Origin of the sequence: Limisphaera sp. VF-2 (genome assembly GCF_049537125.1) — a bacterium.
GTDB lineage: Bacteria > Verrucomicrobiota > Verrucomicrobiia > Limisphaerales > Limisphaeraceae > Limisphaera.
This window is the reverse complement of sequence record NZ_JBMVQY010000004.1, coordinates 1-230,686: the sequence shown is the minus strand read 5'-3', so window position 1 is coordinate 230,686 and position 230,686 is coordinate 1. Positions and strand designations below refer to the sequence as shown.

At 65.0% G+C, this 230,686-nt stretch carries 135 protein-coding genes, 2 tRNA genes and 1 pseudogene; 62 read left to right on the top strand and 76 right to left on the bottom strand.

Annotated features, from left to right (window positions below; all coding sequences use genetic code 11):
• Positions 1 to 1,544 precede the first annotated feature (1,544 nt).
• The 5 genes from ACPDIT_RS12790 to ACPDIT_RS12770 form a co-directional block, all read right to left on the bottom strand.
• Positions 1,545 to 2,753: a hypothetical protein gene (locus tag ACPDIT_RS12790; RefSeq protein ID WP_423444084.1), complete on the bottom strand. Its 1,209-nt coding sequence runs from the start codon at positions 2,751 to 2,753 to the stop codon at positions 1,545 to 1,547.
• 418 nt (positions 2,754 to 3,171) lie between these two features.
• Positions 3,172 to 3,789, bottom strand: coding sequence for a MauE/DoxX family redox-associated membrane protein (locus ACPDIT_RS12785; RefSeq protein ID WP_423444082.1), 618 nt, complete (start codon positions 3,787 to 3,789; stop codon positions 3,172 to 3,174).
• 521 nt (positions 3,790 to 4,310) lie between these two features.
• Positions 4,311 to 5,168, bottom strand: a complete 858-nt coding sequence (locus tag ACPDIT_RS12780; protein ID WP_423444080.1) for a hypothetical protein — start codon at positions 5,166 to 5,168, stop codon at positions 4,311 to 4,313.
• 2,912 nt (positions 5,169 to 8,080) lie between these two features.
• Positions 8,081 to 8,932: a hypothetical protein gene (locus tag ACPDIT_RS12775; protein WP_423444078.1), complete on the bottom strand. Its 852-nt coding sequence runs from the start codon at positions 8,930 to 8,932 to the stop codon at positions 8,081 to 8,083.
• Positions 8,933 to 10,014: 1,082 nt separating this feature from the next.
• Entirely contained in the window at positions 10,015 to 11,331 is a 1,317-nt protein-coding gene (locus ACPDIT_RS12770; protein ID WP_423444076.1) for a hypothetical protein, read from the bottom strand.
• Positions 11,332 to 11,830: 499 nt separating this feature from the next.
• Between ACPDIT_RS12770 and ACPDIT_RS12765 the strand changes: the two genes are divergently transcribed.
• Both ACPDIT_RS12765 and ACPDIT_RS12760 read left to right on the top strand, forming a co-directional pair.
• Positions 11,831 to 11,980 carry a hypothetical protein gene (locus tag ACPDIT_RS12765; RefSeq protein WP_423444074.1) on the top strand — a complete coding sequence of 50 codons (150 nt, stop codon included), beginning with the start codon at positions 11,831 to 11,833 and terminating at the stop codon, positions 11,978 to 11,980.
• A gap of 2,102 nt (positions 11,981 to 14,082) precedes the next feature.
• A complete protein-coding gene (locus ACPDIT_RS12760; protein ID WP_423444072.1) occupies positions 14,083 to 14,760 on the top strand; it encodes a helix-turn-helix domain-containing protein in 678 nt (225 codons plus the stop codon).
• Positions 14,761 to 15,409: 649 nt separating this feature from the next.
• Here ACPDIT_RS12760 and ACPDIT_RS12755 read toward each other — a convergent pair.
• The 9 genes from ACPDIT_RS12755 to ACPDIT_RS12715 all read right to left on the bottom strand — a co-directional run bounded on the left by ACPDIT_RS12755 (position 15,410) and on the right by ACPDIT_RS12715 (position 27,382).
• Positions 15,410 to 15,760, bottom strand: a complete 351-nt coding sequence (locus ACPDIT_RS12755) for a hypothetical protein (RefSeq protein WP_423444071.1) — start codon at positions 15,758 to 15,760, stop codon at positions 15,410 to 15,412.
• 152 nt (positions 15,761 to 15,912) lie between these two features.
• Positions 15,913 to 16,569: a hypothetical protein gene (locus ACPDIT_RS12750; RefSeq protein ID WP_423444069.1), complete on the bottom strand. Its 657-nt coding sequence runs from the start codon at positions 16,567 to 16,569 to the stop codon at positions 15,913 to 15,915.
• A gap of 753 nt (positions 16,570 to 17,322) precedes the next feature.
• Positions 17,323 to 18,450 (bottom strand): hypothetical protein, encoded by a 1,128-nt coding sequence (locus tag ACPDIT_RS12745; RefSeq protein WP_423444067.1) that lies wholly within the window; start codon positions 18,448 to 18,450, stop codon positions 17,323 to 17,325.
• A gap of 771 nt (positions 18,451 to 19,221) precedes the next feature.
• Positions 19,222 to 20,235: a sodium:calcium symporter gene (locus tag ACPDIT_RS12740; protein ID WP_423444066.1), complete on the bottom strand. Its 1,014-nt coding sequence runs from the start codon at positions 20,233 to 20,235 to the stop codon at positions 19,222 to 19,224.
• Between the two features lie 94 nt (positions 20,236 to 20,329).
• Positions 20,330 to 22,009, bottom strand: a complete 1,680-nt coding sequence (locus tag ACPDIT_RS12735) for a putative transporter (RefSeq protein ID WP_423444064.1) — start codon at positions 22,007 to 22,009, stop codon at positions 20,330 to 20,332.
• A 1,533-nt stretch (positions 22,010 to 23,542) separates the two neighbouring features.
• Entirely contained in the window at positions 23,543 to 23,749 is a 207-nt protein-coding gene (locus ACPDIT_RS12730) for a hypothetical protein (RefSeq protein WP_423444063.1), read from the bottom strand.
• A 724-nt stretch (positions 23,750 to 24,473) separates the two neighbouring features.
• Positions 24,474 to 25,583: a class I SAM-dependent methyltransferase gene (locus tag ACPDIT_RS12725; RefSeq protein WP_423444061.1), complete on the bottom strand. Its 1,110-nt coding sequence runs from the start codon at positions 25,581 to 25,583 to the stop codon at positions 24,474 to 24,476.
• Between the two features lie 10 nt (positions 25,584 to 25,593).
• On the bottom strand, positions 25,594 to 26,562 hold the full coding sequence (locus ACPDIT_RS12720; RefSeq protein WP_423444059.1) for a glycosyltransferase family 2 protein: 969 nt from the start codon (positions 26,560 to 26,562) through the stop codon (positions 25,594 to 25,596).
• A gap of 49 nt (positions 26,563 to 26,611) precedes the next feature.
• Positions 26,612 to 27,382 carry a Nif3-like dinuclear metal center hexameric protein gene (locus ACPDIT_RS12715; protein ID WP_423444057.1) on the bottom strand — a complete coding sequence of 257 codons (771 nt, stop codon included), beginning with the start codon at positions 27,380 to 27,382 and terminating at the stop codon, positions 26,612 to 26,614.
• Between the two features lie 514 nt (positions 27,383 to 27,896).
• Here ACPDIT_RS12715 and ACPDIT_RS12710 point away from each other — a divergent pair.
• The 7 genes from ACPDIT_RS12710 (at position 27,897) to ACPDIT_RS12680 (ending at position 35,190) form a co-directional block, all read left to right on the top strand.
• Positions 27,897 to 28,583, top strand: coding sequence for a phosphatidylserine decarboxylase (locus ACPDIT_RS12710; protein WP_423444055.1), 687 nt, complete (start codon positions 27,897 to 27,899; stop codon positions 28,581 to 28,583).
• Between the two features lie 13 nt (positions 28,584 to 28,596).
• Positions 28,597 to 29,514: a CDP-diacylglycerol--serine O-phosphatidyltransferase gene (gene pssA / locus ACPDIT_RS12705; protein ID WP_423444053.1), complete on the top strand. Its 918-nt coding sequence runs from the start codon at positions 28,597 to 28,599 to the stop codon at positions 29,512 to 29,514.
• Entirely contained in the window at positions 29,502 to 30,194 is a 693-nt protein-coding gene (locus ACPDIT_RS12700; RefSeq protein WP_423444051.1) for a LysE family translocator, read from the top strand. Before pssA ends, ACPDIT_RS12700 begins: the two co-directional genes overlap by 13 nt.
• Before the next feature lie 30 nt (positions 30,195 to 30,224).
• A complete protein-coding gene (locus ACPDIT_RS12695) occupies positions 30,225 to 31,250 on the top strand; it encodes an FAD:protein FMN transferase (protein WP_423444049.1) in 1,026 nt (341 codons plus the stop codon).
• A gap of 114 nt (positions 31,251 to 31,364) precedes the next feature.
• Complete coding sequence (locus ACPDIT_RS12690) at positions 31,365 to 33,263, top strand: BatD family protein (RefSeq protein WP_423444047.1); 1,899 nt, start codon at positions 31,365 to 31,367, stop codon at positions 33,261 to 33,263.
• On the top strand, positions 33,260 to 34,072 hold the full coding sequence (locus ACPDIT_RS12685) for an SH3 domain-containing protein (protein ID WP_423444046.1): 813 nt from the start codon (positions 33,260 to 33,262) through the stop codon (positions 34,070 to 34,072). The genes ACPDIT_RS12690 and ACPDIT_RS12685 overlap by 4 nt, the downstream gene beginning before the upstream one ends.
• A 359-nt stretch (positions 34,073 to 34,431) precedes the next feature.
• Complete coding sequence (locus ACPDIT_RS12680) at positions 34,432 to 35,190, top strand: SDR family NAD(P)-dependent oxidoreductase (protein ID WP_423444044.1); 759 nt, start codon at positions 34,432 to 34,434, stop codon at positions 35,188 to 35,190.
• A 296-nt stretch (positions 35,191 to 35,486) separates the two neighbouring features.
• On the opposite strand, the gene ACPDIT_RS12675 is transcribed toward ACPDIT_RS12680, so the two are convergent.
• From ACPDIT_RS12675 to ACPDIT_RS12665, 3 genes are all read right to left on the bottom strand, one after another.
• Positions 35,487 to 37,088 (bottom strand): glycoside hydrolase 43 family protein, encoded by a 1,602-nt coding sequence (locus ACPDIT_RS12675; RefSeq protein WP_423444042.1) that lies wholly within the window; start codon positions 37,086 to 37,088, stop codon positions 35,487 to 35,489.
• Positions 37,089 to 37,885: 797 nt separating this feature from the next.
• Entirely contained in the window at positions 37,886 to 40,072 is a 2,187-nt protein-coding gene (katG, locus tag ACPDIT_RS12670; protein ID WP_423444041.1) for a catalase/peroxidase HPI, read from the bottom strand.
• Positions 40,073 to 40,280: 208 nt separating this feature from the next.
• Positions 40,281 to 41,600: a hypothetical protein gene (locus tag ACPDIT_RS12665; protein WP_423444039.1), complete on the bottom strand. Its 1,320-nt coding sequence runs from the start codon at positions 41,598 to 41,600 to the stop codon at positions 40,281 to 40,283.
• A 1,691-nt stretch (positions 41,601 to 43,291) separates the two neighbouring features.
• On the opposite strand from ACPDIT_RS12665, the gene ACPDIT_RS12660 reads away from it, so the two are divergent.
• The gene (locus ACPDIT_RS12660) at positions 43,292 to 43,927 is read left to right on the top strand and encodes a 3-keto-disaccharide hydrolase (RefSeq protein WP_423444037.1); all 636 of its coding nucleotides are present in this window, start codon (positions 43,292 to 43,294) and stop codon (positions 43,925 to 43,927) included.
• 1,636 nt (positions 43,928 to 45,563) lie between these two features.
• Here the strand turns inward: ACPDIT_RS12660 and ACPDIT_RS12655 are convergent.
• Together ACPDIT_RS12655 and ACPDIT_RS12650 are read right to left on the bottom strand one after the other, a co-directional pair.
• On the bottom strand, positions 45,564 to 45,920 hold the full coding sequence (locus ACPDIT_RS12655; RefSeq protein WP_423444035.1) for a competence type IV pilus major pilin ComGC: 357 nt from the start codon (positions 45,918 to 45,920) through the stop codon (positions 45,564 to 45,566).
• Positions 45,921 to 46,491: 571 nt separating this feature from the next.
• Positions 46,492 to 46,857, bottom strand: coding sequence for a competence type IV pilus major pilin ComGC (locus ACPDIT_RS12650; protein ID WP_423444033.1), 366 nt, complete (start codon positions 46,855 to 46,857; stop codon positions 46,492 to 46,494).
• 1,292 nt (positions 46,858 to 48,149) lie between these two features.
• On the opposite strand from ACPDIT_RS12650, the gene ACPDIT_RS12645 reads away from it, so the two are divergent.
• On the top strand, positions 48,150 to 51,392 hold the full coding sequence (locus tag ACPDIT_RS12645) for an excinuclease ABC subunit UvrA (protein WP_423444031.1): 3,243 nt from the start codon (positions 48,150 to 48,152) through the stop codon (positions 51,390 to 51,392).
• Positions 51,393 to 51,423: 31 nt separating this feature from the next.
• Here the strand turns inward: ACPDIT_RS12645 and ACPDIT_RS12640 are convergent, their stop codons facing one another.
• Entirely contained in the window at positions 51,424 to 53,607 is a 2,184-nt protein-coding gene (locus ACPDIT_RS12640) for an excinuclease ABC subunit UvrB (protein ID WP_423444030.1), read from the bottom strand.
• Positions 53,608 to 54,658: 1,051 nt separating this feature from the next.
• Positions 54,659 to 57,730: an alpha-L-fucosidase gene (locus ACPDIT_RS12635; RefSeq protein ID WP_423444028.1), complete on the bottom strand. Its 3,072-nt coding sequence runs from the start codon at positions 57,728 to 57,730 to the stop codon at positions 54,659 to 54,661.
• A gap of 1,464 nt (positions 57,731 to 59,194) precedes the next feature.
• Between ACPDIT_RS12635 and ACPDIT_RS12630 the strand changes: the two genes are divergently transcribed.
• The gene (locus tag ACPDIT_RS12630) at positions 59,195 to 60,106 is read left to right on the top strand and encodes an HDOD domain-containing protein (RefSeq protein ID WP_423444026.1); all 912 of its coding nucleotides are present in this window, start codon (positions 59,195 to 59,197) and stop codon (positions 60,104 to 60,106) included.
• Between the two features lie 521 nt (positions 60,107 to 60,627).
• Here the strand turns inward: ACPDIT_RS12630 and ACPDIT_RS12625 are convergent.
• The 3 genes from ACPDIT_RS12625 to ACPDIT_RS12615 all read right to left on the bottom strand — a co-directional run bounded on the left by ACPDIT_RS12625 (position 60,628) and on the right by ACPDIT_RS12615 (position 64,195).
• On the bottom strand, positions 60,628 to 61,353 hold the full coding sequence (locus ACPDIT_RS12625; RefSeq protein WP_423444024.1) for a 3-keto-disaccharide hydrolase: 726 nt from the start codon (positions 61,351 to 61,353) through the stop codon (positions 60,628 to 60,630).
• 1,503 nt (positions 61,354 to 62,856) lie between these two features.
• Positions 62,857 to 63,495 carry a PEP-CTERM sorting domain-containing protein gene (locus tag ACPDIT_RS12620; RefSeq protein WP_423444023.1) on the bottom strand — a complete coding sequence of 213 codons (639 nt, stop codon included), beginning with the start codon at positions 63,493 to 63,495 and terminating at the stop codon, positions 62,857 to 62,859.
• A 61-nt stretch (positions 63,496 to 63,556) separates the two neighbouring features.
• On the bottom strand, positions 63,557 to 64,195 hold the full coding sequence (locus ACPDIT_RS12615) for a hypothetical protein (protein WP_423444022.1): 639 nt from the start codon (positions 64,193 to 64,195) through the stop codon (positions 63,557 to 63,559).
• Between the two features lie 940 nt (positions 64,196 to 65,135).
• Here ACPDIT_RS12615 and ACPDIT_RS12610 point away from each other — a divergent pair.
• Complete coding sequence (locus ACPDIT_RS12610; RefSeq protein ID WP_423444020.1) at positions 65,136 to 66,041, top strand: lysostaphin resistance A-like protein; 906 nt, start codon at positions 65,136 to 65,138, stop codon at positions 66,039 to 66,041.
• Between the two features lie 6 nt (positions 66,042 to 66,047).
• The gene (thiL, locus tag ACPDIT_RS12605; protein WP_423444018.1) at positions 66,048 to 67,004 is read left to right on the top strand and encodes a thiamine-phosphate kinase; all 957 of its coding nucleotides are present in this window, start codon (positions 66,048 to 66,050) and stop codon (positions 67,002 to 67,004) included.
• Between the two features lie 35 nt (positions 67,005 to 67,039).
• Here thiL and ACPDIT_RS12600 read toward each other — a convergent pair whose 3' ends face one another.
• On the bottom strand, positions 67,040 to 69,394 hold the full coding sequence (locus tag ACPDIT_RS12600; RefSeq protein WP_423444017.1) for a hypothetical protein: 2,355 nt from the start codon (positions 69,392 to 69,394) through the stop codon (positions 67,040 to 67,042).
• Between the two features lie 851 nt (positions 69,395 to 70,245).
• On the opposite strand from ACPDIT_RS12600, the gene ACPDIT_RS12595 reads away from it, so the two are divergent.
• Genes ACPDIT_RS12595 through ACPDIT_RS12585 form a run of 3 tightly spaced genes read left to right on the top strand, consistent with a single transcriptional unit; the run spans position 70,246 to position 75,800 of the window.
• The gene (locus tag ACPDIT_RS12595) at positions 70,246 to 71,430 is read left to right on the top strand and encodes a TolC family protein (RefSeq protein ID WP_423444016.1); all 1,185 of its coding nucleotides are present in this window, start codon (positions 70,246 to 70,248) and stop codon (positions 71,428 to 71,430) included.
• On the top strand, positions 71,427 to 72,704 hold the full coding sequence (locus ACPDIT_RS12590) for an efflux RND transporter periplasmic adaptor subunit (protein WP_423444014.1): 1,278 nt from the start codon (positions 71,427 to 71,429) through the stop codon (positions 72,702 to 72,704). Before ACPDIT_RS12595 ends, ACPDIT_RS12590 begins: the two co-directional genes overlap by 4 nt.
• A 27-nt stretch (positions 72,705 to 72,731) precedes the next feature.
• The gene (locus ACPDIT_RS12585) at positions 72,732 to 75,800 is read left to right on the top strand and encodes an efflux RND transporter permease subunit (protein WP_423444012.1); all 3,069 of its coding nucleotides are present in this window, start codon (positions 72,732 to 72,734) and stop codon (positions 75,798 to 75,800) included.
• 164 nt (positions 75,801 to 75,964) lie between these two features.
• On the opposite strand, the gene ACPDIT_RS12580 is transcribed toward ACPDIT_RS12585, so the two are convergent.
• Positions 75,965 to 77,272, bottom strand: coding sequence for an alginate export family protein (locus ACPDIT_RS12580; RefSeq protein ID WP_423444010.1), 1,308 nt, complete (start codon positions 77,270 to 77,272; stop codon positions 75,965 to 75,967).
• Between the two features lie 1,290 nt (positions 77,273 to 78,562).
• Between ACPDIT_RS12580 and hoxE the strand changes: the two genes are divergently transcribed.
• The 7 genes from hoxE (at position 78,563) to ACPDIT_RS12545 (ending at position 87,085) form a co-directional block, all read left to right on the top strand.
• Complete coding sequence (hoxE, locus tag ACPDIT_RS12575) at positions 78,563 to 79,096, top strand: bidirectional hydrogenase complex protein HoxE (RefSeq protein WP_423444008.1); 534 nt, start codon at positions 78,563 to 78,565, stop codon at positions 79,094 to 79,096.
• Positions 79,086 to 80,717: an NADH-quinone oxidoreductase subunit NuoF gene (nuoF, locus tag ACPDIT_RS12570; protein WP_423444006.1), complete on the top strand. Its 1,632-nt coding sequence runs from the start codon at positions 79,086 to 79,088 to the stop codon at positions 80,715 to 80,717. Before hoxE ends, nuoF begins: the two co-directional genes overlap by 11 nt.
• 15 nt (positions 80,718 to 80,732) lie before the next feature.
• Positions 80,733 to 81,449, top strand: coding sequence for a bidirectional hydrogenase complex protein HoxU (gene hoxU / locus ACPDIT_RS12565; RefSeq protein WP_423444005.1), 717 nt, complete (start codon positions 80,733 to 80,735; stop codon positions 81,447 to 81,449).
• Positions 81,437 to 81,985, top strand: coding sequence for an oxidoreductase (locus tag ACPDIT_RS12560; protein WP_423444003.1), 549 nt, complete (start codon positions 81,437 to 81,439; stop codon positions 81,983 to 81,985). Before hoxU ends, ACPDIT_RS12560 begins: the two co-directional genes overlap by 13 nt.
• A gap of 103 nt (positions 81,986 to 82,088) precedes the next feature.
• Positions 82,089 to 83,513, top strand: a complete 1,425-nt coding sequence (locus ACPDIT_RS12555; RefSeq protein WP_423444001.1) for a Ni/Fe hydrogenase subunit alpha — start codon at positions 82,089 to 82,091, stop codon at positions 83,511 to 83,513.
• On the top strand, positions 83,479 to 84,054 hold the full coding sequence (locus tag ACPDIT_RS12550) for a hydrogenase maturation protease (RefSeq protein ID WP_423443999.1): 576 nt from the start codon (positions 83,479 to 83,481) through the stop codon (positions 84,052 to 84,054). The genes ACPDIT_RS12555 and ACPDIT_RS12550 overlap by 35 nt, the downstream gene beginning before the upstream one ends.
• Positions 84,055 to 85,588: 1,534 nt before the next feature.
• Positions 85,589 to 87,085, top strand: coding sequence for an MFS transporter (locus tag ACPDIT_RS12545; protein WP_423444421.1), 1,497 nt, complete (start codon positions 85,589 to 85,591; stop codon positions 87,083 to 87,085).
• Positions 87,086 to 87,319: 234 nt separating this feature from the next.
• Here the strand turns inward: ACPDIT_RS12545 and ACPDIT_RS12540 are convergent, their stop codons facing one another.
• The 6 genes from ACPDIT_RS12540 to larE form a co-directional block, all read right to left on the bottom strand.
• Complete coding sequence (locus tag ACPDIT_RS12540; RefSeq protein WP_423443997.1) at positions 87,320 to 88,420, bottom strand: general secretion pathway protein GspK; 1,101 nt, start codon at positions 88,418 to 88,420, stop codon at positions 87,320 to 87,322.
• A gap of 4 nt (positions 88,421 to 88,424) precedes the next feature.
• A complete protein-coding gene (locus ACPDIT_RS12535) occupies positions 88,425 to 89,228 on the bottom strand; it encodes a PulJ/GspJ family protein (RefSeq protein ID WP_423443995.1) in 804 nt (267 codons plus the stop codon).
• Entirely contained in the window at positions 89,225 to 89,674 is a 450-nt protein-coding gene (locus tag ACPDIT_RS12530; RefSeq protein ID WP_423443993.1) for a hypothetical protein, read from the bottom strand. The genes ACPDIT_RS12535 and ACPDIT_RS12530 overlap by 4 nt, the downstream gene beginning before the upstream one ends.
• On the bottom strand, positions 89,671 to 90,267 hold the full coding sequence (locus ACPDIT_RS12525) for a pilus assembly FimT family protein (RefSeq protein ID WP_423443991.1): 597 nt from the start codon (positions 90,265 to 90,267) through the stop codon (positions 89,671 to 89,673). The genes ACPDIT_RS12530 and ACPDIT_RS12525 overlap by 4 nt, the downstream gene beginning before the upstream one ends.
• An 11-nt stretch (positions 90,268 to 90,278) precedes the next feature.
• Positions 90,279 to 91,553, bottom strand: a complete 1,275-nt coding sequence (locus tag ACPDIT_RS12520; protein WP_423443989.1) for a type II secretion system F family protein — start codon at positions 91,551 to 91,553, stop codon at positions 90,279 to 90,281.
• A gap of 138 nt (positions 91,554 to 91,691) precedes the next feature.
• Entirely contained in the window at positions 91,692 to 92,603 is a 912-nt protein-coding gene (gene larE / locus ACPDIT_RS12515; RefSeq protein ID WP_423443987.1) for an ATP-dependent sacrificial sulfur transferase LarE, read from the bottom strand.
• A 136-nt stretch (positions 92,604 to 92,739) separates the two neighbouring features.
• Between larE and ACPDIT_RS12510 the strand changes: the two genes are divergently transcribed.
• A complete protein-coding gene (locus ACPDIT_RS12510; RefSeq protein ID WP_423443985.1) occupies positions 92,740 to 93,381 on the top strand; it encodes an NUDIX hydrolase in 642 nt (213 codons plus the stop codon).
• Positions 93,382 to 93,420: 39 nt separating this feature from the next.
• Here ACPDIT_RS12510 and ACPDIT_RS12505 read toward each other — a convergent pair whose 3' ends face one another.
• The gene (locus ACPDIT_RS12505; RefSeq protein ID WP_423443983.1) at positions 93,421 to 94,353 is read right to left on the bottom strand and encodes an HAD family hydrolase; all 933 of its coding nucleotides are present in this window, start codon (positions 94,351 to 94,353) and stop codon (positions 93,421 to 93,423) included.
• Between the two features lie 1,138 nt (positions 94,354 to 95,491).
• Between ACPDIT_RS12505 and ACPDIT_RS12500 the strand changes: the two are divergent.
• The 4 genes and pseudogenes from ACPDIT_RS12500 to ACPDIT_RS12485 all read left to right on the top strand — a co-directional run.
• A pseudogene (locus ACPDIT_RS12500) lies at positions 95,492 to 97,198 on the top strand (30S ribosomal protein S1); the annotation flags it as partial.
• Between the two features lie 266 nt (positions 97,199 to 97,464).
• A complete protein-coding gene (ilvE, locus tag ACPDIT_RS12495) occupies positions 97,465 to 98,361 on the top strand; it encodes a branched-chain-amino-acid transaminase (protein WP_423443981.1) in 897 nt (298 codons plus the stop codon).
• Positions 98,358 to 98,867, top strand: coding sequence for a UvrB/UvrC motif-containing protein (locus ACPDIT_RS12490; RefSeq protein ID WP_423443979.1), 510 nt, complete (start codon positions 98,358 to 98,360; stop codon positions 98,865 to 98,867). Before ilvE ends, ACPDIT_RS12490 begins: the two co-directional genes overlap by 4 nt.
• A 3-nt stretch (positions 98,868 to 98,870) precedes the next feature.
• A complete protein-coding gene (locus ACPDIT_RS12485) occupies positions 98,871 to 99,965 on the top strand; it encodes a protein arginine kinase (protein WP_423443978.1) in 1,095 nt (364 codons plus the stop codon).
• 21 nt (positions 99,966 to 99,986) lie between these two features.
• On the opposite strand, the gene hemW is transcribed toward ACPDIT_RS12485, so the two are convergent.
• The 4 genes from hemW to ACPDIT_RS12465 all read right to left on the bottom strand — a co-directional run bounded on the left by hemW (position 99,987) and on the right by ACPDIT_RS12465 (position 105,922).
• Positions 99,987 to 101,222 (bottom strand): radical SAM family heme chaperone HemW, encoded by a 1,236-nt coding sequence (gene hemW, locus ACPDIT_RS12480; RefSeq protein ID WP_423443976.1) that lies wholly within the window; start codon positions 101,220 to 101,222, stop codon positions 99,987 to 99,989.
• Positions 101,223 to 101,255: 33 nt separating this feature from the next.
• Positions 101,256 to 102,503: a response regulator gene (locus ACPDIT_RS12475; RefSeq protein WP_423443974.1), complete on the bottom strand. Its 1,248-nt coding sequence runs from the start codon at positions 102,501 to 102,503 to the stop codon at positions 101,256 to 101,258.
• Entirely contained in the window at positions 102,500 to 105,013 is a 2,514-nt protein-coding gene (locus tag ACPDIT_RS12470) for a response regulator (RefSeq protein ID WP_423443973.1), read from the bottom strand. The genes ACPDIT_RS12475 and ACPDIT_RS12470 overlap by 4 nt, the downstream gene beginning before the upstream one ends.
• 222 nt (positions 105,014 to 105,235) lie before the next feature.
• Positions 105,236 to 105,922 carry a PEP-CTERM sorting domain-containing protein gene (locus tag ACPDIT_RS12465; RefSeq protein ID WP_423443971.1) on the bottom strand — a complete coding sequence of 229 codons (687 nt, stop codon included), beginning with the start codon at positions 105,920 to 105,922 and terminating at the stop codon, positions 105,236 to 105,238.
• A gap of 599 nt (positions 105,923 to 106,521) precedes the next feature.
• Here ACPDIT_RS12465 and ACPDIT_RS12460 point away from each other — a divergent pair.
• A complete protein-coding gene (locus ACPDIT_RS12460; protein ID WP_423443969.1) occupies positions 106,522 to 107,628 on the top strand; it encodes a two-component system sensor histidine kinase NtrB in 1,107 nt (368 codons plus the stop codon).
• 7 nt (positions 107,629 to 107,635) lie between these two features.
• Entirely contained in the window at positions 107,636 to 108,670 is a 1,035-nt protein-coding gene (locus ACPDIT_RS12455) for a hypothetical protein (RefSeq protein ID WP_423443967.1), read from the top strand.
• A gap of 760 nt (positions 108,671 to 109,430) precedes the next feature.
• Here the strand turns inward: ACPDIT_RS12455 and ACPDIT_RS12450 are convergent.
• From ACPDIT_RS12450 to ACPDIT_RS12420, 7 genes are all read right to left on the bottom strand, one after another.
• On the bottom strand, positions 109,431 to 111,512 hold the full coding sequence (locus tag ACPDIT_RS12450; protein ID WP_423443966.1) for a right-handed parallel beta-helix repeat-containing protein: 2,082 nt from the start codon (positions 111,510 to 111,512) through the stop codon (positions 109,431 to 109,433).
• Positions 111,513 to 111,978: 466 nt separating this feature from the next.
• A complete protein-coding gene (gene hpnD / locus ACPDIT_RS12445; protein WP_423443964.1) occupies positions 111,979 to 112,848 on the bottom strand; it encodes a presqualene diphosphate synthase HpnD in 870 nt (289 codons plus the stop codon).
• 563 nt (positions 112,849 to 113,411) lie between these two features.
• Positions 113,412 to 114,851, bottom strand: coding sequence for a sigma-54-dependent transcriptional regulator (locus ACPDIT_RS12440; RefSeq protein ID WP_423443962.1), 1,440 nt, complete (start codon positions 114,849 to 114,851; stop codon positions 113,412 to 113,414).
• A gap of 95 nt (positions 114,852 to 114,946) precedes the next feature.
• Complete coding sequence (locus ACPDIT_RS12435) at positions 114,947 to 116,596, bottom strand: ATP-binding protein (protein WP_423443960.1); 1,650 nt, start codon at positions 116,594 to 116,596, stop codon at positions 114,947 to 114,949.
• Positions 116,593 to 117,186: a flavoprotein gene (locus tag ACPDIT_RS12430; protein ID WP_423443958.1), complete on the bottom strand. Its 594-nt coding sequence runs from the start codon at positions 117,184 to 117,186 to the stop codon at positions 116,593 to 116,595. Before ACPDIT_RS12430 ends, ACPDIT_RS12435 begins: the two co-directional genes overlap by 4 nt.
• Before the next feature lie 102 nt (positions 117,187 to 117,288).
• The gene (gmk, locus tag ACPDIT_RS12425; protein ID WP_423443956.1) at positions 117,289 to 117,987 is read right to left on the bottom strand and encodes a guanylate kinase; all 699 of its coding nucleotides are present in this window, start codon (positions 117,985 to 117,987) and stop codon (positions 117,289 to 117,291) included.
• On the bottom strand, positions 117,984 to 118,862 hold the full coding sequence (locus ACPDIT_RS12420; RefSeq protein WP_423443954.1) for a YicC/YloC family endoribonuclease: 879 nt from the start codon (positions 118,860 to 118,862) through the stop codon (positions 117,984 to 117,986). The genes gmk and ACPDIT_RS12420 overlap by 4 nt, the downstream gene beginning before the upstream one ends.
• 432 nt (positions 118,863 to 119,294) lie before the next feature.
• On the opposite strand from ACPDIT_RS12420, the gene ACPDIT_RS12415 reads away from it, so the two are divergent.
• The 3 genes from ACPDIT_RS12415 to ACPDIT_RS12405 all read left to right on the top strand — a co-directional run bounded on the left by ACPDIT_RS12415 (position 119,295) and on the right by ACPDIT_RS12405 (position 122,215).
• Positions 119,295 to 121,073, top strand: coding sequence for a DUF4838 domain-containing protein (locus ACPDIT_RS12415; RefSeq protein WP_423443952.1), 1,779 nt, complete (start codon positions 119,295 to 119,297; stop codon positions 121,071 to 121,073).
• 193 nt (positions 121,074 to 121,266) lie between these two features.
• Positions 121,267 to 121,782, top strand: a complete 516-nt coding sequence (locus ACPDIT_RS12410; protein ID WP_423443950.1) for a DUF4339 domain-containing protein — start codon at positions 121,267 to 121,269, stop codon at positions 121,780 to 121,782.
• A gap of 25 nt (positions 121,783 to 121,807) precedes the next feature.
• Positions 121,808 to 122,215, top strand: a complete 408-nt coding sequence (locus ACPDIT_RS12405) for a DUF2752 domain-containing protein (protein ID WP_423443948.1) — start codon at positions 121,808 to 121,810, stop codon at positions 122,213 to 122,215.
• A gap of 19 nt (positions 122,216 to 122,234) precedes the next feature.
• Here ACPDIT_RS12405 and ACPDIT_RS12400 read toward each other — a convergent pair whose 3' ends face one another.
• Together ACPDIT_RS12400 and ACPDIT_RS12395 are read right to left on the bottom strand one after the other, a co-directional pair.
• Positions 122,235 to 123,083: an alpha/beta fold hydrolase gene (locus ACPDIT_RS12400; protein WP_423443946.1), complete on the bottom strand. Its 849-nt coding sequence runs from the start codon at positions 123,081 to 123,083 to the stop codon at positions 122,235 to 122,237.
• Positions 123,084 to 123,165: 82 nt separating this feature from the next.
• Entirely contained in the window at positions 123,166 to 124,536 is a 1,371-nt protein-coding gene (locus ACPDIT_RS12395) for a 3-isopropylmalate dehydratase large subunit (protein ID WP_423443944.1), read from the bottom strand.
• Positions 124,537 to 124,743: 207 nt separating this feature from the next.
• Here ACPDIT_RS12395 and ACPDIT_RS12390 point away from each other — a divergent pair, with 207 nt between their 5' ends.
• Positions 124,744 to 125,979 (top strand): MFS transporter, encoded by a 1,236-nt coding sequence (locus tag ACPDIT_RS12390; protein ID WP_423443942.1) that lies wholly within the window; start codon positions 124,744 to 124,746, stop codon positions 125,977 to 125,979.
• A 195-nt stretch (positions 125,980 to 126,174) separates the two neighbouring features.
• Here the strand turns inward: ACPDIT_RS12390 and ACPDIT_RS12385 are convergent.
• A tRNA-Asp gene (locus ACPDIT_RS12385) sits at positions 126,175 to 126,251 on the bottom strand.
• Positions 126,252 to 127,057: 806 nt separating this feature from the next.
• On the opposite strand from ACPDIT_RS12385, the gene hisC reads away from it, so the two are divergent.
• Both hisC and ACPDIT_RS12375 read left to right on the top strand, forming a co-directional pair.
• Entirely contained in the window at positions 127,058 to 128,191 is a 1,134-nt protein-coding gene (gene hisC / locus ACPDIT_RS12380) for a histidinol-phosphate transaminase (protein WP_423443940.1), read from the top strand.
• A 468-nt stretch (positions 128,192 to 128,659) separates the two neighbouring features.
• Complete coding sequence (locus ACPDIT_RS12375) at positions 128,660 to 129,526, top strand: CbiX/SirB N-terminal domain-containing protein (RefSeq protein ID WP_423443938.1); 867 nt, start codon at positions 128,660 to 128,662, stop codon at positions 129,524 to 129,526.
• A gap of 110 nt (positions 129,527 to 129,636) precedes the next feature.
• On the opposite strand, the gene ACPDIT_RS12370 is transcribed toward ACPDIT_RS12375, so the two are convergent.
• The 3 genes from ACPDIT_RS12370 to ACPDIT_RS12360 all read right to left on the bottom strand — a co-directional run bounded on the left by ACPDIT_RS12370 (position 129,637) and on the right by ACPDIT_RS12360 (position 134,815).
• A complete protein-coding gene (locus ACPDIT_RS12370) occupies positions 129,637 to 130,998 on the bottom strand; it encodes an SGNH/GDSL hydrolase family protein (protein ID WP_423443936.1) in 1,362 nt (453 codons plus the stop codon).
• Between the two features lie 285 nt (positions 130,999 to 131,283).
• Positions 131,284 to 132,822 carry a TolB family protein gene (locus ACPDIT_RS12365; protein WP_423443934.1) on the bottom strand — a complete coding sequence of 513 codons (1,539 nt, stop codon included), beginning with the start codon at positions 132,820 to 132,822 and terminating at the stop codon, positions 131,284 to 131,286.
• 103 nt (positions 132,823 to 132,925) lie between these two features.
• Positions 132,926 to 134,815 carry a DUF6057 family protein gene (locus ACPDIT_RS12360; protein WP_423443932.1) on the bottom strand — a complete coding sequence of 630 codons (1,890 nt, stop codon included), beginning with the start codon at positions 134,813 to 134,815 and terminating at the stop codon, positions 132,926 to 132,928.
• An 877-nt stretch (positions 134,816 to 135,692) separates the two neighbouring features.
• On the opposite strand from ACPDIT_RS12360, the gene ACPDIT_RS12355 reads away from it, so the two are divergent.
• Together ACPDIT_RS12355 and lpdA are read left to right on the top strand one after the other, a co-directional pair.
• Positions 135,693 to 137,048, top strand: coding sequence for a 2-oxo acid dehydrogenase subunit E2 (locus ACPDIT_RS12355; protein ID WP_423443930.1), 1,356 nt, complete (start codon positions 135,693 to 135,695; stop codon positions 137,046 to 137,048).
• A gap of 47 nt (positions 137,049 to 137,095) precedes the next feature.
• Entirely contained in the window at positions 137,096 to 138,514 is a 1,419-nt protein-coding gene (gene lpdA, locus ACPDIT_RS12350; protein WP_423443928.1) for a dihydrolipoyl dehydrogenase, read from the top strand.
• A 114-nt stretch (positions 138,515 to 138,628) separates the two neighbouring features.
• Here the strand turns inward: lpdA and ACPDIT_RS12345 are convergent, their stop codons facing one another.
• The 12 genes from ACPDIT_RS12345 to pilM all read right to left on the bottom strand — a co-directional run bounded on the left by ACPDIT_RS12345 (position 138,629) and on the right by pilM (position 173,883).
• Complete coding sequence (locus ACPDIT_RS12345) at positions 138,629 to 140,788, bottom strand: protein-disulfide reductase DsbD family protein (RefSeq protein WP_423443926.1); 2,160 nt, start codon at positions 140,786 to 140,788, stop codon at positions 138,629 to 138,631.
• Between the two features lie 208 nt (positions 140,789 to 140,996).
• Positions 140,997 to 141,620, bottom strand: a complete 624-nt coding sequence (gene coaE, locus ACPDIT_RS12340) for a dephospho-CoA kinase (protein WP_423443924.1) — start codon at positions 141,618 to 141,620, stop codon at positions 140,997 to 140,999.
• A gap of 394 nt (positions 141,621 to 142,014) precedes the next feature.
• Positions 142,015 to 149,163: a M36 family metallopeptidase gene (locus tag ACPDIT_RS12335; RefSeq protein ID WP_423443922.1), complete on the bottom strand. Its 7,149-nt coding sequence runs from the start codon at positions 149,161 to 149,163 to the stop codon at positions 142,015 to 142,017.
• Between the two features lie 122 nt (positions 149,164 to 149,285).
• The gene (locus ACPDIT_RS12330) at positions 149,286 to 158,696 is read right to left on the bottom strand and encodes a Calx-beta domain-containing protein (RefSeq protein ID WP_423443920.1); all 9,411 of its coding nucleotides are present in this window, start codon (positions 158,694 to 158,696) and stop codon (positions 149,286 to 149,288) included.
• A gap of 18 nt (positions 158,697 to 158,714) precedes the next feature.
• Positions 158,715 to 161,726, bottom strand: coding sequence for a hypothetical protein (locus tag ACPDIT_RS12325; protein ID WP_423443918.1), 3,012 nt, complete (start codon positions 161,724 to 161,726; stop codon positions 158,715 to 158,717).
• Entirely contained in the window at positions 161,723 to 163,879 is a 2,157-nt protein-coding gene (locus ACPDIT_RS12320) for an Ig domain-containing protein (RefSeq protein WP_423443916.1), read from the bottom strand. Before ACPDIT_RS12320 ends, ACPDIT_RS12325 begins: the two co-directional genes overlap by 4 nt.
• A 7-nt stretch (positions 163,880 to 163,886) precedes the next feature.
• A complete protein-coding gene (locus ACPDIT_RS12315) occupies positions 163,887 to 165,770 on the bottom strand; it encodes a fibronectin type III domain-containing protein (protein ID WP_423443914.1) in 1,884 nt (627 codons plus the stop codon).
• Between the two features lie 22 nt (positions 165,771 to 165,792).
• The gene (locus ACPDIT_RS12310) at positions 165,793 to 166,779 is read right to left on the bottom strand and encodes a 5'-3' exonuclease (protein WP_423443913.1); all 987 of its coding nucleotides are present in this window, start codon (positions 166,777 to 166,779) and stop codon (positions 165,793 to 165,795) included.
• A gap of 102 nt (positions 166,780 to 166,881) precedes the next feature.
• Entirely contained in the window at positions 166,882 to 169,710 is a 2,829-nt protein-coding gene (locus tag ACPDIT_RS12305; protein ID WP_423443911.1) for a hypothetical protein, read from the bottom strand.
• A gap of 68 nt (positions 169,711 to 169,778) precedes the next feature.
• Positions 169,779 to 170,585 carry a hypothetical protein gene (locus tag ACPDIT_RS12300; protein ID WP_423443909.1) on the bottom strand — a complete coding sequence of 269 codons (807 nt, stop codon included), beginning with the start codon at positions 170,583 to 170,585 and terminating at the stop codon, positions 169,779 to 169,781.
• Entirely contained in the window at positions 170,585 to 171,835 is a 1,251-nt protein-coding gene (locus tag ACPDIT_RS12295) for a hypothetical protein (protein WP_423443907.1), read from the bottom strand. The genes ACPDIT_RS12300 and ACPDIT_RS12295 overlap by 1 nt, the downstream gene beginning before the upstream one ends.
• Positions 171,836 to 171,927: 92 nt before the next feature.
• Positions 171,928 to 173,883 (bottom strand): type IV pilus assembly protein PilM, encoded by a 1,956-nt coding sequence (pilM, locus tag ACPDIT_RS12290; RefSeq protein ID WP_423443905.1) that lies wholly within the window; start codon positions 173,881 to 173,883, stop codon positions 171,928 to 171,930.
• A 1,464-nt stretch (positions 173,884 to 175,347) separates the two neighbouring features.
• Here pilM and ACPDIT_RS12285 point away from each other — a divergent pair.
• From ACPDIT_RS12285 to ACPDIT_RS12275, 3 genes are all read left to right on the top strand, one after another.
• On the top strand, positions 175,348 to 176,571 hold the full coding sequence (locus ACPDIT_RS12285; protein ID WP_423443903.1) for a 2,3-bisphosphoglycerate-independent phosphoglycerate mutase: 1,224 nt from the start codon (positions 175,348 to 175,350) through the stop codon (positions 176,569 to 176,571).
• Between the two features lie 345 nt (positions 176,572 to 176,916).
• A complete protein-coding gene (locus ACPDIT_RS12280; protein WP_423443901.1) occupies positions 176,917 to 177,633 on the top strand; it encodes a ribonuclease H-like domain-containing protein in 717 nt (238 codons plus the stop codon).
• A 76-nt stretch (positions 177,634 to 177,709) separates the two neighbouring features.
• Entirely contained in the window at positions 177,710 to 178,435 is a 726-nt protein-coding gene (locus tag ACPDIT_RS12275; protein WP_423443899.1) for a hypothetical protein, read from the top strand.
• Here ACPDIT_RS12275 and ACPDIT_RS12270 read toward each other — a convergent pair.
• Positions 178,420 to 179,637 (bottom strand): efflux RND transporter periplasmic adaptor subunit, encoded by a 1,218-nt coding sequence (locus ACPDIT_RS12270; RefSeq protein WP_423443898.1) that lies wholly within the window; start codon positions 179,635 to 179,637, stop codon positions 178,420 to 178,422. The genes ACPDIT_RS12275 and ACPDIT_RS12270 overlap by 16 nt on opposite strands.
• A gap of 1,514 nt (positions 179,638 to 181,151) precedes the next feature.
• On the opposite strand from ACPDIT_RS12270, the gene sqr reads away from it, so the two are divergent.
• From sqr to ACPDIT_RS12255, 3 genes are read left to right on the top strand one after another with little or no spacing between them, the layout of a single operon-like run.
• Entirely contained in the window at positions 181,152 to 182,417 is a 1,266-nt protein-coding gene (gene sqr / locus ACPDIT_RS12265; protein WP_423443896.1) for a type III sulfide quinone reductase, selenoprotein subtype, read from the top strand.
• A gap of 36 nt (positions 182,418 to 182,453) precedes the next feature.
• Positions 182,454 to 182,768, top strand: coding sequence for a TusE/DsrC/DsvC family sulfur relay protein (locus ACPDIT_RS12260; protein ID WP_423443894.1), 315 nt, complete (start codon positions 182,454 to 182,456; stop codon positions 182,766 to 182,768).
• Positions 182,769 to 182,805: 37 nt separating this feature from the next.
• The gene (locus ACPDIT_RS12255; RefSeq protein ID WP_423443892.1) at positions 182,806 to 183,306 is read left to right on the top strand and encodes a DsrE/DsrF/DrsH-like family protein; all 501 of its coding nucleotides are present in this window, start codon (positions 182,806 to 182,808) and stop codon (positions 183,304 to 183,306) included.
• A 171-nt stretch (positions 183,307 to 183,477) separates the two neighbouring features.
• On the opposite strand, the gene ACPDIT_RS12250 is transcribed toward ACPDIT_RS12255, so the two are convergent.
• Positions 183,478 to 184,068 carry a transposase gene (locus ACPDIT_RS12250; protein ID WP_423443890.1) on the bottom strand — a complete coding sequence of 197 codons (591 nt, stop codon included), beginning with the start codon at positions 184,066 to 184,068 and terminating at the stop codon, positions 183,478 to 183,480.
• A 616-nt stretch (positions 184,069 to 184,684) separates the two neighbouring features.
• On the opposite strand from ACPDIT_RS12250, the gene ACPDIT_RS12245 reads away from it, so the two are divergent.
• Positions 184,685 to 185,536: a hypothetical protein gene (locus ACPDIT_RS12245; protein WP_423443889.1), complete on the top strand. Its 852-nt coding sequence runs from the start codon at positions 184,685 to 184,687 to the stop codon at positions 185,534 to 185,536.
• A gap of 120 nt (positions 185,537 to 185,656) precedes the next feature.
• Positions 185,657 to 186,766, top strand: coding sequence for an aminopeptidase (locus ACPDIT_RS12240; protein ID WP_423443887.1), 1,110 nt, complete (start codon positions 185,657 to 185,659; stop codon positions 186,764 to 186,766).
• A gap of 297 nt (positions 186,767 to 187,063) precedes the next feature.
• Here the strand turns inward: ACPDIT_RS12240 and typA are convergent, their stop codons facing one another.
• From typA to rimO, 3 genes are all read right to left on the bottom strand, one after another.
• On the bottom strand, positions 187,064 to 188,899 hold the full coding sequence (gene typA, locus ACPDIT_RS12235) for a translational GTPase TypA (RefSeq protein WP_423443885.1): 1,836 nt from the start codon (positions 188,897 to 188,899) through the stop codon (positions 187,064 to 187,066).
• 929 nt (positions 188,900 to 189,828) lie between these two features.
• Positions 189,829 to 189,906, bottom strand: a tRNA-Pro gene (locus ACPDIT_RS12230).
• Between the two features lie 400 nt (positions 189,907 to 190,306).
• A complete protein-coding gene (gene rimO, locus ACPDIT_RS12225) occupies positions 190,307 to 191,953 on the bottom strand; it encodes a 30S ribosomal protein S12 methylthiotransferase RimO (RefSeq protein ID WP_423443883.1) in 1,647 nt (548 codons plus the stop codon).
• A 1,023-nt stretch (positions 191,954 to 192,976) separates the two neighbouring features.
• Between rimO and lexA the strand changes: the two genes are divergently transcribed.
• Together lexA and dinB are read left to right on the top strand one after the other, a co-directional pair.
• Positions 192,977 to 193,609 (top strand): transcriptional repressor LexA, encoded by a 633-nt coding sequence (gene lexA, locus ACPDIT_RS12220; protein WP_423443881.1) that lies wholly within the window; start codon positions 192,977 to 192,979, stop codon positions 193,607 to 193,609.
• Between the two features lie 91 nt (positions 193,610 to 193,700).
• On the top strand, positions 193,701 to 198,401 hold the full coding sequence (gene dinB, locus ACPDIT_RS12215; protein ID WP_423443879.1) for a DNA polymerase IV: 4,701 nt from the start codon (positions 193,701 to 193,703) through the stop codon (positions 198,399 to 198,401).
• A 33-nt stretch (positions 198,402 to 198,434) separates the two neighbouring features.
• Here the strand turns inward: dinB and ACPDIT_RS12210 are convergent, their stop codons facing one another.
• The 3 genes from ACPDIT_RS12210 to ACPDIT_RS12200 form a co-directional block, all read right to left on the bottom strand.
• Entirely contained in the window at positions 198,435 to 199,796 is a 1,362-nt protein-coding gene (locus tag ACPDIT_RS12210; RefSeq protein WP_423443877.1) for a sodium-dependent transporter, read from the bottom strand.
• Positions 199,797 to 199,991: 195 nt separating this feature from the next.
• On the bottom strand, positions 199,992 to 202,073 hold the full coding sequence (locus ACPDIT_RS12205) for an immunoglobulin domain-containing protein (protein WP_423443875.1): 2,082 nt from the start codon (positions 202,071 to 202,073) through the stop codon (positions 199,992 to 199,994).
• A gap of 170 nt (positions 202,074 to 202,243) precedes the next feature.
• On the bottom strand, positions 202,244 to 203,071 hold the full coding sequence (locus tag ACPDIT_RS12200; RefSeq protein WP_423444419.1) for a prepilin-type N-terminal cleavage/methylation domain-containing protein: 828 nt from the start codon (positions 203,069 to 203,071) through the stop codon (positions 202,244 to 202,246).
• Positions 203,072 to 204,267: 1,196 nt separating this feature from the next.
• Between ACPDIT_RS12200 and purH the strand changes: the two genes are divergently transcribed.
• Together purH and ACPDIT_RS12190 are read left to right on the top strand one after the other, a co-directional pair.
• A complete protein-coding gene (purH, locus tag ACPDIT_RS12195; protein ID WP_423444418.1) occupies positions 204,268 to 205,824 on the top strand; it encodes a bifunctional phosphoribosylaminoimidazolecarboxamide formyltransferase/IMP cyclohydrolase in 1,557 nt (518 codons plus the stop codon).
• A gap of 228 nt (positions 205,825 to 206,052) precedes the next feature.
• A complete protein-coding gene (locus tag ACPDIT_RS12190; protein WP_423443873.1) occupies positions 206,053 to 207,522 on the top strand; it encodes a DUF4153 domain-containing protein in 1,470 nt (489 codons plus the stop codon).
• A gap of 37 nt (positions 207,523 to 207,559) precedes the next feature.
• On the opposite strand, the gene ACPDIT_RS12185 is transcribed toward ACPDIT_RS12190, so the two are convergent.
• Complete coding sequence (locus ACPDIT_RS12185; RefSeq protein ID WP_423443871.1) at positions 207,560 to 208,132, bottom strand: elongation factor P; 573 nt, start codon at positions 208,130 to 208,132, stop codon at positions 207,560 to 207,562.
• A 1,041-nt stretch (positions 208,133 to 209,173) separates the two neighbouring features.
• Between ACPDIT_RS12185 and pfp the strand changes: the two genes are divergently transcribed.
• The 5 genes from pfp (at position 209,174) to ACPDIT_RS12160 (ending at position 216,290) form a co-directional block, all read left to right on the top strand.
• The gene (gene pfp, locus ACPDIT_RS12180; RefSeq protein WP_423443869.1) at positions 209,174 to 210,472 is read left to right on the top strand and encodes a diphosphate--fructose-6-phosphate 1-phosphotransferase; all 1,299 of its coding nucleotides are present in this window, start codon (positions 209,174 to 209,176) and stop codon (positions 210,470 to 210,472) included.
• Positions 210,473 to 210,827: 355 nt separating this feature from the next.
• Positions 210,828 to 212,456 (top strand): multiheme c-type cytochrome, encoded by a 1,629-nt coding sequence (locus ACPDIT_RS12175; RefSeq protein ID WP_423443867.1) that lies wholly within the window; start codon positions 210,828 to 210,830, stop codon positions 212,454 to 212,456.
• On the top strand, positions 212,453 to 213,340 hold the full coding sequence (locus tag ACPDIT_RS12170) for a cytochrome c3 family protein (RefSeq protein ID WP_423443865.1): 888 nt from the start codon (positions 212,453 to 212,455) through the stop codon (positions 213,338 to 213,340). The genes ACPDIT_RS12175 and ACPDIT_RS12170 overlap by 4 nt, the downstream gene beginning before the upstream one ends.
• Positions 213,341 to 213,346: 6 nt before the next feature.
• Entirely contained in the window at positions 213,347 to 215,551 is a 2,205-nt protein-coding gene (locus tag ACPDIT_RS12165; RefSeq protein ID WP_423443863.1) for a hypothetical protein, read from the top strand.
• Between the two features lie 28 nt (positions 215,552 to 215,579).
• Positions 215,580 to 216,290, top strand: a complete 711-nt coding sequence (locus ACPDIT_RS12160; protein ID WP_423443861.1) for a 3-keto-disaccharide hydrolase — start codon at positions 215,580 to 215,582, stop codon at positions 216,288 to 216,290.
• A gap of 88 nt (positions 216,291 to 216,378) precedes the next feature.
• On the opposite strand, the gene ACPDIT_RS12155 is transcribed toward ACPDIT_RS12160, so the two are convergent.
• Together ACPDIT_RS12155 and ACPDIT_RS12150 are read right to left on the bottom strand one after the other, a co-directional pair.
• A complete protein-coding gene (locus ACPDIT_RS12155) occupies positions 216,379 to 216,909 on the bottom strand; it encodes a hypothetical protein (protein ID WP_423443858.1) in 531 nt (176 codons plus the stop codon).
• 1,087 nt (positions 216,910 to 217,996) lie between these two features.
• A complete protein-coding gene (locus ACPDIT_RS12150; RefSeq protein WP_423443857.1) occupies positions 217,997 to 218,410 on the bottom strand; it encodes a DUF6941 family protein in 414 nt (137 codons plus the stop codon).
• A gap of 295 nt (positions 218,411 to 218,705) precedes the next feature.
• Between ACPDIT_RS12150 and ACPDIT_RS12145 the strand changes: the two genes are divergently transcribed.
• The 3 genes from ACPDIT_RS12145 (at position 218,706) to ACPDIT_RS12135 (ending at position 223,628) form a co-directional block, all read left to right on the top strand.
• The gene (locus tag ACPDIT_RS12145; protein WP_423443855.1) at positions 218,706 to 220,076 is read left to right on the top strand and encodes an MFS transporter; all 1,371 of its coding nucleotides are present in this window, start codon (positions 218,706 to 218,708) and stop codon (positions 220,074 to 220,076) included.
• Positions 220,077 to 220,125: 49 nt separating this feature from the next.
• Positions 220,126 to 221,424, top strand: a complete 1,299-nt coding sequence (locus ACPDIT_RS12140; protein WP_423443853.1) for a Gfo/Idh/MocA family protein — start codon at positions 220,126 to 220,128, stop codon at positions 221,422 to 221,424.
• A gap of 242 nt (positions 221,425 to 221,666) precedes the next feature.
• On the top strand, positions 221,667 to 223,628 hold the full coding sequence (locus ACPDIT_RS12135; RefSeq protein ID WP_423443851.1) for a CAP domain-containing protein: 1,962 nt from the start codon (positions 221,667 to 221,669) through the stop codon (positions 223,626 to 223,628).
• 40 nt (positions 223,629 to 223,668) lie between these two features.
• On the opposite strand, the gene hemN is transcribed toward ACPDIT_RS12135, so the two are convergent.
• A complete protein-coding gene (gene hemN / locus ACPDIT_RS12130) occupies positions 223,669 to 225,048 on the bottom strand; it encodes an oxygen-independent coproporphyrinogen III oxidase (protein ID WP_423443849.1) in 1,380 nt (459 codons plus the stop codon).
• A complete protein-coding gene (gene hemE / locus ACPDIT_RS12125; RefSeq protein ID WP_423443847.1) occupies positions 225,045 to 226,100 on the bottom strand; it encodes a uroporphyrinogen decarboxylase in 1,056 nt (351 codons plus the stop codon). Before hemE ends, hemN begins: the two co-directional genes overlap by 4 nt.
• A 391-nt stretch (positions 226,101 to 226,491) precedes the next feature.
• On the opposite strand from hemE, the gene ACPDIT_RS12120 reads away from it, so the two are divergent.
• The 3 genes from ACPDIT_RS12120 to nusG are packed head-to-tail and all read left to right on the top strand — an operon-like array spanning position 226,492 to position 228,780.
• The gene (locus tag ACPDIT_RS12120) at positions 226,492 to 227,613 is read left to right on the top strand and encodes a mandelate racemase/muconate lactonizing enzyme family protein (protein ID WP_423443845.1); all 1,122 of its coding nucleotides are present in this window, start codon (positions 226,492 to 226,494) and stop codon (positions 227,611 to 227,613) included.
• A gap of 11 nt (positions 227,614 to 227,624) precedes the next feature.
• On the top strand, positions 227,625 to 228,239 hold the full coding sequence (gene thpR, locus ACPDIT_RS12115; RefSeq protein ID WP_423443843.1) for an RNA 2',3'-cyclic phosphodiesterase: 615 nt from the start codon (positions 227,625 to 227,627) through the stop codon (positions 228,237 to 228,239).
• A 52-nt stretch (positions 228,240 to 228,291) separates the two neighbouring features.
• The gene (gene nusG / locus ACPDIT_RS12110; protein ID WP_423443841.1) at positions 228,292 to 228,780 is read left to right on the top strand and encodes a transcription termination/antitermination protein NusG; all 489 of its coding nucleotides are present in this window, start codon (positions 228,292 to 228,294) and stop codon (positions 228,778 to 228,780) included.
• A gap of 72 nt (positions 228,781 to 228,852) precedes the next feature.
• Here the strand turns inward: nusG and ACPDIT_RS12105 are convergent.
• Positions 228,853 to 230,686: PKD domain-containing protein (locus tag ACPDIT_RS12105; protein ID WP_423443839.1), on the bottom strand; the 1,834-nt coding region annotated here is incomplete at its 5' end.

Genomic DNA, 230,686 nt, shown 5'->3' with positions numbered 1-230,686 from the left:
ATGGCACCAGCGCGGCAGGAACAACGTGATAAACGGGCGCACCAAAAGGCATCGCCCCGAACACCAGCCGCTTCACGATGCACAGGTTCGAGACGAAGTCCTTCAGAAACGCCACTCGATCCACCTCGGCGGCCCACCCCGCCAGCGATGCACCCACACGCACGGCACAACCCGCAACCAGGCCGATCACGCGAGCTGGCCGCGCACTTTGCTCCAATCCCCGGCGTGGTTTGCTGCACTCGCAATCCGCGTGGCTCCTGGCCGGGTGCCGCCCGCCGGGCCTGCTCCCCCCGGTCCTCGGACGCAGCCCGCACGCAGAGAGCACAAGTCGTGCCCGACATGCGATCACGGGGCTTCCCCAAGCAGCAGCTCAGGCTTGCGCCCTCGAGGCACACACGCGCACGCCCGCAAGCCCTGTCTTCGACAACCATCCTTCCCACATTCCCCCCGGGTCTCACCTTGCGTACATTTACCATCCCCCGCAGAACTCCTTCCGGGACAATGTGTGCACGGCTTGTTCCCCCTATTCGACGCACGACGGTCGGCTCCTTCTGGCCCCCTGGATACTGGTGATATGCTCCGGTGGCCACGCCCATGCTGTTCTCATACACCCAAAGCAAATAGCGTCCTGTCTGCTTCCTTTGGCGACCTTGCTTTCCAGAGCTCTTCAGCTTGGTTCCCCGGAACTGGACCACCGTCTCGGCAACGTGCAGCATACGCGCCACATACCAACATCCGGTGCGGGGCACACAACCATGCCGATCTTTGCGCATGCACCTCCTGTGCCCTCACACCTTGTTTCCTACAGTTCCTGCGCGGACAGGCATCACTTCAGTCTCATTTCTTCCGCCAATGACCCTCAGCCATTTCAACACCCTTCACGGAATGCTTTCCTGGGCAGGACACTTCATGTCCCACACATGCCGGATGAGCTTTAACATTATCCTCCGTAACACAACGTCACTTGCCGCCAGGATGTTGTACACGTCCTTCACCACGCAGAGCCGCATGCGGCTTGTTCCAACACCTTAACGCTCCGCTGTCGACTCCCAACGTGTTCCAACACGCTGCCAGACCCCCACGATCCCACACCGCTTTCATGCGCCGCTCGCTCCGCTGCATGCTGCGCGGATCGCAAGCAACAGCTCAGGTGCCCGGACAAGGGGCGCCTACACACTCTGCATAGCCATAGAAGCCATACAACGACACATCAGTCACTGCCACACAGGCACGGCGGTGGCGCTGCAAGTACTGACCCGACCGGCCGCTTCCATCGTTCCTGTATCATTTCCTCCTCTCGCTTCAGGACACTGAGCCGAGCGATTCTACAGTACACACTGCCAACACAGGTGGATATACCTGACAGAGCACAAGCATATTTCTGCGCCCCTCACACCCAATCGTGGTGCCGTTCATGTGCCAACACGCCTATACAGCTGCCGTTACGATGCATGTACCCAGTCCACCTGCCATGACAGCTTGTCAGGCGATGCTCCTTGTGTGCTCATCGTCTTCATACTGTTATTCCTGTCACACTGACCCCATCACTCGCGACGAGTGTCTCCTGAGAATCGTGCTTTCTGGTTCTCCCGATACAACAACACGACCAGCGTGGATACACTGCACGCCACAAGGATCGCTACGAGCCAGGGACGCACACGCGTGGACTGCCAGACCGAACTGACGTGCGGCGCGCTCCTCCCGCCCTGCCAGTTGGGATGCTGTAGCACTACGCGCTCCCCGTCCTGGTGAACGACCACGTGGAAATCGGTTGGCAGCAGGAATTGCTCGCATCCCGTGGACAACAACTTCACGGATGAGGCCCACCACTGCAGAATGCCGTACGTTGCATAGTGGTCCCAGTCGGATTCTCCTTGCCACCGCGTGTACACCTGAATCTGGCGAAGGCCTGTGGAATCGTGGATCAACCGCACTTTTCGGGCCGCCGGCTGCGATCCATTACCAAGATCATACTCAATTTCATGCACCAGTCCCTGCTGGAGGCGCACCCTGCCCTCCACGATCCCTCTGTCGTCGACACCACGGGCCCTGAAACGCACGGACTGAGCCTCCTTTCCAACCAGCCGAACCGTTGTCGGATCTATTTCATACAGGCCAAGTCGGAGAATTTCCGAAGCCATTCGCCCGTATGTCGCGTGGGGCGCCAGGGTGGTTCCCTCATGCTCATAGGTGCCGCTGTGCGATTCGAGGCATTGAAAACCGGTTTTTCCCCCGATCCACCAGTGAGTGCCCTGCCGCCCGGCGAACGTCCCTACTCGCGCGTCCGCCTGCCAGGGAGTAGCGTTGCTGCCCGACAGCTGCTGGATCATCCAGTGTTCCCAATCCAGAAATCGAAGAGCGAAATATTCGGTCCGCGACGCGAGTGTCCCTTGTCCCCTGTGAAACACATCTTCCATAAAACGTTTCATTTCGTCCAGGCTTTCAAATGCCACGGGATACTCGTGCAGGGTCCTGCTGAAAACGAGTGTGTCAAAGGGGCCCGGCCGGTGCATCCATGATTCGAAGGAATCGGCTGTTATGGTGAGGGGCAGCCCATTGCCGGCCTGCGCGCCACCACCCACACCACAGCACGCGGTCAGCCAAAGGCAGCTCCACGCCCTCCCACCCAAACCTGCAAACCATCGGCGACACCACGAACCATTCTCCCTGCGGAGCTTCCTCCGCAGCGCAACCAATGCGGAGTGTTTGGCTTTTAAGCCCCTTCTGATGGCGTTAATGAACGTACCAAACATGGCTTGATGACTTGACTGGAACGAGGTTCTCGGGCCGTTATATCATGGCATCCCACATCGGAACATGCAAAGCGGACTGCTTCTCATAGTCACACGGTGCGCCGCGCCCCTCCCGCCGACAATGCGATTTTCGAGAACGATCCCGAGTTGACTGCCAGGTACAACTCCCGTGGAGTCGGCCTCCGCTCCCAGCGCTCGCAGAAGAGCGTCCCGCCCACCCGGCACCTTCAACGCGCTTGAATTCCTCGGCATCTCCCACACTATCCGAAGGCCCTCGGTTTTTCGCGAAACATCGACATCACCAGGGCAAGCAGGAGCGGGCGACAGCACGACTGCGGAGAAGCGTTCGCCGCACCCCACCTGCGCAGTTGCTGGGGCCCCTGCAATTCCACAAGCCTTGACCGACGACTCTCATAACTCAACCGGCAACCCTCACCGAACCCGCAGGGGCGGGTTGCTGCCGCTGCGCCAGCGAAGCGGTCCGGAGCCGACCCAGGACCCACCATCCGCCGACCGCCCCCAACAGCAAATACACCAACACAACTTTCATCACCCGATCCGCGGTCACCGGCGAGACCCCCAGGGCGTCCGTCAAGTGTCCCAAACACCCACAGGGCGCCTTCCAGTCCATCCACGACAATCCGAGCCGATACAATGCCAGGTTTCCCGCCAGCCAGCCCACCAGCCCAAGCGCCATCTGGAGCCTTCCACCCACCAGGCAGACTGCGGCAACCATTACCTCCAGCCAGCCCACGGCCAACATCAGCCACCGGAAGGGCACACCAAGCACCGGGTCCTGCACTTCCATGGCCCGGGACGGCTCCAAACTGCTCCACACCTTCGCCAAACCCGTCACCAGCAAAACCATCCCGGCACTCCACACAAAACCGCGAACCCAATCCTCCCGCTTCCCGAGCCAGTGCAAGTACGGCCTGCCCCCCTTCTCGGCGCTCCCGCCCTGCATCGCCGGTCCCAACCGACCAATCCCTGCCGTCACCGCCGTCGTGTTCGCTCGGCTTCCTTGTTCGCCAGCCATAAGCCTGCCTCCTGCGCTTCCGTAGCCAAGGCTGTCAGCTTGCTTTTTACCACGGACGCGGCCGCCGGCAAGGGACAAGAGCGGAGGCGCAAAAAATGCGACAACCGCGTGACTCCAGCGATTGCCCCCTGTCCTCTGGACCACCGCCGTCTCGGCCCGACGCACCGGCCCGGCGGTTTCGCAATTCCCCGACCGACCTGTCGCGGAATCCCTGCACTCCTTCCGCCGCCTGACGGCATTGCGAGAGTTTCATCCCAACCAGGAACACCGTTTGAGACCGAATCGAACCCGACCCATCTGCAAGCCACTGAACCCAGCGCCCGAAAAAGCTCCGTCGGTCCCAGCCGACGCACTGCCTGCTCAACCATCCGGAAGAGCGTCGTGCGCAAGAACGCCCCTGAAGCTGACGCCAGCACACGTCCCCTGACCGGAGCCCGAGCCGTGCACCGGTCCGCTTTTGGGCGGTGGCGGGATGCTGGGCTCTAGCCGGGCAGCGCGCCTCCCGGTCGTTTCCCACCAGCTCAGAAAAAGGCGTGGGGACCGGGCGCTCTTACGCAACACACCGCAGAATCATGCGGGACCCACACGTTGCAGTCGTCGTCCCACCGCCAGCGAAAGATCCACGGTGCAGGACGGCGCGGGTTCTGATGCGTACGCACAAGAATCCGCACCGCGGTGACCTTCTGCGGGCCTTCCAGCTTGGCGCCGCCGGAACACTGCGGGACTACCATGCTTTGGCCCCAGCTAATCCCGGCGTTCGGACCGTACAGCGGCGAATCCAGCGGAGGTAAGTCCATCCCCGCCCCAACCCGATGGAACCACAGCTGCGATTCCGAAGGAGCAATCGTTAGCCACCCCTGTCCGGGGGCCACGCGCCCCCGTTCCACGATCAGCCGCCATGCCGTTTCCACCAACTGCCGGGCATCGCCGTCCGTATTCTCCAGCCGGTTTGTGCGGCCGCCGCCCAGGATTAACGAAATCCCTTTAGTGCCCACGTACTGGCTGAGCCGATACTCGCAGGTTCCACATGGAAATAAAACTTCCCGCAAGTCAGTCCAGTCTCCACTCCAATGGGCACGCAACAGCCGCTGGACCCGCCACAACCAGTCCCGCAGCTGCTCGTCGCGCAGCTCTGCCGCCAGGACATCAAAGCCGCGCACACTCCGCCAGTCGCTTGGTCCCCAGTCCTCGATCGGCCGAAACTCGGCTCGGTTCCATTTCCGGATGAGCTCCTGATACTCGCGGACGCCCCACACCGGATCGTTAGGTTCCCACAAACCAAGGTCCCACATCTGCTGCCTTCGCACCGCCACAAGGGACAGGATCAGAATGGTCGGCAACAGCCAGATCACGATCGCGAGCCATTGCTTCGCTTTCATCGTTGTCCTCCGGTCGAATTCCCCGCTTCAGCGCGGCCTTCTCCAGCACACCGGACGACCCGCATGCGGCCAGCCCTCTCAGCGCCTGATCGTATCTACAGGGCCGAACGTGCGATCCTCAGGCCTCGGGAACTTGTACACAGGTGAGCCCATAGCCTGTCTGCCGATGGTGCTTGACCCGTTCAATCGTTCTTACAACCCTGCCCCGGGAGACACGTTTGGTCGCCATCACAACAGTCTTCGTGCGCTTGATTCTGCTGATCGCACCATAGGCAGCAGTAGCGGTTCCAGCATCGCCATGTGTGCCTCCGGCCATCGCAGGAGACCGGCTGGGTCACATCGCAAAGGGTGGTAAGCCCGTGTCCGGCCTCGTGTTTCCGCGCGCCTGCCACCACAGTCAGGGCCATGCCAAGCAACCAACACATGATGGCGACGTGGAGTGCACCACGCCTTCCCCTGCGCTCGGTTGCGCCACCTTTCTTGATCGCATGTGCTTTCATGTATCCTCCCCCTTCAGTTTTTGTCGTGCTGTTTGAGCTGTGACACGCAAACGCAACTCCTGGTCGTACGCTGAATCTCAAACAAGACAGAGTCTTAGACCCTTGCCCGGAAAAGGCCCGGGCTGCGAGCTGCGTCGCCGGATCCATCACAGGGAACACCACCGATGCATTCCACAAAACCGCAATCGCCTCTCCGACCAGTTCAAAAGTCAGCCGCCCGCGCTCGTACCGCTCCTCCGCCCTGCGTGGCCGGTCCCAATCGACCGGTCCCTGCTCTCACCGTCGTCGTGTTCGTGCGGCTCGCGTGTTCGCCAGCCAAAAGCCGGCCGCCGGCGTTTCCGTATCCAAGGCTGTCAGCATCCTTTTTACCACGGACGCGGCCGCCGGCAAGGGACAAAAGCGGAACGTGCAAAAAAAATGCGACAACCGTCAGACTCCGTAGATTGCACCCTGTCCTCTGGACCACCGCCGTCTCGGACCGAAGCACAGGCCTGGCAGCCTCGCAATTCCCCGGCCGACCTGTCGCGGAATCCCTGCACTCCTTCCGCCGCCTGACGGCATCGCAGGGCGCCCAGTCTGCCGGACCCCAGCCTCCGGCCTGCAGGTGCCGTGGGAAGTCGCCGGTGGAGCCTCAAGAAGATGGCCACCGACGCAGCTGGCAGCCGGGATCCGACACCCTCAGCAAATCGAGATATTCTCACGCTCCGTGTCCGGTGCGGGCTGGAAGCCCGCGACACGACAGGTTCCGAAATCTGCTCTACGGCGCGTTGGGTAACCGCCGTCGTAAGACGGCAGACCGGGGATTCACATCCGAATCCACGCACCGAGTCTTGCCACCGTGGCCACGCAGCAAGCGGGGAGTTGCTCCACTGACTTTCGTGGATGCTCCCTCGATGGGATCCGCCGGTTGACATCGGCGGCTACCGAGATGGCTCCGCGGACTCCCGTCGGCGGCTGCTGATTACATTCTGCGTACTCTGTGAGCTTTGCTCTTCAGCGTGGCCGCCGCCGTGTGGCGGCGGACTCGCCGGATCGGAATTGAGTTCCGCACCTCCGACGGGCGGCCAATGGGCTCCGGGATGGATCGAGGCGTGATCTACCCACTCTCGTTGGCGGCGACCCCATCGAGATCCGCCCATTCTCCTCGGCGGGTCCGCAGTTGGGAATTTCTTGAAGGCCCCCGATTCACATCGGCGGCCACGGACATTGGATTCCGCCGACTTCCGTCGGCGGCTACATGTCAGTTTCTGCGTGTTCTGTGTGATCTGTGGGCCTTTCTTAAGCGTAGCCGCCGCCGTGAGGCGGCGGACCGGGAATTCCGGCGCGGGCGCTTTCCCTTGGGCTGAGTCACCCCAGCCAAGCAGGCCTTGCGACTTGTTCATCCGACTTCCGTCAGTGGTTATCATGCGTCTTTGAGGTCCGCCGATTTCCATCAACGGCTACGGCGTGAGGGGGCGGGTAGCCACCGCGGGAATGCGGTGGATCTTGAGTGAGCCCGCCCATTTTCTTCGGCAGCTACCGGCTTGGGTTCCGGAGACTTCCGTCGGCGGCTGCAAGGCAGTTTCTGCGTGTTCTGCGTGATTTGTGGGCTGTTCCTTCTGCGTATCCTACGGGATGGAGCCCCGCGATACGGCCGGCTGAAAGGCGCTGCTACGCAGTGATGGGCCGGTAGGCGCAGGCCGCAAACACAGCGCAGTTGCCCACTGTGTGGGACCCCTGGCTCCCAGCAGGCGGACGTGGAGGCAGGCCTGGGGAGTCCTCAAACGATGTCCCGAGGCGCCCCATCTCTCACAGGCCCTACGCACCACTTTGATTTGCAGATGCAGTTGAAAAAATCCTTTGTGACAGCTCGCTGGCGCATGCCCGTGCGATTCCGATCGCCCGGAGTCCCTCTCCCCTCGAGGAGGCCCGGTGACTCTCCACAAGCGCCCCCTTCGCGAACAAACCGCCTGGCGCCCTTTGGCGGTCCACGGTCAATCCGTTCACGACCTCCACGCTTTCGGCAATTTCTCGACTACAAGCACGGCCCATGACAGTTGTAAGCGGGCGTCGGGCCACTGCGCTGAATGGGTCCGTAGGGCACACCACAGATGGATCCCCATTCCAACCGGGCGCACGTGGCGGTGAAGGGGTCAAGCGTTCCGTACGAGGTTCCACGGATGCAACCCGGCACATAACCGTTGGAGGTGTGCACGACCCGCTCTCCCCACCAGAGACACTCGTTACCGCCCGGGCCTCCGAATCTGCAGCAGACAGGGTGTCTCACCGAGCAGGCAACATGACAAATAATGTCCCCGGTCGTGTCGTAACAGTCGGAGGACACCACGCCGACGGCTCCGGCCCGGCAGATCGAAAGCGCTGCCCATGCAAACCTTCTTTGCGTCGCTCGTTTTCTCCTTCCATTCCTTCCTGTTATTCCTGCTTGGCTTGATCCTGGTTCCTGCAGCGGAGCAGCACGACCCACCCCGCTGCCAGGGACGAGATCACCAGGAGGCAAAGAACCACAAGGCGCCGTTGGCTGCCGTCTGCCTGCACGACCCCGAGCGACCTGGCCTGCTCGGCCGCTGTGTACGCCTTTTGTAGCGGTTTCTTCGGATCGCGGATGCTCCCGGCATACACGGTGTCGTTCGAAACGATGAAGAACCGGTCCTGCGCTTCCGGGACGAACCTCAACGGCTCGAAAAGGGCCAACGGAACCGGGGACGTCTCCATGTCCAGGTGGAGCAAGGTGATCCGAACTTCCGGATACTCCCTGTCATCGACGATTCTATAACGCTCAAACTCGACCGGAAAGGTGCCGCCGGCGAAGATCTCGTCATAGCGATATCGGACCACCGCGCGCACGGGTCCATCCTTGGTGTGCCTGAGCGCGATTTCCGCTGGCAGGCCGCCACGCAGAGTCAGTTGTCCAAACACTTCGCCCGCCTCGCTTTCTGCCTGCAACTCGTCGTCCCTCCAGCGCACCGAGCCTGGCTTGATCTCCGAAAGCCCAAGATTCAAGACCGTCTCCACTGTGGCATGCGCGAACTCCTCGATGCCCCGGACCGCCCGGGCCGCAGCGGCACGAACCTCTAGCCCGTGTATGGTGGTAAGGTTGCCCGCATGCAGCTCCCACACGAGGTCCCGAATTCGCCCCACATACACCTGGTCCTCCCGGGGCGCATCGATGGCATTCGTATCAGTCACCGCCTGCAGATAGTACGCATCGGGTCGCCAACGGAAGAAGAATGTTTGCCTCTGCGCCTGTTGTATATCCGTCGGCAAAGGGATCCTCAATTCTCGCTCGAAGAGACATGCCTGAACGGCAGGCCTGCTTTCGAGGAAACGCTTGAAACGATCAAGAGCGCTGTATTCGGTCGCCAGGGCGTCGGTGCATGCCGAGCCCACAATTAGCGCCCACATAACGACGCGCCGAACCCCCCCTTTCTCCAGAATCGTATGCCGCCACCTCGTCCCCTTGCGCAGGCGCTTGTCACAAATGTGGACGCTGTTCAAGTCCCGGCAGATTGGATCGGCATTGTTGCCATCCTTTCGCTCGGCACCCCACTTGAGGTTCAAGCCCCTAATGGTGAAGCGGCCGCCCCTCACCTTGGCTTTCTGCGCCCCCGCCCTCGGCACTTCGGCTGTCAACGACGGCATTGACCCGCTCCACAGGTTCGCCACAACCACCACCGCGGACGCGAGTTCGCCCCTTCCACCGGCAGCCCGGAACCACACGCGTATCCGCGCCAGCCGATCCCCATCTGAAACACCTTTCGTTGCGCTGCCCCTTCTGGCTCGGCCGGGTCCGAACTGTCGGTCCAGACGTTCGACCTCTTCGTAATCCGTCTGCCGGCGCTTTTGTCTGCCATAAACGTTGCTCCGGTTGGTTGTGAGCCGGACTTGTCGATCTCCTTTTACCACGGCCTGCCGCAGCGGCAAAGGGGCAAAAGCGGAACAGGCAAAAAATGCGACACCCCCGCGAGGCCACCAACCGGACGTTTCGGACCGGGTTCGCTGCCGCCGACATGCGCGAGAGTCAGGCAGTGCCGCAGATTCGGGCCCCTCCGGCCGGGTCCGGGCAACCCGAGTTTCCAGGGACACTCTCGGGCTTCACCCGGACAAGACCCTACTCCTCCCAAGCAGACCCGGCAAACCCGGGGGTCTCCCGGCCGCCTTTGTGCGCAGAAGGATGTGTTCCCGGGCTTGATCCGAGCATGCTGGAAAACGTTGCCACCTGAGAATACACACGAAGGACTCTGCTCCATTGGGGGTGCGGAACCGGGATCTGCGTTGCAACCCGCCCGAGGCCATGCCATCGAAACTCACCGAGCCAGCAGTTCAGCAATCTGGATGGAGAGAGCGCCTCAACACTGCCGGCGCAGCCCCTGACGCAACACCCAGACCAACAGGCCCACACTCAGCCCCAGGAAGGCGCCCACGGCGACCTTCGACAATGTTCGTCTTTCAGCCGGCGGCCGTGGCTGCGACCAAGCCGCTCTGTTGGTCAGCGGGCTTACGTCCATGAACCGTGGCGCCTGCAACACCGCCGCCACCTCCCCCTTGTTGTCGCGCTCCACCACCAGGTATTCCCGGGGCGCGACGAATTCGAACAAGCTGCGATCCACCACGTCTAGTTCTCGAAGCTCGTCCACGTAGTACGTTTCCACCTCCAGGTCTTTTCCCTCCTCGGCCTTCACCCGGCCCATCACCCGGGCCGGCCAACTCCAGGCGCCGTACCGGTACACTCGCGCCTCCCATTGTCCGGACGTTCCGACGTAGGTGGCCAACAAGCGACCCGGGGGCTCTGGAGAGATGACGAGGGCCAGTCGGGGCTTGAGTCTCTCCACAATGGCCAAAGGGCTCGAGGCAAGTCGGAAGTCCAGTCGCAGCGCCCGCGTGCCGAACAGCTCCACCGCCACTGCCTCCATGTGCCCCACCGGCGCTCTGTCCCCGGCGACCGACGCCGCCTTGGACGGGTCGAATCGCAGTTCACCTGACCGTAGAAGAAGCTCCGCATCGCCCAGCCAGGTGCTCGCTGCCGTGTACAATTCCGTGGGGATGCGGAACACCTGCTCCAGGGCCGATCGCTCGCCCGGCCACACACGCAGCGTGGCCGAACGCACGTCATGATTGACGGTGAATGAACGAACTGCCCCATCCGGCAGGTTGGTCTGAATCACCACCTTTTCGGGCACAAAATCGCACAGCGCCGGACCGGCGTTGGTCTCCACCCTTGTCTCCAGCCGGTACTCTTTGTCATCTCGATATTCCTTCCACCATTCCATCCGCCGCTGCCGAAAAGTGTGCCACACCCAATCCCGGACCCTGGCCTCCGTTTCACGGTCCATCGTGTATCCCATCATCTCTTTCGCCTGGAGCTGTAACTTCACATCTCGCTCCCACTCCTCCTTCGTCGGAGGCCGGCCCGTGTAATACACCCGACCGCAGATGTAGTAACGCAGGGGCCTCTCCCGTACCACAGTCTCGAAGACGACGCGCAGTTCCTCCACCGTCGGCGAACGCGGTGGTTCAGCGGGGGTGGTTAGAAACACATTCGTTACCGCCTGACGCAACCCCGGCAGCTCCTCGGCCCGGGCCGCGGCCAGCCACCCCAGGCCCATGACCAGGATGACGCCCCAACCCAACACCTGCGCACTTCGTGGAGACCGTTCACTCCTCATGATCCCGTTCTCGGACTGCGTTCGCTGGACTCCCGCGGCAACCGGGCATGGCGCACTTCCGATTCCCTGCCCTCAGATTGGACATTCTCCAGAAGCGGCCACAGTCATGGGAACCGGATCCAGATTCCGCACATTGACCGGATCGCAACCCTCCAACAAGTCACACCCAAGCCATCCCACCAGGCCGGAGATTACGCCGGCAGCCGCTGCGCACTCCAGGCACGGCACAATGGCCGTACACGCAGCGGAACAAATGGGAACCGCAGCCGCGATGATGAGCAGACAGACCATGACCCGGGCGTTGTTCCAGTTCCTCTCGCAGTCTGCTATTGTTCCCGGAGAGATCATGCGAGTTTCACAAACCCTATATCCCGTTTCTTGTCCACCGACACATTCATACCACTGTTTGATCTGCAGCCTCCGCTCGAAGAGACCGCACCTGGGAACGATTTCCCCCGAGCATTCGCACCGCTCCTCACTCATGCTTTTCGGGACTGTGATGAAACAGTTGTTTGCACGCGCCGAAAGCGTGGCCACAGGCAAGGCTGAGCACAAGAATACCGTTGTGGCCGCCTTCGCCATGCTGGAAACAGCACGCACCATGACGTTCATCCGTATCCCTCTTTTGCTGGTTGTTGCGAAAAAATGAACGGCGGATCCCTTCGCACGTACAGGTTGCCGGGTCGCGAGGTGAAAGGCGACTACTCCACTTGGCCAGTCCCGTTCGCGATCGGGCTCTTGTGACGGTCGCCGAGGTGCGCCGCGCTCTCTCGGATGCTTGGCCCGGTCCGGCCTGTCCGAACTCTGTTGCGATGTTTCCTGCTGGTGCGCTTCGGCTGCATCCTCCACATAGCCGCCGGACCACCAACGCGAGCCGCGCCCTGAAATCGCCCCCCCGCATGCTCGCGATCGGTTCCTCCTGTTTGCCGTGGCGCAAGCCTGCGGTGAGCCACCGACCCGGCTTCCACGCATCATTGCCTCTGTTCACTCACCCAGCAACCAGCTTGGCAAGCACGGCCGTTCACCTGGTTCCAAGGCTTCTCTTTGATTTTTCGAGCGCCCTCTTACCACACCGAGGCCGATCGTCAAGCACTGAGATGTTACCAAAAGTGGAGCCTGCAAAAAATGCGACACGCCTCTTGGGCGGGTCCAACCCTGACTCGTGGAGGCTCGTGTTGCCGACCATGCCTCGCGTCGCTTTCCGGATCGCGCTGCTGTGTTTTCCAAGTGCGGTTCGGAACTTCCGAAGTCGTCCGAAACACTGGAAAGAACTCCGAAGGGGTGCCTCTCAGGGGACACCGGGAATGAGTGCTCGTCTGCCTCGCGTTGCCAAGCGCTCGCAGGTTGCTCGTTCCGGATCGAGGGGTTGCCTCACTCTCGCCCGGCGGCCCGCTGCGGATTTGACCGATCATAGACTCCTTCTCGTGCATCCGACTGCGGGTCGGCTCAGCCGGCCATGGCTCCCAGGGATCCCAGTACGTCCGTCTAAGAGTGCGAAGCTGCGTGCCATGCAGATCGCCTGGTGACGACCGCCAAGGGTCTTTGCGGTCCTGCCTTGGGCCGAGTGGACCCGCCCCGGCCTTTCGGCGTGCGGCTTTTTTTTTTCAGGCTTTTGAACATCCCCGAAAGTGCGCCGGAATTTCGGGGCTCCCGGAACCGCAAAACCGGCGCAAAACTCCATTTCTGTCTGATTCCTGAATCACGGATTCGATAACACGAACACATCTGGGGCTGTCCGTAGATCCCACGGGCCCATCGACGCGCCGAAGATGCATAACCTGCGCAAGCCCGGGGCAAGGGGCCGCGAACTGGGCACGCAAGCTCCCTTTCGCGCCCTGACAAGGGACAACTCCATAATCTTGTCGAGAGGTCCGGGTATGCGCTCACCGCGTTCCGCCCTTTCAGGGTGGGATGGATTGGGGGCACCTGTTTTCCCCGGGCGTTGCCCCGGGCTGATGAATGCCGTCCGATGGGGTAGGCACACGGCGTGCGGCAGGTGCGAAACATTTCCGGGGGCTGGCGGGTTTAGTTGGAATCAGATGGGATGCCGTTGGATTCGGGAATTGCCGTTCAGGGATTGAAACAGGCAAGGCCCCGCCGCCCGAGGTCTCCCTGAGGTGGCCAACACCGGGATGCGCCACTCGCGGATCGCGTGGGCGAATCAACGCGCTGAAGGTGGACACATTTGTCAACCCGGGGCGATGTCCCGGGTATTGGGCCTGCAAAAACCCACCGTGCCGTGAAAGGGCGCAACTCCCGGACCCCCACCGCGATGGGCGGCCGTTTTCACAGCGGGTTCCACCCCTTCAGCGCGCGATGCACCGGGGCGTCCTGCCGGCCCGGAGGGCGTTGGCCCGGCTGATGATTTCCACCCCGATGAAGCGGACACACGGCGTGCCAAAGGCCACCTCCGCGTTCCTCCGGTGTCGAGCGATTCGGTTTTATCCAAAGCGCTGCTACGGTGCCGGCGAGTCTCTGCCCCGTAGGGGCGGGCAGTCCGGCGCATTTCAGGGGTTTGGACATCCCCAAGAGCTCCGCGGAATCTCCAACCGTCGTCGGTGCGGGAGAACCCAGGGAAAACGGCATATCCCTGAGATGCCAGAATCCGTGGCTCCAGCTTGAAAAGCGTCCCTGCTTGCGCCGCGACTGCAAACGCCTCGACATACATGTCACCGGCCGCAAACTGGTGGCACCAGTTGGGCCTCCCGCAGAAGGGAGGCCTTTCTGCTTGGCGGTGGGAGAGTCAAGCTCATGACCGCTACCAGGCCAATCTCGCCCCGTCAGTGGCGTCAGCTGGCGCGGCAGGGGCATTTCTGCGTTCACAGGATGGCCCAATTGGCGGGCGTTTCGCAGAGAACGCTGGAAAGGTATTTCCTCCTTCAGCGCCGGATTTCGCTGCGCTCATGGCTCCACCGGTTGCGACATCGCGCGGCACTCCGGTTCCTGCGAACACGTGAGGCGGCCGAGGTGGCAGCTCTGCTGGGCTACGCAAACGTCCGAAGCTTGAAATCGGCGCTTCGTTTGCCCGCTGCCGGGTGCGACCTGCCAAGCCGGGGCCATGGGCCTCGCCAGGCTTCGAGCCGGCAGAGGGACCGGGAGGGCTCGCCATCCACCCGGTGGCCGCGGCAGATGACTCACTGGCAAGCCCTGGCGCGGCGGTGTGGATTTCGCGCCAAGGTGATGGCGGCCACGCTGGGTGTGTCCGTTCGGACTCTGCGCCACCGGTTTTCTCGGGCCACTGGTCAGTCGCTTGGCAAGTGGTTGACGGAAGTTCGTCTCCGGTTCGCGCAGCGTCTCATGCAGCAGGGTTGGTCCTCGAAGGAAGCCGCCGTGAGAGCGGGCTACGCTTCCCTCCAAAGCTTTTGCCGGGCATGGTCCCGCTGGCGTTCCCGTGGCGGACAAAAGTCGTCACGCTCCGAGGTCCCGTAACCCATTCCTCCTGGTCCGCCAACAGAGGTCTCCGCCCATGCGGATCCCGGACTGTGCAGAAGCCGACAGTCATGAAGAGGGTTGCCCAGGAGGAAGTGAGGAGGCGACGGGTTGAAAGGTTCCACGAATCGCAAGCCTCCGGTCAGCGTTCTCGAGCGTCCCTCTCGAATCGCGATCGGAGAGAGCGGGACGTCCGCAAACCGAAATCGCGCTACACCAGCGGCGAAACGATACCTTAGCCGGTGCAGCAAAGCGCCGCTGTCCACGGCTGCCGGATTCAACTCGCTTTGGGCTCCACAGATTCATCAGGAATCCGCAGCCGGTGCGACGCACAACGCGAAGCCGAAGCCATCGGGTCAGAAAAGCCCGGTCAACAGCTCCGACACGAGGCACATGTGAAGGAAATGCCCCCGGCAGAACCCGAAGTGGCCGCAGCCGCGGTCTGGAAGCGAACTGCGCCGAGGGCAATCAGCCCCCTCCATCCGAGGGAAGAACCATTCGCTACGACGCCCTTTTCCGAGAGAGGTTCGCCCGGCTTCCAGAGCGCTGAGGAACGTTTGTCTCCAAAAAAGCGCTTCCGCCCTGGCCACTTGCTGCGGTCGTTTCGCGAACTCGTGGCCCCTTCCGGCGTCCAGCCAACCGGGAAAATTCAGGAAGTATCGGTTCGTTCCTTCCTGCGGAGCGCCAGATACAGGGGGATCGCCGCAAGCACAGAAAACAACAGGATCGCCAGGGCCACGCCCCGGCCGCTTCGGGGCTGACCGCCCGTCATGGAAGGTTCGGCCGTTATCCTCTCGTGCAGGCTCCGCTGGTGCGCCCAAGTCGCGATGACCTGCTGATACTCGGGCAACTGCATGATCTCGGACCGCTCGAGCCAACGGTTCGTGGCCCAATACACGACGCCCATGGGCCGACCGTCGGCGCTCGCAAAGCGCCAGTCGTGGACCCGGCCCTCCCCGGGAAGCAGCGGCGGAAAAGTGACCTCCCCCTGAAACGGCACGGCGCGATCAGCCTGGATTTCGACCCGCAGTCGGGGGGCCGGCGGCCCACCAGGCTGCCGCCAGCCGTCCGGCCCATTGGGCCCGGCCCAGAGTCTTGCAGTGCCAAGATTTCCAGCCAGGCCACTCGCGGAATCTCCATGTGGGCGGTTTTCTACCACGTTTCTCCATGAAATACCAGGTTCGTGAAGCCCCGGTTGTAGGGAGGTGCGTGTGGGATCCCCGTGTGCGCAAGGCCCAACTGGTGGGGCAGCCGAAGCTCCCCCGGATCTTTCATCCAGAAATGCCTTGGCAGGCCCGGCGGCAGCTCGTGCAAGGTCCACCAGGCCTGCAGCCGACCTTCCAACCCGGGAGCGATCCATCCGCCCGTGGGGGCTCCACCGAAGACGAACTCGGTCACGGGAGGCGGCAGGTCGGTGGGCGGGGTTTGGGCCAGAGCCTTTGCGGAGCAGTAGGCCAACCACAACGTCCCCAGGCAGGGATCGAAGTTGGGCACGCTCAGCGGCAGGACCAAGCCCTCGATCTCGCCGCCCTTGTACCGGCTGCACGCATACAGGGTCGTCCCATCGGAAACAGCTCGGCGCACCACCACGCGCGCGTCGGGCTGAGCCAACGGCTCGAGTTTCATGTCCCATCGCTCCCGGGCCACCACCAACTCGAATCTCCACTCCACATGCGGCGCAGGCCCGAACGCAAAGGCGCGGACTTCGCCTCTCACTTCGAATCCGGAGGCTTCCCCGGCGTGAGCCGACAGCGTCAGCCCCTGAGCCAGGATCAGTGTAGCCCACCAAACCATCGGGCTGCTTCGCATGGCCTCGTTCAACATTTTACTCGCAGCCCCTGTGCCGTATGGGCCGCACAAACATTAGTCAATGGGGCGATCCCAAGCGCTCCGGATTCGCTGGCTGATGGTCAAGGCTCCCCGGAACCCCAGCCGCCGCGCACGAGGCTTTGAGAACGTCGCCCCTGCCGCGCGGCCTCGAGACTCGTCGCCGGGTGAGGCCTCGATCTCACCTGTGCCATCACTCCTGCGCAGCGGCCATGGCGTACATCCCGTGTCTACTGGGGTTCGACTGCTCAGACGCTGGATCCAAAGGTCGGGGAACCTTGCACAGCACCTCGTTCGGAGGCTCGCAACGTGCCAGCGCACGAATTGGAAGCACCGAATCCCACTGTGCTTCTACGCGGGTGGCCCCACATCGGCCATTCCAGCAGGTGCCGGGATACCGTAACACCACTGCCACAGTTTTTGCGACCGGCGTTCTCACGCAATTGAATCCGGGCGCACAAAGGCCGCAGAACACCTCGTCCGTGGCCTGATACCACGAGCAAAGTCCAAAGTCATTTATGGGGTATCCCCCCATGCATGTGCATGTTACGCAAACGTTGTCCATGAGCGTGGCCGGCCCCCGATGTGCGCAACAGGCCCATGCGCACACGACACCGCCGGCGGCAATCCCGAGCGCCGCCAGGAGGGTTGTGGCTCGTATCTTTCTTTGTTCCTCTGCTCTCGATGCCGGGATTCTCATACGCAGGTCCTCCGTGTTGGTTCCGGGTCTTCCCTTCAGCTCTGCTTTGAGCCTGAAAGCCGTTCATACAGCGCGCTGCCTCGTGTCTTCCAAACCCAAACCAGCAGACCCGCAAGGACCACCGCGGCGATCCACGGCCAGCGGGGTGCCTCGCTGGCAGGTTCGACATTCTGCCGGGATCGGGACGGGAGGAGTGTGAAGGGACGGATGACATTGGTGAAGCGGACGTAATCGTAGCCTTCGCGCTTTCGTTCCGAGGCGAGGAGCTCGGCCCGGCTGGGCAGCCGGTTGGTGAACCAATGCCGCACCATGGCCAGCACCTGATCATTTTCCCACCGCCAATCCTTGACCGAGCTTCCCCCGGAAAGGGCCGGAGGAAACTGGATGTCCGCGTTTACGCCCTCCATGGAGGAGGCCCGGATCGTCACGATCAAGCGCCTCCGGATGGGACCTCCCAGCAAATCCCGAAGGGTCTTCCGGCGGTTCCTTCGAAACTCTTCGATCTGCAGCTCTGTGGACCAGACCTCCAGCACGGCTTCGCGGGGAAGGTGCCATCCCGAGATGTCCCGGAACGAATCCGCGCGGAACAGGATGTTGGTAAAGCCCTCCTCGTACGGAGGGAGATACCGTTCCCCGATCCACTCCGCACCGTACGTGCTGGCCACCAGAATTTCACCAGGACAGAGGCTCACGAACCATTCCGGCAGTCCGGGCGGTTCGCGGTGGGGACGCCAATATGTTTCCTGTCGCACCGCCAGTCCCGCGATCACATCGATGGTCGGTTGTCCGGCCAGAGCGTACATGATCACGGGGAGGGGAAGCCAATTGGTCTTCTGGCTGGCCAGGTAGGCGGCTGAGCAGTAGGTGAGCCAGATCGTTCCGAGCCAGTGATCCCAGTTGGGAATGGGCAGGGGTGTGACTTCGACGCTGGTGAACTCGGGATGATGATGCATCAGGTGGTAAAGGCATTCGCCGTCGGAAGCCGCGGTGATCTTCAACCGCGGCGCGTTGATGATATGGTGAGCAATGGCATCGATTCGCCAGCGATTCGAGACCACCAAGACCTCGAAGTCGTACGGCGATTCGCGTTCGGCAGCTATGTCGTGGGCCAACGCCACGCCGCGGACGCGGTATCCCGGCAGACCGGTCGGAACCGCGCCCATCGCAAGGGCGGGCTCCATTCCCATCCACAAGGCGACCAAGACGGGAAACATGGCTCCCCAAGCGCAGCGGGAACCGCCCCGAACTCTGCCGAACCATGGCGCGCAGCAAGGGATCGTCCGGGCTCCGGTTCCCCATGTTCCAAGGTGCGATGCGTTGGCCGGCATAGCGAGGGCCCCGCCACCCTGGTGAGTCGAGATTTGTCGCACCGGAGCAAGGGACGAGACCGGGCCGGGGCACGTCCATCGCTGCAAATCACTAAGAAAGTGCGACTGCCGCGAATCTGACCGAGCCCTAAAACGGCCCAACCGGGCCGTGCCGAGGAGTTCCGTTGCAGCGCTTGACTCGCGACCCAGCAGTGTCGTGCACAGGCGCGGCCGCCACACTCGCCAGCGCCCGAGAAGGCCGTGCAACCCATGCTGGCTGCCTTTCATAAGAAGCTGACACGACTCTTCGGATCCGATCAATGGCCCTGGGGCGTCGGCACAATCGCCCTCGATCATCGTCATGATCTTCGACCGGAATTCCGCCTTTCCATTCAAACGCAGGGGCATCCTGAAGCAAGGTGACAAAAGCGGAACATGCAAAAAATGCGACAGGCGGTGCGGCCCGCGGTTTAAATCGTAGCTCCGTCCTCGAACGTGCACCGGTCCCCTTGCAGCGGCCGCGTCCCTCGCGCATTTCGCAGACCGAGGGCGCCCGAATCGTCTGTCCGCTCGCCCACCGCAGCGACACCCGGCTGTGCGCTACTGGCGACCGGCCGTTCACATCGCTCAGCGTGGCAACCCCTGCTGGACGAATGCCAGGTAGGCCGCCACCAATCCGGCCCCCATCCAGCGCGGCAATCGCCCAGAGAAGATCATGAACAACAGGTGGACCAGCGCCGCCAGACACAACCCGGCCATGGCCGGCTGGAAGAAAGCAGGGACGGGCAGTGGATGAAACAGCGCGTAGAGACCCACGCACAACGGGATGCAAATGTGCCCGTCGCCGACCTGGGACGTGTACACGACCTCGGGACGTCGGCGCCAGGCATAGTAAAGGGCCAGCACTGCATTGGGCAGGACCAGTAGCCAGCCGCTCAACCAGCCCAGATACCGGGCGCTGAAAAGCCCCTGGGCCCGACCCAGCACCCAATCGACCAGCCATTGGATGCTGATGTAAGTCAACCAGGCTCCCAGAGCGAGCAACACGATGTCCCACACCAGGGGCCAGCCCAGCAGGCGGCCCTCGCGACGCTCGTTTTCGAGGAGCACCTCCCGCACGTGCCAGGCCTGCCAGGCCAGGAACAGCCCGATGAGCAGTAAGCCCTCCGCCCGGCCTATCCAGCCATCCCGGCCTTGAACCCATACGGCCAGCGTGAAACCCAACACGGCCAGCAACGTGGTCAGCACGGCCTGATGATGTCGATCGGCAGGCCACAAGCTTCGGCAACTGGCGCGGGGCAGATCCCGGGCGCGTGATCTCCGGCGTGCCACGGGCAGTCCCCAAAAGAGGGCCGGCAGGCCGAGCAGCAGCGTAAGATTCGTCATATTGTTGACGAATGCATTCGTAAGCACTTCCCCACCGGGCCCGCCCTCGCGAATCAGCACATATACGAAGACCAGGTTTCCCAGGCCCGAGCAGTAGGGCATGACCAGCGCCCCGAGCACGGTGCCTTCGAAGCCGCGGGCGGAAAGACTCTCCAGCCGCCAGACCAACAACAGCGAGCCCAGGACAAATAACAGGAGATACACCCAGGGAGCAGTAGGTCCGCCATGGAGCCAGGTTGTCAGCGGGTTGTCCATCTGCTTTACCGTGGTACCGCGGGGGGTAAGTTGATCGCGTCCATCCGAGGGGCCGGTCTGCCTGCCGGCTCGCTGCCGGTCCGGGCCTTTTGGCTCAACCGGTGCCGAACATCACAATCAGTTGAGCCATGACGATGCGGAGGATCATGGTCAGGGGATACACCGTGGAGTACGCGACGGCAGGCGCTTCCGAGCGACACAGACCCTGTGCGAAGGCCAGGGCCGGAGGATCGGTCAGGCTTCCGGCCAACAGACCGCAGAGGGTCAAATAGTTGGTCATCGCGTAACGGCGCAGCCAGAGACCGACCGCGAGGATGGGAACGGCGGTGACCACGAACCCGGCCCCCAACCACAGCCATCCGCGTCCTCCCTCGAACGCGTCCGCGAAATGCGCCCCGGCCCGCAAGCCAACGCAGGCCAGAAACAGGACGATGCCCAGCTCGCGCAAGAGAAGGTTGGCGTTCACGGGCATGTACCAGAGCAGGGGCCCCAGTTTGCCGACGCGACTGAGGAGGATCGCGACCAGCAGGGGGCCTCCCGCCAGGCCCAAGCGGATCGGCGCCGGCATGTTGCCCAAGTGAACGGCGCAGGTCCCGGCCAAGATGCCCAGGGCGATGCCCACGAACATCGGGACCAACCGCGTATGATTGAGCTCCCGGACCGCGTTCCCCAAAAGCCGGGCGGCCCGGTCCAGGTCTTCACGCGTTCCCACCAACTGGAGCATGTCCCCGAACTGCAAACGCAGATCGGCCGTGACGGGAAGTTCCATATCGGCCCGAGTGAGCCGTGTGACCGTCACATTGTGACGATGGTTCAGGGCGAGCTGGCGCAGGGTTTTGCCGACGCAATCGGGACGCGTCACGACCACCCGTGCGTAGGTGATCGGGCCCTCCGCGCGTGTAAGGTCTTCTTGGCTGACCCGGCCGACAATCATCCGGAATTGATTCACGGCGCGAGGGGTGCCCACCACGACCATCACATCGCCGACATGCAGGACCGTGTCTGCCCGGGCGATTTGCACGGTGGATTGGTTGCGTTTCCGCAAACGGGAGATGACCACTCCCAGTTTTTCGATGCCGGGCAACTGTCGCACGGTAAGGCCATCCAGATTGGGGTTGGTCAGTTCCACGGTCAGCCGGGTCAGGCTTTCCTGCCCGGCGCGCTGTTCCTGTTCGAATCGGACCCGTTCGGTCTCCAGGTCCACGCCGTGCCATCGCCGCAGCAGGATCATGGCGAGGATGATGCCGAGGATGCCGAACGGATAGGTGACGGCGTAAGCCATGGCCGGGACGGCCAGAGCGGCCGGATCTTGCGTGCCCGTGGCTCGCAGGGCTTCCTGCGCCGCGCCCAGAGCAGGCGTGTTGGTGGTGGCACCGGCAAAGATGCCCGCACTGGCGCCCGGTCCCAGTCCCAACAGTGCACCCAGGCCGGCGGCAAGCAACGTGCCCAGGCCGACCACGGCCGCAGCCTCCAGATTCAGCGAGGCGCCCTGACGGCGCAGGGAATCCACCAAGCCCGGCCCTACCTGCATGCCGATCGTGTACACGAAAAGAATCAGGCCGAATTCCTGAACGAACCCGCGGACTTCCGGAGAGATCTCCACGCCCAGGTGTCCGAGCAGCAAACCGACGAACAGCGTGCCTGCCACGCCGAGGCTCAATCCGCGCACCTGCACACTCCCCAGGGCAAGGCCCGCCGCACCCACCAGGCACAGCACCAGAAGGGCATGCGCGGTCGGTTGCGCTTGCTGAAAATTGGTCCACCAGTCCGACATAACGTGTCTCGAACGTATAAAAGGGCCCGGGCAGGCGCGGCTTGCGCCAGACGGTGCGCGCACCCCGCCTGCTCCGGGCGGGAGTTGGGATTCTCGCCGGGCCCATGGACAGGGTCAATGGCGCAGATGACGATGCGACAGGCGCCGGCGCATTTCAGGTTGCGGACCCGTTTGATCGCTCGGCGGAATCCCCGAGTCACCGGCGAAGAGAAGGCGGAAGGAAAGTCGCATTTGAACCTTTGCGTCCGCAGCTCAAAAGCCGGGATGTGCCCGACGGGAGCCCCGGCCGGTTCCCGCACGTGGCCGAGCCGCTCGCAGCATGCATGGGAATCAACGAGACGCGTGGCTCGACCACAAGGGCGGCTCCTCAGCACCGCGACCCCAACAAGGGCCGCTCCGCAGGTTGGCTTGTGACTCGCCGACAAGCATCCAGGGGTGAAACTCCAAGGGTGCGTGCGGCGCGGGCCTGGATGCCGAAACCGCAAGTGGTGATTTTTGGTGGGCTGGTCGAAACCGGAGCGCTTTTCGGGAGCGGTCGAGTCGGCGACATGGGTCGTTGTCCAAACGAGCGTGCGCCGGCGCAAGGTTCAGGTCGCCGAGGCGACCCAACGCCGTTCTTTTTGGATCCCGCGTCCGCCGCCCGGGCGACGGCTACTCGACTCCAGGGTCGTGGCCGCCGACGTGAATCGGCGGAGGCCGAACTGGTACGCTGATGAGAATTGGAGGATCCAAAGGAGCCAACGACCTTTGAGAGTCGGCGGACCCTTCCTCGATCCATGGCGAGGCCCCGCCGGCCACGCCCCCACCGCGCGGAGCCGAATTCGAATCCCCCGGTCCACCGCCTGACGGCGGCGGCTATCGAATCCACCGTAGCCCGGATTTCCAACCTGCCGTATCAGGGGCTTCCAGCCCGCAGAACACCCGGCAGAAAACAACCCACAGAACCCACAGAACACGCAGAAGCCGTTTTCTGTAGCCGCCGAGGGGAGTTGGAGGAAAGTCTTCCTGAGGACCTGCAGGCGTGTTCCCACAGTGACCACGAACCGGCCGCCGGGGACGTAAAACCTCTGCGGCAGTCCACCAGGGTCCTGTTGCAGACGGGCGCAACTGACTTGAGACGAACGCTTGTTCAGGAGAACCCGGAGAAACAGGGCGGCAGAACCCTGCCCGCGGGGAAAACCGCATTTTTCAATCGTCTGCGGGTCCACCGAGGGTTGCGATCCCGACGCTTGTGTGTGCGGCTCGGGATTGTACCCCGGCTCACTCCCCGAACCGGGCGTTTCACCGGCAGATCCGGGAACGCATCCATGCCCTCGCGCGGTGATCATGGCCCGGTCCACTCCAGGAAAAGGCCCCGGCGGCCACACAACGAGGGCCGGGCTCAAAGTTCCGCAGATCGTTTGCGCAAAGATCCGCGCGGCGCCGGTGCTTTCAACAAGCCCACCGGTGGCCCGGGTAGCTGAGGAGGTCAAAAAAAACTCCCTTCCCGGCTCGGGAAAGCCGGGGAGGGAGGTGCGGAAAAGGCGTGAGCGGTCAGCTCTGGCCGCCTGCTTTCGGGCTCTGGACGGGCTTCTTGGCCACGTCCTTGGCGCCCGCCGGACAGCTCTTCTTGGCTTGAGAAGCCGGGCAGGCAGATTGAGCCTTGTTGCAAGCAGCCTGATTCTTCGTGCAGCCGGTGTCGCCGGCCTGCAGGGCGAACGAGACCGCCACAACGCCGAGGAGTGCGATGAGTTTCTTCATACGCCCTATTAGATAGACGAACTCGGGGCGTTGTTCAAACTTTTTTCCAATGGCCAGTCGGCATTCCCTCTGGCGAGCCGGCCCGGCCCCGCTCGCGTGCACCGACACGGGCAATCATTGATTCGGATTGCGAGAACGGTCCACCGGCGGCTCGAAGCGCAGCAGGCAGACCATTCTGCGCAGACGGCTTTTGCATGGGAAAGCCGACCCTCCACCCGAGCCCGGTTCCGTCATTGCGTCGGCCCCGGAAACTCGGGCCGGCACAAGCCTGTAAGGCGATCCGCAGCAGTACTTTGATCTCCGCCCGCGGAGGGCAGGCCGTGTGGTTGGCGGCGGCACACATCCGGGCCGTGCCACTCCTACCAGCGAGCCGCGCACGGGCCGTGGCGTTCAACAGTTCCATGCAGCGACACTCCGTGGCGTGGCCGACCCGTTTTGGAGGTGCGCGCCGGGGTTGTTGCGATGGGCAGGCCCGGGATGGAACGAACTCGGGCAGGGCCGGGCACCCCGGCGTCCTTTCAGGGCCCACGAGCGGACTTCTACATTTCAGGGCCATCCCCAGAGTGTCCCGACTCGGTCCGGAGAAGCAGGCGCACCCGTCCCGGGTGAAGCTCGCCGTGGTCACGGCGATTCACGGGGCCGCAGCGGACGGGGAGCCCGGGCAAACCAGGGATCGAGGGCCCGACCCATCGCCAAGAAGCCTCGGCGGAACGCGCGATTTGCTTCAACTCTGCGGAGCCCCGTGTACCGCAGCGCGTTGGGGCGCCGGAACACCCGCAGTCTCCGGCAGTGGCCGGGCAAACAGGAGCAATTCGTCGCCGCTTTCCGGATGACGGCGGAGGTGATGGCGGAGGCGGAGCTGGTACAAGAACCCGTACAGCAGGGCCGTGGGACGACCGAGCTCGGACATCTCGCCCCGCCCGGTGCGCTGGATGGCGCGGCTGAGGGCGCCGTACACCCAGGCGGTGCGCGCGGTGGTACGAAGACTGACCACGCGGAGTCCGGCCCGTTCGGCTGCGCGACGGAGGGTCCGCGGGGAAAAGAGGTAGAGGTGTCGCGGCGGATCCAAATTGAGCCAGGCCGCACCGAACTGTCGGTGACCAAGGCTGTCGATGTTCGGCGTGAGGATCACGAGGGTGCCATCGGGCTTCAAGATTCGGGCGCATTCGCGAAGGAGATCCACGGGATCATGCACGTGCTCCAGCACGTGGGCGGAAAAGACGGCGTCGAAGCTGCGATCAGGGTAATGTTGTTGCTGTAACGTTCCCGAGCGCACCGGAACCCCGCGGGCCCGGGCCACGGCCGCGGCCTGCGGATCCACCTCCACTCCTTCGACCGACCAACCGAGCTGTTGCATGCGGGCCAGGTGCATTCCGCTGCCGCATCCAACGTCCAGGAGCCGGGCGGGTCGGCCGGGTGCGGGCAGGTACATGGCGGCTGAATCCAGCTCGTCCGGCCCGCCGGGGTGCAGCCATGCCAGCCAGGCAAGAGCGCGGTCGAGGGAGGAGCCGGTCGGGTAGCCGAAGCGCCGGGCCAGGTAAGCCCGCTGAACGGCTTCGAAGATTCTGCGGAGCATCGAGGGCCCCGGAGCCGGTTGCGCGTGAGTGTAGTAACCCTCATAGGCAGCGCCGATGTCCTCCGGGATCGGCTGGGGATGCAGCCAAACCAGGCCGCAATCGGGATTGGAACACCGAAGGAATCCCCATTGGCCGGGCGCGGCAAAGGATCGGTCCGGAAGTCCGGTGTACAGGATCTGCCCCGGGGTGTTGCAGAGGAGGCAATATGGGCGCGGAAGGCTGCGCAACCGGGGCGATGAAGGGGACTCCGAGCTCATGCGGCGTGGTTCAACTGAACACGTTCCGCGGCTGGCGCCGGCGCCCGAGCAGGCCGTAGACAATCCAATCCCGGGCGTGCACGAGACATTGGGCGGCCAGCCAAAGTGGCCAACCGGAGATCCGCCGCCCGGCTTGAACAATTTCGCGCGAGTAGGCCTTTTGACCGAGCTGCCGAATGCGCCGTGCCTTGATCCCGGTGCGGACGCCGAAGAGACCCTGAAGTTTCCAACGCCGAATGAGGGAGGTGTGCCCCCGGAGCGACTCGATGTGTTGCATGGTCTTCCATTCGTCCAGGACCAGGGCCTGAAGCCCGGGCATCAACTCGCAGCTCATGTTCCCGCCGTGCCACCGGTATTGGACCAGATCCTCCGCCACCTCGATGCGGGCCCGGCTGAGCCGCCCCCACTCCGCATAAAACACCACGTCCGCCAAGATCGGCATGTCGAGTCGGAACCTGCAGGGTGCCGGCTGACGTCCGGTCTTGAAAAGCGTTGCCGCCAGGGCCTGGTTGCCAATTTCGGCCTTCTTGCGCAGGTACGCGTCCACCGACCACGGTCGGACAGCGCCCGTGGGCCGACCCGAGACACTCAGATGCCGATCCTCCTCGTCGATGCGCTCGTCCAGGCACCAGGCCAGGGCCGGGGCCGGATACGGATCGAGCGTGCGCAGCATGACTTCATAAAAGCGCGGCTTCAGGACGTCGTCCGCCGGCATCAGGTGCAGGTATTCCGTTTGCGCGGCGAAATCGAGGGCGCGATTGAGATTGCCGAACAGGCCGAGATTGGTGGGATTGCGCAGGAATTGACAGGGACAGCCCGTGAAGGCGCGGACCACGGCCTCCGTGCCGTCGGTGGACCCGTTGTCCAGCACCACGATCTGGTCCGGGCGCACGGTCTGCGCAGCGATCGAGGCCAGCGTGCGCCCGAGGAACCGTTCGCCGTTGTACACGGGGATGACAGTGAGCAGCCGCGTCTGCATGTCTGGAGCAATATGCGCGGAGGCCGGCCCGGGCGACAAGCAACCGCACTTAAAGTCCGCTGGGGTGATCCAAGAAAACCCAAGACAGTCCGAATCGCCGGGAGAGGTGCGCGGCCAGGGCTTTCACGCCGAAGGTCTCGGTGGCGTAATGCCCGGCGTAAAAGACGTTCAAACCGAGCTCTTCGGCCAGCGCATGCGTCCAGTGGGGGCCCTCGCCGGTGATGAAGGTGTCCAGACCTGCGACCGCGGCTTGTCGCAGTTCGCTTCCGGCGCCGCCCGTGACGATGCCGATGCGGCGGCAGGGATCGGGGCCGCAGGCCAGCAATCGAACCGGGCCGCCGACGGCTTGCTCAAGTTTGCGATGCAATTCGGCGCGGGAGAGGCGCGTGTGAACCTCCCAGCCGATGGGCCGGCCCTTCCACAGGAAAAACCTTCGTCGCGGTCGCCAGCCCAGGGCGGCGCACAAACCGCGGTTGTTGCCCCAACGCGGATGAGCGTCCAGGGGCAGGTGTGCACTGTACACGGCGAGGTTGTGGGCGGACAGCAGCAGCCAGAGCTGTCGATTGGCCCCGGTCCAGGGCTGGCGCAAAGACCAGAAGAGCCCGTGATGGACGAGGAGCAGGTCAGCACCCGCTTCGGCTGCCAGGCGAAGGGTGGTGGCCGATGCATCCACCGCCGCAGCCAGACGGTGGACCCGTCCGTCGTTTTCCACCTGCAATCCGTTCCAGGCCCCGTCGTAGTCCGGAAAATCCGGGATTCCCAGGGCACGGTTGCAGTACTCCACGATGGTTTCCAGAGGCACCCATTTCTGTTTCGCCACGACTTCAGGAAGTCGGAGCGCGGTGCCCCTGCCAAGCGCAAACTGGCGGAACACGAAGAACGCCGGGGTGCCCTGGACGGGCCAGCGGACCCCGCGTTGGTGGTCTTGGGCTCTGCGTACGGGGCGGACATGCAGCCAGTGAACCCTGTTGCGCGGACTCGCATCGGTGCTCCAGGGGATTTTGTCCTGCCGCCGGCCACACATGGGCAGAGGCGATGCCGGATTCCCCATGCCGCGCGTCACCGCGACGGCGCTTCAGGTTCCCCGCTCGCCCGTCTCGGGCAACCAAAGGGAGCTGCAGACCTCTTGGTCCGGGCAGTCAAGCTGTCGCAAGCGGGTTTGCCGGGGAGATGGTGATGAGCTTTCTCTTGTTCGAGCCCGCGGGCAGGCTCGATCAGGAATCCAGCGACTTCCCTGGCCCCGGAGCGTCTCCGGGGCGGACCTGAGATGAGGGCAAGGACGGCCGTCCGTTTGGATCTTGAAGGAGAGGAGCGGGGTCGTAAGCTGGGGGCATATGAGCAATGCCGGCAAAGCGCGCCGGGCGGCGCTGCGATTGGTGGGCTGGACGTTCGCGGTGCTGCTGCTGGTGTTACTGGCCGCGTGGGTGGCTCGCACGCTGGGTTCCCTGGTGTTGACCCTGTCCACTCTCCTGGTGGCCATCTGGGCCGCTTTTGCCATTTTCACGTTGTACTTTTTTCGCGACCCCACTCCGCGGGTGCCCTCCGGGCGGGGTCTGATTGTGGCACCAGCCTATGGGCGGGTGGACGTGGTGGATCGTACGACGGAGCCGCGGTTCATGGGCGGCGAGTGTCATCGGATTTCCATGTTTCTGTCTGTGTTCGACGTCCACGTGCAATACGCGCCGGTGGCGGGGCGGGTGGCCTATCAGAAGCACACGCCCGGAGCCTATGTGAGCGCGCTGCGGACGGACAGCGGCGCCTACAACGAAAACATCCTGCTGGGGCTGGAGACCGCGGAGCCGCGGGGGGAGAAGGTGGCAGTGCGGCTGATCGCGGGGCTGATCGCGCGCCGGATCGTGCCCTTTGTGGAGGCGGGCGACGAGGTGGCCCAGGGCGACCGCATCAGCTTGATCCAGTTCGGCTCCAGGGTCGAGCTGTACCTGCCCCTGCAGGCAAAGGTTCGGGTCAAACCCGGCGATCGAGTGGCAGGCGGAGAGACGGTGGTGGCGACGTGGGAGTAAGAGGCGGACCCCCATGCGGGCGGGCAACGCAACCAGGCAAAGCCCCGAGACAGGTTGGGCGGACGAGCCCGATCAGCGGCTGCAGATCTATTTCCTGCCCAACCTGCTGACGGCGGGGAACTTGTTCTGCGGATTCGTGGCGCTGACCAAGATCGTGGAGGCGGATCTGACGCCCTCGCCGGAAGGGGTCATCAATTGGGCGCCGATCAAGCTGGCCATGGCGTTCATCCTGTTGGCCTGCATCTTCGATCTGTTCGACGGTCGGGTGGCCCGGATGGGCGGAGTGGACAGTCCGTTCGGACGCGAGTTCGACTCGCTGGCGGATTTGATTTCCTTTGGCGTGGCGCCGGCCTTCCTGGTCCATCGGGTGGTATTGGCGGATGTGTTCGTGAACCATCCCCAGGTGGGATGGTTCATTGCCTCGATTTACCTTTTGTGCGGCGCCTTTCGTCTGGCACGGTTCAACGTGCTGGCCGCACAAGGGTACGGGGGCGGCAAAGAGTTTGTGGGGTTTCCCATCCCCTCGGCGGCGGGCCTGGTGGTTTCGCTGACCCTGCTGATCATCCACTTGAACGAGAGAGAACGGAGTCTGGGGCCGTGGAAATATGTACCGGCGGTGGTTCTGGTGTTCCTGTCCATCATGATGGTGAGCACGGTGCGTTATCCCAGTTTCAAGTCCCTGGGATTGCGGGCCACCAGCACCTTTACCAAGGCCATCGGCGCGGCACTGTTTCTGGGGATGTTGCTGGTTCTGCGGGACAAGATTCTCTATTACGTGCTCCCCGGCTTCTTCACGGCGTATCTGGTGTACGGCTTTGTGCGACCGCGGCTGTCCCGGGCGTTGCGGCGGGAAATCGAGGACGAAGGAGAGGAAGGCGAGGGGAACGGGGAGCCGCCGGGCAGTGGAGGAACCAAAGGGTGCGCGAGATAGCGGTTTCGGCCGTCACCGGTCTGATCAGCGGGCTCCTGTTGTCCATTCCCGTCGGGCCGGTCAATCTTACGATTCTGAACGAGGCGGCCCGCTGGGGATTTCGACGCGGCCTGTTCATAGGCCTGGGCGCCGCCTGCATGGAGGTGCTGTACTGCGGACTGGCCTTCGCGGGGGTCTCCTCCTTTTTCGGCCGGCCGCTGGTGGAAAGCTTCATGGAGGTGTTCAGCTTCTTGTTCCTGGTGTTTCTGGGGCTGAAGTTTTTGCTGACGCGGTCGGTGACGACCGCGGCCCAGGTGTCGGCGGGCGGCCGCCTGGAAACCCGGCTGGAGGCGCGGCTGGAGGAGCGATTTCATCCGCACTCGGCCTTCATGGTGGGCTGGGTGCGGACACTGGCCAATCCCGGAGTCCTGCTGTTTTGGATCATCCTGGCGGGGAACTTTCTGGCGCGCGGTTGGGTGGCCGCGAACGGCTGGGGCAAGGGGGCCTGTGTGGCCGGGGTGGCCGTGGCGACCACGGTTTGGTTTGCCGGCTTGAGTTGGGCAGCAGCACGAGGACACGGGCGGCTGAGCGATCGCGCCTTGTTACTAATGGAGCGGGCTTCCGGAGTGGTCCTGCTTCTGTTGGCTGCTCTGCACGGCAGTCACATCGCATGGCAACTGGCCATTCACCGGCACCCGTGAGCCGGGTTGCGGCGGCGGGCAGGACCTCGCATGGAATCACGATTTATGTCCCCGGAGGACAGCCGAGGTGCCGAGTCGGTTCGAGTGGCCCTGATGGCCATGGCCACGCGGTTCGAGATCCTGCTTTACGGGTCCCGAGCCGAGGCGCTGCGCGCCGCCGCCGAGGAGGCCCTGGCCGAGGTGGAGCGCCTGGAAGCGCGACTGAGCCTGTACCGGACGGACAGCGAAATCGCCCGCCTCAACCGCTCGACGCCAGACCAGCCGGTTCGATTGCTCCCCGAAGTGTGGGAGCTGCTCCGCCGGGCGTGCGTATTGTCCGAGGCAACCGGTGGGGCGTTCGATGTGACCGTGGCCCCGTTGATGGAATGCTGGGGATTCATCGGCGGGACCGGGCGGCGCCCCCCGCCGGAGGCCATCGCAGCGGCCCTTCGATGCGTGGGCAGCCGCAATCTGGAATTGGACGTGGCCAACCGCACGGCCCGATTCCGTCAACCGGGCATGAAGGTCGATCTGGGAGGAATCGGCAAAGGCTACGCCATCGAGCAGGCCGCGGAAGTGTTGCGCGAGGCCGGGGTTTGCAGCGCTTTGATCCATGGTGGCACCAGTACCGTCTATGCCCTCGGAAGCCCGCCCGATCAACCAGCCTGGCAGGTCGCGGTGGAGCCACCGCCCCAATTGCGCGGAAAGAATGTCCCACCGCTGGCGGTCATTGCGCTCCGTGATCGCGCGCTGTCCGTATCGGCTGTTTGGGGCAAGGCGTTCGAGGACGAATCCGGCTTCCACGGACATGTGTTGGACCCGCGTACCGGCCGGCCGGTGGCCGGGGCGGTCCTGGCGGCCGTGGTGACGGCCTCGCCCACCGACGCAGATGCGCTCTCCACGGCGTTGCTGGTTCTGGGGGAGAGGGGCCTGGCCTTGTTGAAGCACGGCTGGCCGGACTTGCAAGCGCTGGTCCTGGAACGCCGGATGCGAGGATGGCACATGGCGACCCTGGGATTGGAGACCTCCTGGCAGCCGCCCTCATCGACAGCCGAAGGACAAGCCCTCCCCGGGTAGCATCTGCCACGTGTGGGGTCGGCCGCGCCGGCACTCAACCCGAGCCCTTCGCGACCCTTGCGGGAGGAACCTCGTTTGGAACACTCCCAAATCCCACGTCAAAAACCGCTCCGGATGGCTCGCCAGGGATTCGGGCAGAACCGCGCTCCACGGGCCCGTGCGCTTGCATCTTGTGCGTTCGCCGGCAGAATGACTCAACGCAGCATGACAGCAAAGCTGAGGAGTCCTGAGCCCGGGCACATCCCGGTTCGGATTCGCAGCCGTCGTCTCTGGCCGGCGGCGGTGTGCGCGTTCGGCCTGGTGCTGTCCTGCGCAGCGGCGAGCTTCACGGCGGAACTAGACCGTGCGGTTGTACCCGTGGGTGAGCCGGCGACCTTGACGCTGACCTTCATCGGGGGCGAACCGGCCCAACCGCCGGACCTGCCCGACCTTCCCAATCTCCAGGTCAGCTACGTGGGACCGTCCCGACAGGTCATCGTCAGCAACGGACGCATCAGCAGCACCACCAGTTTCCTCTACACCCTGCTGGCACGGCAACCCGGCGAGTACGTGATTCCCGCACTGCAGGTTCAGGTCGGCGACGAAATGCTGACCAGCGCCCCGGTGGTGCTGCGCGTGGTGCGGAGCGACCCTCGCACCCAACTGGCCTACTTGCGACTGATCGTACCGCAGCGGCCGCTCTATGTGGGGGAAGCATTCACCGTCGAGGTCCATCTCTGTCTGCGCGATACCGTCGAGAACATCGGCAACGTCCAAATGTCCCCGCTGCAAACCGAGTCCTGTACTCAATTGAAACAGGTGCGCCTGCCCAACCGCGTCGAGCGCAACGAATACGGCCAGTTTACGGTGATCCCCATCGTGCACGCCCTGGTGGCCGCCAAACCTGGCACGCTCACCCTCGGGCCGGTGGATTGCAGCTTCGTGGCCGAGGTGACCCCCGAAGGTGGCCGACGTCGGGATCCCCTGGCCGGGCTGGGCTTTGGTTTCATCCGCTTCACGGACAGCAAACCCGTTTCCCTCTCCGCCGAACCGCAGACGGTGCAGGTCCTGCCGCTGCCCACCGAAGGCCGGCCTCCCGAATTCAAGGGTGCCGTGGGGCAGTTCACGCTTTCGCTGCAGGCCGCCCCCACGAACGTCACCGTGGGCGACCCCATCACGGTGAAAGTCACCCTGCGGGGCCGCGGTATGTTGGAAGCCCTGCAACTGCCCGAGCAGCCGGACTGGCAGGCCTTCAAGACCTACCCCCCGACGTCCAAAGTGGAGACCACGGACCCGCTGGGGCTGGAAGGGACCAAGACCTTCGAGTTGATCGTTGCGCCCCAGGCTGCCGATGTACAAGCACTGCCGCCGCTGCGATTCGCCTATTTCGATCCCGAGGCGCGCGTGTATCGCCGGCTCATGTCCGACGCGGTGCCCTTGAGCGTTCGACCAGGCGCGGCCACGCCCATGCCGGTGCTGGCCGCAGGCCGGTCATCGTCGGAGGCACCGCCGGCCGTCACCCGTGACATCCTTGGCCTGAAACAGCATCTGGGGCCGCTCACCGCCGCGGCTCCGCCATGGGTCCAACAACCTGCCTTTTGGATGGTCAACAGCCTGCCCGTGCTGGCATGGGCCGGCGCACTGATCTGGCGACGGCGTCTCGATGCCCTGGCAGCCGATCCCCGTCGGGTGCGTCAACGGCAGGCGCGCCGTCGCATTCGAGACGCATGGCACGAATTGCGCCGGTTGTCCGTGACAGGGCCGGCCGAGGCTTTCTATGCGACGCTGTTCCGTCTCCTGCAGGAGCACATCGGAGAGCGCCTGGACACACCTCCCTCGGCCATCACCGAGGCGGTCATCGAAGAGAAACTGCGCCCGGCGGGATTGTCGCCCGAGCTTTGTGCACGCTTGCATCATCTCTTCCAGCTCTGCAATCAAGCTCGCTATGCCCCGGGCGGTTCTACGACGGAGCTCCCCGCCCTTTGTGCCGAGGCAGAGGAGATTCTCCGGCAACTCGAGCAATTCGAGCCATGAGCCCGTTGGGTGTCTTTCTCCCAGGCCGCACGCACTGCCCGTTCCGGAAGGCGATTCGTTTCTGGGGGATTTGCGCTTGGACGCTGTTTGCGGCGCTGGTCGCATGGACCCGCGCCGACATCGTGGACGGTGCGGACGCAGCGTTCGAGGCCGCCAACCGGCTTTATGAGCAGGGTCGGTTCCTGGAAGCGGCCCGGGCCTATGAGGAACTGCAAAACCGCGGGCTGCTCTCGTCAGCCCTGCTTTACAACCTGGGCAACGCCTGGTTCAAAGGCGGCCAAATCGGGCGGGCGATCGCCAGTTACCGGTTGGCGCTGCAGTGGGCCCCGCGAGACCCCGAGGTGCGAGCGAATCTGCACTTCGCGCGCCAACAGGTCCAGGGCGCCACATGGCGACCCTCCTGGTACGAGGCGGCGTTCGAACGGCTCACGCTGAACAAGTGGACGATCCTGGTGCTGGTGCCCTTCTGGGGGACCATGCTGTTACTGACGCTCCGTCAGGTACGCCCCGCATGGAAAACTCGTCTCGCCCCCTGGGTTTGGATCGGTAGTGTGGTCACCGCGGTCACGGCCGCCTGCCTGGTGGCTGCGGTGCAGCTCCGGCTGCATCGCCCGATGGGAGTGGTCGTGGTGGGAAACGCCCAGGTGCGCAGTGGCCCTTTCGAGGAATCCCCTGCCCTGTTCACCGTTCGCGACGGTGCCGAGCTCCGCATTTTGGATCGGAAAGATCGCTGGGTCCGCGTCACAGCGGATGGCCAGCAGAGCGGCTGGCTCCCCGAAGACCAACTGATCCCGCTGGGCCCCGGTTGAGTCTTCTCGGGCCCCGCCAATCAACGCCGCTCGGGGAAAACGCGTTCCGCCGCATCCCTGCCGGGGGCTTGATTGGCGTAAAGCAGTGGTCCCCACTGCACCGCACCAAATCTCGAACCTCGGGCTGCCGGGCTTTTTCAAAAGTCCCCCGCCTTCTTTCGCACCCAGGCCTTCCCTTTATCGCACGTTCCTTGTGCCTTCACCCGCGTGGTGAGCCGTGGCTTGCGCTCCTTGAAAGTCGGGACCGGTTGCCGGACCGCCCCCGTCGCAACTCGCTTTTCCCCAGACCCGCCGAGCGTGGAGATCTCCGCTCTTTCGAATTGGCGCGTTGGCGCGGGGCCGTCACACTCCTTTCTCCTATGAGCTGCAGATCGTTGTCGGGGAGAGTTGCCGTCGTCACCGGGGCCAGTCGGGGTCTGGGCCGCGCCATTGCCCGGGCCCTGGCCGGGGCAGGAGCCGACGTCGTTCTGATGGCCCGCGACGCCGCTGCGTTGCGCAACGTCGCGGGAGAAATCGAGGCCACCGGCCGCCGTGCCCTTGCATTGCCTTGCGATGTCGCTTCAGAAGCCCAGGTCGCTGCAGCGGCCGAGCAGGTGCGCGCCGCATTCGGTGCGGTGCATATTCTGGTCAACTCCGCCGGCATCAACATCCGCAAGCCCATCACCGAATTCACACTGCCCGAGTGGCGTCAGGTGCTGGACACGAATTTGACCGGCGTTTTCCTGGTGTGCCGGGCTTTCATTCCCCTCATGCGCGGTCAAGGTTACGGCCGCATTCTCAATCTGACCTCCATCATGAGCCATGTGGCACTGCCGGGCCGTACCGCCTATGCGGCAAGCAAAACCGGCTTGCTCGGTTTTACCAGGGCCCTCGCCCTGGAACTGGCGCCCGAGGGCATTACCGTCAATGGCATCAGTCCGGGCCCGGTCGCAACCGAGATGAACCGGCCCCTGTTGGAAAACCCGGATCTCAACCGCGAATTCACCGCGCGCATCCCTCTGGGCCGCTGGGGGCGGGAGGAAGAAATCGCCGCTCTGGCGCTCTATCTCTGTTCCGAGGCAGCCGGTTGGATTACGGGCACGGACATCCGGATCGACGGCGGTTGGACCGCCCAGTAAATCGCCGCCGCACCACGCACAGGCTGGCCCTCCGCAATCCGGGGTGGGCCACGCCGCAACGCAGTTAACGCCACGGCGTCCGGAAGCGAGGCAGCGTTCCGTGCTCGAGGGGCGACGCCATTGTCTCGCATCCTCACACCGACATGGCCTCGCCAGGGTGCCTGGTCAATCCCCGCTCCGCCAGCGCGCCGCGCGCCGGCACGCCCGGGAAAGGGTCACACGGAGCGAGCCGGGACTCGACCGGGCACAAAGCCGGCTTCGATAGCGGTCCACGATGCCCCCTCTCCTGCAGCCGATCACGGACTCCCCAGCCGTTGCTGTCCGACTCGGAAATAGTCGAAGTCCGCAAAACCGCCGGGGGTTTTCGTGGAAAAGCAGAAAAGAGCGAATCGATACCCCATGAAGTGGGGGAGAGTGTAGCGCATGCGCAACGGAACACCGATCGGTTTCCATTCCCTGCCATCGAGGCTGTAAAAGAACCGGGCCGTGTCCGCACGCTCCCGGAAATCGCATTCGGCGCGGAGATAAACGATTTCGCCCCGGAACGGCACGCGTTCCCGCTCCTGGACAGAGTCTGTCGCAGCGTCGAGCATCACCACGGCCAAGTCGTCGTCCGTGCGTGTCACGCCGACCAGTCCATAGTGCCTTTGTAACAGGGCCAAGCCGGCATAATCGCCATCACGCAACCCGCGGACATCCAGCCGAACCGTGCCCGTGCACTCGGGACCGAACGTGCGCTGCGTCAGAGAATTGCGGGCCTGAACGAACTCCCGGTCCACCCGCGTCGTGGTCAGGCGCAACCACCCGGGCCGGGCGGTCAACGACCATCCCTGCGGATCCGGATTGTGGTTCCACTGCCAGGCCAAGGGGAGAAGAGGCTCGCCCGGATTCCGCTCGAATTCATCCGAAACCACCAGGTTCCCCAACCCGCCCCGCCCGGCCGGGATCGGCAGTTCCCTCGGAACCCGACCATTCACTCCCAGCACCGGCCAGTCCTCTTCCCACTTCACCGGCACCAAAAACGGCACCCGCCCCACGGCGCCGTGGTCCTGAAACAACAGCGCATACCAATCCCCCTGCGGCGTGTCGATCAGTCCGCCCTGGGCCACCCCCTGATCCTGCAGGGCCACGCGACCCTCGTAAGGCCCGGTCAAGCGATCGGACCGGAAAATGAGCTGCGTGCGCATCCCGCCCCGCGGCCAGGTGATCAGGCACAAATAGTATTTGCCACGGATCTTCCGGAGCTGGGAGCCCTCCGCAGGCAGACCGATGTTGGGACCAGCCACGCGACTGGCATTGGTGATGATGATCTGGTGGATACCGCCCGGCTTGATCCCGGACAAGTCCGGCTGCAGCTCGACCAATCGAATGTCGCCCGCCCCATAGACCATGAACACACGACCGTCCTCCTCGAAATGCAAAGAGTGATCGTGCAGAGCGGGACGGAACGACGTCGCCACCCAGGGCCCCTTTTCAATGTCGCGCGTCCGGTAGATGTAGGTTTTGCCCGTCGTGTGCGAGAACGTGGTTACATAGTACGTCCCCTCGTGATACCGCAGGCTGCTGGCCCAGGAACCGCCGCCATACGCATTCTTACCGTTGCGCAGGGCCAGTTCGTCCGTGTCTTCTAGGATGTCATACGCATAGCTCACCAAATCCCAGTTCACGAGATCGCGGGACTTCATAATGGGCAGCCCCGGACTCATGTGCATGGTGGTGCTGCTCATGTAATATGTGTCGCCGACCCGGATCACGGCGACATCCGGCACATCCGCCCAAATGACGGGGTTGCGCGCGTTCTGTCCTGCCACCGGGGCAACCAACAACCCGGCGCCGCAAGCCCACAGTCCCAAGCCGGGGAGCAACGTCAGCGTCCGGCGCAACACTTCCGATCTCATCAGGGCGCGAAGGGCTCTGGCTGTTCGCCCTGTCCTCCATCCCAAACCATCCGCCCGTACGCTGTTCATGCCCTGCAGCTAAGCCATCCGCCGCCGCACATACAAGCTTTGTTGCACGAGGGCCCTGCAGCCCGTGCTTGGTCGCCCGTTCAGCGCGAAGACGGGGCCCCGGCAGCGCCGTCGATGCCGGAAGCTTCGGGTCCGGCAGGCGTGGTCCCCATAGCCGCTTCTGGGGCGCCCCGCACGGCTTTGACTTCACCTCGGACGGGCGGCTCCTACATCCCATTCCTCCCCTGGGCTGCGCCCTGAGAATGCCACGAAACGAAGCCAACGGCACTCCGAGCCACGGATTTGGCGTTCCAGAAGCGCCCAACCGGGCCTTGGACACTGGCAAACCAGCAATTGCAGATCGCCCCGCACCCGCAGGCATGGATCGTGGCAACGTGCCCTTTTCGACCTTGCACGCGCCGGTCGAAGCCGACCCGAATTCGAACCCGCGCCAGGGGCTGACTTTGCTCCGCCCGAGCAGAACGCTCTCTGCGCGACAGCAAAGCCGAAGACCGCCGGAGGCCCCGGCAAACGGGGGGCGGCCCGACCTGCGTTCTCCTGTTGCTCGGGCCTCGCGTGCCGACGGGTTTTGGTACCGGCGGGAATGGCAGATCCTGGGCCGGGACAGATCAGCGGCTGGTTCTTTCCTTCGAAAGCCACCCCCGCTTAACCAAACAGGAAGCCTGGAACCGGGGATTCGGCCCGGTTCCAGGCCCGCCCATGCACGGACCGCGCAAGCGGATTGCGCGTCAGTGCAAATCGAACCGGTCCAGGTTCATGACCTTGTGCCAGGCCGCGACAAAGTCATGGACGAACTTCTCCTGACCATCGTCGGCTCCGTAAACCTCCGCCACGGCGCGCAGCTCGGAATTGGCACCGAACACCAGGTCCACCCGCGTGGCCGTCCACCGCAGGGCACCGGTCTTGCGATCGTAGCCCTCGAACAGTTCAGCCTCGGGACTCGTGGGCTTCCACTCCGTCCGCATGTCGAGCAAGTTGACGAAGAAGTCGTTCGTCAGACTCCCCGGACGATCCGTGAACACGCCGTGACGGGTCCCGCCGTAGTTGGCGCCCAGCACCCGCATGCCGCCCACGAGAACGGTCATCTCGGGCGCGGTCAGCGTCAGCAACTGGGCCTTGTCGATGAGCAGGGCCTCAGCGGGCACGGTGTACCGACCCTTGAGATAGTTCCGGAATCCGTCCGCGATCGGTTCCAGCACGGCAAACGACTCCACGTCCGTTTGTTCCTGGGAGGCATCGGTGCGACCCGGGTCGAAGGGCACAGTGATGGAGTAACCCGCGTTTCGGGCCGCCTGCTCGATGGCGGCGCATCCACCCAACACGATCAGGTCGGCCAGCGAAATGCGCTTCCCATCCGCAGCCGAGCGATTGAAGTCGGCCTGAATCCGCTCGAGCACCTGCAGCACGCGCCCGAGTTGCGCGGGCTGATTGACGTCCCAGAACCGTTGCGGGGCCAGTCGAATGCGCGCCCCGTTGGCGCCGCCGCGCTTGTCGCTGCCGCGGAACGTGGAGGCCGAGGACCAGGCCGTATACACCAGCTCCGGAATGGTGAGACCACTGGCCAGGATCGTCTGTTTGAGCGCGGCGACGTCCGCCGCGTCCACCAGCTTGTGATTCACCGGCGGGATCGGATCCTGCCAGAGAAACTCCTCCTGCGGGACTTCCGGTCCCAGATATCGAGACCGGGGCCCCATGTCCCGGTGGGTGAGCTTGAACCACGCCCGCGCAAAAGCCCGGGCAAACTCGTCCGGGTTCTCCAGGTACCGACGCGCGATCTTGGCGTACACCGGGTCGTAGCGCAGGGCCAGATCGGTGGTGAGCATGGTGGGTTTGTGTTTCTTGTTGGGATCGTACGCGTCGGGGATGATCTCCGGCGCGTCCTTGGCCACCCACTGCCACGCCCCGGCGGGACTCTTGGTCAGCTCCCACTCGTACTTGAACAGGTTCTCGAGATAGTAATTGCTCCACCGCGTGGGTGTTTGCGTCCAGGTCACCTCGAGTCCGCTGGTGATGGTGTCGGGGCCCTTGCCCGATCGGAACGTGCTTTTCCAACCCAGGCCCTGTTGTTCCAGCGGCGCAGCCTCGGGTTCGGGCCCGACGTGCGAGGCCGGGCCGGCACCGTGGGTTTTGCCGAAGGTGTGCCCGCCCGCGATCAGGGCTACCGTTTCCTCGTCGTTCATGGCCATGCGGGCAAAGGTCTCGCGAATGTCCCGGGCCGCGGCCACCGGGTCGGGCTTCCCATTCGGGCCCTCGGGGTTGACATAAATGAGCCCCATTTGCACCGCCGCCAGCGGTTTTTCGAGTTCACGGTCTCCGCTGTAGCGCTTGTCGCCGAGCCAGGTCTTCTCACTGCCCCAGTACACGTCCTCGTCCGGCTCCCAGGTATCTTCCCGGCCGCCGGCGAAGCCGAGGGTCTTGAAGCCCATGGTCTCCAGCGCCACATTGCCCGCCAGAATCATCAGATCGGCCCACGATATCTTGCGACCGTACTTTTTCTTGATGGGCCAGAGCAGGCGACGCGCCTTGTCCAGGCTCACGTTGTCGGGCCAACTGTTGATCGGTGCGAAGCGCTGCTGGCCACGTCCACCGCCGCCGCGCCCGTCGCCCGTGCGGTAGGTGCCCGCGCTGTGCCAGGCCATGCGAATGAACAGGCCGCCGTAGTGCCCGAAATCCGCCGGCCACCAGTCCTGCGAATCCGTCATCAGAGCGGCCAGATCCTTTTTCAACGCAAAGTAGTCCAGGCTCTGGAATTCTTTGCGGTAATCGAAATCCGGTCCCATGGGGTTGGATTTCGAGGAATGTTTGTGCAGCAGGTCCACGCGCAGGCGGTTGGGCCACCAATCGAGCAGCGTCGGACCGGTGCCGGCCACTGCGGCGGTGCCCTGGTGGAAGGGACATTGCGATGGTGTGCTCATGCGAGTTTCCGTTGTGTGTAGTGCTCTTGTTGTTGGTTTCTCGTGCTCGTTCAACGTGGACCCAATCAATCAGAAGTGCGCCGGCTGCGGAAATACCTTTTCCCTGTGGCGCCCATAGGCGTTGCCTATGGCGCAACGATGGCCGCGGAGGCCGGGCCGTGCGATCCGGCGGACCCACGAGGTTCCGAGCGACGCTGCGGCTCGAGTCTCACGCAGCCGGGTCGCGCCGTCGCAGGCCACGCAACACCGCCCAAACGGCCACCGCCGTGGAGGCAAAAGCAAGCCCCAGCATCGCCCAGCGCACCCACTGCCAACGCGCCGCTCCCGAGGAAACCCCGCGCATTGGATCTAGCTGCGGGTTCTCCCGAATCTCCTGCCTTCGGCCCTCCACGATCAGGATCGGCTTGGGCCCGGTGCGGTCATGCACCACTCGAAACGCGCCCGGATCGAATCGGAACACGTCAAGGTCCGGGGCCTTTTTTTCGAAGCGCAGAATTCGACATGCGGCCCCTTCGAGTCCGCCCTGCAGGTTCCGCGCAAAGTAAAAATAGTGCGTCATCCGACCCTGACGGTCGTAATTCCACGCACAGACTTCATCCAGCCGGCCTGAGTGGCCGTCGCGCAGCCAGGCGAGGTATCGGCGCTGCATGTTCTCGCAGCTCACCACGAAGCCAATCGAAGCCACCTTCCCATCCCCGGCGTCGCTGTAAGAGGCCCAACATACTCGGTCGTCGTCCACCGAAACCTGACGGACCTTCCACGAAGGGAATGTCCACGGGCCGAGGCGGCTCCGTCCCTCCGCCAGATCCCGAACCCGTTCACGATGGATCGGTACCTGCCACAACGGCACTGAGTGCGCCGCGTCTCGACGATCCCTCTCCCCGGCCACCTTTTTGACGCTCTCGAGATCCGCCGTTTGAAGCATGACATTCAGGCTGAGCAGGGGCGTCAGGTCGTGAATCCGCAGAGCGACACGCTGGGGGTACTCGAACATCTCATTCCCAAGGCTTATGGAGAGGTCGTCCGGCCAGGTCACGTGATACCGACGCCAAGTTGGCCCCGCGGGGTCGATGCACTCATTGCCCAAGCTCAACTCATAGAACGGGTCCGTCTCGATTTCGCCATGCGTCAACGACCGAATCAAATCCTCGGGTGGCTGGAAGTGGATGTCCCATCGGGCATGGCGGTCATAAAGGCGTTCGCGGACGATTTGCACGCCCGGAGTCAGGTACTGCAGCCGCCCCTGCGTCCGAATCACAGCCCGATTCGTGAACCAGAGGTCTTTTGTCACCCGGGCCAGGAGACGATTCATTTCCTCAGGTCTCGTATGGCATTCCTCAACCAGCCGGGTCGCCATTTGCTCCAGTGCCTGCTTGTCGCGAAGGATGCACGACAGCACCAGCACATCGGTCATCTCGCGATTCCAGTCGAAGGGCGGAGTGTACAAGGACAGCATCAATCGCTCCACGACTGGCACGTGGTCCGGGCTTGTCTCGGCGCCGTCTCCCGTGAGTGCCTGCAGCGTCACGGCAAGCAGCAGACATCTCAAGGCCCGGCTGCGCCACGGGAAGCGCGCAGAGCCGCTTGCACGCTGGCTCCCTTGCCCAGCTCCCTCTCCACCTCCCCGCCGTACGACATCACGTCCATCCTGGAGTCGTTGGCTCGAACCAACGCTCACACCGTGGGACAACGGTCTTTTCAACGACTTTCCCATGACTGGACGGCATACGGGCCAGGTACGGTCGATCGTCCGCTTCCCCAAGAACTTCGTCATCACCCGGATCGCCTTCCACTGGCGGATCCGACCGAGATTCTCACTCAGAGCGCGCGCCCTGTGCTCATTTCGGGGGCTGACAATACGTGTGGTTCTCATTTGGGGCAGGGATTGCCCACGGCAATGCTGTGCTCGGCATAAATTTCGTTGTAAGTGTCCATGTCCGGACCGCAGTCAAACAGGTTGCAGTAACGACACTCCAAGAGGGTTCAACCCACGCTGGCCGGACAAGCCATGATCGCCGCCGCACAGGCCACCGAAAGCACCGGCTGGCCGGCTACGATGCAGATGCCCGTTGCATGACAGGCTACCCCGCCAAGGATGAGCGAGAGAATGCAGGCAAGCAGACCCACCGGATTCAACGTGGCCGCGCAGTTCGCCGTTGCCAGGACGACTTTCCGATGCGGGGGTGTGCAACCCGAGATTCCCTCCTCGGCACCGACGCAAACCGAATAGTCTCCGAATGCCCATCTTTGGACGCGTAACAATCAAAGGCAAGATCACTTCAGGAACATTCCGCTGGAACATACGGAGGCGGTGGTTCCGTCCTGAAGCACTGTCCCCGCACTCACTGGAGAAACGGCACAACTGCAAGTACGATGGTCAGACAGCGAACATCACACCGGGTCATGGGATTGAGGGCTTTCATGGGTTTTCCTCTCCGCGCATCGCTCTTGCGGGTTGGTGGAACGAACGTCCTGAACGTTGCCTTCGGGCGTCCGACCCTGCGGCCCCGCTAGCCAGGCTTTCCTGCCAGGTTTTTACGATCGGCTTTGCGTTGTCGCAAGGCGAAGCTTTTACCAAAAGCGGAACATGCAAAAAATGCGACAACCCGCGCGGCTCTCCATCCCCGTCTCCTCGCACCCCCTGACACATCGTGGCCCGATCAGGAGGAGCCGGGAACGCTCCCACTTCCGACAAGCAGTTTTTCACTCGCCGATCGGCCAGGTGACTGTCCCGAGCGAACAGGTTCTTCGAGTTCTTGTTCGGCTTCACCGGGCATCGGACCTGGGAGGGCCACAGCGGATTTCCATCTGCCGCCCCCGGATCTCGATGCAGATCGGGGAACGGCCGGACCGCTTGGCGACCGTCGGGCTTGTCGGAGCCCCCTCTGCAGAAGGGCTCGGGGTGGTTTGACAAGGTTCGCCGGATCCACAATGGCTCCGCTCCCGGCCCGACGGCTCCCACGGCAGCGCATGACACTCTCGACAGAATCCGGAAACCGGCCACTGAAGGCCCTCGTGCGGGCCGGCACGATCGGCCCACGGTGGAGATTCCCCGCGTCGCTGGTGAGGAACTCGGGCGACGCGGAGAAGTCGGCAGGGACGAGTCCGGCTGATGCCTGTGGCAATGGCTGTGTTCAAAGCGCCGGCCGCCCCACGGCACGGATGCCGACTCCACGTTTGAGCTTGTCATAAGGCGGGGCAGGATTACCTTCCCGCCTCATGAAACGTGGATGCTTGACCAGTGCAGTCCTCGCCGGTGTTGTCATGGCGAACGTGGTCCTTGCCGCCGAAGTCGAGCCGGGATTCGTGTCTCTCATGGACGGCAAGACGTTCAACGGTTGGCGCAAATCGGTTGAAAATCCGGACAGTTGGACGATCGAAGACGGGGCTTTTGTGGCGCGCGGGCCGCGTTCCCATCTCTTCTACGAAGGCGACGGCAGGCCCTTCAAGAACTTCCATCTGAAGGTGGAGGTCATGACCGAGCCGGGTTCCAACGGTGGGATTTATTTCCACACCCGCTACCAGGAGCGCGACTGGCCGCGCGGCGGGTTCGAGTCCCAGGTCAATTGCACCCACAGCGACTGGATCAAGACCGGCAGCCTGTACGGCATCGTCAACATCGGCCATGCCTTCTCGCAGGACCGCAAGTGGTGGACCCAGGAAATCATCGTCGAGGGCCGCACCATTACGGTCAAGGTGGACGGCGTGACCGTGTTGCAATACGTGGAGCCCGAAGGCGCACAACCGGGTCGGCCCTTCGAACGCAAGTTGGGGGAGGGTACTTTTGCCTTGCAGGCGCACGACCCCAACAGCGTCGTGCGATACCGCAACATTCGGGTGAAGCGGCTGGACTGATCCGGTCCAGTTTTGCGGGGCCGGCACCAGCCCGTGCCAGGTCGGAGCCGCCAGCCGAGCCCGCACCTGAAGCCCACTGAGCCGCTGCGCCGCCTGCCGGTCAGGAGCGCAAGGTGCCCAGCCTGCCGTATCGCGCGCTTCCAGCCCGTAGAATACGCAAAAGGGAAAAGCCCACAGAACCCGCCGAGAAAAGAGCCCACAGATCACACAGAACACGCAGAAACTGACTTGTAGCCGCCGACGGGAGTCGGTGAAACAAGCTGCAAATTCGTGGCCGGCTGAGGCGACTACACCCCACGGCGGAGCTGCAGATTCGGAAACCCCCGTCCGCCGCCTCACGGCGGCGGCTACGCGGAAGGAAAGCCCACAGATCACGCAGAACACGCAGAAGCTGACCTGTAGCCGCCGACGGAAGTCGGCGGAGCCCAACCCGGTAGCCGCCGATGAAAATCGGCGGATGGCCCCATGGTCCATCGCATTCCCGCGGTGATGACCAGATCCGCGACTCCGTACCCGCAGAGGGGAATCGGCGAAAACCTTTGTGGTAGCCGCCGCTGGAAAGCGGCGGACCTCGAGGAAGCTCGCCCGCCACCGACGAACGCCGGTGGAACAAGCCGCAAATTCGTGCCCGGCTGAGGCGACTACACCCCAGGGCGGAGCCGCAAATTCAGAAACCCCCGTCCGCCGCCTTATGGCGGCGGCTACGCGGAAGAAAAGCCCACAGATCACGCAGAACACGCAGAAGCTGACCTGTAGCCGCCGACGGGAGTCGGCGGAACCCAACTTCGGTAGCCGCCGATGGGAATCGGCGGATGGCCCAGTGATCCACCGCGTTCCCGCGGTGGCTACCATACTCCCACTCCGTAGCCGCCGACGGGAGTCGGCGGAATCCCGTCTGGCCGCCAATGGAAATCGGCGGATTTCAAGAAATGTCTAACTGCGGAGCTGCCGAGGAAAATGGGCGGATCTCGATGGGGTCGCCGCCAACGAAAGTGGGTAGATCACGCCTCGATGCATCGCGGAGCCGACTAGCCGCCCGTCGGAGGTGCGGAACTCAATTCCGATCCGGCGAGTCCGCCGCCTCACGGCGGCGGCTACAGAATACATTGCAGCGCAAGTGTTCCAGCGTGCTGTATCGAGGTCTTCCAGTCCGTGGCCGACACGAAGCCCGGGACGCGTGCATGTGCACGGGGAGAGGCCGCTCGCGGCGTCGCGCCGCGGTCGTGGCGATCGTGGTGACGCGGCTTCGTTTGCTTTCCCGAAGCGCCCGCAAAGCGGAGGTCTGCGATCCGGCAGGCTGGTAGCCCGCGGTGCCGGGAGTCGCCCCTTGCCGCACCGTGGCCGCAAGTCGTCTGCTCGTGACAATGCCGGCTTTCCGATGCTCCAGTGGATCCAGGTTCTGTGCTCCGCTGAACCCGGCAGGCTAACCGAGCAACCAAACCCGAACCCGGCCAGCGATACGGCCGGCCTGGGCACTGACCCGGCCACTCGAGCAGTGGAATCCGCGAGCACTCCTGCCCAGCAGGGTGCGGCCCCATGCGCAGCCAGGTCGCCACGAACATTTCGACCGCGGGCTCCCGCAGAAGCCGCCCGCGCCCCCGACCACCGGGCACCGGCGACGCGACCGCGCGGCGACTCAATCCTCGAGCTTGTGCCCGAGACTGTCGCCCAAGCTGCAGGTGGGGTGCTCGCCTACTCCGTTGATCTCGTAGCGTCCACCTGCCGGGCACTCGGGCCAACGACTGCCCCGGAAGTAGGGAATCAAGTCTTCCTCAGCGACATCACTTCCCTCGGCCTTGCCCTTTTCCAGTGCCCACTGCTGTTTGATGCTGTCGATTTCCCGCAAATGGCTCACGCAGATGTTCTTCTGCGTTTGCGTGCGCGCCCGCGCGAAGTTGGGAATCGCAATCGCCATCAGGAGGCCGAGAATGGCCACCACGATCATGATTTCCACCAGCGTGAACCCACTGGTGGCTCTGGGTCTCGCCTTCATAGGTCTTCACCTTATGCCCGGTTGTTGTCGTCGCAGCCAGTCCCTGGAAGGCGAGCCGACATACATTGGATTCAATGAGAACAGTCTCGTCTCCATCCTCGCCCACCAAGGCACTCCAATTCAGCAGCAGGTTCCAAGCCAACCGGCCTTGGGTCCCGCCTTACGCGTGTCCCACCAGGGGCCGAGTTCCGCTTGGGAGTAAGGGTCGATACGTGGCTTCGCCCCAGCCGAGATCCGCCGAGTTCACGACGCTCCGTTGGCGGGTCTCCTATCGTCGCAATAAAAAGCCCGCCCTCTTCGTTGCAGGGCAAATGCCGAAGAGGCCGTAATCGTGTCAGAGTTTGACCAACTGCGCACTGTTCCGCCTGCCCAGAGTGAGGCTCGCAGCGAGCAGAGCTGGTTATCCGAAGTTTCCACGTGTGAAGAGCATACGGCCGCAACTGAAGAATCGTTCTCCATCGCTGCGGTCGCTGCAAAACCAATGTGGCCCAAGTCCTTTCGGACCCGAGCCACATTGACAGACAGTCCTGCGGAAGCGGTCTGCTCGTGTAAGACCGTTATCTGAATCGCATTACGATCCGGCGTATGCAGTGTTGTGCTCCGACGCCTTAGTGCTCGTGCACGCAGGAGAGGTTCCAATGTTGTTTACAGTGTATGCGGCATTTCCAACAGGGCACCTGGGTTCTTTTCGGAGATAAACCACAATGTTGCTCATGTTGCACGTGGCACCCGTCGCCTGCCCCGTCTCCAGTGCCCATTGATCTTTAGCTGCATCAATCTGCCTGAGATTATTCACGCACGCGTTGGTCTGAGAGGTTTCCCGCGCCTTCACAAAGTTCGGGATGGCGATGGCGGCGAGGAGGCCGATGATGGCCACCACGATCATGATTTCCACCAGCGTGAACGCACCGGTGCGACGATAGGTGTTCAGTTTCATAGCTGTGTCTGCCTTTCTTTCCAGTGCGGCGCGAACAGCGCGATCGGCGGGTTCAACTCCATCAGGACGGTGCTGTTCGCTTCATTGCCGATCGCAACCGCACCTGGCGGAACAGCATTCCGAATGCCAGTCCCGCAAAGTGGCGGGATCGGGAGCCAAACCGGGCCATTCGGCCCGATTTCAGCGTTCCACCCTCGTCCAAGCCCCGAAGTTCGCGTTCTCGGGGTGTCTCGAGAACCCCCGGGATCAGGACACTCGTGTCCCAGAGCTGGACAGTTCTCGAGGACCGAGAGGCCCCGGTCGGGCCCCCGGTGGAGGGCACTTCCCATGCAAGCGCCCGGCGGGCAGGTCGGCTCAATCGGATGGCCCGAAAGATCGCAACCCGGTCGGCCGAAAGCCTGCGCCCGCCAGCATTGCGATCCGCTTGGAGTCCGCAGATTCTCGACTCGTTCTCTGCGATGATCCGCACCGCCTTGAGGTCTTGCTGCAATTTGGCAGCCGCCGCCGGGAAGCGGCGTCTCGGGGGACTGGAGTTCGGCTCCGCACCGTGCCGGCCATCGGGACCGCGTGATGGATCGAGGGGTGATCCAACGCCTTTCTTCGGGGGCTACCGCGGTGAGGTCCGCCGATTTTCATCGGCGGCTACCAGATCAGGCTCCGCCGGCGCACCTCAGCGGCTACGGAGTGGGAGTATGGTAGCCACCGCGGGAACGCGGTGGACCACGGGGCCATCCGCCGATTCACATCGGCGGCTACCGAGTTGGGTTCCGCCGACTTCCGTCGGCGGTCACGAGTCAGTTTCTTCGTGATCTGTGGGCTTTTTCTTCCGCGCAGCCGCCGCCGTGAGGCGGCGGACGGGGGTTTCTGAATTTGCAGCTCCGCCCTGGGGTGCAGTCGCCTCAGCCGGGCACGAATTTGCAGCTTGTTCCACCGACTCTCGTCGGTGGCTACCACGCTTCTTTGAGGTCCGCCGCTTTCCAGCGGCGGCTACCACAAAGGATTCCGCTGATTCCCCTCTGCGGGTACGGAGTGGCGGATCCGGTCGGCAGCGCGGGAACGCGGTGGACCACGGGGCCATCCGCCGACTTCCGTCGGCGGCTACAGGTCAGCTTCTGCGTGTTCTGTGGGCTTTTTTCTTCTGCGTATTCGGCGGGCTGGAAGCCCGCGACAGGCCGGGCAAGGAAACCTGCGTCAGCGGGTTTTGCTTCCGATGGAGGCGCGTTTGCGGGCTCACGGTCCCGCACAAGCTCTATTGACAATCGCACATCGGGCACAATCTTCCCTGCTTTCACATGGCACGACGATCGACATTGCCGCCCATTCGCCTGCGCGGCGTCCGGCAGAACAATCTCAAGGGGTTCGACCTGGACCTGCCGGCGCACCGGCTGATCGTCATCACGGGCCTGAGCGGATCGGGCAAGAGCTCGCTCGCCTTCGACACCCTGTACGCCGAGGGCCAGCGCCGGTACATCGAGACCTTCTCCCCCTACGCGCGACAGTTCTTCGAGCGGATGGACAAGCCGGCCGTGGACAGCATCGAGAACATCCCGCCCGCCATCGCGCTCGAACAATGCAACACCGTTCGCACCACCCGGTCCACGGTCGGGACCATGACGGAAATCTGCGACTACATGAAGGTTCTCTGGCCGCACCTGGCCACTCTGCACTGCCAACAATGCGGCCAGCCCGTGCAGGTGGACACCCCCCAGCGCGTCTGGGAAACGACGCAGGCGGAGGCGGCGCGCCGGCCCGATTGCGAGGCGCTGGTCACGTTCGACCTTCCCCTTTCGCCCCGGATGTCTCTGGACGAATCCCTCGGCCTCGTGGCGCGCCAGGGATATCAACGCCTCTGGTGGGACGACCGGATCTGGCGCCTCGAGACCCTGCAGGAACACTGGGCGACCCAAGCCGTTCAGCCCACCTGCCTGACCATCGTGCAGGATCGCATCCGGCTGACGCCCGCCGCACGCGCCCGCTTCCTGGAGGCCGTCGAACAGGCGTACCACTTCGGCCGGGGCCAGGTCACCATCCGACTGATTTCTCGACCTTCCGGCGCCCGCGCCGATTCCGGAACTGTCTCCCCCACCGTGCACGCCTGTCTGCTGTTTTCCCAACGCCGTCACTGTGCCCGGTGCAATCTCGAGTACCCCGACCCCACGCCCGCCCGTTTCAGCTTCAACCATCCCATGGGCGCCTGCCCGGAATGCAAGGGGTTCGGTCGCATCATCACCATCGATTACCGTCGGGCGATTCCCGACCCCACTCGCACCCTGGCGCAGGGGGTGGTTCGCCCCTGGCTCAGCGGGATGGGCCTCGAATGTCAACGGGACCTGCTGCGCATGTGCCGGGCGATGGGCATCCCCACCGACGTCCCCTTCTGCCAGCTCAAACCCGAGTGGCAACAGTGGATCGTCGAGGGCGATCCCGATTACGGCAAGGACGAGGAACACGAGTGGCCCCGCGCCTGGTACGGCGTGCGCGGCTACTTTCGGTGGCTCGAGACCAAGACCTACAAGATGCACGTGCGCGTGCTGCTCTCGCGTTACCGTGCCTATGTGCCGTGTCCTGCCTGTCGCGGCACACGGTTTCGACCGGAAACGTTGCTTTATCGGCTGGCTCGCCCGGCCGCCGCGGGGTCCGCTGCCGACGATGCGCGTCAACCCGATTTGACCCTGGCGGACTTTTACGCCCTGCCGGTGCGGGACGCTCTGGCACTGCTGGAACAAATCGCCCGGACCCATCCCCTGCGTCCGCACGACCCCGTGGCGATTGCGCTGCACGAGGTCCTCGCCCGGCTCCGGTACCTCGTCGAAGTGGGCCTCGGTTACCTGACGCTCGATCGTCCCACGCGCACCCTGTCCGGGGGCGAGACCGAGCGAGTGAATCTCACCACCTGCCTCGGCACCCAACTGGTCAACACCCTTTTCGTTCTGGACGAGCCGAGTGTGGGTCTGCACCCGCGCGACACCGAGCGACTCGTGGGCATCCTTCAGCGCCTCCGCGACGCCGGCAACACGGTCGTGGTGGTGGAACACGAACCCGGCATCATTCGCGCGGCCGATCATCTCATCGAACTCGGGCCCGGCCGGGGTGCTCATGGCGGGGAGATCGTCTTTCAGGGCACTTACGCCCGCCTGCTCCGATCCCGGCGTTCGCTCACCGGCCAATACCTCAGCGGCCGTCGTCAAATCCCCATCCCTGTGCGCCGGCCGGTTCCGACCCCCCCGGAACCGGGCGCGGCAGCCCCAGCCCGCTCTTGCAATTCCGATCAGTCCCGTGTCCTCGCGCTCCATGACGCGCCCGCGCCGCTCGAAGCCGAATCCTCCATCCCCTGGCTCGTCGTCCGCCACGCCACCCGACACAACTTGCGGGACCTGACCGTGGCCCTGCCGCTGCGCCGGTTCGTCTGCATTACCGGCGTGAGCGGCTCCGGCAAAAGCACCCTCGTCCGCGACGTTCTCGTACCCGCACTCGCCGCGCGACTCCCGGCGGCCGAAGGCAAAACGCACGCCGCGGACTGGGAACCCGAATCCCCGGGGCTGGAAAGCGACGCCGATGGCGACACCCCGGCCGGCTGGGCTGCCGACACGGCTCCTCTCGAAGGCTGGGAACATCTGGCCGGATGGACCTGGGTGGACCAATCGCCGTTGGGGCGGACGCCGCGATCGAATCCCGCGGTTTACAGCGGCGCTTTCGACGCTTTGCGCGAGTTGTTCGCCGCCTCGCCGCAGGCCCAGGCCCGGGGCTATCGCGCCTCGGCCTTCAGCTTCAACTCCGCGCAGGGGCAGTGCGAGCGATGCCGCGGCGCCGGATTCGAAAAAATCGAAATGCAGTTCCTCAGCGATGTCTTCGTGCGCTGCCCCGAATGTCACGGTCGGCGATATCGGCCCGACATTCTCCAGGTCAAGCTCGCTCCGCCGGCTCCCCGCGGTGCGCCCGCCTGGACCATTGCCGACCTCCTAGAAGCCACCGTGGACGAGGCGCTGGCATGGCTGGAGGGGTTCGGCGACCAGGCGCATGCCCAAAAAGCGCGCACGGCCCTGCGCCTCCTTCAGGACGTCGGTCTCGGCTACCTCCGACTCGGCCAGCCGCTGAACACCCTCAGCGGTGGGGAGAGTCAGCGACTCAAACTCGTGCGGCACCTGGCTGCCGTGCCCGCTGCGAGCCCCTTGCCCGCCGCCGGCCCGGACCGGTCCGCCGGCACTGCTTCACCGTCCGACGCCCGGGGTCTGCTGTTCCTGTTCGATGAGCCCACGACGGGCCTGCACTTCGACGACATTCGGCTGTTGCTCGGGGTCTTCCAGCGTCTGGTGGACGCCGGCCATTCGCTGTTGGTGATTGAGCACAACCTCGAGGTGATCAAGTGCGCCGACTGGATCGTGGACCTGGGGCCCGAGGCGGGCGATGAGGGCGGGCGAATTGTCGCCATCGGCACTCCCGAGCAAATTGCCGCCTGCGCGGCCAGTCACACCGGACGAGCCCTGCGCGCGGTGCTCCCCCCATCGGTTTTGCGGGTCGAGTCGTCCGGCCCCTGAGCCGCCCGGAGTCGCCCACCGGCGCGGTGCGCTACGTTTTCCGCGCGGGCCGGCGCCCTCGGGCAGCGGCGCGGGGCTTTGGGTATCGTGGGGTGCGCGCCGACACGGTGGATGGCGTCCCGCCCGGCTGCAGCATGCGCTTCAACTCCCGAATCTGATCCCGCAACAGGGCCGCTTTCTCGAATTCCAGTCGCTCGGCCGCCGCCAGCATTTCGGCCTCGAGCTCCTCGATGGTCTCCGTCAAATCCACGTCCCCGCCCGTCTCGCGCAGCACCGACTCGGCTTCTTGTCGGGTCGCCTCCCGCGCCCCCAGACTTTCCTCTACCGCACGCTGGACGCTCCGCGGCGTGATGCCGTGCCTGCGATTGTATTCCAGCTGCTTCTGGCGCCGGTACTCCGTCACCGCCAAAAAGCGCCGAATGCTCTCGGTCATCACGTCTGCGTACAGAATCACTTCCCCGTTCAAATGTCGCGCGGCCCGACCCGCGGTCTGGATCAGACTGGTCTCGCTCCGCAGAAAACCCTCCTTGTCCGCGTCCAGAATCGCCACCAGCGACACCTCCGGCAAATCGAGCCCCTCCCGCAGAAGGTTGATGCCCACCAGCACATCGAACTCGCCCTTGCGCAGGGCGCGCAGGATTTCCACCCGCTCCAGTGCGTCGATTTCGCTGTGGAGGTATTGCACCCGGATGCCGATTTCCCGCAGATAATCGGTCAACTCCTCCGCCGTTCGTTTCGTCAGCGTCGTCACCAGCACCCGTTCGCCGGCCTCGGCGCGCTTGCGGCATTCCTCGATCAGGTCGTCGATCTGGCCCTTGAGGGGTTTCACCGTGACCTTGGGGTCCACCAGTCCCGTGGGCCGCACCACCAGCTCCACCACGCCGGGCATGGGGCCGGCCAGCATGGGGGTTGCCTCTGCCCCGGCGGGGGCCTCGTCCGGCGCTCGGTCGTCTGTCAGGGTCACGCCCTGCACCTGCACTTTCCGGCCGGCCCTTCGCAGGGCGTCTTCGCGGGCCCACTGCAGTTCCCGCGGCCCCGGCGTCGCACTCACGTAAATGGTCGGTCCCTGCAACGCCTGAAACTCATCGAAGCGCAACGGCCGATTGTCCAGTGCACTCGGCAGGCGGAATCCGTAATCCACCAGGGTCTGTTTGCGCGAACGATCGCCCTCGTACATGCCGCCCAGTTGCGGAAGGGTCGCGTGCGACTCGTCGATGACCAGCAGGTAATCCGGCGGCATGAAATCCAGCAACGTGCAGGGACGCGATCCCGGTGGCCGGCCGGCGATGTGCCGCGAGTAATTCTCGATCCCCGAGCAAAACCCCATTTCTTCCAGCATGGCCAGGTCGTACTCCGTGCGCATTCGGAGCCGCTGGGCCTCCAACAGCTTGCCCTGTTTTTCGAACCAGGCCACGCGCTCTTCGAGTTCCTCCCGAATGCTCACGATCGCCCGCTTCAACTTGTCGGCGGTCGTCACGAACTGTTTTCCGGGGAAGATGGTCAGGTGCCGCGGCTCGTCGAGCTTCCGCCCTGTCAACGGATCGAATCGCGTGAGCCGCTCGATTTCGTCGCCGAAAAACTCGATTCGCACCGCTTCTTCGCTGTAGGCCGGGCACAGTTCCACCGTGTCGCCGCGTACGCGGAAGTGGCCGCGCTGGAAGGCGATGTCGTTGCGGCTGTACTGCAGGGCCACCAGCCGTTCCAGCAGCTGCTCCCGGCTCATCCCCTGGCCCACGTGCAGGTGGATCAGCATCGCTTCGTAGTCTTCCTTGCTGCCGATGCCGTAAATGCATGACACGCTGGCCACCACGATCACATCCCGCCGCGCGAACAAACTGCTCATGGTGGAGAGCCGCATCCGCTCGATCTCCTCGTTGATGCTGGAGTCTTTTTCGATATAGGTATCGGTGCGCGGGATGTAGGCCTCCGGCTGGTAGTAGTCGAAGTAGCTGATGAAATACTCGACCGCGTTGCGCGGGAAGAACCCCTTGAACTCCGCGTACAGCTGCGCGGCCAGGGTCTTGTTGTGCGAGATCACCAGGGTGGGCCGCTGCACGCGGGCAATCACATTGGCGATGGTGAAGGTTTTGCCGGAGCCGGTCACTCCCAGCAGGACCTGGTGCCGCGCCCCGGCCTCCAGTCCCTCCACCAGTTTTTCGATGGCCTGCGGTTGATCGCCCGCCGGCTTGTAGGGTGCCACCAACTCGAACTCCACAAATCCGACCGTAGGCCCGCGCCTCGAGTCCGTCAACGCCCCGTCCTCCGTCCGAGCGCAATGCGGCTCTGCGCGCTCGGGCCGTCTCGGCGATCAGGATCGTTTTCGAACCCGCCACGTCCGCGGGCTGAAAGCCCGTGATACACCAAGTAAAGCGACCTTCGCTACGGGGCGTTTGGTAGCCGCCGCCGTGAGGCGGCGGACGGGGATTTCGAATTTGCAGCTCCGCCCTCGGGGGGCAGTCGCCGCAGCCGGACGCGAGTTTGCGGGTTGTTCCACCGACTTTCGTCGGTGGCTGGCAAGCTTCTTCGAGGTCCGCCGATTCCCATCGGCGGCTACGCAATCGGGCATTTTTTGAAACCCGCCGATTTTCATCGGCGGCTACCAGATCAGGCTCCGCCGGCTCACCTCGGCGGCTATGGAGTGGGAGACCTGGTAGCCACCGCGGGAACGCGGTGGACCCCACGGGGCAATCCGCCGATTCACATTGGCGGCTACCGAGTTGGGTTCCGCCGGCTTCCGTCGGCGGCTACAAATCAGCTTCTAAGTGTTCTGTGTGTTCTGTGGGCTTTCCTTCCGCGTAGCCGCCGCCGTGAGGCGGCGGACGGGGATTTCGAATCTGCAGCTCCGCCCTCGGGGGGCAGTCGTCGCAGCCGGACGCGAGTTTGCGGCTTGTTCCACCGACTTTCGTCGGTGGCTACCATGCTTCTTTGAGGTCCGCCGATTCCCATCGGCGGCTACGCAATCGGCCATTTTTTGAAACCCGCCGATTTCCATCGGCGGCTACCAAATTGGGCTTCGCCGGCTCACGTCGGCGGCTATGGAGTGGGAGACCTGGTAGCCACCGCGGGAACGCGGTTGACCACGGAGCAATCCGCCGATTCACATTGGCGGCTACGGAGTTCGGTTCCGCCGGCCATCGTCGGCGGCCACGAGCAGCTTTTGCGCGTCTCGCGTGTTCCGTGGGCTTTTGTTGGCGAGAGCCGGCCGGCCATTCATCGGAGGTGCGTCGCCGCTGCACCCGGCCGGCACCGGCCCGGCGCGGACTGTTTCACTCCGCGGGACGCAACTGAATCGAGCGCAAGTTGACCGGGCGCCATCCCTCCGCAACGGGACGAACTTCGAACCGGTACCGGCCCGCCGGCAGCTCGATCACCCCCACCTCGGTGCGCTGGAATTTTGTGTAATCGCCCGTACGCGGAATGGTGGCCTGCAACGCGGCCGATCCGGCGCGCAACACCAGTCGTGCACCTTCCGCCTCGGCCGCCGTCTCGACCGTGACCCGGTAGCGCCGCGGTTGATCCAGTTGGATCTCCCAATCCACCCAGTCGGCCGGGTCGGTCCAGAATCCGATGCAGCGTTTGGCGCGATCGGACTCGTACTGGATGCGACTGCCGTGCAGGTTGGCCTCCATGGCGTCCAGGCGCAGGCGTCCGTCGGCCTCCGGATAGATCGGCAGGGGCTCGACCTCCGGTCGACCGGCAATCCGCACAGCCACGACCGTGGCGATGGGATCGGGGGCCGTGGTCGGCACGGTGATCACCTGCTGTCCGTCGGTCCGGGTCACGGTGAGTTTGGCGCGGCGGTCCGCCAGCAGCCAGGCCCGCTGGATCGGGTTCTTCAGCCCGGGCACGACCAGTCGTCCATCGGCAGGCCATTGGAACACGTGCAGGTAGAGGATCGTGTGACGGCCCTGGGGTTTGGTGGTGCAGCGGCCCCAGGGCAGGCGTCGGAACGGACTGGCCCGCGTCCCGTAAATGGCCTCGCCATTGACCCTCATCCACGCGCCCATCTCTTTCAGCCGCTGGATGCTCGGCTCCGGAATGCGCCCGTCGGCCATGGGGCCCACGTTCAGCAGGTAGTTCCCACCCTTGCTGGCAATGTCGATCAGGTTTCGGATCAGCGTCTCCGTGCTCTTCCAGTTGTGGTCGTAACTCTTGTACCCCCAGGTGTCGTTCATCGTCATGCAAACCTCGAAATCCCGGCCATCCGGATAGCCCGTGGCGGGGATGTACTGTTCGGGGGTTTCGGTATCGCCGCGATAACCGCCGCCGAGGCGGTTGTTGTGGATGATGCCCGGCTTGAGCCGCAGCAGGCGAATGAGCTGATCGGCCCGCTCCCGATTCATGTCCACCGGGGTGTCCCACCAGAGGACCGCCGGGAACTCGCCGTAGCGGGTGAGAATCTCGCGCACCTGCGGTACCGCCACCTGCTGGATGTACTCGTCCATGTCGCGGTGCTGGGCCGGATCCCATTTGCCACCGGCGGCCGAACCGCCATTGACCCAGTCCTGAGCCTGGGAGTAGTAGAAGCCGAGTTTGATCCCATGCTTGCGACAGGCCGCCGCCAGGGGGAGCAGCAGATCGCGGCCATACGGCGTGGCGTCCACGATGTCCCAATCGCTGGCCTTCGAATCGAACAGCGCGAACCCGTCATGGTGTTTGCTGGTGATGATGATGTATTTCATGCCGGCTTCTTTGGCCAGGCGCACCCAGGCATCCGGGTCGTAAAAGATGGGGTTGAACGAGCGGGCGAATGCGCGGTATTCGGCCACGGGGATTTTCCCGCGGTTCATGATCCACTCGCCGATGCCGGGGATGCGCTGGCCCTTGTAGGTGCCGGCCGGCACGGCATAGACGCCCCAGTGGATGAACATCCCGAAGCGTGCCTCGCGCCACCAGCGCATGCGCGCGTCGCGCTGCGCCGGGGTCTCGTCCGCGTACGGATCCGGTTTGACGATGCGCGGCTTGCCGCGAATCTCCACCGCCACCACGGTCACATCAGGATCCGGCAGACGGTCCGGCAACGGGATGACCAGGCCCTGTTCTTCGGACCGCACGGGCAGCGGGGTGCCGTCGGCCAGCAACCAGGCCTTCAGCGGTGCGTTGACCAGGCCGGGCAGGATCAACCGGCCATGGGCAGGTCGATCGAACACGTGCAGATAAAGCCGCGTGTTTCCGTCCCGCAGCGGCTTTTGGGTGCACCGACCGAACGCAAGCTGTTCGAACGGGCTGGCCTTCGTCCCATAAATGGATTCGCCGTTCCGTTCCATCCAGCGGCCGATCTCCTGCAGCCGCTGCAGGCTGGGTTCGGGAAACGTGCCTTCCGCCGTGGGACCGATGTTGAGCAGGTAATTGCCGCCCTTGCTGGCGCAATCCACGAGGTTTCGGATCAATGTGCGCGCGGATTTCCAATGGTGGTCGTGTTTGTTGTACCCCCAGTGGTTGTTCATCGTCATGCACGATTCCCAATACACGCCGGGGCCAAATCCCGTGGCCGGGATTTCCTGCTCCGGCGTGCCGTAATCGCCGACGCCGCGGCCCCGGTCCATACCCTGCATGCCGGCGCGTCCCTTGCCCACGCGGTTGTTGATGATGATGTCCGGCTGCAGGCTGCGCACGTAGTTGTACAGGTCCACCCCGCGCTCATGGGTCCAGGGCGACTCCCATTCGCCGTCGAACCAGAGGATTCCCAGCGGACCGTACCGGGTGATAAGCTCCTTGAGCTGGGCCTTCATGTAGGCCACGTAGCGGTCCATGTCCGGCGTCCCCGTGGCCCGGTCGTTCCAGGGACGGCGCGTGCCCCAGTCGGGGTGGTGCCAGTCCATGATCGAGTAATAAAAGCACAGCCGCAGACCCTCTTCGCGGCAGGCATCGGCCAGTTCCTTGAGTGGATCGCGCCCTGCCCGGCCGAACGGGGTGCGACCGATGTCCCAGTCGGTCTCCGCGGAGTCCCAGAGGCAAAAGCCGTCGTGATGCTTGCTGGTAATCACGATGTACTTCATTCCGGCCGCCTTGGCGGCGCGGACCCAGGCGCGCGCGTCGAACTGCACCGGGTTGAACTGATCGGCAAATCGTTCGTATTGGGAGACCGGCATGCGGGTTTCTTCGAGGAACCACTCGCCGTAGTTGGTGTTGCCCTGCCACTCGCCGGCCGGCACGGCATAGACCCCCCAGTGAATGAACAGGCCGAACCGCGCGGCCTCGAACCAGGCCATCCGCCGGGCCTTCGCCTCGGGCGATTCCCGGGTGTAATCGCGGGCTCGAAGGCCGGTTTCCGGGGGCAGTGCCAAAGCAGCAAAGACAAGCCACAGCCACGGGAAAGAAGCGCGCATCGGTTTCATGGTCACGGACAATCCTTTCGGCCGCCGGCTCGCAGTACGGGCGGGAGCGCCATCCCGGGCCCGGTCCGCTCGCTCTGCCCGTCCCCGCGAATGCCGTGGGCAACTGATGGTGTAAAACCGGAGCGGAACGCGAAGCAACTTTTTTGCGCAGTCGCGTTTCCTCCGCGCGTTTCGTAGACGTTCGGTGCCCGATTCTCTGGAGGCGGAGCGTGAACCGCTGGTGACGCTTTCTGATTCGTGTGTCTCGCGGTACTCGGAGAAGCCACGGAGCACGGCGGTGAGGGCGCCAGATCAGGCAGAATAGGCAGCCGGGGTGATCAAGGTGGGCCACCCGGCCCTCGCTGCGGTGGAGTCGGATTGAACAGGCCTGCAAAGGCCGGGAGCAGGGCACGCGGACGGGCCTTCGGCAGCCACCGCCGTTAGTCTGGCGGGCGCCAGTTGGGAGCCCCCGAAGGAATCCGGCGGATCCATCCATGGTCCACCGCGTTCCCGCGGTGGTCACCGAATCCACCACTCCGGAGCCGCTGACCGAACTCGGTGGGCCGGCACGAGATCCATCCCCTTACCGCAGGGCGCTGCTCGGTTGGGCGATGGCCAGCCGAAATCGGGATCTTGTCCGCCGCCTGACGGCGGCGGCTACGCCCAAGGAAAGCCCACAGATCACACAGAACACGCAGAAACTGACCTGTAGCCGCCGACGGAAGTCGGCGGAGCCCAATTTGGTAGCCGCCGATGGGAATCGGCGGACCTCGAAGAAGCTTGCCAGCCACCGACGGAAGTCGGTGGAAGAAGTTGCAAGCTCGTGCCCGGCTGCGGTGGCTGCACCTGAGGGCGGGGCTGAGAATTCTGAATCCCCCGGTGCGCCGCCCGACGGCGGCGGCTATCGAATTAGATTCCCAACCTGCCGGATCGCGGGCTTCCGGCGCGCAGACGACACGACGCTCGAGATAAGCGCCTGCGTTCGCGGGAGCCAGCTCGCGGCTTCGCGTTGCGTCGGTGGCGATCGAGGTAAGGCGGGCAAGTTTGCTTGCCGAAGCGCCCGCAGACCGGAGGGCTGCGATCCGGCAGAGTCAGAAGTCTGCGCTACCATGCGGCAGGGGCGCCGGGCGAGTTCTGACTCCGTCGGTGGGCTGGCAACGGGTTCCGGCCTTTTCAAAGCGGCAGGGCACCGTGGCCTCGAGCACTCCATTCGTGCGACGACGTCCGACCTCGCCTCCCACTCCCGATGCCACCCCCTGAATCGGGAGTCTCATTGGCGACAATGGAATCCCGGCAACTCTGCCGGGTGTCAAAGGCCGCGGCAAACGCCGTACCTAGGAGACGGCGGGATCATCGTCGACCTTCCGGGTCCGTGCTTCCGTGCCCCTTCGGGGCGGAGATCACCCGGTCAGGGTCGGCGAATTTTCCTCAATTCCCGGTCGGTCTCTGCCGATGAAGAGGCAGGTATCGATTCGACAAAAGGCTATGCCGGAAGTCGCTGCCAACAGCACTGTGCGGCCGTTGAGCCTGAGTCAGATTCAGGCTCATCTGGCGCGTTGTCCCTCGCTGCCGTCTCTGGGCAGCATCAACAAGGCCTTGCAAGAGCTGTTGCATGCGGAGCAGCGCTACTCGGCACAGATTTCGGAGATCATCCGGCGCGATCCCAGTTTGACGTCGCGGCTCCTCCGGCTGGTCAACTCTGTCTATTACGGCCTGGCGCAGCCGGTGAACAGCATCGAGGAAGCGGTGTTCTACCTGGGGGTGCGACAGATCCGGCAGTTGGCCCTGGTCACGCCCATCATCGAGGATTTTCAGCGCCTGACGCGGCAGTGCCAGTTTCCCTGGCGGGAATTTTGGCAGCACTGCATCGGCGTGGCCCTGCTGACGCGCGAAGTGCTCAGCACGGTGCAAACGCCGATGGATGAGTCGGACTATGTGGCGGGGCTGGTCCATGACGTGGGCAAGATCGTGATGGCCTGGTCGTTCCCGGAGCATTTTGCCGAGATTCATCGTCAGGCCGGTGCGGGCACGCGGGAACTGACCGAAATCGAGCGTGAGATCCTGGGACTGGACCATGCCGAACTGGGCGCGATGTATCTGGAGCGGCAACGGCTGCCGGACCTGATGGTCCGTGCTGCCCGTTATCATCACCGGCCGCAGGACTCGGAACAGCACACGGCGCTGGTGGCGTCGGTGCATGTAGCGGACCTGTTGTTGCGGGCCGAGGGCATCGGCTACAGCGGCAACCACGTGCCCGTCACTCGCGAGCAGTGCCAGGAATCGGCCGGCTGGAAGCTGTTGTTCCCCAACCCGCAGGATTCGGAGCAGGCCATCGCGCGCGCGTCGCTCGAGCGCAGTCTCGAACGGCTGCCTCACATTCTTGAAGGTCTGGTCTAACCGGCCTGTTTGGAACCCCTCGCTTCGAAATCAGGCCGATCTCCGGTCCGGCGCCGACTGCCGGTTCCACGTCGGAACAGGTGCCGGGGTCGCTCCCCGCCGTGCCCCACCCCGGGGTCGGGCGCCGGTTCCTGTTCGGTTCGAAGCTCCCCAGCAACGTCGTCGGCACTCCTCGCCGAAGTCCCTCTCTCCGCGGAACGGCAGGGCAAGTCCCTGGAACACTTGGGAAAACCCTTCGAACCGAGCCCTGTAGGAGGCCGTGGTCCCGAGGGGCTTCTGCAAGTCACCCTTCCCGCCCGGGGCAAGGTCTTGCCGGTCCGGCTGAGCTGGCATTCCCTTCCAATCTCTCACCTTTGCGGAGGGAGCACCGCGGGGGGCTCCCGGGGCCTGGCCGGAAACCGCCTCGACCCGGTTCACGCAAATGGCTCTTGGCCGCGGAAGTCCGGTCGGGGTCAGACTGGGACCGGATGGAGGCTCGGCGGATCCATCGGCCGACGCACAAGACAGGTCGAGCCGAAAGATCAAAGTTCTCGAATCCAGATGTTCCGGAAGCGCACGGGGTTACCGTGGTCTTGAAGGACCAACGGCAGTTTGTCCGGATGCGGTTCGTATTGAGGTCGCTCCAGGTAGGTGCTGCCCCGGATCTCGAAGTGGTCCTGCACCAGCACACCGTTGTGAAGCACGGTAATGGTGGCGGGACGGACCACTTTGCCGGAGCCATCTCGTCGGGGCGCCCGGAAAATGATGTCGTAGGTTTGCCACTGGCCGGGGGGCCGGGAGGCGTTGACCAGGGGAGGTGCCTGACCATAGACGGCGCCGGCTTGCCCGTTTTGATACGTGGGATTCTGCCATGAATCGAGGATCTGCACCTCGTACCGACCCATGAGGAAGACGCCGCTGTTGCCGCGCCCCTGGCCTTCGCCTTCGATCTTTTCCGGGGTGGCCCACTCGATGTGAAGCTGACAGTCACCAAAGGCGCGTCGGGTTCGGATGTTTCCCGTCCCGCCGACCACCACCATGGCACCGTCCTCGATGCGCCAGCGCGCCGGGCCGCCCTGTTCGCTCTCCCAGGCGTCCAAGTTTTTCCCATCGAAAAGGACAATCGCGTCCGAGGGCGGCGGGCCCGGGTTCACGACCCGAGCCGCACCCGCTGGTTCGGCTGCCCGGCCGGAAGGACCGGGGAGCGCCAGGGTGAACAGCAGCACCGCGTGGAGGTTCAAGGCGAGGAGAGGACTTCTGGTTTTCATAGCACGGGCAACAGTAGATGGACGCGCAATCGGCGACGCAACCCTGCAGTTGCGGCCCCTCGGGCACCGCGAATCCAACTCCGCCTCCTTCGGCCAGAGTCGATCGGTGCGTTGCCCGGCTCGAGTCGAAGATACGGATCGAAGCAAAGCCCATGGTGCATGCAGGAGACGCAGAAATCCTGCAGAACCCGCCGATTAGAATCGGCGGACCGACCCAAGATTCACCGCGTTCCCGCGGTGGCTGCCGAATTCCCCCACCCCGTAGCCGCCGATGGCAGTCGGCGGATGGTACCGATGACCTATCGCGTGGGCGCGTGGGTTGCATGGATTGTCCGCCGCCTACCGGCGACGGCTCCAAAACTTTCCGGATCCGGGGCTTCCAGCCCGCAGAACCCGCGGAGAAAAGAGCCCACAGATCACACAGAATACACAGAAGTCGCTCGGCAGCCGTCGACGGGAGTCGGCGGGACCCTGTTCCGTAGCCGCCGATGTCAATTGGCGGAATCCGTTTCTTTACCTGCCATGGCAATCCGCGGACTGGTGAGCACCCACCGAGTTCCCGCGGTGGCGACCCGATCTACGACTCGGTAGCCGCCGACGGAAATGATGCAGAGAACTTCTCAGCCACCGACGGATGTCGTGGGAACGCCCCACAGATCGCTGAGGTACTGCGGTGACTACACCCGCAAACGTAGGCACGGATTCAGAATCCTCCGATCCGCTGCCTCCCGGCGGCGGCTACACCTCCCGATCGCGGGCTTCCAGCCCGCAGAACACGGAGATGAAAAGCCCACAGATCACACAAAACACACAGAATAGTCAGCCCACAGGACCTGCAGAAGCGGCTCAAGTAGCCGCCAACGGAAATCGGTGGGTTTTCGAAAAAGCCTGCCAACCACCGACGAAAGTCGGTGTAACAACTCTCTGTTTGCTGCCCGGCAGCGGTCGCAACACTCGGAGCGAGGCCGAGATTCGATTCCCAGTCCGCCCCCTGCGAGGGGTGGCTACCCAGTGCTCGACTCCGTGGCAGCCGGAAGGCTGGCGAGGCTCGGCCCGGTCGCGGCCGACTGAAGAGTCGTCGGATGGACGGATCACCTCTCCCAGGACCGCGCGGGCTTCCTCGAGTCCTCCGCCGCCTGCCGGCGGCGGATACCGGGCGTTTTTCGCGAAGGCCATTCGGCCATTGGCGTCGTCACGATTCGTGACCGGCCAGCAACTACCTCCGTCTGGAAGATCCACTTTTGGTTCGACAACCTCCTCGATACGGTCCCCTCCGCGTGCATTGCGCCGCGGCCATGCGGGCATGGGCGGTCGGCTCGGGGTGTCCGCAGGCGATTGGTTCGTTCGATGGTGGCGAAGCGAATGCCGAGGCCTGTCCTGCAGCCCGGGGATGACGTGCGCCGTCTGCATCTCCCTGGGTCCCGAAACAAGGGACTCAGAGTTTTTGTGAAAAAGAAAGGCCGCACGGTGAACCGTGCGGCCCTGGAAAAGGCTGTCAGCCGATTACTTCCGACGGAAGATCATCAGGCCCAGCGCGCCCAAGCCCAGCAGCGCCAGCGTGCCCGGCTCGGGGATGTAGTAGATGTTGAAGCTCTGCAGGCCCACCAGGTTGGGCGGAGTATTCAAATCCCCACCAATGGCGTTGACGTTGAACAGCGGGGATTTCCCTGCGGCAAGTTGCCCAGAGAGCCAGAGTGCCTCAGCCTGCGCCCAAGTGGTCACAGTCCCGCCTCTGTTATCCCACACTCTCATCTGCAGCGTGGCCACCGGAGCGTCCTTCGGGACTCCCTGCAGGGTAGCAGTCACGATAGCCACGAAGCCAGCGGCCGCGCCAGTGCGGAAGGTTGTCGTCGGAGTAGCCGGCTGCAGGCTGGACTCGGGCTGGCCAGCACCGGGAGCAGCGAAAAGCTGCGCGGTGTAACCGGATCCAGCCAACAAGGGACGACCGCCATAATCCGCGGTTCCAGCCGGAAGGCCGGTCGGGGTGTTCCCGACGATTGATACGGTGTCATTCGGCCCCAAGGGTCCATACACCGGAGCCCTCAGAACTCCGGTGACGTTATTCACAAATGTCACTGTACCCTGGGCAACGACTGAGATGGCTGCACAGGTTGCCAATGCGCTGATGATCAGTTTCTTCATAGGCTCTCCGGATACTGCTCGGGTTGCTGTTTACACACGGAATCAGCAGGCTTTCACAGCTTTACTGCACGGTGAAGTTCCGCACCCAGTTAACTGCTTGGCCCTTTCGGCTGAAGAACGCTTCGCCAACACCGACGGACGGATCGCTCGGCGTCCAAGCCAATTCAAACTCGTCAAACAAGTACGAGGTGTACCCGCTTCCAGGCGTGTACTTGTAGACTTGGTCGCCGGGCACCGCAGGGAAGGCCAAGGCGGTCAGCGTCCCTGCTTGCGGGACCATGGAGCTCCGCACGGCGAAACCGGCGGGAATCGGATTTGTCAGCGAACCTTGCAGGACCTCGCCCACGAATGTGATCGTAAGGGGCTGCGAGGTGTTGTTCTTGATGAACCCACCCTCACCCGGATTCAGCGTTGCGTTGCCATCCGGAGTCCATGCCAACTCAAACTCGTCAAACAGGTAGGACTGCCACCCTGTGCCGGTCACATACTTGAAAAACTGAGTGCCAGGAGGTACCGATGGCAGCAAAGCGGCGATCGTGTTGTTCGTTGTGTTCAGCTGGTTCGCGATCAGCGCGAAGCTGTTCGGCGGGATGGTGACGTTGTAGTACCCCACGACGTTCAGGGAGTACACGTTTTGCGCCATTGAGGTGGCGAGACCTGCTGCGAAGGTCGCAGCGACCAGTAGTGCTTTGGTTCTCATGGTCCTCTGTGCTGTTGTTGTTTACCGTGTGCGACGCCACTTTCCCAGAGTCGTCGAATCCTGTCAACAGGTTTTTGGAAAAAATTTTGAACGCATCGAGCCGCCGGTGGTCCGGTTTGAGACGACCCGGAACAAGGCGCCCAAGGGAGAACCGGCGCCCCCGGTGCCCGGCTTCTGCCGGGGCCACGATTCGTTCGCAGCCGACCGAGCGCTGTCGCGGTCCGCTATCGCAGCGGAATGATCACAACACATTGCACCAAAATGACTTGCGCATGATCCCGTTCCTGTTCGACCCCAACCACCGGCACCGGGGTGGAGGCGGCTCTCGCCTCGCACCATCAGGATAACAGCATTGGATGTGCCAACAGATCCACAGGCTTGTCAGCAAGCTGTAGTTCGAGTGGCCGCGGATGATCGCACGGTCGAACATGGGCCTCACTCGCAAAAAAGCCTGCCGAAGAGGTGGAATGGGGAAGCTTCGGTTCTCTGGGTCATTGCGGTCAACCGGCTGAGGGGAACCGAGAGCGCTCCGGCAGCATGAAGCCGAGAAACGATTCGCAGCAATCCCGGCCAGGGCAGTCACACACGAAGGTGGCCGTTCGAGCCGCGCAGGACGCGGCAGAAGATTTCGGGAACGAGCAGGGCCTTCCGGACGAACGCGACCGAGCGATCCGGGAGTCGACGACCGGCCCTCTCGAGAGACCGATCCGCCGGCTCGATTCTGCCATGAACTCGGCGGCTCGGTGGTTCCCCGGCGTTCACGGCGCCCGTCAGCCGGTTCCTCCACCGCGGAAACGGACCGTCGGCCTGGGAACCCGGCGGGACCTTTTCGTGCAAACGCCCGTTGCCGACATGAAGCAGGGTGGATCGCATCGCATGCAGGGCGGGCCCGATTTGCTTCGTTTCGTGGTCCCGGATGGGTTAGGCTGACTCGGCAGTGATGAAGTGCGATTTACCCTGGCGCCCGGAGGCGCTGCTGCGGCTGGTGGTGGGAGTATTGACCTGCGTTCTTCTCGGAGCGTGGGCCGGCCTGCTGTGGCGGGCGTGGTCCGGCGAGCATCTGACGTGGCGGGTGTCGTTGGCAGCGGTGGTGGGGATGATTGCACTGGGGTGGGCGTTGCGAATGACGCGCCAACCGATTCGGTGGGACTCCTTCCGGCGATGGGCACTCCACTTTGGACCGGGATTCTACGTGGGCCTTGTTTTGTTGAGTCTGGCGCACCAGTGGGTTCCGGGCCTGGAACGTCGGCCCGGCCTGCCGCAGTTGGTGCTGGCAGGGCTGAGTTTCCAGGGGGCGACCCTGGTTCTGGTGACGTTGTTTTTGCGCGAGCACGGGACCGGATGGCGGGAAGCGTTCGGGCTGCGGCTCCGGCCGGGACGGGCTTTGGGGCTGGGTGTGGCTACGGCGTGTGTGATCCTGCCGGTGGCCTGGGCGTTGCAGCTGCTCACGATGGCGGTGCTGCACCGGTTTCACTATCCGGCGGAGGTTCAGGTGGCGGTGCAGGTGTTGCAGACGACACCGGACTGGCGACAGCAACTGGCCATGGCGGTGGTGGCGATCGGCCTGGCGCCGCCGGCCGAGGAGGCGTTGTTTCGAGGTTTGCTTTTTCACACGCTGCAGCAGGTCGGCTATCCCCGGCTGGCCTGGTGGGGCACGGCCCTGCTCTTTGCGTTGGTGCATGCGAATGCGGCTTCGTTCGTGGCGCTGGTCGGGCTGGCGCTGGCGCTGGCGTGGTTGTACGAGCGGACGGGGAATTTGTTGGCACCGATCGTGGCGCACGCGGTGTTCAACGCGCTGAACTTTGCGGCGCTGCAGGTGTATCAGCGCTGGTGGGCCGGAGGTTGAAGAGAGATGGAGGAGTTTGCATTGATCGAACGGCTCGTGGACGGTCTGCCGGGCCGACCGGAGGTGCTGGTGCCGGCCGGGGACGATTGCGCCGTGCTGCGGGCGGAAGGGACCGGGCGGGACTGGCTGTTCAAGACCGATGCGGTGGTGGAAGGGGTACATTTCACCCCGGAGGCACCGCCGGAGAAGATCGGGCACAAAGCCCTGGCGCGTTGTTTGAGCGATGTGGCGGCGATGGGAGGGCGGCCGCTGGCGGCGCTGGTGACGTTGGGGCTTCCGGAAGGCTACGACGCGGAGCGGGTGGTGCGCGTGTACGCGGGGTTGACGGCGCTGGCCCGGCGGTACGAGGTGGCCGTGGTGGGTGGGGAAACGACGCGAAATCCCGGCGGAATGTTTTTGTCGGTGGCGCTTTGGGGTTGGGTGCCGGCGGGCCGCGCAGTGCTTCGTTCCGGGGCACGGGCTGGCGACGCAATCTTCGTGACGGGAGAACTGGGGGGGTCGGCGGCGGGGAAGCATTTGGACTTCGAGCCGCGACTCCGGGAGGCGCAATGGCTGGTGGAGCACTTCGACATTCACGCGATGATCGATTTGAGCGACGGTCTGGCGGGTGACCTCCGGCATTTATTGCGGGCCAGCGGCGTGGGAGCCGAGCTTTTGAAGCGCGCCATTCCGGTCAGTCGAGCTGCGCGACAGGCTGCCCTGCTTTCCAGTGCGGCCAAGCCCCCGTTGGTGGCGGCACTGACGGACGGCGAGGATTTCGAGCTACTGTTCACCGTGGCGGCGCGGGACGCGGTGCCGTTGGTGGACGGCTGGAAAAAGACCTTTCCAGAGCTGCGGCTCAGTTGCATCGGCAAGATTCTGGCCGAACCCATGCTGGTGTTGCGCGATCGGCAGGAGGTGCAACCGCTGACGCTGCAGGGTTATCAGCACTTCTCCGGGGCTGACACGGACCACGACGACTGACGGCTCGCACGGGGATCCGGGGCTCGGCCGCGGCCTCAATCGCACACCCAGGCAAGCTCGCGGAACTGGTATCGCACGGGGCCGGGCCCGTTGCCGCCCAGTTTGATCACGCGGATCTGGTCGGGGTCCAGTTTTCCGTTGGGATCGGGCGGGCTCCAGCCCGCGCCGAAAACGGCGCGGTCGAACCAGAAGAACACGTCCCGGCTCTCTCCGGGGGGCGGTGGGTTTTCCAGGTCCAGAACGTACGCTGCGCCCGAGGCTTCCTGAAGGATGAGTCGATAGGTTGCGTGGCCCGCGTTGCGTTGGAAACGGAGCAGCAGGCCCTTGCAATGCGGCGGTGGGACCTCGTCCGGTTCCAGGGAAAGTTCCGGGTAAAACCACGGGTCGGCGCCCCCAGGGGCTGCGGCCACTTCGACGCCCTCTTGGAGTTGGCGGATTTCACACGGACCGGCCCCGGAGACGCGCGCCTGCCATCGCGCAGCCCGAACCGTCTGAGGCAGCGCTTTCAGGCCCGAGCTTTCCCCGAAGGGTTCTGGCAAGAGTCGCAAGGACAGCGCGCTGTCCGATTCGCCGCAAAATCGGCCGATGAGGCGTAAGGTGTGAACGAGCGGACCCGGCGTGCGCGGTCCCGTGAGGCGCAGGGCCAGGTCTTGTCGCTCTCCCGGATGCAAAGCGGTGGAGTCGGGGAACTCGACCGTCCACCCTGGCGGAGTTTGGACTTCGAAAGAGCCACGCAGTGGCCGGTCCCCGAAATGGTAAACGCGGATGGGGATTTCGACGGGCGCACCTTTCCTGACCCGGTAAGCCGATTGAGCCAACTCGACGCGGTCTGGGGGCCAGACCGGCTGGAGCACGACCGGCGAAGGGGTCCCGGGCCGGCGCGGCGGGGCCGGTGGCGGGGATTCTTCCACCAAGGTCATGCCCTGCCCGGCGCGAAAGATGAGAAACAGCGGGGCGCGGCCAAGCTGCACGGATTTCGTCACGGGCCGCGGTCGGCCCAAAAGGTCGCGTATCTCCAAAGGCTCCGAGGGCAGTGAGAGGCGCCCGGTTTCTTTTTCGGTCCACGCCACGGCCACATCGCGCCATCGCCCGTCGGGTCGGGCCCGAAAGACAAATAGACGGAGCCCGCGCGCGTCGGCCCGGGCGCGTCCCAGCGGTCGGGCTTCGGCCAGCCATCGGCCCACGGCCGCCAGCGCCACGTAAGCCGGGCGCGGGGTGAGATCGCGGCGCAGAAGGCCGAACTGGGTTTGCCCCTCGACGTAGTGGGGCAGGAGGAAATAGAAGACCGCTGCGGCGCCCTCGTGCAAACTCGCGGCGAAGGTTTTCGCCACCCGCTCGGCCTGGATTCGCAAATCCTCCTCGCTTGGCTCCTGAAGCTGCGGGTCGCCGGCCCAACGCACCGGCAGGGCCGCTTCGGTGACCCAGAAGGGCCGGCCGCCGGAAGTGGCGCGGTGTCGCGCGTAGAGGGCCGGGTACTGATCGAACGGTACGTAATGGTGGAAGTTGTAGGTGTCGAAGTAAGGCCAGGCCAGGTTGGCGTCCAGGTCGGCCAGGTGCGCCGGGTTGGCGTGGGCGAAGACGTTCCAGCCCACCAGGGCGCGCGGATTTCCGGCTTTGATCCCCCACCAGGCGGCCTTTTGGTAGGCGGCCATTTCTGCGCTTGTGTGGCCGCCGAAGACGTGGATGTCCGCTTCGTTCCACGGTTCGAAGGCTTCGACCCGGCCCGCCCAACGTCGGGCCAACGCGGACCAGAAATGATACGCGTCTCGCAGGTCGTCGGGAAACCTCCGCGGGTCGGCCCCCGCCCAGCGCGGCGTATCGTGAATCACCTGCAGCACTTGCAGTCCGGCGGCGCTCTGGGCCTGGGCGGCGCGATCGTAGCGCGTGCCAGCGGCCCACTGCTGGCGCGAGGGCTGGATCTCCGCCCACCGCAGCCGATCCCGCACCCGGACCACGCCCGCGTATTGGCAAAGGGTGGCCACGGCACTCATTTGTTCGGGCGGGTAAAACCACGACATCGCCACGTCCAGACTGACGGGGGAACCGGGTCCCGGCGGGCGTCGCAGCGCGGGCAGGACACCGATGGACACCCACAAGGTTTCCGGACCGCTCACCGGACGGAGACGGTAAAAGCCCGCGGGCAACCGGCCCAGCTCCACGGGCCCGGGGGCGGCTTCCAGGCGGCGAAGCCGATGGCCCTCGAAATCTACGAGGAACCATTCGGCGGGCTCAGCGGGCAGCGACACGCGAACGGATTGTCCCTCGAAGAATACATTGCCCGGAGCCAAGCTGCGCAGCGGCGCCGGCTCTGCAGCGACGTGCGGCGCAATCTCAAGCAGGCCGCACACCGGCACAACCAGAAGCCAAACCACGATTTTCGCAGGGGCCATCCCGGGTGGTGCCTTTCGTGCGCGAGGTGGATGTTTCATGGTCTGATGAACGATGACCCATCCGGAACCGTGGATGTCGAGAAGAAACGCTGGCGCCTGCGGACGAGGCGGCCGGCGGGTAGCGGAGGGGCTTGACGCGCGGGACCTCTGGGGCTTTATTACGAGGCGATGACGCGCTGGGTGCGATGGTGGGCGTGGCTGCTGCTGGCGGCTTGGCTGCCGGCGACCCAGCATTGTCGTTTGGAAGGGTTGGCCGAGTGGGCTGAAGCGGATCCCTGTTGTCCGGCAGGGTGGCCCATGCCGGCGGGTTCTTCTTGCTGCAACGAGTTCTGTGCGGGGCTGGAGCAGGGCTGGCTGCGGGCCGAAGACAAGGATTGGTCCCCGGGCCCGGCGTCGATCTGCGATGTCTGGCTTCCTGGTGGCTGGGAGGCCACGGCCCCAGGTGCGTTGCAAACCAGCGCTTCAGCAAGCGCGGCGTCTTCTTCTGACACCGTCATCGCGCTGTCGCGGTGTTGGCGCTTCCTTTGTCGCGCGGCCCTTCCGCCCCGGGCCCCGGACATGTTGAGCTGAGCGCCCACCGGGCTTCGACTGTCCGGCAAGGGCGAGCTCTCGTCAGGGCAAAGCCGGCCTGACTGCCAGGCGCGAGCAGATTCTCAAGGCTCCACAAGGAGCCAACCGTTTCTTCGCAGCAAGGCAGGTTTGTCTTCGTGTTCGTCTGGATGAGAACTCTTTTCGCTGTTGGGTCGTGCACAATTGGATGCGCGGGCTGGATTTTGGGGTTGGCTGGAGCGACGGCCTCCGCAGGCTTCCCGAGCCCGGAGTCTCCGCATCGTCTGACACTGGAGGCGGCCGTGGAGCTGGCCCTGCGCAACAATCCCGAGGTGCGGGCTGTCCGGGCGCAAGCGGAGGCGACCGTGGCGCGCGCACAGGCTGCTGCCCTTTGGCCGTCGCCCGCTCTGGATTTGGCCCTTGAAGACGCGCCGGCGGCCGGAAAACGGTCCCTGACGGAAGGCAAACAGACGCTGGGTCTGACGCAAACCGTTCCGTGGCCGGGCAAGCAGGGGCTGGACCGTGCAGCTGCCCGGGCGGTTCAACAGGCACAGCAGGCGGCGCTGGCCGTTCATCAGCGGCACCTTGTGCGCGAAGTGAAAGTCGCTTTTCTCCAAGTGCTCGCGGCCGAGCAGGCGCTGGCCCTGGCGCAGGAGCGGGTGCGGCTGGCGGAAGCCGCGGCGTCCAACCTCCAGGAGCGTGTCGCGGCGGGAGATGCCTGGGATACCGAGCGGCTGCAGGCGGAGCTTACCGCCGCGCGTTTGCGAAACGAAACCATGGTGTGGCAGGAACGGCGGGCACAGGCTTGGACGACCCTGAAGTCACTGCTCGGTCAGCCCGATCTGGCCGAGTCGGCTTTGTGCCGGGAAGTGCCTGATCTGCTTCACCAAGCGAAGCGACTGCTCGACACCGTGCCTGACACGACCCGGTCCCCCGAGGTGCAAGCCGCCGAATGGCAGCGGCACCAGGCGGAACTGGAATGGCGTCGGGCCCGGTTAGAAATGTTTCCAGATCCGACGCTCACCGTGGCTGCCGGTCGCGGCGCGGCGCCGGATCGCGACGCGATTGTGGAACTTCGACTGTCTCTGCCGCTTCCCCCCTGGGATGGCGGGCAACGCCGGCGGCAAGAGGCTCGGGCGCGGATGGAGGCGGCCTCGGCGATGGCGTCGGCGGCCCGGGCGCGGCAGCAACGCAACCTCGAGGCGGTTCGCGCACGGCTCCGCTCCGGCGCCGAGCAGGTTGCCCGAGATCACGAGGAGAATTTACCCCGGGCCCGCGCCATGCTGCAGTGGATCGAAATCGCGGTGGCGGAGGGGCGCCTGGGTACCGCCGAGCTCTTGTCAGCCCGCCAGATGCTGGCGGAATGGGAACTGGCCTCGTGGGAACGCTGGTTGGAACTGGCGCAAGCCGTGGCCGAGTACGAGGCCTTGATCGGCTCCGCTTTCTCCGACACCACGACCCCTCAACTTTTTCAAATTTCCCCATGAATCCACACATGCGTCTTCTTCAAAAAATCTCGCTCCTCCTGGCCTTGGTGATGCAAGCCAGTTGCTCCGATCCGGAATCGAAATCGGCAGCTGCGTCGGACACGGACGCCTGCTGTCCCCCGGAGGGCGCCGCGGGTACGACCGCGGCAGACGCGGCTGCACCGGCCGCCTTTTGTGGGGAGCACCGTGTGCCGGAGGCCGAGTGTGGGATTTGCGGTCCGGACCGGTTGCGCGAGCTGCCGCCGGGCCGGGGCTTGCTGGTGCGTCTGCCCGCACCGGCGTCGACGAATCAGGTGACGTTCGTGTCGGTGGAAGAGGCCCTCACTGCAGAGGCGGTGGAATGTCCGGCAGAGCTGGTGCTGGATTCGAACCGGTTGGCGATGGTGGTCGCTCCCGTGGCAGGCATTCTGCGGGAGGTGCACGTGGATTTGGGCGCGCGCGTGGCCTCCGGACAGCCCCTGGCCGCGCTCGGCTCGCCGGCCCTCGCGGAAGCAGTGACACGGTTGGCTTCGAGCTGGCAAACCCTGCAACGCGAGCAGCGGCTGCGCGCACGGCAGATCACGCCGGAAAAAGATTTCCAACAGGCCGAAGCGGAGCACCGACTGGCCCGCGAGCAATTGCGGGCCCTGGGGTTCACGGAACAGGAGATCGAGGGCTGGCTCGAGCCCGGGCGACGGGATCCGTCTCTGGTTGTGCGCGCACCGTTGGATGCCGAAGTGATCGAACGCAATGCCATCCGGGGGGCCTGGGTGGAAGCCGGCCAACGGCTGTTTACCCTGGCGGATCGATCTACGTTGCGGGCGCGGCTGAGCCTGCCGGAGAGCGCTCTGTCGACCCTGCGAATCGGACTGGCGGTCGAACTGTGGCTGGACGCATTGCCGAGCCGGGTCGTGACGGGTCGGGTGGCGTGGATCGCGGCCGAAGTGGACGCGCGCACGCGCCGGCTTCTGGTACTGGCCGAAGTCCCGAACCCCGACGGCCTGTTGCGGGCTCACATGTTCGGGCGGGCGCGGCTGTGGATCGGCCCGCCGCGCGCGACGCTGTGGATCCCGGCGGACGCAGTGCACCGGACGCAGGGGCCCCCGGTGGTGTTCGTGCCGCGGGAGCCTGATCTGTTCGAGGCGCGCGTGGTGCGGCTGGGCCGGGTCGGGGGCCAGCGCGTGGAGGTTTGCGAAGGACTGCAACCGGGCGAATCCGTGGCCGCCACGGGTGGTTTCACCCTCAAGTCGCAACTGTTCCTGTCCCGACTGGGTGCCGGTTGTGCGGAAGATTGATCCCGCGGCTTCCTCAGGGACACGACCATGCTGGAACGCATCATTGTTTTTTCGCTGCAGAACCGCCTGTTGATCTGCGTGCTGGCGGGCCTGTGCACGCTGTTGGGGATTCAAGCCCTGCAGCAACTGCCGGTGGACGCCTTTCCGGACACCACGCCCGTCCAAGTGCAGGTCAACGTCCAGGCACCCGCGCTCAACGCGGAGGAGATCGAGCAACAAATCACTCTGCCCTTGGAGCGGGCCCTCGGCGGGCTGCCCGGCCTGGTCCAGCTTCGGTCTCTGTCCCGATTCGGACTGGCGCAGGTGGTGGCGACGTTTGACGAGGACACGCCCATGCCGCTGGCCCGCCAGTGGGTGGCGGAACGGCTGGCCACGGTGGAGTTGCCGGAGGGAGTCGAACGACCCCGATTGGGACCGATCTCTTCGGGCCTCGGCGAGGTGTTTCACTACGTCGTGCGCACGGACAACCCGGCGCGCAACCTGGCCGAATTGCGCGAGTGGCACGACTGGGTGATCCGGCCGGCGCTTCTTCAGGTCCCGGGCGTGGCCGAGGTCAACACCTGGGGCGGCCTGGAGAAGCAGTACCACGTCGTGCCCGACCCGCAGCTTCTTCTGAAGTACTCGGTCACCGTGGAGGACCTGATCCAGACGCTCCAAGCCAACAACCGCAATGTCGGTGGAGGTGTCATCACCCAGGCCGGCGAAAGCCTGCTGGTGCACGGGCTGGGACGACTCACCCATGTGACGCAAATCGCCAACCTGGTGGTGACGACCCGGGAGGGCGTCCCGGTGCGGGTGGGAGACGTGGCCGAGGTCCACATCGGTCACGGACTCCGCATCGGGGCGGTGACGGCCGAAGGCCGCGGAGAGGCCGTCCTCGGACTGGGATTCATGCTTCTGGGGGAAAACAGTGCCCGCGTCACCCGCGCCCTGAGGGCCAAACTGGCCGAGGTGCAATCCACGCTGCCGGCGGACATTCAGGTCGAGGTCTTCTATGATCGGACCGAGCTGGTGGACCAAGTGATCCGGACGGTCCGACACAACCTGCTGGCCGGCGCGCTGTTGGTGGTGTCGGTCCTGTTCGCGTTCCTCGGCCATCTGCGAGCCGGGCTGATCGTGGCCCTGGCCATCCCGCTCTCCATGTTGTTTGCGGGGCAGATGATGCTGCAGGCGGGCATTGCCGCCAGCCTGCTGAGTCTGGGCGCCATCGATTTTGGTCTGATCGTGGACAGCTCGGTGATCATGGTGGAGAACTGTGCGCGCCACGCAGCGCTGCGACCGAACCGGCCGCTGCTGGAGGTCGTCCGCGAAGCCGCCCTGGAAGTCCGCCGTCCCACCATGTTCGGCGAACTGATCATTCTGATCGTGTTCCTGCCCGTCCTGACGCTCGAGGGGGTGGAGGGGAAGCTGTTCCGGCCCATGGCGCTGACCATGATTTTCGCGCTGTTCGGCGCCATGGTGCTGTCCCTGACGTTGATGCCCGTGCTGGCCAGTTGGTTGTTGCCACGGGCTGCGCGGCAGGAGGAACCCTGGCTGACGCGGTGGCTGGGGCGCGCTTACGCGCCGATCCTGGAGGCGGCCCTCCGCTATCGCACTGCGACCCTCCTGGGTGCGCTGGCGATTGTGGGGGCGGGCGCCCTGCTGGCCGCCCAGCGGGGTGCAGAGTTCCTCCCCCGACTCGGTGAGGGGGCGCTGGCGATCAACATCGTGCGTCTCACAGGCGTGTCCGTGGAGGAGGCTGCCGCGGGCAATACGTGGATCGAACGGGAACTGTTGCGGGAGTTCCCGGACGAGATCGCGCGGGTCTGGAGCCGGCTCGGCTCGGCGGAAGTGGCCACGGACCCGATGGGGATCGAGGTGACGGACGTCTTCGTGGCGTTGAAGCCGCGACATGCGTGGAAGCGCGCGCGGACTCAGGCCGAACTGGCGGAAGCGATGCGCCAGGTGCTGGCGCGGGTCCCGGGCATTCGCGTGGCGTTCAGCCAGCCCATCGAAATGCGGGTCAATGAAATGATCGCCGGTCTGCGGGGCGATGTGGCGGTGAAGGTGTTCGGCGAGGACCTTGCCACGCTGCGCTCGTTGGCCGAGCGAATCGGCCAAGTCCTGGCCGACGTGCCTGGCGCGCGAGATGTGGCATTGGAGCCGTGGACCGGGCAGCCGGTTTTGCAAGTCGTGGCGCGATCCGACAGTGCCGATCGCCTTGGCGTGGCGGCGGACGAAATCCTCACAGCCGTGGAGCTGGTCGGAGGTCTGGCCGTGGGCGACGTGCAGGAAGGACTGCGCCGGTTCCCCCTGGTGGTGCGCTGGCCGGACTCCATTCGACGTGACCCGGATACCCTGTCCGGGCTCTTGTTGCCCCTCAGCTCGGGCGCGTGGCTTCCGCTCGGGCAATTGGCGCTGTTCAACCAGACCGAGGGATTGGCAGTGATCCAGCGCGAGTGGGGGCAGCGCCGCGTGGCGGTGCAGGCCAATGTCCAGGGCCGCGATGTCGCCGGCTTCGTGGCGGAGGCGCAACGCCGGGTGGCCGAACAGGTCCGGCTACCTGCGGGGTACCGCCTCGAATGGGGCGGCCAGTTCGAACACTACCAACGGGCGGTGCGACGTTTGCAGTTCATCGTCCCCGTGGCATTGGGGCTGGTGTTCTTCCTGCTCTATCTCAGCCTGCGGTCCTGGCGGGACGTGGCCATGGTGGCCACCGGGATCCCGTTGGGAGCCGTCGGCGGTGTGGTGGCTCTGTGGCTCCGGGACATGCCGTTCACCGTCAGTGCCGCCATCGGATTCATCGCGCTCAGCGGCGTGGCGATCCTCAACGGGCTGGTGCTGGTCACGTTCATGCGTCAGCGACTTGCCATCGGGATCCCGTGGGAAACCGCGGTGCGAGAGGCTTGCCGCGTGCGACTGCGACCGGTGCTGATGACGGCGTTGGTGGCCGCGGCCGGGTTCCTGCCCATGGCGTTGAACACCGGGGTCGGCGCCGAAGTGCAACGACCGTTGGCCACCGTGGTGATCGGCGGCGTGCTGACCAACACCTTGCTGACGTTGGTGGTGCTCCCGGCGCTTTACGTTACGTGGCGGAGTCCGGAGGCCGCTCGCTGAAAAAGTGTGGGCCGGGAGCGCGAAACGAACCCGGCCAGTGGGTTCCCCGCTCGGCGGTCTCTCTCATGGCTCTCTGGGAGCTGCAAGCTCCGGACCGCATCGGCTTTCGGCATTCCCGAGCCCGCGACTGTCCCGAGCCCACGCGTGGGAAGGAGGCCGGGACTCTAAAAGTTGAATTCGACCTGGGCCCAGACCTTGTGCACCTGGAAGGCATAGGGCGCGTCCTGGCCATCGTAATAGGCGTACTTGGCCAGCAGGGTCCAATGCTTGCCGAAGCGACGCGAGGCCAGAAGGTCGAATTCCTGCCCGAAATCGGCATCGCCAGCGTCGGAATCGAACTTGTGGTACACGAAGCGGACCGGAATCTGCCCCGGCAGTGTGACCTGGAAAAAGCCGTACAGATCGCGGAGTCCGGCGTTGGGGGTGGCGAGAAACACGTCCGCCCATCCGTTGAAGGCGTGCAGGGTGGCCAGGGGAGTGCGAAAACCGGCTCCGTTGTCACTGCCCAGCAATTCCCAGCCGGCTCCCGCGAGCACGGGCGACCGATGCACCGAAAGTTCCAGGGCATAGTAAGGGGCCTCGTAGTCCAGCGCACTGCGGCGATAATCCGTCTGGCGCGCTGCTTCGGCCCGGTATTCCAACTTCAATTGATCCGTCAGAGGGGCGGAGCCGGTCAGGGCCAGGCCGTAGGTGGCACAGGATTGGTTGAAGCCGGCAGGGTTCTGCAGGTCGAGCAGGTACACGTAGCCCACGAGCTGGGCAGCGGCATGCGCGTTCCAGGCCAGGTGAATCAAGTGCGAATCCGACTCGAAGTCGCGGTTGGCAGGGGGCAGCCCGCTCACGTTTCCGAAAACCCGACGCACGTCCCACACATAGGCGTAGTCCAGCGTCAGGCGCGGCACCGGGCTCCATCGAACGCTGGCGGCGTCGTAGGTCTGCATGTTCTGGCGCCAACCCACGTCCCCGATGAACCGGTGGTTGTCGAAGACAATGCGCTGGCGTCCCACCTTCAGGCCCAACACGTTGGTCCAGGTCCACGCCAGCCAGGCCTGGTTGATCTCGGTGGTTTCGGGATCAGCGACCACGGGCCGGCCGGGTTGTTGATTGGCGCCGGCGGCGTTGTATGCGTCTTCGTCCAGCGCCAGGATGTTCTCCGCCTCCAGCATGCCTTGAACTCCGTACAAAGGTGCGGTGGTAAAGCCGAAGCGGGTCCGGATCGTCCCGGCGTGCGCATCCAGGGGCAGGCTGTTCTGGTGCACAAATTCGTAACGGGCCCGCACGTTGGCGGAGAAGGTCCCGCCGGTAAACGCGCCCGGCAAGGTTTGGGTGAAGAACCCGGCAGCGGGACCGGCGGCGGTGCCGGAAGCGGTTTTCGGAGTCTCTTGCGCGATGGCGCCGGCGGCCCCGGCTGCCATCACCAGCCCGGCCAGCCCTGCCCAGGTTCGCAGAAATGCTGTTGCTCGTCGCTTCATAAACGATGTCATTCCATTAAAGATCCTTGTTCGTCCCCCATCCTATGCGGAACGGGGGGCCCGGCCTTGACGGAAATCAAGGTTCGACCCGGAACTAACGTCCGGCTCGCCGACCCCGTGGCCCCACCTACGCGGGGCCCGATTGTTCCACGAGCCTCAGCGGGTGCCAAGCAGCGAGGGCAATCCTGACCGCAGCGTGCTGCGGAACGTGCGACGCGGGAGACTCCAGAAAAGCAAGGTCGCGGCAGGCAAAGGGAGCCGGTCGCCGGCTTGCATCCAGCCGGCCGGTGGCCCGCGCGCGCCCGGCCGGTTCGTCCCGGCGGTCATCGGCTCCGGGGCCGAGACACGCTCCATCTCCAGTTTTGCATTTCCCAGCAAGCCCGGCGGAATTTGAGGGGGTCTTCGTCGCAGGAAAGCCGGGGAAAACGGCGTTTTTTGGATCCGTGGGGCCGGCGCTCGAAAACCAAGGTGCGCCCTTTGCCGGCCACGGACCACACCGGCCCGCCGCGCGCCGGCAGGGCACCTTCCCCCAACCGAGGGCAAAGGCGCGCGAGTTCCGTCTCCCAACCCACGGCGCCCTGGAAGGGCGCGCCCCCAAGGCCCCGTCGTGGAGGCCGGCCGGTGCCCGCTGGATGGCGCCTGTTCGGGGCAGGATGAATTGCGCGAACACTGAGGGTGTTGGCCTGGACTGGCGCGTCGTCGCCCTGTGGGGGCGCGGATGGAGCGAGCCCGAGGCGGAATGATTCCGCCGGCACCGAGGGACTCCGGTGGTCTTTGAGGGCGGCACCCTGAACGGGCGCCTCGACATCACGGGATTGGCAAACCCAACGCGCGTCAAAGGCGCGAAAGCCCTTGCAACCCTCGATGGGTTTGATGAGAGTGAATCCGCATGGGGCTGCCATGGCGAACGATCGCTTGCAGTGCTGGCGCAGGCAGGGATCCCGGCGCCCCGGATCCACTGTCCGACGTATTTGAGCTTCTCCACGCCCCGAAAGCCCGGCGGAATCTTGGGTGCGCCCGGTCCGGGAAAGCCGCGGGAAAGGGGCCGGTCCCTGCGATGCTTGGATCCGGGGCTCAAAAACTGGGATGCATTCGAGGCCGGATCGACTCAGTGCAAAGCCCTTTACCTTTCCCGATGGGTTGCGGGTCGCAATTCGCGTTCACAATCTTGGTGCACCGAAAGCCAAAAAATGCTAAGCCCTCGGCGGAGCACGATGGCATGATGGGCGCGGCAGTGATGGAACGGTCGGGAAGTGACCGGGCCCACGCCGGGCAACGGAACCAGCGTTTATGATTGCCACTCTTGCCACGCCGAGGCGCAAACGGGTCCAAGAGGCTCTGACCCGGGCCGGTAGCGACAAGCGCTTCAAGATCCTCGAAGCGCACATGAAGAAGCATCAGCATCGGCAGGATGCCCTCATCGAGATCCTCCACAAGGCTCAAGAGTTGTTCGGGTATCTGGATGACGATCAGCTGTTGTTCGTGGCCCATCGGCTCAAGCTGCCGCCCAGCCGGGTCTACGGCGTGGCCACGTTCTATCATTTCTTCCGCCTGAAGCCCAAGGGCGAGCACACCTGTGTGGTGTGCATGGGCACGGCCTGCTACGTGAAGGGCGCGGACAAGATTCTCGCCGCCATCGAACAATTCGCGGGGGTCCACGCCGGAGAGACCACGCCCGACGGTCGGGTCTCGGTGCTGACGGCTCGTTGTATCGGGGCCTGCGGGATTGCCCCGGCGGTGGTGTACGACGGCAATGTGGCACCGCGTCAAACGCCGGAGAGTGCTGTGGCCACGATCCAATCCTGGATGAATCATGGATCTTAACCAATTGCTTGCGATCAAGGAGAGGGAGCTGGCTTCGCGCAAGCCGTACACGCTCCGCGTCTGCACGGCCGCCGGTTGTTTGTCGGCGGGCAGCGACAAGGTGAAGGAACGGTTGGAGCAGGCGGTGGCGGATGCGGGATTGCGGGACCAGGTGGAGGTGCGCTGTGTGGGCTGTCTGCGTCTGTGTTGCCAGGGCCCGCTGGTGCACGTGGACCCGGTCAACGAGCTGTACCAGAAAGTGAGCGCCGAAACCGCGGCGGCTTTGTTGGAGCGGGTGCGCGGGGGCAGACCGGCGCTGGAGCAGGCGGATCTGCAGCACCCGTTTTTCACCAAACAGCTCCCCATCGTGCTGGCCAACAGCGGCGTGGTGGATCCGGAACGCATCGAGTCCTACATCGCCGCCGACGGATACCGCGCGTTGCACGATGCGGTCATCGAGATGGAGCCGCGCGAGGTGATCCAGGCGGTCACCACCAGCGGGCTGCGCGGTCGGGGGGGAGCGGGCTTCCCCACCGGCCTCAAATGGAGCACGGTGGCCAAGTCCACCGGCCCGCGCAAATTCGTCGTGTGCAATGCCGACGAGGGCGATCCGGGCGCGTTCATGGACCGCAGTGTGTTGGAAAGCGATCCGCACAGTGTTTTGGAGGGCATGGCGATTGCGGCCTACGCGGTGGGGGCCGAGCAGGGATTCATCTATGTGCGGGCCGAGTACCCGTTGGCGATCCGGCGCCTGCGGCTGGCCATCGACCAGGCGCGGCGACTGGGCATCCTCGGCAGCGGCATCTTCGGGTCGCCGCTCAACTTCAATGTCGAACTGCGAATCGGCGCCGGCGCCTTCGTGTGTGGCGAGGAGACGGCGTTGATGGCCTCCATCGAGGGGCGCCGCGGCACGCCGCGGCCGCGGCCGCCGTTTCCCGCCGAGAGCGGGCTGTGGGGCTGTCCCACGCTGATCAACAACGTGGAAACGTTCGCCAATGTGCCGGCGATCATTCGCAACGGAGCCGAGTGGTTTGCCAGCATCGGGACCGAAAAGAGCAAGGGCACCAAGGTCTTTGCCCTGGCGGGCCGGGTGAAGAACACCGGGTTGATCGAGGTGCCCATGGGCACCACGCTGCGCACGATTGTGGAGGAAATGGGCGGCGGGGCCCCGGGCGGCGCCCGGATCAAAGCCGTGCAGACCGGCGGGCCCTCCGGCGGCTGTGTTCCGGCGGAGTTGATGGACGTGGAGGTGGACTACGAGTCGCTCACGCGCCTCGGTTCCATCATGGGATCCGGAGGCATGATCGTCATGGACGAGACCACCGACATGGTGGACGTGGCCCGCTTCTTCATGGAGTTCTGCAAGGACGAATCCTGCGGCAAGTGCATCCCGTGCCGCGCGGGCACGGTGCAGATGCACGGACTGCTGACCAAGATTCTTGAAGGAGGTGCCACGGCCCGGGACCTCGCCATTCTCGAAGAGCTTTGCGACATGGTCAAACACACGAGCCTGTGCGGGCTGGGCCAGACGGCCCCCAATCCCGTGTTGAGCACGCTGCGGTTCTTCCGGCACGAATACGAACGGCGGCTGCGTCCGGAACGCACCCCGGCAAGCGCGCCCCGGCCCGCCACCGCCCTTTGATGGAGGATCTGTTCCATGGCCGCGTTAACTCTCACGATCGACGGCAAACCGGTCAGCGCCCCCGCCGGCACCACCGTGTTGGAAGCGGCGCAGGACGCCGGCATTCGCATTCCGACCCTCTGTCATTTGGAGGGCGTCTATGACGTGGGCGCCTGCCGGCTCTGCCTGGTGGAGGTGGCCGGCTCCAACAAATTGCTCCCGGCCTGCACCACCAAAATCGCCGAAGGCATGGAGGTCTGGACCGACACCGACCGGCTCCGGAAGTACCGGCGCATGACCCTCGAACTGTTGTTTGCCGAGCGCAATCATGTCTGCGCGGTCTGCGTGGCCAATGGGAACTGCGAACTGCAGACGCTGGCCTGGGAGGCGGGGATGGACCACGTGCGCTACCCCTACCAGCATCCGCACCTGGAAGTGGACCAGACCCATCCGCTCTTCGGCATGGACCACAACCGGTGCATTCTCTGCACACGCTGCGTGCGGGTTTGCTGGCACATCGAAGGGGCCGGCACCAAAAACGTGGCCGGTCGCGGAGCCGACTGTCGCATCATTACCGACCTGAACCAGCCCTGGGGCGAATCGGACACCTGCACCCATTGCGGGAAGTGTGTCATGGCCTGTCCCACCGGGGCCCTCTACTACAAGGGCGTGGCCACCGGCGAAATGATCCGGGACCGCCACAAACTCGAGTTCATCGTCACTGCCCGGGAGCAAAAACAATGGATCGCTTGAAACTGGCCACGGTCTGGCTGGGCGGCTGTTCCGGCTGCCACATGTCGTTCCTCGATCTGGACGAGTTCCTCCTGGAACTGGCCGCCCGGGTGGAACTGGTGTACAGCCCGCTGGTGGACACCAAGGAGTATCCGGAAGGCGTGGACGTCTGCCTCATCGAAGGGGCCGTGGCGAACACGGATCACCTCGAACTGTTGGAACGCATCCGGCAACGGACGCGCGTGCTGGTGAGCTTCGGCGATTGCGCCGTCACCGGCAACGTCACGGCCCTGCGCAATGTGCTGGGCCCGCGCAATGCCGAGCAGGTTCTCCAGCGCGCCTACCTCGAATGCGCCCAGGATAATCCCACGCTGCCGCGGGCCGAGGGGATCGTGCCCCCGTTGCTCCCGCAGGTGCTTCCGGTGCACCAGGTGGTCCCGGTCGAGCATTACCTGCCCGGGTGTCCGCCGCCGGCCGACCGGATCCGGGCCGTCCTGGTCGCGCTGTTGGAGGGCCATGCGCCGGCCCTGGAGGGGCCTCAACTCAAATTTGGCTGAACCATGAACGCCGTGTGCCTTGGAATTTGGCCGAAGGCCGGCAGGTCGGCAGCCCGGTCCGTTTTTGTCCGACCTCTCGGCCACGGTCGCCTGCTGCGCTGCCATGTCCCAACGCATCGTCATTGATCCCGTCACCCGCATCGAGGGCCACGCCAAGATCAGCCTCCATCTCGACGAGGCCGGCAACGTCGTGGACGCCGAGTTTCACGTCGTCGAGTTCCGGGGCTTCGAAAAATTCTGCGAGGGCCGGCCCTTCAGCGAGATGCCCGGGCTGACCGCCCGCGTCTGCGGAATCTGTCCGGTGAGTCACCTGTTGGCCTCCGCCAAGGCCGGAGACGCCATCATGGCCGTGGACATTCCGCCCGCGGCGGAAAAGCTGCGTCGGCTGATGAACCTGGGCCAGATCATTCAGAGTCACGCACTGAGTTTCTTCCATTTGAGCGCCCCGGATTTTGTGCTGGGCTGGGACACCCCGCCCGCGCAGCGCAATCTGTTCGGCTTGATCGCCGCCCAGCCGGACCTGGCCCGGGCCGGCATCCGGCTGCGCCAGTTTGGTCAGGAGGTGATCGAGCGATTGGGTGGGCGCAAGATCCATCCCTCGTGGGCCGTGCCCGGTGGCGTGCGCAACCCGCTGACGCCCGAGGGGCGCGACCGCATTCGCACATGGCTGCCCGAGGCCAAAGCCACCGCCCAGCGCGCCCTGGAGCTGTTCAAGAAATGTCTCAAGACCCACGGCCGCGAGGTGCAGATCTACGGCAATTTCCCTTCGCTCTTCATGAGCCTGGTGGCCGCCGACGGCACCTGGGAGCATTACGGCGGGCGGCTGTGTTTCGTGGACAGCAGCGGGAATGTGCTGGCCGACCAGGTGGACCCGCAGCGATACGACGAGGTCATAGGCGAGTCGGTTCAAACCAGTTCGTACCTCAAATCCCCCTACTACCGTCCCCTGGGCATGCCGGAGGGGATGTATCGGGTGGGGCCGTTGGCCCGGCTCAACGTGGCCCGGCAAATGGGCACGCCGCTGGCGGACGCCGAGCTGCGCTACTTCAAGAAACTGGGCCGGGGTGCGGTGACCTCGTCGTTTCTCTATCACTACGCACGGTTGATCGAGATCCTGGCCTGCGTGGAACGCATCGAGCAGATGATCGAGGATCCTGACCTGTTGAGCTCCGACCTTCGGGCCAATGCCGGCATCAACAGCCTGCGCGGCGTGGGCGTCAGCGAAGCGCCCCGGGGCACGCTCTTCCATGACTACACCGTGGATCGCCACGGGATCCTGCAGCGCGTCAACCTGATCATTGCCACGGGACAAAACAACCTGGCCATGAACCGGACCGTGGCCCAAATCGCACGGCACTACGTCCGCGGCATCCCGGTGCCCGAGGCCGTGCTCAACCGCATCGAACACGGCATTCGGTGTTTCGATCCCTGTCTGAGCTGTTCGACTCACGCAGCCGGGCGAATGCCCCTGCTGGTGCGCGTGTTGGGGCCGAATGGGGAACTGCTCCAGGAATTGCGACGGGACTGACGCTGCGACCCGCGGCGCCGCTCCATCCCCGGCTTCCATCCTGATCATCGGGTATGGAAACACTCTGCGGCGCGACGATGGGGTGGGCGTTTCTGTGGCCGAGCGCCTGGCTACCCAACCACGTTCCGGGGTGCAGATCATTGCCTGCCATCAACTCACCCCCGAACTGGCCGAACCGATCAGCCGCGCAGCAGCGGTGGTTTTCGTGGATGCCGTGGCCGACGGGCCACGGCACGTCCGAATGCGCCGCATCCGTGCCAGGGCAGTTGTCCCTTCCCTGGCCCACGCCAGTTCGCCCGCCCTGTTGTTGGGCCTGGCTCGCGCCGTGTTCGGTCGGCAACCCCCGGCGTGGCTTCTGACGATCCCTGGCGAAGACTTCGGACTGGGCGAGGGCTTTTCGACCCTGGCGCAGGCGGGTGTCCGAACGGCTCTGGAGCGGATCGAAGCGTGGCTGCGCCGACAACAACTCCCTTGCGCCCGCGCCGGCAAAAACGGTCTCGGCCGAACATCCCCGGCCGGCTCCTTCGCCGATCAAGCCTGAACCCCTCGCCGATCCCGCTCGCCCAGCAACCCGCCGGGTCCGGCGTACATCCGCGCGGACCAGGGAAACGGGACTTCGACGCCAGGGCGCCGTCTTGGGCAGAAAGCGAAGCGCCAAACCGGCCGGCGCGGAGCCGGGTTCCCATTCCGAGTCTCCCAATAAAACCGCGGGGGAAACCTTTCAGCCGCATCTTTGTCGGCACGCCGGAAGCGCCCCGGCAGAGCTGGCCGGCACCTGCGGTTGCCCGGTCAGTGGACGAGGACACGCAGATGCCCCACCTGCGTGCCGCATGTGCGCCGCCACTAAAAACGGTGCGATGCGAGCCATCCTCCGACCGAGGGTGGCACGGCTGGCCCGGGAAGTGGATTCGGGACGCGCCGGCTTCCGCAGCCAGCCCATTCCGGTTTTTGGACACCCCCGAAAAGGCCGACGGAGTTTCGGGCTCCTCGGCCCCGGAAAACCGAGGGAAAGGGCTCGGGACTTTTGAATCGCGGCTCAAAACCGAGATGTGCCCTCCGCTGTGCACGAATCCCATGGGCCCATCCACGCGCCGAGGGCCATCCCATCCACCAACCCGGGGCAACGCCGCGGGAAGCCGGCACCCCAAACCCCATCGCGCCCAGAAAAGGCGCAACTCGAGGAGGCCCATCGCGAGGGCCGGGTTTGCCACACTGAATGCCGCCCCTTCAGGCCGGAATGAATGAAGGCGCCCCGTTTCCCCGGGGCGTTGCCCTAGGCTGGTGAATTCCCGCCCCCATGGGGCAACAACACGGCGCGCCGAAGGCGCAACCGTTCGCCCGTCATGGGTGCGACCTCGTTGCGCAAGGGGGACGCCGGGTTGGTGGATTCTCCTTCCCAACGGGGCAACCGTGGTGTGCGCTGAGGGCGCAGCCATTCACCCGGCAACGAGGCAGCCGAGCCGCCCCTTGGGCGGCGCACGTGCGCGCCGTTGGGTCATCGCACGGCGCCTCGCGGGCGCGAATACCTTCCCGACCCTCCACGGGTTGGGAGGAATGAATCTCCAGAGGCTGCTTTGGAGGATCGTCGCGTGCGGCGCTGGCGCAGACAGGGCCCCGGCGCTGCGGATCGGCTGTCCGGCGCATTTCAGGTTTCGCACACCTCCGAAAAGCCCGGCGGGTTTTCGCGCGTCCTCGGCGCAGGAAGGTCGAGGGAAAGGGCATGGGCTTCGGATCCTTGCTTCCGGGCTTCATCACGGAAATACGCCCTTTCGCAGCTTCGGATGTACCGCAGACTTGTCTGGATGAGATGCGGTCGGCAACGTATGGGTCCGCGATGCCGAATCTCGCGACATTGACGCGTCGAGCCCGGGAAAGCGCGCCGCCTGAAGAAGCGGGCGATCCCGGAACAGCGGTCATGGGGCGTCCGTCGACTGCCACGCTCTTTCACGCGCCTCCGGAACGTCGAGACTGAATCCGCCATGAGCCAGTCCCCTGCCGATCCGCCCACCTCCGTGTCCGGCCCGACCGCGCCCGCCGCGCCGGCCAATCCACTGGCCGACGTCAAGCAACTGGGCATGTGGGCGGCGATCGCCAGCCTCGGTTACGTGTTTTGGGTCGTGGGGGCCATGGAGATGATCGAGCGCCTCGCCTACTACGGCGTGCGCGCCGTGGCCACGCTGTATGCCACCCGGCCCGCTTCGGAGCACGGCCTGGGCGTCACCATGGCCCAATTTGGCTGGCTGCTGTTGTGCTGGAATCTGGCCCAGTCTCTGGTACCGATTTTCACCGGTGGTCTCTCTGATCGCTACGGCTACAAACAGACCATCTTTGTTTCCACCCTCCTGAAATGCCTCGCCTACTTGATCATGGCCTGGTGGCAGACCTTCGCGGGCTTTTTTGTGGGCGCGATGTTCCTGGCGGTGGGGACGGCCGTCTTCAAGCCCGGCATCCAGGGAACGCTCATCAAGGCCACCAACCGCCTCAACAGCTCCATGGCCTGGGGCATTTTTTACCAAACGGTCAACATCGGCGGGTGGATCGGGCCCCTGATCGCCCTGCACATGCGCTCCCACATGGGCTGGCAGATGGTTTTTTACACCAACGCGGCGTTCATCTGTCTGAACTTTCTCTTGCTGCTGACCTACCGGGAGCCGGGACTCGAAGAACGGTTGGCCCGACGGGAGCGCATCCGCGCCGGCCTGGAGCAGGAAAAGCCCCTCTGGCGTGAAAGCCTGGCGGAACTGCGCAAACCCCACCTGACGGTGTATCTGCTCATCTTCTCGGTCTGGTGGTTGATGTTCCCCATGCTGTGGGACGTGCTGCCCAAGTATGTGGAGGACTGGGTGGACACGCGGCCCATGGTGACCTTCCTCTTCGGAGCGGACGGCGCCCAGAATGCTTTGGCGCGCTTTTTCCTGGGCATGGATTCGGCCGGACAGCACATCCAGCCCGAGGGCATCGTCAACATCAATGCGGGCATGATCATGTTGACCTGCTTTTTGTTTGCCGGCCTGAGCGCGAAAATGCGGGCCACGGACAGCCTGTTGGCGGGCACGTTGTTGATCGTGACCGCCCTGACCGTGTTCGGGATGACGCGGCAGGTGGGTTGGGCCGTGTTGGCCATGGTGATCTTCAGCGCGGGCGAAATGCTGGCCAGCCCCAAATACAGCGAGTTCCTTGGAAACGTGGCACCGCCGGACAAGAAGGCCATGTGGATCGGCTTCTCCCAGGCTCCCATCCTGATCGGTTGGACCATCGAAGGGAAACTGGGACCGCACCTGTACCACATGTTTTCCGACAAGGACCAGTTGGCGCGCCGGACCCTGGTGGAGGAGCTCGGATGGAGCCGGGATGCCGTGTCGCAACAGGCCCTGCCGGTGGGCGAGGCCTTCCGCAAGTTGGTGGAGGTCACCGGGCAATCGCCGGAGGCGCTCACCCGGGAGTTGTACGAGGCCTACCATGTGGGAACCACATGGTTCGTCTTCGCCGGCATCGGCGTGCTTTCGGCGGTGATGATTTATCTGTACGGTCGCTGGATTCGGAAGCTGGCCCAACGCCCGATGCAGCCATAAGCATCACTCGAGTCCCGCATCCCCGGGCGGCGCCTCTGAACCGGGCATTCCCTTCGGCCGGAATGACATCCGTCGCTCGGGCTTTCAGCGGCGCGCAGACCAGGATCGCTCTTGACGCCGCGGATCATGGAATGCAGGGCCGCCCCGTCGAGTCATGTCGCAGGGGCGGTGCGCTTTTCCGGCCGATCCACACTCATGGCAGCCCGGGCACCGCGCCCTCCCGCCGGTTCGTCACTATTTCGAGTAGAAACTGAGGATGGGGATGTCCCGGGGGTTGTTGCGGCCCAGCACCGCCACAAACGTGCGATGGACCCCGTTGACCTCGGCCTCCACGGTGACCTCGAAGGTGCGGCTGCGCTGATCCAGATAACGCGCGGCCGCCGTAGCTTCGGCAGGGGAAAGACCGGCACTGACCAGCATGTCGAGCAACGACAGCCCGGGGGTGCCCGCCGGGGTGTCATCCTCGGTGCCTTCGACCCCGTCGTAGCCGGCGCGCAACATCACGATGCGCGCCGCCCGGCCCTCGTCGATGAACGGCACCAGTTGCAGGGCACTGATGGAAGCGGTGTTGATGTTGAGCTTGCCCGAAGAGAATGTCGTGAACAGATCCACCAGGCCCACCGGAGGCGTCAGCGCCGAGGTCACCACGCCCAGCGCCGGGGTGCGCGCTCCGTAACGGCCGGCCACGGCGTTGCTGACCGCCGGCCCCCAGTAGAGTTCGGGCGTAATGCCCCGGACCAGCAGCAGTTCCGAGAGGTCATCCATCGGCCGGTTCTTGGCAAAGTACGGCGGGTCCAGCGTCTGGTAATAGTCGCTTTCGGCCCCGCTGAGGTGCGTGTCATCGTCTGCGTCGATCCAGTCCAGGATTGCGCTGACCAGGGCCGGGAACTCGCCCGGATCGACCCCCATCACGATGAAGGCCTGTTGCAGGATCAGTTCATCGGCCACGTTGATGTTGAACTTCCGCTCCAGATCCACGATGCGGACGGTGAATTTACCCGGGCCCAACTGGACGTCGGCCAGTTGCACGCCGGCCAGCGGGCTGTTGGAGGTGCAAAGTCCGCCCGGTCCGCCGGCCCAGACCTGGTTCAATGCATCGTACGGTTCGCACCCCAGGGCCAGCTGCTCGGCCAGCACATAACGGGCCAGTTCCACCCCGGACCGCCCCAGCCACAACAGTTCCGATTCGGAGGCCGCGTTGCGGGCCAGTTTGGTTTCCACCCGCATCGAATAGGCAAAGCCGCCGGCCAGGATCGACAGCACCAGCACCGTGATCATGACGATGATCAGGGCGATGCCGCCACGGCCGTGTTCTTTTGCCAACGTCAGACGCATACCCTCAAGGAGTGGGAGGCCCACCGGGCACCGGACCGGGCCCACCGGGCGTGGGCGCAGGAATGACGGGCGGCTGACCCGGGCCCTGCGGAATCCCCGGCGTCCCCGGAGCACCGGGCACCGGACCGCCCACGCGCGGCACCTGGAACTGCGGCGGCACCCCGCGGCTGGGCACGGCAACCACCCGGGTGACCACGCGTTCCTCACCGGAGCGCCGGGTGCCGGGTGGGTCCATCCGCAGCGCAACCCGAACCAGCGGCGGCAGTTGATTGGTCAGGGTCCATTCCTCCACCCAGTCCCCGGCACGCAGATCCCAGAATGCCAGCTCCAGCGACCTTACCTGCCGGGCCAGGATCAGGGGATGGTTCTCCTCGTCCTCGTCCAGATCGCGCACCAACGGGTGCTGTCGCAAGGTAAGCACGCGGTCATTGTCGGGTCCGGGTTCCACCCGGAAGATCACGCGGCGCACACTCAGGTCGCCGAATCGGCCGCTGCGCGGAAACGACGGGGGCAGCCGGGCCACAAAACTCAGCAAGGCTTCTTCGCCGCCCTGGGCGACAAAGCCGTAGTACTCCGCGTTGACCACCGAGAGCTGGGCCATCGTCAGGGCGTCTTCGAGGGTTTGCAAAGCGATGCGCGATCGCTGGGCCTGTGCCGCGGCCTCCAACCCTACTTTCGAGGCCCGCAGAATCGCCGTCCAACTCGAATAGATGGCCGCGACCACCAGACTCAGGATGGCCACCGCCAGCATCGCCTCCACCAACGTGAAGGCTCTGCACTTCCACCTGGCTCGCTGACGCCCCCTCATCGTCGCAACGGAGGAACGGCCGTCCCGGCCGGGGACGGGATCGGCGACTGGGTTTGGAAGAGCAACACGCTCATGGTGGAGACCTGACGGCCGCGGCCCTGTCGCGACCGCACCACCATGTCCACGCGCACCAGCCCGTTGGTGATGGGGATGACCTCAAAATCGAACTGCTCCTCCGGAAAGAGATCGCCAAAGTCCCCCGAAAACATCCCCTCCTCCAGACGATTGGACACGGTCAGAAACGCGGCCAGGGCCGAGGCATTCACGTGCTGCAGTTGCAGGGCTCGGGCATTGCGCAGCGAACTCGAGACCAGCGCCAGGATGGCGAACACGGCGGCAAAAAACATTGCCATCGCCAGCATCACCTCGATGAGGGTGAAGGCGGTGCGGCCCCCTCTCGAGGCTGTCCGTCGCAAAGTCGGGTGGCTGCAGACTGGCAGGTTCATCGGTTCCCCAGGGTTTCGACCCGGGCCAGGGCGGTGGTGACCTCCAGGGAGATCTTGCGATACTCGTTGCGGTCGGAGCGCAACACCAACGTCAGCTCATCGCAGGTGCCGTTGGGGAAGAAGCGCACGCGCGCCAGCTCGGCGTCTTTGAACTCCACGAAGTTCACATCCACCATTTCGAGGGCGATGCTATCCGGCAGCCGGGCCGACAGCCCGGAACGCTCCTCCAGCCGGTTCAGCGGGGAGCGAGCGACCGGCTCGGGCCCCGAACCCGCCTCCGCCTCCGCGGCCTCCTCCGTCCCGCCGGCCACCCACAACAGCTTCTCCTGCGGCCGGATCCACAACTCCACCGGGTGCCCCCCCAGAATGGCCCGCGCGCGCGCCGTGCTGCACACTTCCACCACGTCCGCCACCGCCTGGCGAAAATCGGCTTTCCGCCGCAACTGCGAAAACGCGGGGATGCTCATTGTCATTACGATCCCCAGGATGCCCACCACAATCATGATCTCGATGAGCGTCCAGGCCCCAGCGGACCGCCCCGGCCGAACCGCCACCGCCCCGTCCGCCTGCCGCTGTGCCCGGCCCCTGTGCATCACCGCCCTCCTCACCGTGCAATGTTCGAAGTAATGGCGAACATCGCCGACAAGACGCTGAGCAGGAGGAATCCGACCCCCAGGGCCATGACGATGATCAACACCGGTTCGATCAGGTTGGTCATCACCCGCAGGGCAATGCTCAGCTCGTTCTCGTAGGTGTCGGCCAGGTTGCGCAGCGCCCCCGGCACGTCTCCGGTTTCCTCGCCAATTTTCACCAGGTCCACCATCAGTTGCGGGAACAACTTGCTGCGGGCCAGCGGCTGGGCCAGCGTCTTGCCGTCGGTGACGTCCTCCCGTGCCCGGGCAATGGCCTCCTTGACCAGGCGATTGGGAATCACCTGTTCGGTGATCTTGAGCGCCGTGAGCACCGGCACGCCGTTTTCGAGCAACGTGGACAGCGTGCGCGCGAACGTGGCGAACAGGTGCAGACGCACCACGCGCCCGAAAATCGGGGCGTTCATCTTCCACTGGTCGATCTTTCGTTTGCCCTCCTCGGTGGCCTGGAAGCGATTGAACACGATCCACACTGCCAGCACCACCAGCAACAGCAACCACCAGTATCCACTCAGGAAATGACTGATGCCCACCACCAGCCGCGTCATCAGGGGCAATTCGACCTGCATGCCTTCGAACATGGTCAGGAACTTGGGCAGCATGTAGGTCATGAAGAAGAACATGATGGCCACGCCCACGAGCGCGACGAACGCCGGGTAGACCAGGGCGGAGCTGAACCTGGCCTGCACCTGGGCGAATCGCTCGAAATGTTCCGCCATGCGGCGGAGCACCTCCACGAGCGCGCCGCTCTGCTCGCCCGCCCGCACCATGTTCACGTACAGGTCCGAGAACACCACCGGCTGCTTCGCCATCGCATCCGAGAGACTCCGACCCTCCATGACCTCCTGCCGCAACTGGCGGGCCACGTCGGCCGGAATCCCGCGGCTTTCCAGGTGCGTCATGCTGTGGAGCGCCACCGTCAGGGGCATGCCTGCCTGCAGCAGGTTGGCCAGTTGCTGGGTGAAAGTGGCCAGCTCCTGCAGTCGGGGTTTGCGCGGCCGGCTGCGCCACGCCTGCCAACTGCTCGGCCACAATCGCCGCAACGTCGCCGCGGCGGATCCCCGCCCCCGGGCCGCGCCCTGCGCGCCGCCCTTGGTGGCGTCCACCGACACCGGGAACAGTCCCAGCCGCTCGATTTGAGCCAGCACCGCCGCGCGATCGGGCCCTTCCAAGACCCCTTCCACCACCTCGCCGGTTCGCCGGCGTGCTCTGTAGGCAAACTGAGGCATCGCTTCCTTGAAGCAAAAACCGCTGTCCCTGAAAAGTTTCGGCTGGATCGGGCGGCCCACCGGGGAACCGCAACCACGGCCCGGATGCGGGGCAACGTCGCCCGGACCACCCCGGGGCCGGGTCCGCGCTCGTTCCGACTAGCCGACGGGCTTGCGCCCGGGACCGGCCGCCGGCGTCCCCTCGTTCAGGCTGCCCCGGCGATATCCCTGCAGATCCACGGTGACGTGCGCGTAACCGATCTGCTTCAGGGCCTCGGCAACCCGGAGCGCCACCCCGTCGGCCAAAAACCTGGGCAACTCGTCGGGGCCCACCTCGATGCGGGCCAGCGCCGGGCCGGGCCGCCGCCCGGCAGTCTCCGCACTGACCGGGGTCGGCAACGCCCGGGCCTCTGGCGCGGCCCCCGGCAGCTCATGATGCCGGACCCGGACATCGCGGAATCCCAATCCTCGCAAGACCGCTTCGGCAGCCTCGATCATCCGCAGTTTCTCCGGCGTGACCGCCTCGCCGTAGGGCACCCGCGAGCTCAAACACGCCATCTGGGGTTTGTCCGCCGTCGGCAACCCCATCGCAGCGGACAGGGCGCGGATCTCCGACTTGGTCAACCCAACCTCCTTGAGCGGGGCACGCACCTGATGTTCCGCCGCGGCTCGGGCCCCCGGCCGCCAATCGCCCACGTCGCTGGCATTCTCCCCGTACACGATGACGGCGAAACCCTCGGCTCGCGCCAGCGGCACCAACACATCGAACAACTCGGTCTTGCAGAAATAACAACGATCAATGGGATTGGCCAGGTAGTTGGGGTTTTCGAACTCCCGCGTCCGCACCACGCGCACCGGGAAGCCAAACCGACGCCCCAGTTCCAGCGCCTCGGCCAGTTCCTGCCTTGGCAGGCTGGGAGAGTCCGCGATCACCGCCAGCGCCCGTTCCCCGAGGGTCTGATGTGCCACCACCGCCAGGAACACCGAGTCCACACCGCCCGAGTAGGCAATCAGACACGAGCCATACTCGCGCAGGCGCGCTCGCAACGCTTCCAGCTTCTCGTCCGGCACAGCCCCAAATTGACACCATTCCCCACGTCTGTCGAGCCGCAGGCCCTTCCCCGGGCATGCGCGTCGGCCGCCGGCGGGGTTTCGGGTCCGGGCGCTGGCCTTGCCCTCCCCTGCCCGAACCTCCATGCTGCCGCCGATGCAACCGTCACGCCAACCCCAGGAACCGCCGCTGTTGCGACTGGCGCGACGCCTCCAGGCGATCGCGCAAACCGGTTTGACCTACACGGAGGGAATCTACGATCGGCAGCGATATCTCGAGCTGACGGAACTGGCAGCCGAGTTGATGCACTGCAGCACCGACCTCCCGGTGATCGAGCTGCGCGAACTGTTCGCACGTCAATCCGGCTATGCCACGCCCAAGGTGGACGTCCGCGCCGCCGTCTTCCAGAACGACCAAATCCTGCTCGTGCAAGAGTCCGAAGATGGACTCTGGACACTGCCCGGGGGTTGGGCCGATGTGAACGACGCCCCCAGCGAGGCCGTACGCCGAGAAGTGCGGGAAGAAGCCGGCCTCGAGGTGCGCGTCACGAAGCTGGCCATGCTGCTGGATCGCTCCCTGCATCCGCACGAGCCGCCCTTCCCCTTTCACGTGTACAAGCTGTTCTTCCTCTGCGAGCCCGTCGGAGGCACCCTCCAGCCGGGGCTGGAAACCCGCGCCGCCGCCTTCTTTGCCCGGCACGATCTGCCGCCGCTTTCCCGAACGCGCGTGCTGCCCGAGCAGATCCAGCGCTTGTTCGACCACGCGCGCCAGCCCGAGTTGCCGACCGATTTCGATTGACTCCGGCCCGCCCCACCCGCGCCGCGCAGCGGCGGCCCTTCACTCCTCCAGAGTCGGATCCCAGCCCGCAGCCTCCCACCGCCGCAGTGCCTCCGCCACTCCCTCGCCGTGATCCAACCGGCTCACCAGGCCGCCCGCCCGCCGCACCGCCTTCTGCACCTCCGCCACGGCGTTGGCCGGTGCCGCCAGAAACCGCGCCACTTCCGGTCGCAGCATCGGCAGGTCATTGAAGTGGTCGCCGGCAGCAAAGACCCTCTCCGGACCAAACCCCAGCCGCCGCGCCAGTGCCGTCAGCGCCGTCCCCTTGTTGAACGCAGCATGGCAAAACCGCGCGTACACGTCGTTGCGAACGTAATCGAGGTCCGGGATTTCCCGGCAAAGCTGGCGCGCCCGCCGTTCGATGGCATCGGCCTCCGCCGGATGCGCCGCCACCACACAGAAGGGCGACCAGGCGTCGGCATAGACCGTGGCCCGGAATCGCTCCTCCACCCATGCGGCCAGCTCCGGCACCCGGGGCCGCAGCCGCTGGAACAGCTCCGCATGAGCCTGCTGACAGGCCCGATTCCACTCCTCCCAGGCCACGTATTCGGAATGCTTCCGCACGTAGATCTCCCGTTCCACCAGAACCAGAAAATCCGGCCAGACGTTCACCTCCGCCCGGGCCAGCGACTCCAACAGCGACGTCAGGTCCCGGCCGGTATTGATCACCCAGAACCCGCCCTGGCGCTGAAACCTTCCCACCCAGTCCAGCAACTCGGGCGCCAGAGGCGGCTGCTCGAACTCGGCGAAGATCGTCCCGTCAAAATCCGTTGAAACCAGCGCGATCTGTTGCTGTCCCACGTTTCCTCCTCCCATCCATCCGCGCAAACGCCCTGCTTCCCTCGGCCGCTTGGCCCGTGCCGCGGGCCTGCGGGGGCTTGCAGTGGCTTCCCGATCCTGTCGGGCGGGATCGAACCCGGGCCATTTAGCCATGATCGTACCTGACAGCAAGCCCGGGCCCACCGCATTTCGGTTTTTGCGGCCCGGGTTCGGGGATCCCAAGGAAGTGAATGCCGTTTACCCGCCGGCCTTTCCGCGCCGATGACGCATGGAATTCGGCCGGGCTTTCGGAGGTGTGCAAAACCTGAAATGCGCCGGACAGCCGATTCGCGGCGCCAGGGCCCCTGTCTGCGCCAGCGCCGCTTGCGACAATCCGCAAAAATCCATTCCCACCCAAACCGTCAAGGGTCAGAAAGGTAATCGCGCCCTCGGGGCGCCGTGCGATTGACCCAACGGCACGCAGGTGCGCCGCCCGAGGGGGCGGCACGGGGTGCCCGTTGCCGTGGGAATGGTTGTGCCTCCAGCACGCAACATGGTTGCCCCAGCGGGGCGTGAATTCGCCAGCCGGGCGTCGCCCTTGCGCACTGGGGTTGCACTGATACGGACGAAGTCTTGACCCATCGGCGCGCCGTGCTGTTGCCCCATCGGGGCGAGAATCCATCAGCCCAGGGCAACGCCCTGCGTAAACGGGCGCCGTCATTCATCCCGCCCCGGAGGGGCGGAATTCGGCGGGGCACGCCCGAGCCCCGCAACGGGGGTCGTCGGGTTGCGCCCTTTCAGGCCATGGTAAGTTGGGGAACTGAATCCCCGAGGCGTCGCCCTGGCCTTTCGAATGCAATGCGCCTTTGGCGCGTGGATCGGCCCGTGGGTTCCGATGGCCCCCCGAAAGGGCATTTCCGTTTTTTGAGCCCGAATCGAGGATTCCGACAGAATGCCGTTTTGCCCCGGCCTTCCCGCGCCCGGTACCCCGAGATTGCGCCGGGCTCGCGGGGATGTCCAAAACCTGAAGGGCACCTGCGGGGGACGGAGGGCGGGTTTTTGGCCTTGCGCAGGCCCGGGACGGTCGTATGCTTGCCGGTCGCCTGGACTCCGCGGGTGCGGATGTTCCGCAAGAGGCTGAGAAACGAGAAGTCAACGTGTAACCTAACTTGCGGTCCCCGGGGAAGACCCGGGACCGGCCCCGGCTCGAGGCCGGGGAGCAACCTCCGTTGCCGTTGCAACGACTGGTTCGTTAGGCAATGGAGCATTCGGCAGCGCCCCCCAGGGTGCGTTCCCAAACGCTCCACAGCATTCAGAGAAGGCAGAGAACTCTATGTTCACCATGGAAGACGCCATGAAGCAAAGCCCGATGCGCTTTGCGGTTGGCGAAATTGTCCCCGGCACCATCATTGAAGTCCGCCCCAAAGAGGTTTTGGTGGACATCGGCTACAAGAGCGAAGGGGTCATCCCCCTGAGCGAGTTCGAGGAACCCGAGTCCCTCCATCCCGGCATGCAGGTGGATGTCCTGATCGAGAAACTCGAGGACAAGGACGGCATGGTGGTGCTGTCCCACGAAAAGGCCGTGTTCAAGAAGAACTGGGAACGCATCCTGTCGATCTGCAACGAGGGCGGACGCATCCAGGGCAAGGTCAAAGCCGTGGTCAAGGGCGGCCTGCTGGTCAACGTGGGGGTGGAGGCCTTCCTGCCCGCCTCCCAGGTGGACATCACGACGCCCAAGAACCTTTCCCAATACGTGGGCAACACGTACGAGTTCAAGGTGGTTCGCATCAACCCCGAACGGCAGAACATCGTGTTGTCCCGGCGCGAGGTCATTGAGGAGGAGCGGGCCCGGCGCCGCGCCCAACTGCTGCAGGAAATGATGCCGGGCGACATCCGCAAGGGTCGCGTCAAGAACCTCACCGATTTTGGTGCCTTCATCGATCTGGACGGCATCGACGGTCTGCTGCACATCACCGACATGAGCTGGGGGCGCATCGGGCACCCGTCGGAGCTGCTCAAGGTGGGTCAGGAAATCGATGTCGTGGTCCTCGACGTCAATCGCGAGAAGGAACGGGTGAGCCTCGGCCTCAAACAAAAGACGCCCAATCCCTGGGATCAGATCGAGACCAAGTACCCCGTGGGCTCGCGCGTCAAGGGCAAGGTGGTCAACCTGGTGCCCTACGGCGCCTTCGTCGAGCTGGAACCCGGCGTGGAGGGCCTCGTCCACGTCACCGAACTGTCCTGGACCAAGCGCATCGCCAAACCGTCGGACGTCCTCCAGCAGGGCCAGGAGATCGAAGCCGTCGTGCTCAGCATCAATCGCGAGGAACAGAAAATCTCGCTCGGTGTGCGCCAGCTGGAACCCAACCCGTGGGACACGATCGACCAGAAGTACCCACCGGGCACCCGCGTCAAGGGCAAGGTGCGCAACCTCACCAGCTACGGCGCCTTCATCGAACTCGAGGAAGGCATCGACGGGATGGTCCACGTCTCCGACCTGTCGTGGACGCGCAAGATCAATCACCCGTCCGAAGTGCTCAAGAAGGGCGACGAGGTCGAGGCCGTGGTGCTGGAAGTGGACAAACCCAACCAACGCATCGCCCTGGGCATCAAACAGCTCACCCCGGATCCCTGGGAGCGCATCGACGAGCTCTACAAGGTGGGCGACCTGGTCACGGGCAAGGTCACCAAGCTGGCCAGCTTCGGCGCCTTCGTCGGACTGCAGCACGACATCGACGGTCTGGTCCACATTTCCCAAATCAGCGAGGAACGCGTGGACAAGATCAAGAACGTGCTCAAGGTGGGCCAGGAGGTCACGGCGCGGGTCATCAAGATCGATCGCGCCGAGCGCCGGATCGGCCTCTCCATCAAGGCCGCCCACTACACCGAGGAACAACTGCGCGAAGAGCAGAAGCTGCTCGATCAGCTCAAGCCCGGCGAGGACCTGGTCGCCCTGCAACACGCCTTCGAAGCGGCCGAGGAAGAACGCGAACAGGAGGAAAGCGAGTCCGGACGCTAGGGCCTGCCCGTTCTCCAGCCGGGACATCTCTCCCCGCATTCACGCGGGCGGATCGGCACTGCACGGTCCGCCCGTTTTGTTTTGTTCCGGCCGGACCCCGCGCCCACCGGGTCAACGCTCCCACCGCCATTTCCCTTGGAGCCCGCGGACCCGGGCCTCGGGAGCTCATGCCATCGGCCCTCGGACATCGCGATGGACCGGGTCGTAAAACCGGATTGCCGGGTTGCGCCCCGCCGGGGCTTTCACTAGGTTGGCGCGGACTGGACATGAGCGATCGCAATTTCAAGGTCTATATCGACGGCAAATTCTATCCGGGGCCCCGGGCGAAGATTTCGGTTTACGATCACGGATTGCTCTACGGAGACGGGGTGTTCGAGGGGATCCGGGTGTACAATGGCCGGGTGTTTGCGCTCAGGGAGCACGTGGACCGGTTGTTCGCGTCGGCCAAGGCCATCCTGCTGAAGGTCCCGCTGACCCCCACGGAGATGGTGGAGGCGGTGGTCAAAACCTGCCGCGTCAACCGCATGCGCGAAGGGTACATCCGGTTGATTGTCACCCGGGGCGCCGGGACGTTGGGATTGAACCCGAACAACTGCGAGCGGGGCTCGGTGATCATCATCCCGGGGCCGATTCAGCTGTATCCCCGGGAAACGTACGAAAACGGGTTGGCGATCATCACCGTGCCCACGACGCGCAACCTGCACAATGCCATCAACCCGGCCATCAAGTCGCTGAACTACCTCAACAACATTCTGGCCAAGATCGAGGCCCTCAATGCCGGGTGCGACGAGGCGGTGATGTTAAATGCGGAGGGCTATGTGGCCGAATGCACCGGGGACAATCTGTTCATTGTCCGGGAGGGCGAGCTGCAGACGCCGCCCTTGTCGGCCGGCGCGCTGCGGGGCATCACGCGCCGGGTGGTGATGGATCTGGCACGGCAGCAGGGTTGGCGCGTGACCGAACCGCACCTGACGCGGTACGACCTGTACACGGCCGACGAATGCTTCCTGACGGGCACGGCGGCGGAGATCGTGCCGGTGTCCCGGATCGACGGCCGCACCATCGGAAGCGGTCGCCCCGGGCCGGTCACCTTGAAACTCATGGAGTTATACCGGAATTTAACCCGGGAGACGGGCGAACCGATCTTTCCCGCACGGGTATGAAATGCTGTGTTTGCAAGGAACGCGAGGCCACGGTGCATCTGACCCAGATTGTGGGTGACAAGATGCAGAAGCTGGATCTTTGCGAGGAATGTGCCCGCAGCAAGGGGGTCAACGACCCTACCGGCTTTTCGCTGGCGGACCTGTTGCTCGGCCTGGGGTCCTCCCAGGAAGAGGAGCCGGCCACCAAGTCGGGCGAGCTCCGGTGTCCCCATTGCGGCTTCACCCAGACGGATTTCAAGAAGCTGGGGCGGTTCGGTTGCCCCGAATGCTATCAGACCTTCGCCGACGGCCTGGAAAACCTGCTCAAAACGATGCACAAAGGCACGCGGCACGTGGGCAAGGTGCCCGCCGCGTTTGCCGGACTGCACACGATGAAGGAACGCCTGGAGCGCCTGCAACAGGAGCTGGCCCGAGCCGTCCAGGAGGAGAACTTCGAACGAGCCGCCGTCTTGCGCGACGAGATCAAGCAGTTGCAGGCGCGCCTGACGGCGCCCGGGGGGCGTTGAGCCATGGAGTTGAAGGAGTTTCTTGCCCCCGCCTCCGAAGTGGCCCGCCGCACCGGGCCGCAGGACCGCATTGTGTTCTCCAGCCGGGTGCGTCTGGCGCGGAACCTGCGGGGATTCGCGTTTCCGGGATGGGCCAAAAAGCCGGATCGCCTGCAGGTGTACGAGCGGGTGGCCGCGGCCGTGACGGGATTGCCCGCTCTGCAGGGATGTTTTTGCGAGGCGCTGGACCGTCTCTCCACCCTGGACAAGCAGTTGCTGGTGGAGCGGCACCTGATCAGTCGGGAACATGCGGCCAAGAGCGCCGGCAGCGGCGTGGTCTTGAATCGCGAGGAGACCTTCTGCCTGATGATCAACGAAGAAGATCATCTGCGGATGCAATCCCTGCGGCCGGGGCTGCAACTGCGCGAGGCGTGGGCGGAGCTGGACGCGCTCGACACGGAGCTGGAATCGCGCCTGGAATATGCCTTCAGCCCGCAGTGGGGGTATCTGACGGCCTGTCCGACCAACGTGGGCACCGGCATCCGGTTCAGTGCGATGTTGCATCTGCCCGGCCTGGTGTTGTCGGAGCAGATCAACGGCGTGATCCAATCGGTGAACAAGCTCGGCCTGGCGGTGCGGGGTCTCTATGGCGAGGGCACCGAGGCCCTGGGGAACGTGTTCCAGGTGTCCAACCAGATGACACTGGGCGAGTCGGAGCAGACGATTCTCGAAAAGATCGACAAGGTACTGCGGCAAATCATCGAGCTGGAAGAGAACGCGCGCGCCACCCTGATCGAGAAGAACCCCAAGATGGTGTACAACCACATCGGGCGCGCCTACGGCATTCTGGCCAATGCCCACATCATCGCCTCCAAGGAGGCGATGAACATGTTGTCCCTGATGCGGCTGGGAGTGGACCTGGGCATGTTCCCCGGAGTGGACCGCTCGTTGACGGATGAATTGTTCCTGCTGATCCAGCCGGCGCACCTCCAGTTGCTGCATCAGGAGAAGCTGCAGGCGGAGGAGCGCGACATTCTGCGGGCTGACCTGATTCGAAACCGATTGAAGACGGTGAGCCGGCCCGGACCGCCCCTGCCCGCCGCAGGGTCCGGTGGGTGAGACGGGGCCGGCCCCGGTGATTCACGGTGCGGCGGCCCAGAACGGGGCGGGCTCAGAGGCGCCGGGGGACGCATCGGCAGCGGGACGCAACATCATCTCGGCTGCCGCGTCCGCGAAGCGCAGACCGGTGGGTGTGAGTCGGAAGCGGTCGGGCTCACGCACACCCCAGCCGCGGCGTTCCAGTTCCTCCAGTTCGGCCGCCCATTCCTCGCGGAGATCGTACCCGGTGCGGCTTCGGAACTCTGCGTAGGGCCAGCCGGCCACCACGCGCAGGCCGAAGGCGGCGGTCTCACCGGCCCGGGCCAGCGGGGGCAGGGCTTCGCGCCAGGCCAGGGCCCGACCACCCTGTTCCAGGGCTTCGCACCACGCCGGGGTGTGCGCGAGGTTGCGCGTGCGCACGCCGCGCACGTAAGAGACGGCACTGGGGCCGAGGCCGTAGAAATCGCCGCCGCGCCAGTAATTGATGTTGTGCCGGCAGGCGTAAGCGGGGAATTCGGTGCTCAACGGGCCTGCGCAGCCCGCGGAGCCCCGATGGTTGCGGGCGAAGTTGGCCACCTCGTACTGGTGGAACCCGGCATCGGCGGTGCGCTCGAGGAGCCGATCGTACTGCGCGCAAATGAGGTCCTCGTCGACTGCGAACGCCCCGGCCTGCAGTTGTGCAAAGAGCGGCGTGTCCTCCTCGTAGATGACCTCGTAACAGGAGAGGTGTTCGCTCTGGAGGGCCAGGGCTTCCCGGAGGGTACCTTTCCAACTGGACATGGTTTGGCCGGGAATCCCGAACATCAGATCCAGATTGACGTTGTCGAATCCGGCGCGGCGGAGGAGGTCGTAGGACCGGAACACTTGTTCGGGTGTGTGAATTCGGCCGAGTCGGTCCAGGAGCGCAGGATCGAGCGTTTGCACCCCCAGGGAGATCCGGTTGACGCCGTGGGCGCGGAGGAGTCGGGCCTTGTCCGCGGAGAGCGTGGCGGGGTTGGCCTCCACGGTGAACTCGGCGGCGCCCAGCAGGTTGAGTCGCTCCATGGCCCGGAAGATCTGCTCCCAATGGCGGAGGGTGAGCAGCGTGGGGGTGCCGCCGCCGAAGAAGATGGTTTGCGGGCGCAGGTCGGGTGCAACGCGTTCCAGCTCCCGAAGGAGAGCCCGCACGTATCGGTCCATGAGGCTGGCGTCTGCAGCTTCCGAGTAAAAGGCGCAGTAGCTGCATTTCCGTGCGCAAAACGGCACGTGAATGTAGAGACTGGCGACCGGTCCGGTCATCGCAGGAAAAGGGAGCACAGGGCGACCTCGGGCTCAAGAGGTGGCGGGGCTCGCTGGTGCGGCCGAGGGGGTCGGGGCGGAGGTGGGCGGGGCGGGCGCGGGCGCGGTGGCCTGCTCGATTTGATGGCGCAGGACGAACATGAGGGCTTTGAGACTCAGCTCCACGAACAGGAACGGCTTGGCGATGAAGTCATTGCCGCCGCTCATGGTGGAGCTGGTGCGGGCCTGGAAATCGGTGAGGCTGGTGACGAAGACGACGGGGGTGCGTGCGTGCGCCGGCAGCGTGCGCAATCGACTGCAGAGACTGAAGCCGTCCATGCCGGGCAGGTCCACATCCAGCACGATCAGATCGAACCGATTATCCGTCAGGAGACGCAGGGCGGTTTCGGCGTCCTCCACGGCCACGGCGCGGATCCGGGCCTTGTCGAGCGAGTGGGTCACGGCACGCCGGGCCAGCGGCTCATCGTCCACGACCAGGGCGGTGCCCTGCGGGAGGGACTGGAGTTCCGGCAGGTGAACACGCTGGCCGAGCCAGTGGAAAAAGTCCACGGCGCCGGCCACGGTGCGAAGGGTCGACGGGGTCCAGGCTTCGGGCTTTTCGACCAGTTCGCGCAGAAGGGCTTCGAACAGGTCGGCCACGCGGGCCAACAGGTTCACGCCGGCCAGCCCGGCGCTCCCGGCGAAGGCGCGCACGCGGTGTTGGAATTGCTGGAGCTGTTCCAGGCGCTCGGCCGGGGAGCCGGCGCGATTGAGGCTTTGGAGGTGCGCGCGAAAGGCGGCCAGGGTCTGGGGCAGCGAGAGCAGGAAGTCGCGGCGCAACTCGGCCTGGAAGGAGGTGTCGGCATCCAGCGGGCCGGGCTCGGTGGCCGGACTGGCAGAGCCGACTGCGGCCCTGGCGGGGCTTGCCTCTGGGACCGGCCGCAGCAGGTTGCGAATGGTGTCGACCACCACCTTGGGGGTGGTGTTGGCCTTGGCGAGGCATTTGGTGGCGCCGGCTTTCCAGGCTTCCTGGACCAGGGAAGTGAGGTAGGTACCGCTGAGGACAATGATGGGAACGGTTTGAAAGTCGGGCTCGGCCCGCAGTGCGCGCAGCACCTCCAGCCCGGTCAATTTGGGAAGGAGCAGATCCAGCAGGATGACGTTCGGCCGCCACTCGCGGGCGCGCTGAAGACCGGTTTCGCCGTCGGAGGCCACTTCGACCTGGAACCCCTCCAGGGAGAGTTTGTTCCGGTAAATGCCGGCCACGACGGGATCGTTCTCGATGAAGAGGACCTTGTTCATGCCTGGGCCGCAGGTGGGGGGGAGCCGCCCGGCTCGAGCCAGGGCTGCACTTGCGACTGGATTTGCTGGAACTCGTGTTCGGCCTGGGCGAGCAGTTGGGGCAATTCCGAAAGATCTCCCGCCTCTGCGCGCGCTTCCATCCGCCGGAGGAGCGGGGTGATCCGGCGCATGCCGCAGGTGGCGCTGGCGCCGGCGCAACTGTGGGCGACGCGACGCACCTCGGCGGCGTTGCCGGCAGACACGGCCGCACGGAGCTGGTTGAGCTGTTGGGTGGTCTGTTGGAGGTAAAGACTCACCAGTTCGCGCAGGTTGTCCATGTCCCCTTCGGCGAATTCCAGCAGCCGTTTCATGTCCACGGCCGGTTCTTCGGACGGAGTGGGACCGGGATTGGATTGGGCCGGGGCCGCCGCGGCGGGGGCGGCGGCGGCCTGAAACACGGGACCCCAGCGTTCCACGACCTGGCGGACATCCTCGGGACGGATGGGTTTGGCGAGGTAATCGTCCATGCCGGCAGCCAGGCAACGGTCCCGGTCGCTTTGCATGGCGCTGGCGGTCATGGCCACGATGACGATGCGTCGATTGAAATGCGGCGGGGGTTGCGGGGCGTTTTGTCGTTCGCGAATGGCCTGCGTGGCGGCCAGGCCGTCCATTTCCGGCATCTGCAGATCCATGAAGACCAGGTCGTAGGGCTCGCGCTCCAGGGCCGCCAGCGCTTCCAAACCATTCTGGGCCACGTCGGCTTTGTAGCCGAGCTGCTGCAGCAGTCGCAGGGCAACCTTTTGGTTGATGAGATTGTCTTCGCAGAGCAGTACGCGCATGGGGAGCCTCTGAGCGGTGGTGGGGTCGAGTTTTCCCGGACGCGCCGCCGGAGCAGGGGCCGGGCTTGGGGTGGCGCCGAGGAGGCGGCCGAGGGTTTCCTGAAGGGCGACGGGTTTGGTGGGCTTCATCAGGCAGGCAGCAAACCTTGCGCTGGCGATTTCGGGCGCGTCCACCCGCACGCCCATGGCGCTGAGCAAGACCAGGGGGAGTCGCTCGCCGGCGGGCAGTTTGCGGATTTGATGGGCCAGGGTCAGGCCGTCCATTTCCGGCATGCGCAGGTCGAGGATGCCGACGTCAAAACGCTCTCCCTGGCGGAGCCAATCAAGAGCTTCCAAAGGACTGCCGGTGGCGCGGGGCTGCATCCCCCAACGGGCGGTCGCGCGGAGCAATTGTTCCCGACAAGTGGCGTTGTCATCCACGATGAGCACGCGTCGGCCCGTCAAATTCGGAGTGGCAGGGCGCGGGCTCACGGCCGTCGAGGCCGGGCGCAGGGGAAGGGTGAAATGGAACGTGGAGCCTTTTTGCACCGCGCTTTCGACCCAGATTCGGCCCCCCATGGCTTCAACGAGGCTTCGGCTGATGGCCAGGCCGAGGCCGGTGCCCCCGTACTGACGCGCGGTGGAGGCGTCGACCTGGCTGAAGGACTTGAACAGACGGGGCAGGCGCTCCGGGGGGATGCCGATCCCGGTGTCCCGCACGGAAAAATGCAGCCAAAGGGGCGCATCGGCGCGCGGAGGTTCGTGCGGGTCGGACAACAGCCGCACCGTCAACACCACTTCCCCCACATGAGTGAACTTGACGGCGTTGCTGAGAAGATTGACCAGGACCTGACGGATGCGGTTGATGTCCCCGATGAACATCTCCGGCATCCCGTCGTCCATCAGGTAGGTCAGTTCGAGTTTTTTCTCGGCCGCCTTGGCGGCCAGGACATCCAGGGCTTCCTCGACGCACTGGCGGAGGTTGAACGGCAACTGTTCGAGCTCGAGTTTGCCGGCCTCGATTTTGGAGAAATCGAGGATCTGGTTGATCAGGCTCAGGAGGGCCTCGCCGCTGGAGTGGATGGTTTCGACGTAGGTTCGCTGTTCGGGTGTCAACGGGGTCTCTCGCAGCAGGCCGCACATGGCGATGACGCCGTTCATGGGCGTGCGGATTTCGTGGCTCATGTTGGCCAGGAATTCCGCCTTGGCGCGGGCGGACTGTTCGGCGGCCTCCCGGGCGGCGGCCAGCTCTCGATTTGCGCGGGTGAGCTCGTCCTGGAGGCGTTTGGTACGCAGAACGGCGCGGATGCGCGCACGCAGTTCGGTGGCTTCGAAAGGCTTGGTGACATAGTCGGCCGCACCGGCCTCGAAACCACGGAGTTTGTCCTGCGGGTTGTTCCAAGCGGTGACGACGACCACCGGGATGGATTGGGTCTGCGGTGCGGCTTTGAGTTGGTGCAGCAGGGCCAGCCCGTCCATGTCCGGCAGACCCAGGTCCAGCAGGATCAGGTCCGGCTCCCGTTCACGAATCCGCTGCAACGCCCCCGCGGCTGTGGCTGCGCAGTCCAGGTCCAATCCATCGTGTGCCAGCAGGCTGGCCAGGATCTCGGGCAGCTCGGGGTCGTCCTCGACCAGCAGGACGCGGGCGGGACGATCCTCCGGCTTTCCGCCTGCCAGCCCGGCGGTCACACTCGTTTGGCCGGTCGCATTCATGATGCATCGAGCGTTGTCCGGTATTGAACAACAAGGCGCCGCCCTCGCCAACGGGATTCTTCGGCCGCAGAAGCGGAAGTCTGAAGAGGGAAAGGCCAAAGAAAAACGTAAAGCCACCCCACCCTGATTCCAGGAGTCGAACAGGGCGGCCGAAAGGTCGCGGTTCGGCCCGGATCAATCCGCGCCCGACCTTTCCCGGAAGCCCGGGCTTTCGAGGCGTACTCAGCCGGTGACGTGTCCCCGACGGCGATGCGCCAGCCAGATCACGGCCCCCAGCCCCAGCAGCGCCAGAACAGCCGGCTCAGGGATCACTGCGATGCGAACCTTGCCGAAGTTGTCCACCGTGGCGGGATCGGCGTTCGGACCCGTGAGCATGAACCCGAACTGGGTGACATTGCCGGGGGCAATGGTCCGGTTGACGGAGAAAGGCTGTCCGGAGCTGAGCGCAGCGGTGGTCATGCCCACCCAACCGTAACTGGAAGTGAACTCCTTGATGAAGGCCACTGCGGTGTAGGGCCCCACCAGCGAGTTCTCCAGGGTCGTCCCGGAGAAACTCACCGCCTGCCCACCCCACGCCGTGCCCATGTCCACGTACAAATTGGCCTCCATCCATTTGTTGGGCTGACCGTTGACCACCCAGTACGGATCGGACGGGTTCCAAGTGTTCACGTTGGGTCCGAGCCGGACCTCCGTGGCGGACCAGACCGCGGGCAGGTCGTTGACCGCCCAGCCACTGCCCCAAAGGTAGTTGCCCTGACTGTTTCCTCCGGAAAGCTCGTAAACGTTCATCCAGCCGCTCCAGCTCAGCGACGGATCCACCACTGCATTCTGGGCGCTGGCCAGGGGGGTCAGGGAACCGAATGCGCCGAAGAGAAGGCCCGAGGCAAGCAGCGTTCGCAACGTTTTCATGGCCATGGATCTCCGAGTGTTTCGTGATTGGTTGTCAGGACACGCCCATTCAACGCGCCCCGATGGCTCTCGTCAACGGTTTTTCAGCGATGTCCGTCCACCGGCAGCGCATTTCAGGTTGTGGACCCCCCTGAAGAATCGGCGGCAGTTCGGGCTCCCCGGCCCGCGAAGGCCAGGAAAAACGGCACTTCCCCGAGATCCTTACATTCAGGCTCAAACATGAAATGCGTCCGGGGCCCGGGGAGGCAACTTGCCGGGATCGTGTCGGAGGCTCCAAACCCCGCGGCGGGACAGCGGGGAGCGGGTTCCGCCAAGCCAGCACCCGGCACAGGGTATCTCGCCCGGGAAACGGTCGGGGAGTGTCTCGATTCGAGCCTTTTTGAACCATTTCCGCAGGGGCGGTTCAGAATTTGTTTGTTCTCTTACGGAACGCGCCTAGTATCGGGTCGGCGTTGCAACCCACACTTCCGGCGTCCTGGTCCGGATGACCCTTCCATGACGGGAGAGTCCTCGAACGCTTGCACCCTTGGTGGGTGAATGGACTGCCGTCGGAAGCCCGGAAGCACATTGTGGGGAGCCGCGCAGCGGATGGAAACCGTATGTCCAATGCTGGAAGCGAGGGAAGCGGTGTGGCAGTGACCGGGCTCGGGCTGACCGAGGTGTTTCGGGACAGCCTGCCCTGCGGTCTGTTGGTGGTGGACGCGGCTGACCGGGTTTGTTGGGTGAACACCGCCGCGACACGGCTCCTGGGTGGGCAACCTGCGGACTGGGTCGGGCAGCCGATGGAGTCGCTGCCCGCGCCGCTGGTGGCTCTCCTGCGTGAACCCATGCCTGAAGGCACCGAAGAGTCGGGGCGGGACCTGGAGTGGGAGGATCCGCGGTGGGGCCGCATGATTTGCCGGGCCACCGTGGCCGGCCTCAGCACCCCGGGAGGCGAACGGCTGCGGTGGCTGACGCTGCAGGATCTGCGGCCGTTGGAACGGGTGGAACGCGAGCTGGTGCGATTGGATCGACTGGCCAACATCGGCACCCTGGCCGCCAGTGTGGCGCACGAAATCAAGAACGCGTTGGTGGCCATCAAGACCTTCGTGGAGCTGGCGCACTCCGGCGAAAAGCCCGCTGAATTGGGCGAGGTGGCTCTGCGCGAGCTTAAGCGCGTCGAGTCCATTATCCTCCAGATGTTGCGATTCACGGGGGCCCCCCGGCAGCAGGCGGGACGCGTGCGACTGCGGGACATTTTGGAGCATTCGTTGCGACTGGTTCAGGAGCCGCTCAAACTCAAGGCCATCCGCCTCGAACGGCGCTATGGAACGGAGCAGGACTGGATCCTGGGCAACGAATACCAGTTGGAGCAGGCGTTCGTAAACCTGTTGATCAATGCCGTCGAATCCATGACCACCGGTGGGACCCTGACCCTCGAAATTGCGCCGGCCGGGCCTTCGGACCCAACGCCGGCCCTGCGAGAGGGGCCGGCAACCGGCCCGTTGCTGCGCGTCACCGTGGCCGACACGGGCTCCGGCATTGCCCCGGAAAACCTGCCGCATGTGTTCGAGCCGTTCTTCACGACGAAGCGAGAGGGGACCGGCCTGGGACTGGCCATCACGAGGCGCATTTTCGAAGAGCACCAGGCGGCCGTGAGCGTGGAAAGCCGGCTGCACCACGGCACGGCTTTTCATGTGTTGTTCCCCCCGGCCCCCTCTGCCTGAACCGGCCATGGACGCGGTGCCGGAGCCTGCGGAAGCGACCGCCGGACGCGTACGTCTGGCGCTGGCCAGCGACATCCACTATGCCGGTCCCCGGGAGCAGGCCCGGGGCGAGGACGCCGACCTGCTGCAGATTCCGAATCCCATCCAGCGCGCCGCGCTGCGCTGTTGGCGGCACCGATTCTGGATGCGCCATCCCCTGGGAAACAACGCGCTGTTGGATCGATTCCTGGAGCAGGCCGTGCAGGCCGAATGTACCCACGCCATCGTCAACGGGGACTACGCCGCCGACACCGCCAGTCTGGGACTGAGCGACGAAGGCACCTGGGAAAGCGCCTGTCTCTGTGTGCACCGGTTGCGGAAGGTTTTCGGCGACCGGTTGCGGTTGGTGATTGGCGACCACGAGCTGGGCAAGCTCAGTTTCTTCGGGCATTACGGCGGATTGCGACTGGTCAGTTGGGAACGGGCCACGAAAGGCCTGGGGCTGGCGCCGGTGTGGGCCTGGGATCTGGGCGTGTACCGACTGATCGCGGTGACCTCCACGTTGGTGGCACTGCCGATGTTCCGCCGCGATATGTTGCCGGAAGAGCGCCCCCTCTGGGAACATTTGCGGCGGGTACACCTCGAGGAACTTGCGGCTGCTTTGCAGCCGCTGGCCCCGCACCGGCGCTGGATCCTGTTTTGTCACGATCCGACGGCCCTGCCGTTTCTGGCAGAGCTTCCCGCGGTCCGACAGCACCTGGATCAGGTGGCCCTCACGGTCATCGGCCATCTGCACTCGCCGCTGATCTTGTGGAAGAGCTGGTTGCTCGCAGGAATGCCACGGGTGCGCCGGCTGGGCGTGAGTGTGGAGCGCATGAGCGGGGCGTTGCGACAGGCCGCGGTTTGGAAACAATTCCGCGTACGACTGTGTCCGTCCTTGGCAGGAATTCAGCTTGAGCGCGGTGGCGGGTGGGTGGAGTTGGAACTGAGCCCGGCAGGGGACAGACCGTTCGGTTGGCGGGTCCACAAACTGCGGCGTGAGTCTGCGCGGGTCCACCGGTGAACCCAACCCGAGCACGGGATCCTGACTCATCGATCCGCACGCGGGGTCACGCAAGCAGGACAAGCGACCAACGGGGGCAAGGGGCGCGTCTCCATTTTTAGCGCTGGACTCAAGAATCCCATCGAAACTCTGTTTCCTCGCGGATTTCGCCTGCGGGGCAGGCCCGAAACTGCGGGGAGCCTTCAGGGGCGCTCGAAACCGGAGACGTGTCGGACGATGGATCTGAGGCGCCAGGCAACCTGCCTGAGGCAACGCTGCAAGCGACGATCTCCCGGAGCAACGCCATGTGGACTCGTTTCCACCAGACAGAACACAGGTCGGGGGCTTTGCGTCTCTGGCCAGCAGTGTGTCCGCCCCAACAGGGCGGCATTCGTCAGTCCAGGGCAACGCCCTGGGCAACCGGGTCGCCAAGATATAGGCCGCCCTGAAGGGGCGGCCTTCGGCGTGGCAGGTCCGGCCCTCGCGAGGGGCGTCCTCGGGTTGCGCCCTTTCAGGGCGCGGCCCGTTTTTGGGCTGCGCGTTGCCCGGGGCGTTGCCCCGGGCTAGCGAATCGATGCGCCTTCGGCGCGGGGATTGCCCTGTGGGGTCCGTGGACAGCGGAGCAGCGCACTTCGGTTTTTGAGCCCTGAATTCAAGAACCCCACGGAAGTCCCGTTTTTCCCCTGGCCTTCCCGTGCCGAAGACGCCCAAGAGTCTGTCGAGCTCTTCACGAATCTCCAAGATCTGGCAGCGGGCGCAGCGCAAGGGGGCCTCCCACGTCTCACGGCGGCACCGTGCGACGTTGCCATTCCCCGCCGCTCTTGATCCGCCAGCGATCCGCGTAGAGGCCGATGCGCTCGAACGGGATGTGTGCGAGTCCGAGCCGCCCGGCTGCCGCCGGGTCCCAGCGCAAGCGCCCGTCGGGACCCGACGCCAGAGCGGTCTCTTGCGGGTATTCGCGGTTGGCCTCGGCCTGCGTGGAGCGCGGCGCATGAAGCAACAGGGTGGGCGTGCGCACGGTCACGTTGCTCCGGACCAGATTCCGGTTGGCCTGCTCGAGCAACTGCCCCAGCTCGGGATAGCGCGCCAGGTAAAGCCCGCGATCCAGCCGGGCTGCCGCCCAGGCATTGCTGGCATATTGGCGCCAGCGCAACTCATCCCATGGGCTGAAGCTGACGGCCACCGGAGTGTCCACGAAAAGATTGGCTTCGATGCGATTGTCCCTGCCCCCGTGGATCTGGACGCCTCCGAAGCGGGTGTTGGGAGGGCCACAGCGGTGGAACACGTTGCCGTACACCAGCACGCCGCAAATCGCGTCGTCGAGTCGAATCCCCGCGCGCATGGGCGCGGCCTCGGACGCCGGGAACGGCCCCAGATGATGAAAGTAATTGAAGCGGTAAACATTGCCCCGATAGGTGGGGTCCCCGTACATGTCCACGGCTCCCTGGTCGTCGGATTCGAGCACGACGCGATGGGCTTCGTTGAGTTCCACCAGATGATCATTGCCTTCGACCCGCAGGGCGCTGCTGGCCAGATCATGAAAAAGGTTGTGCCGGATCCGGTGCCCCACGCCGTCCACCCAGATACCGGGTGTGTAGGTGTGGTCGATGCGCGAGAGGTGATGGAAGCGGCAGTTCTCGACCAGGTGACCGCCGGGCTCGAGTCGGGCGCGGTTGCCGCCGGAGAGCAACACACCGGCCCGCCCCAGATGCGAGAAATCGCAGGATACGATCTGGTGCCGGATGCCCCCCTGGATTTCCAGGCCGTTGCCGCCCAGTTTCCGCCAGAGACAGCCTTCAAAGCGGAGATTCTCCCCACCGACGACTCTGACCCCATCCCCTGCCCCGCATTCCCAAACCAGACCTTCGAACCGCACGTGCGTGACCTGTTCGAGACTGACCAGCGGGGTTTGGAGGAGTGAGAGTTCCACCTTGGCCTTGACGGGATCGGTGGGAGGCCAAAACAGAAGCCGGTGACGGCGCCGGTCGAGATACCATTCGCCGGGCTGATCGAGTTCGGCCAGCGCGTGCACGGCGTAGTAGCGTTGGCCCTGCCGGTAGCCGTAGCGGTGCCACGGCTTGGCGAGGACGATTTGGCGGGCGGACAGGTCGATGCGCTCCACCTTCTCGTACGAGTCGGCCCAGTCCCAAAACCAGTAGCCGTACAGCCAGAGTTCCGGCTCCTCGATCCAACGGGCCGGGCGGTCTCCTTCAAACCGGAAGCGGCCCTCGGGCGAGCCCGGGCGGCCGTCCCAGGCCGGCAGCGACAACGGCTCGGGCACGGGCCCGGTGAAGACAAAGCCTTCGTTGGGCCAGCGCGCCATGGGCATGGGCAAGTCGTCCACGAACAACTCGGGGACCGGGTGTGTGCGAAAGCCGCGGCCGCTACCGAAGCCGCCCAGTTCCATGGGCGGCAATGGGAGTACCCCGGCTTCTGCGAGGTCGCATTCGACCACGTGAGCACGTGCGGATTCCGGCAGGCGCTTTCGAATCGACTCGTCTTCGACGGGACGGAAGCGGTGGAGGCGAACTCCCCCATGGAACCGGGGCGGTTCGGGATCCGCCGCCTTGTACACGATGGGCCCGTCCGGCAGTCCGGAGTCTTCCCTGGTCAATTGGAACGTGTGGCGGACAGGGTATTCGCCGGCACGAACGCGGACTTCGACGCCGCCGATGGGGAGGCCGCTGGTTCGTTTCAGCTCGCGAATCGCGTCACGCGCTCGGTCCAGCGTGCGGAACGGGGCCTCGGAGGTCCCCGAGGCATCGTCGCGACCGTCGGGAGCCACGTAGAACACACGAGGCGCCGCTGCCGCAAGGGCCAGGAAACCCCACACTGCAACGCTGCCACACAGGACGAGGGTCAAGGATCTGCACGAAGCGGTCATCGTCGGACGCCACGGAGCCTTCCCCAGCGCGGACATGGGAGCAAGACCGAAATCCAGGTCCCCGAGACCCACGTGAGGACCAGGACGCCGGGAAGGAACTACCAAAGGGTGTTGCCGAGTTGGGGGCTCTCTGCGCGCTGCCGAATGCGCGTGAAATCCCGTGCTGTACCTCGCGACCACCGCGGATCCCGGCCGGGGATGCGTGTGGCCAGGGCCGGGAGCCGGGTCCAGCGGAAGGGCGCCGCATCCGGGCCACGGCAGCCGCCACCGCACGTATTCCGCGGAGGAATGAACCAGGGATGCCCCATGGGCACGAGCCATCCCATCAATCTGGTGGGCTGGGCGCGCCGGTTTTCACGGGGAGGTCATTCCCACAAGCGCCTTGCGCGGGAAGCCTGGCGAAGGCGGACATCTCCCCTCCCGGTTGTCCAAATCGCGGAACGGATCAATCCCAGCCGTAATCCGAGCCGGGTTGGCCGGTCGCGTGACGGTACCACGTCCGCAAAATCAGCAGTGCCTTGAAGGCACGGGACAAACGAGCGGGCGGACCCTCAAACACGTTGAACCGGCGTCGCTCCAGCTTCCGGAGCAATCGCCAGTACACGGCCCCCATGAGTTCGGCAGCAATCAGGGCCTGGCGATCCTCCTCCGGCCGCAGCTCGGAAGCCTGCCGATAGTAGCGGCGGGCCCGACGGGCGACGCGGCGGGCCACTTCGACGAACGCGGGCGAGTAGCGACGCGCCAGAATGTCTTCAACGGTGACCCCACAGGCCCGCATCTCCTCGAGGGGCAGGTAGATGCGGCCCCGCACTGCGTCGGTGGCCACGTCCCGGAGAATGTTGGTCAGCTGCAGGGCGCGGCCCAGGGCGATGGCGTACTCACGCGAGGCCGGATGCCGACATCCGAAGATGGGCAGGCTCAAGAGCCCGACCACGGAAGCCACCCGGTAGCAGTACAGATCGAGCTGCTCCCAGGTCTCGTAGCGGGAGATCTCCAGATCCATGGCCACGCCGTCCAGCAGTTCCTCGAACAGGGTGAGCGGCAGGCGGTACCACTCGATGATCGGCTGCAGTTCGCGGCAGACGGCCAGTTCGGGAGTTTGGCCGTTACAGGCGCGGCGAATGTCCCGGCGCCACAGATCCAGGCGTGCCCGGCGCTCTTCCAGCGGAGCGGTGGGATCATCGGCCACATCGTCCACCTCCCGACAAAAGGCGTACAGGACCGCCATGTCTTCGCGCGTGGTGCGGGGCAACAGGCAGAACGCCAGGGCCAGGTTGGAGGCGCTGCGCCGGGTGATGCGCTGGCTCTGCTGCATGGGCACCGCTCAAGCCGGGGGCGGGGCAGTCGGCGCGCTGGATGGGGGCGGGGCAGGAGGGATTCCGGGAGCAGGTGGCTGTGAAACCGACGCGGCACCGGGGGCGTTGGCGGAGCCCGGAGGAGAAGCGGGACCGGTGCTTGCCGGCGCCGGGCCGGGACCAAAGCCGGCGGCTGGCAGGTTGGGTCCGCTCGGGGGCGCTCCGGCCGGTTGACGGATGGGAGGCAAGCCCCCCGTTTCGGCCAGGGTGGGGTTGCGATGGTGATAACGCCGTTTCCGGCGGCGATGTCGTGGTTTGAGCAGAGACAGGAGGCCCTTGTCCTCCAGGCGGGGCCGGCGATACCGGACCAGGGTGACGGCTTCATCGCCGCCGCGGCGGCGTCGGCGCGAACGTTTCACGAGGGTCAGCCAGACCACGAGCAGGAGGGTCAGGGCCGCGACTGCGGCCAGGATGGGAACGAAATCGCGGAACTGACTGCCCCAGCGGGGCGGGGGTGCGGCGACCGGGGGGACGGGCACCAACGGGGTGGCGGCTTTGAGGAGGGCCGGGAGATTGGAGGTGCTCATGGAGAGGCGGGCGGCTCGGAGGCCGTGGTCGGTTCGGCTTCGGTTTCGGTGGTGATGTGGAGCCGCTGCATGCGGTAGCGAAGGGCATGGCGGCTGAGGCCGAGCCGCTCCGCGGCCCGGCCGATGTTGTACTGGCATTGCTCCAAAATGCCGAGGATCAGCTTGCGCTCGTAATCGGCCAGAATGTCGTCCAGCGACTGGCCCGGGCCGGGCAGCGCAGGACCGGCGGAACCGGCGCCCCCGGCATGCAGACGCGCTTCCAGTTCAAAGTCCGGCAAACTGGAGGATTGGATCTCGTCCGTGGTCTCCAGGATGAGGGCACGTTCAACCACGTTGCGCAGTTCGCGCACATTGCCCGGCCAGTGGTGGGACAGCAGCTTTTGTCGGGCAGCCCGCGAGAACCCGCGGACGTTGCGTCCCAGCGTTTGATTGAACTGGCGCAGAAAATACTCGGCCAGCAGGAGTACGTCGTCGCCCCGTTCCCGCAAGGGCGGCAGGCGAAACTGGACCACATTGAGCCGGTGGAAAAGGTCCTCGCGAAACTGGCCCTCGCGGATGGCGCGGACGATGTCGCGGTTGGTCGCGGCGATGACGCGGACGTTGACGCGGAGCTCCTGCGTGCCGCCGACGCGGGTGAAGGTGCCGTCCTCGAGGAACCGCAGCAGCTTGGCCTGCAACGGCCGGCTCATGTCGGCGATTTCATCGAGGAACAGCGTGCCGCCATCGGCTTCCTCGACGCGGCCGGGTTTCTGTCTCAGGGCGCCGGTGAACGCGCCCTTTTCGTGTCCAAACAGTTCACTTTCGAGCAGGGTGTCGGGAATGGCGGCGCAGTTGATGCGCACGTAGGTGGCATCGCGCCGGCGGCTCAGGCCGTGGAGAGCGCCGGCGACCAGTTCCTTGCCGGTGCCGCTTTCGCCCAGAATGAGCACTCGCGCATCGGTGGCGGCCACGGTTTGGATCATTTGGCGCAGCTCCCGCATCTTGGGACACTCGCCCACGATTTGGGACAGGTCGGTGATCACCCCGACCTGGGAGCGCAGGCGGAGGTTCTCCTGTTTGAGGCGCCAGTGTTCGGCGCAACGGGCGACGGCGTGGAGCAGCTCTTCCGGGGCGAAGGGCTTGGGCAGGTAATCGAAGGCGCCGGCACGGATGGCCTGGACGGCCTGTTTGGGGGTGGCGTAGGCGGTGATCATGAGCACGGGCAGATGCGGCCAGCGCTGGCGGACCCGCTGCAGGAACTCGTATCCGTTCATGCCCCCGAGCCGCACATCCGCGATGACCAGGAAAAACTCCTCCTCGGCCAGCAACGGCAGGGCCTGCTCGGCGGACTCGACATCGCGGACGTCGTAGCCCTCCGGTTCCAGCAGGGCGCGGAGCGAGCGACGCAGGTTCGGCTCGTCATCCACGACCAGCAATGGTGGCAGGGCAGGTTTCATCACAACCCTCGGGCCGTGCACGCAGTCGCCGTGCGCACCGTCGGGAGCCGCCCCTTCGCCCGTTCGGTGCGTGAGCGGGGCGTCCCACCCACGGGTCAGGGCGCGGGCAACGCACGCTCGGCCATTGTGCTCTCGATGCTCCGGATGGGAAAGGTTACGGTGAAGCGGGCGCCCTTTCCAAGCTCGGATTCGACGCGCACGCGTCCTCCATACAGTTCGGCGTTGTGTTTGACGATGGCCAGTCCCAACCCGGTCCCCTTCGGCCGCATGGTGAAGTAGGGCTCGAAGATGCGTTCGAGTTTGTCGGCCGGAATGCCCGGCCCGTTGTCGGTGATGCTCAACTCCAGCGTGGCCTCGTCGGGACAGCGGGCCGACACGAGGACCCGGCCGCGTCCGTCGAGCACGTCCCGGGCATTTTGCAGCAGATTGGTGAGGATGTCGGTCAGGTGGCGTCGCTGCATCAGCATGACCGGCAGCGGCCCGCGGAGGTCCAGCTGCACCTCGGTTCCGGTGGACATGCCCGGGGGGAACACGTGGGCCACGGCCTGTTCGATGGCCTCGCGCACGTCGACCTTCTCCACGCGCCCTTCGCTCAGTTGCGCGTATCCCATGACCTGGGTGATGATGCGGTCGGCCTTTTCCACCTCCTCCTGAATCAGTTCCAGGGAGGTGGCGGCGCGGGGATCGTGGCCGAAGAGGCGTTGCAGGGCAAAGGCCGCATTGTTGATGATGGCCAGGGGGTTTTTGATTTGATGGGCGAACTCGGCGGCCAAGCGGCCGGCGGCATGCAACTGGGCGGTGCGATGCGCAAACTCCTCGGCTTCTTCCTCGGCCTGTCGCTGGCGGGCCGCCAGCACCTGCACCCCGTAGCAGCAGAAGGTCAACAGCCACAGGATCACCAGTCGCAACAGAAAAGGTTCTCCGGCCAGTTCGGCGGGAATCTCGGTCTGCACCACGTAACGAGACTGGGGCAACAGGCGGTTCAACTCATCGACCAGGAGTTGGCGCAGGCGCTCGTCCTGGTCCGAGCCTTCTTCCGCAAGTTCCTGAAGTTGACGGCGGGCCGTTTCTGGAATCCGGTTCCAGATCAGCCGGGCCAGGGTGTCCGTCGGACGTTGGAGACGCTGAAGGACGGCGCCGGGGTCGGGGATATCGTCCGGGCGCACCGGGGGCACGGGTTTCCGCTGGGCCCGGGGCGGCAGCTGAGGGACGGGCAGTTCCTGGCTGCGCAGCTCCGGTTCGACCAGACCGGCCAGGAGAAAGAACCCGCTGAGCATGAGATTCAGGACCAACTGCGGCGTGGCCAGCGGGATGCAGATGGCGTTGAGCACGATCAGGGCTGGAAACACCCAGTAAAGGATGCTGTCGAAACCGCCGGTGAGCAGCGTCAATCCGCCGAGGAACAAACCATCGGCGAACCCCAGCACGAAAGAGGTCCACTGGACCGTGCCCGGTGGAAGTTTGCGCAACAGCAAAAAAACCAGCCAGGCCAACACGTTCAAACCCGTGTACAGCACGAAGAACTGCTGCAGGGTTTCCAGCACGACGTCGAACGCAGAAGCAGCCTCTTCGGTCCACGGGGCGCGCAAGAGGTAATGATAGACCGCGGCGAGGATGACGAGTTTCGACGGCAGTATGACCTCGCGCTGCAGTCGCAGGACGCGGCGTTCCTGGAGCGCGGCCGGCACGGGCGGCGCCTCCAACAGGCGCCGGAGCCGCGTCAACCCAGACCACAGTCCTTTCATGGGGGCCCCGGTTGGGGCGGCGCATCGGGCGGGGGCAGGGCCTGTTGCAGGCGTTCCAACGCGCGCGCCGCAATTTGTTCCACGGGCCAGAGGCGGCCCACCCCTTCGTATCCGCAGGCCAGCAGTCCCGCGTCCGGTCCCAGGAATTCGACTCCGCGTTGGCGCAGGAGGCTCACGTTGGCCTGGGTGGCCGGGTGCAACCACATTTTGCCGTTCATGGCAGGGGCGATGAGCACCGAGGCCTCCGGGCGCAACGCCAGAGCGATGCAGGTGAGGGCGTCGTCGGCCAGTCCATGCGCCAGACGGGCAATCGTATGCGCAGTGGCCGGCGCAATGAGCAGGAGATCCGCCTGATCGGCCAGCTGGATGTGCGTGGGTTGCCAGCCGCCGGCGGTGTCATAGAGGTCGGTGATGACGGGCTGTCGGGAAAGGGTTTGGAAGGGCACAGCCGTGACGAATCGCTGGGCGTCGGCGGTCAGCACCACGTGCACTTCGCATCCGGCCCGGGTCAACAAACTGCACAGGTCCACGGCGCGATGGGCGGCAATGGATCCGGTAACGCCCAGGATGATGTTGCCCTTGCTGTTCATGCCTGTCTGCGGCCCGAACCGTTTCCGTCGAGCGGGCCTTGTGCCCGGGCGACCGCCGGCCCGGTCCGCCGCTTCACGGCTCTGACGCTTCCCAGATCGGCTTCAAAACGCCGGCGCCGGCTGCCGGTGACTGCGCAGTTTCTCGGCTTCCAGGATGGCTTCCAGCCGTTGCACGTCCTCGGCGATCGAGCCGCTGAGGATTAGATAATCGAAATCTTTCCAATGGGCAATTTCGGTTTGGGCCATGGCCAACCGGCGCTGAATGACCGGCTCGGGATCCGTCCCCCGCCGCCGCAGGCGCGCCTCCAGCACCGCCCGCGAAGGGGGCGTCAAAAAGACCGTGACGAGCGCCTGCTGGAGCAACGGTTCCTCCCGGGCGCGGGCGCGGATGGCCGCGGCGCCCTGCACATCCACGTTGAGCAACACGTCCTGTCCGGCACGGAGCCGATCCAGAACCTCCTGCCGCAAAGTGCCGTAACCGTGGCCGTAGACCGTGGCGTGTTCCAGAAACTCGCCCGCGGCGACGCGTCGGGCATAGGTCTCCGGATCCAGGAAATGATAGTCCACGCCGTCCCGTTCCCCCGGCCGCGGCGGGCGCGTGGTGCAGGTGATGGCCCGGGCCAGACCGGGCCGGCGCTTGAGCAGCTCCTGACAAAGCGTGGTCTTGCCCGCTCCCGAGGGCGCCGAAAGGAGCAACAACACGGGAAGAGGCCCCGAGCCCGCCGTCCGGGCCCCCGGGGAGTCCGGGGCGGTGGCACGGTGCGCCGGGGCACCAGCAGAAGGGGCGATGGGATCCGTCATTCGACGTTTTGCACCTGCTCGCGAAACCGTTCCAATTCCGTTTTGAGCCGGACCACTTCCTGACTGATCCGGGCATCGTTGGCCTTCGTGCCCAGCGTGTTGATCTCGCGGTACATTTCCTGGGCCAGAAAATCCAGGGTCCGTCCGACGGGCGCGCGGCTCCGACGGCATGCGTCGAACTGCCGAAAGTGACTCTCCAGCCGGGTCAGCTCTTCCGTGATGTCCGAGCGATCGGCAAACAGGATGACCTCTTTCAACAGTCGTTCGTCGGACTCGGGCGTCTGGGTCAGGCCCGCGGCGCGGATGCGCTGCAACAGCTGTTTGCGATAGCGCTCCAGCGCCCGCGGGGCCCGGGCCCGAATCCGCGCCACGGCCCGCCGCATGCGTTCAATGCGGCGGCTCAAATCGCGGGCCAGAAACTCTCCTTCGCGCTGCCGCATGCGCACGAGCCGATCCAGCGCCTGTTGCAAAGCCGCCTGCACCACGGGCCACAGCTTCTCCCACGGCACCAGCGGCTCATCGGACTGGAACAGCCCCGGAATGCGCAGCAGATGCTCCAGGGTCACCGTCTCGGCCAGTCCCAGTTTCCGCGCCAGCCGCTGCAATTCGCGCGCCCAACCCTCGGCCAGGGCCGCATTCAGGCGCGGTCGGGCCCATTGTGGCGAAAGAATCTCGACGGAGACGCGTCCCTGCACGCGGCCTCGGTCGATCTGCCGGCTGATCAAATCCCGCATGGGCCCTTCCAGCACGTCCAGCTCGCGGGGCAGCAGGAGGTTGATCTCGGCTTGTTTGCGATTGACCGAGGTCAATTCCACCGTCACCCGCAGGCCGTTGCGCTGGCAAACGCCGCGTCCATGTCCGGTCATGGACTTCATGGCGCGCAGGATGCCCCGCCCACTGGGCATTGTCGAATCAGGAATGCCGAGCCGGGCCCATGCCGGTGCACGCGCGCCCCCGTGTGGGGCGTGTCACAGGCACCTCCGGAGTGTCAGGGCCCGGGCCCCGGATCCGGCAGTCGGCGCGCCGAACAGATTCGGGCATTTCCCGCCAGAACGCCATTGACCCCGACCGCCGGGCGACGCAGCGTAGGGGCAATGAACCGGGCTTGTCCCTCAGCCGTCAGCTCCAAACCTGGCCGGCCTCACCGGGCCGTCGCTCCCCCATGGTCCCGCCTCCTGCCCGGGCCCGCGAGACGGCGCATGCAAACGGCCGCAACCGAGCGGCACGCAAGGCGTTCCGGTGCAAGAGCCCGACCCCATCCCTCCCGCCGCGCTCTGCGGTGTCTGCGTTCGAGGAGGCTCCTCCTTTTGCTGGCGCTCGGCTGCCCCACGGCCTTTTGTGTGCAGGGTGCCGTGGGCAGCGTGCTGGCCCGAAACGGCCGGGCGGAGTCCACCCTCGTGGTCGCCGCCGAAGCCACGGCCGCGGAGCACAATGCAGCAAGGGAACTGTCGGCGTATTTGGAGGCGATCACCGGGGCCCGGTTCGTCGTCGTGACCAATCCGGCCCGTCCGCCGAGCCGGGCGATCTTTGTGGGACGAAGCCGGTGGGCCGAACGTTTGTTCCCCTCGGTGCCGTGGGAGGGACTGGGGCCGGACAGTTATGTTCATCAAACGCGGGGCGGGCATCTGTTGCTGGCGGGCGGACGGCCGCGCGGCACCCTGTACGCCGTGTACCGGTTCCTCGCCGAGCATGGCGGCGTGCGCTGGTGGACGCCCTGGGCCATGCACGTGCCGCGCCGGCCGACCTTGCACGTGCCGCCGCTGGATGTGGAGGTGCGACCGGTGTTCGAGTACCGGGAGCCGTTTTGGTTTTGCGCCTTTGACCCGCGCTGGAAGGTGCGCAACGGCGTCAACGGTGCCCACCCGCCCATTCCGCCGGAGTGGGGCGATTGCATTCGCTACAAGGGATTCGCCCACACGTTCTATGCCCTGGTCCCGCCGTCGGAGCATTTCGCGCGGCATCCGGAGTGGTTCAGTTGGATCGACGGACGCCGCACGCATGAACGAGCCCAGTTGTGCTTGTCGAACCCGGAGCTGCGAGCGTTCGTGGCCGAACGGGTCAGGGCCTGGCTTCGCGAGTCGCCCGAGGCCCGCATCGTCTCGGTCACCCAAAACGACTGGCACGGCAACTGTCAGTGCCCGAACTGTCGGGCCCTGGACGAGGCAGAAGGCAGCCCGGCGGGCAGTTTGCTGGACTTCGTCAATGAAATCGCCGCCCGCATCGAGCCGGAGTTTCCCCACGTGTGGGTGGATACGTTCGCGTATCAGTACACGCGCCGCCCGCCGCGCCGCCTGCGTCCGCGGTCGAACGTGGTCATCCGCCTGTGCTCGATCGAGGCGAACTTTCGCGAACCCCTGGATCACCCCTCCAATGCGGCGTTTTTGGAGGATCTTCAGGGCTGGTCCCGGCGCGCGCCGCGACTGTATGTGTGGGATTACACCACCGATTTTGCCAACTACCTGTTGCCGCACCCGAACTGGTTTACCCTCGGCCCCAACGTGCGCCTGTTCCAGCGCCACGGAGTGCGCGGCGTGTTCGAACAGGGTGCGTACCAGGACTGGGGCGCCGAAATGGCCGAGCTGCGGGCCTGGGTGCTGGCGCAATTGCTGTGGAACCCACAACAGGATGACCGCCGCCTGATCCGTGAATTCCTCGAAGGATACTACGGCGCGGCCGCCGGTCCGATCGGCCAGTATCTCGAGCTGCTCCACCGGGCCTCGGCGGGATTCGAACTGCGGTGTTTCACCCGACCCAACGCGCCGCACCGCCGGGCCCGTGTCCTGATCGAAGCCGAACGCCTCTGGGCCGAAGCCGAAATGCGCGTGCGAGACGACCCGGAACGGCAACCGCGCGTGCGCCTGGCGCACTTGCCCGTTCGTTACGCGTTTCTCCTGGATTGGGAACGCCTGCGTCGGGAAGCGCGCGACGAGGGGCTGGCCTGGCCGTTGTCAGAGAGCAAAGCCGAGGCGGCCCGAGAATTCGCCACGTGGGCGGCCGGCCGACCGGACCTGCCCTGGACCCGCGTGCAGTTGCTGCGCGAGTCGGGACTCACGGTGGACCAGTTCCTGGCTCCGATGCTGCCGTGAAAGTCCCGGTCGCCGCCACATCAGGCCCTCCCCGGCCTGCGACGGCGTCGGCGGACGATGCTCGGACGGCGCGACTCCGGGCTTGTGTTCGGCGGTGAGCATGCTTTGCTGCGCGTGAGAAAAGAGCCGGAGGATCCGGGGAACGAGCGAAACTCCCCTGCTCGTTGAGCCCGGCCGGTCCGGGCCCAAGACCATGTATCGCATCATCGGACAGGACGGAAGGGAGTATGGCCCCGTGCCCCGCGACACCCTGCTGCAGTGGATTCGGGAGAACCGGGTGGGGCCACAGACTCCCGTGCTTCCCGAAGGCGAAACGCAATGGCGCGTGGTGGGGCATCTGCCGGAGTTTGCCTCTGCGCTGTCCGGCAGCTCCCCGGCCGCCCCGCCTCCTCTGTCGGCATATCCGCGGCCGACTGTGGCGCCGCAAACGCTGCGCACGCTGGCCCTGGTCAGTTTTGCCTCGGGGGTTCTGGCGTGGATCTTGTGCTGTTGTTGTTATGGCGCGCCGCTCAACGTGGTGGCCGTGGTCCTGGGTTCGGTGGTGTTGTATCTCGGACACGGGGACCCCGGGACGTCCGGGGCACGCGCCTGGGCACTGGCCGGTGTGATCCTGGGCGCGTTGAGCGTGTTGTTCTGGATGGTGGCCTCGGTGGCGACCCCGTGGTTGATTTCGATTTGTCCCGGTCTGCACTGCCGGGTCGTTCCGTGACGAAACCGTGGGGGACCATGGTGCCATGGATCAACCGACTTGCCCGCCGCGGTTGGACCGGCCGGCGCGGTGGCGCCCGGTCTGGTTCCTGATGGTGTTGATGCTTGGCGCGGGCCTTTGGGTGTTGTGGCATTTCGATCCCGCGCGGTCGGCCCTGTATCCTCCATGTCGGTTTCATGCAGTAACCGGATGGCAATGTCCGGGCTGCGGAGGCCTGCGCGCAGTGCATGCGCTGTTGCACGGGCGAATTGCCGAGTCCTGGCAGTTCAACCCGCTCCCCATCCTGCTTGCCCTGGCCGGGCCGGTGATGCTGGCGGCGTGGTGGCGGTGGCGCCGGCGCCATCCCGGTCAAGCGTGGACCTTGTCCCCTCTCTGGGCGTGGGCGGGCCTGGGAGGCCTTTTGTTGTTCGGGATCCTTCGCAACGTGTTCTGAGCAGCCCGGACCCGGCGCATTACGCGGGCGGGCCGTCCGGCCGAGGGCCGAGCCCTTCACGGATCCAGCGCAGCACATCGGCCGCCGCCCGGCGCGGCGCAGTGCCCAGCACGTTGTGGTCGGCGCGTCCGTACAATCGCCATTCGCGAAAACCCGGACAATGTCGTCGCAACCAGGGACACACCCACCACCACGGCACGAGGGGATCGAAGCCGCCCGCCAGTGCGTAAACAGGCCGATGCGTCCGGCGCGCCACGGAACGATAGTCGGCCCGTGCCACCAACTGAAGCCGCGCGTGAATGGCCCGACGGTTCTCCGGTGTGCGGCGCTCGATGAATTCGTGGATGGTATCGCGCGTTTCCGGGGCCTGCCGATGCCGCCAGCCCGCCACGCCGGCATAGGCCTGCAGGAGGACACGATGAAGGCCCTGGGGCATTCGCCGGCCGAGCGCCGCCAGCGCCCGTGCCCCGGCCGGCCAGGGATGACGGACAAACCCGCCCGCCAGGATCAGACCTTGGACCTCGGGCTTCGAGGCACCCTGTGAAGATTCCCCCTGCGCAGCGGTTGCCCGCCAGTGTTCCAACAAGGCCCAGGCAACCAGCGACCCGAACGATTCCGCCAGCAGCCAGAAACGGGAAGTTTCCAACTGCTGCAAGGCCGCGCTCACCGCGTGGGCGTAATCCGGGATGTCCCAATCCGTCCGATCGGGATAGGCCAGTTCGATGAACTCCACGGGAGGCGCCACCGCCGCGCGGAAACTGGTCACCAGGGTCCAGTCGCCGTGGATGCCGGGCAAATAAACGAGGATGGGTTGTCCGCCGCGGAAGTGACGGCGAACGGTGAGCCCGGCGATGGAGAGTGTCTCCATGAGGCTCGGCCCCGGTGGCGTCCCGGCGATCCGCAGGGGTTCCGGCCCTCCCCGGCGGACCGGTTGCGGGCGGGGCGCGCGATCAAAGGAACTCTCGCGGATCTGTGATCCGGCCGGTCAGCGCGCTGGCTGCCACGGTGGCCGGACTGGCCAAATAAACCTCCGACTCTTTATCGCCCATGCGACCCGGGAAGTTGCGGTTGGTGGCGCTGATGCATTTGATGCCCGGCCGATTGATCCGGCCGAACGTGTCCACGGGTCCACCCAGGCAGGCGGCGCAACTGGCGTTTTCGGTCATCTGGACGCCCGCGTTCACAAGCACGTCCCAGATGCTTTCCTGCCCCCAGAAGGTGGTCTGCAGCTCGTGCACGATCTCCGGCGTGGCCGGCACACCGAAGGTATCGATCACCACCTTGCGCCCCCGCAGGATCCGGGCCGCCTCCACAAAGTCGCTGGTCTTGCCGCCGGTGCACGATCCGATGTAGGCGCGGTCGAGCTTGATGTGCCCCAGTTCCTTGGCCTTTTTGCGCCGACCCGGATCGGGATGACAGGCCACGAGGGGCTCGAGCTTCGAGAGATCCACGACCAGCTCGTAAACGAACTTTTGATCCCGGTCCAACTCGACCGGCTCATAGGCTTGCTTGGTGTTGTTGAGCCGGGTCCGGGCCTCGACGTATTCGGCCGTCCGCGCGTCAAAGGGGAAGATCCCGTTCTTGGCCCCGGCCTCGATCGCCATGTTGGCGATGGTCATGCGGTCGTCCATGGACAGGAAGGCCACGCCCGGCCCGTCGAACTGCATGGCCCGGTAGGTGGCGCCGTCAAAGCCGATCTCGCCGATGATGTGCAGAATGACATCCTTGGCCATGACGCCCGGCTGGAGTCGCCCCTCCAAATAAAAGTGCATGGTCTCCGGCACCTTCAGCAGCAGACGCCCGGTGCCCATGACGAAGCCGGCATCGGTGTTGCCGATCCCCGTGGCGAACTCGTTGAACGCACCTGCCATGCAGGTGTGGGAGTCGGTTCCAAACAACACCTCCCCCGGGCGGGTATGGCCCTTTTGGGGCAGGGCGGTGTGACAGACGCCGGCGTACCGAACCCCGTACTGGCGCCGCAACATGCCCTTGGAGGGATCGAACCGCCAGACGCCGTTGGGATCATCGATGACGTCGTAAAAATACTTGATCCCCTGCTCCTTCACGAACTCCCGGAGAATGTCCACGTTGCGGTTGGACTTCGAATCGGCCGTGAAGATGTAATGGTCCGGAATGATCACGATGGCCTCGGGATCCCACACCCGGGCCTTCGGTCCAAACTCGCGCTTGAACACGCCAATGGTGCCGGGGCCACAGACATCATGGGTCATCAAGATGTCGGCCTTGACCCAGATGTTGTCTCCGGCCTGCACGCGGGCCTTCCCGGCGGCGCGTGCCAGTACTTTTTCGGTCAGCGTCATAGGCTTCCCAACATAGCCGAGCCTGCCCGTGGCATCAACGCCGGCCCTGCGAACGGCGCACCGCGCGGAGAATCCACTGGTTTCCTTCCCCCCAGCGGGTCCACCATGCCACGGAACCGCCGCGCGGGAGGGCGGCAATGGGATGGTTGCCGCGCATCCCCGGCAGCGAATGCGGCGTTTTGGACATCGACGACCCGGGATCGATACATGGCCGAACCCATCCATGGCGCAGGGGTCGCCTCCAGCCCGACCCCGCCGCAGCGGTGGCTCAACCGCACCGTCCTGGGCATCGGGTTGGCCAGCCTGTTGAGCGACTGCTCCCACGAGATCGCCACGGCGGTCCTGCCGGCCTACCTGGCCACGCTTGGAGTGGCCGCCGCATGGCTGGGCTTGATCGAAGGCGTAGCCGATGGGACCGCCAGTTTCGCCAAAATGCTCAGCGGCTATTACACGGACCGGCTGCGGCGTCGCAAACCGATCGCCGTGGCCGGCTACGTGGTGACCGCCCTCGGCACGGCAGGCTTCGGTCTGGCGCAGAGCGCGTGGCACGTGTTGGCCGCCCGCACCCTGGCATGGCTGGGCCGCGGGGTCCGCACACCGGTGCGCAAGGCGTTGCTGGCAGCGGCGGTGAGCCCCGCCACGTATGGCCGGGCCTTCGGCTTTGAACGGATGATGGACACCGTCGGAGCCATCGTGGGGCCCGCCGCCGCCATGGCGTTGCTGAGTGCCACCGGGCATCATTACCCCTCGGTATTCGCGTGGACGCTGGTGCCTGGATTGCTGGCGGCGGGGTGCATCGCCTGGGGGGTGGTGGAACGCGAGCGTCTTCCGATCCGCCATCTCTCGTGGCATGCCAGCCTCCGCGCCCTGCCCCTGCCCTACCGCAGGTTCCTCCTGGCGGTGGCGTTGTTCGGCGCCGGGGATTTTGCGCATTCCCTCCTGATCCTGTTGGCAACCCAGCAACTGACGGAAACGCGGGGCGCTGCCGCAGCCGCTTCCGTCGCGGTGATGCTCTACATGCTGCGCAACTTCTTTTATGCGGGGTTCTCGCTGGTCGCGGGTTGGCTGGCGGATCGCTTTCCGAAATCTCGCGTGCTGGCCGTCGGCTATGGCCTGGCGGCTCTCATGGCGCTGGGGCTGATTGTTCTGCCATTGAACCTCGCCACTCTGACGGCGATTTTCGTGCTGGCAGGGATTTACATCGCCATCGAGGAAACCCTCGAAGATTCCTTGTGCGCCGAACTGGTGGCAGAATCCCAGCAGGGCATGGCTTTTGGGACCCTGGCCACTGTGAACGGCATCGGGGACCTGGTCTCCAGCGTGGTGGTGGGGGCGCTGTGGACGGCATGGGGGACGGAGGTCGCGTTCGCCTACAGTGCGGTGCTCTTCCTGGCAGGGGCGCTGTTGGTAGCCCGGCTGCCGGTTCTCAGGGGCTCCCAATGAGACGAGCACCGCGATGTGATCCCCACGCGGTGCACGTCGTTGCTTGCTGAGCCCTCGCAAGGCCAACAACCGTTCAGAGCCGGAACGCGGAATCCGGTGTGAATTCCTCGAGCGCGTGGGCGTTGGTCATGCAAAGCGTGATCGTCGAAGAACTCCGATGGGCCGGGTTAAGCGAGGCAGGCGCGGGAAAAAAAATGGCGGGAGTGGCGGGGCTCGAACCCGTAACCTCTGCCGTGACAGGGCAGCGCTCTAACCAATTGAGCTACACCCCCGCAGCTCAGACGCGGCAGAACTTAAGGAGCCCGACCTTGCAAGTCAAGTCCTCAAGCCCCGCCCAAAGGGGGTTCGGGCGGCAGACGCCAAGGAGGTGGGGGTGGGGAACCCCGCTGAAGAAACGTGCTGCCACCCGAACGCTGCAAATTCTACTCCCCGCCCATTCACTGTCAAGAGGCTCGGACCGAACCCATCGGCCGCAAGTGCCTTCCTGCTTGCCCGCCAAGCCCGAGGAGGCCGGGCGGAAGAGTCACAGCTTCCCTCCCCCCCGGCAGGTTTCCCGCCAGTTTCTTGACGATGCATCGAACGGGCTCGTGCTCGCAGCGCCTTGGAACACAACCGCGATCCACCGCGCGGCCGGGGCCAGCCGGGCCGGCTTGCCCCCACATGCGGGCATCATGTCCCATCCCGCCTCCCCGGCTGCTGAGAACCCGCCACCCGACCCGTTCTTTTGCCCCGCGACCGCGAGGATCGTGCCTGCCTGCCGAGGCCCGGGCCTGACCAGTGCTTCAGGCGGGGAATCGCCAACCGACCGCTACCCAAAGGCCCGCGCCTCGACACGCCCGGGAGTCGCTCCACGAGTCCCAGTGGAGGGCCGGCGAGCTCCCGGAGCGATTGCCCCGCACCTGCTTCTGCTCCCGCCCCAATCTCGCCCTGCAGCATGCGCACGGCCACGGGGTGAACCGCCCGAAGATCCCGCGCAGAAGCGGGAAGTGCTCCCGCAAGAAAGGCGCGCTCCGGTGCGGTGAGCGCCGGGAAATGCCTTTGTGAAACCCTCCCCTGCTCGCTATGCTGCGGGCGCCTTATGAAAAAAGCGGTTTCGGATCAACTGGTTCGCCCGCTGGTGCGAAACCTCCAACCGTACGTACCGGGAGAACAGCCGCGCATCAGCGGGTTGATCAAGTTGAACACCAACGAAAACCCCTACCCGCCTTCGCCGCGCGTTTTGGAAGCGGTACGCGCCGCGGTGGACGGGCGGTTGCGGCTGTATCCGGATCCGACCGCCACGCGTCTGCGCGAGAAACTGGCCAAACTGCACAAGTGTGATCCCGATCAGATCATCGTGGGCAACGGGGCGGACGAGATTCTGCGTTTGGCGGTCCAGGCCTTTGTGGAGCCGGTGGCGGCACAACGGGGCCCGCTGAGTCGACGGTACCTGGTCCCACCGGCGCCCGCACTCGTGCAAAGCTTCGTACCCAGTTATTCGCTCTACCCGGTGCTGGCCGCGCAGCACGGCGCCGCCTTCCACGGGGTGCCCCTGCAAATGGACTTCGGCCTGCCCGAACCCGGCCAACTCCGATTCTTGAAAGAGTGGCAGCCCAACGCCGCGCTCACCTTCATCACGACGCCCAACGCCCCGAGCGGCCGCGCCTACCCCACGGCGCAACTCGAGGCCATCTGCGCCCGTTCGCGAGGCGTGGTTGTGCTCGATGAAACGTACGCGGACTTTGCGCCGGAACAGGCGTTGTCGCTGGCGCTGACCCTGCCCAATGTCCTGGTCTGTCGCAGCTTTTCCAAGGCGTACTCACTGTGTTTCCTCCGTGTCGGCTACGCCGTGGGCCCCGGGCCGTTGATCCAGGCCATGCACAAACTCCGGGACAGCTACAATGTGAACGGCCTGGGGCAGATCGCCGCCGAAGCCACGCTGGACGATCTGGAGTATTACCGGCAGAACTTCCGCAAGATTGCCGAGACCCGCGATTGGACGGCTCGGGAGCTGACGGCGCTCGGGTTCCGGGTTTTGCCGAGTCATACGAACTTTCTCCTCGTCCGTCCCCCGGGCGCATCTGCGGCCGACTGGTACCGCAAGTTGCGCGAGCAAAAAATCCTCGTGCGCTGGTTCGATCTGCCCGAGCTGCGCGATTATTTGCGGATCAGCATCGGCACGCCGCAGGACATGCAGGCGCTCATCAAAGTCGCCCGCCGGCTGGCCTCTTGAGAGGCCCCGGAGGACACGGATCCGCCGCGGGATGCATCCCAAGACGCGGAGAGAATCCGGGGGCCCGAACTCCGGGGGCCGCGGACGTCGGGAACTTCGCCCTGGCGCGACGCATCAACCCGGCAGGCACCGCCGGCTCGGGCCGAGATGGCAACCCCGGGAAGTTTCGAGATTCCCCATTTGCCCCGGGCACGGCAGCGCATCATGTTTGGGCAACGCGGCAGCATGGCCAAGGTACCGGGCGTACGGCTCGAAGGCATGGTTTCAGCTGCTGCGCGGACCGATCTCGGCTCTTCGAGAGCCGTGGCCGCGCCGGGCTCTCCGGGCCCGGACGCCACGCTCAGAGCCGCCCTGCGCAGCCGTGAGCCGGAGGCGGATGCCCGGGTTTCGACCGTTGTCAGGCGCGCCCGCCGGCTGTCGCCCGGTTTGCAAAAGAGGTAGCGCGTTGAGAAACACGTGGACATGGCAATGGCTTTCCTTCCCGATCCAGATTGGAAACGCGCCGCCGTGATCCTCCTGGGGCACGGGACGGAGGAAAACGGTGGTTCGGCCGAAGCGGTTGTCCGTCAGGCCGCGGCGTTGCGAGAGCGGGGATGGTTCGCCGCAGTACGGGAGGCCTTTTGGAAACAGGCCCAGCATGTCCAGGATGTGCTGCGCGAACTGGAGGCACCCTGCGTCTTCATTGTTCCCATCTTCATGGCGGAGGGTTATTTCGCGGCTCGCGTGATTCCGGAGGCGCTGGGCTTCGCTCCGGAATCGGGATGGCCCCGCCGCAATCAGGCCGGCGATCAGGTGCGGTGGTATTGCGCGCCCGTGGGGACGCATCCCCGACTTACGGAAGTGGCCCTGGCGCGGGCCGAAAGCATCGTGCGACAGCATCCGTTTCCCCGTCTGCCCCAGCCGCGGGAGATCAGTCTCTTTCTGGCCGGTCACGGCACGGAACGGGATCCGGCCTCGCGCCGGTCGGTGGAAGCGATGGCAGAGCGGATTCGGGCCCTGGAACGGTACGCGATGGTCGAGGCGGTCTTCCTGGAGGAGGCACCGCGAATTCCCGAATGCTACACCCGGGCCGTCACACGGCGCATTGTGGTCGTGCCCGCATTCATCAGCGACGGTCTGCATACCCAGGAAGACATCCCCGTCCTGTTGGGCGAGTCACCCCGGGTGGTCAAAGAGCGACTGGCGGCCGGGCAGTTTCCCTGGCGCAATCCCACCGAGCGCCACGGGCGCCTCGTGTGGTACACGCCGGCCCTCGGCACCGAGCCCTCCTTGCTGGAAGTCATCGTGGAACGAATTATGGAGGCCGCCCGGGCCGGCAGCCCAGCGACCGGTTGATCCGATCCGGCTTGTTCACGCCCGGCCGGCCGTGGGCGGGGCCGGCCCGGGCTTTGCGCCCCTGCGGGAACGGGCAACCGGCCAAAGCGGCGCCGGAAACGGACCGCTTCTCAAGACTCGGGCACCAGGCTCAGGGTGTGAGTAACCGGCACAAAGGCCGCGTGGATGGCGGCCACCAAGCGGTTGCGTTCCGCTTCCGTCCGACGAACCGCGGCCTCCATGTCCGCCCGCCCTTCGGCCCCGTGGAAAACCTGTTTGACCTGTCGGGTCTCGAAGGCCTGTTTGGCGGCCACCGCGGCGTCCACGCGCGCGAATGCGGCCGCAAACGGAGTCAGGTCGAACTCCGCGGCCAGATTGACACCGCGCCGCAGCTCGTCTGCCGTGAACACCTTGCTCTGGTCCCCCCAACGGACACGGTATCTGGCGGCTGAACCGTTTCGGGCCACCAGCATGAGGCGGTTCAGTTCCTGATGAAACGGCACCAGTTCGAAGGCGGCCTTGAGGCTGGCGGTCTCCTGACCGGGCGGCAGATCACAGGGAGGGAACGCCGGTTGCACCCCTGGGGGAGTGACCTCGCGAGGCAAACAGGAGGCAAAAGGATACCGATGACTGCGGAGTGTAAAAGTGCGGCCCACGGTGGACAAAACCTCGTGTCCCGCGGTCACGTGGATGGTGTTGCGACTCAAATCCACGGTGAACGTGCCGATGTGCCCGTCCAGCCCCATCGACTTGAGGAAGGCATACGCCATGACGGCCTGGCCGGCCCAGTCCGGATGCACGCCATCGTTGCCGGCGATCATGAAATTCGTGCCGAACCGCTGCCGGCCCAGCTCCCCGGCCCGCAGCATGGGCAGAAAAACATCCGCGAACCCCACGCCTTCTTGCCGGGCCACTTCCAACGCAATGTTCCGCAGGGTGCCCAGATTCCGATTCAAATCGGACACCGTGCCGTTGGCCGTTTTCACCCAGTGCGGGACTTTGCCCACACAGCCCGGCGACCCGACGATGACGCGGGTGCCGTGCGCCTTGAATGCCCGGACCACGGCCGTCAGGTTCTGGCGATAGGTTTGCCCGATGCGCTCCTCGTACGGCCGGTACTCGTGGTCGTTCATCCCATAGCACGTGGTCGCCAGGGTGGGCGCAAAGCGGAGGCAGTCGTTGGTCATGCGACCCAGGAAACCGGAGGCCTTTTCGCCGCTCCACCCGTATTGCCGCACCCAGACCCCATATTGCGGGACGCACATGGTCAGGTAGTCCTCCAGAATGCGGGAGTACATCTTCTGCTCGGTGATCGAATCCCCACAGATGGCCAGCCGGTCCCCGGGCCGGAGCCACGGCTCGGTCTGGGGCGGCACCGGAGCGGGCGCATAACCCGGGAGCGAGGCTTCTTGAAAGACCGCCTGCGGAGTGCGGCAGGAAACGCCCCACGCCAGGAGCAGGCCCAGCAGGAGAAAACGCACTGCGTTTTGCATGGCAGGCGAATTGTCCAAAGGCGGAAAAGACGGGTCAAGCGCTGCCCCGACCGCGCCTGGCGCAGCTCGCCGGGTGCCCCCCGACCGCAAGCGCGAGCGTTCCCGATGGAACCGGGTGGACACCGTGGCCCGGCCTGGATACGCACCGGAAGGGTGCGCCCGAGCATGTCGAGCCCGTGGCGGCGCCCCATGCGGACCCGCGTGGGCGGCTGCCGGTCGGGCGACCCGGCCTTCAGCCGCAAAGCCCGAATCGGGCGTGTCCGGCGTTCCGGGGTCGGGGGGTGCTTACTGCTCCACGCGCCGCTCGCCCGGCTTGTCTGCAAAAGAGGCTTGGGAGGCGCCGGCCGCCGCGTCCGCAGGCTGTGGCACGATGACCCGGTCGGGTCGAAGGATCGCCCGAGCCAGGGCACGTTCCGAAACGGTCACGGGGCCCCGGACCAGCTCCGGCACGTTATAATTGTACAGGAAGCCCTCGTAAAACGATGGATCCTCCTGCGGGAGCACAAAGGGCTTGGAGCAGCGACCGGAGTGGTCCACGTACGTGAAGAAGGGCCTGGTGAACAACCCATCCAGCCGCTTGCTGCTGAAGACGACCCAGCGACTGTTGCTCGACCAGGTGTGCCAGGAATCCGCCGAGTCGCTGTTGATGTCGGGCCGACTCACCTCGCCACTTTGAAGGTCCATCAGGAACAGGTCGGTACTCCGCCGGTAAATGGGGAAATTCCCGTACTGGGCCAGGCTGAAGAGCAGCCAGCGCCCGTCGGGTGAGATTCGGGGCTGAGCGGCGCTGGCGCGCGTGACCTCGGAGGACAGCACCACCTCGGGTTCGCCCCAGCGGCCGGTCTCGAGGTCGAACGCCACCCGGACCAGGTCGTACCGTACAGAGCGAAACTCGTCGCTGGGCCGGGGCGGCGCGCTGCAAAAGTACAGATATCGACCATCCGGGGACCAGGCCGGCCAGGTTTCGTTACGATCCGGCGCGGCAATGGCCCGGGGATGCTCGAAGGTGTTGGAGTCCAGCCAGTACACACCCAGATCGGACTGGGCGTCGAACACGTCCCGTGTTTCGCCGCGCGTATGATAGAACAGGCCCAATTTGTTCCGGGAAAACACCAGCAACCGCCCGCTCGGATGCCAGCTCAGATATCCCATGGTTTTCTCCACTCGCACGATTTCGTTCGATCGCACGAGAATCATCGGGTGCACGTTGGTGAACGTGCGGATGTGAAAGACGAACACCCCGGGCTGCTGGTTCAGGAACGTGTGGCAGTTGAGGCATCCATGGTGGAAACGGTGGTTCTCCAGTACCGGACGCTCCTCGAACGTCTCCAGATTGCGCTGATAAATCCCCAGTTCCCCATACAGACTGTAGACCGGCCTCAAGCGGCGATAGACCAGGGTCGGGTCCACCGGGTCCGGCGCGATCCAGTTGGTGACGGTGGGGAGGGTTCGCCACTCGCCACTGGCCTCCTCGAGGGCCAGCTCCCAAAGCAGCGGTTCTCCGGCATTGGCGGCAAGAAGGCGGCGCCAGGCTTGCAGGGGAAACTGAATGACCGGACTGCGACTCGTGATTCGGACCGGATCTCCGTGACGAGACCGGGCCACCAAGCGGTACCGCCGGCCGGGATGTTCCACCCGAAAGTTGAGTGGGGCGATGTTCGGGGGGACCACGATTCCGGTGTAGTCGGGGAACAAACGAACTGAATCCGGCGGCGGCGGGGGCAACGTCCCCCGTTGATCCTCCGTTGCGAGGGTCGGAGCTCCGGCAGAGACCGACAGGATGAACCCTCCCAGAAACCATCCCGTGAAAGCGATGCGATGCAAAGCGGCGGCCCGTACTGCGGCAACCCGTTTCCGAGGCGGCACCTGCGGGCCGCAGCCACTGTGCCGCGCGGGTCTCCGTTCACAGCCAAAGATCTTCATACGCTCAGTCAGCTGAAGGGGTTGTGTTGCCCGGAGCGGGCGCGTGCGACAGATGGTACAGCCAGTAAGTGCCCCGGAAGGTTTCCGCCAGTCGGCGCCGACCCTCGTCGCTCTGCAGGGCCCCTTGGGCGAGAGCCGTCCGAAAAGCCATGAACCGCTGCCGGGTCTCGGGTCGAATCGGAAGATTCGGCGGTGCCGGCCCGTCAGGGCTCAGCCACTGATACAGCAGCACAGCTTCTTCGCAGTGACGCGGCCACTGGGTCCAGGGCAGAGGCTGCCGACGGCGGAGCCACCTGACGAAACGTTCCAAATCGCAGCTGAGCAAATGATGAGCCAGGAGATACTGCCAGGCCATGTCATTGGAGGGATCCGTGTCGAGCAACTGCTCCAGCAGCAGGGCCGTGGGCATGCCACTGTGGGGAAGGTCGGTCCGCACCATGCGCTGGCGAATGAGCCTCAGGCGGGCATCGTTGGTGCCGGCCGGATCCATCATCAGTGCATGAAGTCGTTCTTGCGCCCGGACCCGATGCACCGGATGACGACTGAGCGCGTTCAGAAACACCCGTGCGGCCGCCGGTCGGTCTTTCAGCACATTCACCTCCGCCAACCAGCGGAGCAAGTCGGGTCTCGGCCCTTCGAACTCCAGGGCTTCATGAGCCAGACGCTCTGCTTCGTTCACCTGCCCAAGTTCCAACAAGGTGGGAACCTGGGCCCGGCACGCAGCCGCGCCCGCCTCGGTGCCGGGGAGAAGGCGCCAAAGCGACAGGTTTTCATACCGGAACAGCTCATCCAAAAGCCTGCCCGTGTGGTAGAGCGAGCGATGCAGCACGATCTCCGCCGCGGCCGGAAGGCGGGGCAAGGTACCGGCTTGCTCCAGTACTTGGAGATGGTCCTCGTGAGCCGCCGCCACCAGGAGCGCACTCACCCTGCGCGCGTCCCGATCAAAATCCGCCGCCACGGCAACAGCCAGCAGCACCGTTGCGACCAGGGCTGTCCGGCCGGAGGCGCTTTTCAAACCCGCCCACGACAGGGCGGGCAAACTGGTGGATCCGGCTTTTGCGGGCCCGTCCACAGCGGGAGGGAACCGCGGGACCACCCGGGCACGGATCAGCGCCAGGACCGGCACGCCCAGGGCCAGGGCCCCCCAAAGGAGCTGGCGCTTCACCGGATCCGGGCCTTCCATCCCGGGTACCAACCCGGCCCCGTAGCTCCATGCCACGCCCACGGCGGCGGCCAGGCTCCCCAACCAGAAAACCCCCGTGCGAAGCCACGAGCGAGGAGATGCCCAAGGAAAGGCCTCGATTGCGACCAGAAAGGCCAGCCAGGCCCAAAAGCCCGCCCCCAAATACACTCCGGCCGCCACGAGCCAGCTCAACAGAAGCCCTCCGGCCGACCCAGAGCGTGTCCCGCGGGACAATCCCAGCGCCAGTGCCCACGCCAGGCCCACTCCCAGTCCCGCGATCAGCGCGGAAGCCCCAAAGGCTTGTCGCAACCAGAGGAACAGCAGCGGCGGCGCAAAGGCGGCAGGAAGGAGCGCGACTGCGCCCGCACGTTTCAGCAGCGCACAACCCAGGGTTCCCAAACCGCCGGCCAGAATCGTGAAAACCAGGGCCCCGCTCCAGTTGTGCACATCGCACTGGGCCAGTGCCGCCGCCGCGTAACGCACCAGGCCTCCCGGTTCGCGCCAAAACAATCGAAAAAAGTCTTGGGTCCAGTAGAACTGCGGTTGATCCCGATGCCACTCCAGCGTCGGCTGAAGCCGCGTGGCAACGTAAACGAACAGGCCAAGCGAGCCAAGCAACCCCGTGGCAATGTGGACGAGTTGCGGATGGAATCTGAAACGCGTCCCTGCAAACAAAGGCGGTCGGCGGTGGGAGGAAACGGGAGACTCCATGCCTCCCGCTTGTCGCTCCCCCGGACAGGCAGGTATTCCGGCGCGGCCGCGTTTTGCAGACCCCATATCGCCCGACCCTATCCGCTGAGCCACTCTAGGACACTGGTCTGTTGAGTCGCAAGTCGGCGATCCGCCAAAGTACGGGAGAGAGAATTCTTCCGTTCTTACGCGCCGGATTCAACAACCCGGAGGAAACGCCGGTGTCCTCTGACTTTCGCGGTCCGTACACGCCCGAAGTGGCGCCGAGCTTTCGGGGCGGTCCAAGCGATGAATTGCGCCGGTCAGCGAATCTGAGGCGCCAGGGCCCTGCAGGCGCCCCCGGTGCGAACGACGATCCTCCAACACAGCCCCAGGCAGACCCGTTCTCACCAGACCCAATCCGATGTCACGAAGTTCTCGTGTCCTCGGCGCGCCGTGCGCGTCGCCGACGGGACGTGGCAGGCACCAGCCCAGGGCGACGCCCTGGGCAACCGAGTCGCCACAATTCACCGCGTCCTGAAAACGCCCAATTCGGTGTGGCTCGCCCGGCGCTCGCGATTTTGGGGTGCCGGGGTTGCACCTTTTCAGGGCCCGATGGATTTGGAGGACCGAGTTCCCGGGGCGCTGCGCCGGGCGGGTGGAGGAGAGGCGCCTTCGGCGCGTGCTCGGGCCCGCGCGATGCGCGGACACGGCGCGCGCGTTTCCGTCACTGAGCCCCAAGATTCAAAAATCCCGGCAAAATCCCCGTTTCGTCCGTTTTCTCGCGCCGGGAACCTCCGAACCCCACACCGGGCTCTCGCGGTTGTCAGCAACTCCAAATGCGCCCTCGTCTCATCCGCCCGGCCGGCGGGCTTGCCATCGGATCAATCCCGCATAACATTCCCGGACGTTCGACGTCATGGATATCAAGCTTCCACCTCTCGGTGAAGGTGCGGACAGTGGTGTGGTGGTCAGTGTGTTTGTCAAACCCGGGGACACCATTAGCCCGGGCCAGCCACTGCTCGAACTGGAAAACGAAAAGGCCATCGCCACCATTCCGGCCGAACACGCCGGAACCGTGGCCGAGGTGTACGTCAAGCCCGGCGAAAAGCTCGCCGTGGGCCAACGCATCCTGCGCCTGCAGACCACCGGCGCCGCCGCGCCAGCCTCCGCCCCACCGAGCGCTGCCACGCCGCGAACACCCAAGCCCGAAGCACCTCCGGCACCCCCAAGGCCCACCCCGGCTGCCGCCTCACCGGTGACCACCCCGGCCGCACCGTTGCCCCCCGTGGAAGAACTCGAAGAGGAGGAAATCCCGGCTCCGGTCGCCGCCCCGGTCGCTCCCCCCTCCGTGCGGCGCCTGGCGCGGGAACTCGGAATCGACCTGAGCCGCGTGCGGGGAACCGACCCCGGTGGCCGCATCACCCGCCAGGACCTGCGCAACTACATCCAGCGCCTTCAGACCCTCGCCGTCAAATACAAGGAGTTGGCCGCCCGGGCCGCGGCCCCCGCTGCGGCACCCGCTCAGCCGGCTGGACCCCCTCCGGCCGAGCCGGTGGACTTCTCGAAATGGGGCCCGGTCCGGCGTGAACCCCTGAGCACCCTCCGCGAGGTCATCGCACGCCGGCTTTGGGAAAGTTGGGAGGCCATCCCGCATGTCACGCAGTTCGACGAGGCCGACTTCACGCGCATTAACGAGCTCCGCAAGCAATTCGCCCCGGCCTATGAACAGAAGGGCGTCAAACTCACGGTGACGCCTTTCCTGATCCGTGCCGTGGTGGACACACTCAAAAAACATCCGGTTTTCAACAGCAGCCTGGATGAACAGGCACGGGAGCTGGTCATCAAGGAGTACTTCCACATCGGGTTGGCGGTGGACACCGAGCACGGGTTGCTGGTGCCCGTGGTGCGGGACGCCGACCGAAAGTCTCTGCTGGACCTCGCGAAAGAGATCGAATCGCTGGCCCAGCGCGCCCGCGAACGCAAGCTGGCCCGCGAGGAGATGCAAGGGGGAAGCTTCACCATTTCCAACCAGGGCGCCATTGGCGGAGCCCATTTCACGCCGATCATCAACCGGCCGGAGGTCGCCATTCTGGGTGTGGGCCGCGGGAGTCTGAAACCCGTGGTGCGCGACGGTCAGGTCACACCGCGTCTGATGGTGCCCCTGGCCCTCAGTTACGACCACCGGGTGATCGACGGGGGATCCGCAGCCCGGTTCATCGTGGATCTGGTGCGTGCCCTGGAGAATTTCCCCGAAGAAGCTGTGCGGCTTTGACCGCTTCGGCTTTGCCGCTCACCGGGGGTTGACCTTTGAAATCGCCTATGCAGCCCATTGAAACCGAACTGGTGGTCGTCGGCGCCGGCCCTGGCGGCTATGCCGCAGCCTTTTATGCAGCCGACCTTGGCAAAAAAGTCATCCTGGTCGAAAAAGACAAACGCCTGGGCGGCGTTTGCCTGAACGTCGGCTGCATCCCCTCGAAGGCCCTGCTGTACGCCACCCACCTGATCACGGAAACGAAGGAATCTTCGCATCGCGGCATCACCTTTGCCCCGCCCACGGTGGACCTGGCACGGCTGCGTGCGTGGAAGGATTCCATTTTGGAGAAACTCGCCGGCGGCGTCGCCTTCCTGGCGCAAAAGCGCGGGGTCCAGGTCATCCGGGGGCGCGGCTATTTCGAGGACTCTCAGACCCTGCGCGTCGAGACCGAGGAGGGCCAAAAATTCATTCGATACCAACACGCGATTGTGGCCACGGGATCCTTGCCCGCCATGCCCAAGGCCTTCGACCTCGGCAACCCTCGCATCATGACCTCCACCGAGGCCCTGGAGGTGGAAGAGATCCCGCCCCGGCTGCTGGTGGTGGGCGGCGGCTACATCGGCATGGAACTCGGCACGGTCTACGCCGCTTTGGGCAGTGAAGTCATCCTGGTGGAGGCGCTCGACAAGGTCCTGGCCGGAGCGGATCCCGACCTGGCCCGACCGGTGGTCCAGCGGGCCCAGAAGGCGTTCAAGGAAATCCGGCTCCAGGCCAAGGTCCTCAGCATGGCCACCGCCGGCAAACAGATCCGGGTGGTCACGGAATACAACGGGCGCAAACTCGAAGAGTTGTACGACCGGGTCCTGGTGGCCGTGGGCCGCGTCCCCAACACCGAGGATCTCGGGCTCGAGAACACGCGGGTCCAGTTCACCGACAAGGGTTTCATCAAGGTCAACGAACACCAGCAAACCGACGACCCGCACATTTATGCCATTGGCGACGTGGTCGGCGGCGCCCTGCTCGCCCACAAAGCGCACAAAGAAGCACGCATCGCCGTCGAGGTGATCAACGGCGAGGACAGTCGTTTCGAAAACATCGTCATCCCGGCGGTGGTGTTCACGGACCCGGAACTGGCGTGGTGCGGTCTGACCGAGGCCGAGGCCAAAGAACGCGGCATCCCTCATGAAGTCGCCAAGTTCCCCTGGTCTGCTTCGGGTCGGGCCATGTCGTTCGATCGCACCGACGGCATGACGAAGCTGATCGTGGACCCCGAGAGCGATCGTGTGCTGGGCGTGGGGATTGTCGGCCACGGGGCCGGCGAACTCATCGCCGAAGCCACCCTGGCACTCGAAATGGGCGCCACCGCCGAGGATATCGCCCTCACGGTGCATCCGCACCCGACCCTCTCCGAAACCCTCATGGAGGCTGCGGAAGCTTATTACGGGTACGCCACCCACACTTTGGGCCGGAAACGCACTCTGTGATCCCATCCGGCGGCGAGGCGAATCACGCTCGCCGGCAGAACCCGATGGCCGGCCTTCTTGCCAAACCGCCCCCGCCGGCATTGATGCGGGCTCTGCACAGCCGTTCCACGCACCTCAACGCGCGGCCTTCTCCAGCGCTTCCAACACGATCCCCGGTGTCAGCGCCTCCGGCAACACCAACGGCTCGCGCGCCGGATCTGCCGGATACACCAGGACCAACGGTACCCCGGCACGGCCGAACCGCTTCAATTCCTGGGTGATCGCCTCGGGGAAGTGCGTGTAGTCGCCGAGCAGCGCCACCGCGTTGAGCTCTCGCAATTTGGCCCGCACCGAAGGCACCTCCAGCGCAAACTTCTTGTTCGCCTGGCAGGTCAGGCACCAACGCGCGGTAAAGTCCACCAACACGGGTCGGCCCGCGGCACGCGCCGCCGCGACGGCCTCCGGACTCCACGGCTGCCACGGAATCGCATCGCCTTTCCCCACGGAGCCGGACACGTTCGCCTCGACGTTGCTGGCTGCCGGCTCCCGCCAATGCATCGCTCCTTCGAGCAAGCCTACATAGCCTGCGCCCAACACGATCAACGCCGCCACCAACCCGGCTCCGCGCCGGGACCGACCCCGTTGCCAGAACGTCCCGAACAACCAGGCCGCCACGCTCAACAAGACCAGGAACCACGCCAACCACCACGTGCGATCCCCGTAATGTGCCTCCACCAGGCTCAACAGCCACACCGCTGCAGCGAGCATGGGGAAACCCATCGCCACCTTGAAGTGTTCCATCCACGGTCCCGGCTTCGGCAGCCAGCGCAACCAGCCCGGTTGCCAGCTCAGCACGAGATAGGGAAATGCCAGCCCCAGTCCCACCGTCAGCAGGACCAACAGGACAACCCAGGGCGGTTGCACAAACGCAAATCCCACGGCCGCGCCCAGAAAGGGGGCCGTGCAGGAGGTCGCCAGCACCGTGGTCAACAGACCGCTGAAAAACGCGCCCGCGGCCCCGGGACGCGACGCCCACTGCGCTGCCGAGTCCATGGCGCGGCCCCCCGCGGTCACCTCGAACACGCCAAACAGGTTCAACGCGATGAGCGTCACCAGAATCGTCATCGCGATCAAAAAGTACGGGTTCCCGAACTGAATCCCCCAACCCGCCTGCCGCCCCGCCGCCTGCAAACCGATCACCAACACGGCGAGCGCCGCAAAGGATGCCAACACACCCAGCGTATAAACCCAACCCAACCGCAAGATCTGCCGGCGATCCTCCCCCGCCTGGTTCACGAACCCGAGAATCTTGAGCGCAATCACCGGCAGGACACATGGCATGACGTTCAAGATCAATCCCCCCAGAAACGCATAGCCCAACACCCACGCCAATCCCCGCAAGGACGAGGGTCCGATGCCGCTGCTGGCCGCGGGCGAACCGGCAGAGACGCCTTCCGGTTCCTGAATCTTCGCACGCACTTCCCAGGCACGCGACCGCACCCCGTCACCGGCCACCACAATCCCGGCAATTTCCGCGGGCCAGTTTCCCGTGAAAGTTTGCACGACTTTGCGCAGTCGAACCCTTGCCGGGTCGGCCGGGAGCCGCGTGCTCGGTGCCTGCACCTCATAATCGTCGGCCTCGTACGGGAAAAAGTCGGCCCCGGCCCCGCTCATCCCCTCTGCAGCCCATTCGAGCACCAAGGGCCGTTCCCGACCCGCGCCCGGCGGTGCGTCCCAGACCGCGCGAAAGCCGAGGCCTGCCCCGTCCTCCGGCAAGCGACCTCGCCACTGCTGGATGAGACCCGCAGCGGCAGAGGCCCGCCGTTCCACGCCCACCTCCAACACGGCACTGACCTCCGCAGAACCCGGCACACAGACTTCTTTGCACTCGAGCCAGGAAACCTTGCCTTTCAATGTCCATCGGCCCGGCGGTTGATTCGACGCCACGTGCAAGGGAATCAGCAGCACCACCTCGTCATGGTAAACGTACGTGGCCAGTTCGCCTTCCCCATACTTCTCCGGCGGGGGCCATTGGATGGGCCCGGCGGTGATGCCCTCCGGGAGGTCCCAGGCAATCTTGGTGGCCATGCCGGAGGCGCCGGGGTTGCGCCAATACGTATGCCATTCCGGGTCCATGCGCAAATGCAGCCCGGCCCAGACCATCTCCCCCGGCCGCGCCTGTGTCGCTTCCAAGACCAGCTGCGCCCGCGTATGCGCAGCCTCGGCACAAGCCATGGACGCCCACAGGGCCAATAGCGCCCCGCAAATCCCCAGGTTGTTCCATTTCGTCTTCACGGCGTCAAACGTAGCCTGAAACCTGATTCGTGCACCCTCGACAAGGACGAGGTCCGTCTACCCGATTCCCCAGGATCGGCCGCACTGCAAACTACCCACGACCTCTGTCCTTACCCCTCTGATCGGTGCGGTACGGCATCCGTCCCCATGCCCGATGCCTGGTTGCGGCCGGCCTCGCCACAGCCGGGATCCCTCCGGCGCAAAAAGGTTACAAGCGCTCCGGCCGATTGCTGACGTGGGGACCTGCCTTCCACCGCGCCAGAAGGTGCTCCACCTGGGCTTCCGTGGCCGAGAGCGAGCCCTCCGTCCAAATCACATGATGCGCACGCGCCATCTTCTCTTCCACCGGCCATTGCGCCGCCAGGCGAAGTTGGATTTCCTCCTCTGACCAGCCCCGGGCGCGCAGCCGCTCCCACTGGGTGTCCTTCTGACACGCCACGCAAACGACCCGGTCCAACTCGGCCTCCGCTCCCACTTCGTACAACAACGGAATGACCACCATGGCCCGAGCCACCCCGGCGGCCTCCCAGGCCGCCATTTGCTGGTGCCAGCGTTCCCGAATCCGCGGATGCGTGATCGCTTCCAGTCGACGCCGCGCCTCCGGATTCCGAAACACGCGCCGGGCCAGTTCCGATCGGTTCAACCGGCCATCAGGATGCGCGATGTCCCGCCCGAAGGTCTGCAGAATCTCCTCCCAGGCCGGTTGGCCCGGCTCCACCACCTGCCGCGCCAACTGGTCGGTATCCACCACCGGCAAACCGCGCGCAGCAAACATGCCGGCCACCGTGGATTTCCCCATGCCCAGTCCGCCGGTCAACCCGATTCGTTCCATGGCATCGTGGTCCCGCGCAGGGGTTGCCTTGGAGGAAGGCTACCGGGCCTACAAGCTGCGATTCGGAAAAGACGCGGGACGCGTTCCATGCTGCCTTGCAGGCTGTTCTGTTCTTGAACCTCTGTTCGGACGCTCTGCAGCGCACACGGGGCCCGGCGGCATGGCGCTGGCGACAGTCACCGGCCGGCTACCACAGATTTGGACCCAAAGTGACCGACAACGGCTTGCGGTTCTCTGGATACCCCGGGAAGGCCCGGGCTCCCCTGCCCAGGGCCCACGCATCCTCCTCGCTTGTCCTTGCTCAGATCTGCGAGAGGCTGCCACTTGCGCTCAGTTCGGGAACGCCGCAACCGCGTTGAACAGTTTCAGCGGTATTGCAGGGCCGGCTCCGGTTTCACGGTAGGAGGCGCAGTGCCCGGTAGTAGCGCTGCGAGCGACTGGCCGACTCGGGATCGGTGAATTTCACTTCACCGCTCGGCGGCATTACGCGCGACTCCAAGTCCGTCCAGTTCTGCAGGTCCTCCGAAACCTGCAGAACATAGGTTTCGCCCGGTTCACCCTTCAAGGTGAGCCGGAACAGGCCATATTCGAAGCCGCCCTCCAACCGCGGTTCTGCCACCGGAGCCACAGCGACTTCCAATTGCAAAGTGTTGTCGGAAGCATCCACGTCGGTGCTGGTCGAGTCCACCGATGCTGCCAGCGTCGCTGTCCCGGGTTGCAACAGACGATACGTGAGCCGGACCTGGGCACTGCCGCCCGGGGCCAGATCACCCAGTTGCGCCTCCACCCCAGACGGTTTGACGCTGGTGCTGCCCTGGGAAACGACGACCTGCACAAGCTCGCTTCCCATCGGCGGTGCCACGTTCAGCACGACTTCCGATGCGGGGGCCGGCCCTTCATTGCTCACTTCCAACGTATAGATGGCAGAGCCTCCTGTGCGGACAGTGCTGGCGGAAGTACTTCCGGTCAGACGAAGGTTGGACAACGGACTGACCGGCTCGCCCACCGAGAGCTCCAAGGTCCAACCGCCGGCGATGCCGCCGCGCTCACCCGCCACGTCGTCCGCTACATAGAGCGACCAGGTTCCATTGGGATCGGTGCCTGCAAGCATCCCTAGGCTGGTTGCGTAGGGCCGCGCGGGCGCAGGCACCGGTAACAGGTCGGAAGCCTCGAAGTCTGCGGGCCGATACGCCCCGCTGCTCAGTCGGGCATTGTCCGGCAAACCGTCCCCTGCCGAATCCTCCAGTGCCAGCGTCAGGTTTGTCACGGCCCAGCCGCCTCCGGCATCCGATACCAGCATCACCTTTTGCCCCGCTGGCCCGACCAACAACACGTCCACATCGTCCGGGTACCCGTGCGTGAACCCGTGGAGCGTGACGCGAACCCCCAGCACACTGCCAGAAAGGCCGTTGACCGTCAGGAGCGACGGATACGGATTGGCCGGACCCCGCTCAGGAACTTGGATGGCGTCTTCGCTGCGGAAGGTGTAGGTCCGAGCCACCCGCAGGGCCTGAGTCACTGTGCCCACCAAGGTCGCGCCGTCCCGGAGTTCCCATGTCGCTTCAACCATGTCGCCGGCAGGTCGGTTGACAGTGAACGTGAACTGTCGCCAGATCGTGCCACCGCCCGGTTCCAACACACCGTAGGTCTGCGCTGCGCCAGGGCTGGACACGCCGCCGCGTTCCAGCAGCTGCACTACCAGGTTCTCCGTCGGCAATTCACCCACATTGCGCAACCCCAGGGCCAGTGTCACCTCTTCCCCTTGATCCAACGCGCCGTTCGGGGGTGCCTGGCTTTCCGCGACCACCCTGACGCCGGTCACAATCAGCCGCGGCTGCGGAGGCGCGATGTTCAACACCACCGTGGCCCGGTTGTCGCTCGGTGTCGCTTCCGCTGAATCCGTCGAAGCCACCGCTTCCAGTTGATAGGCACCCGCGTCCCGGGCGCGCACCCGCAAAACGGCGTGAACCGCCAATCCCTCCACCAGCCGATCATACCGGATCTCAACGCCCTCGCTGGTTCTTTCCAAGACACCTCCCGGCACCGAGCTGGCAACCAGCTCCAACGCAGCTGGAAGAGGAATTCGGACCACCGAGTTCAGGGCCGGCTCCGGACCGGCGTTGCGCAAGGACAGTACCAGATCGACCTCTTGTCCCAGCACCAGAGCCGCGTTCGGAGTCTCCAGTGACAACTGAAGGTTGGCCAACGGGAGCGCCACGTTGAGCACATTCGTCAGCGCATTGTCTGAAAGATTCAGATCGACGCCACTACCCACTGCCTGGGCGACCACGCCGAATTGGCCCGCCTCGTTGGCGTCCAAGGTGACCCGCAGGCTCTTCGCATCGCCCGGGGCCAGCTCGTTAAAGATCGCCAGGACCGTCTGGCCCTCCAACGACCACGAATCCGCTGACGTCTCGACCCCGAGCACACGGAATTCGCTGGGCCATTGATTTCGCACCACCACACCCCGCGCCGTGTCCGGGCCCAAGTTCGTAACCGTGTAAGTCATGACTGCCGGCTGGCCCACCAACACACGCGAGGGGGGAGCAGCGAGCACACGCAGGTCAGCCACCTCATTTAGCGGCGTGATGAGGTGCAAACTGACTGACCACCCGCCCGCGAGCTGGCCTGTGTCGCCTGCCGTGGTGTCCCATACATAGAGCGACCACGTGCCGTTGGGGTCCAACCCGGCAAACTGCGACAACGTCGTCCCGTACGGCACGCCGGGGGCGGGCGCCGGGAACGGCAGCTCCGTTCCATAAGCAGCGGGACGATACCGTCCAGACACCAGGGCATCCCACTCCGGCAAAACCGTCTCCGCCGCGTCGTCGAACGTCACCGTGGCCTGACTGACGCCGTACGGGGCTCCGGCTGCGGACATCAGCACTGTCTTCTGTCCCCGAGGTCCCACCAGCAACATCCGCACATCCGGAGCGTAGGCGTGCGTCAGGTTCGAGAGCGTGACCGTCACGCGGCCCACGGTGCCCGTAACGCCGCTGACCTGAATGACAGACGGGTACAGACTGGCCGGTCGGTTGTCCAGGATTTGAATCGGCGTTGTATTGGTAAAGGTGACAACCCGGGGCAGGACAAAGGTGTATTCCACCGCGGGCAGCGGCTGGCCGTTGTCGGAGAGCTGAAGCACGGCTCTGACCACCCCTTCCGGCGTTCGCCGCGCGGTGAATGTAAACGACCGATCCACCGGTATCCCACCCGGAGGCAGCACCCCATACACCTGCGGGCCAGACGGATTCTCCACGCCGTTACCCGGTAGCAAAGTTGCGACCAAATTGACGTTGGGGATATTCCCGGTGTTCCAGAGCCGCAGCTCCACGGTCACGGTCTCGTCGACATCCACCGCTCCGTTCGCCGGCTGCAGGGACTCCGCCAGCAACGTAGCCCCCGCAGACCCGATGGCAACAAACCGCTCGGCCACGACGACACGAACCTCCGCCTGATTGTCGGCACTCAGTGGATCGGTTTCCCGCGCCGTCGCGTTCGCCCGGAGGGTGAACGTACCGGGTATGGAAGAGGTCGCAATCAAGCCCACTTGGACCCGTTGGCCCGGCAGCAGGCTGCCCAGATTGGCAATCACTTCCTGGCCTTGAACCGTAACCGAGCCCTGGGTCGCGTAGCTTGAACGCACGGTCTGGCCTGCAGACAACACGGCACTCAATGTCACGCCATTGGCAAGGCTGGGGCCGGCGTTGCTCACCACGAGCTGATACTGAAACTCCTCGTTGATCACGGCCGGGTTCGGAATCGCCAGCGCCGTCAAGACCAGGTTTGCTGCCGGGCCCACCACCGTACGGACTTCCGCACGGTTGTTCCCGGGGAAAGGATCGGCCTGATGCGCCCCCGCACTGCTGCGCCAGACCAACGTACCCTCTGCCACGGGAACGCCGCTCACGACGAGTTCCGCCGTGCCTCCCGCAGCCAAGCTGCCCGCTGTCCACACCAATCCGAAGGATTCCACTCGCCAGCTGCCCTGCGACGGGGTCACGGTACCGACCAAGAAGTTGGCGGGCATTTCATTGGTCACCGCCAGCCCTGTGGCCGGAGAGGGACCGAGATTGTCAACCGTGATTCGATAAGTCAGGACCTGCCCCTGCAAACCGCTCTCCGGCGTCACAGTCACCCCCAACACCAGGTCTGATGCGGGCGGCATGGCTCGCGAAACCACTGTCACTTGGTTGTTGCTGAGATCGCCATCCGGTTCCAACGAATTCACCGTCGCCCGAGAGGTCAACACCCCGGCCTTGGCGGGTAACACGGTGACCTGCAGCATACCACCGGCCGCAAACGGCAAATCGCCCACATTCCAGATGACCGTGTTCCCGGTGGGGGTCGGCGAGCCGCGGCTGGCCGTCGCATGGACAAAGAGGACGTCGCCGGGCAGCTCGTGCCGCACCACCGTGGAGCGCCCCGCCGAGGGCCCGCGGTTGGTCACTGTGATGGTGTATACCAAATTGCTCCCCAGAAACACGGGATCCGGAGCCGCGGTCATGCTCAATGCCAGATCCGCCCCCGGACAGCTCCCTCCTCCATCCGTACACTCCGCCGGCCACACGAAGAGTGACCAGCACTCGATCGCCCCCGTATCCAGAGCCTCCTGGTCCACAACCCGCAGCCGCCAAGCGCCGTTCGCCGCATCCCCAACTTTCCCCACGAACGCCGACAGGGGTTGTTGAGGCCGGAACGTCCCCTGATAGGGAGGAATCCCGCCCGTAATCGGCAACGGCCCGTCGTCATCGAAGGTGGTGCGACGCCGATCCGGACTGCAGGCTGTGCCGTAGTTGTTACCGGAGCCGCCGTTGCTGTCGCTCAACACGACAGTCGTACCGTCCGGGGCAATCAATTCGAGGCGGAGATCGCCCACCCAGGTATGCGTGATGTATACCGAAACCGCCACCTTGCGCACCGCCGTGGTCAGGTTCGACACCACGATCGCCGAGCTGGCCCCGGCTGGATCGTTGTCCGGAATGGGCACACGGGCAGTGCTGTCGTACCGACGCATCTGCCCCATCACCCCAGTGTTGAGCGTCACGGTGTTCGTCACGGTCTCTTGGTCGGACTCCAGCACTACTTCCAGAACCACCGGCGTGCCGCACACCATGTACGGTGCCGTGCTCAGCTGGAACGGGATCAGGTTCGTGCCCACCCCTAGGGAAGGTAAATCTTGGTAGGCCGATTCACGCACTCCAAGTCCCACGCCGGGGGTGGTGGTGTTCACCCGCGCGCGCAACCGAGTGGCCGTGAAGTTGTTGAAGTTGGCCACCAACAGGTACAGGTCGTTGCACTCATTGATGTCCACCATGCCGTTGCCGTTCCCTCCGATAATCACCGAGCCGACCACGGTCAGGCCCGGGGTGTCGTACGCCTCCACCACCCCCACCGTGGTGCGGCTGTCGGGCGATCGCGCACTGAAGCCCAAGCCGCGCTTGGCAAAGCCCGTCCACAACTCGCGCGCATTGGCACCCCCGGTGGCCACCAAGTCGGCCAAAATGACCGCATCCCGGGCCTCAATGAAGTTGGGATTCGGCGGGCTGAGCTTGAGACCGTCAGTGACCAACTGCAGCATCAGGTCATTGCCGGCAAAACCATACTTGCGGATCAGGTTGGCCCGTACCTCCCACAGGATGGCACACCAGACCTCACCCTGATTGTGTTCTTCATCCGCCTCGTCGGGGTCGAAAGGCCAGATGGGATTGCGCGGCACACCCGGATGCGGGCTGATCTGGCTCGGATCGATGTCTTTGAAGGTCAGTGGACTCTTGGTCATGTCCGTGCTGTAGGGATAGCGGCGAAGCCCGAAGTAATAGTTCTGCTGCAATCCGCCCAGTTGGTACGTAACGTAACCGGCCATCGGATACACACCGTCCACGTCGTCCCCTGCTTCGCTCAATAGCGCCAGGGCGTAAAAGTCCGACCATCCCTCCCCCAGACCTCGTGCCTGTGAAGCCGTCATGCCGTTGCCGCCACCCACCAACCGCGTCGTGAGACCGTGCGTCGCCTCGTGAAAAATCACTTCCGCGTCCAGATCCCCGTCCCGATCTGGCATGGGAAAATTCCACAAAAACATGGCAATCTGGCCATTGACCCCATCCGGGGCCGGGATGAAGAACGCATTGTTGAAAAACCCCGCATCCGCGCCGCTTTGCACGTAGCCGATGATCGAGTCGCTTCCCAGACCGCCCCGACCGAAATTGTCCTCTTGGAAGTTCCCCGCGCTCTCCGTAAACCCAAACTGGTACAATCGATCGTGATACCAGTTCACCCAGAAAAACATTTGGACAATGGAGGCATTGGTGTACTCAATCGGCTCCCGGGTCAGGTCCAGCGGGAAATCGAATACCCGAGGCGGATTCCCCTGCGGCCGCGGCCCATCCGGCTGAAAGTCAAAATCCCGATCCAGGAAACAATCAGCGTTGTTCCCGCGGGTTTCGTTGTCGCCGTCATTGATCCAGCCATTAGGCGAAGCAATGACGTCCAGTGCACTCAGGGTAACCAAGACCCGGTTGGTGTAAGGTGGTTGGGCTGCGTTCGGGGTGGGCCACCCCGGCGTGAAGGGCGAGGGACTGTCGCTGGTGTACACCCGGTAGCTGGCGTCGCTGATGAAGAAGGCCGTCTGCCGCCGTAGTAAGACCTCTCCAGTCTCGGCGTCGACAACGAGCTGATAATGTTGTGGTGTGCCCGGTCTGGACAAATGCACCTCCCAGGCCAGTCGCAGGGTCTGCCCGTCCAAAGGCAACCAGACCGCTCGTGACAAAGCCATTCGGCCGCGGACGCTGTGTTTCAGATAGCCGTCTTCGGTTCGCTGGCCGCTCCCACCCAATTCCCCGGCCGACAGGCTCAGTCCCAGGTCCGCAGCGGCTTTCAAAAGTGCGCCAGACTCCGGGACGGGTGGCTGCCCCAGCCGTGTCGCCCAATTCGGGGTTCCCGCAGCCGCTGCGGCAGTCGGGTCCGCCACCATTCGACTCGACAACGCCACCAACTCTCCGCGTGCAGTAAAGTTCGCGATCAAATCCGCTTCGAAGATTGGCACACCGGCAAGCACCTGTTGCCACACCACCGTCCGCAAACCGCTGCGCGGGCTGACCGTATCCCTAACCCGCCGCGCCTGGTCCAACGCCACATCGCCGTGACCGATCGCATCCGCATACTCGCGCAGGAACGCCCGGACCACCGCCTCCGGGTCCGCGAGGGAAACCGCCGCCGCCGTGGGGCCCGGCGAACCTACCGGTGCCTGAGTGAGGAACCCGCTGGTGCGCCGCACGAACCGGGCCGAACCGACGACAGAATCGTAACTGACCTGCACCCCCGGCAGCGCCTGTTGCATGCGGGCCAAACCCGCCTGCCGCTGCGCCAATACTTCGGGGGTCGTGCCCGCGTGACTGCGCAGGTCTTTTTCAGGCAGGGCCGAGGCATGCTCACTGGGGAGCAATGCCCGGGCGCCAAAAGAAATGCCCAGCCAGCACAGAACCATCAACCAAGCGGCCGCGCGCACCGCGCCTCCTGTTCCACTCCAAATGGGCTTGTTCATCGGACGTTTCACCGGTCGAAAACCTACGCTTCACTGCGCCAGACGTCGAGCGTCCTTTCCTCAGACGCCCTGGCAGCCTCGTGGCACGCCTTGCGATCTAAAACCTCACACCATCCACGGGCTCACGGACCGGGGCGAATCCGGAAGAACCCTCCGGCGCCTGTCGTGGGCAACGTCACCCGGTACTGGTCTCCGTCCCGCACGGGAGTTACTACCACCGGGGCCCACTGCACCGGCGGTGTCAGACTCTCCGCGCGTTCCACGATCACCAGGCCAAGGTCAGCCGGCCAGCTCAGCTCCAACCCGCCCGCCACCAAGCGCGCCTGCAATCGCAACTGCGCCGGACGGACGGTCGTGCGCACCGTGGCCACATTGTTCGCCTTGGCCGGGTCGTCGGTGGTCGAGCCCACAAAGACGCTTGCCGGAAACTCACCCGCCATCGTGGGCCGAGCCGTCACACTTACTGACAAGACCTGCCCGGCTCCCAGATCTCCCAGGTCGCGGAACACCACAGCATTCCCCACTTGGAGGTACACCGGCCAAGCGCGCACCAGTTGGAATCCGGCAGGCAGCTGGTTGGTCAGAGCAACAGAGATTGCCGTGCCGGGACCCCGGTTGGTTACCGTGGCCGTGTACGTGACAGTGCCACCGAGCGTCACCGGATCAGGATCGTCCACAAGGAAGACCTCCAGATCCGCCCGAGGCGGAATGACCTCGATCTGCAGATCAGCGGTGTTGTTTCCTGGATGTGCCTCGGCTTCGACAGGCCAACCACCGATTGTCCACTGATACGTGCCCGGCTGTGGCGCCCTCAGCGTCAGGGTCGCCGTGGCAAACTGGTCCATGTCCAGTGCGCCCACGGACCAGCCCAGGCCACTGTTGTTGGTCGCAAGCTGGCCCCGCGACACCTGGATGGCCACCAGATCCAGACCTGCCGGTACGAGATTCGTCAGGTTCACACCCGACACCGCCCACGGCCCGTGGTTGGTCACCGTAATCCGCAGGATCCAGTTGCTGCCCACTACAGCCGAGGGCGCCACCTGGCCTGCCACGGAGACATCGGCCTCCGGCAGGAACCGGCCGCTCGTGGTGACGGTCAGCCACCAGCCGCTGCGGATGTGACCCGACTGGAGCGGGGCATCGTCCCGGATGAACAAGCGCCACTGGCCGTTGGGATTGCCGTCATTAAAGGCCGACAACACATTGCTGTATGGAGGTGTGGGCGCCGGGGGCTCGAAGAGATCGAACTGCCCGTAATTCGTCGGTTTGAATGCCCCGTTGGTCAACGGCGCCGAGTCCGGGAGCGAGCTTGAAGCCCCGTCCTCGAACCTTAGCGTAACATTGGTGATCCAGAAGCCGCCGCCAGCATCCGACATCACGATTGCCCGTTGTCCACCCGGACTCACCAGCAGCATGTCAATGTCGCTTGGTCGAGTGTGATACAGATTCGTGATGGTCACCAAGGTCTGACTGACCACCCCTACCATGCCCGTAACGGTGATCACGGAGGGGTATGGATTGGCCGGTTGATCGTCCGGGATCTCGATCGCAGCCGTGTTGGAGAAGGTGGCCGTCCGCGTCCCCAGGAGATAACTAAAGGTCACGCGCCCCAGATCCATGACACCGTCTCGAACCTGGAAAGTGGCGCGGACGATACTTCCGTTGGTCCCTTGGACGGTGAAGCTAAAGTCCCGGGATTGAGACGGGCCGCCGGGCGTGAGGGCGCCGTAACTCTGGGGGCCGCTCGGATCCACCACGCCGTTGGTCGGCAGCAGCGTGGCTTCGAGATTCGTCACCGGCACCGAGCCGGCATTCCGCAGGGCAAACCGCACCGTCACCTGCTCGCCCGGATCCAGTGCCCCGTTCCCGTTGGGATCCGACAACAGCCGGGAACCTGCCGGTACAATTACGCCCCCATCATTGTCCACGATTGTCACGGTGGCGACTTCTGGCGGCAGCAGCGTCGCCGGACCCACCACATTGAAAAGCCGAACGCTGAAGGTCTCAGTACCCTCCTCTTCGGTGTCGTCCAATAGGAACAAGGTGACCGTCTGCGCAGTGACTCCGTTGCTAAATGCCAGTCGACCTGCACCGGAGATATAATCCCGGCCGGCAATCGCCGATCCATCCTCGGTACGCCACTCGACCGACACCGTCGAATCCAACACGTTGGATCGTACAACGGTGAGGGTAACGAGGACGCCGCCCTCCGAGACTGTGTACGAGGGCTGCAACAGCCGCAAACCCGCATCGTCGTCCACAATGCTGATCACGGCGTTGGACGGCTCCAAGATCACCGAGTTCGTGTCCGGATTCGACAGTTCAAAGCCGAACTGCTCCAACCCTTCGACCTCCGTATCGTCAAGGAGCGGCACGACGACCGTCTTGCTTGCTTCACCATTGGTGAACACCAACGTGCCACCGACCGCCCCGAAGTCTTGTCCCGCCGTGGCCGTGCCGCTCACCGCGGTATAGCCCACACTGTTCGTCCCATGCAACGAGCCCACGCGGACCACCTCGATCACGATATTGGTGGCCACAGCGTTGGTATGGCTCTCCATGACCACGTAACGGTTGGTTGCCAACTTGAACCCGGCATCGTTGTCCAAGATGACCCCTACCGCGAACGGCTGCAGAATCTCTGTCCCGGCACCCGGCTGACGCAGGCGCAGCCGGAAGGTCTCGTCCCCTTCCACCCGACCCTCCTCCAGCAGGCTCACGCTGACCGACTTCAGCGATTCACCCGGCGCAAAGCTCAGCGTGCCCGCCGCCGGCACATAATCCTCTCCGGCTGTCGCAGTTTCATCCTCGGTCACGTAGCCGACCTGCACGGCCATATTGGTGTTGCCCACCCGGCGCACCACAAACGTTAAGCCCGGCTCAGATTCTCCTGCTTGGAATGTGGAAGAGGCAAAGGCGAATCCGGTCTCGTCGTCCTGAATGACCACGGCAAGGTTCGTGAGCCCGATCAACCGGGCTCCACCTGTAACATTGGTCAGGGCCACCTCGAAGAGCTCGTCGCCCTCCACCAAGGCGTCATTGTGAATCGGCACAACAATGGTTTTGTTGGTTTCGCCGTCACCGAAGGTGAGAGTGCCCGCCGTCAGGATGAAGTCCAACCCGGCGGTGGCGCTGACCTCGCGCGTCACGTAGCCAACATTGACCGTCCCGCTGCGGCCGTTCGTTCGCACCAAGGAGATCTCCGCGCGGCCAGCCGCCTCGCTCACCACAAAGTTCGTTTGAACAAAGCGGATCTCACCGGGCGCCCGTTCGTCATCCAAGATGGTCAGGACTCCTTGATACGGGTGGATCAGGAAACCGCCGGTCACATTGGTCAGCGCCATCCAGACCGTTTCCTCCGTCTCCGGCAAGGTATCATCAAGGATGGGAATGAATAGCAAGCGGACCGTGTCTCCCGGCAGGAACGTCACGGTGTTGGTGACATGACGGAAGTCCAGTCCCGCCGTTGCCGTCCCATTGGTCAGGGTGGTGAAGTCCACCACGGTGGTCCGCTCCAAATTGCCCTGGCGTGTCAGCGTGATTCGGGCCGTGCCGCCCACAATGTTCTCACTGACCGCGTAATCCGCAGCCGAGAAGCTCACGCCCGTGTCGTCGCTGACAACCAAGACCTCCGCCACAGGCTGGTTACCGAGGGCCAGACCCGGAGCCCCCGCAGGTTCCAAGTTGGTGATCACGACCTGGAACGTCCGTGCCGGGTTCAGCTCAAAATCGTCCGCTAACGGGACCTGCACCTGTGCGAAGACCTCGGCCTCAGGGAACGCCACCTCGAACCCACCACCCCGATAATGCACTCCATTGGTGGCAGTCCCATCCGCAGTGGTCAGTTGCACCCGGATCGGCTGACCGCCAGGCGCATTGGCTGTTCCGCCGCGCCGGCGCAACGTGACCACAGCGTTGGTCTGGTCTTCCCAGACGACGAACCGGCCACGCGCGAACTCGAACCGGCCGGAGCCAGCTACGGAGCCACCATAAATGCGCGCCAGTCGATGCCGCGGCTGACCGTCATACGTGCTGAAGCCACCGCCCAGAACGATCTTCGCATCCGGTTGCATCACCAGGGTCGCCACAAAAGCGTCGGCTCCCGCACCAAAGTTGATGCTCGGGTCCACGCTGCCGTCCGGGTTCAACCGCGTAATCCCGCCCCTGGTAACCCCGCTGCAGCGGGTGAACGCACCGCCGACCACAATCCGCTGATCCGGCTGCAGTGCCAGAGCCCACACTGTATCGTTCGCCCCCAAGCCGGGGTCGAACGAGCCATCCAACGTGCCATCGTCGTTCAGTCGAGCCAAACGGATCCTCGGCTGACCATTGAAACTCGTAAACCCGCCGCCGACGAGAATCCGGCCGTCCGGCTGCAGCAGCAACGCTCGCACGGCACCGTCGGCGCCGGTTCCGACTCGGAAGGTCGGATCCACCGAACCGTCCGGATTCAATCGGACGACCCCGGGCGTGATCTGGCCGTTGAATTCAGTAAACTCACCCGCGAGAAGTACCTTCCCGGCATGAACACTGTTCGTCGGGTACACCACCAGGGCATACACCGTGCCATTGGCGCCCGAGCCCGGATCGAAGGTGGTGTCCACTGCTCCATCATCGTTCAGCCGCACGACTCCACGCCGGCTGACCCCCCGTACCGTGGTGAAGGCTCCGCCTGCGAGGATCTTTCGTCCACCCTGCCAGAGGATCTCGCCCAGCGCGAAAACGGGTTGATCCATACCCCCACCGGGATCGAACGCGGTGTCCACCACGCCGTTGGTCTGCAGCCGCACCAGCCCGTTGCGAATGACCCCGTTGACCATCGAGAAGGCCCCGCCCGCTACTACCTTGCCGTCCTGCTGGGCCAGCAGCGCATATACCGTCCCGTTGACCGAGGCGACGAACGTGGGATCCAAACTTCCATCTACGTCCAGCAACCGGGCCAAACGCTGCCGGGTCGCCGAGTTGGCCACAGTAAAGTCTCCGCCCACCACCAACTTCCCATCGGGCTGTCGAGCCAGGGCCAGCACGGCATCGTTGAAATGACCTTGCACGAACAGTGAGTCCAGCTCACCCGCGGGCTCGTTAAAGCTTTCATCGTCCACGATCCGCAGGATCGCTATGGCCGGTTGTCCAAGCGCAGACCCCGGTGCCGCGCCTGACAGTGTGAGCGTGACGAACCGGTCCCCGCTCTCTTGGTCTCCGTTGTCCAAGATCTGAACCGCAAAACTCTTGGCGACCTCGCCAGGTCCGAAGGTCAGTGTTCCGCTCGTGGGAACGAAATGGTAGTTGGGAGTCGCCGTGCCCCCGCTCGCACTGTAGTTCACGGACACCGCGCCCGCGGCCCCATCCGTCCGCACTACAGTGATCAATGCCGTTCCACCGTTCTCGTTAACCCGGTACACAGTCGTCGGGAAAGCTACAAAGCCCAGCCGGTCGTCATTGGTAATCACCAAGAGGGCGGTCGATTGCGGGCCCAATGAAACCGGATTCGGAAGGCCGTTGAGCGTCGGATTTAGGAGGCGCAGGGTAACCGTTTCGTCCGGTTCAATGTCCATGTCATTCACCACGGGAACGGCAAAGCTCTTTGGTGTCACATCTCCGTGGGCCCAGGTCAGGTTGGTGCTGACCGGGACATAGTCCTCACCCGCCGTTGCCGTGCCCGGCTCGGTCACCGCCGTGACTGTGAGCGTGCCCGCGCCACTGCCCACCCGCACCACGGTGATGACCGCCTGCCCCGCACCTTCCACTGCCCCGAACACGGACTGACCGAAATTCAGCTTTCCGCCAGGGGTGTCGTCGTCGATTACAGTCAACACTGCGTTGGTCAACCCGAGTGCAGCGCCGCCGCCCACCGGCCCGGCAAGCCGGAGCAAGACCGTTTCATCCGGTTCCACCTGACTGTCGTTCAGGATCGGGATCGTAAAGGTCTTGTTGGTCTCCCCGTTCAAGAACGTCAGCGTCCCCGAGCGCGTCTGGTAATCTGTGCCAGCCGTAGCTGTGCCACCCGATACAACCTCATACCTGCAAGACACGGCGCCAAAAGCTCCATTCGTACGGATCACAGTGATTACCGCCTGCCCGACGTTTTCCACCACGACAAAATTCGTCAGAGCAAAGCCCAGCACCCCGGAGCGCCGGTCATCGTCGACAATATTGAACGGCACCTGGGACCGACCCAATGCACCACCCAGCGGAATGTTCTCTCCCCCAAGGAAAAAGACATCAGCAAAGGTGGGATTGGACAACCGGAACGTGGTGTTCCGATCCCCCTGACTGATGCTGTCATTGAACAACGCGACATTCAGCCACCCTTCCTGATAGCTGAAATACCGTGTGCCGTAAATCGAGACCGGCACAAAGTTATCGCCAAACAAACCATCGCTCACCATGCGGCTGGTGGAGGTCGGCTCACTGGCCGGCCATGTGGCATTCCAAGAGGTGAGATAGATCGGGGGCACCGCGTTGTATTGGTAATCAGTGCCACTCAGAGCCAGGCCATCTTCGATCTCAAAATTGGCGCTCAGGTAACCAAGACTCCCGTTGACTCGTTGTAAGGTAACCGAGAGGAAAGCCTGGTTTTCATTGGCCGTGTAACCCGTTTGGGCGAATCCAATACTGCCCGGCCCCGGCGTGATCCCTCCCAGGAGGCGGGCGACGTTCAGCCGGTTCCGGACGCCGTCCCGCGCCTTCGGTTCCACCCAGAGATTCGGATCCCCATTGGCCTCGGGACGGGTCAACCGGGAGGCCTGCCCGCCGCCAACCTTGGAGAACTGACCCGCGATCATCACGTTACCGTCCGTTTGAACCCCCGCCGCCAACACTACCCCGCGCGGATCCGCAAACCGCGCCCGGAACAACCCGGCAAACTGGTTGTAAGCGGTGTCCAAAAAGGAAGTGTCCAACGTCCCGTCGGGATTCAATCGGGCAAAGCTCCGACGCGGCGTTCCGTTGTACGAATCGAAACTGCCACCGATGTAGATGCTCGCACCAGCCAGGGCGATGGTGTACACGGGCCCGTCGGTACCAGTGCTGCCCGGATCGAAATCCGCATCGAGGGCTCCGGTCGTGGTCAAACGCGCCAAGTTGTATCGCCGGCCCAGGTTGACTTGCGAAAACTCACCGCCAATCAGAATCTTGCCATCGCTCTGCACCCGCACCGCGTAAACCGTTCCGTCTGTACCCGCGCCCGGATCGAAGCTCATGTCCAAGCGTCCATCGTCCAGCAACCGGGCAATGCCTCCCCGCACGAGACCCCCCACGGTGCGGAATTCACCCCCGATGAGCAACTTGCCATCCATCTGGATTGCCAGCGACCAGACCGGGCCGTCCGGGCCATTGGGTCCCGGATCAAAACTCGTATCCAAGGAGCCATCTCGATTCAGCCGTGCCACATAAGGCCGCGGGATGCCATTCACACTCGTGAACGCGCCCCCGATGTACACCTTGCCATCCGCCCGCGGTGCCACCGCCCATACGGTGTCGTTGGGGCCGTCCGCCGGATCGAACGAGGTGTCCAGCCCGCCATTGCTCAAAATGCGCGCCACGCGCATGCGTGGTTGTCCGTTGTAAGAACTGAACCCGCCCGCGATGACCCATTGGCCGCCCGGTACTGGCGCAATCGCATGAATGAACGCATCCGCGCCCGCTCCCGGATCGAAGCTGGTATCCAACGAGCCGTCCACGTTCAATCGGGCAATCCGCGGCCGGCGGATGGTGTTATACGAGGTAAAGTCTCCGACGATGATTGTCCGGTTGTCCGATTGAACTGTCAGGTCGTAAACCACCCCGTCGGCGCCCGGGGCGGCCAGATTCGCCGGCGACGTGGTGATGGGCGGCACCATAGAGGCACCGAAGTCCGGATTGTGGAACTGGTCCACCGAGCCCGCCGGCGGATCCCGATCATCGAAAAGGATCGTCACGGTGGTTTGGTTCACCGTCCCCACCAGCGTGGGCTGATTGTCCACATTCCGGTACAGGAACAGCTGGAAGTCTTCGTTGAACTCGGTCAGCGGATCATTGGTAATCGTGAGCGTAATTGCCTTGTCACGGAAGTCATTTTGCCCCCAATCCAAGCTGCCTCCACCGGGAAAAGTGTAGTTCCCGGTAACCTCAAAGTCCGAGTTGGTGCCCCGAATGCCAATCGGATCGTCCGGGGGGGTGGGGGTGGCATAGTCGGAGCCGGGTTGCAGCGGAAAAACGTTGTTATCCATCTCCGCAGGATCTGCCGGATCACCGGCCCCTAGGAAATTGTTCACTCGATATCGGAGTGACACACTGTCGCGGTTTGTCCCCGACCGCGTGACCCAGATCGAAACCTGGCTCCAATATTCGTTCACATCTTCGGTGGTCCGATGCGCCACTCGATAGAAGTTGAGAATCGGGTTCGTCGGCATGAAGAGGAGATCCGGCGGATCATTCGTCCCGATGGGTTGGAAATTGCGTTCCCAGACCGGATCGATATCGGCATCCAGGATGCGGACAATCGCCCGGGCGAACGCGCCGTCGATCCGGGGCGGTGCAACCTCGGAGCTCTCCGATGGGTCCGGACGGGCGTTCGAGAGCACGATGGCGAAACTCCGGTTGGTCTGGGGGATTCCGCCATCCGGAAGCACCTGAATCACGAGGCGCTTTGTCATCTCCCCGTGGTCGAAGACCAACGTTCCCTGGATCGGCAGGAAATCCATCCCTGCCACGGCCGGAATCTCCTGCCCCGGCACCAGCACTTCGGACTCGAGGATCTCCTCGGTGCTGTAATCCACCAGCATACGGCCCGTGGAGCCTGCCACCCGCGTCACGGTCACCAGGACGCCCGGCACACCGAACTGGTAGTAGGTCTGCCGAGTGCTTGCGTCTTCCGCCGCAAGTCCCTCCCACTCCGAGCACTGGTAGACCGGAACATCCCGAACGCCCTCGGGAGTGATCTGCGGGAAAATGTCTTCCGTTGCGAACCGAAACACGCCTCCGGGGTGATAGGCCCAGCTCAGGACCACTTGGCCGCTCGCCGCACCGAGTAAGGAGGCCTTGAGGCCTACGGCGATGTAATAGGTCCGGCCCACTTGCGCATTGAACCGTACTGCACTTGGGGCTCCCAGCAGAACCCGAAAGCCGGTCTGTCCCAAGGTGCCATATGGGATCTTCCGGTAATCCCGCGGGGGCAGATCATCATTAGCGGCCACTTGCCGGAGCCTGCTCAGGGTTTCCCCGGTATAAACCGCCAAAACGGTGTCGGGGCCACCCGGACTGGCCAGCGTGTCCAACTGGACCTCCCCGCCCTTTGGCGCGGTCCATTTGTACCAGACGGTTTGCAGGGGTAGAAAACCCGCGTGATTTGGTTCGCCCGGCTCGGCGGTCGCCTGGCTCAGATCGTTGGTCACACTGCCAAAGACTCCGCTAATCTCCTCGGCGTTGGCGAAACTGTCGTTGGCCGGTTGGGCGTCCAAGTGACTCGCTCCCAGCCATGCCACGGCCAGCAGAGCGGCCACCGGCCACGCGGTCCGAGCGTTGTTCCAAGGCATGCGACTCAATCGGATCATAGCTCGAGAAAAGGCGTTCTAGCGACGTGGCAGTTCGACCTGAACCCGATAATAACGCTGGCCCTGCGGACCTACTGGGACTCGCACCGCGGCCCGGCCCGGCAGGACATTCGTCCAACACGCGGGATCCCAGCAAGGCACATCAGCCGGAAGTGGTAGCGTCGCGAAATTCGTCTTCAAGACCACTTGCCAATTCGGCGCAGTGAGTGACGCACTTTCGTAAACGGTGTTCACGGCACCGGGCAGGGAGGGCCAGGTCAAAATGACGAAGGGCGTGGCGCCCGTCTGCCACTGCGCCGTCAGGGGCACATCCGCCGGAGTGACGGCCTCAGGTACCAACACCGGCACCGGATCCAAGGCATTCGGAATCCCGTCCCCGTCCGAGTCCAGTTCCGTGGATTCCCGCAGCGCCGCATTGATGCGAATTTCCAAGCTTCCGATGACGAGGTTCGTGGAACCGTAAAAGCCGCCGGCGTAGTCGCGCACCCAGCGGAGCCGCCCCTGGTTGTACCGGCTCGAGTCCACGGGCTCAGCCAGCCGTCGATTCCCCACCCACAGGTCCGCGTAATAAACGACCAGGTTGGGCGCGATGTCCAGTGCCACAAACGCGTTGTTCAATTCATTGGTCGCATAGTTCAAGAGAATGAGTTGGTCCACGTACAGCGCATTGCTGACTCCCAGGCCCTGGAACCGGAAGACGGACCCGAATTGCCCGTCCAGGAGCAGCCGACCGATCGCAGCATTGTTGGTGAAGCCCTCCGGCGTCGCACCGCGGTCCTCGCCGGCCCATACCGTCACGTTGTAGGCATAAGCCGGGGCGAAATTGGTGATGGTCGTACCCCGAAGATCTCCGGCCGCCGGCCGCACGGTCAGCGTCAACCCGTCCCGGGCAGTGAAGACGTTATTGGTGGTGTCGGCATCTCCCAGATAGTTGGTGCCCCCCAGCACCAAACGCCGACCAGCCTGAATTGTGTGATTGGTCACTTGGATTCCGTCCGCCCCGAGTTCCACGTTTGCGAGCGGTGCCTCGATTCGCCCCAACAAATTCGTCTCCGGACTGCCCAGCCGCATCTCGCCAGCCCGGATACGCAGGGGACCGAACCAGCTTAGGAGGGCGCCCTCGTTCTGGACGAAACGACTCCAGATCTCGAGCCCATGGGCATCCACGCTGCCCTTGTTGATCACGGCTTCATACGGCTCCTGAAAAACCGACGGAGACCACGGCGGCCGGCGGAGCCCGAGGAGGCTGGCTGCATTGCTAACCGTGATGTTCCCCTCGTTGGTCAGATAGCGCAGCCGGGGAAAACTCTCGGCCCAAGCGATCGTATTGCTAAGGAAATTCAGCTCGCCTCTCGGATGGAATGGCGCAAGGAGCCAGGGCGGGAGTTCGCGCCCCGGCGGCAGATTCGTAGTAAGCGTCACGCGTTCCGCGTCGATCAATGCGCTCCGGAGGACGTTCAGTTTGTCCGCCACGCGCACCTCGTAGGGGGACCGGGGACTGCGTAGTTCCAAATCCTGAATCATGGGCTCGGCGCTCGGCTCGAAGTAGTTGCTGATCATCAGCACCCGGTACCACAGTCCCTCTCCCGTCGCGGTGATGTTTGTCCACATCCCCACCCATGCCCGGAGGTCGCCCACCATCCGGGGTACGCGCGGTAATTGCAGATGCCGGATCTCCAACAAACCATTCGTGGAGCTGAGCCGAATGTCGCTGAACGGGGCCTCGATTTGGGCGTTCGTGCTGCCCACGAAATGGTTCGTCCCGTCCAGCCGCAGATAGCTGGGCACGTTAAGCCGCGCCTCCCGCAAATCCAGGGCCGATCCGGCCACCAACTCCATGCGTCCCAGAACGTTCGAAAATCCACTGCCGATCTGGCTGGAAGACGGCAGCATTACTGCAGGAATCAGTTTGGTAAAGTATCCGGAGTTCGTGGATTCCGGCGTCGCGTTCGTGCCCATCGTCAACAACGTGGGATCATAGCCGCTCGGCGCGACAACCGGCATGGCATTATAAAAAGGCGGAGGGACGCTGCTCACGACGAAGTTGAATGGACGAAAGGCCCCGGCGGGATTCACAGATGCAATGTAAAGCGAGCCATTGGTAAGATTGTAATTGTAGTTCTCTGGCGTGAGGAATTCCGTGAGATAGACTTCGTTGGTCTGGATAAACCGAGTAACCGGATTGGTCACCAAACCGCTCCAACGCACCACGCGGAGGTTGGGGATCATTCGGACCTCCGTTTGGATTTCCAGCGACGCGTTGTATACGTAAACTGCCTGTATGAGGAAGTTGTTGTTGCCGGCGTCGCTGATTTGAACATGGGTATCGAACCCCGCAGGTAATGTGACCTGGGTCAACATCGATTGATAAAAAATGTCTTGCAAGGTGGTCACCCAATGAGGGTCACTAATCAGCGGAGGGGCAAAAGCCCAACTGAAGGTTGTGAAAGGGTTGAGGGCATTGGTATTGAAACCCCAGTAAATGTCGTAAGTGCGCAGGGCAAAATTGGTGTCGCCGGACTCGACATACCTCAACTCGCCTCCGCGCAAATCCAGGTTGTGACCTGTTAGATTGATCTGTCCGAACGGACCGATTTCCAGCCTGCCCCGGTTGATGATGTTCGTCGCCTGCACGAGCAACCAAAGATCGGTGGACACCTCTGCGGCGTTGGGGTGGAGCAGGCCCTCATTATGGAACACGGCCGCCATGCGCCGCTGGGGATTGCCCTGAGGGTCAATGGTCTCCAATCGGTAGCCAGGGCTGCCCCACCACTGCCCCCGGTTCGTAATGAACAGCACGTTTTGAAACTCGATGGGGCCCGGAAGCAGTGCGTTGGTCAGGGCCAGAATGCCCAGGTTGACCACGCGTCGCGCATCAATGACGGGCAGGGGTTCGGGCGGAAAAACGGCCCGGAGCACGCCGCTGTTCAAGAAGAGCTCGTCCGCAGCCTGCGCGGGAGGCACCAGCATCCCCAGCCACAAGACCCAAACGGCCGCCCAATTTCGGGCTCTCCACTTGCGTTTCATCATAGGCGAATGGTCAGCGAATAGGGCTGCAACCGCCGCCGGCCCTGTGCATCCTGTACCTGCAGCACGAAGTCATACGTCCCCGGGGTTCTCGGCGTGCCCAGCAACACGCCGCCGGGGGCGAGGTCCAAGCCGGGCGGCAACCCGGGAGAGTCCTCGGCCAGCGAGAACGTATAGGGGGGGTCGCCGCCGGTGACGGTGAAGGTCACCTGGTAGAATTGCCCGACCACACCATGAGGGAGGGCCAGCGGGGAGATCGTGAGCGCGGTCAAAATCATATCCTCGAGCTGCCGCAGACTCAGACTCTGCGGATAGACCACCGGCGGATTGGTGCTTCCATCGAAGCTGCCCCAGATGAAGTTCGTGATACCCACTCGCTCCGTCAATCCACTGAACAAGAGGAAAGGACTGTAGATGTTGATGTTCATGGGGCCCACCCGGTTGAAACCAATGGTGATGTTGGGTTCAATATGGCCCGGACCAGCCAGGCCCGGAATCGCATTCGTATCAATGAAAATGCCCGCGGTCGAAGACCGCACGGCAATATTCAGGTTCAAGTCATCTGCATAAAACAGAAAATCCGGCGCCGTCACCACCCGCTGGATGTGTTGTTTGACGATCCGATTGTTCGTGACCGCGTGCAGGGTGTAGTAATTCGTGATGGGCTCGAAAAATCGCCCCAACAAAGAGTCGTACTCGGCCCGGACGAACTGCATCCGTTCGATCCCCTGTCGATTCATCGGCACGTTGGTCTCGCAACTGACGGGATGGATCACGATTGCGTGGTTCGTGAAGTAGGTGAAGACCTGCTGCGAGAATTGCTGCCCCACTTGATTGGTGGCCAGGGCGATCTGGTTGGTGACGACCTGGAGGATCGGGGGCAGATTCGAAAGCAGGACGTATCCGCACAACGCATTGGTGGGCAGGATGAAGAAGTCTCCGGAGGGCACCTCGAGAACAATGTGGTTCGTGGTGATGTTGGTACAGATGCCGCCGGGGTAACCCCACTGATTCTGGCACGGCCCAATGTTCGTGGTCACCACGGTCGCCAAGGTGTAGGGGAAATACTGGTTGGTGATCACATTGCCGAACGTGTGCCGGTACCGCACCACGTAATTGGTGACATAATTTGTGGCAAACACGAGGGTTTGCCAGGGCGCCGGGGCCCAAGGTGCATTCGTGAAGTAGGCGACAATATTGGTGGTCACCTCGGTCGTGAACACCGGCTCGGTCTGCTGGATTACCAAACCCGGGTAAAGCCCTTGGAGAGCTATGGCATCGTTCGTCCATGCCGCGGCCACCAAAGTATTGAGATTCGAGCTGACAAGCATCTGGGCGGTTTGAAAATTCGTGTAGAAGAGGATGCTGTCCTGCGTAATGGCTTCCCAATTCACATTGTTGGATCGCCAGAGATACCGGAGGCCTCCCACGTCGTCCCGGCTCAGACCGGTCAAGTAGACGCCATAGTCAAACCAGAGACTCTCGCTGACAGGCAAGTTGAGCTGCGCCAGCGGATCCACAAGGTACTCCACCGCATCGGCCAAGGGATCGGGCCCCGTGCAAATCTCGTTGATGAAATACGACCACAGAACCCCGTTCACGTAACTGCTGGGTTCAAAGGTGACGGGGTCGAAGTTCCGTCGGATCACGTGATAAATCATGAAGGGACAGGGAGCCCCTCCCTGGGGGTAACGGTCCCGCAAACACCAAATCCAACGCACCGACTCGGCCAGGCCCAACTCCTCCAAAATCAAATGCATCGCCACCGATTTCAAATCCGCCAGGCTCAACGCCTGAGCCCGGTAGTTGTACCGGGTGACTTCCAAAGGAAACTCCGACAGGTCCGTGCTGTAGCTCGAAACATTGCTCAAACTGTTGAAAACTGCGATGGCCTGCTCAATCGCAGCTACCCCGTTGGAGCCGAAATAGTCCAAGAAGGAGGCATCGTAAGCGTAGTAAACCACGGGCAGATTCCATCGGTATTCCTCACCGAGGTTCTTGGGTACACCGATGTCCGCGTTGGCCGCCAGGTTGTAGCCGATGGTGGGAACCTGGTAGGCCTCATTCACCGGCCCGAGGAGGCTGAAGGCGTGGAGCCGGGCGGCCAGGCCCAGGGCCAGCCCCATCCAACACAAGCGTTTGCAAAAGCGCCACATAGAGAATTCAGCGCAGTCGGATCACCCGATAAAAGGCAGCCTCTCCCCCCGGGACCAGCATGCTGTCGCGCGTCCCGTGCGCAAACCGCGGACCACCGAGGTTTGTCCAGCCGGTCAGACCGCCGGAGGCCTGGACCTGATAGACCAGGCCCGGCTGGGTGTTCCATTCCAAATACATTCCGTTCGGCGCCCGGTGCAGTCGTGCCCGGAGGACGCTGCGCGTATCCCGCGGATCGGTCCCCGCGAGGAATTCCTCCCAGTTGGTCGCACCGTCCCCATCCGCATCGTCCTGCGGGCGGGGCCAGGACCACAGGTCGGCTCCAAAGTGCTGAGCCATCCATTCCGAGGGGATTCCGCCATAGGACCAGACGCCGTAAGTCGTGTTGCTTCCCGGCGCCGAGAGCGGCGAACGCTGACCGTTCGTCAACACATAAGCCACGCGGAAGCTGTACGTGGTGCTGTGCAGGAGATTCGACACGGTGACCACATTCCGGGTGGTCACCACCGTGGCCTGGGGTGGCTCGGCACCGTTCATGTACAGCTCGTAGGCCTGCACCGGGAAACCAGCCAAGGGCGCCCAGGACACGGAGAGCGCGTTCGATCCCAGCACACTGACCACGGGCGGGTCCAGCGGGAGCAGCGGTTCGGAGGCCGACGCGACGCGCTGGGCTCGAAGGTCGAAGCCGTGATCAACGCCGGTAAAGCTGCTCCAGACAACCAGAAGACGGCCGGCACCGTCACCCGCCACGGCGGGATGGATTTGCTGGCCTCGCGTGGTGGTGTTGAGCTGAATCTCCCCGCCCAAAGGCAGGCCGCTGGCATCGAGCACGCGCCCGAACACGCCCTCGCGGGAACCGTCCTGCTCCAGACTGGTCCACACCACCAGCGCCTGGTTCCGGGCCGACGCGATCTTCGGCGCGAACTGATCGCCGAAGGTGTGGGTGTTCAACCGTCGCACAGCGCCGCCGCTGCCGTTGGCGTCGAACGCGCGGCCCCAAATGTCCCAACTGTTACTGCGCACCAGGGTGTCCTTTTGTCCCCAGATCACCAGGAACCCACCGCCGGGCAGAGCGGCCACCTGGGGATTGGCACAGACATTGGTGTCGGCATTCACGAGGATCTCACCGGAAACCGGCGTGCCGTCGGAGCGGAACAGGCGGGCATAAACATCCACACTGTTTTCGAAACGCTGTTGTTCGCTGACCCAGACCACCACGAACCGGCCGTCGGCAAGACCTGCGACGGCGGGTGTTCGCTGGTTGTAGGGGGTGGTCAGGTTGATGGCGAACTCACCGGTCAGGGGCTGCCCGGTGGGGCTGAACCGCCGGCCAAAGACACCCTGCATGGGCCGATTGCCCGCCTCTTGATTCCAACTGGCCCACACGCAAACCACGGTGCCGTCGGCAAGGCAGGCCAGGGCCGGCCATTGTTTCCCCGTATTCGTGTGGGTGTTGACTTGAAGCTCGTCCGTCAACCAGAGGCCGTCGGGGGAAAGGAACCGGGCCATGACCTGCTGCATGCTGGCGCGGCCGCTCTGCCAGGCGAAGACCGCCCCGCCGTCTTTCAGGGCTGTGACCGCGGGCCGGTTCTGGTCGCCCGCCAGGGTCTGGTTCACACGGAAGGTGCTCAACACGCCCGAAAGGCTGGCGTCCAAGCGGCGCGCGCTTACGCCCTGACCGTGGCCGTCGGTGAATTCGTCCTCCCAGACGATGTAACCGCCCATGGGGCCGACGGCCACAGCGGGCTGGACCTGGTCGCCGGGCAGGGGGTCGGTCAGGGCAAACTCACCGCCCTGGAAAACGAGATCGCCCTGGGCCATCACCCAGAGAGGAAGCATCGCCACCCCCAGCAGGCCTTGGATGCGGCGCCGATGGGTTATCCGTGCAGCCATAACCAGCCTCGGTTCATTCTTATCAGTGGTTCGTTGGGTTGTCCACTTTTTCCCCGCCGGGCGCAACCGCGTGCGGCTCCAACCGGCCATTCAGATCGGCAAACCAATCGGTTTGCGGGTCGTTTGACTGCGCCCTCTCTGATTCGTCTCCGAGCCGTTCCAACAAGGTGCGAAAGCCCCACTGCTGATAAAGCCGACGCAGCTCGGGCACATTCGGGTCTCGCAATTCCAGCTCTGCAGGCTGAAAGCCGGGGGGCAGGTCCGTTCGCAACCGCACCAGACTCTGATTGCGCCGGACGACGTCGGCAGCCTCACGCACGGCGTTGCGGATCCGTTCCGGCTCCACTTCCCCGATGCGATCCAACATCGCGTCGATCGTTCCGAACCTTCGGAGCAACGCAGCGGCCGTTTTGGGTCCCACGCCGGGAACGCCCGGGATGTTGTCCGACGTGTCGCCGACCAGGCTGAGCCAATCCACGATCTGCCGCGGGTCCACGCCGGTCTTCTCGCGCACTTCCTGCGCGGTCCAGACGCGCCCGGAGGCATCGTTCGGGTTGACCAACCCGATTCTGTCCGAAACCAGTTGCATGAAATCCTTGTCCGAACTGGCGATGATCACGTTCCAGCCTTTGCCCTCGGCCCAGCGGGCGAGGGCGGCAATCCAATCATCGGCTTCCACGCCTTCCTGGCAGCCGGTGGCCACCCCGGCGGCTCGGAGCCAGGCCACGATGGAGTCCAGCTGGACTTTCAGTGCCTCCGGCATTTCCGGTCGCTGGGCCTTGTATTCCGGCAATGCTTCGAGGCGTTCCGCGGCCAGGCCGCCGTCCCACAGCACGGCGGCGTGACTGGGCTGCAACCGTTGCCGCAACTTCTCGAATGCCTGGATGAACCCAAAGATCGCGTTGGTGGGGCGACCGTCCGGACCCCGCAGATCGCGGATCGCGTGGAAGGCGCGGTAGGCATACGCGTGCCCGTCCACCAGCAGCAACCGTGGTTCTGCCCCACCCATCGTTATCAGTGTCGCCCCACGTTCGTTCGTGTCGCGGACATGGGCCCGACCCTCGCGGTCGCGCTTCAATCCGCAGTGTCCTCCCTGTCGTCGAAGCCCCGGTCAGGGTTGCGCCGACACCGTTTGCGGCGGGATGGCCGTTTGCGCGAACGGCATTTCGTCGTCCGAATGCACCGGGTTGCCGGCCGGGTCGATGATCCGGGGCGTGACGAAGATGAGGAGATTCTTTTTCTGTTTGGCGTCCGATTCGCTGCGGAAGAACCGTCCCAGCAAGGGCAGGTCGCCCAGCACGGGGACCTTGTCGCGCACCTTGGCGACGCTCTCGCTCAGCAGCCCACCGAGCACCACGGTCTGGCCGTCCCACACAATGGCCGTGGTGGTGACCTGTCGGACGCGGAAAATGGGCAGCGGGAGCTGCGCCGTCAGCGGTACACCGATGGCTCCGGCGCCCACGGACTGGACCTGCGGCACAAACTGGCGGGCGGTTTCGGTATCATAACCGATGAACTCGGTGACCGTGGGCAGGATGGTCAATTGAATCGTATATCCGTCGGCCGAGACAACCGGCAGAACGTCCAGCGTGGGCCCAAACGGCAGCGAAGCGATGTCGTATCCGATCTGTCCGGCGACGGCACCGGCGCCGCCCACGCCCGCCAGTCCGCCGGCACCGCCCGCCGCGGTCTGGCCGGTGCTCAATCCCACGACGACCGATTTGATGTCCACCAGATTCACCTGGGCCTGGCGACCGCTGAGGGTGGTGACCTCGGGTGCCGTGAGAAGCTCCACGCCTTTCCGTTGTTCCAATGCCTGAATGGCCAGCCGGAACTGCGGATCCGTCAAGATTCCCGTGAGGGTAAAGACGGAGGGCGCGTTCAGTTCATTCCGCAGCCCCGAGGTTACTCGGGCATCGGACGGCGCAGGCAGAATCAGAGTGTTGATGTCGGTGGGAACCGCCTGGCCCGGTTGCCCTCCGACTCCAGGTTGTTGCCCCACGCCGGGTTGTTGGCCCGCGCCGGCACCCGGCTGACCTGCCAAGCCGCCGGGGATAAACACGCCGGGGAACGTGCCAGCGGGATTGGCCTGACTGGGCGAACCGGCGTACGAGGGCGCGGTACCGCCTTGCAAGCCGATCCGGCCGCCGCCCATGAGCCAGTTGCCCAGGTACCAATCGAAGCCCAGGGCACGAGAGTCTTCCTGCGAAATATCGATGAACTTGGTCCGGATGTTGACCTGGGGCGGGGCCTCGTTGAGCACCTGAATGGCGGCCTGGATGATGTCGAGATCCTCGGGCGTGGCCCGCACGATCAGTCGGCCGGCGCGATCGTTCCAGAAGACCGCCTTGGGCGGGTTCAGGTCCACGCCCAGGGTCAGGAAGTAATCGCGGACTGCCGCGCTCACATCGGCCGTGGAGTTGGTGCGGGTAATGAACCGGAGGCCACCGCCGCCGGCACCGGCCTGGCCGCCCCCTCCACCCACGCCACCAAAGCCGCCTCCGAAGCTCACTCCGCCGGCCACGTTGACGCGCGGCACCACCGTACCCAGGGTCATGCCTCCGCCGCCCCCGCCGAATCCACCGCCGAACCCGCCGCCGAATCCGCCGCCCCCAAACGCGCCGCCGCCGCCGCCGCCGGTCGAGGTGGCGAAAGCGCCGAACTGCGTCCCTTCCACCGATTCGAGGCCCTGATAGAAGGTGTTCGGGTCAACCTTAAACACGCGCGTCTCTAGGCGCAGCGGCTCCTGACCGCGCAGCGAGAAGACCACCGCGTATTCCTCGATGGAGTATTTGATGGGGCGCTCGGCCACGCGGACGATGGCATCGAGCACATCGGCCAGCCGTACATCCGTCAGCGGCGGGGCGATCTTGATCGAGACCTGCCCCACGTCCACCTGCTCGGTCGGCGGAGCGGCCGGTGTGATGGGCAGGCCGGTCGTGGGATCGATCACCGGTGCCCCCGCCAAAGGTTGGCCCAGCAGTCCGGCCGTGGAGCTCTGCTCGGGAATGGGATTGATGAGGAAGTTGACGCCCCGTTTATCCGGATCGCGCCGCTTGGATTCCTCGTAAAGATGGCGAATGACCTCCTCCAGAGGGAGCCCGTCATAGGAAACGGTTTCCAATCGAATGCGGTCCAGCTTGCTGATGATGGCCTGCCGGCCGCGGCCCACGTGCACCAGGTTGGTGCGGGCGTAGGGGTTGGGGACGGGCAGTTTCTCGCGGGTGGCTTTCGTTTCCCAGGCTTGTTCGATTTCAACCAGCGCCGACTTGGCCTGGGCTTCCCGTTGCCGGGCCGCTTGGCGATATCGCGCATCTTTGACCAAATCCAGATAGTAGGGAGCCGCACGGTTCTCGGGGTCCAGTCGCAGGGCCTGGTTCAGCTTGGCCTCGGCCTCGTCGAGCTTGCCCAGCTCCCAGAGCAGGACGCCGTCCCGGACCAGTTTGGCGGCCTCGGTCTTTTCCTTTTGCACCTCGGGCACGCGCTGGAGCGTCTCCTCGTTGGGCGTTCGCGGGTATTGTGCTGCGAGAGCCGCGTCGTTGGCCTGCTTAAACCGAAGCGCCTCCTGGTCCCCGGGATTGACTTTCAGCACCCGGGTGACCTGGACATCCGCCTCTTTCAGATCGCCGCGCTTTTGCGCTTCGCGGGCCAGGGTCATGCGAACCCTGGTCAGGCCCTGCACGGTCTCCTCGGTTTCCGCGGGGATGCCCGACCCGATTCTCTGGACCAGCGCCCAGGCGTCTTCATACAGGCGTGCTGCGGTGGCCAGGTCCTTGCGGGCCTCTGCGTTTTTTGCTTCGGCGAGCTTTTGGCGCAACTGAACGGTGTTGGCCTGGCGGTAAACAGCCTCCTGCGCGGCCACCGCCGCGGGGTCGGAAGCCGGCTGCGCCATGCCACCGGCCACCGTCGCGACCAGGATTGCAAAACAGCATCGGGTCATGTGGACGTGAGTCATAACTGGCTTGCCTCAAAGCGTCGGCCCACCGACTGGCGGTTTTCTGTCAGGGATCATCCTTCGGTTCGCTTTCTGATGGTGGTCTTCTTCCCCGTCAGGCGGTGGGAAACTACAACTTCGTTTTCGGTGATGGCAACGATATTGTACGCCTCGCCCCCCAGGGTGAGCGTGTCACCCACGCGCCGGCCGGTGAAGGAGCGCTTCTCCGGATCGTAGCGAATGTCGGCCAGGTATCCTTCAACCCGACGATAGGGCTCTTCCTTGCTGAGGCTGATGCGCTCGCCCGACCCGCTGAGTTCCAGGATTAACGCCGTCGGGTTGTCCGGAGGCCCCTGAACTTCGCGCAGCGTGAACAGATCCTCCTTTTTCTCGTTCAAGCGCACAAAGGTTTGACGTTTCCGACGCGCCGCGGGCGTGGGTGCGGCCTGGCGCTCGATGCCGATGAGATACCCGGAAGGCACGCCGTCCGTAACCGGGCCGATCGAATCCAGCGTCAGAATCAGATACAACGGTGTTGTGCTGACGAGCACGGCCGCCTCCGGACCCACTTCGGTGCCTTTCTCGAGCTTGATCAGGCGGCCATCCGGAGTGCGCTGCCACTGGACCGGGTTGAAGAGATTATGGGGCCGGCCGAAATCGGCGTTCAGCGGCGCTTCCAGTCGCTGGATGACCGCTTCGTGAGGCGTCAGGTCCAGCGGCGGCAAGGGCTTGATGGGACGACGCAGGATGCTGTTGCGCTGGTTTTCCAGTTCGCTCCGGGTTTGCGAAATCAGGATGGGCACTGCGGCCACCGCGCCGATGGCCACCACCAGCACCACGCCCAAAATGAGCTTCTCGTAATGTTTTTTCAGCCAGTCCATCAGCGTCGGGTCTCCCGGGGCAAAAGTTTCACCACGTGCAACAGCATGGTGACCCGGAGTGGCTTTTCATCCAACACAGTCTGCGGGCCGCCGCGTCCCGCTCCGCCCCCGGCCGGAATCGTTCCTGCGCCAGCGGTTCCGGGCACGGTTCCCGGCACACCCATGGCGGGAGGAAATGCCGGTGGCGTCAGCGCCGGCTGTCCGGATCCCAATGGGCGATACGGGATGCCGCCCGCGCCCGGGGCACCGGGGCCCACGCCGCCTTCCGGTGCGTAACGCCGGGCCGCGTACGGATCGACGCCTCCCCCGCCGGGCCGGATACCGTATCGACGTGCATAAACCGAGGCGGGATCGCTGCCGGTGGGAGGCGGCGGCGCATAACGGGGAAACGCCGGGGTCACCGGGGGTGCTTCGGCCTCCGGCAAACCCGCCCCCGGCGGCAGGCCGTACCGCTGCTGATAAAAATCTTGCAGTTCGCCGGGTGGCCCCACCTGCGGTCCCAGGCCCGCCGGTTCCACGTCCACCGCCTTGACCAGGATGCAGTAGGGCGAGCTGTGGAAGCCGTTGAGCACGGCGGCCAGTTCGGGGCTGAAGCAGCGGAAGGTCACTTCATAGGGTGTCAAAATCGCCAGGTCGTTCGTTACGGAGCGTTGTTCCAAGTAATCGGAGGCCGGCCCCTTGTAGTCGTCGGTGGAAATCCGTTCCCGACGCAGGTTATCTAGGCTGTTGATCTTGGCGGCAAACAGAATGTCACAGATGGCCTTGACCTCGCCCAACTGCACGGCCAGTCGATCGAGGCTCCCGGGGGCAAAGCGCATGAGGTTTTTCTGCGCCTCGAACGAGAAACTGTATTCGGCGGGCAACTGGACCCCCACGGATTCGGCGGTGCGGCGCAATTCGTCCAAAGTGCGCCACAGTTGCGGGGTGAACAGTTCGGCGGTGACGCGGTTGGTCCCGGTGACCTGGGGGATGGGCGGCGGGGCGGCAAAGTATCGGGAGGTGCGCTGGAGAAACTCGCGCAACTGGGCCTGTTGATTCCGGGCGGCCTGGATGTTGTTGACCCGCTCCGTACCCGGATTCGGGTCCAGGTTGTACAGCCGGTTCAGCTCCTGGTATTGGGCGGTCAGTTGTTCGAAGATCTGATTCTTCTGCCGCAGACTCGAGTAAAGGTAGAAACTCGCCAGTCCCAGCAGCACCAGCGCCACCGCGCTGCTGATCATGAAAAAGAGATTGCGTTTGACCCAGTCCATGTTACGGGCGGGCGAAAAGCGGGGCCAAACTCCGGCAAGAGGGCCGGGTCGAAACAGAAGAGGACCGATGGGGAGTCGACATCATGCGGAGTTCAGTAGATGCGCATGGGCCGCTTGAGCTTGAGACTGATCCCAAAGGTGTAGGTGCCGGTCTGTTCGTCCGGCTGAATGGTGCCTTCGAACTGGGTCCCCTCGGCGCTTACCAGGGGACTCTTTTGCAACTCCTGCAACACGGCGATCGCCAGTTCGGTGTTGGCCGAGGGCGAGACCCGACTCAGGTCCACCGCCCGGCAGTACAGGGTCACGGTGGCGATTTCGTTGGTGTTTTGGGTCGAGGCAGCCGTTGTTCCTTCGGCTCCCGGCATCTCCGGCTGGGGCGTTTCGGGCTCCGCCGGCATGGGAGGAGCCTCCGGATTCACCGGTGTCGTCGGCGCTGCGGGTGCGCCCGGCATGGTGATGCCGTATCGTTTCCGGTAGTACTCGGCGATTTCCGGATTCCAGCCGGTGGTGGTTTGCTGCGCGGCAGCCGCGCCGGTATCACCCTCCGCCGGGGTTTCCAACGAGGCGGGCTGTCGCGAAGCCAGGTTGGCCGTGATAAACCGCTCGACCCAGACCCCCGTGTCCACGCCCAGGCGACGCCTGGTGTTGTCCTCCACGGTCATGAATACGCGCCGCAACTCCATCATCACATCCGCCCAGTAATACCGCTGCTCCATCCAGGAGCTGATCTGCGCGGTGTCTTCCTGGAGCCGACGCAGCTCGGCATACGCGCGTTTGAACTGTTGTTCGCGGGCCTGCAGCGGCTGAACGTCGGCGCTGACCTTCTTCAAGTCCTCCTCCATGACCCGTGCCAGGCGCGAGAACAGGAAGCCCACCGCCGCCACGATTACCACCAGGCTGTACACCGACGCGATGAAGTACGGCTTTTTCTGGTTGAAACTCTGCCAGCGCAACGTGCTGGGCGGCATCAGGTTCAGCTCCACCGGGCACCGCACCACGTTCCGCAGCCCCAACCCCACCAGTTCGCCCATCGCATGGGCCACCTTGGCCAGTTCCTCCAGATTGATCGAGGGATCGATCTCCACCGCCCGCAGCGGGTTGAAGTACTCCACCGGGACGTTGAGTTTCTCGGCGAAAAACTGCGCCGTGTACGGCATGATGGAGGCGCCCCCCGCCAGATACAGTCGTTGAGGCGCCGACCCACCCTGCTGGCCCCGGTAGAACTGAATGGTCTGATTGACTTGGATGTGCAGCCGGGTCATGAACTGCCGCGCGATCTTGGCGATGGCCGCCTGCTGCGGATTCTCCGGCTCCTCGTAGGCGCCGCCCAAGCTTACAAACCCCTCGGCAATCTTGAGCCGCTCGGCCTGGTCGAACTTCAGCTTCGATTCCTGGGCGAAATCCTGCGTAATGGCGTTGGCCCCCAGGTTGATGCTCCGGGCAAAGACCTTCCCCTTCTCGAAAAACAGGAGGTTGCTGGTCTTGGCGCCGATGTCCAACAACATCGTGCACTCCTCCACATCGCCGTAGTTGTACCGGAACGCGTTGCAGAGGGCCGCCGGGGAAACGTCCGTCAGCATCAAATTCAACCCGGCGGTCTCGGCGATGCGGAACAGGCCTTCCACGATGTCCGACTTGATCGCCACCAGCAGCACTTCCAGTTCGCCCGCCGGGTTGGTGCCCAGGATCTGATAATCCCACACCACCTCCTGCAGGGGGAACGGCACGTTCTGCTGTGCCTCGAACTGGATGATCTGACTGACCTTGCCGGTGTCGACCGGCGGAAGCTTCACGAATTTCGAGAAGACATGAAAGCCGGGGGCGCAGACGTTCAGGTCACGGGCCTTGATCTGCTTTTCCGCCAGGATTTCCTGAAGGGCCTTGAGACTGACCTGCTCACGGGAGGATTCCTGGGAGCCCTGGAGGCCGAGAGGACGGAAGCCGAACTGCTTCAGGCGCAACCCACCGGAGTCGCTGGCCTCGAACTCCGCCAGTTTCAGGGTGCCGGCCCCGAAGTCCACCGCCAGGAATGACTTTCCGCTTCGCATTACGCCCAGTCCTTGTCAGCGCTCCACCATAATCCTCGGCCCGGACACTTGCCAAGTCTTGAAAACGGCCGGGGTGGATTAAAGAAAACCGCGATGATGGTCAACCAAAAATCGCGAGCCTGCAAGAAGCGCCGCGCAACGACCTGCGCCCGCGCGCACGTGCACAGCTCATCGCCCTCAGCCCCCAAGGACCTCAGAGGACCCCCTCCCGAGGCCGCTCTGCCAAGGGCGCCGGTCAGGAAGAACGACCCGGACACGCGGAGGAGAGGCACACTGAGCCGCAGAGACCGCCCGGCGCCGAGGATCGCCGACGCCCGGGCCGGCCGCTGACGGAAAAGAGAGAGGCACAAGCCGGTTGTCGCCGACAAACCGTCCCCAAGGGCCGATCCCGGTAGCCGCCGATGGAAGTCGGCGAAACCCAACCCGGTAGCCGCCGATGGGAATCGGCGGATTCCCCCATGGTCCACCGCGTTCCCGCGGTGGCTACCAGATCCATCACTCCGTAGCCGCTGACCGAATTTGGTGGGCCGGCTTGAGATCCATTCCCTTACCGCAGGCGCCGCCCGGTTGGGTACTGGCCACACGGAATCAGGGATCTTGTCCGCCGCCTGCCGGCGGCGGCTACCATTTCGACCTCGTAGCCGCCGACGGAAGTCGGCGGAATCCAACCCGGTAGCCGCCGATGGAAATCGGCGGATCACCCCATTGTCCGCCGCGTTCCCCTGGTGGCTACCAGATCCGCTACTTCGGAGCCGCCGACCGAATTTGGTGGGCAGCTCGAGATCCATCCCCTTACCGCAGGCGCCGCCCGGTTGGCCGATGGCCAGCCGGAATCAGGGAACTTGTCCGCCGCCTGACGGCGGCGGCTACCTCCGCCCGTAGCCACCGACGGGAGTCGGTGGATAGTCTCTCCTGTAGCCGCCCGCGGAAGTCGGCGGATAATCGATCCCACCCAAGGCGCCGGTGAAAGCCCGCAGAGCAGCTCGTGATGGATCGCCTGGGTGCAGGGGCAAGCCAGCTTGTCCGCCGCCTGACGGCGGCGGCTACCTCCGCCCGTAGCCGCCGATGGAAGTCGGCGGAGCTCTGCTCGGTAGCCGCCGATGAGAATCGGTGGATTGCCCCACGGTCCACCACGTTCCCGCGGTGGCTACGAAGTTGGCCGATGGCCAGCCGGATCGGGAAGCTTGTCCGCCGCCTCACGGCGGCGGCTACTGAAGGGCACGCCCTGCGGCCCACGGCACAGCGCATACCTCGAGTCCGAGGACCTCGCGATCGTTCGCAACAACCTCCAGGCTTCAAAGCTGCCGTCGGGGCTCTGCGATCCTCACCACGGGCCTTGTCGGTTGCGCGGCGATTGCGTTTGACCGGTTCGTCAGCGCCCCGGCAAGATGGCCGGCAACGGCGGGCCGGTTCGCTGGAAGCCCGCACGATGCAGGAATTCGCAAACAGCAAGGAAGGAGACCCATGAGACTGGACGATTTGTACTCGCAACTGACGATCTCCACGGGGGCCAAACTGGTGCTGGTGGTGCTGGACGGCGTGGGGGATGTGGCCACACCGGAGCAGGGCGGGTTGACGCCTTTGGAGGCGGCGCAGACGCCGAATCTGGATCAGTTGGCGCAGGTATCGGCCCTGGGGCGGATGATCCCCGTGGCGCCGGGCATCACGCCCGGCAGCGGCCCGGGACATCTGGCGTTGTTCGGGTACGATCCCATCGAGTACCAGGTCGGCCGCGGCGTCATCGAGGCGCTGGGGCTGGGCGTGGACCTGCAGCCGGGCGATGTCTGTGCCCGCGCCAACTTCGCCACGCTCGACGACAAGGGCATTGTCACCGACCGCCGCGCCGGCCGTATCCCCACCGAGACCTGCGAACGTCTCTGCGCCCGACTCCAGGAGCGCATCCAGCAGCTCGGGGACACCCGCGTCATCATCCGGCCCGGCAAGGAACATCGGTTCGTGGTCGTTTTCCGCGGGCCCGATCTGGAGGGTCCCCTGACCGACGCCGATCCCAACCGTGAAGGCCTGCCCATCCCCAGGGCGGAGCCGCGCGATCCGCAGAACCCGCGCCAGCAGAAGATGGCCAAACTGGTGGCCGAATTCTATCAGGCGGCCCTGCCGTTGCTGGCCGGGGAGAAGCCCGCCAACGGCTTTCTCATGCGCGGCATCGCCCATCAACCCCACATTCCGCGGTTCGAGGAACGCTACCGGCTCCGCGCCGCCGCCCTGGCCGTCTACCCCATGTACAAGGGTCTGGCCCAACTCGTGGGCATGACGAAACTGGAGGGCCCGCAAACCGTGCGCGAGCAATTCGAACGCTACCTGGCCGAATACGATCGCTACGACTTCTTCTTCATCCACCACAAGGCCACGGACAAGGCGGGCGAGGACGGCAATTTCGAGGCCAAGAAACGCGCCATCGAGGAACTGGACGCCGCGCTGCCGGTGCTGCTGCAAAAGAAACCGGACGTGCTGGCCATCACCGGGGATCATTCCACCCCGTGCGTGGTCCGGGGACATTCATGGCATCCGCAGCCGGTGCTCTTGCATTCCCGCTACAGCGGCACCGACAAACGTGCGCGCTTCACCGAGCACGACGCCAACCACGGCTCGCTCGGCCTCTTCGAAGCGCGGTTCCTCTTGCGCTTGATGCAGGCGCACGCGCGCATGTTCGACAAATTCGGCGCCTGATCTTCGCGGCCACGCGCGGTGACGCACGATTTTTGCGTCGCCGCGCAAAAAACATTTGCCAACCTTCCACATTTCTGTTTACAAGCGGCCGTGGACAGCGATGGCAATCACGCAAACAACGTCGCGGCGCAGCTTCCCATCCTCCCCACGGCTTTTCCCGTCCTCACACTGCTGAACCGTCAACCCTGTGTGGAATGGAGGTGAGAACCGACATGGCAGCGAAGAAGAAAGCCGCCAAGAAGAAAGCAGCCAAGAAGAAGTAACCCCTGACCCATACCAGGATGGTAGGCCGTGCGGCCGTGGCCGCCGGTCTCCCATCCTGGTTTTCGTTTGGTCGGTCGAGGCATGGCCTGTCTGGTCTTCGACATTGAAACTTCCGCATTGCCCCTGGAGCAGTTCGACGAAGCCCAGCGCGAGTTTCTCTTCCGCGAGGCGGAACGTCTTCCCGACGAGGTCGCCCGTCAGACGCGTCGGGCCGAGATCCAGCAGCAGATGAGCTTGTGGCCCTTGACGGCGCAGGTGGTCTGCATCGCCATGCTCAATGCCGAGAGCCTGCGAGGCCAGGTCCTGTTCCTGGCCGAGGACTACGAGGAGGAGGCCGAGGCCGGGCCGGTCGAGTTCGTGCCCTGCATGGACGAGGTGGAGTTGCTGACGGCCTTTTGGGATGTGGCGCGGCATTACGAGGAGGTGGTGACGTTCAACGGGCGCACGTTCGATGTGCCGTTTCTCTATCTGCGGTCGGCCCTGCTGAACGTGCCCATCAGCCGCAAGGACTGGCTCGGCTACCGCTTCGCCACCACGCCGCACTGCGACCTGGCCGAGCAACTGACGTTCTACGGGGTCAGCGGGCGCGAAGGCGCGGCCCGTCGGTTCAATCTTGACTTTTATTGCAAGGCCTTCGGCATCGATTCGCCCAAGGCGCACGGGGTCACGGGACGCGACGTGGGCGCGCTGCTGGCCGAGGGGCGGTCACGGGAAGTGGCCGAGTACTGTTTGCGCGACGTGCGAGCCACGGTGGAGCTGTACCGGATCTGGCGCGAACGGCTCGCCGGAATCAAGTAAACGGCCTCCGCGCGGCGCCGCGTCCCGACCTCGCCTGCGTGGCTCCGGAGTGCGTTCGCTGTTTCCGCCCTGCCCCATGTCCGAACCATCGCCCTCCATTTCGAGCTCTGCGGCCCCCTGGGTGTGGGTGTGCTTCGCCCTGCCCGAGGAAGCCCGTCCCCTGCGCGCCCGGCTCGGGCGATTGCCGGGCGTGGAGATCGTCCTCACCGGGATCGGCCCGGAAGCAGCCCGGCGCTCGATTCAATCCAGACTGGCCCGGCAGCGTCCGGCCTGCGTGCTGAGCTGCGGCCTGGCCGGCGGTCTCGATCCGCGCTGGCCGGCCGGCACGGTGCTGTTCGCGTCCGCCGATCCCTTCTGGGCGCGGCGTTTCCATGCTTCGGGCGCCCGACCGGGCCGTTTCTGCGCGGCAGAACACGTGTTGCGCACCGCCTCCGAAAAGGCCGCCCTCTTCCAGGTCACGCACGCCGACGCGGTGGAGATGGAATCCGGCCCGATTCAAGCCCTGTGTCAGAACCTCGGCATCCCCTGCGCCGCAGTCCGGGCGATTTCCGACACCGCACAAGAAGATCTGCCATTGGACTTCCAGAGGTACGTGCGCAGCGACGGTACCCTGGACCGCGGGCGCCTGGTTCGGGAGGCGTGGATGCGACCCGGCTGCTGGGCGGGGCTGCTCCGGCTGCAGGCCCGCGCCCGCGCGGCGGCACGGCGACTGGCCGAAGTCTTGGAAGCAGCTCTCTACGGTTGGCAACAGGCGGTCCAGCCGCCGCGGCCCGGCGGCGGTGACGTTCAGGGACCGATCTGAACCGGGCGCACTCGTTGTCCCTCCCGGATCCGTTCGCCGGGGTACAGAATCACTCGTTCCCCTTCGTTCAAGCCGCCCAGAATCTCCGCCTCCCGTTCGTTCCGGTGGCCCACTTGAAGGCGGCGCAGGCAGGCACGCCCTCCTTCCAACACGAACGCCGCCCAATCCGCGCCGCGTCGGAACAATGCACCCAAGGGGACCTTGAGCACGTCCGCCCCTGCCCAGACGACCACCACCGCTTCCACGCGAAACTGATCGCCCAAGCCGCGCCGCTCCTCCGGCGGCGTCACCAGGTCGGCGATCACGCGCACGCGTTGCTCCTCCACTCCCAGGGCGGAGATCTTGGTGAAGGCGGAGGGTTCCACCCGGCGCACGCGCGCCTCCAGAGGATGGGAACCGCCCCATTGTTCCAGCCGCACGGGCATCCCGGGTTCCACGGCGGCTGCCTCACGGGATAACATCTCGATGACCACCTCCAGATCCGTGGGGTCGCCCACCTCGAGCAAGGGCGTTCCGGCGGCCACCGGGCGGGCACTTTCCTCGAACACCCGGAGCACGCACCCGGTCACCGGGGCCCGCAATGCCACCGGTGCATCCCCTTCCCCGCTCTCCGCACCGGGCGCCGGAAACAGCGAAAGCTCCGCCTCGGCCATGCGCAATCGGCTCTCGGCCACGGCCACTTGTTGCGCCGCGTCCGTCTCTCGCCACCGGGCCGTGTCACGTTCCTGGGGCGTGGCCGAACCGGAGGCGAACAGGGCTTCGACCCGCGCGCGTTCTTTTTGGGCCCACTCCAGGGCGGCCTGCGCACGTAGCAGTTCCGAGTGCGCCGCTTCTCGCCGCGCCTCCGCCAGCGCCCGCGAGCGCGGATCCAGCAACGCCGCGGGCACCGGATCCAACACCGCCAGAACCGTTTCCCCGGCCCGGATCGGGTCCCCGGCCTTGAGCTCGATGCGCCGGAGGTGCCCGGCTACCGGGGCGGTGATCACATACCGATGTCGCACCCGGGTCTTGCCTTCCTCCCGCACGGTGACCTCCAGCGGGCCGCGTGTGACCTCGGCGATCTCCACGGGCGCGGCTTCGGGCCGCAGTCCGGCGATGAGAAGGCCCACCAGCCCGAGTCCCACGAGGGCCCATTGCCACCGGCGCCAGTTACGGCGCCGGACCTGCTCGGCTGCGGGTATTGTCCCCAGGTGCTGATTCATTCCCCGGAACGTTGGCTTGCGTCACTTGGACCCGTTGCGTGGTCAGCCTACGAATGCTGCCGGATGGGGAAAAGCACGGAAACCAACCCCCGGCGCACATAAACGAAGTGCCGCGCCGGTGTTTCAGCTGAATCGGACCCCGCGGGGCGAGATCGGTCAGCCCGAGAAATTCTCCAAACCCGGCCGCTCTTCCGACGTCGAGTCGTGGAAAGCCCGCTATCCGGCAGGTTGAGAATCTATTCCAGTAGCCGCCGCCGTGAGGCGGCGGACTGGAAACTCCGAATTTCGAGTTCCGTCCTCGAGGGCAGTCACCGCAGCCGGGCACGAGTTTGCGGCTTGTCCCACCGGCTTCCGTCGCTGGCTACCATGCTTTTTCCAGGTCCGCCGATTTCCATCGGCGGCTACGGGGGTCAGATTGGGTAGCCGCCGCCGTGAGGCGGCGGACAAAATCCTTGATTCCGGCCGGCCATTGCCCAACCGGGCGGCGCCTGCGGTAAGGGGATGGATCTCGAGCTGCCCACCAAATTCGGTCAGCGGCTCCGAAGTAGCGGATCTGGTAGCCACCACGGGAACGCCGCGGACCATGGGGTGATCCGCCGATTTCCATCGGGGGCCACGAGAATAGTAGCCGCCGCCGTAAGGCGGCGGATCATGAGAAGGCCAGTCACCGAGGAGCGGTCCATCTACCGCCTTTCCTCATGCGGCCGACCCGGGATCCGAGAAATGCCTGACTGCTCCGTGGGCATCTCGTAACGGGGCGGTGATTCACGAGTCGGTCCACCGACTTCCGTCGGTGGCTACCATACTTTTTCCAGGTCCGCTGATTTCCATCGGGGGCTACGAGAATAGTAGCCGCCGCCGTAAGGCGGCGGATCATGAGGAGGCCAGTCACCGAGGAGCGGCCCGTCTGCCGCCTTTCCTCATGCGGCCGACCCGGGATCCGAGAAATGCCTGACTGCTCCCCGGGTGTCTCGTAAAGGAACGCAGTGGTTCACCAGTCGGTCCACCGACTCCCGTCGGTGGCTACCATACTTTTTCCAGGTCCGCCGATTTCCATCGGCGGCTACGGGATTGGATTCCGCCGGCTTCCGCCGGCGGCTACGGGGTCGAAATGGTAGCCACCGCGGGAACGCGGTGGACCACGGGGCAATCCGCCGACTCTCATCGGCGGCTGGCGGGTTGGGTTTCGCCGACTTCCGTCGGCGGTTACTTGGTAGATTCTGCGTGATCTGTGGGCTTTTCTCTTCCGCGTGTTCTGCGGGCTCTGGGGGCTTTTTCTCGGGCGGCTGTGCGTGGTCCTCGGGGCGGTCTCTTCCCACCTCTTCTGCAAACGGGAAGCCGCCGTCACGGCAGGCGAGCAAACCCAAGCTGCCTTTTGCGTTGCCCCCCGCCCGGCCGGGCGCGGCACGCGGCTGCGGTCGGGTCCGAAGCGGATCTTGAAGGGGCCCCGTTTCAGCCTGGCGTTCGCCGCTTTGTAACCTTTCCCACCCTGCCGGGTCGGTTCGGGTGGACGTATGAAAGAGCTACTGATCCTGGGTGCAGGCACCGCTGGAACGATCATGGCCAATCGGATGCGACGCCGATTGGACCCGGTCCAGTGGCGGATTCGTGTCGTGGACGAGCATCCCACGCACTTTTACCAGCCCGGCTTCCTCTTTCTGCCCTTCGGCATCTACGAGCCGGAAGACATCATCCGACCCAAACGCCGGTTCATGCCGTCCGGGGTGGAGTATGTCGAGGCCCGTGCGGAACGCATCGAACCCGAGAACAATCGCGTGGTGTTGGGCGACGGACGCATTCTGCCCTACGACGTTCTCATCGTCGCCACGGGCACCCATCCCGTCCCCGGGCAGGTCGAGGGCATGCTCGGCGATGACTGGGGCCGACGCGTTTTCGAGTTTTACACTTTCGATGGAGCGCGTCGGTTGACGGAGCACCTGCGCCAGTGGCGGGGTGGCCGTCTCGTCGTGCATGTCAGCGAAATGCCCATCAAATGCCCGGTGGCGCCGCTGGAGTTCGTCTTTCTGGCGGACTGGTGGCTGCAAACGCAGGGGCTGCGCGATCGCACCGAGCTGGTGTACGTGACGCCGTTGTCCGGTGCCTTCACGAAGCCCGTCGCCTCGCGGGTGCTGGGCGATTTGCTCGAACGCAAACGCATCCAGGTGGTCACCGACTTTGCCGTGGCCCGCGTGGACAACGAACGCCATCGGCTGGTCGCCTGGGACGACCGCGAAGTGCCCTACGACCTGCTGGTGACCGTGCCCCCGAATTTCGGGGCCGAGGTCATCGAGCGGTCCGGACTCGGCGACGAGATGAACTTTGTGCCCACGGACCGGCACACGCTGCAGGCGCGGGGCCACGACAACATCTTCGTGCTCGGCGACGCCACCGACCTGCCCACTTCCAAAGCCGGTTCCGTGGCCCATTTCGAAGCCGAGGTGCTGACGGAGAACCTGCTGGCCTTCACGCGCCATCAACCCTTGCCCGCCCGCTTCGACGGCCACGCCAACTGCTTCGTCGAGACCGGCTTTCACAAGGCCATCCTGCTGGACTTCAATTACAACCTGGAGCCCGTGCCCGGCCGATTCCCGCTGCCGTACCTCGGTCCGCTGCGGCTGCTGGGCGAATCCCGACTGAATCACTGGGGCAAGATGGCCTTCCTGTGGATGTACTGGCACCTGTTGCTGCCGGGCCGGCCGATCCCGTTTGTGCATCACCAAATGTCGCTGGCGGGCAAACAAATCCCCGCCGGCGCACTCAAACCGGAAATGGCCGGCTGAACCCGCTCAACACCAACCTGCAAGAGACACCCGCTTATGCCCGAGACAACCATCGCTGGTCACACCGTCACCGTGGACGAGGAGGGGTACCTGACCAACCCCTCGCAATGGAATCCGGACATCGCCCGGGCCCTGGCGCGCGACCTGGGCCTGGAGCTGACCGACGCGCATTGGAAGGTCCTGGAGTTCATGCGACGCGACTTCCAGGAACGCGGCACCGTGCCCGGAATGCGTCGCCTCAACAAGGTCGGCGGCTTTGCCACCAAAGACCTTTACACGCTGTTCCCGGACGGCCCCATCAAGAAGGCCGCCCGCATCGCCGGTTTGCCCAAACCGACCAGTTGCGTCTGAACCCCGTGGCGGAACCCCGCAATCCATGTGAGGCGTTATGAACTCGACTCCGGACCGTCCCCGCAAGGTCTCGATCATTGTCTCCCGCGGTACGCTCGACGGAGTGTATCCGGGTCTCATCCTGGCCAACGGCGCCCGGATGGAGGGCATCGAAGCGGATCTGTTCTTCACCTTCTTCGGGCTGTACGCGGTGCTCAAAGGCTTTCAGGACAAGCTGCGCATTGCCACCGTGGGCAACCCGGCCCTGCGCGTGCCGCACGCCAAGGGTGTCCCGCTGCCCACGCTGTTGGGGGCCCTGCCCGGCATGTCCGCCCTCGCCACCGCCATGATGAAGAAGGAGATGGAAAAACTCGACATCCCGCCCGTGTCGGAATTCCTGCAGATGATTCACGAAGCCGGCGGGCACATCTTCGCCTGCAAGGCCGCGGTGGAGATGTTCCATCTTCGACCCGAGGACTTTTGTCCGCAGGTGGAGAAGGTGCTGACGGTGGGCGAGTTTTACGAGCGCTCCGCCGGCGCGCAGATCATTTTCACCTGAACGAGGCGCAGGGCGCCTTTCAGGTGGCAGGGCGCCCGTGGGAGCAGACTCCCCGGATCCCATGAGTGGCCGAAGGATGGTGCGCCCAACCAAGATTCCTTGCCGCATGAGCCGCCGCCTCACGGCGGCGGCTACGGAAGATGGTCTTGGTCCGCCGCCTGACGGCGGCGGCTACGAGGTGGGGGACTCCCTCAACACCGGCAGGGCGGGCGGTGGCGGCTCCGCCTGGCGCATTGCCGCATACAGCTTCCAGAACCGCTCCCAATACCCCTGCCCCAACGGATGCAACCACGGATATCCCGGCACCACCGCTCCACTGTACGGCCACTCCCCAGCCGACGAGACCAACCCGGCCCGAACCGGGTTTTCCAAAATGTAAAAACACGTCCTGGCAAACGCGTCCCTCTCGCGTTCCTCTTCCCGGAGCACGTGATCATGGGCCTGATGCTGCCAACGCCGACCCTCCCCCAGAGCCGGATCCAAGTGCCGGCGCAAGAACCTCATGGCGTTGAGCTGATCGCTGTGAAGCCGCAGCCCCATCCAGATCACATGCAGATGGTCCGGCATCAGGCAGTAGGCCGGACACCAAACCGCGTAGCGGGCTGCGGTGTGCAGTAACATCTCCCGAAACACCAGATGAAACCGGGGCGTGAGCCATCCTTGCGCGCGATCTTGCAGGGTCAGCGTCCAAAAGACCACGGCGTGCCCTCGGTAACGCTGCCGGTCCAGTTTGGGCAACTTCCCTTTGGGCGTGAAGGCCACGGGCCGATCCTACCGGCCCCAAAAGGAGGTCGGAAGAGGAAAGTTGTGCGGTAGCCGCCGGCGGAAGTCGGCGGAACCCAACTCAGTAGCCGCCGATGAGAATCGGCGGATTGCTCCATGGTCCACCGCCGGCCGCGGTGGCTACTGGTTTTGTCCGCCGTCTGACGACGGCGGCTACGGAAGATGGTCTTGGTCCGCCGCCTCACGGCGGCGGCTACCATTTCTCGTAGCCGCCGGCGGAAGCCGGCGGATAATCGATCCCCACCCAAGGCGCCGGTGAAAGCATGCAGAGCAGCTCGTGGTGGATCGCCTGGGTGCGGGGGCAAGCCAGTTTGTCCGCCGTCTGACGACGGCGGCTACGCAAGATGGTTTGGTCCGCCGCCTCACGGCGGCGGCTACGGTCGCGGGAGGCGGCGGGCGCCCGCATTTGTCCCTTGTCAGCCCGGCAGTGGGCACTAGAGTGGGGGGCATGGTTGACCAAGGCAGGTTCCCCACCCGCCGCTCGGCGAGCCCGGCACATCGCCGGGGTCGCGGGCATGCGGCGCATCCGACCCCGGGGCCGGGGGCTCCGCGGCGGTGGTGGTCGCTCCGATGGGGCCTGGGCCTTCTGGCGGCGATGGTTGGGTCGGCAGCCGGCCAGATCTCGGTGGAGATCGAACTGGACCAACAGCAGTTCTTGCCGGGCGAACCCCTACCCGTTGCGGTGCGGATCACCAATCTTTCCGGGCAACCGCTGCGGTTGGGCGAGGACAACGATTGGTTGGGCATTTCGATCGAGGGTCAGGGCAACCGCGTGGTGCGGCAATTGGGGGAGCTGCCCGTGTATGGGCCGTTCACGCTGGAGTCGTCGCAGCGGGCGACCCGGCGCCTCGACGTGGCGCCGTACTTCGAGTTGACCCGGCAGGGGCGTTACCGGATGCAGGCCACGGTCCGGATCGCCGCCTGGGACCGGGAGTTCGTCAGTCCGCCGGTCGGGTTCGACATCATCACCGGCGCGCGCCTGTGGGAGCGGGAGTTCGGCGTGCCCGCGGCCGAGCCCGGCGCGCCCCCGGTCATGCGGAAGTACATCCTGCAAGAGGCCAACTACCTCAAGCGGAACCTCCGACTTTACCTGCGGATCACCGATCCCTCGGAAACGCAGATCCTCCGCGTGCTGCCCCTGGGGCCGATCGTGTCCTTTGCGAATCCGCAACCCCAACTGGACGGGGACAGCAATCTGCATCTGCTGTTTCAAAACGGGCGGACCACGTGTGCGTACTACGTGATCCGACCGGACGGCGAGATTGCCGTGCGCCAGACCTGGGAGATCGTCCCGGGCAGTCGGCCCCGGTTGAGTTTCGACAACGCCGGCCGTGTCGTGGTGGTCGGGGGTGTGCGACGGTATGCGCCCACGGACCTCCCGCCGTCGCTGTCCGGCAGCCCGCCCCAAAATCCCGGCCCGGCCACCAACTCGCCTCCCGGCTCATGAACTTCCGGTTTGCCAGAGTGTCGAGGGCGGAGTTTTCTTGCGCGGGGCACTCCGCCCACGGGGAGAGCCGACGGCCCCTGCATGCCCGGCGGGGCCACGAGTCCTCGACGTTCCGGTTTTATGCATGATCCGCGCTACACCCAACTGGCCGAGTTGCTCGTCAACTACTCGGTGAGCGTCCGTCGTGGCGATCCCGTCCTGCTGGATGTGACGGATGTCCCGGACGAGATGACCATCACCCTGATGCGCGCCGTGCGCAAAGCCGGCGGCATTCCGATCGTGGAGACGCGACACAGCCGGGTCACGCGCGAGGTGCTGCGCGAGACGGATGCCCGCCACGCGGCGCTGGTGCGGGACCTGGAACTGGCCCGCATCAAGAAAATGCGCGCCTACATCGCCATTCGCGGCACCGACAACATGAACGAGAACAGTGACGTGCCGTCCGATCGCCTGGCCCTGTTCTCGCGCACCACCCGACCGGTGCTCGACTGGCGCGTCAACAAAACCCGGTGGTGCGTGCTGCGCTGGCCCACCCCCAGCATGGCCCAGAGCGCCGGCATGAGCACCGAGGCTTTCGAGGATTTCTACTTCCGCGTCTGCACCATGGACTATCGGAAGATGGCCCGGGCCATGGTCCCACTCTGGAAACGCATGAAACGGGCCGATCGCGTCCGCATCAAGGGGCCCGGCACCGACCTCACCTTCAGCATCAAGGGCATCGGCGCCCAGATGTGCAACGGCCTGCGCAACATCCCGGATGGCGAGGTGTTCTCCTGTCCCGTACGCGACTCGGTCAACGGGGTGATCCAGTTCAACACGCCGACCCTGTACGCGGGGACCAAATTCGAGAACGTCCGCTTGGTGTTCCGCAACGGTCGCATCGTCGAGGCCACCTCCAGCAACACGCAACGTCTGAACGAAATCCTCGATACCGATCCCGGCGCGCGCTACACGGGCGAGTTCTCGCTCGGGTTCAACCCGCACATCCTGCAGCCGATGTGCGACATCCTCTTCGACGAGAAGATTGCCGGGTCGCTGCATCTGACCCCGGGCCAGGCGTACGAGGATTGCGACAACGGCAACCGCAGCGCCGTGCACTGGGACATGGTGCTGATCCAACGGCCGGAATGGGGCGGCGGCGAGGTGTGGTTCGATGGGGAATTGATCCGCAAGGACGGCCGATTCGTGCCGAAGGACCTGCAGGGGCTCAATCCGGAGAAGCTGGTGTGAGGGGCGCGTTCGTCCGTCGCCTGTGCATCCGCCCAGGCCCCGGGTGACGCGCCGGTATTCGGGCTCGGCAAAGCAAGGCCCTGTGGACGGGTGTTTTCCGGTTCTGTGTGGCTCCCGCTCGATCCCACCGGCGAGCGCGGGCCGCGCCGGTCGGCAGGGCCCGGGATCCGTCCACACGGTGACACCCGCCTGGACCGGCCGGGCCGGATCCGCGCAAAGGGGCCCGCGCCGGGAGGGGGCCGACGTGCCCGGCGCCGGACCGTCTCTTGCGGAGCAGAATGACGCCCGCTGTGTGACTCATTCCGAGAGGAGTCGGACCACCCGTTGCTGGGCCGCGCGTTTGCGCTGCGTTTCGTCCAGGATTTTTTTGCGCAGCCGCAGGTGGTTGGGCGTCGCCTCCACGTACTCGTCCGGCCCGATGTATTCGAGGGCCCGTTCGAGGGTCAGCTTCAGCGGCGGGCTCAACTGGATGCCCTTGCCCTCGCCCTGCGATCGGATGTTGGTCAGGTGTTTCGTTTTGCAGGGGTTCACCGGGATGTCCTGCTCCCGTGAGTTCTCCCCGACGATCATGCCCTTGTACACGCGGTCTCCGGGCTCGATCATGAGCCGACCCCGCTCCTGCAAGGCGTCCAGGGCGTAGGCGGTGGCCACGCCGTCTTCGATGCTCACCAGGGAGCCGTTGCGCCGCGCCGGGATTTCTCCGCGGTCCGGACCGTACTCGTGGAACATGTGACTCATGACGCCCAGACCGCGGGTGATGTTGACCAGATCCGTTTCGAATCCGATGAGCCCGCGCATGGGAATGAGGGCCTCGATGGACACCTGTTCTCCGTGGGGCGTCAAATGCTGAATCTCGGCCTTCCGCCAGGCCAGGTTTTCCAGGACCGCTCCCATGCATTCTTGCGGGATTTCCAGGAAGAGCTTCTCGATGGGCTCCAGCAGATTGCCCTGCGCGTCCTTCTTCCAGAGCACTTCGGGCCGGGAAACCAGCACCTCGTAGCCTTCGCGGCGCATCTGCTCGACGAGGATGGCAATCTGCATTTCGCCGCGGCCGCTGACGCGGAAGACCTTGGGATCGTCCGTGGCCTCCACGCGCAGGGCGACGTTGGTGCGGACTTCGCGCTGCAAGCGCTCCCAAATGTGCCGGGCCGTCACCAGCTTGCCGTCCTGCCCGGCCAGCGGGCCGTCATTGACGGCGAAATCCATCTGAATCGTCGGAGGATCCACCGGGATGTACGGGAGAGCGCCCCGCTCCGGCTTGTCCGCCAGGGTTTCCCCGATTGCCACGTCCTCGAATCCGCACACCCCGACGATGTCGCCGGCGGGGGCCTCCTCGATCTGCACCTGCTTCAGCCCTTCGAAGTGGAACAGCGCGGTCACCTTGCCCTGGGTGACGCGGCCGTCGCCGTGCAGGCAGACCGCCGGCTCGCCGACGCGGATGCGACCGGCCATGATCTTGCCCAGCGCGATCCGGCCCAGGTAGTCGGAATAATCCAGGTTGGCCACCAGGAGCTGGAACCCGTCGCTGGCCCGGGCCCGCGGGGGCGGGATGTGCCGGACGATGGCCTCGAACAGCGGTTCCATCGTCTGGCTCGGATCGTCCAGATGCAGCTTTGCATAACCGCCCTTGGCCGAGCAGAACAGGTAGGGAAAATCCAGCTGCTCGTCCGTGGCGTTCAACGAGAGGAACAGATCGAACACCTGATCCAGCACCGCTTGTGGACGGGCGTTTTCGCGGTCGATCTTGTTGATGACGACGATCGGTTTGGCGCCCGCTTCCAGGGCCTTTCGCAGTACGAACCGCGTTTGGGCCTGCGGTCCCTCGGCCGCATCCACCACCAGCAACACGCCGTCGATCATGTTCATGATGCGTTCCACCTCGCCGCCGAAGTCGGCGTGGCCGGGCGTGTCCACGATGTTGATGCGATAATCCCGGTAGCGGAAGGCGGCGTTCTTGGCGCGGATGGTGATGCCCTTTTCCCGTTCCAGGTCCAGCGAGTCCATGATCCGCTCCTCGGCGGCCTTGGCCTCGTTGGGCCGGAACGTTCCCGACTGTTTCAACAGGCAATCCACCAACGTGGTCTTGCCGTGATCCACGTGGGCGATAATGGCGATGTTGCGTATGTGCTGCATTCGATTCGCGGTCTCCTCCCCGGTTCGCGGCGGGCGTCCGGTCGCCGGGCAGCCCGCCCCAAAACAGGCGGCTCCCGATCCGGCCGGACCGCCTGGCGTGCGGAGGAACGGGTAAGATGCTTCGCTTCTGCGCCGCGTCAAGTGCGGGCTTTTGCATCGGGGCGTGGGCAATCCACCGGCCCGGGGCCCGCGTTGCGCAACGAGGATGCCCCAAACGGTTGCACCTTCGGCGCGTTGCACGTCCGCCCCAAAGGGGCGGGAATTCATCAGCCCAGGGCAACGCCCTGGGGAATTGGATCGCCGCAATGCATCGTGCCCTGAAGGGGCAGGACTCGGCACGGTCACCTGCCCGCCCGTCGCGATTGGGATCGCGGAGTTGCGCCCTTTCAGGGCGCGGCGGGTTCGGGGGCACCCGAGTTCCCGGGGCGTTGGCCCGGGCTAGCGAATGGCACGCGCCTTCGGCGCGCCATGGTGCCAGGGCGTTGCCAGAGGCTGGCGGAGGGAAGGCGCACTCGGCGTCTGAATGGGCCGGGCCCGTGCGATCGGTCAACCGCGGCGGGTGCATTTCCGTGTTTGAGCCCCGAATTCCTGCGAGCCGGGGACATGCCCCCTTTTCTGCGGCTTTCCGGTGCCCGCGATGCCCGCGATTCCGCCTGTTTGTCGGAGGGCGTCCAACAACCGGAAACACACCAGAAACAGTGCAGTCGGGCCGATCCCGGCCCGAGCCGCACGGAGGGAAACCCCGCACCGAGGCACGTTCGAGACCGCAGCATCCGGCAGGGTCCAAACATCCGCGGTTCCGGCCCGGATTCCACCGACCGTCGCTCCCCTGGTCCCCGGGTCGGTCGCTTCCTCCGGAAGGCGCAAGAGGAGCGAAGGGCAAACACGGGGTCTTTCCCGAGCGCGGCCGAAACGCGGGAAAAAAGAAGTGGTCGGGGCGGTGAGATTTGAACTCACGACCTCTTGTACCCGAAACAAGCGCGCTAGCCAGGCTACGCTACGCCCCGACTCACGCCCTTATATATGCACAGCCCCTCCCAAAAAATCAACGGGCATTTTTGCCCGGGGCCCTCGCCACTCGGGCCGTGCGCCCGGCCACGCCCTGCGAAGGGAAGTGGCGACGGCGAATTCGGTCCGCCCCGAACCCGGTCATGATCGGGTCGGGCCCATCACGGGGAGCCACCCGGATGCGACTGCAGAGGTCCACCGATCTCACCGAACACATGGCCGAGCTTTCGCCACAGGCAGCCATTCACGGGCGTGGTTCCCCGGCGAACAGGCAGGAAGCGCAGTCAGGCGATGCAGGCACGGTTCCCTCGGGAAAGGTTCCGGCGCTCTCGCACCTTCCGCGGAATCCGTGAATGCGAGAGAGACCCCGGTGGGATTTGCTGGCTCTGCAGACCGGGATCACGCCGGCTGGGCGATCAGATCGTAATCCGTGTGCCCGACCACTTTCACGGTGGCGAACTCTCCCACCGGCAGCGTGCCTCGAATGTACACCCGGCCGTCGATTTCGGGTGCATCCGCTTCGCTGCGGGCCACCATCCACCGACCCGGCACCAGCGAGGTCCCGTTGGCCCCGGCCCGCACCAATCCGTGTTCCCAGGAGCGCACCTCTGCCGGCACCGGCCCCCGTGCCCGCACTTCGCCCTCCACCAACACCCGCAGCGTGCGTCCCACCAGCGCGGCGTTGTGTTCGCGACAGATCTGCCGTTGCAACGCCATGGCCTGCTGTCGACGGCGTTCCTTCACCTCGGCCGGCACCTGCTGACTCATGCGCGCGGCCCGTGTGCCCTCCTCTTGCGAATAGAGGAAGACCCCGAGACGTTCGAACCGCACCCGCCGCATGAACTCCAACAGCGTTTCGAAGCACGCGTCGGTTTCGCCGGGGAAACCCACGATGAAGGTCGTGCGCAACGCAATGCCGGGAATCCCCGCACGGATGCGATTCAACAGATCCTCGATGTAGGCGCGCGAGGTCTCCCGTCGCATGCGTTCCAGCATGTTGTCGTGGATGTGCTGCAGGGGAATATCCACGTAGCGGGCCACCTTGGGACATTCCGCGATGGTGCGAATGAGTTCGTCGGTCCAGTGCGCCGGATGGGTGTAGAGCACGCGGATCCAGAAATCGCCGGGCAGATCGTTGAGCGCGCGCAGCAAGCGGGCCAGGGTTGGCACCTCGGGCGGGAGCTCGCGCACCGCGGCACGGAACCGGTCGGGCGCGGCAATCGCCCCCGTCCGCCGGGGTCGCAGATCCAATCCGTAGTAGGTCGAGTCCTGGGAAATGAGATTGATCTCCCGCACCCCCTGGCGGAGCAGCGCGCGCACCTCGTGGAGGATGTCGTCCATGGGCCGGCTCCGGTGGCTGCCGCGCATTTGCGGGATGATGCAGAAACTGCACGGATGATTGCAGCCCTCGGCGATCTTGACGTAGGCGTAGTGGGAAGGCGTCAGACGAAACCGCGGCGTGGCGTAATCCGGGATGTACTGGGGTCGGGGTTGAACGGCGACCGGCGCCGGGGGCGGCACAGAAGATGCCGAAGCATTCGCAGCCCCGGCGCGATCCCCGGCTGGTGCCTGTGAGGCCACTGCACGTGCCAGGGCCTCTTGCACGGCCCGGGCCCGACCCCGCGCGGGGGCCGTGGGGCGCGCGTCGAGCCGGGCTGCCCGGTGGGCCAGCGCCTGGTGCACAATCTCCGTCACCCGCGGCACCTCGTCCACCCCCATGAACGCGTCCACCTCCGGCAACAACTCGCGCAACTGCGTGCGAAACCGCTGGGACAGACACCCCGCCACGATCAGCGCCTGCCCGTGCCGGTGCGCCTCGCGAAACGCCGCCGACTCCAGGATCGTGTCCACGCTCTCCTCCTGCGCCGCGTCGATGAAGGAACAGGTGTTGATGATGAGGGCATCGGCGCGGGCCGGATCGTTGATGATCTCGATCCCGTCCTGCAACAGGGTGCCGAGCATCACCTCGGCGTCCACCAGGTTTTTGGCGCACCCCAGCGAGATCAACCCGACGCGCAGGGGGCGTTGACGGTCCTTTGGCTTCATTCGGGCCGCCGAATCTAGACCAGGACGAATCGGCGGGCAACCATCGCCGCCGCCTTCCATGGCAGGGCGATGCATTTCCGGGTTCGGATACCTCGAAAGCTCGGCGCAATTCTGGACCTCTTCGGCCCGCAAAAGCGGAGAGAAAAGGGCAATTTCTCTGCGATTCCCGAGTCCAAAATACGCCCTTCGATGTCTCCGGATCGCACGGGCCCATTTCAGGCGCTGAAGGCGCATCGATTCGTCAGCCCTGGGCAACGCCCCGGGAACTCGGGGGCCCCCGAACCCGCCGCGCCCTGAAGGGGCGCAACTCCGCGATCCCAATCGCGACGGACGGGCAGGTGACCGTGCCGAGTCCTGCCCCTTCAGGGCACGATGCATTGCGGCGATCCAATTCCCCAGGGCGCTGCCCCGGGCTGATGAATTCCGCCCCGTTGGGGCGGACGCGCAATGCGCCGGAGGTGCAACCGTTCGTCCGTTTATGGGTGCAATCTTGTTGCCCAAGGCGGCCACCGGGCTGGTGGATTTTTCTCACCCCGCCGGGGTGGACCCATGGCGCGCCGAAGGCGCGAAACCTTTCCGGCCTTCGGATGGGATGGGTGGGAACGAATTTGCAGGGCTGCTTTTGGATGTCGCTTGCAGAGTTGGCGCAGGCGGGCCCCGGCGCCGCAGGTCTGTCGTCGGGCGTGTTTCAGGTTTTGGACACTCCCGAAAGTTCAGCGGCGTTTCGCGCGTCCCCGGCACGGGAAGGCCGGGGGAAAAATCCATTGGGATTTTCGAACCCGGGGCTCACACATGGAAAAGCGCCCTCAGCAGGGCTGCCTTTTACGGCACCTGGGCGGGGCACCGGAGCGCGGCTCAGCCGGAGTGTTCGGAAACCGCCGCGGGCGCGGCTTGCCCCCGGGCCCATTCACGGGCCTCAAGACCGGTCGCGGGAGGCCGTCCCGCGACCGGGAGGTCTTCCTTTCGGCCGGGCTTGACGATGTGGGGGGCCGGGGCATACTGTTCGTTTGAACAGTTGTGCATATGAACAGCATGCCGGTGTTGACGCCGCGACAGCGGGAGATTCTGGAGTATCTGGCGACCGTGCAGCAGGAGCGCGGCACACCGCCCACGTTGCGGGAGATCGCCGCGCATTTCGGGTTTCGCAGCATGAACGCCGCGGCGGCGCACGTGCGGGCGCTGCGGCGCAAGGGGGTGTTGACGGCCGAACCGCGTCGGGCGCGTTCGCTGCGGGTGTGTGCGGCGGGTTGGGCGCGTCGGCCGCTGGTGCACGTGCCGTTGTACGGTTCCATTCCGGCCGGGTTTGCCGCGGATCGGGTGCAGGAGGCGCGCGGGTGTGTGTCGGTGGACATCGGGACCCTGGGGCTGGAGTTGCGGCCGAATCCGCGGTTGTTCGCGTTGGAGGTGCGGGGGGATTCGATGATCGGCCGGCACATTTTGGACGGGGACATTGTGATTTTGGAACACGGGCGCACGCCGCGTCCGGGGGACGTGGTGGCGGCGCTCATCGACAACGAGAGCACGCTCAAGACGTTCGTGATGGTGCGGGGCAAGCCGTGTTTGCGGGCGGAGAATCCGAAGTATCCCGATCTGATTCCGGCCCAGGAGCTGGTGATTCAGGGGGTGATGGTGGCGCTGATTCGCAAGGTGAAGTGAGGAGGTCGGGGGGCCGGCGCGGGCCGGGGATCGGGCGGCGGAGAGAGCCCGGAAAAGGGCGGAGGAGCCACGGCAGAAGGGAACCGGGGTCATGGAGTGGCGTCGGATTGTGCATTTGGATGCGGACGCGTTTTTCGCCTCGGTGGAGCAGGCGGCGGACGTGCGGTTGCGGGGCCGGCCGGTGGCGGTGGGGGGGCAGCGTCGGGGCATCATTGCCAGTGCCAGTTACGAGGCGCGTCGGTACGGGGTGTTCACGCCGATGCCGACGGCGCTGGCGCGGCGGTTGTGTCCGCCGTTGATCGTGTTGCCGGGGGATTTCGAGAAGTACGAGCGTTTTTCGCAGTGGATGTTTTCGTATGCGTACGATTTCACGCCGGAGGTGGAACAGACGTCGATTGACGAGGGGTATCTGGATGTGACGGCGCAGCGGGGGCGGTCGGCGGTGGAGATTGCGCAGCGGTTGCGGGAGGCGATTCGGCAGGCGTTGAAGCTGACGGTCAGCGAGGGCATCGGCACCAGCAAACTGGTCAGTCAGATTGCGGCCAAGCTGCACAAGCCGGGGGCCTTTTGCGCGGTGCCGCCGGGGCGGGAGGCGGCCTTTCTGCATCCGTTGCCGGTGCAATGGTTGCCCGGGGTGGGGCCGCAGACGGCGGCGCGGTTGCGGGCGGCCGGGCTGAGTCTCATTCGGCATGTGGCGATGACGCCGCCGGAGCAGTTGGAATTGCTGGTGGGGCGGATGGCGTGGGAGTTGCACCGGTTTGCGCAGGGCCGGGACGATCGGCCGCTGGTGCCGCGGAGTTTGCCCCAGCAGAGTTATCAGCAGCAGCACACCTTCGAGCGCGACTGCACGGACGAGGCGCATGCGCGGGCGGTGTTGCGGCGGATGGCGGATGCCCTGTTTGCGGGTCTGCGGGCGGAGGGCCGGAGTGTGCGCACCCTGACGGTGAAGGTGGTCTATCACGATCTGGCGGAAGATCAGGCCGGGGAAAGTCTGGAGGAGCCCACGGATTTGGAAACGGAGGTGTACGGGCGACTGGAGGGATTGTTGCAGCGGGCATGGCGGCGTCGGGTGGCGTTGCGGCGGGTGGTGTTGAAGCTTTCGCAGGTCTATGACGGGGTGTGGAGTGGTCTGTTGCCGCTGACGGAGGCGGCGGAGCGGCTGGCGGCGCGGGCGCGACTGGCCCGGGCGGTGGACGAGTTGCGGGAGCGGCTCGGGCGGGGGGTGTTGCTGCGGGGGCACGATTTGCTGTTGCGGGAGCAGCCCGAGCCGCGGGAACCGTGGCGGGAGTGTGCCGGCCCGGCAGAGCCGCCGGCCCGCATCCGGCTCATCGGGTGCGGGAGTGCGCCGGCGGAAGGCGGGGTGTGCCGTGCGCAGAGGGAAGCTTCGGCGGAGCCGGTGCGACGGGGAAAGGTTCCCGTGCGCGCGGCGCCGTATGTGCCGTTGCGGGTCCGGAGTTGTTATTCGTTTCTGGATTCGACGTTGACGCCGGAGGCGGTGGTGGCGTGGGCGCAACGCTACGAGTGTCCGGCGGTGGCGCTGGTGGACTGGGGCAATCTGCACGCGGCCATGGCGTTTACCGAAGCGGCGCAAAGGGCCGGCATTCAGCCGATTCTGGGCGTGGAGCTGCGCGTGGAGGGGGCGCCGCTGATCCTGTATGTGGAATCGGCGCAGGGATATGCCAACCTCTGCCGGTTGCTGTCGCAGGCGGGCGCGGGCTCGTGTGGGGCCGGGGCGGGTGCGGAAAGCGGAGGGGGAGAAGCGGCGGGCTGGCGGGAGCCGGTCGGCGAAGAAGCGATTTGCGGACAAAGTGTGGTGGCCCGGCAGCGGCGCAACTGGCGTGCGGCGGAGTTGAGGGATCGGACGGAGGGGCTGGTGGCGGTCTCGGCGGATGCGCGGTGGGCGGAGTGGTTTCCGGGCCGGTTTTATCTTGCGGCGTCCGGCCGGGCCGAGGGCGGTGCGGGGGGGCAGGGTTCGGCCGGGCGGGTGCTTTGTCCGCCGGTGCATTACGGGGCGCCGGAGGAGCGGCTGCGGTTTGACGTGCTCCAGTCGATTCGCACGCGCACGTTGTTGCGGCAGGTGCATCCGGAGAAGCGGTTGGGCGGGCGATTTCATTTCCGGTCGCCGGTGGAGATGGAGGTGCTGGGTCGGGCTTGTCCGGGTTGGCGCGAGGCGGCGCAGGAGATTGCGGCGCGTTGCCGGTTTGTGTTGCCGCGGGGTCGGCCGCAGTTTCCGGCGTATGTGCCGCCGGATGGCAGTTCGCCCCGGGAATTTTTGCGGCGGTTGGTGGAGGCGGGGTTGCGGCGGCGGTACGGTCGGGGCGGGGCGCGGACGCCGCGGGGCGTGCGGGTGAGCGAGGCGGAGTTGCGGGCCCGGGTGGAGGAGGAGCTGCACGTGATCGCGGCGGTGGGCTACGAGGAGTATTTCCTGGTGGTGTGGGATTTGCTGGAGCAGTGCCGGGCGCGGGGCATCGAATGGATCACGCGGGGCAGCGCGGCCGATTCGCTGGTGTGTTACTGCCTGGGCATCAGCAATGTTTGTCCGGTGCGGTTCGGCCTGTATTTCCGGCGGTTTTTGAATCTGGAGCGGATGCAGATGCACAAGCTGCCGGACATCGACGTGGATTTTCCCCATGACCGGAAGGACGAGGTGGTGGAATGGGTGCTGGAGCGGTACGGTCCGGCGCATGCGGCGGTGGTGGGGGGATTTTCCACGTTTCGGGCGCGGGCGGCCGTGGCGGAGGTGGCCAAGGTGTTGGGGGTGGCGGAGGAATCGGTGCGGCGGGTGACGGAGCGGTTTCCCTGGACGTTGGGCGCGGGAGACGACGGCGGGGGGCCGTTGGCACCAGCCGGAGACCACGGAGCCGGGGAAACCTGGCTGGCGCGATTGCGGGCGTTGCCGGAGTGCCGGGACCTGCCGCTGGAGGAGGAACCTTGGCGCACGGCGGTCACGGTGGGTGCGGCGCTGGAGGGGCTGCCGCGGTATCCCAAGATGCATCCGTGCGGCGTGGTGTTGTCCCGGCAACCGATGTGGGAGTTGACGCCGACCTTTCGCTCGGCCAAGGGCTGGCCGACCACGCATCTGGACATGGACGCCGTGGAGGCGGTGGGACTGGTGAAGCTGGATCTGCTGGCGCAGGGCGGATTGTCCGTGATGCGGGATGTGAAGCACCGGCTGGCGGCGCAGGGGGTGCAGGTGGATTTGGAGCGGTTCACCGTGCGGGGTGGGGCGGCCCGGGGGCTTCGGGCACGGGCTCCGGAGGGGCCGGCCCAGGTGTCCGAAGCGCCGTTTGACGATCGGCGGGTGTGGGCGATGATCGCGGGGGGCGGAGCCCGGGCGGTGCATCACATCGAGTCTCCGGCCATGACCTCGCTGTGCCGGATGAGTCAGGTGCGGGACATCGAGGGATTGATCGCGTTGGTGAGCGTGATTCGGCCGGGGGCGGCCAATGAACAAAACAAGGTGCGGTTCACGCGGCGGTATCAGGGGATGGAACCGGTGACGTATCCGCATCCGGCGCTGGCAGAATGCCTGGAGGATGGATGGGGGCTGGTGATCTTCGAAGAGCACGTGTTGTTGATCTGCGAGCGGTTTGCCGGATTGCCGCCGGGTCGGGCCGATCAGTTGCGGCGGGCGTTGGGACGGGGTCAGATGGCGTTGGTGGAGGCCATCGGACGGGAATTCTGGGCCTCGGCCCGGGCGCGCGGGCATGCCGAGGAAACCATTGCCGCGGTCTGGGCCATGGTGCGGGGTTTTGCCGGGTATGCGTTTTGCAAGGCGCACAGCACGGCCTACGCGGTGGAGGCGTATCAATCCGCCTGGTTGAAGTGTTATTTCCCGGCGGAGTTCATGGCCGCGGTCCTGACCCATGGCAAGGGCTTCTACGATCCGCTGGTCTATGTGCTGGAGTGTCATCGGCTGGGCATCCCGTTGGTACGACCGGACGTGAATGCCCCGGGGCCGGCATTCGAAGTGGTGCGGCAGCCACACCCGGCCATCCGGGTGCCGTTGACACGGTTGAAGGGGCTGACGGAGCGCACGGCAGAACGGCTGCTGGAGGAACGAGCGCGGGCTCCCTTTGCCTCGTTGGCGGATTTTTACCGGCGGGTGCTGCCGCTGCCGGAAGAGCTGGAGGCCATGATTCGCGTGGGGGCTTTCGATGGTTGGCCGATGTCCCGCACCGCCCAGTTCTGGGAAGCGCAACGGCTCATCCGCCGGCACGTCCGGGTCGGTCAGCCGGGTCAGGGCTGGCTGTTTCCGGAACTGCAACCCGGAGCCGAAGCGGATGCCGCCCGGTTTCCGGAGCCCGACCGGGGCCTGCAAGAGCCCGGGCTGCGCGAGCGTCTGGTCGACGAACTGGAATGGCTGGGATTCCCGGTCAGTGCCCATCCGCTGGCGCTCTACTCCGACGTGGCATGGGACACGTATTGTCCGGTGGCGCGTCTGGGCGAGCACACGGGGCAACGGGTGACCACCTGTGGCCTGGTGGTGGAACAACGCGTGCATCATCAGGCGACCGGGGAACCGATGAAATTCCTGACGCTGGCCGACTGGACCGGGATGGTGGAGACGGAATTGTTTGCGGCCACCTACCGAAACTACGGACCGGCCACGGTCCGGTATCCGGTACTGGAAGTGACGGGCACGGTCGAGCCCTTCGACAACGGCCTGGGCTTTACCTTGCGCGTGGAACGAGCCGGTCCGCCCCGTCTTCGTTCTCGCTCCGGCAACGGGGGCGAAGTGTTTGCGTCTGCCCTCCGACCGGCCGATCGGCTTGAACCGCTCCCGCGGTAAACCCGGGCAGGCAGGATCCGGGCCTCCCCCACCCTACCGCAGGATGCTTCCCATCCATTGTCCCAGCAAAACGAGGATCACGGCCGGACAGAACCAACGCAGGAAGAACCCCCAGATCCGCACCCGCCACCGGCCCAGGCGCCCGGCCACGAAATTCGGGGCCCCCTGAGCCACCTCGACGGCGGCCGCCTCCGGCGTCCAGCGCCACCCGGTAAACAGGCTCAACAGCAGCGAGATCAACAACAGCAGTCCGGTCCCGAACACCTGGTCCAGGATGTCCATGAACCCCGTCTGGCCGGCCAGGTGGAGCTCCGAAAAGAACCGGCTGCCGCCCGTGGAGAGGGCCGACGGAATCCCCAGCACGAAGGCCGCAGCACCCACCCAGCCGGCGGCAGCCGCGCGGCGCATCCCTTTTTCGAAAATCAACCAGGCCACCGGCACTTCCAGCATGGCGATGGTGGAGGTCAACGCCGCCACCACCAGCAACAGAAAGAACAGGGTGCCGATCATCGCGCCCCCGGGCATCTGCGCGAACACCGCCGGCAGGGTTTGGAAGGTCAGGGCCGGCCCGCCCGCCGGATCCCGACCAAATGCAAACACGGCAGGAAACACCATCAAGCCCGCCAGCAGGGCCACCCCTGTGTCCAACGCGGCAACCCAGAGCGCTGCACGGGGCAGTGGATGAGAGCGATCGAGATACGCCGCATACGTGATGAGCAGACCCCAGCCGACGCCCAGCGAGAAAAGCACCTGACCTCCGGCCTTCAGCAACACCTGCCCATCGAGCTTGCTGAAGTCCGGCTGCAGATAATAACGCACGCCGGCCTCCGCGCCGGGAAGAGTGAGGCTTCGAATCAACACCACGCCCATCAGCAACCACAGCAACGGCATGAGCAACCGCGACCAACGTTCAATGCCCCGGCTGACGCCGGACTGCACAATGGCCACCGTCATGGCCATAAACACGGCAAAACTCAGCAGCACCGGCCCGGGTGACGCCGCAAACCCGGCAAAGTCCAACGAGACGCCCACCGCGGTGGCCACAGCATACGCAAGGGCCCAACCGGCGATGACCGAGTAGTAACTGAGCACAACAAAGCAACAGAGCAGGCAGAGGAAACCCGTCAGGGGCCAGGCCGACCGGGGCGCCAGCAGGCGCAAGGAACCCACCACGTCGCGCCCGCCCCGTCGGCCCAGGGCCAGCTCGTTCAGAAACAGGGGAAGTCCCACCAGGATCACCCCGGCGATGTACACCAACACAAACGCGGCGCCGCCGTTCTCGCCGGTCAGGTAGGGAAATCGCCAGATGTTGCCCAAGCCGATGGCCGAACCCGCTGCGGCCAGGATGAACCCCAGCCGGCTCTTCCAGTGCTCTTGGGGCGCCTGTGGTTGCATGGCCTTTTCTCTACGGAAAAGGCCGGATGGCTCCAAGCGCTTTTGCCGCGGCGGGCACGGCCAGTTTGCGCCAGCGGGGCTGGCGGAGCGGCGTCAGGCAAGACCGCGGCCCCGGGACAGCGCTCACCGGCTTTGCGCCGTCCCGGGGCCGTACGAGCCTCGGAGAATCGGACAGTGGTCCGAGCCGGATCGCGTTTATGGGGTGGCCAGCCGGAAGTAGAGCGCGCCCGGGCCCAGGGTGTGCGTGTAGGGGCTGCTGGCCGTGGGTACGTTGGTGTAGGGCCCCGTCACCGCAGGCGCCGCCTGCAGGACGAAACGGGCATCGTCCCAGCTCAGGATCAGGTTGTTGCCCTGCCGGCCGAAGCGCAGCGGGATGGGCTGGGCCACTGCGCTCTGGAGCACTTCCACCTTGAACTCGAGGAATTGGAAGTCGAACGCCGTGGTCTCCAGCGAATTGGGCCGGATGGCAAACGCGTCAAATCGGTGATACGCATACACGTTGTCGCGGGCACTGACGCTCCAGGTGTTCGTTCCGTCGGTGATGGTCACCGACACTTCGACCTCGTTCAGGGCCAATCGGGTCACCGTGAATTCCAGCGTATAATTCACCAGGTCCTGGAAGGCCGGCTGGCCCACGGCGTTGGTTGGGCCGGTGACCATGCTGAGGGCGTAGTCGCCGGTGGATCCCATCAAGTTGGCGCTGCCGAGGGCCGTGCGGGCGCGCAGGTTGATGGGCGCGCTGCCAAAGGTTTGTGCGTAATCGATGACGGCCATGTAGCCGCGGACGTTCAGACCGTTCCCCGCACTGCCGGAACCGAAGTTGTCCCCGGTCACCCGCTGGCCGCCATCGGCGTAATCGAACAGACCGACCCGGAGGTTCCCGCCACTGGGCACGATTTGCGAGCTGTTCCAGCGCCAAGTGACCTTGAGGCTCCGGCCCACCTCCAGGTGCACCGGCAGGTTCGTTTCCGTGTCATCGGTGAAGTACCCAATCCACAGACGGGAGCTGCCGGTGGCCGGTTGGCCATACAGGAGGCCGTCCAAGAAGATGAGGGAACCGGTGCTGGAGGCGAACCACACCGAGTTGGAGGGACTGACCGGCCCGGTGACGCGATCGCCGTCGGCCCACGTGTCCTGCAGGACCAACCCGGGCGGTGTGGGCACGGGGGGCAGAACGGTCACAGTGGCCACCTGGGAGGTGACGGAGCTGTTATTGCAGGCCACCGTCACGATGCACCGGTATTGGATGCCATTGTCCGCCAGGTGAAGGTTCGGCGTGGTGTACACGGGCGTGGTCATGCCTACTCCTGCCGTGGCGTTGGACCATGTCTGGCCGCCGTCGCGGCTGACCTGCCACTGGTAGGTGGGAGCGGTGCCGTCCGCCGTGAGGGTGAGGGTGACGTTGATGCCCGCCGTGATGACGATGTTGGTGGGTTGTTCGAGGATTACGGGGGGATTGCAGAGCAACGGGGTTGGTGTGACCTCGGCCCAAGTGGTGGCCACGCGGAGTTCGTCAAACGAGGCATTGGCGCCGGATACGAGGTAGAACCGGCCGGGGCCGGTGTTGCTGGTGTCCTCGGTGCCGTCGAAGGCGGTCGCGTGCGGCGGGGGCACGTTCTCTTCCGGTTGCCCGAGCGTCGAGGGGTCGGGATTGATCCACAGGTCCACGACATCGTCTCCGGCGGCGATGATCTGGTGGCGGATGACCACAAAGGTGGGCGTGTTGACCGGGATCAGTTTGGGGGCCCAGGCCACGGTCCCATTGGTTTTGGCCACGCCGATTTGGAGTCGGTCGCCCACGGAGCGGGCGTAGGCGCGCACGATGTAGGCGGTGCCGCTGTTTTGGCGGTTGATCTGCACGATCGTTTCGCCCGCCGGGTCCACGTCGGCCGCGTTGTTGAACTGATAAAGAAACGAGTAATAGACGTTGGTCGTTCGGTTGGCGGGGAAAACCCCGGTTTGGGGCGCGAACAGATTATAGGTCGTCGTGCTGGCGGTGGCGGAGAGAGCGGCCTTGTCGCCGGCGGAAGGGACCAGCCCCAGGGCGGTGCCGTCCAGGCTGCCGCTGCCGGCGGTCACGGTGACATTAGCCGTCGAGCCACTCCAGCCTTCGGTGGTCCCCACCAGACCCAGGTTGCCGCTGCTGAAACCGACCATCTGACTGGTACGCATCAGCGCAGCGGGGGCGGGGTGCCCCAGGCCAAGCACAACCAGAACGGCCAATGCACGGCGGACGGTCCGCCACCACGAGAGTGCACCGGGTGAGGGACGGATCATGTCGCAAACAGGGTGAGAACCAGGAGTAAGGAGGCACGTTTTCATAACAGTGTTCAGCGTCAAAAAGGTTCTGCTCCAAGATCGAGCTCAGGGAAACGGCCCGTACAGCCGCCCCGACACGGCCGCAGAACATCATTCGGCCGTTTCATCCGAATCCGGGGCATCCTCGTTCAGGGCTGCCAGAGGTACATCAGCCGGCGGAAGTTGAAGGCGTCGCTGCCGAGGTTTTGCCAAATGGCCGGGTCAAAGGCCGCCGGGTTGGCCCGGGCGGTCTGGAAGCGCACGTGACCATCTCCGAAAAGCGCGTTGATGCCGGCCACACCCCGGTCCTTGTGCGCAGCCGCATTGATGTTGTGCAGCAGGTCCGTGGACATGCTCTTGGTGGGGTCCATGTGCGAGACCTTCATCCGAGCGACGTTACGCGTTTCCGGATCGTACACCAGGGCCGGCAGGTAGACGCCCCGGGCCACCAGTTCCAGCGTCGTCCGCTGGGGGTAGTAATTGAAGCCGCACCGGACGTTGTCGTCGCCCGAGTCTTTGGGCGTCGAGGGCCAGGGGAAATCCCGCGAATAGTATTCGTAGGTCCAGATGGGGCTCACCTTGGAACCACTGGGGCAGTAGAAGACTTTCGCGTCCGGTACCACCTTGGAGAAGAACAGGCTGCCCAGGGCGTAGGGCCCCCGGCTCAAGGTGGCCGTGCCCGGCACGACCCGGCAGGCCTCGTAGGTCTGCCACGGGTTCTGGCCCTGGGGCCAGTTGACCTGGGGCAGCAGGTCATCGTTGTCGCCAGCGTACATGTGCACGCCCATGCCGATCTGACGCAGGTTGTTGTTGCACGCGATGCGAACGGCCCGGTCCTTGGCCTTGCTCAGCGCCGGCAAAAGCATGCCGGCCAGAATGGCAATGATGGCAATGACCACCAGCAGTTCGATCAAGGTGAATCCCGGGGCGCCGGGACCTCCCGGACGGCCGGATGGACGGAGGAAACTGGTTCGCATATCGATTCGGCACATGGTGCTGGTTCTCTACAAAGTCACGTTTTCTGATAACACAGTACGCGGTTTCCCGCGCCGGGCCACCCTGAATTTGTGCATGGCAGCTTGAATTTTTTGCCGTCCGGCCGGGCCCTGGGCAAGAGCGGGGGCGACGATTGGGCCCGATCTGCGGGCTGCGGAGCAAGGACGGGGGCTGCGCAAGTCCGGGTCTCTCAAACACCGCGCAACCAACGGCGGGAGGGAGACGGATCTTTTCCGGGCCCTCACTCGCCATCGTGGGTGGAAGCGAACCCGACCCGGCACGCCCCTGCCGGTCCAACTGTTTTCGCGCACCCCTGGAGGCTCTTGTCCCGGGGTAATTCCATTTCTCCCAAACCCGTCCTTGTGGGATGGAGGTTGCCCACCGGAGACCCTTGTCCCTCCTGGAGTCCCGTCCCGGGCCCCGGCAGGACTACGGAGTCCGGCGCCACCGCAACGTGCGGCTCTCGAATGCGGGAGGGTCGGATGACTGCCTTTCTGTCCGCCAGCGGGGCCCTCGGAACCCAAACAGATCGCGCCAACTGTGCCGCAGGGGAGGCTGAAGGACACATTCTCGGAGCGGCGCTCTCACCGCACGTACCAGACACTGCTCGCTCCGTCTCCGGCGTCCCTCGACCTCATCCGCCTCGCCTGCGAGTCCCCATCGTCCCCTTTGATTCCGAGGGCTTGTTTCCCTGGGCTCCGCGGGGGTTGTCGTCGTGCCCTGCAGGCTTCTTCCCCGGGCGCCCCGGCGCCGGTCTGCGTCCCACGCGACCGCGGCGGGAGCCCGCCCGAAGCCTGCAGGTCCTCGACGCATGAAAGTCTGCGGTCCGGCAGGAAGTCTGAGTCCAAGGCCCGAATGTCCCCTCCTCAACGTCCTCCGGGCGGCGCGTTCCCCCGCGGCGGTGGCGTGGTCAGCGAGGGCCAACGGATTTCCGTGCTGCGGGCGGCTTCGGGGGGAAGTGCAGGCCGCGGCGTTGGCGCAGACAGAGTCGGTCCCGGGGGGAGAAGGACCGAGCAGAACAGGCAGTGGTTGCGAGAGAAGTCGACGTGGTTATGCGGCGTTTGTGGGTGCTGTTGAAGGTCTTGGACCACTGGGATTTGGAGGCACGCAGGCCGTTTGGCCGGGATCCATTCCAAGGTTGACGCGGCCCGTGCGTTGCCAAAGTCTGGGGCGCACGATGGGACGCATTCAACGCGCATTGCTTTCGGTTTGGGACAAGACGGGTCTGGTTCCGTTCGCCCGGACTCTGGCCGAGCTGGGCGTGGAGCTTGTCTCCACCGGCGGCACGGCCCGCGTGTTGCGCGAGGCGGGATTGAAGGTGACGGAGTTGAGCGAGTTCACCGGGTTTCCGGAGATGCTGGACGGCCGGGTGAAAACGCTTCACCCCAAGGTGCATGGGGGTCTGTTGTTCCTCCGTGGCCATCCGGAGCATGAAGCCACCGCGGCCCGGCATGGCATCGTTCCCATCGATCTGGTGGTGGTGAATCTCTACCCGTTCGAACAGACCGTGGCGCGTCCCGGCGTGACGTTCGCGGAGGCCATCGAGAACATTGACATCGGGGGTCCGGCGATGTTGCGCAGCGCCGCCAAGAACCATGCCAGCGTGACGGTGGTGGTGGACCCGGCGGATTACGACTGTGTGGCGGAACAGTTGCGCGCGAGGGGCGAGACCACTCCGGAGTTGCGACGGCAGTTGGCGGAGAAGGTGTTTGCGCGGACCGCCGCTTACGATGCCGCCATTGCCGCCTGGCTGGCCGAGCAAAACCGCGCGCCCGGAGCGCCCGCGGTCCCGCCGGAGCGTTTGGTGATCGCTGCCCCGCGGGTGCAAAGGCTCCGCTACGGGGAGAATCCGCATCAAGCCGCCGCCCTGTACGGACGGTTCTCCGAGTATTTCGCCCAACTTCACGGGCGAGAACTGTCGTACAACAACATTCTCGATCTCACTGCGGCTGCGGCGTTGATTGCCGAGTTTGCCGACGATCCACCCACGGTGGCGATTCTCAAGCACACCAACCCGTGCGGGGTGGGCCAGGGAGCCACGCTGCGCGAGGCCTGGGACAAGGCACTGGCCACGGACCGACAGGCCCCCTTCGGGGGCATCATCGCCGTAAACCGTCCTCTGGACGGGGATTGTGCCGCGGCGATTGCGGAGATTTTCAGCGAGGTCATCGTGGCGCCCGGCTTTACGGAGGAGGCTCTCGAGCTGCTCCAACGGAAGAAAAACCTGCGACTGCTCCGACAATTGCGACCGGCACCGGCCGGACAGGAATGGGAAACCCGCAGCGTTGGATTTGGTTCCTTCCTGCACCAGGAACGCGACACCTGCCCCACGCCCCCCGCGGAGATGCGAGTGGTGACACGCCGCGCTCCGACCGAGGAGGAATGGCGGGCGATGCGCTTCGGTTGGCGGGTGGTCAAGCACGTCAAGTCCAACGCCATCGTGTATGCCGGACCCGACCGCACGTTGGGTATCGGGGCCGGGCAAATGAGTCGGGTGGACGCCAGCCGCATTGCCGTCTGGAAGGCGCGCGAAGCCGGACTGTCGCTGACTGGCAGCGTGGTCTGCAGCGATGCGTTTTTCCCGTTCCCCGATGGTTTGGTGGCCGCCGCGGACGCCGGGGCCACCGCCGCCATCCAGCCGGGGGGCTCGGTGCGGGATGCCGAGGTCATTGCCGCTGCCGACGCCCGGGGCATGGCCATGGTGTTTACGGGCATCCGCCATTTCCGTCACTGAACGGTCGCTCGCCGGGAGACGGGCACTGCCGGACCTGTGCAGGGGCACCGCCCTGTCGAGCAGGCTCGGGGGCCGGGCTTCTGCGCGTCCGGAGGCCGTGGGCGGCCCGTTGAGACCACGTCCGATTTGAACGGGCACACGCGGGTCCGGGTCGAATGACTGAACCGGCGTCACAATCCCGGTCATGGGGGAGCCGAAACCAGGCCCGGAACCGATCGCTGACAACGCATGAACCAAGCTACGCCGCACCGCATCGTGGGGACCGGGTTGGTGCTCGGCCTGTTGGGCGACTGGTGGCTCCGGGGTCAACCCCCGGGTTGCGGCGTGTTCTTGTGGGGTCTGGCCCTGGCTGCTGCGGTGGTGCTGACGACGAATCGCCTTTCCCGACAAGGACTCCGCCTACCGGGGACATGGGTGTTGTTCGGTGGGCTGGCATGTCTGAGCATGTGGGCGTGGCGCGACGCCGAGCCGCTCCTGGTTTGGGGGACGCTGGGGTTTCTCGGGGCTCTGCTCCTGACGGGCATCGAAACCGCCCAGCGACCGCTTGCGCAGCTGCGTGTGCTGCCGGGGCTGGGCGGCGCGGCGGAATTGATCGCGGGCGTTCTCTTGCAACCCCTGCTGGTGTGGTTGCCTCCCGAGGAGCCCGAGCCGGGCCGGGCCCGGAGGATTCCGACGGCCCGCGTGGGAAGTTGGCTCGTGGGGGGCCTGCTCTCCGTTGCGGTGCTGCTGCTTTTCGGAGCGCTGCTGCGCGCCGGGGACCCCCTGTTCGCGAAGTTCACCGATCCCCTGTTGCAATGGCGCTGGGAGACGCTGGTTTCGCATCTGTTCGTGATTCTGTTCCTCGGCTGGCTGGCCACGGGCTATCTCGGCACTGCCAGATTCGGCCTCCCCGGGTGCGTGAAGCGGCAGGAACCCTGGTTGCCGCCGGTTCCCCGGCTGGGAACGGCCTCTTGGGCCTTGCCGCTGGTGACGTTAAATCTCCTGTTGCTGCTCCACGCGTGTGTGCAGGCACGGTTCTGGTTCGGCGGCAGGGAAACCGTGCTGGCGACCGCCGGTTTGACCCTGGCCGAATACGCGCGGCATGGGTTCTTCGAATTGGTGATCACTGCGGGCCTGGTGCTGGGTGTACTGTGGCTGGCCGACAGTGTACGGAGCCGGGATAGAACTCACGCGTTGCAGGTCTATCGCCGTCTGGCGCTACCGCTGATGTTGTGGGTCACGATCCTCATGATTTCAGCCGCGCTGCGTCTGGGTTTGTACATCCGGCATTTCGGGCTGACGGAGACCCGGTTGTATGCGGCCGCGGTCCTCGTCTGGATTGCCGCCGTGCTGGGATGGTTTGCCGTGACGGTGTTGCGGGATCGGGCGGAGCGGTTTCTGTTTGGCGCGATCGTGCTCGCGTATGCAACGTTCCTGGCCCTGGCGGTGATGAATCCCCACGCATGGGTGGCGCGGGTGAACCTGGCGCGGGCGACGCGGGGCCATTCCCTGGATCTGGAGCATCTCGCCCGCTTGAGCGCCGATGCCGTGCCCGCCATCGTGGCGTGCCTGGATCAACTGAGTCCCGGGGATCGGGAGTGGCTGTCCGGTCGTCTCTTGAAGCGAGGACAGCAACCGCAGGGCGACTGGCGGGCGTGGAATCTGGCCCGGCATCGAGCCGCTGCCGCCGTCGCGGCCCTGTCCACCGCGAAGCCCTGAGGCCCGGCTGCTGGAATCCTCCCGCGGGCAACCGCCGTTATTTCTTGTCGCTTTCCTTGCCGGCGTATTTGCGCGTGGCGGTGTCCACCCGCACCCGCTCCCCTTTGTCCAGGAACAAGGGGACCATGATCTCCAGGCCGGTTTCGAGGACGGCGGGCTTCCAAGTGGAATCGGATCCTCCGCGAATGGGGGGTGCCGTTTCCGTGATGGTGAGCGTGACCTGCGGCGGCAGGACGATGTCCACCAGCTTGCCGTCCAGAAACAGGGCGCGATACTCCTCGTTTTCCTTGAGAAAGACCTTGCGATCGCCCACCTGATCCGCGGTGAGAACCAGTTCCTCGAAGGTTTCCGAGTCGAGGAAAACGTACTGGTCCCCCTGCTGGTAGCTGTACTGGACGGTGCGGTGCTGGACTTCCGCGACGGGCACGCGTTCGATGTCCGTGAACGTGCGCTCGAGGAACCGGCCGGTACGGAGGTGGCGCAGCCGGGCATGCATTTTGTGCTTGGTCTGCGCCGTCCCAACGATGTGCAGGTCCTCGATCACATGCGGTGCCCCGTCGAGCATGAGCACCATGCCTTTCTTGAACTCGGATGGCAGCACGGTTTGCATAGGCGTCGCCCCCAATCTGGGCTGGCCGCTGGCGCCCGTCAATGGGCCAGCAACCAGGGCACGGGGTCGGTCATGAGGAGCCCGTAGAGGCGGGACCGCAGCGGTGACGTCCGGCCAAGGGCGCTGGAGATTTGGCGCGATCGCGAGATGTGGCTTTTTGAAGTCCGGCATCGGACGGAGGAACCACGGACGGGAAAGCCGGGAAACCGGCACAGGGAAGTAGAACGCGGCAAGCGGACTGTCGGCGGCGCATTCGGGTTTTGGACATCCCCGAAAGTTCGGCGCCATTCGCGACATGTTCGGCACCCAAAAGCGGAGAGAAAAGGGCATTTCGCTGCGATCCCTGAAGCCTGGGCGGTAAAGTGGAAATGCGCCCTTCGATGTCCCCCGATCCCGCGGGCCCATTCCACGGCCGAAGGCACAACCCATTCGCCAGCCCGGGGCCACGCCCCGGGAACTCATGGGTCCCCGAAACCCGCCGCGCCCTGAAAGGGCGCAATCCGAAACGCCCATCACGGAGGCCGAAGTCTGCCACACCGAATGCCGCCCCTTCAGGGCAGGATAATTGTGCGAACCCGGTTCCCCAGCGCGTTGCCCCGGGCTGGTGAATTTCCGCCCCGATCGGGGCAGCCATCGCAACGTGCCGAACGCGCAAACCCTTTACGACCCTCGATAGCGTGGGTCGGAATGAATCCTCCTGAAGCTCGCTCGAAGGGTGGTCGCCTGCGGCGTGGGCACGGGCACGGTCCCCGACACTGCAGGCCCGGTGTCAGGCCCCATGTTGTCGACACCCCAAAGCTCGCCGGCATTTCGGGCCTCCCCGGGGCTGGGGACCCCGGAGCGGCCGGGGTTTTCCCGGGATTCTCGAATCCCCGGGGCTCGAACACTGAAATGCTCCCGGTGGCGGTGCCGGTTGGAAGTTGTTTTGACGCGCCGCGGATTTCTGGCACACTGACCGGCTGGCGGGCCTGCACCCGGTCGAAAGGCCAAGGTTTTGTGAATTGTTGGGGCCCGCACAATCAAGGAAACTGAAGAACGAATATGGCGAACAGCGTGAAGCGAGGGAAACTCGGCATTTTGGTGGGCGGCGGCCCGGCCCCGGGGATCAACGGGGTAATCGCGGCGGCCACGATCGAAGGCATCAACCAGGGATTCGAGGTCATCGGCTTTCGCGACGGGTTCAAATACCTGGCCGAGGGCGACAGCCAGCGCTACACAAAACTGACCATCGACGACGTCAAGCACATCCACCTGCGCGGCGGCTCGATCCTCGGCACGGCGCGGACGAATCCGGCCAAGTCGGAAACCAGCATGCACAACGTGCTGGACGTGCTGAACAAGCTGGGGGTGACGGCGCTGGTGACCATCGGTGGGGACGACACCGCCTTTTCGGCCAGCCAGGTGTACCGTCGAGCCGAGGGCCGCATCCGGGTCGCCCATGTGCCCAAGACCATCGACAACGATCTGCCGCTGCCCGGGTCCACCCCCACGTTCGGCTTCGAAACGGCCCGGCATTACGGGGTGCAGATTGTCCGGAACCTGAGCGAGGACGCCCAAACCACTTCCCGGTGGTACATCGTGGTCAGCATGGGTCGGTCGGCCGGTCATCTGGCGCTGGGCATCGGCAAGGCGGCAGCCGCCACACTGACCATCATCCCGGAGGAATTCCGGGGTCGGCCGGTGACGGTGGAAGAGGTGTGCGACATCATCATCGGATCGATCATCAAGCGGCGCGCCATGGGCCGGCACTATGGTCTGGTGGTGCTGGCCGAGGGGCTCATCGAGGCCATGGGCGAAAAAGGGCTGATGCAGGCGGTCCCCGGCGGTCAGCTCGAACGCTACGGCAAGGTCATCCGCGATGACCACGGCCATCTGCGCCTGGGCGAAATCGCCTTCGGCCGCCTGATCAAGGACGTCCTTTCCTCGCGCCTGGGCGAGCTGGGGTTGAAGATGACCTTCATCGACAAGGACCTCGGCTACGAACTGCGTTGTGCCGATCCCATTCCCTTCGACGCCGAGTACACCCGCGACCTGGGCTACGGAGCCATCAAATTCATCCTTTCGCCCGAAGCGGCCAACTATGGCGCCATCATCAGTTTCATTGACGGCAAGATGGTGCCGCTGCCCTTCGACAAGATGCTCAATCCGGAAACCGGCCGGTTCAACGTGCGCAAGGTCAATGTGGACGGGGAAGCCTATGAGTGCGCCCTCCACTACATGATCCGGCTGGAGCGGGCCGACTTCGAAGATGTGGCCCAATTGGCGCGGTTGGCCGCCGTGGTGAAGATGAGCCCCGAACAATTCAAGCAGCGGTTCGGATATCTGGTAGGGCTTTCCTGACCCGGCTCACCTCCTTCGTTTCGCATCGCCGCGTGGTCGTCAGGGCCGCGCGGCGCTTTCTTTTTTCAGGACCCGGTGTGATGCCGGAGTACCTGGCGCGAACTTTCAGCAAGTTCCAAGAACGGCCCCCGCGGCAACGCAGGGAAAGGGTTCGGCAATATTGGTTTGGCCGGTCTGCCGCAGCGGACTAGGCTCGCCGGTGAGTATGGTCGGGCTGGGACAAAAGGAGCGGCAGGCGCTCCGAAACCGTTCGTGCCATGGCCGGGGAAACGGCAACAAAAGGTGCGCAGCCTCTCCGGAGCGGGCAGAGGCACACCGCCAGGCCGGCCGTTCCATCGGGCCCCGCTGCCGAGCGGTGCTGCTGTGCGCCATCGGCTTGCTGGTTCCCACGGTGTTCGGCCAGACCCAGCCGCACTTGAACCGACCGGTCCGCGGGGGAATGCCGGGTCTGCCCATCCTGACGGGGGTCGAGCTGACGACCAACGGGTTGCGACTGACCTGGGAGGGCCCGCCGGGCTATTACCGGATCGAGTATCGGACGGACCTGAACGGGGCCTGGCGGCCGTTGGGGCCGGCGACCCATTATCTGCGCGCGGCCACGATCACCGGTCTGACCAGTAATGCGTTTTTCCGCGTGGTCGGCCCGGCACCGCAGTATGCCGGGGCCGAGGCGTGCGCCGTTTGTCACGAGGAAATCCATGCGCAGGAACTGCAGACCCGCCATGCCGGCGCGCTGGCCACGCTGGAGCGCATCGGCCAAGCCAACAACCCCGCCTGTCTGCCCTGTCACACGGTGGGCCACGGGCTGCCGACCGGTTTTGTCAGCGCCACGCAGACGCCGCATCTCGGCGGAGTGCAATGCGAAAGCTGTCACGGCCCCGCAGCGCAACACGCCGCCAACGAGACCGATCCCGTGTTTCGGCCCCGCGTGGAACTGGCCGCGCAAATGTGCGGCGGATGCCACAACCAGGACAGTCACAAGCCGCACTTCGAACAATGGGCCGAGTCCGGGCATGCCCTTGTCACAGAGGACATGAACCCGCCCGGCCGCATCAACAGCTGCGGCCGATGCCACTCCGGTGCGTCCCGGATGGCCCTGCTGCGCGGGGAAGATCCCGCCCTGACCGTCGCCGGGGACGCCAACCAACCGATCACGTGCGTTGTTTGCCACGACCCGCATCGAAAGACGCCGCATCCGGCCCAACTCCGCAATCCGCTCGTTTCCTTTGTGGATTATTCCCTGGCGCCCGGGGATGATTTTGGTCGCAGTTACAACCCCGACGTTCAGATTTGCGCGCAGTGCCACAACCAGCGCGGGGCCACATGGACGAGCAATGCGCGGCCGCCGCACTACTCGCCCCAGTACAACATGCTGCTCGGCACGGCGGGCCTGTGGGCCGGGTCGGAGGCACCGGTCCCCGCCACGCATGCGCGGCTGGAAAAACAATGCGTCAGCTGTCACATGGTCACGGAGGGCGGTACCGATGCGGCTCATCCGGCGTTCAGCGGGCATACGTTTGCGGTGCGATCTTACGACGGTTGCCGCAGTTGCCATCCGGAGCCCGGGACCCTGGTGGAGTTCACGCAGCTTTCGGTGGCGCTTCACATTCAGCGGGTGAAGGCCGCGCTCGATTTCTGGGCCATCACGAGGGCACCGGAACCGCTCCGCAAGTACGGATCCCTGGCCTGGGAATATGCCGTTCCCGGGAAACTGTCGAATCCGACCGGGGTCGCTCAGGTGCAGGGTCCGCGCAGCAGCACCAACCCGGCCCAGGACGAGCAGCGCTGGATTCCCGAGCGGATTCGCAAGGCGCGATTCAATCTGTATCTGGTCGTGCAGGACGGCAGTTACGGAGTCCACCACGGACCCCACACCGCGGCGCTTTTGGACACGGCGCTGCAGTGGGTGGCGGAAGAACTGGGCATGACCCGTGCCGCCGTCGCCGCGGCCGTGAAGGTTGAAGACACGGGAAACCCACCATGACTACCCCGGGGCACCAGCAGTCAGGACAACATGGCGGGCCGGGTGTGGAACGGCCCTGGCGCCGGCTGATGCGCAGCTGGCTCTGGTTGCCGGTGGCCTTGAGCGGGCTGATGGCAGCCGGGCTGGCCTGTCGAACGGTCAACCGATCGGTGGTCGTGCTGCCGGAGGTGCCCGGGGCCACCTACGTGGGCAACAAGGAATGCGAAACCTGTCATGAAGAAATCGTGCGGGATTTCGTCACGGCGGATCATGCGCGGCTCATGGCCGAGGGACCACGCGCCTTGAGCGTGGGTTGCGAGTCCTGTCACGGTCCCGGCAGCTTGCACGTGGAATCCGGGGGCGAGGTGAAGCCTCCGTACAGTTTCAGCGCGGGTCGTCCCGCGCCGGCGGGGGATCATCCCTGGACGGCACGGCCGCAGGCACGAGCCGTGGAGGAAGCCTGTTACCGATGCCATGGCCACGTCCGTGCCCAGTTCAATCTGCCCTCGCATCACCCGCTGCCCGAGGGCCGCATGAGCTGTACCGACTGTCATCCGCCGCACAAGGGCCTGGCGCACAAGGGGGGCAGCACGCAGTTGCGGGTCGCGGAGGAGACCTGCCTGGAGTGCCACCCGGCCCAGCGCGGTCCGTTTGTCTTCGAACATGAGGCGTTGCGCGAGGGTTGCAGCGTTTGTCACACCCCGCACGGCAGCATTCATCCCAAGCTGCTGGTCACGCGGGATTCAAATCTCTGCCTGCGCTGCCACTTCCAGCAGGTCCAGGGAGGCGTGCTGCGGATCGGGGGTGTGGACCATACGACGCGCGTTCGCCAGGGGACGTGCTGGACGGCCGGCTGTCACGAGGCCGTGCATGGGTCGCGGGTGAATTCGTCGCTGCGGTTTTGAGGTGCCATGAGAACGTTCCGTGGGAAGCGTCGGCGTCCGGGGAACTGGTCGTGGAGCACGGCCCTGGGCCTGAGCCTGGCGATGGTCCCGGCGGCTGCGTGGGGAGCCGCCTCCCGGGCGGAGGCCGACTCCGCCGCGGAGCCGGAGACCCCTGCGACCCAGCCATCCGGGGCCAGCGAGGAGACCGGCGAGGCGGCCTCGGCAGAGGCAAGCACCTTGTCGCCGCAAGAGTGGTTCGAAGGCGGCACCGAGAGCTTGAACAACTGGATCGAGTTTGCCTTCGGCGGGTTGTTCACCCGGGGCAACCGCGGGGAAGCGCAAAGTCGCCACCAGTTGCGGGACGGCCTCTTCGGCGGCATCCAAGACCTGCATTACCAGACTGAGATCGCCAAGAACACGCAGCTGAGCCTCGACGGTCGCGCGTTGTTCGACGAGCGGGATTACCGATTGTCGCTGGCTTTGAGCCGGGAGGAGGTGTGGTCCCTGCGTCTGTACGCCGAACAATCCCGCCTCTGGTCCAACGCCGCCGGAGGCGGCTACGGCCCCTCCGGGCGCTGGTACGGTTTCCCGGGCGAAGAGGCATGGGGCCTGGACCGGACCACGCTGGGGATCGAGGCCAGTCTGAGTTTGAAGAATCTGCCCCGGGCCAGCTTCCGCTACCAGCACCTCACCCGCAGCGGCTTGCGGGACACGACCACGTGGGGGATGGCCCATCCCTCCGACGCGGATCCCGCTCGGACTCTCGGAGTGGCGCCGGCCTTCTACGATCTGGACGAGCGCGTGGACCGGTTCGAGCTGGATCTCACCCATCGGATCAAGAAAACCGACGTGGGACTGGGCCTCCGTTACGAGACCGCCGACCTGGACAACGCACGCAAGGTCCTGGAGTTCCCGGGCGAACCGGTGGAACGAAAGCTCACCGACCGCCAGGGCACTCAATACGATCTGTTCAGCGCGCATGCGTGGACGGAAACGTGGCTGCGCAAGAACCTGTTTCTCTCGACCGGCTACCTGTATGCGCACTTGGACAGCGACTTCAGCGGCAGCCGCATTTACGGCTCGGATTTCGACGTCGGCTACGTGCCCGGTTACCCCCTCGGCTACACCACGTTGACCGGAGGTGCGCAACAGCACGAGCACGTCCTGAACCTCAACCTCATGGCGCAACCTTCGCGGGCCTGGACCCTGGTGCCTTCACTGCGTGTCCAGCGCATGGACTGGGATGCGGATTCCCGGGGATGGGGCACGCAGGGCCGGGCCGGCAGCCTGTTCGCTGCGCAGTCCGAGCGAGAACTGCTCGATGTGCGGGAACGACTCGAAATCCGGTACACCGGGTTCACCAACTGGGTATGGTACGCCGTGGGGGACTGGACCCAGGGCGACGGGAATCTGGAGGAAACCGGCGGGCTCAGCCTCGTGGGCGGCACCGGCGTGGCCCCGGTCCAGCGCGAGACCGAGGATCGTCGGTGGTTCCAAAAATACGCCGTCGGCACGCGCTGGTATGCCACGCGGTGGGCCACCTTGGAGGCCGGCGGGTATTTCAAACGCCATGAGTACGATTACGATCACGAGGATGACAGCACCCCGAATGCAGGCCTGAACCGGTACCCTGCCTATCTCACCTTCCACGCTTTCGAAACCTGGGATGGGCATGTGGGGCTGACCTTGCGGCCGTGGACCCGGCTGAGCCTCCTCACCCGCTACGAGTATCAGCAAACCCGGGTGGACACCGAACCGGACGGTGTCTCGGGCCTGGGCCGACGCGAGTCCGCCGACCTGACCAGCCACATTGTCAACCAGAGCATCAGTTACACCCCGTGGTCACGCCTCACCTTGCAGGGAAGCTGGACCCGTGTCTGGAGCCGGATCGAAACTCCGGCCCACGAGGTCACCCGGGCCCTCCTGGCGTCGCAAAACAACTACTGGATGGCCCATGTCAACGCCCTGTGTGTCCTGGACGATCGTTCGGATTTGAGCGCAGGGTATTTCTACTATCGGGCCGACAACTTCGACGATGTTTGGGCCGACGGCCTGCTGCTCGGCGTGGGCGTGGAGGAACACGGGATCACGGGCAGCTGGACCCGCCGGCTCAGCATGCGCTTGCGCTTGAGCCTCCGCTACAGCTACGTTCATCACCGCGATGAAACCTTCGGCCAGTCGCGGAATTACGAGGCCCACTGGGTGGCGTCCACCCTCCAATACCGCTTCTGAAACCGGGCTGGCCCGCCCTGCCAAGCCCATGAAGTACTCTCTGTTCGGTGCGGCCGCCCTGGGCGGTCTGTTGTTGGGACTCTGGTTCGGAACTGTCGGCTGCCAAACCCCGACCTCGTCCTCCCAGGGCCTTGCCCTGTTCAATGGTCGGGACCTGGCCGGCTGGACCCATGTTCTGGAGGATCCCACGGTAAGCCGGGAAACGGTCTGGTCCGTGCGCGACGGAATTCTGATCTGCCAGGGGAAGCCGACCGGTTACCTGCGCACGACGAACCGGTTCACAAACTTTCGCCTGTTCGTGGAATACCGCTGGGCTCCGGGCAAGGAACCGTCCAACAGTGGCATCTTGACCCGGATCCAGCCTCCGGATCGGCCGCTGCCGCGCTGTATCGAGGTGCAGCTCCGCCATGGAAGCGCCGGGGACGTCCTCGGCCTGCAGGGCATGCGCGTGGCGGAAGGTCAGCCCCGGTTCTTCGAAGCCCGGGGCAACCCTGTGGCCGGTGACATCAGCGGTGTGCGCAAACTCATGGACGCCGAAAATCCGCCGGGCGAATGGAACCTGGTGGAGATCCTTGCCCGGGACGACGTGTACGCCGTGTGGGTCAATGGCAAATTGGTCAACGAGGCGCGCGGCGTCACCCGGGCCGCCGGACCGATTGGCTTGCAGTCCGAAGGAGGCGAGATTCATTTCCGGCAAGTGCGGCTGGTGCCCCTGCCCTCTCGCATCGAAGTCCGGTAGAGCCGCTGCCGCGTTTCAGCGTGACGACCACCGGGCTTGAAGCGGCGTCCCGGGAAGACCGGACATCACGATCGCCGATCAAGCCGACTCAGAACTGGTCCTCCTTGTTGGCGAACAGGAGGTTGAACGTAGTCATGGAACCGTAACAGCGGGTGATGTATTCCTGCAGCTCGACTTTCTCGGCATCCGTCAGGCGTTCGTGGCTGTTGATCTTTTGCTCCAGCACCCGCAGCTGATTTCGCATCAGCACGATTTTGTGGAAGAAGACGTCCAATGGCACCTCCTTGGTCTGCAGGGTTGGGTCGGCGGGATGCAGCACCATGCGGCCGCCGTGCCATCGGCGGGCCAGGAGAAACCGGGTTTCTCCCGGTCCCGACACACCCATGGCCTGGAGCGTGGCCGTCGCCACCTCGGCCACCAGTTGGCGTAACGGCAGATCCAGCCCGGTCAATGTGGCTTGCGGCTCGGCTGGTTCCAACCCCGCCAATTCCGGCGAAACCGCTCGCGTGCCGTCGGAAAACTCGATTTCTGCCGTCGCCCGGTTCAACGAGCGTACGATGCCGGTCCCGTATTGCGGATGGCGCACCCGCATCCCGATGTGCAGCGACTCGATGCGCATGGGCACGCTTGTAACTCAGAATCGAGGCGCGGCCAATCTTGGAAAATGGCCGGGGTTGCCCGCGTCGGCGTATTTTCGAGTGTGGAGAGACCTGAGAGATCGCTGGGATTTCGGGCTGGCTTCGGCACGGGAGAATCCAGGGAAATGGGCATTCCCCTGGGATGCTTGAATCCGGCTTCTAAAACGGCACTGCCCCCTCCGCTGTCCACGGAATGCGCGGGCGAATCCGCGCGCCGAAGGCGCCTCCGCTCCCCCGGCTCGGGGCAGCGCTCCGAAAGCACGGTGGGTCAAAGGCGCATTCGATTCATCAACCCGAGGCAGCGCCCCAGGGTTATTCGGTGCCCCAAAACCCGCCCCGCCCTGAAATGGTGCAACTCGAGGGCCCCATCGCGAGGCCCCGGTCTCCGACATCGAGTTGCGCCCCTACCGGGCGGGGTCAATTGCGGGACCCGGTGAGCCCAGGGCGTTGCCCTGGGCTGTCGAATTCCCGCCCCGTGGGGGCGCTCATACGGTGCGCTGAAAGCGCCACCTTCCCCCGGTATCGAGGCCATCCTGTTGCCCGAGGCGCGGCCCTGGGCAGGTGCCTCCACGCCCCATTGGGGCAGGCCCACGGCGCGCCGAAGGGCGAAACCTTTTGATAGCGGTGGTGGGAACCTATGCCGGCGCCGCTTGGGAGGCTTGTCGCTCCCCCCCGAGACCGCTGGTGGGCTCCCAAGGGCGCAGATCCGCAGTCCCCCGGATTTCAGCTTGTGGACACCTTTGCAAACTCGGTGGAACTTCGGGCCTGCGCGGCATGGGAAGGCCCAGGGAAGACAGCATCTCCGAGGCAGGCTTGAATCGGGGGCTGAAAAACCGAAACACCCCCTGCCCGTCCAACCGTTCGCGGCGCCACGAGATGCGAGGGCGTCGAGCTTCGAGGAGCCTCGGCAGGCACCGCCCGGCCACGGTCTTCCGCGCGCCGGCCGTGCCGTTGGCGCCTTGGTGCGGGGCTCACGGATGTGGCTGGGCCCACCGCATCGTCGTGCTTCGCCGTCGCCTTGCACGGTTCCGCCGGGTCACCTCGTTGGCCCCAACCGATCCGATGCAATCAACTGCCGGGCGTCCGATGTGCCGGCAAGAGCCGTACCTGCAGGGGAATGCTCGTGAGCGGGCGGTCGTCCATGGCGATGTCCACAGCGTAGAGGCCGGGCGCGGGAAAGGAAACCTGCTGAAGGTTGAAAATGAAGTTGCGCGTGGCGAAGTGCGTTTCTTCCGGCAGGGCGATTTCGAAGCCGATTTCCAAAGGCGGCATGACCGCGCGTCCGTCGGCGTCCATGAACATGAGCTTCAGCCGGTGGGGCCCTTCATCGGCGGTGGTGAAGGTCAGACGGAGCGCCACGGCACACTGGGGATGAACCGCCGGCATCTGCACGGCGCAAATCGTGTCGAAGGCGCCGAGCAGATTCAGTTTGCCATGATCATCCGTGGCGGCGTCGCAAAGCACGGCGACCTGAACGTTCATGGAGGCCATTCTAGGGATCCCGTCAACCGGCTGCGAGGCGGGACCGTGTCCCGGCCCCCGGGTCTGCGCGGCTCCGGGTGACCGAAGAGGCTGCCGAAGCAGTGCAGGAGCGAGGCTCCCCCGGGCGCGTTCTGCCCTCCGCTGCAGAGGGAAGTCTGCAGAAGGCGTCGCGTTCACAGGCGGCGAGCCGCCCGGACGTGAGCATGGACGCAGCCGGTGGGAATGCTTTTGACCCGGGCATGAGGCTCTGATTAGCTGACGCGCCGTCCGCGGCGGCCGCGGAACCAGGTATCGCATGCGTCACGAAACCATCGACGAATCCACGCGTCCGTCCTATCCCCGGGGATTTCGCCTCCGCCGGGGTTGGAACTGGGGTTGGCTGGGGCTGTTGTACACGAGCTTTTACATGTGCCGGTACAACCTCTCCCTGGCCAATCCGGAAATCAGTCGAGAGTTCGGTTTCAGTCGGGAACAGGTGGGCCAGATCATCAGCGCGGCTCTGCTGGCCTATGCGTTCGGCCAGATCATCAACGGGGTGTTGGCCGACCGCCTGGGGGGCAAACGGGCCATGCTGATCGGCGCCGCCGGCACCGTGGTGATGAACCTGTGCTTCGGCGCCGCCTCTTTCCTGGGGATGTTGGGTTTGTTCGTGGCCATCCGGGCACTGGACGGGTATCTGCAGTCCTTCGGGGCCCCGGGCATGGTAAAAATCAACACCGCCTGGTTTGCGCGGCGGGAACGCGGTCGGTTTTCCGGCATTTTTGGGTTCATGATCAACCTGGGGCGGTTCGGCATATTCACCCTGGGGCCGGCCTTGTTGGCGGGCTTCAGTGTATGGGGTCTGCTCCAGGTCCCTCCGCTGCACTGGCGCTGGCTGTTTTGGGTGCCGTCAGTGATTTGTGCCGTCGTAGCGGTGGCCGTGGCGATCTGGGTGAAGGAAACTCCGGAACAGGCCGGCTATCCCGGAGTAATTCCGGATACCTCGCCTGCGAGCCCGCTCCGGGAAACGGCTCCGGCCGGGGCGGATGTGCGGGCGGGGTTCCGGGAAGTTCTGCTGACGATTGCCACGAAGCCGGTGGTTTGGATCACGGCCCTGGCGTACGCCTGCACCGGTGCGGTGCGGCAGGCCGTGGACCAGTGGTTCCCGCGCTACATGCAGGATCTTTATCACGTGGACCTGCGGTCTCCCGAATTCCAGTTCCTGGCCTTCTTGATCCCGTTCATGGCTTCGACGGGATCGCTGCTGGCCGGGTATCTCTCCGACACGGTTTTCAAAGGGCGGCGCGCGCCGGTGGCGGCCCTGCTTTATTTTCTGGAGACTTCCATCATCCTCCTGGCCGCTCAATTTCACGGGGTCACGGCCGCCATTGTGTTTCTGGTCTTGATTTCGTTCACCGCCAACTCGACGCATTCGATTCTGGGCAGCGCGGCGCCGATGGACATCGGAGGCCGTCGCATGTCCGGGTTCGCCCTCGGCTTGATCAACTCGTTTCAGTACTTCGGCGGCAGCCTGGCGGGGATGCTGTTGGGCCGTCTGTTGGACCGGGATCTGGGGAACTACTTTTACTTCATGGCGCCGTTTGGCCTGATCGGAGGCTTGTTGATGCTGACGGCCCGTGGCAAGTTCTCGCACACACCGCCTGCGGTCGGCGCGACGCGCACGTGAGCATGGCCCGCACGCCGGGTCGGCCGCCGGCCAACCTTGACCAGCAACCATGAACACGCACACCGATCTCCCCGGCCCGAAGACCCCGCAACCGACGTCCTCCGATCCCCGTGGTGCGCAACCCGGGGTACCGAATGGCACCCCGGGGCTGAGCCGACGCCGCTTTCTGGCCGGCACCGCGGCGGTCACCGGGTTGACCCTGATCCAGCCAAACTGGATCCGCAGCACCGCGGCCAACAGCGCCATCCGGCTCGGGTTGATCGGCTGCGGCGGTCGCGGCCTGTGGATCGGCGATCTGTTCCTCAAACACGGCGGGTATCGCATCACCGCCGTGGCGGATTATTTCGCAGAGCGAGTCGCGCAGGCCGGCCAGAAGTTCGGCGTGCCCGAGACTGCGCGGTTCACCGGTCTGAAGGGCTACCTGCGGCTTCTGGAACAGCCGGTCGATGCCGTGGTCATCGAAACGCCGCCCTATTTTCATCCCGCGCAGGCGGCGGATGCCGTCGAAGCCGGGAAACACGTTTTCCTGGCCAAGCCCGTGGCGGTGGACGTGCCGGGCTGCCGCCGGATCGAGGCTGCCGGCCGACGTGCCACGGAGAAACGCCTTTGTTTCCTGGTCGATTTTCAAACGCGCGCGCATCCCTCCTACCAGGAGGCCGTCCGCCGCGTACAGCAGGGGATGATCGGTCGCCTCGTCAACGGGGAGGCCAGCTACCTCTGCGGGCCCACCTGGCAACACATGGACCGGCTGTTGCGCAGCGACCCGAACAACCCCGAGGTCCGACTCCGTGCCTGGGGAGTGGACCGCAAACTCAGCGGCGATGTCATCGTGGAGCAAAACATCCACGCCATCGACGTGGCCACGTGGTTTCTCGACGCCGCACCGCTCTGGGCCTGGGGCTCCGGCGGCCGCAAGCGGGACTTCGTGGGCGATTGCTGGGATCATTTCGCCTGCGTGTTCTACTTCCCGGGCGACCTGCTCGTGAGTTTCCTGTCCAAACAGGTCGGCTCGGGCATCGACGACATCATGTGTCGGGTCTACGGGTTCAAGGGCTACGCGGACACCCATTATTTCGGGCGGGTGCTGGTGCGCGCGGATGACGACCTCTTCAACGGCGGGGAGCTGGGGAATCTGTACACCGACGGGGCCGTGTTGAACATCGCCACCTTCCATCGCAGCATCGTCGAGGGCGACTTCTCCAACCCCACCGTGGCGCCCAGCGTGCGCAGCAACCTGACGGCCATCCTGGGCCGCACGGCTGCCTACCGCCGCGGCATGGTGACCTGGGAGGAAATGCTCAAGGCCGACGAAGCCTGGGAAGTGGACCTCCGCGGATTGAAAGATTAGGGCGGATCTGATTCGGCGCGGACCGGAAACCAAAAGTCACTTGCAGCGCCTCCGTTCCGAGGCCAAGGTTGGGCCGTTGAATCACCGGCTGCGCCACCACCGCCAGTCTGAATGGAAGGCTTGTGAATCCACCCCGAAAGCCGAACTTTCAATCGCGGGCCGCAAAGCCTGCACCGCTCATCCCTGGCCCGCTGGGGCGGAGGGGTGAGTGCCGATATGGTTCCATTCCGCTCGGTTTCGCCGTGGTGACGATCGGCCTCCTCTGCGGCCACGGTCAGCCCGGGTTCGCTCAACCCACCGTGCCGCAGGCGCCCCCGCCCGCACCTCCCATTGAAATCGCGCCCGCGCACGGTCCCCAGCCCGGTCCGCCGCAACCGCCGCCCGGCGCCACGCTCTGGCCCTCAGGCGATCCCACGGATGAGGAACAACTTTACCTGGAGCTCATCAACCGGGCCCGCGCCAATCCGGTCGCCGAAGCAGTGCGACTGGCCGCCACCACCGACCCCGACGTGCGGAACGCATACACCTTTTTCAATGTGGACCTGAACAAGTTCCAGACCGACCTTGCGTCCCTGCCTCCGACGCCGCCCCTGGCCATGAACGCGCAACTCCTGGCTGCGGCGCGCGCGCACGCCCGGGACATGGCCACCAACGCTTTTCAGGGCCACATCGGCACCGACGGCACCAATCCGGGCGACCGCATCACGCGGGCGGGCTACCTCTGGTCCACGTACGGGGAAAACGTTTATGCCTATGCCAAGTCCGTCTTCCACGGATACGCGGGCTTCGAAGTGGACTGGGGAAACGGTCCCGGCGGCATGCAGGATCCCCCCGGACACCGTCTCAACATCCACCACGCCGCCTTTCGCGAGGTGGGGATCGGCGTCGTGAACCTGACCAACGCCGCCGTGGGGCCCCAAGTGGTGACGCAGGATTTCGCCACGCGGCAGGGCGCAACTCCCCTGATCACCGGCGTGGTCTACTACGACCTGAACGGCAACGGTTTTTACGATGTGGGCGAGGGCATCGGCGGGGTCCTGGTGACCGCAGCCGGCAGTTCGTGGTATGCCCTGACCCCCGCTTCCGGCGGCTACGCGATCCCGGTAACCACCAACGGGACGTATCGAATTCACTTCAGCGCTCCGGGACTCAGCCACGAAGCCACCGCCACCGTGGCGGCCCAGGCAAACGTCAAAGTCGATTTTGTTCCCTTGTACACCCCGCCCCAACCCGCCGGGCCGGACGTGGCTGCGCTCACCAACGACAACCGGTACCTCTGCGGTACCGTCGGCGGCGCCACCAACTACCAGTGGGAAACCAGCCGGCTGTTGTCGGGCACCTTCCAGGAAGGCGCGGAAGGAGACCTCGGTCAGGTAAGCTTCAACTTCTCCCCCGGGTACAACCCGCGGGTCACCGATCGGGTCTCGTCCGGGACTTACGCCTTCCATTTCGCGCATCCGACCCCGCCATCGGCTCAAGTCCTCGAGCTCACGCCCGTGTTCTGGGTGCGGAGCAATGCGCAGGTCCGGTTCGCCTCACGACTCGGCTGGGCCACGACGAATCAGGTGGCCCGGGTCCAAATCTCGATCGACGGCGGGCGGAGCTGGTCGGATCTCTGGTCCCGGGCCGGCACGGGCACCAGTGGGGATCCCGTGTTTGGCACGGTGACGCTGGGGCTGGCCGCCTTCGCGGGTCACGCGGTCCGGCTGCGGTTCGCTTACGACTATTTGGGCGGCACGTACTACTACCAGACCAGCAGCGACGTCGGGTGGCTGTTGGACGACATCCTCCTCACCGGGGCCGATCGTGTACAGCTCGTGGCTGTGCAGGAAACGGGTGAAGCACCGGCCTTTGTGTTTCGGCCCGACCAGGCGGGGGCCTATCTGCTCCGGGTCCGGGCTCAACTGCCGGGCCGATGGTTGCCCTGGGGCCCGGTGCGCGAAGTACAGGTCCAGCCCTTGCCCCCGATGTTGCTGAGGTTCGAGGGACGTCCCGCGGTGGCTGCCGGTCGTTTCGAAGTGAACTTCCGCGTCACGCATCCGCGCACCGGCGTGATCTACCGCCTCTGGTCGGCCACCACCCCTCAGGGGCCGTGGAGCGAGGTGACCAACGCGGTGTTCGGGATGGTGTCCGGCCCGGATCTGTGGAAGGTCTCGGCACCGACCGGTGCAGCGCGGGCTTTCTACCGCCTGAGTGCCAACTGAGGCGCGGTTGTTCCGCCCCGGCCCCCGCGGCGGGACCAGGTCAGATGGTGCGCGAGTGTCGCCGCTGCTCGGGCGGAGGCAGGGTGTTGTCAAAGCACATGGCGATGTTGCGGATGAACAGGCGCCCGGTATCGGTGACCTCGAACCCTCCCGGCCGCCGACGGATCAACCCATCGGCTTCCAACGGAGCCAGTGCCTCCAGCTCCGCGGCAAAATGTTTTTCGAAGTCCACTCCCAGCCGGGCGGACATCGCGGCGTAGTCCAGCGAAAGATCGCACATCACGCGCATGATGGTTTCCCGGCGCCGTTGGTCCTCCTCCGTAAGGAAATAGGCCCGGTGCAGGGGCACTTCGCCGGCGTGGACCGCCCGTTCGTAAGCGGGGAGTTCTTTCTGGTTCTGCCAGTACATGTCGGGCGTCTGGGAGATGCTGGACATGCCGAAGGCGTAGATGTCCGCGCCGGCCCGTGTGCTGTAGCCCTGGAAGTTGCGTTGCAGCTTGTGCTCCCGCTGGGCCACCGCCAGCTCGTCCTGCGGCAGAGCAAAATGGTCCATGCCGATGTAGACGTAGCCGCCATCGCGGGTCAGTCGTTCGATCACAAGCTTCAGCAACTGCAATTTGGTTTCCGGGGTGGGCAACAGCCGCTGCTTTTCCAGAATCCGCTGGGCGGGCTTGATCCAGGGCACGTGCGCATAGCTGAAGACGGCCAGGCGATCCGGCTTCAGCTCCAGGACGATGTCCAGGGTGCGGTTGAAGGATTCGACCGTTTGGTGCGGCAACCCGTAGATGAGGTCGAGGTTGATGGACTGAAAGCCCAGCTCGCGCATCCAGGTCAGCACCTGCTCCGTCAGTTCCCTCGGCTGGATCCGGTGCACCGCCTGTTGAACCCGCGGATCGAAGTCCTGCACGCCCATGGAGGCGCGATTGAAACCGATCTCGCGCAACGCCACCAGGTGCTCGCGCGTCAGGCGGCGCGGATCCACCTCGACGCCGGCCTCCACATCCGGCGCCAACTGGAAATGCTGATGGATGATCTGGCCCAGCCGCCGGATTTCGTCCGGTCGCAGGAACGTGGGCGAGCCGCCCCCCCAGTGGAGCTGCACCACGCGCCGGCGCGGGTTCAACAGGGTGGCCATGCGAGCGACCTCGCGACCCAGCGTCTCGACGTACTCCCGGCCCTTGTCGTGGTTCAGCGTGATGACCGTGGTACAGCCGCAAAACCAGCACAGCGTCTCGCAGAAGGGAATGTGAAAGTAAAGCGACAGGTCCCGGTCCGTCTGGTTGTTTTGACGAATGCGGGTCTCCACCTCGCTCCAGGGGATGCCCTCCCGGAAATGATTGGCGGGCGGGAACGAGGTGTAACGCGGACCCGGCACGTTGTACTTTCGCACCAGATCCAGGTCCACATGCAGCATCGTCATCGACGAAATGTATCGGAGCCGGCGGCCCCTGCAAATCCTTGAACGGTCTCGACCAGGGCCTGCAGGGCGTCGAGGCGCGCATTCGGGGGCACACCGTGGCCCAGATTGAAGATGTAGCCGGGCCGACCGGCCATGGCCTCGAGGAGTCGGCGCGTCTCACGCCCCACGATGTCGGCCCCCAGCGTCAGAAGAAACGGATCCAGATTGCCCTGCACCGCCACGGAAGCCGGCCATTGACGCGCCAGGACGGGCAGGTCCACCTGCCAGTCCACGCCGATCACCTGCGCACCCAGGTCGGCCAGGGCGAACCAGTCGCCATGAAACCCGCGCGCGAACAGGATTACCGGCACCCGCCCCGCCACCCGCTCGATGAGGCGGCGCAGCCACGGAAAGGCGGCTTCCTGGTAGAGTCGCGGCGGCAGTTCCCCCGCCAGGCTGTCGAACAACTGCACCGCGTCCACGCCGGCCTCGATCTGCAGCGACAGCGCCTCCCCGACGGCCGCCGTAAACAGCTCCATCAATGCGTCGAACCAACGACGGTCCTCGAACCAGAGGCGTTTGGCTCGATCCCACGAATCGGCACTGCCACCTTCGAGGGCAAAATTGATCAGCGTCCAAGGTGCCCCCGCAAAACCCAGCAGAGCCGTCCGATCCCCCAATTCCCGGCGAAGCAGTCGTAATGCCTCGGCGATGTATTGCAGGCGTTCGCGAACCCGGCCGGGCTCGAGCCGCTGCAAATCCCGCGGCTCTTCCAGGGCGAATTCCATGGCGATCCCGCCCTCGTCGCGAAACCGGTAGGCCTGCCCCAGGCCTTCGTTCACGACAAGGATGTCGCTGAACAGGATGGCGGCGTCGAAACCAAAGCGTCGGATCGGCTGCAGCGTCACCTCGGCGGCCAGCTCCGGAGTCCGTACCAGTCCGAGGAATCCATATCGCTCCTTCAAAGCACGGTACTCGGGCAATGCCCGCCCCGCCTGCCGCATCAACCACACCGGGGGACGATCCACCGCCTTGCCATGGCAGGCCGCCAGAAACCGTTCACGACTCGTCATGCACGTGGCCCCCCAGAGTGGGGCACCCACTTCCGGGGAGCAAGCTTTCGGCTCGTCACCCACGCGGCGTTTTCGCCGGCCCAAGAGGCCGGCGGATGGAAGCCCCTGGTACAAGGACCCTGCAATCCCCACACGCCCGCGCCCGGTGCCTTCGACGGTGCCCGGGCAGGAGCCTCGGCGCCCGGCTGAGGCCGGCCCGGCTACATCGTGTTCCCCTGGCCTTCAAACCCGACGGGTTCCAGCTTTGCCCCGGAGCCGTCCCCCCGCCCGAATTTGACCCGTGCCCATGCCGCGGCTAATAACAAGCGCCATGCATGGCTGGGACTCCAGCAACCGACGGCGCCCGGGTGGGCGCAAGCCACGGCTCCCGATCGGGGCCGGTCGCTGAACCATGAGTATCCGCATCGCCGCCATCGAAACGTTCCCCGTGGTGTATCCCACCCGGGGATGGTTCAAGTTCCTGGAGGGGCCCAAGGGGCGGCCCGGAGGCCGTCCGTCGGTCGTGGTCAAAATCACCGCGGACAACGGAGCCGTCGGCTGGGGTCAAAGCATTCCGTTGCACCGGTGGAGCTATGAAACGCTCGAGACCGTGCAGACCACGATCGAGCACTATTTGGCGCCGGAGTTGATCGGCCTCGACGTGTTCGACCCGGAGGCGATTCAGGCTGCGATGAACCGGATCATCGCACCGTCGTTTTCCACCGGGCAACCCATCTGCAAAGCGGGCGTGGACCTGGCCCTGTTCGATTTGCGGGGACGGATCACGGGTCAGACCGCCGCCCAACAGTGGGGCCGCCCCACACGCGAGCGCCTCACACTCAGTTGGACGGTGAACGTGCGCACGCTGGCCGAAGCGGAACAAACCATCGCCGAGGGCCTGGCCGCGGGCTACCGACACTTCAACGTGAAGGTTGCGCCAGATCCCCGGTTCGACCTGGAACTGTGCCGGCTGGTCAAACGCCTCGTCCCGGAGGGGTTTTTGTGGGCCGATGCCAACGGGGGTTACGATGAATCCACGGCGCTGGAGGTGGCGCCGCGCCTGGCCGACGTGGGTGTGGCCGTGTTGGAGCAACCCCTGCCGGCGGCCCGCTTGACCGGCTACCGACGGTTGCGGCAACAGGGCGCCCTGCCCATCCTGATGGACGAAGGCATCGTCTCGAGTGTGGAACTGGAGGAGTTCATTCGGCTGGGCCTGCTGGATGGGGTAGCCATGAAAGTGGCCCGGTGCGGGGGATTGACCGAGGCACGCCGCCAAATCCAGTTGCTCGAAGCATCCGGCCTGCTGTGGCTCGGCAGCGGTCTGACCGACCCGGACCTTTCCTTGGCTGCCTGTCTCCAGCTATACGCGGCCCACGGCCTGCAGCGACCTGCCGCCCTCAACGGGCCGCAGTTCCTACAGGGCTCTATCCTCAAGCAGCCCATCCGCGTCGAGAGCGGCGAGGCCCGGGTTCCCCAAGGGCCCGGCCTTGGCGTGGAGGTGGACCCCGACCGCCTGCGTCAACCCCTGGTTTGAACGACCCGCCCATGGCCAACTCCGACACGGCTCTGCCCGCCGGGGATTTCGTCACTGCCTGGCGATTATTCATCGCACTGTCAGTTCCGGAGCCGCTCCAACGCGACTGGCACCGTTGGCAACAGTCCGCTCAACGCCGCTTGCCCGAAGGCCTTCGGTGGACGCCTGTGCATCAACTGCATTTGACCCTGCGGTTTCTCGGCGACGTGGCCTGCGAGGAGGTGTCACGGCTGACGGAGGCGCTCCAGCGTGCCTGCGCGTCGGTGCCGCCGTTCACCCTGGCCTTTCAAAACCTGGGCTGCTTCCCCTCCCTCGAGCGCCCGCGCGTGCTGTGGGCGGGGTTGGGCGGGGAGGTGACGCGGTTGAGCACGCTCCAGCAACGCATCCAGGCAGAGACCCGGCCCTGGGGACAAACCGAAGACCGACCCTTCGTCGCCCACCTGACGCTGGCACGGGTTCGCGAGGGCAGCCCCGCCGCCCGGCAGGGGCTGGCGAAACACCTCGTCCGCCTGCCCTCCCTGCCAAGGGCATCGTGGTCCGTCGATGTCGTCATCCTGTACCGCAGCCAGCTTCAACCCGGCGGAGCCATTCACACCGAGCTTTCCCGGTGCGCCTTGCGCGCTTGAGCCATCCCCGGCAGCCTTGACCCCGAAGCGTTGATTCGCCCAACCTGAACCGGTGGAACCCAAACCCTGGGTGGTGGCCCACACCCGGCCCCGCTGCGAAAAGAAACTCAAACAACATTGCGACCGCGAAGGTGTCGAGGCGACGCTGCCCCTGGTACCCTCGGCCCATCGGTACCGCGGCAAAGTGGTCGTTTTCGAAAAGCCGCTCTTCCCCGGCTACGTGTTCCTGAGGCTGACACGGGACCAACGTCGGTCCGTGCTGGCCAGCGACTACGTGGCCAACCTGCTCGATGTGTTCGATCAGGAGCTGTTCGAGCGCCAGCTGCAAGAGATCCTGTTTGCCCTGCAGGCCGGGTGCGAGGTGCGCCTGGCACCCAAGATCGGGAAGGGCACGCGGGTCATCATCAAGAGTGGCCCCCTCCGCGGCCTGGAGGGATGGGTGGAGGAGCGTTACGGGCCCAACATCGTGCTGCTGCGTCTGGACTTCATCGGCCAGGCGGCTGCAGTGAAACTGGACGTCTGCGAGTTGGAACCGGCTTGAACTGCGTCCGGATCCGACCCCGGGGAACGGCCCGTAGTGCTCGGAATCTTTAAGAGGCGACCCGCCCCGGGCTCAATACACCCGCTGCACCCGGTAGAGCCGAATCGGAACCGTCGGGTCGGCCTGGTCCTTCCAAATCAGCTCGGTTCCCGTGGCCATCAGGTCAGGCGAAGCGATCTGCCAATTCGGATCGTCCCAGCGGGTCTTATACACCAGCCGATAGACGGCGCCGGGGGTGGCCTCCCACACCAGGCGCATGGTGTCCCCACGTTGTCGCACGACGCCGAAGCGGACCGGTTCCAAGGGGACGGCTCCCGGAGCCACCGGCTGAAACTCGGCCGATCGCGTGATCAGAACCTTGTCCACCCGGAGTCGGTTATCCATCAGCCGGATCGAAACGCTCCGCGCACCCGCGTTCAAGGAGAGGGAAACCGGCGGCAGGGTCCCACCCGGCGGTGCGTAAAACCCGCCCGTGGGCACTACGCGCAATTGCATCCATTCCCAGTTTTGCGCCCCCGAGGGTTGCAGCTGGCCGGCGATCTCGCCCCCTCCGTCCACGGACAAGAACACCTGCGCAGCCGTCCCGTCCACGGTGGCGCCACGAACCCATACGATATAAGTCCCGGAGTCGGGCACCTGCACCGTATGCGTCACCTGGCCCGAACCGATACTGCCTCCCTGAACGTAGGCCGCTGCGTTGGTGGGCGAGTCGGAGGCGCCCGTCTGCTGCGTCACCAGGCTGCCTTGCGCCACGCCGTCTTCCGCTTCCCATACCAGGCCGTACTGGTCCGGCGGAGGAGCCGGCAACACCAGGACCGTCACCGGGTCCGCACCCTCGAGTTCGCCATCTGAGGCGACCAAACGGAGCACATACTCGCCAGGTTCACTGAACCTTGCCTCCGTGTGCAGACCCGTCGGAGCGCTGAACTCCACCTGGCCCGGTCCGGTGACCACTTCCCACCGGAAAACAAGTCCCGCCTCCCCCAAGGGCAGGCCATCGTCCTCCACCCGGCTTACCAGCACCGCTGCTTCGGTGACCTCGATCGTCTGGTCCGGCCCGGCGCGGACCACCGGCGCACGGTTCCCCGGAGTGACCGATTGCACGGTGATCACCACCTCGTCGACGGCGCTCAGCTCTCCGTCGCTGGCGACCAGTCGGAACACGTACACGCCCGGCTCGCTGAAGCCGACTTGGACCACCAGCGCATTGGTCGCACTGAACTGCACCGGGGCCGGCCCGCTGACCAGTTCCCACCACGCCGTCAATTGTCCCGGCACCAACGGCAGACCATCGTCGCCCGCCTGTCCAGCCAACACAACCCCGCCGGGCAGTCGCACCGTCTGATCCGGTCCGGCATCGACCACAGGGGCCTGGTTGATCGGGAGAGGCGGCTCTACCCTCACGGCCACCTCATCAGTTGCGCTCAGCTCTCCGTCGCTGGCGACCAGTCGGAACACGTACACGCCCGGCTCGCTGAAGCCGACTTGGACCACCAGTGCATTGGTGGCACTGAACTGCACCGGGACCGGCCCACTGACCAGTTCCCACCACGCCGTCAATTGTCCCGGCACCAACGGCAGACCATCGTCGCCCGCCTGTCCGGCCAACACAGCCCCACCGGGCAGTCGCACCGTCTGATCCGGTCCGGCATCGACCACAGGGGCCTGGTTGATCGGGAGAGGCGGCTCTACCGTCACGGCCACCTCATCAGTTGCGCTCAGTTCTCCGTCGCTGGCGACCAGTCGGAACACGTACACGCCCGGCTCGCTGAAGCCCACTTCAACCACCAGTGCATTGGTGGCACTGAACTGCACCGGGGCCGGCCCACTGACCAGTTCCCACCACGCCGTCAATTGTCCCGGCACCAACGGCAGACCATCGTCGCCCGCCTGTCCGGCCAACACA

Coding starts and splice junctions, on each gene's coding strand:
- ACPDIT_RS12720 (WP_423444059.1), bottom strand. CDS start 26,562: ATGCAGACGCGGCTGCTCACTGTCATCCCCGTGTACAACGGCGAACGG.
- ACPDIT_RS12160 (WP_423443861.1), top strand. CDS start 215,580: ATGAAGTACTCTCTGTTCGGTGCGGCCGCCCTGGGCGGTCTGTTGTTG.
- hoxU (WP_423444005.1), top strand. CDS start 80,733: ATGGCCGCGTTAACTCTCACGATCGACGGCAAACCGGTCAGCGCCCCC.
- ACPDIT_RS12330 (WP_423443920.1), bottom strand. CDS start 158,696: ATGATCCGATTGAGTCGCATGCCTTGGAACAACGCTCGGACCGCGTGG.
- ACPDIT_RS12510 (WP_423443985.1), top strand. CDS start 92,740: ATGCAACCGTCACGCCAACCCCAGGAACCGCCGCTGTTGCGACTGGCG.
- lexA (WP_423443881.1), top strand. CDS start 192,977: ATGAACAGCATGCCGGTGTTGACGCCGCGACAGCGGGAGATTCTGGAG.
- ACPDIT_RS12710 (WP_423444055.1), top strand. CDS start 27,897: ATGAGCAATGCCGGCAAAGCGCGCCGGGCGGCGCTGCGATTGGTGGGC.
- ACPDIT_RS12580 (WP_423444010.1), bottom strand. CDS start 77,272: ATGAAGCGACGAGCAACAGCATTTCTGCGAACCTGGGCAGGGCTGGCC.
- ACPDIT_RS12435 (WP_423443960.1), bottom strand. CDS start 116,596: ATGAAAGGACTGTGGTCTGGGTTGACGCGGCTCCGGCGCCTGTTGGAG.
- ACPDIT_RS12740 (WP_423444066.1), bottom strand. CDS start 20,235: ATGGACAACCCGCTGACAACCTGGCTCCATGGCGGACCTACTGCTCCC.
- ACPDIT_RS12120 (WP_423443845.1), top strand. CDS start 226,492: ATGAGTATCCGCATCGCCGCCATCGAAACGTTCCCCGTGGTGTATCCC.
- ACPDIT_RS12170 (WP_423443865.1), top strand. CDS start 212,453: ATGACTACCCCGGGGCACCAGCAGTCAGGACAACATGGCGGGCCGGGT.
- ACPDIT_RS12470 (WP_423443973.1), bottom strand. CDS start 105,013: ATGAATGCGACCGGCCAAACGAGTGTGACCGCCGGGCTGGCAGGCGGA.
- ACPDIT_RS12735 (WP_423444064.1), bottom strand. CDS start 22,009: ATGTCGGACTGGTGGACCAATTTTCAGCAAGCGCAACCGACCGCGCAT.
- ACPDIT_RS12505 (WP_423443983.1), bottom strand. CDS start 94,353: ATGGCTAAATGGCCCGGGTTCGATCCCGCCCGACAGGATCGGGAAGCC.
- ACPDIT_RS12210 (WP_423443877.1), bottom strand. CDS start 199,796: ATGCAACCACAGGCGCCCCAAGAGCACTGGAAGAGCCGGCTGGGGTTC.
- sqr (WP_423443896.1), top strand. CDS start 181,152: ATGAAAGAGCTACTGATCCTGGGTGCAGGCACCGCTGGAACGATCATG.
- ACPDIT_RS12300 (WP_423443909.1), bottom strand. CDS start 170,585: ATGGACTGGCTGAAAAAACATTACGAGAAGCTCATTTTGGGCGTGGTG.
- ACPDIT_RS12765 (WP_423444074.1), top strand. CDS start 11,831: ATGAAACAGTTGTTTGCACGCGCCGAAAGCGTGGCCACAGGCAAGGCT.
- dinB (WP_423443879.1), top strand. CDS start 193,701: ATGGAGTGGCGTCGGATTGTGCATTTGGATGCGGACGCGTTTTTCGCC.
- ACPDIT_RS12780 (WP_423444080.1), bottom strand. CDS start 5,168: ATGAAAGCGAAGCAATGGCTCGCGATCGTGATCTGGCTGTTGCCGACC.
- ACPDIT_RS12645 (WP_423444031.1), top strand. CDS start 48,150: ATGGCACGACGATCGACATTGCCGCCCATTCGCCTGCGCGGCGTCCGG.
- hemN (WP_423443849.1), bottom strand. CDS start 225,048: ATGACGATGCTGCATGTGGACCTGGATCTGGTGCGAAAGTACAACGTG.
- ACPDIT_RS12770 (WP_423444076.1), bottom strand. CDS start 11,331: ATGAGGAGTGAACGGTCTCCACGAAGTGCGCAGGTGTTGGGTTGGGGC.
- hpnD (WP_423443964.1), bottom strand. CDS start 112,848: ATGCAGCAGAGCCAGCGCATCACCCGGCGCAGCGCCTCCAACCTGGCC.
- ACPDIT_RS12440 (WP_423443962.1), bottom strand. CDS start 114,851: ATGAAACCTGCCCTGCCACCATTGCTGGTCGTGGATGACGAGCCGAAC.
- ACPDIT_RS12685 (WP_423444046.1), top strand. CDS start 33,260: ATGAGCCCGTTGGGTGTCTTTCTCCCAGGCCGCACGCACTGCCCGTTC.
- ACPDIT_RS12600 (WP_423444017.1), bottom strand. CDS start 69,394: ATGGCCCCTGCGAAAATCGTGGTTTGGCTTCTGGTTGTGCCGGTGTGC.
- ACPDIT_RS12760 (WP_423444072.1), top strand. CDS start 14,083: ATGACCGCTACCAGGCCAATCTCGCCCCGTCAGTGGCGTCAGCTGGCG.
- ACPDIT_RS12275 (WP_423443899.1), top strand. CDS start 177,710: ATGTCCGAACCATCGCCCTCCATTTCGAGCTCTGCGGCCCCCTGGGTG.
- ACPDIT_RS12790 (WP_423444084.1), bottom strand. CDS start 2,753: ATGTTTGGTACGTTCATTAACGCCATCAGAAGGGGCTTAAAAGCCAAA.
- ACPDIT_RS12280 (WP_423443901.1), top strand. CDS start 176,917: ATGGCCTGTCTGGTCTTCGACATTGAAACTTCCGCATTGCCCCTGGAG.
- ACPDIT_RS12285 (WP_423443903.1), top strand. CDS start 175,348: ATGAGACTGGACGATTTGTACTCGCAACTGACGATCTCCACGGGGGCC.
- ACPDIT_RS12260 (WP_423443894.1), top strand. CDS start 182,454: ATGCCCGAGACAACCATCGCTGGTCACACCGTCACCGTGGACGAGGAG.
- pssA (WP_423444053.1), top strand. CDS start 28,597: ATGCGGGCGGGCAACGCAACCAGGCAAAGCCCCGAGACAGGTTGGGCG.
- ACPDIT_RS12375 (WP_423443938.1), top strand. CDS start 128,660: ATGGCTTTCCTTCCCGATCCAGATTGGAAACGCGCCGCCGTGATCCTC.
- ACPDIT_RS12190 (WP_423443873.1), top strand. CDS start 206,053: ATGAACCAAGCTACGCCGCACCGCATCGTGGGGACCGGGTTGGTGCTC.
- ACPDIT_RS12295 (WP_423443907.1), bottom strand. CDS start 171,835: ATGGACTGGGTCAAACGCAATCTCTTTTTCATGATCAGCAGCGCGGTG.
- ACPDIT_RS12305 (WP_423443911.1), bottom strand. CDS start 169,710: ATGACCCGATGCTGTTTTGCAATCCTGGTCGCGACGGTGGCCGGTGGC.
- ACPDIT_RS12555 (WP_423444001.1), top strand. CDS start 82,089: ATGTCCCAACGCATCGTCATTGATCCCGTCACCCGCATCGAGGGCCAC.
- ACPDIT_RS12485 (WP_423443978.1), top strand. CDS start 98,871: ATGGAGTTGAAGGAGTTTCTTGCCCCCGCCTCCGAAGTGGCCCGCCGC.
- ACPDIT_RS12475 (WP_423443974.1), bottom strand. CDS start 102,503: ATGAACAAGGTCCTCTTCATCGAGAACGATCCCGTCGTGGCCGGCATT.
- ACPDIT_RS12465 (WP_423443971.1), bottom strand. CDS start 105,922: ATGAAAACGTTGCGAACGCTGCTTGCCTCGGGCCTTCTCTTCGGCGCA.
- ACPDIT_RS12335 (WP_423443922.1), bottom strand. CDS start 149,163: ATGAACAAGCCCATTTGGAGTGGAACAGGAGGCGCGGTGCGCGCGGCC.
- rimO (WP_423443883.1), bottom strand. CDS start 191,953: ATGAAGCCAAAGGACCGTCAACGCCCCCTGCGCGTCGGGTTGATCTCG.
- ACPDIT_RS12420 (WP_423443954.1), bottom strand. CDS start 118,862: ATGAAGTCCATGACCGGACATGGACGCGGCGTTTGCCAGCGCAACGGC.
- ACPDIT_RS12530 (WP_423443993.1), bottom strand. CDS start 89,674: ATGAACCTGCCAGTCTGCAGCCACCCGACTTTGCGACGGACAGCCTCG.
- ACPDIT_RS12490 (WP_423443979.1), top strand. CDS start 98,358: ATGAAATGCTGTGTTTGCAAGGAACGCGAGGCCACGGTGCATCTGACC.
- ACPDIT_RS12650 (WP_423444033.1), bottom strand. CDS start 46,857: ATGAAACTGAACACCTATCGTCGCACCGGTGCGTTCACGCTGGTGGAA.
- ACPDIT_RS12140 (WP_423443853.1), top strand. CDS start 220,126: ATGAACACGCACACCGATCTCCCCGGCCCGAAGACCCCGCAACCGACG.
- ACPDIT_RS12155 (WP_423443858.1), bottom strand. CDS start 216,909: ATGCGCATCGAGTCGCTGCACATCGGGATGCGGGTGCGCCATCCGCAA.
- ACPDIT_RS12590 (WP_423444014.1), top strand. CDS start 71,427: ATGAATCCACACATGCGTCTTCTTCAAAAAATCTCGCTCCTCCTGGCC.
- gmk (WP_423443956.1), bottom strand. CDS start 117,987: ATGACGGATCCCATCGCCCCTTCTGCTGGTGCCCCGGCGCACCGTGCC.
- ACPDIT_RS12540 (WP_423443997.1), bottom strand. CDS start 88,420: ATGCGTCTGACGTTGGCAAAAGAACACGGCCGTGGCGGCATCGCCCTG.
- ACPDIT_RS12360 (WP_423443932.1), bottom strand. CDS start 134,815: ATGGAGTCTCCCGTTTCCTCCCACCGCCGACCGCCTTTGTTTGCAGGG.
- ACPDIT_RS12255 (WP_423443892.1), top strand. CDS start 182,806: ATGAACTCGACTCCGGACCGTCCCCGCAAGGTCTCGATCATTGTCTCC.
- typA (WP_423443885.1), bottom strand. CDS start 188,899: ATGCAGCACATACGCAACATCGCCATTATCGCCCACGTGGATCACGGC.
- ACPDIT_RS12205 (WP_423443875.1), bottom strand. CDS start 202,073: ATGATCCGTCCCTCACCCGGTGCACTCTCGTGGTGGCGGACCGTCCGC.
- ACPDIT_RS12675 (WP_423444042.1), bottom strand. CDS start 37,088: ATGAGATCGGAAGTGTTGCGCCGGACGCTGACGTTGCTCCCCGGCTTG.
- ACPDIT_RS12560 (WP_423444003.1), top strand. CDS start 81,437: ATGGATCGCTTGAAACTGGCCACGGTCTGGCTGGGCGGCTGTTCCGGC.
- ACPDIT_RS12405 (WP_423443948.1), top strand. CDS start 121,808: ATGGATCAACCGACTTGCCCGCCGCGGTTGGACCGGCCGGCGCGGTGG.
- ACPDIT_RS12315 (WP_423443914.1), bottom strand. CDS start 165,770: ATGGCTGCACGGATAACCCATCGGCGCCGCATCCAAGGCCTGCTGGGG.
- thpR (WP_423443843.1), top strand. CDS start 227,625: ATGGCCAACTCCGACACGGCTCTGCCCGCCGGGGATTTCGTCACTGCC.
- ACPDIT_RS12525 (WP_423443991.1), bottom strand. CDS start 90,267: ATGCACAGGGGCCGGGCACAGCGGCAGGCGGACGGGGCGGTGGCGGTT.
- hoxE (WP_423444008.1), top strand. CDS start 78,563: ATGATTGCCACTCTTGCCACGCCGAGGCGCAAACGGGTCCAAGAGGCT.
- ACPDIT_RS12390 (WP_423443942.1), top strand. CDS start 124,744: ATGGCCGAACCCATCCATGGCGCAGGGGTCGCCTCCAGCCCGACCCCG.
- ACPDIT_RS12615 (WP_423444022.1), bottom strand. CDS start 64,195: ATGAGAACCAAAGCACTACTGGTCGCTGCGACCTTCGCAGCAGGTCTC.
- coaE (WP_423443924.1), bottom strand. CDS start 141,620: ATGGAACGAATCGGGTTGACCGGCGGACTGGGCATGGGGAAATCCACG.
- ACPDIT_RS12725 (WP_423444061.1), bottom strand. CDS start 25,583: ATGAGCTCGGAGTCCCCTTCATCGCCCCGGTTGCGCAGCCTTCCGCGC.
- ACPDIT_RS12430 (WP_423443958.1), bottom strand. CDS start 117,186: ATGAACAGCAAGGGCAACATCATCCTGGGCGTTACCGGATCCATTGCC.
- hemW (WP_423443976.1), bottom strand. CDS start 101,222: ATGACCGGACCGGTCGCCAGTCTCTACATTCACGTGCCGTTTTGCGCA.
- ACPDIT_RS12455 (WP_423443967.1), top strand. CDS start 107,636: ATGGACGCGGTGCCGGAGCCTGCGGAAGCGACCGCCGGACGCGTACGT.
- ACPDIT_RS12695 (WP_423444049.1), top strand. CDS start 30,225: ATGGAATCACGATTTATGTCCCCGGAGGACAGCCGAGGTGCCGAGTCG.
- ACPDIT_RS12395 (WP_423443944.1), bottom strand. CDS start 124,536: ATGACGCTGACCGAAAAAGTACTGGCACGCGCCGCCGGGAAGGCCCGC.
- ACPDIT_RS12585 (WP_423444012.1), top strand. CDS start 72,732: ATGCTGGAACGCATCATTGTTTTTTCGCTGCAGAACCGCCTGTTGATC.
- nuoF (WP_423444006.1), top strand. CDS start 79,086: ATGGATCTTAACCAATTGCTTGCGATCAAGGAGAGGGAGCTGGCTTCG.
- ACPDIT_RS12460 (WP_423443969.1), top strand. CDS start 106,522: ATGTCCAATGCTGGAAGCGAGGGAAGCGGTGTGGCAGTGACCGGGCTC.
- ACPDIT_RS12550 (WP_423443999.1), top strand. CDS start 83,479: ATGGGGAACTGCTCCAGGAATTGCGACGGGACTGACGCTGCGACCCGC.
- ACPDIT_RS12625 (WP_423444024.1), bottom strand. CDS start 61,353: ATGAAAACCAGAAGTCCTCTCCTCGCCTTGAACCTCCACGCGGTGCTG.
- ACPDIT_RS12245 (WP_423443889.1), top strand. CDS start 184,685: ATGGTTGGGTCGGCAGCCGGCCAGATCTCGGTGGAGATCGAACTGGAC.
- ACPDIT_RS12730 (WP_423444063.1), bottom strand. CDS start 23,749: ATGAAGAAACTCATCGCACTCCTCGGCGTTGTGGCGGTCTCGTTCGCC.
- ACPDIT_RS12200 (WP_423444419.1), bottom strand. CDS start 203,071: ATGCGAACCAGTTTCCTCCGTCCATCCGGCCGTCCGGGAGGTCCCGGC.
- ACPDIT_RS12535 (WP_423443995.1), bottom strand. CDS start 89,228: ATGAGGGGGCGTCAGCGAGCCAGGTGGAAGTGCAGAGCCTTCACGTTG.
- ACPDIT_RS12310 (WP_423443913.1), bottom strand. CDS start 166,779: ATGGGTGGGGCAGAACCACGGTTGCTGCTGGTGGACGGGCACGCGTAT.
- ACPDIT_RS12620 (WP_423444023.1), bottom strand. CDS start 63,495: ATGAAGAAACTGATCATCAGCGCATTGGCAACCTGTGCAGCCATCTCA.
- ACPDIT_RS12370 (WP_423443936.1), bottom strand. CDS start 130,998: ATGCAAAACGCAGTGCGTTTTCTCCTGCTGGGCCTGCTCCTGGCGTGG.
- hemE (WP_423443847.1), bottom strand. CDS start 226,100: ATGACGAGTCGTGAACGGTTTCTGGCGGCCTGCCATGGCAAGGCGGTG.
- ACPDIT_RS12400 (WP_423443946.1), bottom strand. CDS start 123,083: ATGGAGACACTCTCCATCGCCGGGCTCACCGTTCGCCGTCACTTCCGC.
- ACPDIT_RS12690 (WP_423444047.1), top strand. CDS start 31,365: ATGGCTCGCCAGGGATTCGGGCAGAACCGCGCTCCACGGGCCCGTGCG.
- ACPDIT_RS12785 (WP_423444082.1), bottom strand. CDS start 3,789: ATGGCTGGCGAACAAGGAAGCCGAGCGAACACGACGGCGGTGACGGCA.
- ilvE (WP_423443981.1), top strand. CDS start 97,465: ATGAGCGATCGCAATTTCAAGGTCTATATCGACGGCAAATTCTATCCG.
- ACPDIT_RS12745 (WP_423444067.1), bottom strand. CDS start 18,450: ATGGGCGCGGTTCCGACCGGTCTGCCGGGATACCGCGTCCGCGGCGTG.
- ACPDIT_RS12660 (WP_423444037.1), top strand. CDS start 43,292: ATGAAACGTGGATGCTTGACCAGTGCAGTCCTCGCCGGTGTTGTCATG.
- ACPDIT_RS12145 (WP_423443855.1), top strand. CDS start 218,706: ATGCGTCACGAAACCATCGACGAATCCACGCGTCCGTCCTATCCCCGG.
- ACPDIT_RS12270 (WP_423443898.1), bottom strand. CDS start 179,637: ATGAATCAGCACCTGGGGACAATACCCGCAGCCGAGCAGGTCCGGCGC.
- ACPDIT_RS12240 (WP_423443887.1), top strand. CDS start 185,657: ATGCATGATCCGCGCTACACCCAACTGGCCGAGTTGCTCGTCAACTAC.
- pfp (WP_423443869.1), top strand. CDS start 209,174: ATGGCGAACAGCGTGAAGCGAGGGAAACTCGGCATTTTGGTGGGCGGC.
- ACPDIT_RS12320 (WP_423443916.1), bottom strand. CDS start 163,879: ATGTGGCGCTTTTGCAAACGCTTGTGTTGGATGGGGCTGGCCCTGGGC.
- ACPDIT_RS12520 (WP_423443989.1), bottom strand. CDS start 91,553: ATGCCTCAGTTTGCCTACAGAGCACGCCGGCGAACCGGCGAGGTGGTG.
- purH (WP_423444418.1), top strand. CDS start 204,268: ATGGGACGCATTCAACGCGCATTGCTTTCGGTTTGGGACAAGACGGGT.
- ACPDIT_RS12655 (WP_423444035.1), bottom strand. CDS start 45,920: ATGAAGGCGAGACCCAGAGCCACCAGTGGGTTCACGCTGGTGGAAATC.
- pilM (WP_423443905.1), bottom strand. CDS start 173,883: ATGCGAAGCGGAAAGTCATTCCTGGCGGTGGACTTCGGGGCCGGCACC.
- ACPDIT_RS12150 (WP_423443857.1), bottom strand. CDS start 218,410: ATGAACGTTCAGGTCGCCGTGCTTTGCGACGCCGCCACGGATGATCAT.
- ACPDIT_RS12635 (WP_423444028.1), bottom strand. CDS start 57,730: ATGAAACCGATGCGCGCTTCTTTCCCGTGGCTGTGGCTTGTCTTTGCT.
- ACPDIT_RS12545 (WP_423444421.1), top strand. CDS start 85,589: ATGTGGGCGGCGATCGCCAGCCTCGGTTACGTGTTTTGGGTCGTGGGG.
- lpdA (WP_423443928.1), top strand. CDS start 137,096: ATGCAGCCCATTGAAACCGAACTGGTGGTCGTCGGCGCCGGCCCTGGC.
- ACPDIT_RS12630 (WP_423444026.1), top strand. CDS start 59,195: ATGCCGGAAGTCGCTGCCAACAGCACTGTGCGGCCGTTGAGCCTGAGT.
- ACPDIT_RS12185 (WP_423443871.1), bottom strand. CDS start 208,132: ATGCAAACCGTGCTGCCATCCGAGTTCAAGAAAGGCATGGTGCTCATG.
- thiL (WP_423444018.1), top strand. CDS start 66,048: ATGGAGGAGTTTGCATTGATCGAACGGCTCGTGGACGGTCTGCCGGGC.
- hisC (WP_423443940.1), top strand. CDS start 127,058: ATGAAAAAAGCGGTTTCGGATCAACTGGTTCGCCCGCTGGTGCGAAAC.
- ACPDIT_RS12325 (WP_423443918.1), bottom strand. CDS start 161,726: ATGATGAAACGCAAGTGGAGAGCCCGAAATTGGGCGGCCGTTTGGGTC.
- ACPDIT_RS12680 (WP_423444044.1), top strand. CDS start 34,432: ATGAGCTGCAGATCGTTGTCGGGGAGAGTTGCCGTCGTCACCGGGGCC.
- ACPDIT_RS12355 (WP_423443930.1), top strand. CDS start 135,693: ATGGATATCAAGCTTCCACCTCTCGGTGAAGGTGCGGACAGTGGTGTG.
- ACPDIT_RS12410 (WP_423443950.1), top strand. CDS start 121,267: ATGTATCGCATCATCGGACAGGACGGAAGGGAGTATGGCCCCGTGCCC.
- ACPDIT_RS12165 (WP_423443863.1), top strand. CDS start 213,347: ATGAGAACGTTCCGTGGGAAGCGTCGGCGTCCGGGGAACTGGTCGTGG.
- katG (WP_423444041.1), bottom strand. CDS start 40,072: ATGAGCACACCATCGCAATGTCCCTTCCACCAGGGCACCGCCGCAGTG.
- ACPDIT_RS12610 (WP_423444020.1), top strand. CDS start 65,136: ATGAAGTGCGATTTACCCTGGCGCCCGGAGGCGCTGCTGCGGCTGGTG.
- ACPDIT_RS12750 (WP_423444069.1), bottom strand. CDS start 16,569: ATGCGAAGCAGCCCGATGGTTTGGTGGGCTACACTGATCCTGGCTCAG.